Raw genomic sequence first — 224953 nt, 5'->3', positions numbered from 1 at the left:
GCCCACCGACGTATTCGACCGTCCGGTCCAACACCTGCTGCGCAACCCCGAGCGATTCCGCGGCCAGCATCAACTCGGCTCGGGTACGCATGGCCGCCAGCGCCCGGTCAGCCGCCTCGCCGGTGATCACCAACTCAGGTTCAACTCCCGAGCACTCGGCCCGCCCGAACGTCCGAGACAAATCCAGCCCCGCATGTCGAGCGACCGCGATACCCGCTGCCGCCGTGTCGATCACCGCCACCGCGAAGCCACCGGCCGGGTCGGTGAATTCATCACCGTGGTGGCCCTTCGGCCCGTGTCCGATTCGGCCTGCTGGCGTTCCCGACGCGGTTCGCGGCGCGCACATGGCGTCAGCTTGCGCGGCGAGTGCTGCCGAATCACCGCCCGGCTCATGCTCTCGCGTAGTCGATCCGAATCGGGGCATGCCTCGGGCAGGGCTCAGTGGTGGCCGACCCGATGCCGCCGTCGTTATCTTCGGCTGCGATGGGGCACCGGGCTCGTCCCGGCCACAGCGGTTGTGCGGCATCGAAGCTCCGCCGGGCCTCATCTCGTCGCTGGGGCGGCCCAGAGGGGGGTGCACCGCGCAGAGCAACAGTGTGCGCTCGCCGCAATCCCAGATGGGGTCGATACGGCCGCTCATCCGCGCGGTTTCCGCGAAACCGTGGAGTGTGGCCACCGGCATTTCCTCCCCGACGATCAGCCCCCCGGCCACGGCCGCACCGACCGCGCCGGAGCGTAATGCGGAGACGGCGGGCCACCCCTCGTCGCCCACCGCCTCGGCGAGCGCGCCTGCGATCGCCGCCGACAGCAGCGGACCCGAATACAGCGCCGCACCCGCTTCCTCCGCAAGGATCGCGAGATCTATTGCGGTGCCCAGGTATTCACCGCCATCGGTGCCGAACAGGAGTTCACCGACGCCGACGGACGCGGCGATCCGTCGCCAGCCGACCGGCTCGGCTTCGCCGGTCGTGGTGAAGCATTGCCGCAATAGCTCGCGCAGGGCGCGATGCTCGGCGGCGAATTCGAACAGCGGTGGCGCATCGATCATCGTGGGGCTCCCGAGCTGTTGGCGGGCATGGGGTGCGCGATCAGGTACCGCTCGCGGAGTCGCCGCTTGTCGACTTTGCCCATGGCGGTGCGGATGTCGGTGTCGACGAACTCGATCAGGCTCGGGCACTTGTAGTGCGCGAGCCGGTCCCGGCACCACGCCACGAGTTCGTCAGCGGTCGGGCGGGATTCGGCCGGGAGCGAGGTGGGCCGGGCGGGCACCACCAACGCGCACAGCCGCTCACCCAGGTCGGTGTCGGGAATGCCGATCACCGCTACGTCGGCGACGCCGGGATGGGTGCGCAGGACCGCCTCCGACTCCGCCGGGTAGATGTTGACGCCGCCGCTGACCACCATGTCCGAGGCACGGTCGGTCAGGTAGAGGTAGCCGTCCGCGTCGAGATGGCCGATTTCGCCGATCACGAAGACGTCCTCGGCGATGTAGCTGCGCCGCGTTTTGTCCGGGTCGTTGTGATACTCGGGATGTGCGCCGATGGTGGAGCGCACGCACACCAGTCCGGCTTCACCGGCGGGCAGCACCGCACCGGATTCGTCGCGAATGGTCAGTTCGTAGCCGGGCAGCACCTGCCCGACCGAACCGGGGTGCGCCAGCCATTCCTCGGCGGAGATGAAGGTGACGGTGCCGACTTCGGTGGAGCCGTAGGCTTCTCGCACGACCGGGCCGAACCAGTCGATCATGGCGCGTTTGATGTGGATCGGACAGGGTGCGCCGGTGTGCACGATGGAGGTCACGCTCGAAATGTCGTAGCGGGCGCGGGTCGCCTCGGGCAGCGCCAGTAGGCGCGCGAAGTGGGTGGGCACCATCATGGTGCTCTCTACGCGATGCTGCTCGATCAGCCGCAGCAGTTCCTCGGCGTCGAACTTGCGCAGGATGACCAAAGGCGTTCCTGCGCAGAGCCCGCGCACGCCGCCGATCGGTCCCGTGTGGTGCATGGGGCCGACGATGAGGTGTTTGCCGGCCGGCCGCACCGGCGACTGCTCGATGCGGCGCACGTGCTCGGCCATCGAATCGCCGCCGGGGAACATCTGTTCCGGCAGTTGCACGCCTTTGGGCAGGCCGGTGGTGCCCGAGGTGTAGTACAGCGGCGGAGCCGGAGCGATCAGTTCGGAGATCTCACTGTCGGGCCGGTTCTCGAGAACCGCTTCCAGCGGTTCGATGCCCCGGCTCGCATCCCCCGCGACACCGGTTGTCCCCCAGGCGATCACACGGACCTTCGCCGAGGCCGCGCGGGCGATCGGCGCCGTCCGAGCGCTGCACAGGACAGTGTGCACGTCACCATCGGTGAGCAGATGCCGCACTTCATCGGGGGTCAGCTGGAAATTCACCGGCACCACGGATTTGCCCGCGAAGGTGACGGCCAGGTGCGCGAGTGCGGTGAAGGTGCTGTTCTCCGCCATCACCGCGACCCGCTGCCCGTCGCCGATGCCGGCGGTGAGCAACCAGCCCGCCAGCCGGTTCACCATCGAATTCAATTGCGGCCAAGTCCATTCGGTGTCGCCGTCGGTGACGGCGACACCGGCCGGGTCTCGGAGCGCGGCCGCTGCCAGACCATATGCCAACGCCGGTCTCCCTCAGCCCGCCACGCGCACGCGTGAGCGCGCCAGCGTGGCCCGCACCGCCGCCACGATGGCATCCGGATTCGGCAGGAAGGCGTCTTCCAAGGGCTTGGCGTACGGGACCGGCGTATTCGCGCCCGTCACCCGCGCCACCGGCGCACCCAGCTCGTCGAAGAGCTGTTCGCTGATCAGAGCAGCCAGCTCCGCGCCGAAACCAGTGCGGCGCACCGCTTCGTGCACCACCACCGCGTGCCGGGTGCGCGCCACCGATTCCAGCACCGCCCGCTCGTCGAGGGGCACCAGCGAACGCAGATCGATGACCTCGGCCTCGATCCCGTCCGCGGCCAGCACCTGCGCGGCGGCCAGGGCGTCGTGCACCTGCCGCCCGTAGGAGATCAGCGTGATGTCGCGCCCCGGTCGCGGCGTCGCCGCCACTCCGAGCGGCACCACGTGATGCCCGACCGGAACCGGTTGCGGCGGCGCGAAATACAGCAGGCTCTGTTCGATCACCACCACCGGATCCGGATCGAAGATGGCCGCGGTGAGCAGCCCCTTGGCGTCGGCGGGATTGCTCGGCACCACCACCTTGAGCCCGGGCACATGGGTGAGCCAGGCTTCCAGCATCTCCGAATGCTGGGCACCGAACTGCATTCCGGCCCCGGCCGCGCAGCGCACGGTGAGCGGAACGCTGGTCTGCCCGCCGGACATGTAGCGCAATTTGGCGGCATGGTTGGACAGCTGGTCCATGCACACGGCCAGGAAATCCATCAGCATGATCTCCGCGACCGGCCGCATACCCGCCACCGCCGCGCCGATGGCCGCGCCCATGATCGCCTGTTCGCTGATCGGCGTGGCCCGCACCCGATGCGCACCGTATTTGGTGGACAATCCCGCGCTCACCTTGAACACCCCGCCGCCCGGATCGGCGATGTCCTCCCCCAGCAGGAATACCGCCGGATCACGCTCCAGCGCATCGTCCAACGCGCTGCCCAGCGCCTGGAAGCCCAGCATCGGCTGGGTTTCGGCGGCCGTCGCGGGGACGGCCTGCTCGGTCACGTCGCTCATACCAGCGCCTCCTCGTACACATCGGTGAGCGCCTCGCCCGGATCGGCCACGGGGCTGTCCACGGCGAACCGGTAGGCGTCCTCGACCGCGCTCTTGATCTCGGCCTCGATCCCGGCCAGCTGCTCTTCGGTGGCGATCGCGGTCCGGCCCAGCCATTCCCGCATCCGCACCACCGGGTCGGCGGCCCGGGCCGCGGCGAGCTCACCGGGCCGCATGTACTCGTTCTGATCCGACATCTGATGCCCGTAGAACCGGAACGTCATGGCTTCCAGGAGCGTCGGCCCTTCCCCCGCCCGCGCCCGCTCGATGGCCTGCTTCGCGGCCCGGTGCATGGCGACCGGATCATTGCCGTCCACCCGCACGCCCGGAAAGCCGTACGAGGCAGCACGATCGGCGATACGCGCCACGCTGGTACCGTCGGCGTAGGCGGTGTGCTCGGCGTAGAGGTTGTTGTGGCAGCAGAACACCACCGGCAGCCGCCACAAGCCGGCCAGATTGCAGGCTTCGTGGAACGCGCCGATATTGCTGGCCCCGTCCCCGAAATTCACCACGGTCACCTGATCGGTACCGCGCAACTGGGCGGCCAGGGCCAGGCCCGCCCCGATGGGCAGCCCGCTGCCGACGATGCCGGTGGTGACCATCAGCCCGGATTCGGGATGGGTGATGTGCATCGGCCCGCCCTTGCCTTTGCACAATCCGGTGGCCTTGCCGAAGAACTCGGCCCACAGCTCGCGCAGCGGAACCCCTTTGGCCAGCTGATCGTGCAGCCCGCGATAGGTGGTGACCACGTAGTCGTCGGGCCGTAGCAGCGCCCCGACCGAGGCGGACACGATTTCCTGCCCGCGCGGCGAGTAGTACTGGGCGCTCACCTGACCGGCGAGCACCAGTGCGCGAAACTTCTCGTCGCACTTCTTGATTCGGGTGGCGAGGGTGAACACCTCGAGGAGGGTTTCCGGGCCGATATCGGCGGGCGCGGTGGTCTGATCCACAGCAGTCCTCACTATTAGTCAGTCGATCAATTAATACGGCTCAGGAGCCCAGCTGCGCGTCGAGGTCACGATGGAACTGCCGGATCCGCACTTCCTGGTAATCAGCCAGGGTCACACCGGGTTTGGTCAGCGCCTTCAACCCACGCTGCACCTTGGGCAGGTTCGACAGATCCTGGTTGAACACCGGCGCGAGACCGTTCAATTCCGGTGCGGCACTGAAGTCCTCGTCCGGGCCCAGCCAGTGGATCGGCCCGGCCTTGGGCTTGGGCACCCCGGCCGGCAGCGGGTAGAGCATCATGATGTCGAAGACGCACCGGTCCGGGTCGTTGCCGTAGGGCCGGAACCGATAGGTCAGCGGCGCTCCCACGCCCGCCCACGGCACGAAGTTGGGGAACACGAAATATTCGATGGCGTCCAGGATTTCGGAATCGCTGGTGCCGGAGAGATCGGCCCCGGTGACCTGCGCCAGCCGATCGCGCAGCGCGCCGGCGACGGTGGCCCGCACCGAACCGCCCTCGGGCACCTGGAAACTGCCGATGCCCTCGGGATAGAAATCGCGGAACATCGCCTCGAGCACGTCCTGCGGATCGAGTTGTTCGCCCAGGTTCGGGCTGCTGGTGGCCTGCGGGGTGATCATCCGGTTGAAGCCGGGCAGCCCGTCGTCGCGGGTGTAGATGTCGTATTGGGTATTGCTGTCGCCCAGGTAATCCAGCAGCTGCGGGTGGGTGGCGATGACGTGATAGGACTCGATGAACGCTTCCAGGGCCACCTTCCAGTTGCAGTCCACGACCTTCGCCACGTGCACCGCCTTGAAGCGGTCCTCGAGCTTGTAGTGCGCGAGATGTTTGTCCACGCCGCCGAGATAGGTGGCCAGCGGCACCGCCTCGCGATCCGGGTTGACGAACACATAGCCCGCCCACACTCCGGTCAGCGCTTCGGGCAGCGCGAAATCGGCGTCTCGGACGTGCGGGAAATCCCAGCGCCCCGGCACATCGGTCAGGTCGCCGTTCAGGCTCCAGGTGAAACCGTGGAACGGGCAACGCAATTGCGCGGCATGACCGGTGTCGTCACAGAGCCGGGTCCCGCGATGCAGGCAGGCATTGTGGTACGCCTTGATCGCGCCGCTCTCGGTGCGCACCACGATCAGGGAGATATCGGCGATGTCGTAGACGATGTAATCCCCCGCCGCCGGAATGTCCTCCTCACGGCACGCCATCTGCCAGGTCTTCTTCCACACCTTCTCGACTTCGCGGCGATGGAACTCCTGGCTCAGGTAGCGGTCCTTGTCGATGTCCTCGGAACCGAGGTATTCGTAGGACTCTTCGAGCAGCGGCGGCGGCACCTCGCGGGTATCGGTGGCCAGCAGGCTCTGCACGCTCGGACCGGACGAGCGGGCTTGCCCCGGCGCGACCTCGCCGGGCGTCTGGATGTCGGTCATGGATCTCTCCGTCTTTCGTGAATTTCGTTGCCGGCGGCCCGGTTACGAGGCGGCCATCAGCTGTTCGACATAGCGCTGGGCGGCATTGGCGATGAACGCCGAACCGTTGACGGTCCAGCCGCCGTCGACGTAGAGCACCTGACCGGTGACGTAGGCCGAGGCGGGCGAGGCGAAGAACGCGACCACCGAGGCGATGTCATCGGGTTCACCGAGCCGGCCCAGCGGCATGGCCGCGCCGATGGCCTGCCGCACCCCCGGATCCCCGAATTCGCCACTGGTGCCCTCGGTGAGCACCAGCCCGGGCCCGACCGCGTTCACCCGAATGCCCAATCCCGCGTACTCCGAGGCCATCTGCTTGGTCAACGCCACCACCGCGGCCTTCGACGCCGGATACGCGCCCCGCCCCTCGCCGCCGGTCTCGGCCAGCACCGAGGTGAGGTTCACGATCGCGCCGCCGCCCGGACCGAACTTCGGCACCAGCGCCCGCGCCATCAGCCAGCTGCCGATCACATTGGTGCGCAACACCTGATCGACCTCCGACAGCGTGCTGTCGGCGAGCGTGCGGGAACGCCAGATGCCCGCATTGTTCACCAGGATGTCAAGGGAGCTAACGGTTTCCGCGAGCGCCGCTACCGAACCCTCGTCGGAGACATCGCAACGCACAGCGCGCCCGCCGATCGCTTCAGCGGTCTTCGCGGCGGCCTCCCCGTCCAGGTCGACCGCGATGACCTCGGCCCCCTCCCCTGCCAGCCGGTGCGCGATCGCCCGGCCGATGCCATTACCGGCGCCTGTCACCAGAGCTTGCACGCGAATCCTCCGATCTCGGGCCATTCACACCCGCTTGCCCTATGACCCGTATCACTATTATATTGTCCAGCTAATTAGTCAAGAACGAGCCGCTCGGCTCCACGGTCCCGAAATCTTCTGGACATCAACATCTTTGGAGGCCACTGTGACCTCGACCCCGACGCACTCCGTCGCCGCCTTCGATCCCTTGGATCCGCAAACCCTGCAATGCCCCTACCCCTGGCATCGGCGGCTGCGGGCCGAAGCGCCGGTGCATTTCGTGGCGAGCCGGGGTATGTGGTTCGTGACTTCGCGCGCACTGGTCGCCAAGGCGCTCGCCGATCACTGCACCTTCTCCTCGGCATTCGGCTTGCCACAGCTGCCGATTCCGGATTCCATCAAAGCCGAGGTCGAGGCGATCCAGGCCGAGGGCTGGCCGCCGGTACCCACCCTGCTCACCGCCGATCCGCCGGAGCACCACTACTACCGGCGCATGCTGGCCAAGGCGTTCACGCCCCGCTTCATCGCGCAGCTGGAACCCGAGATCCGCGCCATTGCACGGGAATTGGCTGAATCGTTGCCGGCGGGCAGTCCGGTGGAGGTGGTGCGCGGGTTCGCCGCACCCCTGCCGCTGCGGGTGATCGCCAAGGTGCTCAATGTGCCCGACGACCGGATCGACGATTTCAAACGCTGGTCGGATCAGTTCACCGCCACCGTCGGCGGTCAGCTCGACGACGCGGGCCTGCTGGAGCAAGCCCGGAACATGGTGGAGTTTCAGAAGTACTTCGCCGCCCAGCTCGACGATCGCCGCGCACACCCGCGCGATGATCTGCTCAGCGGGCTGGTCACCGCGCACAGCATCGACGCCGATGACGAACCACTCGGCACCGGAGCGATTCTCAATATCATCGTGCAGTTGCTCATCGCCGGCAACGAGACCTCCACCAAATTGCTCTCCGGCGTGCTGCACGAGCTGGCGAACGAACCGAAGCTGTGGAAGCGGCTGCGCGAACAGCCCGCCGAACGCGCCGCCGACATCATCGAGGAGGGCCTGCGCTTCCTCAGCCCCGTGCAGTCGATGTTCCGGATCACCAAAGCCGAGGCGAGGCTCGGCGACTACACCATCCCGGCCGGGCAATTGGTGGTGCTGGTGTTCGGCTCGGCCAACCGGGACGACGAATTGTTCTCCCGCCCCGATGAATTCGATCCCGACCGCAGCAATGCCAAAGCGCACCTGGCCTTCGGTGCGGGCATCCACGCCTGCCTGGGCGCACCCCTGGCCCGACTGGAGAGCCGAATCGCCCTCGAGGAGCTGGCCGCCCGCTTCGGCTCGGTCCGCCTGGCCGAGGAGAACGATTTCGCCTACGAGCCCAGCTTCATGCTGCGCGGATTCCAGCGCCTGTCGATAATTTTCGACGAGGGCGAGCCACGGTGACCGCGCCAGGCCCCACCCCCTCCCCCATGCCGAGCCCGGCCGCCGCCGAGGTCATCGCATGGTCACGCGGCTACGCCGATCGCCATCCCGTGGCCGCACTGCGCACGGTCGGCGGACAGGTGGTGCTCGGGGTGCGCGCCTTCCAATACCTGGGCGTCGATATCGTGCGCCGGCGCTTCCCGTTCGGTGAATTCGTCGAGCAGGCCACCTTCATGGCACGCACCGCGGTGGTGCCCACCCTGTTCGTCACGGTGCCGATCAGCGTCACCCTCTCGATCCAATTCGGTTTGCTCGCCGGGCAATTGGGCGCGACCTCGATGGCGGGCGCGGCCAACGGGCTGGCCACCATCCGGCAGGGCGCACCCCTAGTCGCGGCGATCCTGATGGCGGCGGCGGTCGGTTCGGCCATCAGCGCCGACCTCGGCTCGCGCACCATCCGCGAGGAGACCGCGGCCATGGAGGTGATGGGGGTGTCGGTCATCCGCCGGCTGGTGGTGCCGCGCCTGGTGGCGAGCATCGTGGTGGCGGTGGCATTGACCGGATTCACCTGCTTCATCGGCTTTCTCGCCGGTTACGCCTTCACCGTCGTCCTACAGGGCGGCACCCCCGGCAGCTACACCGCCACCTTCTCCTCCTTCGCCACCGTGAACGATCTGATCCTCACCTTGATCAAAGCGGTGGTGTTCGGGGTGATCGTGGCCATCGTGGCCTGCTACAAGGGCCTGGACACCCGCGACGGCGCGGCGGGCGTGGCCAATTCGGTGAATGCCGCTGTCGTGCAGTCGATTCTGCTGCTCATGGTCGTCAATGTGCTGTTCACGCAGATGTATCTGATCCTGTTCCCCAAAGCGAGCTTCTGAGATGGCCGCCACCTACTCACCCTTGGGACTGCGCCCGGTCGCCGTGACCGTGCGGCCGCTGGCCTACCAGCTGTCGCGGGTGGGGCATATGGTGGCGTTCTTCTTCCGCGCGCTCGCGGGAATTCCGCTGGTGCTCACGCGCTATCGGCGTGAGTTCCTGCAAATGCTCTCCGATGTCACCTGGGGCAACGGTTCGGTCGTGGTCGGCGGCGGCACCGCGGGCGTGGTGCTGATCGTCGGCGCGGCCGGCGGGGCGGTGGTCGGGCTGGAGGGCTACAACGCGCTCAGCCTGCTCGGGCTCGGACCCGCCACCGGGCTGATCACCGCGCTGGCGGCGGTGCGTGAGCTCGCGCCGTTGATGGCGGCCCTGGCCTTCGGCATCCAGGCCGGCTGCCGGTTCACCGCGCAGCTGGGGGCCATGCGGATCGCCGAGGAGATCGACGCGCTCGAGTCGGTCGCCATCCGGCCCATCCCCTATCTGGTGACCACCCGCGTGCTCGCCTCCGCACTGGCGGTGGTCCCGCTGTTCGTGGTCTGCCTGGCCCTGAATTTCCTGGTCTGCCAAGCGGTTGTCGGATTCTCCAGCGGTCAGCCCTCGGGCAGCTACCTGCACTACTTCACGCTCATGCTGAGCGGGCGCGACATGGTGTTCGCGGTGATCAAGGTGGCCATCTTCGTCGCCATCATGGCCACCATCCAGTGCTATTACGGCTTCTACGCCACCGGCGGTCCGCGCGGGGTCGGTATCGCGGCCGGGCGGGCCATGCGCGCCAGCATCACCATCATGACCATTTTGAACATGCTTTTGACCATGGCGTTCTGGGGGATCGACGCCGGCGGAAGGCTCGGGGGTTGAGTACGTGGCCAATGATTTCGAACTCGACGGCCGGGGCCCGTCCACGCCCGCGTTGCTGCTGACGGGGACCGCGTTCGTGGTGGTGTGCGCGCTGTTCACCTGGCTGCTGGTCGCCGAATCCAATGGCAGCTTGGACGAACGCGTGCAGGTCACCGCGGCGTTGACCTCGGTCGGCGACGGGCTGCCCGTCAAATCGGATGTGAAGTTCCGGGGCATGCTCGTCGGGATGGTGCGCGCGGTGACACCGGCCCGCGACGGCGCACCGAATATCGTCGACATCGATCTGAAACCCGGACACGCGCAATCGATTCCGAACACCGTGACCGCGCGCATCGTGCCCAGCAATGCCTTCGCGGTCTCCTCGGTGCAGCTGGTCGACAACGGCGAGGCCGCACCGCTGCGCGACGGCGCGCGCATCACCGAGGATCACACGCTGCCCACCCAGCTGTTCCAGACCACCCTGGCGAAGGTGCGGGAACTGGTGGCCGCGGTGGCGCGCCCGGGATCCGCGCAGACGCTGGGCCTGATCCGCACCCTCTCCGAAGCCACGGCCGGACAGGGCGCGACACTGACGAATGCCGTCGACGGACTGAATCGGGTCACTGCGGAACTCAACGCGCTCAGCGCCGACGACAACGGCCCGGCCACCCTGCGCACCTGGGAATCGGCCATCACCGCACTGCGCGGCACCGCCCCCGAGCTGGTCGATGCGCTGCACGCCACCGTCGCTCCGATGCGGACCGTCACCGAGAAGCGAACGCAGCTGGTCGATTTGCTGACCGGAGCGCAAGGCACCCTCGGCACCATGGGCACCGCGATCGACAACCACATCGATCAGCTGGTCGGCATCACCACCGACCTCACGCCGGTCATCGGCGTGCTGGCCGACAATCACGCCAAATACCCGGCGGTCATGGTGCGGCTCAACAGCACCGTCGACAAGTTCTTCCAGGAACTCTGGACGCGCACCGGAAACAAGCTCGCCTTCACCTTCCGCCTGGTCGTCTCGCTCACCCCGCTGCGGCTCTACGCCCGCGCCGACTGCCCCGTCTACGGCGAATTGCGCGGCCCCAGTTGCGACACCGCGCCCGAAACCACCCCGATACCCGAGACCGTCGGCATCCCGGACATGCGCAATTACGTGCCGCCACCGGGCACCGTCGCGCTGCCCACGGCGCAGAACCCGGCTGATCAGATACTGCTCGGCCCGCTGCAATTGCCGTCGCTGCCACCGGTTTTCGCGCCATTGACCAGCGGTCAGGAGGGGCCGCGATGATCACCGCATACCGACGGCAAGTGGTGTGGCTCAGCGTCTTCCTCGCCGTATGCCTCGCCCTGACCTGGATGATCCTGGTGACGCTGCGCCGGGATGTGGCCGGGCCGACCGACAGCTACACGGCCGTGTTCACCGATGTGTCCGGGCTCAAAGCCGGTTCGGATGTGCGAATGGCGGGCGTCCGGGTCGGCCGGGTGGACGCGGTGGATCTCGATGGCGCGCAGGCGCGCGTCGAGTTCCGCGTCCAGCGTGACCAGCCCGTCTACGGCAACACCAAAGCGGCCGTGGTGTACCAGAATCTGGTCGGGCAACGGTATCTCGGGCTCTCGCTGGGCCAGTTCGGCCATCCCGAACGCCTGCCCGGCGGCGCGGTGATTCCGGTGGAACGCACCGAGCCGTCCTTCGATGTCACCGCACTGCTCAACGGCTTCGAACCGCTGTTCACGCTGCTGGATGCGAGCAATCGCGGCAATATGTCGAACGCGCTGATCAAGGCATTACAGGGCGATACCGCCGCGATCACCACCCTGATCACCGAAACCTCGCGGCTGGCACAGACTCTCGCCGGGCCCGACGAGCTGCTGGCACGAGTGATCACCAGCTTGGACGAGGTGATGCGAACCCTCGCGGCCCAGGGCGGCGCGCTCGAATCCACTCTCACCCAGGTCCGCACGGTGGTGACGGGGCTCAACGAGCGGCGCGATCAACTGGTCTCCTCGGTCGGGGCGATATCCACTGTGGTGGGCCGGCTCTCGGCCATCTTCACCGCCGTCGCCCCGGACCTGAGCGCCCTGCTCGGACGGCAACCCGGATTCTTGGCGACCATCGTGGCCGATCCGGACGGGATGGCCACGCTCGGCGCGAATATTCCGGCGGTGTTCAAAGGTTTGGCTCGCGTCACCGGCGACAGCACCGCCATGAGCGCGCAGGCCTGCGACTTCAATTTCACGATCGCCGACTTCCTCACGCCGATCGTCCCGGCGATCGTGAACGCGGCGACACCCGGCGGCCACCGGCAATATTCCGCGATGTGTAGGTGAATCGGCATGCTGAAGCGCGTGTTCCGCCGCGGGCGGGCATTGGAATCGATGAACAAGGCGTGGCTGGGCGGAATTTCGCTGGCGGTGATCGCCGTGCTCGTCGCGGCCACCACGGCGGTCACCCAGCTGCATCTGGGCCAGCTCACCTTCACGGCCGAGTTCGCGCAGGCCGCCGGGATTCGCGGCGGCGAGCAGGTCACCGTCGCCGGGGTACCGGTCGGCACCGTCGAGCGCACCCGGCTGGCCGGGGACCGGGTCGTCATGACCATGAAGATCCGCAAGGGCGTGGCCGTCGGCGCGGCCTCCACCGCCGCGATCAAGCTGACCTCGGTGCTGGGCTCCCGCGAGGTGGTGATCAAACCGGCGGGCGCGGGCACGCTGCCCGGCCACCGGATCACCCTGGACCACACCACCGTTCCCTACGATCTACAGAAACTCCTCCAGGACTCGACGACCACCTTCGAACAGGTCGACGCCGAACAATTCGCGCGCTCCATGCAGGCCCTGGCCGGGCAATTGAAGGGCACGCCCGAGGTCCTGCCGGAGGCACTGACCAATATCCAGAACCTGTCCCGGGTGATCTCCGAACGCCGCGACCAGATCGGCGGGCTGCTGCGCAACACCGCGCGGATCGCCACCATTCTCGGCAATCAGCAATCCAGTGTCGGCGCGCTGATCGGGCAGGGCAACAGCCTGCTACGCGAAATCCTCACGCGCCGCGACGCCGTGGTCCGGTTGCTCGACGCCGCCAGCCGGCTGGTGACCACCGCCGACGGCGTGCTCACCACCAATCGTGGCGAACTCGATCAGATGCTGGCGAATATCCGCCGGCTGACCGCCATGCTCGGCGACCACGACGCACTGCTGCGCAGCACCTTCGAGGTGATGCCGGTCGCGCTGCGCAATATCGCCAATGCCACGGGGTCGGGCCCGTTCCTGGACTTCCTGCTGCCCGGCGGATTGATGATCGACTCCTGGATGTGCGCCATCAGTAAGCAAGCCGCCCAACAGAATTGGCCCGAGCACTTCCAGTATTTCAAGGACTGCCAGTGAAGAATCCCCTCTCGCGAAGCCCGGGCGGCCCGCGCCGCCGAACCCGGGGGCGGATGGCGCGCATCGCGGCCGTCCTGCTCGTACTGGCCGCGGCGGGGGCCGGATACCGGTTGCTGCCGACCGGCGTGGATGACGCACTGCACCTCACCGCGCAATTCGACAATGCGATCGGGCTCTACGAAGGCAATACCGTCGCCGTGCTGGGTATGCCGGTGGGCACCGTCGAACGGATCACCGTACGCGGCGGGTATGTCGAGGTGCGGATGAAAGTCGATGCGGGAGTGCGAGTTCCGGCCGACGCCCAGGCCGTCACCGTCGGCACCTCGATCCTCACCGACCGCCACGTCGAGCTCACGCCCGCCTACACTGCCGGTCCCACCCTCGCCGACGGCGCGGTCCTCGGATTGGATCGCACCCGCACCCCCATCGAAATCGATCGCGTCATCGGCATGGTCGACAAACTCGGCACCGCCATGCGCGGGGACGGGCACGGCGGCGGTCCGATGGCGGATGTGCTCACCGCGACGGCGGACGTCGCGAAAACCGATGGCGAACAACTCAAAACGGCGCTGTCCGCCTTGGCGGAAGCCCTGCGAACCGGAGACGACAACGGTGCGGCGACCCGCCAGAACCTCACCACCATCGTGACCGACCTCAGCCGGATGACCGAGGCGGCGGCCCGCAATCAGGAGACCATCACCGAATTCGGGACCGGCGTCGGGCAACTCTCCGATCTGCTCGCCGCCGAGGGTTTGGGCCAAGGCGACACCGGTCGGCGGCTCAATGCCGTACTGGAGCAACTCAATACGCTACTGGCCACCCAGGGCGACAACCTGAAGGCCACCGTCGCCAGCAGCACCTCGTTCACTCAGGCGCTGGTCGACTATCGGCGGGAACTGTCGGAGGTTTTCGACCTCGCGCCGCTGGCGGTGGACAACGTCTACGAGGCGATCGATCAGAAGAACGGATACCTGCGCGTCGGAGCGCATTTCGACAATGTGTTCTTCGACAGCTCCATGACCAAGGAGGTCTGCAATATCCTCGGCCTGCGCCAATTGGGCTGCAACACCGGGCAATTGCGCGATATGGGACCCGACTTCGGCATCACCTCGGTGCTGGAGGCCATGACGAGGATGAACCGGTGAGCCGCCGGCGCCGCGCGCCGGTCATCCTGTCGGCCGCGCTGGTACTGGCCGGCTGCTCGGTCACCCTCGAGGATCTGCCGCTGCCCGCGCCCGGGGTGAGCGGGCCCAGCTATCACGTGACCGCGGTGTTCTCCAACGCACTGAACCTGCCCGACCGCGCCAAGGTACGGGTCGTCGGCGCGGATGTCGGCGAAGTGGAATCCATGGCCGTGCGCGATTACACGGCCGTGGTCTCGCTGCGTGTGCTCGACACCGTCCGCCTGCCGGTGGGCACCACGGCCGAATTGCGTTCGGCCACACCGCTGGGCGATGTGTTCGTCTCGCTGCGCCCGCCGCAGGGCGACACCGGATCGGGTCCGGCGCTGCGCGACGGCGACACCATCGCGCTCGCCGACACGCTGGCCGCGGCCACCGTCGAGGACGTCCTCACCTCCACCTCACTGCTGGTCAACGGCGGGGTCATCCGCAATCTCACGCAGGTGCTCAATGGCGTGGGCACCGCCATGGGCGATGACGGGCACCGGCTCACCGACCTCATCCGGCAATCCCGGGACCTGCTCACCACCTTGTCGAACCGCACCGGCGACCTGCACGGGGTCCTGGCCCAAACCGCCGCTCTCGCCGCGGATTTGAGCGCTCGCCGGGAAGCGCTGGACGACATACTCACCAGCACCGCTCCGGCGCTGGCGGTGATCGCGGACAACACCTCCCGGATCGCCGGATTGGCCGACCAACTCGCGGCCATCACCCGGCAGCTCGAGAAGTTCCCGTCCATCGCGGGCACCGACGATCGCAGCCTGATCCAGGATCTGAACAAGCTGTCGGCCTCGTTCAACGAGCCCGCCACCGATCCGCGCGTCACCATGGCGAACCTGATCCGGATCCTGCCGCCCACCCTGAAGTTCTTCAGCTCCAATGCCGCACACGCGGATGTGGAGTTGCGGCAGGTCGTGGTCGGGCCCATCGACGATCCGGCGCATCTGGCCGACCCGGCCTTCCACTGGCCCGAATCGGCCGACTGGGCCAACTTCGTGGGCTCGCTGGCTTTCGTGCTCAACCAATTGGGCACCCGCGTGATGGGGCCGGGCCGATGAACCTGATCGAGCTCCCGGCCCGCGCACTGGTGCGCACCGTCCGATTCGGAGTGGCGCGCAAACTCCTGCTCTCTACGCTGGCGCAGGTCACCCTGGTGGTCGTCGGCGTCGCGTACCTGGTGTTCGGCTCGCTGCGCACCGATCCCTTCGCCGAGCACATGCTGCTGCACGTGCGACTGGCCGAATCCGGTGGGCTGCTGGCCAATCAGGACGTCACGCTGCGCGGCGTACCCATCGGCCGGGTGCAGGCGGTGCGGCTGCGCGAGCACGGCGTCGAGGCCACCGTCCGCATCGACGCCACGGCCCGAATTCCGCGTGACACCCTGGTCCGGGTGTCGGCGCTCTCCCCCGCCGGCGAGCAGTACCTGGATTTCCAGCCCACCGGCAGCGACGGTCCGCTGCTCGGCGACGGCGGCGTCATCGACCAGAACCAGACCACCACGCCGATTCCGCTGTGGCGAGTACTCGGCAATGTGGACGGGCTACTGGCGCAGGCGAATCCGGAGCAGTTGCGCGGCATCGTGGACGAACTGGGCGTCAGCGATCGGGGCCCGCAGAAGCTGCGCGAGCTGCTGTCCAGCATGCAACTGCTGTTCTCCACTCTCGACGGCGTGCTGCCGCAGACCACCGCACTGCTGCGCGAAAGCCGCCCGGTCTTCCAACTGCTCGGCGACAAAGCCGCCGGATTGCGGACTACCGCAGACAATCTCACCGCGACCCTGGCCGGGGTGGGTGCCAAGGATGGCGGTCTGCGCACACTCCTCGACACCACGCCGCAGCTGCTGCGAGGGATGGACGAGATCATCGCCGAGAACTCGCCGACCATGGTGCAGCTGCTCGGGAACCTGACCACCGTCGCGCAGCTGTCCTACGTCCGGGTGCCCGCGCTGCGGCAACTGTTCCGCGACGATCGCGGCTCGCTGCTGGAAGCGGTGCAGTCGATCATGCACGACGGCGGGGTCTGGGCGGTGGCGAGCCTCTATTTCCGGCACTTCTGCGACTATCCGCACCCGCGCGACGTGCCGTTCGACCCCAGCTATCCGGAGCCGTTCGTCAACACCTACTGCCTCAGCGACGATCCCGCCCTGCTGGTGCGCGGCGCCCGCAATGCCCCGCGCCCGCCCGGCGACGACACCGCCGGACCGCCCGCGGGCTTCGACCCCATGCAGCGCACCAACCCGACACCGGAAGGCCCGCACACCATTCCGCTGCCCTACGGCGGTCCGGCCATGCCGCCGGAATCCGAGCCGACCAGGCAGGGCAACTAGCGGTGGCAGCACCCGACCCGAGGAGGAAACCATGCCAGATCAACAGGCGAAGGAACTGAACGAAACCGACGCCGCGGTCGACGACGAGGTCGACTCCGACGAGAGCGGCACCGGCACATCCGAAGATCCGAACTCCGAGACCGCCCCACCGGCGGAGTCCGATGTCGCGGCGAGCAACTCCGAATCCGCCGCGCCGGAACCCGAGCCCACTCCGTCCGTGCGAGCCCGGCTCGCCACGAGTGGGCGAACCGCACTGCGCGCGACCCGGCGCGCGCTGCCCGCCCTGGCGCTGATCCTGCTGGTCGTCCTGGCCGCCACCACCGGTGTGCTCGGCTGGAAATACCAGCGGCAGCGTGACATCGACGCCGCCGGGGCGGCGGCACTGCGGGCCGCCACCGACTACGCGGTCACGCTCACCTCGGTGGACACCGGCAATCTCGACGCCAACTTCACCGCCGTGCTCGCGGGCTCCACCGGTGAATTCCGTGACGTCTACACCAAATCCAGCTCCCAGCTGCGCCAGCTGCTCATCGACCACAAGGCCACCGGGCACGGCGTCGTGCTCCAGGCGGCGGTGAAATCGGCCTCCGAGCACGAGGTCGTGGTGCTGCTCTTCGTCGATCAGACCGTCTCCAACACCGAGATGCCGGATCCGCGCATCGATCACAGCCGCATCGTGATGACCATGCAGAACGTCGACGGCCAGTGGAAGGCCGCCAAGGTCGACATCCCGTGACATTCCGCCACGGGGGGAAGAAGTGAAAATGATTACCCGACAAGACGATACGAGCCACGAAACCGGCCCCGTCGCCGCGCTGCGCGACGATCTCATCATGCGCTCCATGCTCCGGCGCGTGGGCGATATCCCCGAGGGCGTGCTGCTGCCGGTGCTGCGCATGGTCACCGACGATCGCGCCGCGGTCGACGCCGGCTGGACCGCGCTGACCGCGCACCGGGTGCGGGGCCTGGCCCTGGAGTCGCCGCGACGCTCCTGGCAGCGACGCTACGGCCAGTTCGTCAGCGAACTGGAGTGGACCGCCGGGGAATTGGTCAAGCACCTGCCCAGCGAGGACGTCACCGAACTGGTCGCCACCGCGGTCTCGGGCCGCCTGCGCCGCTGGCTGCGTTTCGTACTGCCCGCCTTCGGATCGGTCGGGCTGGTGCCGCGCTCGATCTACCCGCAGGTCATGGATACCGGGGTCGCCGTCGCCGCCTTCCTGGTCGGGCCGATTCATCGCACCGGGGTGGAGGCCGACGGCACCCTGGTCTACGAGATCCCCGAATGCGCCATGCACACCGCCACGGGTACTGGTGTAGCGCAGCAGAATTCGTGCCTGATGGGCTGCAAGGCCGCCTGCGAGAGCGTCTTCGACGCCTCCTCCCCCATGCCGCTCGAGTTCGAGCCGCACCTGCCCGGACTGTCCTGCACCCTGCGCGTCCATCCGGCCGCCGCCGTCTGAATCGATCCCATCACCTGTCAGGAGGGGCTGTGTCCAGCCCGGTCAAAGAAGACACCTATCGCGACTACATCCCGCTGTACGACGAATACGACTACGAGATCGACGAATTCGAGGGCGCCATCCCGGCCGACCTGCGCGGTGCGCTGTACCGCAACGGGCCCGGCAAACTCGACGCGGGCGGCCAGCAACTGGGCCACCTGTTCGACGGCGACGGCATGATCTCCAAATTCGCCATCACCGACGGAAAAGTGCACTTCCGCAATCGATTCGTGCGCACCAAGCACTATCACAAGTCACTCACCGCGACGAAGGGCGCACCCTACCGCGCCCTCGGCACCCTGCGCCCCGGCGGCGTCCTCACCAACGCCATGCAATTCCCGGCGAATGTCGCCAACACGGGAGTGGTCATGCACGCCGGGAAACTGCTGGCGCTCTGGGAAGGCGGGCCGCCCACCGAGATCGATCCCGACGATCTCGGCACGCTCGGCGTCCACCGTTTCGACGGCGCGCTGAAATGGCTCGGCGCGTTCTCCGCGCACCCGAAGTGGGATCACGCCACCGGCGACATGTACAACTTCGGCCTGGCCATGGTCCCCAATCCCGGACTGGTCTGCTATCGGGTCGATCGCCACGGCAAACTCACCAAGGTGGGCCGGGTGCCGCTGCCCCGGCCCATGTTCAATCACGACTTCGGCCTCACCCCGAAACACCTGGTCTTCGCGGTCGCGCCGCTGGTCTTCCCGATCGGCAAGATTGCGGCCGCGGGCCTGGGCCTGCGCAACTACATCGAGGCCATCGAGTACGAGGCCGCGCGCGGCACCATGATCGCGCTGCTACCCCGTTACGGCGGCAAACCCCGCATCCTGCACACCGATCCGCTCATGCACCTGCACCTGAGCAACTCCTACGAGGACGGCACCGACACCGTCGTCGAACTGGTCAACTATCACGCCAGCTGGGAACAGCTCAACGGCCAGCTCAGCGGCGCGCAGAACGGCCTGTCCGACGCCGCACTCGGCTACGGCGGTTCGCTGCTGCGGCTGCGAATCACCAAGTCCGACCGGGTGATCCACGAGGACCTCTCCGACCTGCGCGGCGACTTCCCCACCTTCAACCTCGGCTACACCAGCCGGCAGAACCGCTACACCTACCTGGCGGTCGGCGTGGACGGGCACTCCTATCCGAACGCGATCGCCAAGGTGGACAACATCTCCGGCCGGCAAGAACTGCACCGGCTGCCGCCCTACCATTTCGCCCACGAAGCCATCTTCACCCCGCGCCCCGGGGCGACCGCCGAGGACGACGGCTACCTGCTGGTCGCCACCCAGGACCGCCCCAACGCACTGGCACACCTGCGTGTCCTGGACGCGGCACACCTCGAGGCCGACCCGCTGTACGTGGGCAGCCTGCGTCACCACCTGCCCCTGACCTTCCACGGCAACTTCACCCCGCGGGGATGAACCTGACGGGCGGCGCACTGATTCGGGCGCGCCGGCGCGATACTGACTGCATGCTCTCCGCAGATGACATCGACCCGTCCGCGCCCCTCGCCGCCGAGGGCGTGGTCGGAGCCGGTGACCCCCAGACCGTCGGCTGGTTCCGCTTCTGGTTCGCCGACGAACGCTGGGAATGGTCGGACGAGGTGGCCGAGATGTTCGGCTACCGTCCCGGCACGGTCACGCCCACGACCGAACTGCTGCTCTCGCACCAGCATCCCGAGGACCGGGAAAGGGTGGAGGCCGCGATCGTCACCTCCGTCCGCGATCACGCACCGTTCTCGAGCCGCCACCGCATCATCGACACCGCCGGCCGGGAGCACCCCGTCATCGTCGTCTCCGATTCGGTGACCGACGAGAACGACAAGGTGATCGGCACCCTCGGCTACTACGTGGACATCACCGACGCCATGGCCACCCATCGCGACGAACTGCTCGAAGAGCTGCTGCCCACCGTCATCGAACAGCGGGCCACCATCGAACAGGCCAAGGGCGTCCTGATGCTCGGCTACGGCCTCACCGCCGAACAAGCCTTCCGGGTGCTCGTCTGGCGTTCTCAGACAACGAATCTCAAACTGCGCGACCTAGCCGCGCAACTCATCGCCGACCTCGGCACCCTCCCCGCCGCGGACATCGGCCTGCGCACCCGACTCGACCACGTCCTGCTCACCGGCCACAACCGCATCACGACGGAATAGGTCGGCCGCCGGTACGAGGGCGCGTTTGCCGTTGGCGGCCGGTTGGGCGGCGGCGGTGAACGCCTCCCCCGCAGCCTCTTCGGTCTCGGGGAGCCGGTTACGAGCGGGGCGCCCGCGGGCGCGGAGTGTGACCCAGCTCCGCGATGAGGGCGTCGTTGCTCGCCCGAAGTGCGGCGTTGGCATCCTCGAGATCCAGAATCCGCGCGATCCCGGCCAGGTTGATCCCCTGCCCGGCCAAGGCGACGATGCGGGCCAGCCGGGCGAGATCGTCACCGCTGTAGCGGCGGGTGCCGCCGCTACTGCGGACCGGGGTGACAAGCCCCTGCTGCTCGTACAGGCGCAGCGTGTGCACGCCGACGCCGGCGAGTTCGGCGGCGACCGAGATCGCATACACCGCGTGTGCGGCACCCGGCAGATGGCCGTGCTCGCGTCCTGGCATCCGACCGCTCTCCCGTATCTCGTTCATGGTCATCCGGACTGAGATTACCTCCGCCGCCTACTTGCACTCGCGGGAGTCGAGTGCTAAAAATTATCTCTGTCAGATGACTTAGAAAATCTGAGTTTCCTTCTATCGAGAATGGAGTGAGCAGGAGGTGGCGACCATGCTGATGCGTACCGATCCCTTCCGTGACCTGGATCGCCTGACGCAGCAGGTCTTCGGTACACCCGCGCGCCCGGCAGCCATGCCGATGGACGCCTGGCGTGAGGGCGACGAGTTCTTCGTGGAGTTCGATCTGCCCGGCATCGACCCGGACTCCCTCGACCTCGATGTCGAACGCAACGTGGTGACCGTGAAAGCCGCACGCCCGCAACTGGATCAGAGCCGGTCGATGATCGCCGCCGAACGCACCCGCGGCGTCTTCTCCCGCCAGCTGTTCCTGGGCGAGAACCTCGACACCGATCGAATCCAGGCCGAATACCGCAACGGCGTGCTGCGCCTGACCGTGCCGGTCGCGGAGAAGGCCAAGCCCCGCAAGATCGAGATCACTCGCGACCACGACCGCCAGGCCATCAACGCCTGACCGGTCCGGTTCGCACGACGAAAACAGTCACATCCGAATCTCTTACCCGACGGGTGGGCCCGTTCAGCAGGACCAGGCTTGCGGGCTCACCCGGCCCTTCGCACCGGACACGACCGCGATGACGACGATGACTACTACCGCCACGCCCACCGGCACCGAACGACACCGCACCGCCACGCACGAGGAACCCGACAACACGGTGGTGCGCTGGCCCGACCCCAGCCCACTACGGCCGTGGTGGGAGTCGATCATGGCCTCCGCCATGCCCGCCGACCCCGCCGTCCCCCGATCACCCGACCCGCGCCACCCGCACGCCCGCAATCCGTTCCTGCGCTCCTGCGCACCCACCCGCGCCGTCGCCTACCGCTGAACCGTTCCGTGCGGCGAAGAACACCCGCGCCGTGATTCGTGCGATGCTCAGCGAAACAGCTAGCCCCGCAGCCGAATCGGTAGTTTGCGGAGGCCGCGGGCGTCGACGGCCCGCATCAGTGTGGTCACCAGCCGCGAGCGGAAGCGGGAGGCCGGGTACCACAGGGGTTCCCGCGGCAATTCCGGGCCGCGCGGAATCGTAATGGCTTGCCCGCGGCAGTATTTGCGGATGCCGGCGGCTCCGCCCCAGCGCGCCCCGATCCCGGACTCCTTCCAACCGCCCATGGGCAGCGCGAAATTGACCAGGTTGGCGAAGGCGTCGTTGATGTTGACCGCACCCACTTCCAGCCGGCGTGCCACCCGCTCGCCGCGGGCGCGATCGCCGGTCCATACCGTGGCCGACAATCCGTAGGCCGAGTCGTTGGCGAGGCGCACGGCTTCGTCTTCGTCGGCGACCCGCATCACCGGAAGGGTGGGGCCGAAGGTCTCCTCGGTCATGCAGGACATGGAGTGGTCGACGTCCACCAGCACGGTGGGCGGGAAGAAGGTGCCGACGCCGGTTGCCTTGCCGCCGTTGAGTATTCGCGCACCGGCGGCGACGGCTTCGCCGATGTGGCGCTGCACGATATCGCGTTGCGCGAAGGTGGCCATCGCCCCGATGTCGTAGCGGAAGCCGCGATCGTCGTGGCCTTGGCGCAGGCGTTCGACCTGAGCGGTCAGGGTGGAAACGAAGCGATCGTAAACGGGCGCTTCGACATACACGCGCTCTACCGAGATACACGCCTGACCGGAATTGAACAGGCCGCCGTAGACGATGCCCGCCGCGGCGCGGTCCACGTCCGCGTCGGCGAGCACGATAGCCGGATCCTTACCGCCCAGTTCCAGACTGTAGGGCATGAGACGTTCCCCGCAGGCCACCGCGATCGCCCGGCCGGTCCGGGTGGATCCGGTGAACTGTACGTAGTCGACCTCGCCGACTACGGCGCGCCCGGTCTCGCCGCCGCCGGTCAGCACCGTGAACACCGGCGGCGCACCGATTTCCGTCCAGCCGCGCGCCAACTCCAGCGCGCTGAGCGGGGTGATCTCGGAGGGCTTCACCACCACCGCGGCGCCGGCCAAGAGCGCGGCGAACGCGTCGAAGCACGGGTTCATCAGCGGCAGATTCCACGGCGTGATGATGCCGACCACCGGATACGGCCGGAAGGTGGTGACCAGTCGCTTCGTCTGCCCGATCGGGCTGTGCGGGGCGGGGTGCTCATCGGCGAGGAAGGCCGCGGCGTGACGCGCCCAGTATCGGGCCAGGTCGATCGAGCACGGTACTTCGATCTCGGCATCGAACCGGGTCTTGCCGGTCTCGGATTGCACCACGTCGGTCAGGCGCGCCGCGTGATCGACCAGCCAATCCTGGAGACGCATAACCCATTCCGCGCGCTCGCGCACCGCGAGGGCGGCCCAGGCGGGTTGGTGGCGGCGCAGCTCCGTCACCGCCGCGGCCACTTCGCTCACCGTGTGATCACGGACCCGCCCCACCACCCGCCCGTCGGCGGGATTGCGCACCTCGATCTCCGCACCCGGCGTGCTCATGCCATGGCCTGGCGGTAGAGCGGACTGTCCACGCTGTAGTAGTTGCAGTGGAATCCACTGGGAATCCGGAACGGGATCAGTACTCGCGCCAGCGGTCCGGCGGCGAGGTCGCCCGCGTCGAACACCACCAGTTCGGTCTCGGCGGCCCCATCGCGATGCACGAGAGTCAAGGCGTAACCGTCGAGTTCGCCGGTGCTGCCCACGCGCGGTGCGAAGATCAGCTCACCGGCGGCCGCGCCCGGGCCGAAATGGTAGAGGTCCTCGGCACCGGTGCGGGTGTCCACCCGCAGCACCGAATCCATGCCGTCGGCCCGCCCGTCGCTGGAGTGCAGGTTGCTGTTGGCGAACGCGTGATCGCTGCGCCGGGTCATGAGCCGGTCGTCCGGGCGCGGGAATTGGATATCGCGGTCGTTGAGGATCTCCTCGCGCACCACATCCGTCCCCGCCGCCGGGTCGATGGTCCAGCGTCGCAGGCTCTGCCGGGTCTCGGCGTGAGAACGCCGGTGGCCGTGAATATCCGGGAAGAGCGCCGTGCCGTCCGCGGCCGCGACGTCGGCGATGATCCGCCCGTCCTGTTCCCACACGTTCGCCTCGTGCATCATCTGCCGGGGCGCGGCCTCGAACCAGCGCACCTGCGCGGCGGTGCCGGTGCGCGGCATCAGCCCGAGCTCGGTCGGGCGATCCGGATCCCAGGCCACCATCGGCCCGCCGCTCATGGCGCGGCGGATGCTCACATCCAGCGGCGTCACCGGGAACACCACGTAGTTCTCGGTGACGAAGAAGGTGTGCATCATGCTCTGGTGCGGCACCGGAATGACCTCCGTCTTGGTCGGCCGCCCCTCGAAATCGATGATGTCGTAACGAATCTCGGGCGACCTGCCCTTGTTCCGCGCGATGACGCCGATATTGATCAGCTCGCCGGTCCGGTGGTCGACCTTCGGGTGCGCGGAGAAGGTGGTGGTGACCACCCCGCCGTAATGCTCCTCGCCGAGCGTGTCGAGGGTGCGCGGGTCCAATTCGACCGGCGGCGCACCCTCCATCAGCGCCAGCAGCTTGCCGCCGTGAATGATCACGTTGGTGTTGGCCGTGTTGTACCGCGTCCCCGCCGCCCGCGGATCGGTCGTGACCGGGTTGCCGTGCACCCCGAAAAGCCTTCTGCCCTCTTTCAATTCGAGCATCAGCTTGTCGGTGCGCACCCAGCGGTTCCGCATCGAGACCCGCCCGTCGCCGAGGAAGAAGGCGTAGACCATGCCGTCCCCGTCGAACCAGTGATAGTCCTCTTCGGTGGGCGGGTACAGCGGTTCGGCACCGTTGCGATAGAACACCCCCGCAAGATCGGCCGGCAGCTCGCCCTCGACGAACAGGTCGGGCGCGTCCACCTCCATCCGATTGGGCTGGTGGTGCCCGGTGAGGAAGCGGCTTTCCCGATAGCGAGCTGTCGCCACGGTCTCTCCTAAACGCTTGCGGCGGTGTCGATCCCAACCAGCACCAGGTATTAGTTGGTCCGATAATTAATTGGTAACACGCGCCGCTTTCCAGTGTCAATGACCGGAAGACCGAGCCGGACCATTCAGGCCGCGTCCAGCAGCAGCCGCTCGAACAGGTCGTCGAGAATATCCATCTGGATCGGATCGCTGGCCGCCGCGGCATGCGCGAAACCGTCGACCACGGCCAGCACCAGGCGCGCCACCTGCACCGGATTCAGTTCCGCCGGAATCAATCCCGCGTCCTGCCCGCGTACGACCGCGTCCGCGATCCCCTCCACCATGCCCTTGCTCACCGCACTGAAGGCTTCAGACAACTCGGTGTGCCGGCGCGCGTCGATCGGCGCGGTCGCCACGAACCCGGCCAGACTCGGGAACTCGTGGTTGATCTGCATCGACACCCCCAGCACCGCCTTGAGCAGTCCGCGCACCGACAGCGCGCCCGCGATCGCGACGGCCGCGCGTTCCTGGATCCGGCCGTACACCTCCGCGCAGGCGGCTTCGAAAAGCTGGCTCTTGGTGCCGAAGTGGTAGTACACCGCCCCCGCGGTGATACCGGCCATGCTCGCGATGGTGCTGTTGGTCGCCGGACCGTAGCCGTGCTGCGCGAAACACACGATCGCCGCGTCGACCACGCGCTGGCGGGTCTCGACGCTGTCGATCCCGGCCGGGCGACCCGGGCCGGTACGACCTCTTCTGCTCTGACTCACCTGCTCATTATCACGTACCTCAGCAAGCCGGCAGCGCCGTGCGTGACGAGTGCGGCCAGCAGTATCGATTCACCGAGATTGCCGAGCGGCGGGCATGCGATCGCCGCACCGGACGCGAGAACCAAGGCGAGCACGCCCGCCGTGAGCCATGGCCCGTCACCGGCACGCCACCGCGAGAGGCCGACGACCAGCAGGGCCGCGGTGACGAGCAGCGCGGGAATCGGTGGACCGGAAGGTGATTCGGCGGAGTAGCGCAGCGTATCGGCGAAATGCTTCGGCACCAGCCGCAAACCGGATAGGTCGGCCAGGCCCCACACCACGAGCGCGCCCGCCGCGACGGCTGCCCAGCAGCGGCGGACCGGGCGTCCGGGGAGCGCATCAGCGGCCCACAACAACAGCAGGGGCGTGCACACCGCATGGCCGAGGAAGCGCCCGATACTCGCCGCGTGCAGTGCCGCACCCTCACCTACCAAGGTGCCCGACCCGAAAACCGCCGCATCGTAGGCGAGTCCGAGACCGACTACCACGAGCACTGCGGTGCGCATCGAATCGGACCCGGGCGAGCGCAGGAGGTACACCAGGCAGCCGAGGTCGAAGGCGGCCGCTACCAGCAGTACTACCGACCACATACCGTCCGAATCCCGTTCCCGCCTATCGATACCGAGCAACTCGTCGATTCGATCATGCCGGAGCGCGGTGCAGGTAGCGGCCGCGCGGATCGCCCTGGACGCGCCCGTCCGCGCAGACCTGCTGACCGCGCAGGAACACATCGGTGACGCGAGCGCTCATCTCGAACCCCTCGAAAGGGGTGTACTCCTGGGCGGATTCGGAGTCGGCGGCGCGGACGGTCCAGCGAGCGTGCGGGTCGACCAGCGCGATATCGGCGTCGAAGCCGGGCGCGAGATCGCCCTTGCCCGGCAAACCGTAGCGCTGCGCGGGATTCCAGGCGGTGAGTTCCGCGATGCGCCCCAGCGGCAGACCACGTTTCAGCCCCTCCCCCACCAGACCGGGCAGCAGGTACTCCGCGCCGCCGAAACCGGATTTCGCGGCGAACACGTCGTCGCGATCGGCGCCGAACTTCTGTTCGTCGCGGCAGCAGGCGTGATCGCTGACCACCCAGTCGATCTCACCGGCGAGCAGATGCCGCCACAGCGCTTCGACGTCGGCTCGTTCGCGCAGCGGCGGATTCACCTTGCCGCCCAGGCCGTGCGCGGTGTCCACGTCGGCGAGCAAGTGGCCGATGGTGACCTCGCGGCGGAAGTCCACGCGCGGGAACGCACCCGCCATGGTGAGGGCGGCTTCGACGGCTTTGGCCGAGGACAGGTGCAGCAGGTTGATATTGGCCAGCCCGGTCTCGTGCGCCAGGTAGGCGGCCATGGTGATGGCCAGGCCCTCGGAGTGCGGTGGGCGGGAGGCGCTGTAGGCCCGCAGGCCGGTGAGGTCGCCTTCGCGTTCGACGAGCGCGGTGTAGGCGGCCATGATCTCGGCGGTCTCGCAGTGCAGCGACAGCGAGATGCGATCACCCAGCTGCTGCCGGGCCCGCTGCACGGCGCGCATGACGAATTCGAAATGCGCCAGGTCGTAGCGCTCTTCGGGGCCGATCATCAGGAAGTCGGCTTGGTCCGCGGAGCGGCCGTGCAGGCCGTGGCCGCCGTAGAACATGAAGATCTTGAACGAGGTGATGCCGAAATCCTGGACCAGCGACGGGATTTCGGCGATGTGCTCGGCGGTCATGGGAGCCAGGTGCAAGGCGTGGTCGACGAAGGCGCGCCCGGCCATCCGATCCAGCGCCTCGGGTACGAAGTCGCGGTAGGCCCCGCCCTTGTTCAGGTAGTACCTGCCGGTGCGCAGATAGCTCAGGGACGTGGTCACGCCGCCCTGGGCGCAGGCGCGGCTCTCGGTTTCGGTGTCGGAGGCCAGTTCCCGGTAGATGCCCCAGTGCTGATGGGCATCGATCACGCCGGGGAAGGCGAGCCGGCCGTCGGCATCGACCACCCGGTTCGCCCCGGTCGCGGGCAAGCGCGGTCCGACCTCGGTGATGACGCCGTCCGCGACCGCGATATCGACCGGTTCCGGATCATCGCCCGCGGTTGCGCCGGGCCGCACCACCCGTGCGTTCCGGATCAGCAGATCGGTTGCCGCCATCATCCACTCCAGTTTCTCTGTGCGAAACAGCTTTACCAATGCGGCGATCTTCGCAGTAGTATGCGCTGACAGTCAATGCGGCTCAGCAATATTCATGTTTCCTTCAGCGAAACACTGCGGGCGGCAAGGGAGGAGCGCACCATGGACGGACCGCTGTCGGGAATCCGGGTGCTGGATGCGGCGACCCTGTTCGCCGGGCCGTTGGCGGCGACACTGCTGGCCGATTTCGGCGCGGAGGTGATCAAGATCGAGCATCCGCGCGGGGATCCGGCCCGCACCCACGGCGCGCAACGCGACGGGGTGGGCCTGTGGTGGAAGATGCTCGGGCGCGGCAAGAAGTCGGTCACGCTGTATCTCGGCGCGCCGGAGGGCCAGGAGATATTTCGGCGGATGGCCGCCGAGGCCGATGTGGTGATCGAGAACTTCCGCCCCGGCACCCTGGAACGCTGGGGTCTGGGGTATTCCGCGCTGCGCGAGCACAATCCGGGTCTGGTGCTCGCGCGGGTCACCGGCTTCGGGCAGATCGGGCCCTACGCGCACCGGCCCGGATTCGGCACCCTCGCCGAGGCCATGAGCGGCTTCGCGGCCGTCACCGGCGAACCGGACGGACCGCCGACCCTGCCGCCGTTCGGACTGGCCGATGGAATCACCGCGCTCACCACGGCTTTCGCGATCATGACCGCGCTGCGCGCCCGCGACACGGACGGCAAGGGCCAGCAGATCGACCTGGCCATCATCGAACCGATCCTCACCCTGCTCGGGCCGCAGCTCATCGCCTACGACCAGCTCGGCGAAGTACAGCAGCGCATGGGCAATCGATCCAGCAACAACGCGCCGCGCAATACCTACCGCACCGCCGACAACCGCTGGGTGGCGGTCTCGACCAGCACCCAATCGATCGCCGAACGAGTGCTCCGGCTGGTCGGGCGCGCCGATCTCACCGCACAGCCCTGGTTCGCCTCCGGAGCCGAACGAGCCCGGCACGCCGACGAACTCGACGCGGCGGTCGGCGGGTGGATCGCGGCACGGGACGCCGACGAGGTGGTGCGCGAATTCGAGCGGGCCGAAGCGGCGGTCGCGCCCATCTACACCGCCGCCGACGTCCTGGCCGACCCGCAGTTCCGCGCGCTGGGCACCATCGCCCACCTCCACGACGACGAATTGGGACCGATACGCATGCAGAACATCCTGTTCCGGCTCTCCGAGACCCCGGGCCGCATCCGCTGGACCGGGCCGCCGCTGGGCGCGCACACCGCCGAAGTGCTGAAGCGATACGGCGTCGACGACGCGGCACTGACCCGGCTGCGGACGGCCGGAGTGGTTCGATGACGCGAGATCCCTTGGTAGACCTGGTATGCGGCGGCGTCCGGCTGATCGAACTCGGGCGGCCCTACGTCACCGGCATGCCCTGCTCCCCGAACCATCCGGGCTTTCGCATGACCCTGTCCCGCCGCCACGGCGACCTGGTGCGCCCGGACGGCGGATCGGCGGCCAGCGAGATCATCGTGACCGGCGGGCACGTGGGCACCCATATCGACGCGCTCAGCCACGTCAGCCACGAGGGCAAACTGCACGGCGGCATCGATGCGGCCGAGGCGCAGCGCGGCGGCGCGTTCACGGCGCACGGAGCCGAACATCTACCCGGATTCCTGTGCCGCGGCGTGCTTCTCGATATCGCCGGGCTGCACGAGACCCGAACGCTCAGCGGCGGATACGAGATCACCGTCGAGGACCTCGAACGGGCAGCGCAGCGGGCCGGGATCCGCATCGAACGCGGCGACGTGGTCCTGATCCGAACCGGCTGGGCGCGACTCTACGAGCACGCCCCCGCCTACTTGGGCTCCGACTCCGGCGTACCCGGCATCGGCGTCGACGGCGCGCGCTGGCTGGCCGCGCACGGCATCGCCGCCACCGGGGCCGACACCACCGCCTACGAATGCCTGGCCCCGGGCGCCGGTCACAGTGTGCTGCCGGTACATCGAGTGCTGCTGGTCGACTCCGGCATCTACATCATGGAGCACCTGGATTTGGAAACCCTTGCCACGGAAGAACTTCGCGAGTTCGCTTTCCTGCTCGCACCGCTGCGCATAGTCGGCGGTACCGGATCGCCGGTACGCCCGTTCGCGGCGGTGACGCGGTGAGTGACCACACCCTCGTGCAGCAGCTCGCGGACTTCGCGGAGGGGCATCGGCGGCGTGGGGTGGGCGGCCCGCTGCGCGCCGACGCCGCACGACGTCTGCTCGATGTGCTCGGGAACAGCCTGGCGGCGCGGCGGACGCCCGCGGCGGCGGCCGTGCGAGCGTTGGTGGGCGAGTGGGGCGGGCGGCCCGTGGCCACCGCGCTCGGGTTGCCCGGCCGATATCCGGCGGCGAGTGCGGCGTTGTTGGGCGGAACCCTGGCGCATGCGCTGGATTTCGACGACACGCACCTGCCTTCGGTGTTGCATCCGTCCGCGACGGTGGTGCCTACCGCGTTGGCGGTGGCCGAGGCGGTGGGCGCGAGTGGTGCGGCGTTGCTGGATGCCATCGCGGTGGGGGTGGAGATCGCGGTGCGGGTCGGAATGGCCGGGTACGACGCGGAATTGGGCAATTCGGTGTTCTTCGAGCGCGGGTTGCACGCCACCGCCATCTGCGGGGCGGTGGGCGGCGCGGCGGCGGCCGGCATGCTCTCCGGGCTGGACGCGCCGCGCATCGCGCACGCGCTCGGGATCGCGGCGAGTATGGGTTCGGGTCTGCTGGAGGCGAATCGGACCGGGGGCACGGTGAAGCGCGTGCACTGCGGGTGGGCGGCGCATGCGGCGGTCACGGCCGCGGAGCTGGCGCGCCACGGGCTGACGGGGCCGCCGACCGTACTGGAGGGCAGATTCGGTCTGCTGCAAGCATTCTGCGGGGATCGGGCCGTACCGGAGCGCATCGTGCACGGGCTCGGGGAGCAGTGGGAGCTGCCCGGGGTGTTCTTCAAACCGTATCCGTGCAATCACTTCACCCATGCGGGGATCGACGCGGCATTGCGCCTGCGTGCGCAGGGTGTCACGCCCGAGGATGTGGTGCGGTTGACGCTCGGTGCGCCGGCCCCGGTCCTGCGCACCATCGGCGAGCCACCCGATGCGAAGCGCAGCCCCGAATCCGGTTACCACGCTGCGTTTTCCGGGCCGTACACGGTGGCGGCGGCGCTGGTGGGCGGTGGGGGTCTCGGGGTATTCCACGAGGATTTCACCGATGCCGCCGCGCGCGATCCCCGGCGGCTGGCTCTGGCCGCCAAGGTCGAATGCGTGCCCGATGCGCGATGCGACGCGATCTTCCCCTATCAATTTCCCGCCGTACTCACCGCCGAGCTGCACGACGGCCGCACGCTGACCGAACGTGTGGAGGTCAATCGCGGCGGGCCGGGCAACCCGCTGACGGCCACGGAGCTGGCAACGAAGTTCCGGCTGAACGCGGCGTCGGCTCTTCCGGCCGAACAAGCCGAACTACTCGGCGAAATCGTCTACAGCACAGCCGAACTGGAGACCGTGCAAACCCTGATCGAACAACTGCCCGCCTCGGACTGAATCAGGCATTCCTGCCCGTAGACCGGCCCTGAAGGGGGCCGGTCCATTGGCGTGCCCGAATTCTCTCACCCCCAGAGCTATTGTCGCGCAATCTCGTTTCAGACTCTTGACGACGAGACCGCGAGGACCCCTAATGGACCGCTAGAAACGAAACACCGTTTCGAGATGAGAAACATTAGGAGCCACATTGCGAATCAGACATCTGCTCGCCGCAGTGATCGCATGTACCGCCGCCCTCATGACGGCCCCGTCCACACCGCACGCGGCCGCCGACACCGCCGTCACGAAGATCGAGAACAAAGTCGACATCCGGTGCAGCTTCACCACTTTGCACCAGAGCAGCGCCTGGTACTTCCCCGGCGAGAATCCCAAGGCGATGGTGTGGCTACAGCACGGCTTCGCCAGCTCCAACGACTCGGTCGACGACACCGCCCGCAAATTCGCCGCGCAGGGCTTCCTGGTGTTCGCGCCCACCCTGCCCACCGCCAACCTGCTCGGCTGCACCCTCGAAAACCTCGGCAACAACACCGATTTCCTGCACAATGTGGCCGATCTGTTCGGCAAATCAGCGGATTTGAACGACAAGCTCGGCCGCAGCTTCACCGAAGCGCGCTCCAAGGCCGGCCGGGCGAGCCTGCCGCTGCCGACCTCCTGGGTGTTCGCCGGGCATTCGGCGGGCGGTGAAGCGGTTCCGTATGTGACGCAGGAACTTCGCGAGGACTACCCCGCGGCCTTCGCGAACCTGCGCGGCATGGTCCTCTACGACCCGGTGAAGAGCTTCATCGGCAACAACCTCAGCAGCGCGCTGAACCATCTCGCCAACACCACCCTGCCCATCCTCGCGGTCACCGCGCCGCCCTACAGCTGCAATCGCGACGGCGCGGGCACCAAGGTGCTGCAAGATCAGCTCGACCGGCCGTTCCTGGGCGTGCGGCTGACCTCGGGCGCGCACATCGACGTGGAGGGCGCGAGCGCACCCGGTCCGGACAAGACGGCGTGCGGCACGCCGCAGGCCAAGAACATCGAAGCGCTGCAACGCCTTTCGATCGGATGGGCGGGCGACTTCGTCTCCGGCGGCAAGACCGCCGACTACTACCCCGGTGGTAGCTATTACGAAGGGCTGAAGTCGGCGGGCACGATCGAGACGCTGTCCTGAGGTTCGAGTCGGACGGCCGGGCCGGGGAATGCCCCGGCCCGGCCCAGCAGCGCGGGAACCCGTTGACCGAGCACCGATCCCAGCCATTCACCGGTCGCACCGACCTCTTCCATCCGCACGCCCGTGACATAACCCATGCGGTCGAGCGAATAGAGCAGGTCCTCGGTGGCGATGTTCCCGGTAGCGGCGGGCGCGAACGGGCAGCCGCCGATCCCGCCGGTGCTCGCGTCGAGTACCCGGGCACCGGCCTCGAGCGCGGCGAAAGCATTGGCGTAACCGGTGTTCCGGGTGTTGTGGAAGTGGCAGCGCACCACCGTGTCCGGGGCCAGGGCGGCGGTTCCGGAAACCAGCGCGCGCACCCGGTCGGGAGTGCCGACCCCGATGGTGTCGGCCAGCGCGATCTCCTCCGGACCGGCCTCGGCGACCTGCCGAACCAGTTCCAGCACAGTCGATTCGGCGACCTCCCCTTCGAACGGGCAGCCGAAAGCGGCGGCGATGGTGACGGTGCGCAACAGCCCGGACTCGGCGGCCCGCTCGGCCAGGCCACGCCAGCGCCGCACCCCCTCGGCGGTCGAACACCCCTGATTACGGCCGCTGAACGTATCCGTAGCCACCACAACCACATTGATCTCGTGTACGCCCGCCGCCAGCGCCCGGTCCAGTCCGCGATCGTTGAAAACCAGCCCCGCGTAGGAGACGCCGCCGGGTCGTGGCACCCCGGCCATGACCGCCTCGGCATCGGCCATCTGCGGCACCGCACGCGGATTGACGAAGCTCACCGCCTCGATGCGCCGCAGCCCGGCCGCGATCGAGCGTTCGATCAACTCGATCTTGTCCTGCGTCGCAACCATTTCCGATTCGTTCTGCAAGCCGTCGCGCGGGGCGACCTCGAGCACCGTGACCTCCACGGAGCCTCCCTGTCTCTCTTACCTTGCCGCAGTGTTTCTCTCAGGGATACAGTGTATCCACTTTTGACTTTACTCGAACGGAGCAGCCCCATGACAGCCGAGGACACGCCACAGACCGGACCACTCGCCGATCTCCGCGTGATCGAGATGGGCCAGTTGCTGGCCGGACCGTTCTGCGGGCAGCTGCTCGGCGACTTCGGCGCGGAGGTGATCAAACTCGAATCCCCCGGCAACGGAGATCCCATGCGCCAGTGGGGACGTGAACAATCCAACGGCGCGTCACTGTGGTGGCCGGTAGTGGCGCGCAACAAGAAATCGGTGACCTGCAACCTGCGCGAGGCCGAAGGACAGCGTCTGGCCCGCGACCTGATCGCCCGATCCGACATCGTGATCGAGAATTTCCGCCCCGGCACCATGGAACGCTGGGGCCTCGACTACGAGCAACTGCGCGCATCCAACCCGGGCCTGATCATGGTCCGAGTCACCGGTTACGGCCAGACCGGCCCCTACGCCCCCCGCGCCGGCTACGGCTCCATCGGCGAGGCCATGGGCGGAATCCGCTACACCACAGGCGATCCCGACCACCGCCCCGCCCGCACCGGCATCTCCATCGGCGACTCCCTGGCCGCCGTCTTCGCCACCATCGGCACCCTGTCCGCCCTGCACCACCGCGACCGCACCGGCCACGGCCAGATAGTCGACTCCGCCATCTACGAAGCGGTCCTGGCCATGATGGAATCCCTGCTCCCCGAATACGCCCTCACCGGCTACCAGCGCGAACGCACCGGCTCGGTCCTCCCCAACGTCGCCCCCAGCAACGTCTACCCCACCGCCGGCGGCGAAATGATCCTCATCGCCGCCAATCAGGACTCCGTCTTCACCCGCCTGACCAACCTCATGGGCCGCCCCGAATTGGCAAGTGACGACAGGTATTCCAACCACACCGCCCGCGGCGCACGCATGGAAGAACTCGACGAGCTGATCTCCGCTTGGACCGCCACGCAGGATGCCGAAACCCTGCTCACCCGCCTGCACGAGGGCGGTGTACCCGCCGGCCGCATCTACACCGCCCGTGACATGTTCACCGACCCCCATTTCGCCGCCCGCGAAGCCATCATCCGCCTGACCCATCCCGAACTGGGCGAACTCCCCATGCAGAACGTCTTCCCCAAACTGAGCGCCACCCCCGGCCAAGTCCGCCACCCCGGCCCCGCCCTCGGCGAACACAACACCGACATCTACACCCACCTACTCGGCCTGGACACCGACCAACTGGCCAAACTCACCGAAACCGGCGTGATCTGAGGACCATTCGCATGACAGACCTACACGAAGACGCCCGCCGAGCCGGATACGGCACCCCCCTCGGCGTGGGCGCCCACCCGGCGGTGTTGGTCATCGACATCTGCGCGGCCTACCTCGACGACGCCTCCCCCCTGCGCGCACCGGTCGAAGACGCGGTACGCGCCGCGGCCGACGTGGTAGACCAAGCCCGCCGCGGCGGCCACCCGATCATCTTCACCCGAGTCAGCTACCGCCCAGGCTCCACCGAAGGCGGCCTCTTCCGCCGAAAGATCCCCAACCTCAACGTCTTCGAAGAAGGCAACCCCCTGGCCGAGTTCCTCCCCACCCCCGCTCCCCACCCCGGAGACTCGATCATCACCAAACACTACCCAAGCGCCTTCCACGGCACCCCCCTCGCCGCCAACCTCACCGCGGCAGGCATCGACACCGTCTTCATCGTCGGCCTCACCACCAGCGGCTGCGTCCGAGCCACCGCCACCGACGCCCTCCAACACGGCTTCCGCCCCCAGGTAGTAGCCGACGCCTGCGGCGACCGCGACCCCCGCCTACACGAAGCAAACCTCTTCGACCTCAACGCCAAATACGCCGACGTAATCGACCTGAAGCAAGCCACAGCCCTATTGCGTTGAAAGGCCGTTAAACCCAAATGCTGTCGTGCGTTACCGGGCCGGCTGCGGGCGGTCGATTCGGTAGACGTAGTGCAGCGGATCGTCGATGGGGTTGTCCGGATCCATCGGTCCTGCCGAAACCCGCTGGAACCCTGCGCGTTCCAGCGCCCGCCAGGATGCGGTGTTGCCTGCACTGACGGCGACCACGATCGCATCGGTTTCACGACGGTCGGTCCAGGTCTGGGCTACCAGGGCGCGGATCATCGCCGTCCCCTCGCCGCGGTTGGTGTCGCCGGGTTCACCGATCAGGTAGTCGATCGTCATCGCCTCTGGTGGTACCTCGGTGAGGGCCTGTAGTTCGGTCAGGTACTCCGGGTAGTCGGCAAGCCGACAACGCTGAATCAGCCCGAGCGGTATGCCGTTTCGGAAAGCCAGCAGATCCTCGGCCGGTTCCGCACCGTCTACGACGGCGCCGAAATCGCGTTCGAGGGCTTCGGGGGACGTTTCGTGATTCCACCAGCGCGCCACGTGCGAATTGGCCAACCACTTTGCGAGCAGGGGAAATTCGGCCCGCGTCAGGCGCTGAAATGTGAAGGTCATGAGTTCCCTCGACTCGCAATTGTACTGACGGTAAAAGATTACATTTACCGTCAAGCTATCGGGTTGCGAGGCGCCGCTGGTAGCGCGCTTGCCGGGCACGCTGGCTACAGGAGGAGTGACAGAAGCGCCGCCGGCCGTGCTGACGGACGAACAGCATCCGGCAATCCGCGCCCGCGCACCTGGCCAGCACCGAGCCGTCGGTCGCGAGCGCGATCGTCTCCGACGCCAAATCGGCCAGCAGCCTGGTCGTGCCGGTGCTCGACGAATCGGTCAGCAAGCGTGGTGTGCTGTCCGTGGGCCACTCCATACGGATCGAGGAATGCGCTTGAGCCGCACAGTCATTGACCGCCTCGATGGATTCCGCACCCGGATGCGTACCCTCGGCGAGCGCCGCCAGCACCGCGCGGACGTGATCACGCAGCTCCCGCAACCGGCCCAGATCACGAGCCGGAACAACCCGCGCCCGGCTCACCACATCCAGCTCGGCGAACCATCCCGCCATCAACTCCGGCGTGGCCAGGAAGTCCACGACCTCGCCGCCGTCTTCGTACCGGGTGTTGGCGAACTCGACCGCCAACGGTTCGGTGCCCAGCAGTGGGTACTCCATCTCCCTGACGATACCTGCCCAGATTTACCGTCAGCACGAAAGAGACCGTCGTGAAATTCCTCAGGATTCGAACATGCTCATACAGATGAGCGGGTCGCGGCCGCTGGGATCGCGGCGATGGCGCCGACGAGTTCGACTCGGCTCGTGATTCCGAGCCGAGGATAGATGCGGTAGAGGTGCGAGCCCACGGTGCGATGGGACAGGAACAGCCTCTCCGCGATCTGGCGGTTGGTGAGCCCCTCGGCCGCCAGGGTGGCGATCTGTAATTCCTGGGCGGTGAGTTGGTCGCGGGCGCTGGGGGTACGACGGGCGCTGGCTTCGCCGGCGGCGCGCAGTTCACTGCGTGCGGCTTCCGCCCATGGGCCGGCGCCCAGGGCATCGAAGGTGTCGCGGGCCTGACGCAGCGGTTCGCGAGCCTCGGAGGTGCGGCGTTGCCGGCGCAACCGGCGGCCTTGATGAAGTTGCAGTCGGGCGCGGTACAGCGGCCACGCACCCGACTGGCCTTGCAGCGCAGCGGTGTAAGCCGCGTCGGCGTCGATGTCGTCGGCGAGTACCGCGCGGCTGTATTCGTCGACGACGAGCAGCATCGATCCGGGTACTCGCTTCGCCAGTGTCGGCAGGTCGGCGAGCAAGTCCCTTGCGACACCGATGTTCTCGGACGCCGCGGCGGCATCGGCGAGTTCGGGGGCGACCCACCAGCACTGCATGGGATGACTCACCGGGTCGGCCGGATCGAAGACCCGAGCCAATGCCGTGAAGGCGTCATCCGCCCGCCCGGCCGACAACAGGAGCAGGCCGCGGGTCTGTTGCGCGGCGATCTGGATACACCGCATCCCGGTGGCCAGCGGGCTGGCGCCGACCGCGCGCAAATGCTCGTCGGCCAGTTCGGTTTCGCCGCGCAGCGCGGCGATCATCGCCAGGTTGACGCGCCCGGTCACGGCATAGAACTCCTGACCGCTTTCCTCGGCGAACGTGCGTGCCTCCTCGGATTCGGCACGAGCCTTGTCCCAGTCGCCGAGCCAGATGCGGGTCCAGTTTCCGGCGCCCAGAATCCCGGAGAGCAGGCCGAGTCGTCCCTGGCTGCGGCTGATCGCGGCGGCGTCGTCGATGTATGCGGTGCCGCGCCGGAAGTCGCCGAGGAACAGCGCGGCGTAGCCGAGCAATCTCATGGCCGCCGGGTTGGTGCGATCCGGATCGTGTTGTGCGAGCTGCGCCAGGGTTTCGCGACCGCGCTCCCACGGCAGACTGAGCGCGCCGACCGCGAGGACGCGGGGGTCATGCGCGGGCAGTCCTAGGGAATCCAGTTGAGCGGCAATGGATTTGCGTGAAGTCTCGTCGGCGTCCTGGGACGAGCATCGTGCGGCGGCGCACCACAGTAGCTCCGCCGCCAGATCGGTATTTCCTGCCGCGTGTGCGTCGGCGGCGAGGTCGACGAGGTCCCGGATTCGCGGGTCGGAGTCGCCGTAACGCTGATAGGCGACGATTTCCTCGACGACCGCCAATCGGGCCCGTTCGATCGGGCCCAAAACGCTGAGGTCTGCCCGATCCAACAGGTCCGCGGCCTCGCGGCGCGCACCGGTTTCGGCGGCGAGTTCCGCAGCCTGCAACAGCAGTCCGGTCGTGTGATCCGGGCGCTCGGACAACTCCGCCGCACGATCCAGCGCGGCGACCGCGGCCATCAGGGCGCCACGCGATCGCGATCGCTGCGCATAGGCTTCGAGCCGCGCGGCGAGGGCGTCATCGGTACCGAGGGTGGCCGCCGCACGATGCCAGAGTTGCCGGTCTGGGAAGTCCGAGAGAACCTCGGCCAGAATCGAATGCGCGCCGAGGCGCTGGGTGAGCGGCGCCCGGACATAGGTCGCCGAACGCATCAGCGGATGCCTGAACCGCAGCAGCGGTTCGGCCATCTCCACCAGCCCCGCGTCGATGATCTCTTGCAGGTGTGCGGCATCGACCGGTGTACCTGCGAGAACAGTGGCCGCACGCAGCAGCCTGCCGACGTCGCAGCTGACATCGGAGGCCAGGACGACGAGCAGCACCCGCGCCGGTTCACTGAGCGCGGCCGACCGGGTGGCGAAGGCGGCTTCGAGGCGAGCGGTCAACGGGAAGTCCTCGATCACCCGCTCCGTGGTCTGACGCATCGCCCGCGGCAACTCGGTGAGCGCCAACGGATTTCCGGCGGCCTGACCGAGCAGCCGTTGCCGCACCGTACTCGACAGCGTCGGCGCTTGCGCGTCGAGCAGCGCGGCGGCGGCTCCTTCATCGAGCGGTTCGACTACGACCTCCGGCAGCCCCGCCAACTGCGTGGCAGCGGATTCGCTTCGGGCGGCACCGAGTACGAGCACCGCGTCACTGCCGATCCGGCGCGCGAGGAAACTGAGTACGTCGGCGCTACAGCTGTCGAGCCATTGCAGGTCGTCGAGGATCAGGACCGTGGGACGAACCGCAGCGGCCTCGCCGACCAGTTGCAATGCGGCCAACGCCACCGCGTACAGGTCGGGCGATCCGTCTTCCTGTCCGAAGGCCGCGCGCAGCGGGCGCTGCTGAGCGACCGGAAGCTTGGCCATCTCCGCATGCAGGGGGCGCAGGAGCTGGTGCAGCGCCGCGAAAGGCAGACCCGCTTCGTTCTCGACACCGACGGCGGCGAGGACAGTCAGACGCCGGCTGGTTGCTACCTCCCGAATCGAGCTCAGCAGAGCCGACTTTCCGATGCCCGCGGGTCCGCGCAGGATGATCGCCGAGCCGCTACCCGCGACCGCCCGCTCCAGCAGGTCTGCCAGCATGGCCGAATACCGTTCCCGGCCGAACAACTCCGCCTGGGAAATCTCGCCGATCATCGCCGGATTCTGACAGAAGCCCGATGGTTTCACAAAGCGCCGGTGCAGGCAGACGCCGTTCTTCGGGGACCGACCGAGTCATCGAACAGCGTCACGATTCAGTCATCCATGCAGTCATCCGACTGATTCGCAGGGGGCGGGTCCGCTCGTAATTTCGTCGGCATGACAAACACTTTCACCACCTCCGACGGCGCCGAGATCTTCTTCAAGGACTGGGGAACCGGAACGCCGGTCGTCTTCAGCCACGGCTGGCCGCTGAGCGCCGACGCCTGGGATGACCAGGCCCGACTGGTCGCCGAGCACGGCTACCGGGCCATCGCCCACGACCGCCGCGGCCACGGCCGATCGAGCCAGACCTGGGACGGCAACACCATGGACCGTTACGCCGACGATCTGGCCGAGCTGATCGAGCACTTGGACTTGCACGACGCGGTGTTGGTCGGCCACTCCACCGGTGGCGGCGAAGTCGCGCGCTATCTGGGACGTCACGGTAGCGGCCGGATTGCCAAGGCGGTATTGCTCGGGGCCGTGCCGCCCGTGATGGTCAAATCCGAGACCAACCCCGGCGGCACCCCCATCGAGGTCTTCGACGGCATCCGCGCCGGGGTCGCCACCGATCGTTCGCAGTTCTACTGGGAGCTGAGCGAGACCTTCTACGGATTCGATCGCCCCGGCACGGTCGGCTCCGAGGGTGCGCGCCGGGCGTTCTGGCGGCTCGGCATGCAGGTGGGGGTGCGCGCCGCTTACGAATGCGTCGCCCAGTTCTCCGAGACCGATTTCACCGAAGACCTGAAAGCGATCGACGTGCCGGTGCTGGTCGCCCACGGCGACGACGACCAGATCGTCCCGCTGCACGCTTCGGCGATGCAGTCGGCCGCACTGATCAAGAACGCGACGCTGCGGGTGTATCCCGGTGCGCCGCACGGCCTTTACGGCGAATTCCGCAGCGCATTCGAAGCCGACCTGCTCGCCTTCCTCGCGCACTGACCCGCTCCGACCCCTACTCCCCGAAGGAAACCATCATGCGTGTCACCACTCTCATGAAGCTCACCGCTGTCGCGCTGGGCTTCACCGCCACGGTCGCCAGCGCTGGTTGCGCGAGCGCCCAGCCCGCACCCGCCAAGCCGACCATCGTCCTCGTCCACGGCGCCTTCGCCGAGTCCAGCAGCTGGAACGGCGTGATCGACAAACTCAACCAGCAGGGGCTGGCCAGCATCGCCGCGGGCAATCCGCTACGCAGCGTCTCCGGCGACGCCGACGCCGTACGCAGTGTGGTGGCCTCCATCAACGGTCCGGTTGTCCTGGTCGGACACTCCTATGGCGGCCAGGTCATCTCCCAGGTTCACGACCCCAAGGTCAAAGGGCTGGTCTACGTCGCGGCCTTCGCCCCCGAAGAAGGCGAAACCATCGGTGAGCTCTCGGGCAAATTCCCCGGCAGCACGCTCGGCGACACCTTGAACAAAGTGGCGCTCCCGGACGGCAGCACCGACCTCTACATTCAGCCCGCCAAGTTCCATCAGCAATTCGCCGCCGACGTACCCGCATCCCAGGCCGTGATCGACGCCACGACCCAGCGCCCCCTCAACGACCGCGCCCTCAACGGCAAATCCGGAACGCCGAACTGGAAGACACTGCCGTCCTGGTTCATCTTCCCCGATGCCGACAACAACATTCCGGTCGCCGCACACCGTTTCATGGCCGAACGGGCGGGCTCTCGCGGCACCGTGGAGATCAAGGGCGCCTCGCACGCACTCGCCGTCTCGCAGGCCAGCGCCGTAGCGAAGATCATCGTCGAGGCCACGACCGCCGTCAGCTGAACGCTGACCGTCCGCGGCTATCTCGCCTCGACGCGCACGGCGGAGTCGGTGCGTGGGCCGATGTCGTAGACGTAGGAGCGGGCTGTCTCGTCGCCCAGTTGGGCGAGGAACCACATGGCGGTCCAGCGGGCCGCGGTGGTGATGGTTTGGTCGCGGGGGGCGGTGCCGGGGTGGGAGTCGGGGGCGGCACCGGGTGGGTTGTCCTGGTCGGCCAGGCCGAAGTGGTTGGCGCCCAGCAGGTTTACGAACTCGGCGGCGGGGGCGCCGGTCAGGCTCGCGAAGCTCTCGTGAGCCTCGGCGGGTTCGCTGATGGTGTCGTCGGTCCCGTTGATGTAGAGGACCGGAATGCCCTGTACCGCAACCGCATCGACGAAATTGCCGATGGTGGTGTTGGTGCCGTGGCCGACTATCGCCTTCAACTGCGGAGGGTGGTGGTAGGAGAGTCCGAAGCAGAAGGGTGGCTGGCAGCGGTCGGCGGCGGCGTACAGGGCGGTGGCGCCGCCGTAGGAGTGGCCGGCAACGACCAGGGTTTCGGGGTCTGCGAGGGTCCGGAGCGGGGAGGATGGGTCGGCGGTCTGTTCACGGGCCCAGGTGAGAACTTCGGTGACCGATTCCTCGTTGGGCAGGCTGTAGCCGGGCATGGCATAGCGTTCGGGGATGACCACGATGAAGCCGTAATCGGCTACGGCGGAGGCGAATCGGGCGTAGTACTCGCTGCGCATATTGGCTCCGGGGAGCATGAGCGCTATCGGGAGGCGGTGGTCGGCGTGCGCCGGATACCAGACGGTGGCCGCGTCGGAGCCGACGCGGGTTTGCCGCTGGAGGACGGCGTCGTCGCCGGATGCCGGTGCGGCGGTGAGGAATAGCAGGGACAGGGCGGCGGCCAGCACGATGCGCATGGGACCCCGTTTCGGTTGTGGAAACAGCGTTTCGGTGTGAGACTTTGCGGGAGCGTACTCCGAAACAGCGTTTCGCAGAAGAGAACAGGGAGATGGAATGGGAGCGCACCCCTACGGCTGGTGGATCCTGCTGCACCTGGTGTTGTTCGTGTTCTGGCTGGGTGGGGACCTGGGGGTGTTCTATTCCAGCCGGTTCGTGATCGATCCGGATCTCACCCCGGCGGCGCGGGCGACCGCGCTGGGCATTATGAGCGGGTTGGATCTCGGGCCGAAGGTCTGCCTGGTGTTGTTCCTGCCCAGTGGCGTGACACTGATGGCGACCGCGCCGCACGGTGCGTCACTGTTCGGGATAGCGCTGTTTCCCTGGTGGTCGGTGGCAGCCGTCTGGGTATTCGCCGCGATCTGGTTGGCGCTCACCGTGATTCAGCACCGCACTCACGGGCGTATCACCCTGGTGCAACGCACCGACCTCGGTATCCGGTTCGCCGTCATCGCGGCCATGGCGGGCGCGGGCGGGTACGCATTGTTCGCGGCCGAACCGTTCGGGGTCACCACCAATCCGAAGTGGCTGGGGGCGAAAATCCTGCTGTATACCGCGGCCATCGCGGCCGGGCTCGGCATCCGAATGACGTTGCGCCCCTTCGGTGCCGCCTTCGGCGCATTGCAGACGAGCGGATCGTCCGATCAGATCGAGCGGACGTTGCGCCGCAGCGTGGACGGCTGCCTGCCGTACGTCTGGATCATCTGGGGCAGCGTACTGGCCGCGGCAGCGTTGGGGGTGTTCAAGCCCGGCGCGCGGCTGTAACGGATTTACCCCGAATACCCCAGCTGGGCCGAGAGCGCGCCGGCGGCCTTCTGCAACAGCGGGATGAGCTCCGGGATCCGGGGCTCGAACCGCGAGAGCGGCCCGCACACGCTGATCGCGCCCACCACCCCACCGTCATGGTCGAGCACCGGCGCCGCCACCGAGGCCGCGCCGATCTGCCGCTCCCCCAACGAGATCGCGTACCCCTGCTTGCGGATGGTGGCGAGTTCCCCGCGCAACTTGCGCGGGGTGGTGATGGTGGCGTCGGTGAACGGGGTCAGCTCGTGGCGGTCGAGGTACTCGTCGATCTCCTCCTTGCGCAGGTGCGCGAGGATGACCTTCGAGGAGCTGCCGGCGTGCAGCGGATACGGCACCCCGAGCGCCACCTCCATGCGCAATTCCTGTTCCGGCACAACCTGATCCACGTACATGCGGGTGTCACCGCGGCGGATCGACAGGGTCGCGGTCTCGCCGGTCATATTGGCCATGCGGCGCAGTTCGGGCGCGGCCATCACCCGCAGATCGGTCCGCGCCAGGTACGCGCGCCCCAGTGCGATCGCGGCATGGCCGAGCGCGTAGCGCCGGGTGGTCGGTTCGAGTGCGATCAGCTCGCGATTGCGCAGCGCGGTCAGAATGCGGTGCACCGCGGCCTTGGTCAGGCCGAGCTCATTGGCGATCTCGGTGACACCGAGATCCGCCCGCCCGCTCCGGCCGAACAGCAACAACACATCCATGGCTCGCTCCACGGCGGCGATGGATCGACTCTGATTCTCGGCCTCGATGTCCGACACGGCTCCAGCTTAGAGCACTCGATTTCCCGATGGGAAACGACGTCCCGAATCCACTGCCAGCACTGGATTTCCCGGTCGCCCACTTGCACCACCCCACCCCTGGCGTTACCTTGTGCGTAACAGCGTTTCCACTATCGAAACGGAGGGGAACGTGGAGCCGACAGCTCTCCGGTCGGTGCTGGCCCAGTGGGCGTCCGGGGTCGTCATAGTCACGACTGTCCGCGACAACGGAACCCGGCACGGCATGACGGCCAGCTCGTTCACCAGTGTGGCCCTGGAACCGCCGCTCGTCTCGATATGCCTGGCATCCGAGAGCACCACCTGCCGATCCATCCGCGACAGCGGCGTCTTCGCGGTCAATGTGCTCGGTCACGACCACGAGCACATCAGCCGCCGGTTCGCCGGGACGCCGGTGCGCGGCGACCGATTCGCTCTGGGCCGCTGGGCATCCGCGACCACCGGCGCGGCCGTCCTCGCCGATGCGGTGGCCTGGATGGATTGCGTGGTCGCCGCCTGCCATCCGGCCGGCGACCACACCATCGTGCTCGGCCTGGTCCAGGAGGCCGCCGCCCCGCGACCCGCACCCCCGCTCATCTATCACGATCGCACCTACTACGAGGGGATGACCCGATGATCGGCGAACGACTCGTCGAAGACATGACCGACGCCGAACGCGCTCGCGCGGGGCGGGTCGAGTCGGTCCTGCCCGCCCTGCGCGCCGCCGCCGCGGAGGCCGACCGCACCGCCACCTTCCCGGCCTCGCATATCGCACTGCTGCGCGAAGCCGGGCTGCTGGGCCTGGTGGTGCCGGAGAAGTTCGGCGGCCTCGGCGGCACGCTGCGCGATCTGGCCGCGGCCACCTTCGCCATGGGCACGGCATGCCCATCGACCGCACTGGCCTTCTTCTTCCACAACACCAGCGCCTCGCGCGGGCTGCTCCCCCTGGAAGCCATCGACGCCGGATTGTTCGCCGACGACGAGATCCCGCTGGTGCGCGCCTTCGCCGAGAAGGTGCTCACCCGGATGGCCGAGGGGGTGTGGCTGGCCAACTTCGCCTCCGAAGCGGTGAAGACCGCCAAGGCCAACATCACCATCGCCACCACCGCGCGCAAGGTGGACGGCGGCTGGATTCTCAACGGAGAGAAGTCCTTCGGCTGTGCGACCGGCGTCGCCGACTATTACCTGACCTCGGCCAAACTGGAGGGCTACGACACCGCCGAGGGGCTGGCGACGTTCTTCGTGCCGCGCGACGCGACCGGCGTGAGCGTGCGCGCGCCGTGGGACGGGCTGGGTATGCGCGCCACCGCCAACAACGGCATCCGGCTCGATGAGGTGTTCATCCCCGACGACGAGGCGCTGGCGGTGCCGGGGGCGTTCACCAAGATGCTCACCATGAGCAGAGGCAGTTTCGTCGGCAACCAACTGGCCATCGCGGCCGTCTATACCGGGTGCGCGCAGCAGGTCTACGACGAGACCCTGGCTGCCACCACTCGAAAGACCTTCGCCGACACCGGCGCACCCATCGCCTCCTCCCCCGTGCATCAGCTGCTCATCGGTGAGATGACGCGGCAATTGCACACCGCCTATCTGTGGCTGCGCTATCAGCTCGCTATCGAGACGGTGGAGCCGCCCATCAAACCCAAACAGGAAGTCTTCGCGCAGTGGCGGCTCGGCAAGGGTGCGGTCACCGAGGCGTGCTTCCAGGTGGCGCTGGGCGCGTTCAAAGCCGGTGGCACCTCGGCGGCCTCGATGGACGGCACGGCCGGGCGCGCGCTGCGGGATCTCGCCATGGGGTTGGTGATGACCTTCCCCGCCGAACGCGGCATGCTCGAGGTGGCACGGCTCGTCACCGACGCCAAGGCGAACGAATTGTTCACCACCGCACCGGAATCCGCTGCGGAGGCGGTCCGGTGAGCGCGGAACTGCCCGGGATACTCGATTTCGTCGACGGGCAATGGGGCCGCCCCACTGTCGATCTCGGTTTGGACCTGGAGAATCCGGCGACCGGCGCGGCGGTGGCACGCGGCATGGCCACCGCTCCCGAACGAGTGGAACGCGCACTCGAGGTCGCCGATCGTGCCGGGGGCGCGATCACCGCCGAACTGCTCGACGCCATCGCGGACGATCTCGACAAGCAACTGGGCGTCATCACCGAATTGGATTCGCGGGCAACGGGTGTCCCGATCCGGCAGACCGCCCCGCTCGGCGTGATCGTCTCCGGATCCTTCCGGCTCGCCGCCGACCAGCTGCGCAACGGCGTGCTGCGCGCCGATCGCGACGGGGTGCAGGTGCACCGGCTGCCACTCGGGCCCGCGCTGTGCCTGACACCGTGGAACGCACCCGCGCCGATGGCCGCGCACAAGGTCGCCAATGCGCTCGCGGCGGGCTGCCCGGTCATCCTCAAGGTCAGCGAATTCGCCCCCTACAGTTCGATTCCGCTCGCCCGGGTGATCGCCGAGCATGTCCCCGACGGCATGTTCCAGCTCGTGCACGGCGGCGCGGAAACCGGGGCGCAGCTGGTGGGCGACCCGCGCATCAGGGCGGTGTCGTTCACCGGCGGGCTGGCCGGCGGGCGGTCCGTGGCCACCGCATCGGCTCCGCTGCTGCGGCCCTGTCAGCTGGAACTGGGCGGCAACAATCCACTCGTGGTCTTACCGGACGCGGACCTCGAGACGGCCGCCCGGATGGCCGCGGAGCTGCTCACCACCCTCAACGGGCAGTGGTGCCGGGCACTGGGGCGACTCGTCCTGCCGGCGGATCATGCCGAAGACCTGCTGGAAGCCATCGGTAAACGGCTGGCGGACTTGCGAATCGGCGACCCGCTCGACCCTGGAACCGACTTCGGGCCCCTGGTGCACTCCCGGCATGTGGCCGCCATGCGAACGGCGGTATCGGGGCGCGGGTCGCGGTCGTTCGGGACGATTCCCGAACAGGGGAACTATTTCGCCCCCACCCTGCTCGACGATGATCTGACCGATGAGGTCTTCGGCCCGGTCGCGGGCGTCGTCACCTACACCTCCATCGACGAGGCCGTCCGGCTGGCGAACTCCGGCCCGTTCGGGCTCGAGGGTTATGTCTGCGGGGCCGACGAAGAGCTGGCTTTGTCGGTGGCGCAACGGATTCGAGCCGGAGAAGTGAAGGTCAACGGGTCCTCGATCATGAGCCTGCACCTGATGACTCCGCGCCCGGCCTGGGGTCTGTCCGGCCTCGGTGAGGAAGGCACCGCGGAGACCCTCCGGTTCTTCACCGGCACCCGCGTTCTCGGCGTCGAGGGCCGCTTTGCCCTGCACACCTCGTGAGCGTCGTCGTGGTCGGGGCCGGACCGGTCGGATTGACCGCCGCCCTGACCCTGCACCGGCGCGGTCACGACGTGACGGTATTGGAGGCCGGTAAGACGCTGGCCACCGAATCCCGCGCCTCCACCTTTCATCCGCCCACCCTCGAGATGCTCGAGGACCTGGGTGTGCTGAATCCGTTGCTGGACAAGGGAATCGTCGCCTCGACCTTCCAGTATCGGGAACGCGGCGGCGGCGAGATCGCCACCCTCGATCTGGGCGTGCTGGCCGGTGACACCCGGTATCCGTTCCGAGTGCAGTGCGAGCAGAGCAAACTCACCCCGATCCTGCTCGATGCCCTCGACGCCGACGTGCGTTTCGATCAGCCGGTGCAGGGCCTCTATCGCGGTGACGACAGCGTCATCCTGCACACCTCACGCGGGCCGCTGCGTGCGGAATGGGTGATCGGCGCGGACGGCGCGCATTCGGCGGTCCGCACCGGCCTCGACGCTCGCTTCGAGGGCACCACCTACCCCGAACGCTTCCTGGTCGCCTCGGTCGACGAGGATCTCGCGGCGGCGCTACCGGGGATCGCACCCATCAACTACGTGTTCGACCCCGATGAGTGGCTGGTATTGCTGCGCACCCCACAACACTGGCGGGTGCTGCTGCCCACTCCCGGGGATACGCCGGACGAGCTCGAATTGTCCCGGCTACCAGAACGTTTGACCGCGGTAGCCGATCTCGGCCGACCGTGGCGTTTGCTGCACGCCTCCCTCTATCGGGTGCATCAGCGCGTCACCGACCATTTCCGGATCGGCCGCGTGCTGCTCATGGGCGATGCCGCGCACGTGAACAATCCACTCGGCGGGATGGGCATGAACAGCGGCATCCACGATGCCGTCGAACTCGCGAACACCCTCGCCGATGTTCTCGACGGCGCACCCGAGACCGCCCTCGATCTGGCGGCCACACGTCGCCGCACCGTGGCGATCGAGTATGTGCAGCGCACCAGCCACGACAATTGGCAGCGCCTGCGCGGACACGACGACGGCTTCCGGCAGCAGGTGCGGGAATTGCCCGCCGACCCGGTCGCCGCCCGCGCCTACCTGCGGCGCGCCTGCCTGCTCGATTCGCTGGAGGCGCGGTCGTGAGTGAGCGGATCAGGCGCGAGAACCCCGCTCGCCCTGCCGAAATCGTCGGCTCGGTCCCGATGACCGCCCCGGGCGCGGTGGACGTGGTGGTGCGGCGCGCGCATCGAGATTTTCGGGCGTGGTCGCAGGCACCGGTGGAGCAGCGGCTCGCGGCGCTCGACTCGGCGGCGGGGGCTTTGGAGGCGAAGGCCGCCAGGCTCGCGGTCCTGCTAGCCCGGGAGAGCGGCAAACCGGTCACCGATTGCCAAGGCGAAATCCGTTTCGCGGCAACGTATCTACGCTGGGTGCGCGATAATGCGCCGAGGGTGTTGACCGGTGCGGTCATCGACGACGAGCAGGGCCGCCTGTCCCGCATCCCCGCCCCGTATGGCGTGATCGCCGCCATCACCCCGTGGAACGCGCCCATCATCCTGGCCATGCTCAAGCTCGGACCGGCCCTCGCGGCGGGAAACACGGTGGTGCTCAAGCCTTCTCCGCTGGCCCCGCTCGCGGTGACCGAGGCTGCCGCTCTGCTGCCCGGCGTCCACGTGATCCACGGCGGCCCCGATACCGTCGGCGCGCTCATCACCCACCCGCTGATCGCCAAGGTCGCCTTCACCGGCGGTGAGCAGGCCGGACGCAGCATCGCCGCGGCGGCCGGAAGCGCCCTCACCCCGGTCACCCTCGAGCTCGGCGGTAACGACCCGGCCATCTTCCTGCCCGACTTCGCGCTCACCCCAAGCGATTACGAGCGTCTCGTACTCGCCTCCTTCGCCACCGCCGGCCAGGTGTGCATGGCCGCCAAACGCCTGTACGTCCCCAAGACACGGCTCGACGAGTTCGTCGAGTCCTATCTGGCCGCGGCGCGACGCATCCTGCGGGTCGGCGATCCGCTCGACGAGCAGGTCACCATGGGCCCGCTGGTGAACCGCGCCGCCACCGACCGCATGACGGACCTGATCGCCGACAGCTGGAACCGGGGCGGCTGGCTGATCCCGCTCGCGGATGCCCCAACCGGAACCGACGGCTACTTCATCGCCCCGGCGCTGGCCCTGGACCTCCCCGACGACGCGAACCTGGTGCGCCGCGAGCAATTCGGTCCCCTCGTCCCCCTGCTCACCTACAACACCGAGGACGAAGTCATCGCCCGGGCCAATGATTCCGAGCTCGGCTTGGCCGCCTCGGTCTGGTCCGCCGACGAAGCCCACGCCTACGCTGTCGCGGCCCAGGTCGAGGCGGGGTTCACCTTCATCAATACCCACAACCGCACCGGAATGTCCCTGCGCGCCCCCTTCGGCGGCACCAAACGCAGCGGTTTCGGCCGTGAGTACGCCGACGAGGGCCTGCGCGAATACCTCCAGACCACGGTCATCCACGCCCCCGCGGCTTTCCGTCCCGGCGGCACCGGCATGCCCGCCCGCGCCTACCCCGGCCAGCTCGGCGAGCAGCCAGGTTGAGCAGGAACACCCGGGCGCCGGCCGGAATCCGGGAGCCGGTCATGGCGACTCAGCGGGCAACCGGCGGTCATCCGGTTCTCGTTCGGCGTCACGACGCTTTCCGAATGCCACCGGCTGTCCCCAGGGGGTCCGCCTGCTCCGGGCCGCGCACAGCGTATTTCCGCTCAACCGCGCCGAGTTTTCCTCCCGACCCCGCCGAACGCTGTGGGCCTGCGCGAACCACGCGCCGACGCCGGGCACAATCATTGCCATGCCTCACCGCTCGCTATCCGTCCCGGCGCAGGCCGGCTATCCGGTCGGCACGGTCGCCGAACGGCTGGGCATACCCACCCCGACGCTGCGGAGCTGGAACCGGCGCTACGGCATCGGACCCGAACAGGGCCGCCCGGGCCAGCATCGCCTGTACAGCGAAGCGGATCTGGCGCTGCTCACCCGCATGCTCGAACTCATTCGCGCCGGATCCTCACCGGCCGCGGCCGCCGCGGCGGTGCGCGGACCCACACTCGAGCGCCTGGACACAGCGGCGCTGCTCGACGCCGCCTTCGCTCTCGACACCCCCGCGGTCTGCGAGCTGCTCGCCGAACATGTGCGCGTCCACGGCGTCGTCGACACCTGGGACCGCCTGTGCCGCCCGGCTTTCGCCGACATCGTGACGCGGCAGCTCGGCGGCGAAGGATGCGTCGACGTGGAGCACCTGCTCTCCTGGTGCATCACCACCACCATGCACCGGGCCGCGCCGCCACTCCCCACCCGCGTCACCGCACCCCTGGTCCTGGCCTGCACCAGCGGCGAAACCCATTCCCTGCCAATGGAAGTACTACGCGCCGCCCTAGCCGAACACGGCACCGGCGCACACATGCTCGGCCCCGACGTACCGACGAGCGCCCTCCGCGAAACCCTCTCCCGCACGTCCGGACGCGCCAGCGTCGTCCTGTGGTCACAACAGGAATCCACGGCACTGACCTCGGCGGTACGCGCATGCCTCGACGTCGACGCCCGCGTCTATCTCGGCGGCCCCGGCTGGGAAACACTGCTGCTTCCCACCCCGGTAGTCCGCCTGACCGGCCTCGCCGAGGCAGTCGAACAACTCACCTCCATCCCCGACTGATAGAGCCTCGCACGAACCACGCACTCGCCCATAGAGTCAATCGAGTGGCGCGGAAGGTCAAGGGCTGGTGAGGGTATCGAGCGCCGCTTCCAGTGATGTGAGATGCCGGTGTTGGCGCGCTCGCTTGTCCTGGTTCCAGCCCGGGCCCGCCAGCAGGACTCGGTCGGCGTGCGACTCCGCCACTCGCACCGATGCGGGTCCGGCGGTGAACGCCGAATGCGACCACAGCACCACGGTGACGGGTGGGCCGTTCGAGACCAGGGCGTCGGCGAGGGCGGTCGGCGGCACCGATGCGCCCAGCAGCAGTGCGGCGTGGCCGCGTTCGGCGAGGCCGGCGCGTAGGACTTCCAGGGGTAGTACGTGCTGTTCGCCGTCGGTGCAGGCGAGGACCACTCCGCCGGGCAGACCTGGCGCGTCCGGCAGCAGGGGCACGATGCGATGCAGGCTTGCCGTGATCGCCCAGGTGAGCAGGTGCTCGACTTCGATGTAGCCCAGCCCGGCTTGTTGCCGTGCCACGATTGTGTCGAAAGCGGGGCGGCACAGCAGATTCCAGGTGGCGTTCACGCCGTGGTGTGCCAGGTGTGCGCCCAGCAGGCTCAGCAGCCGGGTGACATCCATTGCCGCGCTCGCGGCCACGACCGCTGCGGCGTCGCCGAGCGCCGGCACCGGCCCCGACATTGCGCGCGCGGCCCGGGCGGCGCTGGCCGGGACGGCTCCGGCCCGGACCAATTCGACCATCCGGGTCACGACCGCGAGATCGTCCTCGGTGTAGTGGCGGTGCCGCCCGGGCCGATGCTGTAGCGGGCCGATGCCGTAGCGCCGGTTCCAGCTGCGCAGCGTCGCGACCGGCAGGCCCAGCCGTCGCGCCACCTCGGCCACCGTGTATTCGGTGAGCCCGCGCGGCTCCGCATCGCCGGGCGGGGCGGGCATCACACCCCCGATCCCGGCGTGGTGGTGCTCGGCCGCCGGGTGTCCGCATATGCCTCGTAGCCGGCCGCGGCCGCGCACAACAGGCCCCAACCACCGGTCACGGCAAGCGTTTTCGTGCGTTCGGGCCGACCGGCGAGCGCCCGGCCGAAGACGAGGGTGTCGGCCAGGTCGGAGGCCAGCCGGACAGCCACCACGCCGCGGCGAGCCTGCGGGCCGGAGGCGACCGCCATCGCCAGCCCCGAGGCGAGGTCGCGCAGTGCGACCAGGCGCGTCAGGGTGCGCAGCGCGGGCTCGTCACCGGCTCCGAGCCCGCTGGGGCGCAACAGGATCTCGGGGCGCACGGCTACGGCCGCACCGTAGGCGGCCGTAGCCGCCCCCAGCACCCGGCGCGGGAGCGCGGCAGTCATCACGCCACCGCCGTATCGCCGGAATCGGCGGCGATGATCGCCGAGGGCAGGGTCTCCTGGACGCGGTCGGTGCACACGGTGGCCACTCCCTCACGTTGCGTGAGTACGAGCTGCACCACATCCAGGTAGCCGGATCGGAAACCCGCCTCCGAATAGGCCAGATACAGCAACCACATACGCCGGAAGACCTCATCGAAGCCGAGGGTGCCGACCTGGTCTGCCGCCTCGACGAAGCGTTCCCGCCACAGCCGCAGCGTTTCGGCGTAGTGCGGCCCCAATGCCCGCCGGTCCGCTATACCCAAGCCGGTGTGCTCGGAAAGCAGTTGCGTCAAAAGGACTTCCGAAGGCAGGAAGCCACCGGGGAAGATGTACTTCTGGATCCAGGTGTGCGTCCGGCGGCTGACCCGCATCCGGTCGTGCGGCATCGTGATGGCCTGCAAGGCGATCCGGCCGCCCGGCGCTACCAGTCCGTCCAATACGGACAGGTATTCGGGCAGGTAGTCGTAGCCGACCGCCTCGATCATCTCCACCGACACGACCGCGTCGTAACGCCCGCGCACCGCCCGGTAATCGAGCAGTTCGATCTCGACCCGATCGGCGAACCCGGCCGCTGCCACGCGCCGGCGGGCCAGCCGCTGCTGCTGCGCCGAGAGCGTCACCGAGCGCACCCGCGCCCCACGCCGCGCCGCACGGATGGCCAATTCGCCCCAGCCGGTACCGATTTCGAGTACCGAGCTCCCCGGCCCCACATCCGCGTCGTCGAGCAGCCGATCGATTTTGCGGGCCTGCGCCGCGGCGAGGTCATTCCAATCCGGGGCCGGCTCGAGGCTGTCGAACAGCGCCGAGGAGTAGGTCATGGACGGGTCCAGGAAGAGCCCGAAGAACTCGTTGGACAGGTCGTAATGGCGGGCGGCGTTGTCGCGGGCCCCGGCGCGGTCCGCGCGTGTCTCGCGGGGTTGCCGCGCCAGCAACAGCGCTCGAAGTGGTTGCAGTGGAGCGGGTATCAGCCTGTCGATCCGGGCGGCCAGCACCGTTAGCACGGCGGGCAGATCCGGCGCGGACCAGTCGCCGGTCATGTACGACTCGCCGAACCCGATGAGACCGCGGGCGGCGATGCGGGTGGCGAAAGCCCGCGTATCGTGCACGATCATGCGGGGCGCCGTGGCATCGCCGCCGCCGAGGACCCGTCCGTCAGGCAGCTCCACCCGCATCGGCAGACCTCGAACCGCGTTGCGGAACAGAGCCATGACAACCGGGCGGCCGACCGTGGCGCGGGCCCCGCGCGGGAGCGGCCACAGGTCCGCCCACTTATCCTCGAGGTCGACGGCTACGGTGTCCGGCGAACGAACTGGGGTGATCACGAGAGTGCCTCCTGACTTGCACGTGATGGGCGTGGGATGACCGGCAGTCCGCGCGCCCACAGCCGCAGACCCTGGATCCGGATCCGGGCGCTGACCCGCCAGGTTTCCAAGGGATGCGCGACCAGCGCTCGAACGAGCGCGCCGGTTCCGGCGGGCTGCACCGTTCCGTCCACGGTGGCGGTGAACATGGTGCGGCCGTCCGTGTCCGCGAGCGCGATGGCCAACCGCAGCCGATCCGACGGAACCGGCAGACTGACCCGGTAGGTACCTGCCACCGGGTTGAACGGTGAGACGTAGAACTCTTTGGCGATCGCGCCGGACTCACCGTGCACCAGGTAGCGGTGCCGTTCACCGTAGGTGTTGTGCACTTCGGCTATCACGCAACGCAATTCGCCGGTGTGCTGGTGACACCAGAACACCGTGAGCGGATCGAAGACGTGGCCGAGCACGCGGCCGTTGGCGAGCATCAGCACCCGGCCCCCGGCGAGATCGATTCCGGCCGCGGCGAGGTGATCCTCGACATTGCGGCGAATGGAATCCGGATCGGCACCGAGCCGGTCGCGCGCACGGAATTCCGCGAAGGGACGCAAATACCAAGGCAGGACCGGCATTTCGTCGAGGTCGACGAGCCAGCTGTAACCGCGGTAGGCGAAGTGATGCCGGAGCGGATGAATGCGGGTGTGCCGGATCTCGGTGCGCACCAGCCGTGCGCGCGTCATGACCGGACCGTCGACAGGTCGGCTTCCCGCGCACCGGCACCGGCCCAGCTGCCACCGACCCGCTCCGCCGCCCGCAGCCCCGACAGCGCGCCGTCCTCGTGGAAACCCCAGCCGTGGTAGGCGCCCGCGAAGGCCACCAGCCCGTCGCCGATGCTGGGTAGCCGCCGCCTGGCCGCCATCGAATCCGGGGTGTACTGCGGATGTTCGTAGGTCATGCGCGCCAGCACGGAATCGGCCGCGACCGCTTCCTCGTCGCCCAGCGTGACCAGAAACCGGCGATCGGAGGCCGCGGTGAGGCGTTGCAGCCGGGTCAGGTCGTAGCTGACCAGTACTCGGTCGGGCGCGGCGGCGCAATCGGGTAGCCGGTAGTTCCACGATGCCCGTGCGGCGGTGGCTCGGGGCAGCACCGAATCGTCGGTGTGCAGCACGGTCCGGTTCGTCGAATACGGCAGCGCACCGAGTATCTCGCTCTCGGCCAGGGTCGGCGAATCCAGCAGGCGCAGTGCCTGTTCCGGATGCGTGGCGATGACCGCCGCATCGAAGAAGTCGACTCGATCGGCATCGTCGCGTACGGCGACCGTGCGGGCGGCCCGGTGCACGGCCCGCACCGGCACGCCCGCTCGCACTTCGTGCAATCCCGACGCGACCGCGGCCACGTACGTGCCCGATCCGCCGGTCACGGTCCGCCAGGTCGGTGAACCGAAAACCGTGAGCATGCCGTGGTGGTCGAGAAAGGTGAACAGATACCGCGCGGGATAGTCCAGCGCCAGGTTCGGCGGGCAGGACCAGACCGCCGCGACCAGCGGGACCATGAAATGCGTTGTGAAATAAGGGGTGAACGCTCCGGCCGCGAGGAAGTCGCCGAGAGTACGGGTGTCGTCGCCGTCTCGGTCCAGTTCGGCGCGGGCCAGCCGATGAAATCTGGTTATTTCACCGAGCATGCGCAGATACTGTCCCCGGCGCAGCGTCGCGGCGACGGGGAACAGTCCGCGGGCTCCCTTGGCTCCGGCGTATTCGAGCCCGCAACCGTCGCACCGGACCGACATCGACATATCGGAATCCTGTGTGGCGACGCCCAATTCGCCGAACAGCCGGAGCAGGGTGGGGTAGGTCCGGTCGTTGTGCACGATGAATCCGGAATCGACGCCGAGCTCTTGCCCCGAACCGTCGGCGCGGGCGGGCAGCCGGTGGGTGTGCGCGTGGCCGCCCAATCGCGAATCCGCCTCGTAGAGCACCACTTCGCAGTCCCGCGCGAGCACCCAGGCGGCGGTGAGCCCGGAGACTCCGCTGCCGATCACGGCGACCCGGCGGGTTCCGCCGGTCAGCGCGCGCACAGCGGAACGATCCGATCGGACCCGCCGGTGACCGGTGAGGTCACCACCAGGCACGGGTCGATGCCCGCCGCCTCAACCGCCGCGCGCACTGCGGCCCAGCGGGTTTCGTCCGGCGCAGGGGTTCGCGAAAGCACGAAGGCCGCGGTCCGCTCCGGATTCACCACCAATGCCCACTGGTATTCCGGGTCCAAGGCGGTGACCACGTAATTCGGGGTGCGGTCGGGTTCGCGACCGAACGCCACCGCCAGCTGCGCGTCGGTCTCCGCGTCGACGATGCGGGCGGTGCCGTAGCGCTCGTCCCGGGTGCCCAGCCAGGTGGTGCAGGAGTTGCGGACGACGAGACCGTCCGGGGCGGCGCTGTATTCGGCGCGGGTGTCGCGGGCGCAGGCCAGGCTGAACGGTTGCGGGATCGCGGCCAATTGGATCCAGGTACCCAGGTAGCGCTGGACATCCAGCGCCGGTACGGGGGCGGGAGGCGCGGCGGCGGCCGGGTGCGCGAATACGATGCCGCCGGCCAGCGTGAGGGTGAGGGCGGCGAACCGGAGCCGGCGCCGGAGTGCGGTAGTAGTCATGGTCTTCTCCGCGGATCGTGGTCGAGGAGCGGGCGTCGCCCGATCTCGGAAGCCCGACGATAACACACTAACGATGCATAATCGATGCATAATGTGAGAAGTGTGCTCGCACCCGGGCGCGATGAGAGGTGGCGATCCGAATGAACTACTCACCCGGTCTTCTCGATGCCTTGCTCGACCGGTCGGTGGTGCTGGGCTACGGCAAGCCCGGGTTCGCACTGCGGCGGCCGGGCTGGCAACCACTGGAGGCGGGGTCATTGCAGGGACGGACAGCGCTGGTCACGGGATCGAATGGCGGCATCGGGAAGGCCATCGCCACCGAACTCGCCCGGCTGGGAGCGACCGTCGAGTTGGTGGTCCGCGACCTCGAACGCGGCCGAGCTGCCGCCGCCGAGATCGCCGCACGAACCCGCAATACGCCACGCGTCACCCGCTGCGATATCTCCGACCTCGACGACGTACGGAGATGCGCGCGCGAATTGAATACGCGAACCGAGCCGGTGGACGCATTGGTGCACAACGCGGGTGTATTGCCGAACTCACGGGCCGAGAGCACACAAGGGCACGAGGTCTGCCTGGCCACCCATGTACTCGGCCCGATACTGCTGACCGAACTGCTCGAACCGGCGCTGGCGGACGCGGAATCGGCGAGCGTTGTCCTGGTCTCCTCCGGCGGCATGTACACCCAGGCGCTGCACCCGGACGACATCGAGTACCGCACGGGTTCCTATCGCGGCGCGACCGCATATGCGCGAAGCAAGCGAATTCAGGTGGCGCTGACCCCGAAATTGGCCGAACGGTATGCGCCCCAGGGCATTTCCGTGCACAGCATGCACCCGGGATGGGTCGATACACCGGGCATCGCCGGGGCACTGCCGTCCTTCCGGCGCATCACGCGGCCGCTGTTGCGTACCGCCGCCCAAGGGGCGGATACCGCGGCCTGGCTGGCCGCGACGGACGTGCCGTCCGGCCGGTTCTGGCACGATCGGCGCGTCCGCCCCGAGCACTATCTCCCGCACACTCGGAACTCGGCGGCCGACACCGACCGGGTGTGGCGGTATTGCGCCCTCGCGGCCGGTATCGAACCCGGCTGACGCCCAGCCCGGGTCGAACGGAACGACCGAATTAGCGATGCACTATCGATGCATTCCGGTAGTCCACCACAGCGCGGGCGGCGAGGCGTGGCACCAGCCAATCCGCTACCTCGAGGTGCGCCGAATGCTGTTGATACGCGGCGAGTTCCGTGGATGAGGTATGGGTCGTGGTGAGGCACAGATCGTAGGAGACCGCCGTCGCCAGTTCGTCCAGCGCGACGGTCAACGAGCGGATATGCGGCACCTTGCCGGGGAGAGCGCTCAGTAGATCGGCGGCTCGCGCCGCATCGGCACGCACGTAAAACTTCATCAGCACCACATGCGTGAGCGCGGAATCGCTCATCTCGCACCGCGACGCCGGAAGACAATCAGCAGTACGGCGGCGAGCACCAGCACCGCGACCACGCCGCCACCGATGTACCAGCCGGTGTCGCTGTCGTCGTCGGCGTCCACCGAACTCGATGCGGCCGCCGGTGCCGTCGTCGGTGCGCTCCCGAAGCTGAGCGGAATCGAGGCGAGGATCTGGGACGGGTTGGTCAAGCTGGTGACGCTCAGCGTGCACGCGCCGGGGGCGGCGGTGCAGTCGGTGTCGCCGACCTTGCCCACCAGGACGACGGCCGCGTTACCGGTGGCCGCCTGCCAGGTGCCCTGCTCGTCCGCCTTGCCCATGAGTGCGCCGGTCAGATTGCAGTCGGTGGGCGCGACGATCTGCGGCTTGCATTGGCCGACAGCCACACTGGCCATATTCGCGGGCAGACCGTCGAGCTTGATCGTGACGGACTGGCCCACCGACAGACCGGAGGTCGGGGTCGCCTCCAGGTGGGGAGCGGCGGTGGCGGCCGGAGCGCCGACGAGCAGGCCCGTCGCGGTGGCGGCGAGTAGAGCCAGCCGCTTGGTGCGTTGCTTCATTTGTTCTCCTTCAAGGGATTTCACAGTCGGCGACGCGTGAGAGCGACTGCCGAGACGATGGCCAGCAGGACGGCGGTAGCCGCCCAGAGCGGAGTCGACGGGCCCGATACGTTGTCGGAGCGGCGCGCGGCCACGGGCGCGGCCGGTGCCGGAGCGGGCAATTGCGCGCCGGCGAAGGCGACCGGGATTTCCGAGGAATTGGCCGCGATGATCGTGTCCGGTTCACTGCCCGGCAGCGGAGCGGCGGCGATCACGCATTGTTGCCGCGCGCAGTCGATGTCGTGGAAGCGCTGATGAGCGGTGAGCGTCACGGTCGGGAAGGTGCCGTCGCCGGAGATATTGACGAAGGTCGCGCCGCCCTCCAGATCACAGTGCTTGATGCCGCTGGTGAATCCTAGTTTGCACAGACCCACCGCCACGGCAGCGAGACCCGGGCGAAAACCGCTACCGTTCACGGTGATTCGCTGTCCCTCGGTCAATCCGGCGGAGGCCGACACTGTGATCACGGCGCGGGTATCGGCATCCGCGGCGGCGCCGGCCGCCGGGCCGAACAAGCCGGTAGCGAGCAGGCCCGTCGCGATCACGCGGGCGGAGACGGTGTGGATCACGGATTCTTTCCTTCCAGAACCGATACGGCGCGTTCGCGTTCCGGTGTCCGAAACAGCTGTGCGCACCAGACGGCCGCGGCGAGGACGAGTAAGGCGAGCAGCGTCATACCCGTTCCAGTGCCTGCGATCCGGCCGGTCACCACCACCAGTCCCAGCCCGGCCAGCCCCGCGCCCGCGACCGTAAGAGCAGTCGGCAACGCACCCGCGCGTGCGGTTCCCGGTGGTTCCGCACGGGAAGCCGGGACCGATGCCTCCGCACGGGAAGCCGGGTCCGATGCCTCCGCGCCGGAAGTCTGGGCCGATTCACGCACCTGCCCAACGGCTTTCGCGACACCTACGGTCCGAACGTCGTCGAGTGCACGCAGGGCGCGGGCCGCGGCGGCGAGGGTGACGGCGAGACCGACGGTGACGGTCTCGTGGCCGGGAGCCGTCGCGACCAGTAACGCTCCCCCGGCGAGCAGCACCGAGAGCGCGGGGAGTGCCGGGAGAGCGGGTGCGGGCAGCGCGGCGATCACGATCGCGGGCAACACCGCTACCAGCAGCACTTCGGCTTGTTCGGTGTCGAGTGCGCTCCATCGGAACAGCAGCAGATGCAGCGCGGGCAGCACGGTACCCCCGAGCCCCAGGCCGATACCGGCGTATCCGATGAGCAGCCGCCAGGGCGAGCCGGTGGCCGGTTCAGCACGATCCGCAGGGTCCGGAACCGATTGCGGCACCGTACTTTCAACGAGGGTGGTGGTGTCGGCCGCCGGGTGCATCATTCCGATCGACCCGAGCAGAATCGCGGCGATACCCGCCGCGCACAGGCCGACGCCGGGCGCAGTGTGGCACAGCACCACGAGCCCCGCCGTCGCCGCGATTCCGGCCCACATCGCGATATGCCAGCCGACGAGAAGGCGGCCGCCGTAGGCGAGTGCGAGGGTGCGTCCCGCGACGAGCACCGGCCCCGCCGCCGAACTCGCGATGAGCACGGCGGCCACGAACACTCCGATGTGCGTACTGAGACCCGCGACCACCCAAGCCGCGCCCGCGACTACAGCGCAGCCGCTGATCCACCGTGCCCCGCGGTTCGACCGCCCGCCCCGCGCGACAATGGCCCAGCCACCCATCCACCGCGACGTGCGGTTCGACCGCCCGCCCCGCGCGAGAATGGCCCAGCCGCCGATCCACCGTGACGTGTGGTTCGAGCGCGCGCTCCACGCGGCGGTGGCGCAGCCGCACAGCAGCGCGGTTATGGCGATGTAGCCGATCACTTCGCCCGGTACGCCCACTTCACCACCGAAAGGCTTGGCCAGCAGCACTACCCCGCCGCCCGCCATCGGCCCGGCCGCCACACCCGCCGGAGCGAGTACCGCCATACCGGCTCGTGCGCTCGGCACTTCAGTGGCCTCGCGTGCGACGGGGAAGCGGAACCGGCGTCAGGTCGCGCCGGAATCGGAAGGACGATTCGGAGGTCGTCATGCCCATCCTCCTGAGAGCGTTTCTCTCATGGAAACGCGGTTTCGGAATTGCCATATTGAACCCGCGCCGGTTGCGGGTGTCAAGGCGAACGCCGGGGAACCGGTACGGCGGCAATCGATCTCGGTTACCGGGTATTTCGCTGACGTGAAATCCGGAGGCAGCCCTGGACAGATCACTCCGGCGGGTACAGAATCGGCCTTGTTGGAAACAGTGTTTCGATCTCCGAAACACTTTGGAGTGGAACAGGGGGCGGCGCATGACACGAGTCGCGGCCGCACAACTCGCCGCGGGCACCGATGTCGCGGCCAACCTCGACGCGTGCCTGCGCGCGCTCGACGAGGCCGCCGCTGCCCGAGCCGAACTCGTGGTGCTACCGGAGTTCTGTAACCACCTATCGTGGTATACCGATCGGGCTCATGCGCATCGAATGGCCTGCCGGATCGGAGATTCGTTCCTGACGGCGATCGCCGAACGCGCCGCGCGGCATGCCATGTACGTGAAGATCGGCGTCACGCTGGCCCGCGACGACGGGCGCACCACCGGCACCAGCCTGCTGTACGGGCCCGGCGGCGAGCTGCTCGGCGAATCGGACAAGCAGATCCTGATGGGTGCGGAGAACGACCATCTCGATCCCGGACTCGACGATTCACCGGTCATCGACACCCCGCTGGGCCGGATCGGCATGTACGCCTGCATGGAGGGGGTGATCAACGAGGTCACCCGCTCGCTGTCGGTGCGGGGCGCGCAGCTGCTGCTCAACAGCCTCAATTCGTTCGCGACCGATGAAGCGAGCCTGCACATTCCGGTGCGCGCCGCGGAGAACAAGGTGTGGGTGGTGGCGGCGAACAAGGTCGGTCCGCTGTTGCCCGCCGAACAGTTGCCCGCCATCGCCGCCCGGCTGGGCGTGCCGGCGGATCGGCTGTACGGCGCGGGCGAAAGCCAGATCGTGGCGCCCGACGGCACCACCGTGGCGATCGCTCCGGCCGACGGTGCCGCGGTGGTGTTCGCCGATATCGATATCGAAGCCGCACAGGACAAGCGGCGTCCGGACGGCACCGATATCCTCGCGACCCGCCGGCCCGCGGTGTACGCGCCCCTGCGCACGACCGCCGCCCGGCTGCGTCCCGCCGGGGCGGACCATGTGATGGCGGCGGTCAGCCTGCCCAGCAGCCGCATCATCGCGCGGATGGCCCGGGACACCGATCTGATCGTCCTGCCCGAACTGGCCGCCCTGACCGTGCCGGAAATCGTTCGCGCACTGCGCGATACGCAGTGTCACGTGGTGACCTCCCGGCGCGAGGGCGGCGCGCATCACGGCGTGCTCATCAACGCGGACGGTATCGTCGGCCGCCAGCCGCAGCTGCATCCCACCGCCCGGCACCCATGGCTGTCCGAACCCGGCGACGAGCTCGAGGTATTCGATTTGGCGTGGGGTCGGCTCGCCCTCGTGGTCGGCGACGACGCGCTCTTCCCGGAAACGTTCCGGCTGGCCGCGATTCAGGACGCCGACGTGGTCGCCGTTCCACACACGCCCACCGAGGAGTGGGAACTGCGCCTCGGACTGCCCGAGCGTGCGGCGGAGAACCGGCTCAATGTGGTAGCCGCCGGATTCACCCCCGGTCACTCGCTGACCGGCGGAATCCACGGGCTCAGCGCCGATTTCACGCTGTGGACCGCCTGGCTGGGACCGTTCACCGGCGTGATCAGCCATCCCGAGGTCACCCCGGTGGCCCCGGGAGCGACCAGCGTCCGCGCCGCCATCCGCCCCGCCCAGGCCGTCAACCGTCAGGTGTCGCGCGGCACCGATCTGCTGGCGAACCGCCCGCGCGGACCGCTCGCGGCCATGACCGTGACGAAAGAGACCGTGTGACAACCCCCTACCCAGCGAGGCGATCATGAGTGAAACCCTGCAACACGTCGAGCAGATGGTCGACGAGAATCCGCGCGTCGATGTCACCGAGACCTTCGAGGAATGGCGAGAACTGCTGAGCGGGTTGCGATCCCGGATCGCGGAGCGCTTCGAGCTCACCCGCGATCCCAGCACCGCCGATCTGGACTCCTACGGCGATCCGGCCACCGGCCCGGCCGGTAGCCTGGCCGCGTACTCCGGGCCGGAGATCGACTGGCTGGTGCACTCCTGGATCGGTGATCCGCGTACCGGTTTCGTGAATCTGCACCTGACCGCATGGCTCGGACCGCAGGTGCGCGCGCCGCATCTTGGTTCGGCATTGCTGCTCTGGCCCGAAGGCTGGTTCTACGTCGATGCCATCCCGCGCGGCGACCTCGTCGGTGACGGCGCGTACTACGACAGCTATTACGCGCCGAACGATCCGGCCTGGCTGGCGTTCAAGGAAGAACATCGGGACTTCACCTGGTTCACCAGCCGCACCGGCTTCATCCGGGCCAGCCTCTCCCCCACCGCCTACTGCTATTCGTTCCCGCCGACTCGCCCCAACCTCGACACCGTCGCCGAATTGCTCACCGCGCGTGTGGATCAATGGCTGGGCTGGGTCGCCGAGGCCGAGCCGGTGCCCGGTCCCGAGCGCGCCGCACTCGCCGCACGTGATCTCGCGGTGCGCCGCAATATCGCCGAGCGTGATCCGGCGAACGTGATGGGCGAACGGCTCTTCGGTCCCGAACTCACCCAGCGGCTGGTTCGCGCCCTGTGGGGCGGCGATCGCGAACTACCACGTCCTCAGCTGTGACTCGTTTCCCGGAAGGCAGGGCCGCATGCGCCTGATCCGATCCCTGTGGTGGTCCGTCCGCACCGACGGCGAACCGCCCTTCGACACCGCACATCTCAAGGTGTACTACCCCGCCGTGGCCGGCGGCGGCGATGCCGAACGGCTGACCGGCGTCTTCGCGCCCGACCCGGTGGCCGCGCCCTACCCGGTGGTCGTATTCCTGTCCGGAGTGAACGTAGGCCAGGATGCCTATCGCCGCTTCGCGACCGCGGTCGCCGAGCACGGCTTCGTCGTGGTCACGATGGACCGCGTCGCCGAATTGTTCGGCGGCCAAAAGGGATTGACGCCCGGCGTGGACCTCGATGCCGCTCGCCCGGACGCCTACGGCACCCGTCCCACCTGCCCCACCATCGGCGCGGTGCTCGATGCGCTGGCCGAATTGAACGAGCTGCCGCCACTGCGAGGCGCCCTTGATCTGGACCGCGTCGCCCTCGGCGGACACTCCGCCGGCGGGACCGTGGCATTGCAGTCGGCGCGCTTCTTCCCTTCCGTCTCAGCGGTTTTCGCATGGGGCGCGCACACCATGGTGGCGACCATGCTGGGCTGGGAGCCGGGCACCGTGCTGCCCGCCCAGGTGAGCTGCCCGGTGCTACTGGGGGTCGGCACCAATGACGGTGTCATTCAGGGCAGCGCCGACCGCTACGGCGAAGACGGCACGAACCGGCCCGACCCGGTGCGCCGCACCTTCACCGAGGCGTTGCCCGAGGGCGAGCATCTGCTGGCGGTAGTGCGGGGAGCCAATCATTTCGGCATCGCCGACGCCGACCCGACCGCGGCGCGGGCCTTCCTCGACGGACCCGGCGACACCGATGCGCTGCCGCCTTTCGCCCGTCTCACCTCGGCCTTCCTGCGCACCCACCTGTGCGGCGATGCCGCGGCCAAAGCGCAGCTGGCCCAGCCCGATACCGGGCCGGACGAGTCCGATGCCGTCATCCGGCTGATCCGGCGATAGGAGTAACCGAACGATGTTGAAGAACTTCTGGTACGCGGTCGAATTCGCGGACCGGGTGACGCGGGAGCCGCGCCGGGTGACCTGCCTGGGCCAGGACTTCGTGCTGTACCGCACCGAAGCCGGTGCGGCCGTGTGCCTTTCGGACCTGTGCGTGCATCGCGGCGGCGCGCTCTCGATGGGCAAGGTCACCGGTGACTGCATCACCTGCCCGTACCACGGCTGGCAGTACGACTCCGAGGGCAAATGCGTGAAGATCCCGGCCAATGCCGAGGAGCGCAAGATCCCGCGCAAGGCCCGGGTGGATGCCTACCCGACGCTGGAACGGCACGGCATGATCTGGGCCTTCCTGGGTGATCTGCCCGAAGCCGAACGGCCGCCGATCCCCGAGATCCCGCAGTGGGACGACCCCGCTTTCCGGGCCGTACAGGTCGATATGGTGATCGACGCCAACTACGAGCGCACCTTCGAGAACGTGGTCGATGCCTCACACACCCCGTTCGTGCACGGCACCGCCTTCGGCAATCCGGACAAGCCGGAGATCCCCGATTTCCGGGTGCGGCAGACGGATTGGTCGGCCGAGGCCGATATCCAGCTCAGCCCGCCGCCGCCCAAGGGATTGTGGGGGCTGCTCGCGCGGCGGCGACCGCATGCCGAGTATGTCACCGTCACCAATGCCTGGTATCTGCCCAATATCGTGAAGCTGCACGTGCGGCTGCCGATCGGCGACCTGATCCTCTACGACTTCAATATTCCGCTGTCGCAGGACAAGACGCTGGTCAAGATTCTGGGCTTCCGCAACTTCTTCACCGGCGCCTGGGCGGACGGCAACGCGCGCAAGCGAATCGAGAAGATCCTGTTGCAGGACCGGCCGGTGGTGGAGTCTCAGCGCCCCGAGCTGCTGCCCTTCGACCTCTCCGACGAGTTGCATGTGCGCAGTGACGGACTCCAGGTCGCCTATCGGCGGCGGCGGCTCGAACTCGTGAAACAGGGCTGGTGGGTCGGGGGCGACGACATCGTCACCGGTGACGCTCCGCGGCGCACCGCCACCGTCATCGCCTCGCCCGCCCGTCGCGACAATCCCGAACTGGCCAGTGCCTGGGTGCACAAGGCCCGCACCGGAGGCAATGACCTATGAGCACAATCGAATCGACCGGCGCGAGCAGCCTACCCGCCGCGCTCAGCACGCGCACTCTCACCGCCTTGAGCTCCGCGCTCGACCTGGACACCGTGGAGGATGTGGCGCTGACCAGTCCGATGTCTCCGGAGCCGGTGGGGCGGCTGCGGGTGCTGCGCGGCGGTCCGATCGACAAGGCGGTGACCGTGAATCTGGTGTTGCCGCCCATCGGGCTGGACAGCCATATGATCTTCGCCTTCACCGGAAGTGATTCCGCCGTACCGCATTTCACGCTGGACTCGGTGTACGGCGGCGACTACTACGCCATGCATCTGGACCTGATTCCGCGCGCCGATCTGGCCGTGCACCTCGAGTACCTCGATGCCGCCTATCTGCCGCTGACCGCGCTGCTCGAGGACGCCTGGCGGATCGAGGGCGTCTCCCCTGCCGGCATCGGGCCGCGGCAGCGGGCGCTGATGTCGCCGTGGATGCTGGTGTGCCGGGCCGGGGCCGACGCCTTCACCGCCCTGACCGCGACCGTGGACGCCTACCTCGAGCACTGGCTCACGCTGGTGGAGAAGGGGGTTCCGGCGATCGAGGGGGATCTCGCGGCGCGGGATCGCGCCAACCGCGCGAACCTGTTCAGCCCGGCGGTCGATCCGGTGTGGGCGCAGGTGACCCGGTTGCTCGGGGCCGAACAGTCCGAGCGGGTGCGCGGGGAGCTGGTCGCGTGAGCGCCCCGAGCGAGTTCCAGCAGCGGATCGCCGGCGAATGGGTCGGGCGTCCTTCGCTCTTCGACGCACAGGGCACCTGGCGCGGTTTCGAGGACATCCGCCGATCCTCGGTCTTCGCCGACGGCACCACCACCTATTACATGGACGGCGGACTGACCGGCGGCGGTGACCTGGCGGGCCGCTTCGCGCTGGGTGCGCCGTTCGCCTTCGGCGTGCGCGACTCGGACGCGGACCGGATCTACACCGGGCCGGACTTCTTCGGATCCGGGCAGCCCTACGGAGGATTCGTCGACGCCAACTATTACGGGCCCGGCTGGCAGGTGTCACTGAATACCTGGAATCAGACCCTCGGCGACACCCAGGTGTATTCGTCGGTGCTGTACCAGGGGCCGGCCATGGTCGGGGTGTTCAACGGTGTCTACACCCGCGATCCGGAGCTCGTAGACGAGCGTATTGCCAGCGAAACACGCTGTGGAGCGGTTGTTTTCACCGTTCCGACCAAAGACAAGAGTCGCTACGCCGGAGACCTGGAGCTGTGGTCGGCCGGTCAGCAGCCGCTGGGTAGCCTGCGCATGGAGCTGGAGATCGATCCGGTCGGGCTGCTTGTCGCCGAACATCAGCTGGTCATGTCGGGGCCGATGGAATCACGCTCGCGGATCACGGTGCGCCGCGACGGTGTGCGTTCCTTCCATGAGGGGCCTGACGTCTGGGGCAATGGAAACTCTTACGGACGGGCTAATTTCGTACGCTTGCACACCGCCGACGGCCGCCGCCTGATCGGCCGGGAATTCATGATGGACGCCGAACCCGGCATGGGTGCGGGGACCCGCCTCGCCGTCGTCTACCAGATGTTCGACCACAACACCTTGACCGCGGTCATGCACGGCGTACTGGAGCGGGCATGAGCACCGTCGTGCTGACCGGCGGGACCCGCGGCATCGGGCTCGGGATGGCGCGGGCACTGCTCGCGAACGGACATCGGGTCGCCCTGTGCGGCACCGACGCGGAGCGGGTGGCGAAGGTGCGGGCCGAACTCACCGGCGAGGTGCTGGTGATGACCGCCGACGTCACCGATCGCGCACAGCTGCAACAGCTCTGGGACGACACCGCCGGCAGGTTCGGGACCGTCGACGTCTGGATCAACAATGCGGGCATCTCCCACGACCGGAAACCCCTGTGGGAGTTGCCGGTCGCCACGGCGCGGCAGGTGCTCGACACCAATCTGCTCGGGGTGCTCAATGGTTCGGCGGTCGCCATCGCCGCCATGAAGGCAGCCGGGGGTGGGCACGTCTGGAATATGGAGGGCCTGGGCAGCGACGGCCGCACCGTCCCCGGACTGAGCACCTACGGGGCCAGCAAGAGGGCCGTCACCTACCTGACCCGGGCTCTCGCAAAAGAGGTGCCGGCGGGAGTCTCGGTCGGTCTGCTCAGCCCCGGCATGGTGACCACCGATCTGCTCACCCACGGTTACTACGACCCGGCCGAATTGGCGAAGGCGCGCAGGGTGTTCGACATTCTCGCCGACCGCGTCGACACGGTCGCGCCGTGGCTGGCCGAGTGCGCCGTCACCCGCACCCGCAATGGCGCGCATGTGCGCTGGCTGACCGCCCCCAAGGTGATCGGCCGGTTCGCCGCCGCACCATTCCGCAAACGACACCCATTCACCGAATGAGCACCTACGACTATCCGGTCTCGCTGGCGGTCGAGGACTTCGCCCCGGTGCTGTTCACCACCGCCGGAGTGTTGTTGCTCTCTCGGATCCTCACCCCTGCGCGCGCCGTGCCCGCCGCAGCGCTGATCGGCGCGGGCGGATCCGCCAAGGCCACCGCCAAACTGATCGCCGCCACCGGTGGTCCCGACCTGCCGTGGTTGCGCGACCTGCTTTTTCCGCTGCTGTCGCTCGGCTTCGGGCTGCTGTGCCTGGCATTGGGCCGGCAACGCACCGGCGAGACACCGCGCTGGATGCTGCTGCTCGTCCCCGGACTGATCATGCTCTGCGGCCTGGGCGCGATCCTGGCCGCCGACCCGATCCCCCTGCTGGTGAGCACCACGGTCTTCGCCACCATCGCCGGAGTACACCTGATCGCCCTGGCCCGCGCCCGCGGCGACACCGCAACCGCCGCCCTGTTCGGCACCCAGCTGCTGGTGTTCTTCATTCTCGGCCCGCTCGCTTCGAGACCCGACCAGACGGTCGCGCTGCAATGGGTCGAGCAACTGTGCAACACCGCCGCCCAAGCCGCCTTCCTGCTCGCCGCCTGGCGACTCCCGCGCGCGCCCGCGCCAGCGCCCGCCGACCCCGACAAGGAGATGATCCGATGACCGACGCCCTCGGCTGGCGCCGCAAATTCGGCGTGATCGCCCCCTCCACCAACACCATCGTCGAACCCGACTTCTACCGCATGACCGTCCCCGGCGTGACAGCCCACTTCAGCCGCATCCACATTCGCGACCAGAACATGAGCGACGACGCCGGCATGGACCGCCTGCTGACCCAGATCCGCGCCGAGATAGTCGCCGCCTGCGAACGCGTCCTCACCTGCGAACCCGACTACATGGTCATGGGCATGTCCGCCGAAACCTTCTGGGGCGGAATCGAAGGCAACCGCCAATTCGTCCAGCAAATCCACGACGTCACCGGCCTACAGGTCGCCACCGGCGCCGAAGCCTGCCGCCGAGCCCTGACCCTCTACAACGCCAAACGTATCGGCGTAATAACCCCCTACCAGCCCATCGGCGACGAGAATGTGATCCGGTTCTTCGGCGAACTCGGCTTCGACGTCAAGTCCATCAAGGGATTACGCTGTCCCACCGCGGTTTCCATCGCCCACGTCACCGAGGACGAACTCCGCGCCGGACTACGCGAAGTCGACGGCGACGACATCGACGCCCTCATCCAATGCGGCACCAACCTCTCGATGGTTCGCCTCGCCGACGAAGCCGAACGCTGGCTCGGCAAACCCGTAATCGCCATCAACGCGGCCACCTGGTGGATGGCCTTACGCGACAACGGAATCGACGACCGAATCCAGGGCGCCGGCGCACTGTTGCGCGACTATTAGTCAGGCTGGATCCAGTCCAGGCTCTGCCCGTGGGCGCCGGCGTAAGCCAGCGGAATCCCGTCGAGCGCGACGACGAACCGGCCGGGCGTCTCGTGTGCGGGCAGCGGCAGTCGGTCCGCGATCGAGTCGATGACACCGCAGCCTTCGTTGGATATCCAGTGGCAGGGCAGGGCGCGGACTGTTCGTTCGAAACGTTCACGCTCTCGGACGCTCAGGTATGCGAGCACGGCACTGTGGAAAACCACCACCGTCGCATCAGCGGGTGCAGCTGAAACCAGTTCTGCCACAGTCTCGTTCAGATCGCCGGTCACGATCCGCGCGGGCTCGGTCTTCGCGATCGTCACCGCTGCGCGAAGTCGTTGCAGTCGTTCGGGTTGTCCGGGCCAGACCAGGTGCTCCAGCCATCGCATCTGGTCGGCGTCGGTGACATCGAGGGGGTTCAGGTCCACGCCCGCACGCCACACCACCTCGGGTAGACGATCCGGAATCGGCGGCTTGCCCGAAGTGGCGCACCGCAACCGGACGTCGGAGACACCACCGGCGGGATCGAGTGGGGTGCGCTCGTCGTAGTGGTAGCCGAATCGATCCGGATACAGGCACAATCCAGCCGACGCACCGACCTCGATCAAGGCCAGCGGGCCGGGAAGCTGCGCGAGCACCGGCAGCAGTACCGCGGCACGGCCTACCTCGTTGGTTTGCGTCCGGCGCGCCATGATCACGTGCGACAGCGCATCCCAGTGCCGTGTCACCCATATCCGGAAGTCGGGGAACGACACCTCACCCACCCCGAGGAAGCGTGCGGCCGTGAACACCAGGTTCGGTTGCCGTTTCTCCGGTGGCAAGCCATCGATCAGCGACAACAGCCCCGGATCCGCGGCAATCCCCAACGCCCACAATTCATAACACTCTGAATTGCCTCGAGCCTCGAACTCCGCGAACCGCCGATACCACCCGCTCGTCATCTCCCCATCCACACCAACCTTCCTACCGGCCACGCGCGCCGTCGGCCACCCAGCCGATCATCGGAATTTGATTCGCGGATCACGGCGGGTCGGTGTGGGCTTTTCCGTCGCCGAGGAGGCGTTGGGCGTGGCGGATGACCGCTAGATCCACCATGCGGCCTTCCGGGTCGAGGACTACTCCCCCGTTTGCCGCTTCGAAAAGGTTTACGACATTCTGTGCCCGTTCCAGGTCTGCTGCGGTGGGGGTGAATACCTTGTTGACGATCGGGACCTGGGCGGGGTGGATGCAGGAGCGGCCTCGGAAGCCCAGGCGGGACAGCGCCAGTGTCGATGCTCGCAGGGCGTCCAGGTCACGGTAGTCGGTGCGGGCGGGGCCCAGTGGGGGTACGATGCCCGCGGCGGCGGACGCGAGCACGATTTGGCTTCGGAGGAACAGGAGTTCTCGTTCGTCGGCCGCGGGGGTGATGGCTAGTTCGGCGCGCAGGTCCGCCTCGCCCACCTGGAGGCGGAGGACTCGCGGTGCGGCGGCTATCTCGCGGGCGGCGAATACCGCTGACGCGCTTTCCAAGAGCGGGCAGAGCCGGATCTCGGCGGCCGGTGGGCCGGCTTTGTCGAGTAATGCGCTCGCCGCGGTGATCTGTTGTGCCGATTCGGTTTTGGCGAGGCAGATGGCGGCCGTGGCCGGTAGGGCGACCGCACGCAGGTCCTCGTATCCCAGCTCGCCGGCGTTCACTCGGACCCATAGGCGGCGGCCGGCGGGTGCGGCTTCGCGCAGCCACGTCGCGACCGTGGCGCGGGCGGTTTCCTTCTCGGGCGGTGGGACCGAATCCTCGAGGTCGAGCAGGATCACATCGGCCGGGCCTTCGACGGCCTTGTCGAACAGTTCCGGTTTGTTGCCCGGTACGTACAGGGCCGAGCGGGCGATCCGTTCCCCCATCAATGCTCCCGCAGCAGCGAGCCCGCATGATCCACGCGATCATCGAAACCGTGCTCGCGCAACGCATTCCACAGGGTCGCCGCGTTGATCGCGATCACCGGTTTGCCGAGTTCACCTTCCAGCCGGTCGGCCGGCGCCACGAACGAGAGGTTCGTGCCGACCTGCACGATGGCCTCCACACCGGGGCCGTCGATCTCGGCCACCACCTCACGCAGGCGGGCGTCATCGACCTTGGCGATGTCCATCGCGGTCGGGCAACGCAGACCGGTGATGGCCGCGACATCGAATCCGGCCTCGGTGAAGAAGCGGCCGACCTCCTTGTCCGCGATCGGCTGATAGGGCGAGAAGACCGCGATCCGGCGGCAACCCAGTTCACGCAAGGCCGCGCGGCAGGAACTGGCACCCGTGGTCACCGGCAGCCCCGTGCGCTCCCGCAGGCGTCGTTCGAACGCGGCGTTGCCTTCGACTCCGCCCCAGAAGGTTTCGGCGGACATGCCCATGACCATGCGATCCGGTTCGGCGGTGAGCACGTCGCGTACCGCGGTGTCGATGGAGGCGCGGATCTGACCGAGCAGAGCCTGGAAGTCCGCATCGTCGCCCATCACCGGGTTCGGGATGTACATCGAGCCGGCCCGGAAGGCGATGCCGGGCAGGCCGGTCCGCCAATAGTCGTGTTCGACAACGGTATTGGTACTGGGCACGATCACGCCGAAGACGGCGCGGGGTCCGACGGCATTGGTCATTCGTTGATCCTCGGTGGCACAGGGTAATTCGATGCGATACAGGTCAGGAACCGACGCGGGCAAGGAAGTCGTCGACGGCGCGCTGGGCGCGCTCGCGGTCGGCGGGCCGGTCCAGCAGCAGGGCATCGACCAGCAGTGGTGAAACGATCGCCATGACAGCCTCTTCCACGCGATCCGCGCCGGTCACTCCGATGGCTCGCACCGCACGGTGGAACGGGGCCAGCAGGTCCATCACATAGCGATGCCGTAGCTCCACGCAGCCGGGATCGCCGGCCGATGCGGTGACCAAGGCTTGCAGGAAGGCCGCGACCGGCTTGTCCCGCAACCGATCACAGAGCAGATCCACCTCGGCGTGCAGGTCCGCGACCGGATCGCCGGAGGGGCGCGCGGGCGGGTGCGGCGCGACGTCGATCAGGGCCGACAGGAACGCGCGCGGTGTCGGCCAATGCCGGTAGATGGTGGTGCGCGCGACGCCCGTAATGAGGTGCAGCCGTTGCGGAGTCAGCGCGGTGGCGCCTTCGGTGAGCAGCACCTCCAGGGCCGCGGTCAGGACCACTGCTTCGGTCTCGGTCGACGGGCCGGCGGGGCGTCCAGGGCGGGTCACGAAGTAAACAATACAACTTGTTTCGGTTATTAGTAAGCGGTACATTTTGCAGCGGAAATACTTGCTCCTCGTAGGAGAACCTCATGCGTCCACACGTAGAACTCATCGACGAAAAAGACCTGATCTGGCATCTCGCCGAGTTCCAGAACGCCACCGGCACAGCCGAACAGCGCAATCTCAGCTACGACGAAGAAGACGGCTCCGCATCGCTCAAGGTGCGTTTCACCAGCGACTGGACCCGGCCCGCCGGTGTGCATCGCGCCGAGACGGAGTGGTTCGTGCTGGAGGGCCGGGTGACCGTCGGCGACACCGAACTCGGGCCCGAGGGCTTCTGGATGGCGCCCGCCGGGGTCTGGACGCCGGCGATCAGCGTGGCCGCGGGCACGGAGATCCTGCTCTTCCGGGAACGCGGCGACTGGGGCTTCGATCTCGCCGACGCGGATCGCGAATTCGTCCGTCCCGACCAGAAACTGGTGATCCTGGATTCGGCGGCGATGCCGTGGATCGATGTCAAGGACGGCAGCCCGATGCGCTTCGATCTGGGCGGCACACCCGTGCCGGGGCTCTACATCAAACTGCTGCACCGCGATGAGAAGACCGGTTTCTACACCCGGCTGATCAAGGCCAAGCCCGGCTGGCGGGAGGAACCGCTCGCCCATCACCCCTGTAGCGAGGAGGCGTACTGCCTGGACGGCGGCTTCGACTACAACTACGGAAAGATGTGGCCCGGAACGTATTTCTGGCGCCCCAAGGGCATCCGGCACGGCGACTTCACCGCCGACGCCGAGCGCGGTTGCAGCTGGATCGTCCGCTCCGATGCCGACCTCGTCGACTGGTACACCGACAATGCCAAGATCGTGATGACCGGTGACGCCACCAATTGGGGTCCGGACTTCCCGCAGAGCATGTCGCCGCGATTCATCGAGCCGGTACGCTCGCGGTCGATCGGGCCTTGGACCGACCCCACCTACCAATAGCCGAACATGCACCGGCGTCCGGAGTTTCGCCGACGCCGGCACCGGCGCGGGACCTGATCGGGCGTTCGGCTTGACAGGTCCTCGCCGATGCCCCCTAATGATCTCCCAACAAAAGAAACGTCGTTCCATCAAGGGAAACAGACGTATTCGTAGCGGGAGTCCCCATGTTCTACCGAAGCCCGGTCCGCGCCCTCGCGGCGGCCCTGCTCTCCGCCACCCTGCTCACCAGCGCGACCGCCGCGGCCACCACCGAACTCAGCGGGTCCGTCAGTATCCCCTGCGCCGGGACCACGCTCACGCAGGATGCCAATTGGTATGTGCCGGAGGGCGATCCGATCGGGCTGGTATGGATTCAGCACGGATTCGCGCGCACCAACGCCAATGTCGCGGCCCTGGCCACGGCCTTCGCCGACGCCGGATACCTCGTCTTCACCCCGAGCCTGCCGTTTCTGAACCTCTCCGGCTGCACCCTCCAGAACCTCGGCGACAACACCGCGTTCCTGCGCGAGGTAGCCACGTTGTTCGACACGCCCTCCGGCGGTCCGCTGGCGGCCGGCCTCGCCGACGCGGCGCGACTGGCACAACGGCCGATTCCCCGGCTGCCGCACGATCTCGTCTTCATCGGGCACTCCGCGGGCGCGGAAGCCGTCCTCTATGTCGCAGAGCAACTCCGCACCCTGCATCCCGACACCTGGCCCGCGCTCAAGGGCGTGATCCTGCTCGATCCGGTCCGCTCCTTCCTCGGCGACAATATGGATCGCGCACTGTCGGGCCTGGACACCACCTCGCTACCGGTGCTGACAGTGTCGGCCCCCGCCTCGATGTGCAACAGTTTCGGACTCGGCACCCTGACCGTGCGCAACCGCCTGCATCGCGCTTTCGTCGGCGTCGAGCTACTCACGGGTGTGCACACCGACGCCGAGGGCACCAGCTCCGATACGGTGGGCGAACTGCTGTGTGGCGTTCCGGCACAGACGAATTCGACGACGCTGAGCGCACTGGCGCTCGCGTGGGCCCGCGATTTCGTCACGGGTGCGATCACCGCGGACGACTACCCCGACGCGACCGGCGGCAATCTCGTGGCCGCCCCGGCCGCTCGCATCCTCACCGGCTCCTGAATCCCACCCGGGGCTTACCGTCCCAGACCGTACGGCCGGAATAGAATCCGTTATGGGCATCGAACGGTCGGCCGTTGTTCCCGCACCTCTCGCCGAGGTCTTCGACTGGTATGCGCGCCCCGGCGCGTTCACCCGGCTCACCCCGCCGTGGCAGCCGATATCGCTGATCGAGGAGACCGATTCGCTGGCCGGCGGACGCGCCGTGCTCGGCTTGCCCGGCGGATTGCGCTGGGTCGCCCGCCACGACCCCGCCCGCTACGAACCACCGCATCGTTTCGTCGACGAAATCGCCCGCGACGGCCTCGCCTCCATCCCGGCGGCGCTGGCGGTGCGCTGGCGGCACACCCACGAGTTCCAAGCCGTCGACGCCGAACACACCCGCGTCATCGATCGGGTCGAAACCCCGATTCCCGCGGCGATGCTCGCCGCCACCTTCGACTACCGCTACCGCCAGCTCACCGATGACCTGGCCGCACACCGGCGCGCCGCCCAGCACGGCCTAGCCCCGTCGGTCATCGCGGTCACCGGCGCCACCGGCCTGGTCGGCTCCGCCCTGACCGCATTCCTCAGCACCGGCGGTCACACCGTCGTGCGCCTGGTCCGCCACACCCCACGCAATAGTGGTGAACGCCAATGGAATCCGGCCGCTCCGGACCACGACCTGCTCACCGGCGTAGATGCCGTCATCCACCTGGCCGGCGCATCGATCGCGGGCCGGTTCACCGACAAGCACCGCCGCGAGATCGCCGACAGCCGCATCACCCCCACCCGGAAACTGGCCGAACTCGCCGCCCAAACCGGCATCTCCACCTTCGTCAGCGCCTCCGCGATCGGCTTCTACGGCTACGACCGCGGCGACACCGTCCTCACCGAAGCCGGCGAACGCGGCGACGGCTTCCTCGCCGAAGTGGTAACCGACTGGGAAGAAGCCACCCGCCCCGCCGCCGAGAGCGGAGTCCGAGTAGTGAAGATCCGCACCGGCATAGTCCAATCCCCCCGAGGCGGCACCCTGCGCCTGATGCGCCCCCTGTTCGCCCTCGGCCTCGGCGGCCGCATCGGCGACGGCCACCAATGGCTCTCCTGGATAGCCATCGACGACCTCATCGACATCTATCACCGCGCACTCTGGGACGAAACCCTTTCCGGCCCGGTCAATGCCGTCGCACCGAACGCGGTACGCAACAGCGAATACACCGCCACGCTGGCGACCACACTGCATCGCCCCGCCCTGCTCCCGGTACCGAGCTTCGCCCCGGCTCTACTCCTGGGTTCCCAAGGCGCACGTGAACTCGCCAACGCCAGCCAGCATGTCGCCCCCACCCGGCTCCTCGCCGCCGAACATCGTTTCCGCACAACGGATCTCGACGCCGCCCTACGCCACCTGCTCGGTGGTTCGCCCGGCGACTGAAGTTCGAGCACCGCCGGATGTTCAGGCCAGCAGTCGGCGGGTGCCGCCTTCCAGCTGCTCCGCCACCTCCGCGTAGGGCAGGTATCCCATGCCCGCCTGCAACATCGCGCCGTAGTACAGCAATTCGAGGTAGGACAGATTCTCGGCGTTCTCCGGCCCGACCGCCTCGAGCAGGCGGGAGCGGAGTTCACTGCCGATCCGCAGCCGCAGATGCGCGACATCCGGATCGCCGCCGAGCAGGGCCTGGCCGATCGCGGCGGCCAGCGCCGGTTCGTCCGCCACCAGCACGGCGGCCTGCCGCAATACGGCGATGGCACGGGTCGCGGCATCCCCGTCGGGCAGTTCCACCGGCGGCATACCGGCCAACCGACGCCAGTACACCTCGGCGATGACGTGTTCTTTGGAGGAGAAGTAGGTGTACGCGGTCGCCGTACCGATCCCGGCCTCGGCGGCGATCAAACGTATCGTCGTACCCGCGAAACCCTCACGGCCCAATACCGTGACCGCCGCCTTGGTCAACCGGTCGACCGTCTCGGCTTGCTTGCCGGTCAAGCGGCGGCGGGTGGCTTCCATATTGTTCGTAGCAGGTATGGACATATGTCCGAATGTACTGCCGACAGCTGTCCGGAACAATTCCCGGTGCGATGCCGCGGCGGCGTGTCATCGGATCACCCGACCGAGTTCATCACCCGATGGTCGGGGTCGCGACCACCGGCGCATTCCCTGGCCCAGCGGTAGTCGGGCTTGCCGCTGGGTGACCGGGTCACGGTTTCACTCACCCACACCAAACGCGGGACCTTGTACCCGGCCAGATGCGCCCGGACGTGCGTGGTGAGCGATTCGAAATCGAGCTCGGCACCGTCCGACAGCGATACGACCGCCGCGACCTGCTGGCCCCAGCGCTCGTGCGGCACACCGATCACCACGGCGTCGAATACCGCGGAGTGCGCTTTCAGGACGCTCTCGACCTCCTCGACGAACACCTTCTCGCCACCGGTATTGATGACCATATTGCCGCGGCCGATCAGGGTGATCGAGCCGTCGCTCTCGACCCGCGCGCGGTCGTCGGTCACCACCATCCGGGCACCGTCGACGGTTTTGAACAACCGCCGCGACTTCTCCTCATCCTTGTAGTAGCCCAGGGGCACCGAGCCCCGCTTGGCCAGCCAGCCGACTTCACCGGCGGCGACCGGCCGGCCGGATTCGTCGACCACGACGGCTCCCCTGCCGGTCTGCACGCGCGGCCCGCGGCCGGGGTCGTCGTCCTTGGTCGCGAATCCGATGCCGCCGAAACCGGTTTCGGAGGATCCGATGGAGTCGGAGACGATCGCGGACGGAAAGTGTTCGAGCAGTTGGTTCTTCATTGTCTGCGACAGCAGTGCCGCACCGGAGGCGATCACCAGCAGCGACGACGCGTCGGGGCGGGTATCGAGATAGGCGTCGAGCAGCGGGCGGGCCATGGCGTCACCAGTGATCACCATGACCGCGGGCCGGACCCGTTCGATCGTCGCCCAGATGGCGGCCGGGTCGAACCGGGATTCGTAGACGAGGGTATTGCCGCTCCACAACGCGTTGAACGTGGGCATCATGGCGGCGGCGTGAATCAGCGGCGGCAGGATCAGCCAGCGGCTCGGTTCGGTCTGCGCGCCCACACGCGACTGCTGGTACTCGTCGGGGACGGGTTCTCCGGTGTAGAAGTCGATGCCGCCGCCGAGGACGCGCCACATGTCCTCCTGCCGCCAGAGGACGCCCTTGGGCTGACCCGTGGTGCCGCCGGTGTACATGATGAACAGGTCGTCGGCGCTGCGCTCCCCCACCGGTCTGGTGACGGTGTCCGACAGGATCGTTTCGTACTGTGCCGCAGTGGTTTCGGGGTGATCGCCGCCGAGGTCGTCCGCGACCACAATGCTATTGCGAACCCGCGGCGACCGGGTCAGCGCCTGCTCGACCGCGCCGGTATAGCTGCGATGGAACACCAGGGTGTGGACATCGGCGTTGTCGTAGAGGTAGGCGAGTTCCTCGGCACCGTAGCGGTAGTTGATATTGATCGGGACCGCCCGCACTTTGAAGCAGGCGATCAGCGTCTCCATCGTCTCGATGCTGTTGTGCATCTGGAAGCCGACGTGGACGCCGGGGCCGACACCGATCGAGAGCAGGTGGTGGGCAAGGCGATTGGCTCGGATATCGAGTTCGCGGTAGGTGATTTGCCGATCGCGGTGGATCAGCGCGATGCGTTCGGGCACGGCGTCGACCGCGTGCTCGAACAGGTCAGCGAAATTACACGCCATGGGCAGTTCATCTTTCGGGAAGGCGGTCAGACCACGGTCAGCGGAAGCGGAATGCCCCGGTCGGTGAATTGGAAGTCGGATCCGGTGCTGAATCGGGTGATCGCCACCTCACCCATTTCGGCGAAAGGCTGATCCGCCAGCAGGAAGCCCACCGCGAGTTCGTCATCGGTGTCGGCGACCACGTGGGCGACGTAGCGTGGATTCACCCCGCGTGCCATGGCCTCGAGCGGCGTCAGGTGCGTGGCGTCGATCAGCGACGGCCACACGCCATCGGTCATCGCACCGCTCTGCTTGGGGAGGCGCACCCGCACCCCGATCGGCGCGTGGTCCACTCGAACCCCGGTGTAACCCAGCGGATTCCATGCCGGATGCAGCCGCAGCACTCGAGCCAGTGCGGCATCGTCGGTGCCGAGTCCCAGCGCCAGGCGCAGCCGTTCGGCGGTCAGTCCCGCGATCCCGGCGAACTGTTTGCGGCCGATGTCCGCGGCGGTGGCGGCATCGGTACGGGCCCGCACCGCGATGAGGAAGCCGAGGCTGAGCAGATGGTGCTGGAGACACACCTCGTCGGCCATGCGGATCAGCGCCGACCGCGAGAAGTCACCGAAGCGCAGATCGCTGAGCAGCGGACCGGAATAGTCGGCATAACCGGGGTCGGTCGCGTCGACCGGATCCAGCACCAGTTGTGCGGCACGGGATTCCGCGACCGTGTCGAAGTTGTCCGGCACCGGCGGCGGGATATGCGAGTCGTCGATGACGACCGTCCACGCGCAGACCGGATGCCGGTCAGCGGGCACCCGCGGCGGCCGGTGGATGGGCCGCACCTGGGCGCGCGGATTGGTGGCCAGCGCGGTCGCATCGAAGGTGGGGTCTTCGATGTCGTGGCACATCGACCGCACGAACTCCTCACCCATCGGCTCCACATCCGCCAGCGCCCCACAGTGATCGAGCCAGAACTCGCCGTGGTCGTGGTCGGTCACCCGGTAGCGGAAATCCATGAACTGCGGCGGTGCGCCGATATCGAGTTGCAGCCCTTTGAAGATCGTCTCGACGCTGTCGCCGGTGAATCCGAGCGCCCGCTGCATGCGCCGGGTGTACACCGGGCTGGCCACCTGCCACTCCTCGATGGCGATGGCGGCCATGCCCCCGCGGCCGAAAGCGGCGATGCTGTGCGCCATTCCGGAGCGATCGATCAGATGCCCGCTCAACAACAGTTCGGGCACCAGGATCGCCAACTGCGCACGCGTCGATTCGGCGTAGGCACTTGCCGATTCGGTCACCACAGCACCACCGGCGCCGTGCCGATCGGATACCAGCCGGGCAGTTTCTCCCCCGAGGTGGCGCGCTGGATGCGCTTGTTCATGCCGGGCGACAACGCATCGGCGGTGATCATTTCGAGGAACAGCGCGCTGACGTTCCCGAAGTCGAAGAAGTCACGCTGCCACGACCATTGGAAATCGCCACCGTAGCGGAACCAGCTGCCGCCGATGCCGTGCGGGATGTAGTGGCTGCCGTCGGCCCGGGTCGCGTCGGCGACCTGCTTCCACAATCCGATCACATTGCCGCTGCGGTCGTCCACGACCACGTCCTGGTACGGGTACGTCCATCCTTCGAGGCCGTCCATCTCGACACCGAGGGCGATATCCCGGATCTCGTCGCGCCCGACCGCCATGAATTCCTGGGTGGGCCCGTAGTTCCAGCCGTAAGTGGCGTCCTCGGTGTAGAACTCGGCCAGCGGTTTCCAGTCACCGGCGGCTTCGCAGTCCTTGTTCGCCTGGAGCCAGCGTCGCACCATCTCGTCGAGTTCGGCCCGGTCGAAATCAGCCATGTTCGTGATCCTTTCGTCGGCGCGACCGTGGTCAGCGCGCATCGCCGTCGGTGATCGACAGCGCTTGGGTCGGGCAGTAGCGGACGGCGTCGGTGACCGCGGCGCGCGCCTCGGGGCCGGGGTTCGGGTCGAGAATCTCGACCTGGCCGCGGTTCGCGACGGCGAACACCCCGGGGGCTTCGGCGGCGCAGACGGCGTGGCCCTGGCACAGGTCCAGGTCGGCGATGATCTTCACGAGTCGCTCCGTGCCGCGACCCGCACGCGTGCTTCGGGCTGCACTTCGGTCAGCTGGATGTGCGCACCCCGCGGCGCGGAGACGACGGCGACGATGGCCGCCGCCAGATTCGCGGCCCGCAACATCTCGGGGTGACGCGCGAATCCCCATGCGGCCCAATCCTCGAGGACCGGGCCGATGATCTCGGGGGTGGTGTCCATGCCCATGCCGGTCAGGGTCGGTCCGGGACGGACCACCGAGGCGCGGACCCCGGTGCCCTCCAATTCCATCGCCAATTGGCGCGCCATGGCCTCCAACCCGGCTTTGGCCGCAGGGTAGGCCCCCGAACGCGGCCGGGGCGCGGTGGCGGTCTCGGAGCTGATGATGACGAAGTCACCGCGTTCGCGCTCGAGCATGCCGGGCAGGATGCGGTGCGCCAGGCGTTGCACGCCGACCAGGTGAACGTCGACCTGATCCCGGAATTGTTCGGCGGACAATTCGTGGATGAGGCCGAAAACCATATTGCCGGCGCCGGATACGAGGATCTCGGTGGGGCCGAAGGTGGCTTCGGCGGCCGTTACGAACTCGTCGACGGAAGCGGAATCGGTGACGTCGAGGCGGTGGGCGAGCGCTTCTCCCCCATTGTCGCGGATCTTCGCCGCCAGCATCTCGCACTGTTCGAGGCGCCGGGCGCCGAGCACCACGGGATGGCCGAGTTCGGCCAGGGCTTCGGCGGTGGCCGCGCCGATGCCCGACGATGCGCCGGAGACCAGCGCCGGTCGGCGGTCGGGATGGGGGGCGAAGCGGGCCATCAGGCTACCTCCGTGGTGATGGGCAACGCGGCGAAGCCGCGCACATTGGTCGAGTGCACTCGCACGATGCCGCTCTCCTCGAGCCGGTAATCGCGTACCCGAGCGGCGAATTCACGCAGCGCGATGGTGGCTTCGAGCCGCGCCAGGTGCGCGCCGAGGCAGAAGTGCACGCCCGCACCGAAACTGGCGAGGGCCCCCTTCTCGGCGCGATCGATGCGGAAGACGTCGGCATCGGGGAAGACATCGGAGTCGCGATTGGCCGATCCCATGAGCAGCAACACTTTCGCGCCCGCCGGGATGGTGCGGCCGTGCATCGAGATATCGGTGGTGGCACTGCGGGCCACGATCTGGCTGGAGGTGTCGAAGCGCAGCGTCTCCTCCACCCAGTCCGGCACCAGTTCCGGGTCCGCGACCACCTTGGCGTATTCGCCGGGCGTGCGCCCCGCCCAGTACAGGGCGTTGCCGAGCAGTTTCGTGGTGGTCTCGTTGCCGGCGACCACCATCAGGAACATGAAGCCGATGATTTCCTCGTCGGTGAGCCGATCGCCATCGATCTCGGCCTCCAGCAGCGCGGAGGTCAGGTCCTGCGTGGGTGCGACGCGACGCGCGGCGACCATCTCCGCGTAATAGGTGATCAGCCGCAGCGACGCGTCGATCGCACCCGGCGGCACGTCGAGCACCCCGTCCTCGCGGTGCACGACCAGGTCGGCCAGCCGGCGGATCTCGGCGCGATCGGGAACCGGCACGCCCATCAGTTCCGAGATCACGTCCATGGGCAGTTTCCCCGCGAAATCCTCGATCCAGTCGAAGGATTCGCGAGCCAGCGCCGGTTCGAGATGCTCACGGGTCAATTCCAGGATGCGCGTTTCCATCTCGGTGACCCGGCGCGGGGTGAAGCCCTTGAACACCAGCCGCCGCATGCGCAGGTGGCGCGGATCGTCCATGGCCAGGAACGACATGGTGCGATGCGCGTGCGGCCCCCAGGCCGCGGGGTCGAGCGAGACGCCGTTGGCGCTGGAAAGGCGCACGTGGTCACGGAATCCGGCGATCACGTCGGCGTGCCGGGACAGTGCCCAGAAGTCCAGTTCCGCGTTGTAGTACAGCGGAGCCACGGTGCGCAGCCGCTCGTAGGTCGGATACGGATCATCGTGAAATTCGTAGTCGTAGGGATCGAACGTGAAGGGCTCCAGGGAGGCCGAAGTCATCACGCGCACCTCGGATTCGATAGGCTGGACATGTGTCTGGACAGTATCACCGACAGCAGTCCAGAACAATGCCCGGCTATTTGGCCGGGAGTGCGTTCTGCAAGCCACCGACGTCGGTGATCTTCCAGTCGGCATTGCGGTCGAGGGTGAGCGAGTAGGTCACCGTGGTTTGCGCGCCGTCCGGGGTCTGCGCACTGGTCGACACCACGTTCAGATAGGCGTTCACCTTGTAGATGCCACCGGATTCGGACAGGACCGAGGCCGACAGCGGTGTGGCTTTGGAACTCCATTGCAGCGGCAGCAGGATCTGCTCGAGCTGTGCGCCCGTGGCGTCGAATTTGGCCGCGAGCTGCGGCGTGGTGCCATCCTTCAGCCGGGTGAGCCAGCCCTTGGTGTCCTTGTAGTCGATGGTGGACGCGCCGACCGCGTAGTTCGACGCGACCTGTTCCGCGTGCCGGGTGTCGGCGGCACGGGCATCGAACTCGGCGAGATCGGATTCGGCCGAGCGATACAGGAATCCGAGGACGCCCGTCGAGACGAGCAGCGCCGCGGTGCCGACCGTGGACAGCCGGATCGACACGCTGCGCGGATGATCCGCACGGGCGGCGGGGGCGGGGGCAGCGTCGGTGGTGACATTGTCGGTGGGAATTGCCATGTCCTGTCTCTCTTCCGGACGGATTGCCGTTGCACGTGGCCGGCCTACTTGACGGTGATTCGGAAGCGGAGGGTGCCGTCGGCGTCGACCCCTTGGAGCGCTTGGCTGATCAGTGCGCTGATGTCGAGGGCGGGCGTCCGGTTCATCGCATCGGTCACCATCGGCGCCAGGACGGGGCTCAGCTGGGCGGCCGTGGGGCCGATCCGCTCGAGGAAGGTCGTCAGCTCGCGAAGGAAGGGGACCAGTCCGTCACCGGTGAAATAGGAAGACACCGGGCGGCTTTCGGCCAGCACCGCACCGTTCTCGACGATCTTGTTGAGTGTGGTGCCGAAGGCGCCGAACTCCGGCCCGGCCGCGGCCAGCGCCGGCCCCATCCAGTCGATGTCACCGCCCAGGGCCTGCATATCGCTGAAGAGCTGCCGGATCGTCTGGGTGCGGCTGAGCAAGGTGGCGGCCAGCAGCGAAGTCGACCGTTGCAGGGTCTGCATCGCCGGATCGGTATCGGCCAAGGCGCGGTCGAAGGTGCCGACCAGGTTCGCGATGACCTCGGGTTTCAGCTGTTCCAGCAGGGTCACCAGTTTGCCCGACAGCTCGGTGATGGTCATCGGCATCCGAGTGCGCTCCGCCGGTACGACCTGCCCGTCGGCCAGATACGGACCGGCGGCGGTGGGCGGAGTGAACTGCACGTACGGCTCCCCGAGCGCGGACAGCTGTTCGATGCGGACGGTGCTGGAAAGCGGTATCCGATAGCGACTTTCGATGCGGAGGCGCACCAGTACGCCACCGGCCTGCTTGGTCACCGATTCCGTCCGGCCGACCTGCACCCCGGCGAGCAGGATCGGCGCGTGCGCGCCGAGCCCACCGGAGTTGTCCAGGTGCATCTCGGCGGTGATGTAGGTGCGCCGCGGATCGAAATGCAGCACCCCGAACGCCATGTAGACGACACCGCAGACCAGCACCGCGAGGATGGCCGAAAGCGACACTGCCGCACGTGGATTCAACGGATCACTCCGATCATGCGCAGGGTGTCGACAATGCGGTCCGTCTGTTCCGCGGGCGAGAGCCGGGCCGGTTGCCGCGCGCCGGTCGACACGCCCGTGACGTCGAGCTTCGGACCGCGCTCGACGAACGGAATGATCTTGTTCTGAACGAGATCCACGACCTGCTTCAGATTCGACGGTGACCCGATATCGAGGGGACGGCTGCCGAACAGCATGGGAACGACGGCCCGCGCGGTGCCGTCGAGCGACTGCACCAGCGGCGCGAGCCAGCGCACGCTCGGCGCGACCGGTCCCAGCGCGGTGAGCACGAAGATGATGCCGATCTCGGCATTGATCGTATCGATGGTGTGCTGCGCACCGTAGGGGCTCAACAGTTCGTCGAGCATCGGAACGTTCCGCAGCACACCCTGATCCACGGTCGCCCCGATGCCGTCGAGCAGGGCGTCGACCGAGTTCAGGTGATCGCCCAGATCGGAGATGTCCGCGCCCAGGGTCCCCGCGATCCGGGCGGTCTCGCGCGGATCGTCCGGCAGGATCGCATTCAGTTTCGCGACGATGCTCTGGAAGTCCGTCACCGCGCCACTGCCGACGAAGGTGGCGAGTCCGGCGAAGATATCCTCGATCGGCACCGATTCCTCGGTCCGGGACAACGGGATTCGCGCCCCGGACGCCAGTGCCCGCGCCGATCCGTCCGGTGGCACCCGCAGCGCGATATGCACGTCCCCCAGGGGCGTTTCCTGCCGCAGTGCCGCGGTCGTCCCCTCCGGCAGTCGCACCGACGAGCGAATCACGACCTCGGCCACCACGTATCCCTGCCGGGCCGGCGTCGTGGAAGTGGCCGGCACCGGGTCGACCAGCGACAGCCCGGTCAGCTCACCCACGCGCACGCCGTCGGCGAACACCTTGGCCCCCGGCGGCAGATTGAGCACGTTCGCGAACTCGATGGTCAGGTGATAGGTCGGTCCGTCGACACCGGCTCCCGGCACCGTCAGCTCGGCCGGCTGGAAGTCGCATCCCGTCGCGCCCACGGTGACCGCGAGGACGAGGGCGGTGTGCGCGCCGAGGCGGCGCAGACGAGTGGACAGTCGTTGCATGGCGGCCGCACCGTCCCGAGTCATCGCGCACTCGCCGCCGCGAGCAGGTAGGGCAGCGCGGGCACGGTGACCGCTCCGCTCCCAGAGGTCTGGCACCGCTGTCCCGTGAGGGACTCCACGGCCGCGCAAATCAACTGGCTATCCGATGGCGCCAGAACGAGTTTCGGTGCGGCGTAGCCGACCGACACCAGCCCGCTGACCGGGTCGATGGAGTCGGCGAATCCGGTGGCGATAACGGGCGCCATGCCGAGGATCTCACCGAGCGAGCCGACGCCAGCGCTCAGCAGCTTCGACAGGTTCGGCACCGAGTTCAGCGTCCGCAGGGTCGGCGCACCGAGCATGATGATCACGTCATTGATCTGGGGTAGCAGTTTGCCCAGCGCATCGACCAGGTCGATGATCGGCGGGAAGGCGATGACATTGATGTCGTTGAAGGTCTGCGGCAGACCGGTGACCGTATCCCGTACCTGGGGCCAGCCGTTGCGGGCGCGGTGGGCCAGTTCGGCCACCGCGTCCAGCAGCCGGCCGAGATGGCCGATCGCCGCGTCGGGAGCGGCCAGCGCCCGGCCGAGCTGGTTGATGATGGCGTTGAGCTGGTCACCGGATCCGCTGGTGGCGCGGTCGAGGGCATCCAGTCCGGCTCCCAACGCATTTCGCTGTGCGGGATCGCCCGCGGCATTGAGCTGATCGGTGAGTTGAGCCAGCGCATCGAAGGTCTCCGACATGCTTTTCGGGGTCACGGTCTTGGTGATGCACTGCCCGGGATCCAAGCCGGGGCCGGTCGGCTCGTCGCCGATCAGCGCCAGTTTCCGGTCCGCGACCAAGGTGTCGCTGAGGGTGACCGCGCCGACGTCGAGGGGAAGTCTGCGATCGGCGCGCACCGTGAACCGCACCCGCGATTTCGTGCCGGCGAGCTGGATGTCGGTCACCTCGCCGACCGGCACGCCCATCACGGTCACCGCGCTGCCGGCGAAAAGCCCGATGGTGTCCGGCATTTCGGCACAAAAGCTCCGAGTCGGCAGCGCGGGCTCGGCGATTCGCCAACCGATCACCCCCGCCAGCACGAGGACCACGACCACCGCCGCCGACATCACGGCGCGCGATCCCAGGATTCTCCCGAGCATCAACACCCTCCTTCGGGTACCGGCACGCAGATCGAAGGCACGGAGACGGTGGCGGCCGATTGATCGACGGTGATCCCGCCGCCGGCGGGCAACAGCGGCAGCAGCTCGGTTTCCAGCGCCCGCACCGCGTCGAGCAATTCGCCGAGGCGGGAATCGAGCTGGGAGAGTTGCGGAATCGCGTCGGCGAGCGGCTGGGCCCGCTCCTTCAATCCGTTGTCCCAGGCGGTGCCCAGGGGCGCGAGATCCTGGAGCACCACCGCCAGATCGTTGAGCGCCGCGGCGACCTGGGTCTTGTTGTTGCGGATCAGGTTCGACAGGGTGCCGAGCCTGGTCACCAGCGTGGCGAGCACGTCGGCATTACGGCGCAGCGCGGTGAGGTACTCGTCGGCGAAGGAGAGCGAGCGCGAGATGTCCGCATTCTGTTTCTCCAGCAGGGCCACCAGATCCGAGGCCGCCCGCACTGTCGCCCGGATCGCCTCCGGGCTCTTGTCGATCGAGGCCGCCAGTACGGCGAGGTTCTGGCGCAGCGTATTTCCGTCGATCTCGCGCACCGGTTGCGCGGCATCCTGGAACGCCTGGGTGAGGTTGTAGGGCAGCATCACCCGTTCCTTCGGGATCACGCCCGAGCCGAGCGCGGCGGCGCCGGCCGGTCGCAGCGCGACGTAGTAGCCGCCGACCACGGTGAGCATGCGGATGTCGAGCACGGTCTGGTCGCCGACGAAAACAGCTGCCTCGGTGGTGAATTCCATGCGCACGCGATCGGCGAGCAGGGTCAGCGAGGTGACCTTGCCGACCGGGATCCCGGCGACCCGGACGTCGTCACCGGCCCGGATCGCTCCGGCCTGCGTCATCTCCGCTCGATAGGTTCGTGCCGGCGTCGTGCCGGTCACGTAGACCACGCCGATCGCGACCACCAGCACGATCACCACGCCCAGTCCGCCGATCCCTCAGACGAGATCGGTGTTGCGGGGTCCGGATCCGGTGCGGCGCAGCCGGGATTTCAGGAATTGCACAGGACGATCCTTTGTCCGGCGATCAGGATTCGAATGGGTTCAGGCGCGGTCGCGGCGCCGTGCGAACAACCGGCTCGCGCACCGGCTCCGCTCTGCGGAACCGCGGCGGCGACCGCCTGGATGAGACCGGGCAGCCGGCCGAACACCGCGACCGCCTCGGCCGGCTGCGGAAAAGCCTGCTTCAGCAGTGCGTCCAGATCGCTGTCCTGCTTGCCGGTCAGCCCGAGCACGGTCAGCAGGCTGCGCAGTGGCCGCAGTAGCGGCGGAATATCGTTGGAGAAGTCGATCAGCCCGGGCAGCTTGTCGGTGATGACCACGAACAGATCGGTCAGGCTGACCAGCAGCTTCATCGCCTCCCCCGAGTCGCCGCCGAGGTGCTCGGCGATCCGCGACAGGTTGCTCACCAGGGTCGAGAGCACCGTCTGCCGATCGGAGGCATAGCGGCTCAACTTCTCGATCGCGCCCAGCGCCGGGCCGAGACCGGTGCCGTCACCCTCGACGACCGCGAGCAGGCCGGTGGTGAACTGATTCAGATCCGCCGGCGACAAGGCCCGCAGCACCGGCTGCAAACCGTTGAACAGCGTCGTGATGTCGAAGGCCGAAATCGTCTGCTCCACACCGAAATTCATGCCGGGGGCGCGCCGCGCTCCGGGCTGGTCGGGCTGGCGGACTTCCAGGTACCGGAAACCGGTGAGGTTCTGGTAGCGCACCGCGACTTTGGTATCGGTGAACAGCGGGCGGGAGGTGAGAACCGTGAACCGTACGCGGGCCAGCGTGCCGTCGAGATCGACCGCGCCGACCTTCCCGACCTGGACGCCGTACATGCGCACGTCGTCACCGGGACGCAAGCCGTTCGCATCGGTGAACATCGCTGTGTAGGTGTCGGTTCCACCGGCGACCGGGCGCTCTATCACCCGGAACACGCCGATCAGGACCACCGACATGGCCAGCACCGCCAGGCAGACCCGCAGCAGCAGTGCGCGTGTCGTCATCGGTCTCCTCCCGCGGTCGGCAGCCCGCCGAGCCCGGCCGCGAGCGGTGCCGACAGCCCGGGCACCGGGTCGAGTTCGACCTGGGTGCGCAGCACCGGTCCGTCGGGACCGGCACGGAACGCGGCATCGAGTCGCCTGAGCAGTTCACGCAATTCGCCGGCCGAACGGACCGGATCGCTCACCGATCCGGTCACCCGGTCGAGCACCACGGTGACGATCGGCAGCAGTCCGGAGAAGTACGGTTCCGCGGTTCCGAACAATTGCGTCACCACCGGCAGCAGTTCGTTCTGCACCCCCGGCCACAATTGCGCGAACTTCGCGATGTGCTCCTCATCGCGCAGGTAGCCGTTGTTGTAGCTGGCGTAGAGCAGGGTCAGACTGCCGGTGAGCATCGGTGCGACGCCCGCCAGCGCCGCACCCGATCGCTCGAACAGGACCGACGGCGGAAGCTCCCGGGTGTCGGCGTAGGACCGTGCGGTGGTCCCGATCGCCTGTAGCAGCGGCGTGAAGGCGTCCAGGTCGCGGGCGAACTTGCTCAGCAGTTGTGCCAGTTGCGGGGTCAGTACCCCCCGGGTGAGCTCGCCGGTCGAATTCAGCAGTGCCGCCAGCGTCGCGTCACGTAACCGGTCGGCGCCGGCTCCGGTGAGGTCGACGACGGAGCCGTCGGACAATGCCGCACCGCCTGTGCCGGTGTGCAATTCGATCGCGCTCACCCCGAAAAGATTGGCGGGTGCGAAGTCGACGGCCAGGCTGTCGGACAGCCCGAACAATTGGCTGCGGAGCAGGCTCAGTTCGAGCTTGCGACGGCCCTGCCCGGCGAAGTCGATACCGCGCACCGCACCGACCCGGACACCGTCGAGCCGCACATCGGTTCCCGCGCCCACGCCTTCGCCGACCTGACCGACGAGCAGGACGACGGTGATCCGGTCGGCGGGAGCGGAATCCGGCAGTATCCGCGCACCGAGGGTGAACAGGGTGACCACGGCGAGTGCGCACGCGCCGAGTATCCGGGCTCGACGCGGTCCGACTTCCGTGCCGGACAGTGCGTATTCGGGCATTCCCTCACCCCGTGAACGCGATGGGAGATCGGAATCCCCACAGCAGAATTGTCGCGACCATATCGAGCGCGATGATCGATACCAGACTCGCCCGAATGGCACGCCCGGATCCGATACCGACGCCCTCCGGGCCGCCCGTCGCGAAAAAGCCTTGATAACAATGGATCAGCACGACCGCGACCGCGAACAAGACGACTTTTATCGTCGCGGCTACCACATCCCAGGGGACGACGAACTGATCGAAGTAGTGCTTATAGGTGCCCGACGGCGTGCCGTGGACCACGGTCACGATTACCTCGCACGAGTAATAGCTGAGAATCAATGCGACGACGAATGCCGGTGCGACCGCGATGATTCCGGCGATCACGCGGGTGGTCACCACGAACGGGACGGAACGGATTCCGAGCGACTCGAGGGCATCGATTTCCTCGGAAATGCGCATGGAGCCGATCTCGGCCGTCATCCGGCAGCCGGCCTGCGCCGCGAAGCCGACACCGGCCGCGATCGGCGCTAGTTCGCGGGTGACGCCGAACGCGGAGATGAGGCCGCTGAGCTGACCCAGCGACAGCAGGTTCAAGGCGCTGTACGCCTCGATGCCGATCGAGGCGCCCATCGCCGCGCCCATCAGCAACATCAGCGGCACCACTCCCCCGCCGACGATCACCGATCCGCGACCCCAGGTCATATCGGTGATGACGGCGATGGTCTGGCGGCGGTAGTGCACGAGCGTGTACCCGACCGAAGACAGCACCTGCCAGCAGAATCCGATCACGAAGCCGATCGACTCGATCGGCCGGACGGGCGTGAGCAGAGCGGGGAATCGGCGCGCCCAGCGCAGTCCGGGCGGGCGGTACGGCGCGGCCATCACGCCATCCTCACCGGCAGGAACATCGTAACCACCTGCGTTATCACGGTATTGAGGACGACGACCGCCGCGACCGACATCACGACGGCGGCGTTCACGCCGTCCGCGACCCCGCGCGGTCCGCCCTTGGCTTCCAGCCCGCGCTGACAGGCGATCACCACGACCAGGAAGCCGAAGAGGGTCGCTTTGACCACCGACACCCACACGTCGATCGGGGTGGTGAACGAGCCGAAGGAATGCCAGTAGCTGCCGGGCGTGACGTCCAGCGCGGTCACCGCCACCGCGAATCCGGAGGCGATGCCCACGAACGTGATCAGGATATTGAGCAGCGGCGCCACCAGCATCATGGCCGCTATCCGCGGCACCACCAGCCGCTGTACCGGATCGACACCCATGACCCGCATGGCATCGACCTCTTCGCGCACGGTGCGCGCACCCAGGTCGGCGGCGATCGCGGCGGCTCCCGCACCGCCGAGCAGCATGGCCGTGGCCATCGGGGCGCCCTGTTTGATCACCCCCAGTCCACCGGCCGCGCCGATCATGGAATCGGCGCCGAGTTGCGACACGATATTGCCGACCTGCGCGGAAACGATGACCCCGAACGGAATCGCCATCAATACGCTCGGCAGCGCGGTGACGCGAATGAGAAACCAGGACTGAGAAAGGGTTTCCCTGACTTGGAAGCGCAGCCGAAAGGCGTCTGCCGCACCGATTCGAATCGCTTGCGTTCCGATACGGAGCGCACGACCCAGTGTGGCCAGGCTCGACAACACGGTATCGGCGAAATTTCGACGCAGCACGGCCCCGGCGGTATTCCGCTCCGGCACCGGAAGGGCCAGTTCTCTCGTGGACATCGAAATCCTTACCGCACAGTGCATTTCGCTCTCGCGACCGCGCGCCCACCGCCTCCGCGCGCCATGCGGGTGACGCTACCATATGACCTAGACCACATTCCAGACATCATTCCGGAAATGTGAACAGATTTGAGTCCGAACATGTGTTCGTTGGAAAACGACTGCCGCTCAGTGCGATTCGAACAGCTTTGCCAGCTCGGAGATCGACCACGGGTCGGACCGCTGATGATCTCGGTATCCGAGCACCGCAGGCGTCGGACGGGGAAAGCGGCCCAGGAAGCCGCCCGCTGCGATGAAGACCTCGCCGGTGACGGCGCTCGCGGCATCGCCGGCCAGGTACAGATACAAGGCAGCGGCGTACTCCGGTGGTGGCGCGTCCAGCGAAGCGGCCACGGTCATCTCGTCGAGCAGTCCGCGCTCACCCAGTGAGCGAATGTGCGCCTCGAAATCCGGCCCCGTCGACAACCGGGTCCTCGCGCCCGGGCAGATCGTATTGACGCGCACGCCATACGCTTTCAACTCCGCGGCCATGGCCAGACTCAGGCTCGTCACCGCGCCCTTGCCCGCCGGATAGCCGGTTCCCCCGTAGTCGCCGAGATAGGCGAAGGAACCGGTGTTGATGATCGAACCGCGCTGCGCCGCGGCCATCAACGGCGCCGCCGCGCGGCAGGTATTGAAGGTCGTGGTCAGATGCGAGTCCAGCTGCGCGCGCCAATCCGCAACGCTCACATCGAGAATCGAGGACCGCGCCGGTTCCGCGATGCCCGCGCAATTGACCAGCACATCCACCGCGCCATAGGTGTCGACGCACGCGGAGACGAGGTGCGCGGCCGTCGTCTCATCCGCCGCGGACCCGGCGATCCCGACCGCATCGCCGCCGGCCCGCACGATCTCCGCCACCACCGCATCGACCGACGCTCCGGTGCGCGAGTTGACCACGACCCCGGCACCGTGGCGGCCGAGCAGCTCCGCGACCGCCCGCCCGACCCCGCTGCCGCCCCCGACGACCACCGCGGCGCGGCCGGACAATATCGAATCGGTCATCCGGCGTCCTGTTCGATGCGCGCGGCGACGCCCAGCCCACGGCCGAGTCGGGCGAGCGCCGCTGCCGCCAGAGGCAGCGGAATATCGAGCCGGGTTCCGAGTTCCAAGGCGAGGCCGAGGTCCTTCTCGCCCAGATCGCGGACATGGCTCAGGATGGGGTGCCAGAAGTCGTCGGGATCGATCGCGGCCGTGGTGTCCCGCAACATGATCGCTCCCGGCCCGCCGGTGATGGCATCGGTATGCCGCACCACCTTGCCGAGCGTGCCGATATCGAGTCCGGCCGCTTCGGCCAGCCGCTGCGCCTCGGTGGCCGCGGTGAAGGCGACGAAGTGAAGTAGGTTGCGCGCCAGCTTCATTCGCGTTCCGGCACCGACCGGGCCGGCGTGCACGAGCAGATTCGAGAAGCAACCGAAGGGGCCGCGAATGCGGCGCACCGCGAGCTCGCTGCCGCCGACCATGACCGCCAGCGCGCCCTTCGCGGCACCGGGCGCGCCGCCACTGACCGGCGCATCGACGAATTCGACATCGCGTTCGGCGCACAGCGCCGCCAGTTGTTCGGCGGTCCGATCGCTGATCGTCGAGTGCACAGCGATCACCGTTCCCGGAGTCGCCGTGCGCAGTGCCCCGTGCGGTCCGGCCACCACGTCGCGCACCTGCGCGTCGTCGATGACCGTGACGCAGAGGACCCGAGCCCGTTCAGCCAGCTCGGCCGGCGTCGAAACCGATTGCGCGCCCGCGTCGATGAAGGGCAGCATCGCATCGGGGCGCAGATCGCAGACGGTGAGCCCGCCGGGCCATTCCAGCAGCCGGCGCGCCATCGGCGCGCCCATATTGCCCAAACCGATGAACCCGACCGGGTCGGGTGTGGCGTGCTCGCCCATCACCGGATGATCTGTCCGCCGTCGACATTGAGGATCTGCCCGGTCACCCAGGCCGCCTCGTCGGAGAGCAGGTACAGGCAGGCGCCGACCAGATCCTCGGGGGTGCCCATGCGCTTGATCGGGATACGCGAAACCATGTCCTTGACAATGCTGCCGGGCGTGACCGTCAGGGTGGCCTCGGTGTCGATCGGGCCGGGCGCGATCGCGTTGACCCGGATCTTCGATCCGCCCAATTCGGTGGCCAGCTGCTGGGTCAGGCCGTTGATGCCGACCTTGGCCAGACCGTAGAAGCCGGAGTAAACCCATGCGGCGGTGGAGGATTGGTTGACGATCGACCCGCCGCCGGCCGCGACCATCGGCTGCCACACCGCACGGGTGACATTGAGCGCGCCGTCGAGGTTCACCCCCATGAACTTCTTGTAGTAATCCCACGGCACGGTCAGCAGCAGGTCGAGCTTCATATCGCCGTAGATGGCGGCATTGTTGACCAGGTGGTTGATCGCACCGAATTCGGCCACGGTGAACTCGGCCAGCGCCGCGGCGGAATCCGGATCCGCGACGTCGACGCGCCGGAAGGCAGCGGTACCACCGTCGGCCACGATCTCCTTGGCGACTTCCTCGCCGCGATCGGTATTCAGGTCGGCGACAACGACTTTCGCGCCTTCGGCCGCCAGCGCCTTGGCGTAGACGGCGCCGATGCCCTGCGCGGCGCCGGTGACGATCGCCGCCCGTCCGGTGAAACGTGCCATTTCTCGAGCTCCTTGTATTCGGGGTGATGTCGGTTCGTCAGGCGGGAGTCGCGACGAGTTTGGTTTCCAGGTATTCCTCGAACCCGGCCACGCCCATCTCGCGGCCGAGCCCGGATTGCTTGTAGCCGCCGAACGGGGCGTCGGCGTGGTACCAGAGACCGCCGTTGACGCTCAAAGTGCCGGTCCGCACGCCGTTCACCACCCGGTCTACGCGCTCGGGGTCGGCGCCCCACACCGAACCCGAAAGCCCGTAGGGCGATTCGTTGGCCAGCCGCACCGCGTCGGCGTCCCCGTCGTGCGGGATCACGACCAGGACCGGACCGAAGATCTCCTCCCGCGCGACGGTATCGGTATTGGCGACATCGGCGATGACGGTGGGTTCGACGAAGTAGCCGCGCGGCTGCTCCTCGGGCCGCCCGCCGCCGGTGACGATCCGGCCGCCCTCCGATCGCGCGATGGTGAGGTAGCCCTCTACGCGGTCGCGTTGCGCGGCGGAAATGAGTGGGCCGCAAATGGTTCCGGGTTTCGTCGGATCACCGGGCCGCAGGCCCGCCATCGCCTTGCCGGCCGCGGCGACGGCATCGGCATAGGCCGCGCGCGGCACCAGCAGCCGGGTGGTGAGCGCGCAGCCCTGTCCGGCGTGCACGGCGACCGAGAACGCGGTGTAGCTCGCGGCGGCGCCGATATCGGCATCGTCGAGCACGACCGCCGCGGACTTGCCGCCGAGTTCGAGGAAGGTGCGCTTGAGATTCGCCGCCCCGCCGACCATCACCGAGCGGCCGGTGCGGGTGGATCCGGTGAAGGTGATCATGTCGACCCGCGGATCCTCGACCAGCCGGGCGCCCACCGAATGATCGTTCGAGGTAACGATATTCACCACCCCGGCGGGAATGTCGGTGCCCTCGACAATGAGCGGCCCGAGCACCGCCGCGCACCACGGGGTGTCGGGGGCGGGCTTGAGGACCACGGTGTTTCCCGCCGCCAGCGCCGGGCCCAGCTTCGCCAGATTGATCTGGTGCGGGAAATTCCACGGCGTGATGGCGCCGACGACGCCCACCGCCTCGCGCCGGATCTCCCGGCGGCTGGGGATGCCCATCTGCGTCCGCTCGCCGAGATCGGTTCGCCAGCTGTAGCTTTCGGCCAGATCGGCGGCGAAATCCAGATCCGCGATCGGTCCTTCCAGGTGCGGGCCACTGGTCAGCATGACCGGCGCACCCGCTTCGGCAACGGTGATCTCGCGCAGCTCCGCCAGGTTCGCCCGCAGGACGTCACGCAACTGCCGCAGGCAGTGCGCGCGGAAGGCGTGATCGCGTGACCACTCGGTTTCGTCGAAGGCGGCCCGCGCCGCCGCGACCGCCGCGTCCAGATCGTCGGCCGCGGCGTTCGCGGCATACCCGAGCACTTCCTCGGTCGCCGGATTCACCGTCGGGAAGACTCCCGCCGCACCGGGGACCAGCTTGCCGCCGATCAACAGGAGGGTGCCCGCGGCGGGGACGAGACCGTTCATCAAAGACTCCCGATAAGTGTCTGGACAACTGTTCGGAATATAGTTCGGACTCTTACCCAAGCGCAACAGGCAACCGGAGCCGCACGGCCCACAGCGCAAGGGCGGCAACGAAACCCGGCGATCGGCCCGGCTAGTAGGCGATGAAAAGAATCTCTTCCCGGGAGTAGTCGTGATCCGGATGCCGTTCGGCGAGATGCCGCTGCGTCTTCACCACCAGGTCGTCCTCGTCGGTGCCGCTGATGAACTCGCCACAGGGACAGTTCAGGCGCTTCTTCATTCGGGGTTTCCTTTCACCAGGAGAACGGGTCCTTGTACCCGACCACCCATCGTAGTACTGTCCGGACACATGTCCATCATGTGTCCGGACAGCTTTTCCGGGAAGGATTTCCAATGACATTGGTCAAGCCGCAGCGCGTATCCGGTGGCGGAGCCGAACATGGGCACCTCGAGGAGTTCCGCACCGATCCCATCGCCCTGATGCGCCGAGTCCGCGCCGAATGCGGCGATGTCGGATCGTTCGAGCTCGCGGGCCGCGATGTGATCATGCTGTCGGGGGCCGAAGCCAACGAGTTCTTCTTCCGTTCCGCCGACGAGGACCTGGACCAGGCCGCGGCCTACCCGTTCATGAAACCGATCTTCGGCGAGGGCGTGGTTTTCGACGCCAGCCCCGAACGCCGCCGGGAAATGCTGCACAATCAGGCGCTGCGCGCCGAGCACATGCGCGGGCACGCCGAAACCATTGCGCGCGAAGTCGATCAGATGCTGGCCCGCTGGGACGACGCGGGCGAGATCGATCTGCTCGAGTTCTTCGCCGAACTGACCATCTACACCTCGTCGGCCTGCCTGATCGGCGTCAAGTTCCGCAATCAGCTCGACGAGCGCTTCGCGCACCTGTACCACGAACTCGAACGGGGCACCGACGCCTACTGCTACGTCGACCCCTACGCGCCCATCGAGAGCTTCCGCATTCGCGACGAATCGCGGGCGAAACTGGTCGAGCTGGTGCAGGAGATCATGGACGACCGCATCGCGAATCCGCCGCAGGGCAAAGAGGATCGCGACATGCTCGACGTGCTCGTCTCGGTTCCGGGCGAGGACGGCGCGCCCCGATTCAGCGCCAGCGAGATCACCGGCATCTTCATCTCGATGATGTTCGCCGGGCACCACACCACCTCCGGCACCGCGGCCTGGACCATTATCGAACTACTGCGTCATCCGGACCTGCTCGACCGCGTCGTCGCCGAACTCGACGAGCTCTTCGCCGACGGCGCCACGGTGAGTCACCATGCGCTGCGCCAGATTCCGCGGCTCGAGGCGGCCCTCAAGGAAACCTTGCGGCTGCATCCGCCGCTCATCATCCTGATGCGGATCGCGCAGGGCGAGTTCGAAGTGTGCGGAAACCGGATCGCCCCCGGGGACATGGTGGCCGCGACACCGGCCATCTCCAACCGGATTCCGGAGGACTTCCCCGAACCGGACTCCTACGATCCGGACCGCTACCTCGATCCGCGCCAGGAGGACCTGGTCCACAAGTGGAACTGGATCCCTTTCGGCGCCGGTCGCCACCGCTGCGTCGGCGCGCCCTTCGCGCTCATGCAGCTCAAGGCGATCTTCTCGATTCTGCTGCGGGACTGGGAATTCGAGATGGCGCAACCCTCGGACAGCTACCGCAACGATCACTCCAAGATGGTCGTCCAGCTCGAACAGCCCTGCCGGGTCCGCTACCGCCGCCGCGTGCGGTGAACCCCGCCCCATCCAGGTCCACGACGATGTCGGCCTATCAGGAGGAACCCGTGCCCGCGCCCGTGCTACCCACCGGATTCGACCTCACCGATCCCGCACTCTGGGAAACCCGCAATCCCGTCCAGGAATTCGCGCAACTGCGCCGCACCGCACCGGTCTGGTGGAACGCGCAAACCGACAACAACTCCGGCGGCTTCCGGGACGGCGGCTATTGGGCGGTCACCAAACACGAGGACATCAAGGAGATCTCGCGCAACCCCGAGCTGTTCTCGTCCCAGCGCAAGGGCTCGATCATCCGGCTGCCCGGACAGGTCACCATCGATCAGATCGAATTGACCAGCGCGCTGCTGGTCAATATGGACCCGCCCAAGCACACCAAGATCAGGCGCATCATCTCCAAGGGGTTCAGTCCGCGCGCGGTGGAAGGATTGCGGGCGGCGCTGACCGCACGCGCGCAGCGAATCGTGCACGCGGCCAAGCAGGCCGGCGGCGGCGACTTCGTCGAGCAGGTGGCGTGCGAACTGCCGTTGCAGGCCATCGCCGAACTGCTCGGCGTGCCACAGGAGGATCGGCGCAAGCTCTTCGACTGGTCGAATCAGATGATCAACTACGACGATCCCGAATACGGCGATACCGTCACCACCACCGCCTCGGACAACGCGTCCGTGGAGATCCTCGGCTACGCCTGGAACATGGCCGAACAGCGCCGCGCCGACCCCGGCGACGATATCGTCACGCAACTGGTCAACGCCGACCTCGACGGGGAAGCGCTGGGCTCGGACGAATTCGGTTTCTTCGTCATCCTGCTCGCGGTCGCGGGCAACGAAACCACGCGTAATGCCATCACCCACGGTATGAAGGCGTTCATCGACAACCCCGGCCAGTGGGAGCTGTTCAAACAGCAGCGCCCCCGCACGGCAGCCGATGAGATCATCCGATGGGCCACCCCGGTGACGGTGTTCCAGCGCACCGCCACCGCCGACACCGAACTCGGCGGGCAACCGATTCGTGCGGGCGAGCGCCTCGGATTGTTCTACGGCTCGGCCAATTTCGATGAGGACGCGTTCGAGGATCCCTTCGCCTTCGACATCCTGCGCGACCCCAATCCGCACCTGGCGTTCGGTGGCACCGGGGCACACTTCTGCGTCGGAGCGAACCTCGCGCGCCTGGAAATCGACCTGATGTTCAATGCCATCGCCGACGCCATGCCCGATATCACCCAGCTCGCCGAGCCCGAACGCCTGCGCAACGGCTGGATCAACGGCATCAAGCACTGGCAGGTCCGCTACTCGTAACCTCTGGTAGTCCCGATCCCGACCGGCATGCGGACGGGATCGGGACTATCACAACGGTTTCGAGCTCAGCGCGCCGCGGTCGCGAATCTGCGGTTCGTCAAGGTGCGCAGGTTGCGCAGGAACCACCGGAACGTCGCGTTCATCAACGGCCGGAAGAGCCGGAGCGACACTCCGGTCGGCCGGTCGCCATCCATGGCCAGCGTCCAGGTCAGCCGGCATCCGGTCGCCGTGGGAACGATCCGGTAGTCCTCGGCGAAGGCGGTGATGCCGCGGGTGGAGCACTCGTTGAACCGAAAAGCCATGTGCGTGTTCGGTTCCCACGCCAGGAACTCCTCGTTGCCGACGATGCCCGCACGCATCCGGACCGTGCGGGTGGTGCCGATGCCGTGCGGTTCCGGACTGGTCCAGGTCACACCGGTGATGACGGAGGCCCACCGCGGCCAGGACGCGGCGTCGGCGAGCACCTCGAACACCTGCTCCGGCGACACCGCGAGTTCGACGGTATTGGCGAAGCGGTGTGGCGCGGTGTCCACGAACGCGGAATCGACAGGGCGGCATGGGTACATCGCGGACATCGGGTCCCTTTCCGGTGCGGAGAGTCGGTATCGAGGCCATCTGGCCGGCGATGATCACGACTCGAATCAATTGTCCCGGACAAGAGACTACAGTACTATCCAGACACATGTCCGAACCCGCGTCCAACGGTATCGAAGCGACACGGCGGCGCTTGACCGAAAAGCAGGCCGACACCGTCGACCGGCTGACCGCCGCCGCTGTCGAGGTGCTCTCGCGCGCAGGCTATTCCGGCACCACGATCCGAATGGTCGCGGCCACGGCGGGCGTCGGCACCGCGACCGCCTACACGTACTTCTCGTCCAAGGAACATCTGATCTCCGAGGTGTTCTGGCGGCGGCTGGCGGCCACCCCGGAACCGGTGACTCGCGAGACCGACAGCACGACGCGGGTGATAGCGGTACTGCGGCAGGTGTCGCTGCTCGTGGCCGACGAGCCCGCCCTGGCCGGTGCGGTGAGCAGCGCGCTGCTGGGCGACGATCCCGACGTACGGCACCTGCGCGTCCGCATCGGCTCGGAGATTCGCCGCCGGCTCACCGACGCATTGGGCTCGAACGACCCCAGCACGCTCGACATGCTCGAGCTGCTCTACTCCGGCGCGATGCTCCAGGGCGGGATGGGACACCTGTCGTATTCCGAAGTGGCAGACCTGCTTTCGGCATGCGCACGACGAGTACTCGCACACGGCGGTGCTCGGGCAGCAAACACGGCAGACAAGGCGGAAGAATGAGCGAAGCCGACTACATCGTCGTAGGGGCCGGCAGTGCCGGCGCGGTGGTCGCGAGCCGGCTGGCGGAACACAACGCACGGGTGATCCTGCTGGAAGCAGGGCGCACCGACGACACTCGACTGGTCACTACCCCCGGGCTCATCACCATGGTCCACACGATTCCGCGACTCAAGCAACGAGTCTGCTGGAAGCAGTATTCGATTCCGCAACCGCATGCCGCCGGTCGCACGATCCCGATGACCCGGGGAAAGGTGCTGGGCGGTTCCAGCTCCGTCAACGGCATGCTGTTCGTCCGCGGGAACCGAGCCAACTTCGATTCCTGGGCGGCCGCGGGCAATACAGGCTGGAGCTACCGGGAGGTGCTGCCCGCGTACAAGCGCCTGGAGAACTGGCAGGACGGCGCGAGCGACTTGCGCGGTGCGGGCGGACCCATCGAGGTCACCCGGCAGCAGGATCTGACCCCCATCTCCCGGCAATTCATGGTGGCGGCCTCGGAGACCCTCGGCGCACCGATCATCGAGGACTACAACGGGGCCTCGCAGGAAGGGATCTCGGTCTTCCAGCAGAGTGTCCGTAACGGCCTGCGCTACAGCTCCGCTCGCGGCTACCTCACCGACCGACGCAGCGACGGCCTCACGGTGCTCACCGGCGCGCACGCCACCCGCGTGATCGTCGAGCACGGCCGCGCCACCGGCGTCGAGATCGCGGACGAGCGCGGCATGCGGCGGGTACTGCACGCGGGGAAGGAGGTCATCGTCTCCGCCGGTGTGATCGGTTCACCGCAGCTGCTCATGCTCTCGGGCATCGGGCCGGCCGCGCATCTGCGCGCCCTCGGAATCGACGTCGAAGCCGACCTGCCGGTGGGGCAGAATCTGCACGACCACCTGTTCGTACCCATGACCTTCGTCTCCAAAAAGGCTGTGCACCGGGGCATTCCGACGTATTTCGCCCGCACCCTGCTGCGTGAGCTCCGGCGGCCGGGCAGCTCGTGGATGGGGCGCACCGTGTTCGAATCGGTCGGTTTCGTCAAAACCGACTACGCCACCGGCGATTTCCCGGATCTGCAACTGCACGCCCTACCCTGGAGCTACCCGACGCCCAACCAGGACGAGGACAAGATCTACCTCGTCGAACGTCAGCCCGCGCTGACCGTGCTGCCCAGCCTGATCTACCCGCACAGCCGCGGGCAGGTGCGGCTGGCCTCCACGAATCCGTTCGCCGCACCGCTCATCGACCCCGGCTATCTCACCGATCCGCGGGACACGGACTTCCTCGTCGCCGGACTGAAAACGGTTCGGGAGATCATGGCGCACAACAGCATCGCCGCCGACGTGATCAAGGAGTACGCGCCCGGCCCGGAATTCGCCGACGAGAACGCGCTGCGGCGCGAGCTGCCCCACCGGGTGCACTCGGTCTACCATCCGGTCGGCACCTGCCGCATGGGCGTCGACGAGCGGGCCGTCGTCGATCCGCGACTGCGAGTGCGCGGTATCGAGGGACTGCGGGTCGCCGACGCCTCCATCATGCCCAGCATCACCGGCGGCAACACCAACGCGCCGGCGATGATGATCGGCGAGAAGTGCGCGGAATTCCTCGGCGCGGTGGCCTGATGCGCATCGCACTGCTGTCCTACCGCAGCAAGACACACTGTGGCGGACAAGGCATTTACGTCCGCTACCTCAGTCAGGGACTGGCCGAACTCGGCCACCGGGTGGAGGTGTTCTCCGGGCAGCCCTATCCGGAGCACCTCGATCCCCGGGTACGGCTGACCGAGGTGCCCAGCCTGGACCTGTACCGCGACGACGACCCCTTCCGCACGCCACACCCGCGCGAGCTGCGCGACCGGATCGATCTGCTCGAGCTCGGCACCATGTGGACGGCGGGCTTTCCCGAACCACGCACCTTCAGCCTGCGCGTGGCCCGGCTGTTACGCTCCCGCGCAGACGATTTCGATGTCGTTCACGACAATCAGTGCCTCGGGCCGGGGTTGCTCGAGATCGCGCGCACGCTGCCGCTGGTCGCGACCATCCACCACCCGATCACGCGGGATCGCGCGGTGGACCTGGCCGCCGCGCCGTGGCGGCGCAAACCCTTCGTACGGCGCTGGTACGGATTCCTCGGTATGCAACAGCGGGTCGCGCGGCGGATACCGGACTTGATCACCGTCTCCGCGTCGTCGGCCGCCGATATCGCGACCGACTTCGGGGTGGCGCCACAGCAGTTGCACACCGTGCCGCTGGGCGTGGACACCGAGCTTTTCCGGCCGCGGGAGCAGCCGCGAGTCCGGGGGCGAATCGTCGCCGTGGCCAGCGCCGACAAACCACTCAAGGGCATCGCGCATCTACTGAAAGCTGTTGCGCGACTGCGTACCGAGCACGAAGTGGAGCTGCGACTGGTGGCCAGACTGGAACCGAACGGACCCACCGAGAAGCTGATCGCCGAACTCGGCCTGGCCGATATCGTCACCGCCGTCAGCGGATTGGCCGACGAGGACCTCGCGCGGCTGCTGGCCTCCGCGGACATCGCCTGCATTCCGTCCATGTACGAAGGGTTCTCGCTGCCGGCGGTGGAGGCCATGGCCAGCGGCACACCCCTGGTGGCCAGCCGGGCCGGGGCGTTGCCCGAGGTCCTCGGCGACTGTGCCGAGCTCGTCGAGCCCGGCGACGTGCACGCGCTCACCCGTGTCCTCGACGCATTGCTGCGGGACCCGGATCGACTGCGGCACTTGGGTATCGCCGGACGACGCCGGGCATTGGACACCTTCAGCTGGCCGGCGGTCGCCGCACGCACCGTCAGCGTGTACGAGCGGGCGATCGACCGGCGCAACGCCGCCGCTCACGGCACCCGCCGATCCGAGACCATTACCCCGACCCCCGTGCAGGAGAGCTCATGCTGACCGTCGACTTCGACCGCCTCGGCGTCCGCGCCGGAACCCGCGTGATCGACGTGGGCTGCGGCGCGGGACGGCACTCGTTCGAGGCATACCGGCGCGGGGCCGACATCGTGGCCTTCGATCAGAACGCCGCCGACCTGGCCGACGTGGATGCCATGTTCGAGGCGATGACACAGGCCGGGGAAGCGCCCGGCTACGCCAAAGCCGAGACCGTACGCGGCGATGCGCTCGACCTGCCCTACGGGGACGGCGAATTCGATGTGGTCATCGCCTCGGAGATCCTCGAACACATCCCGTCCGACGCGCAAGCCATCGCGGAGCTGATCAGGGTACTCAGGCCCGGTGGCATGCTGGCCGTCACGGTGCCACGCTGGTTGCCCGAGCGCATCTGCTGGGCGCTGTCGGACGAATATCACGCCAATGAAGGCGGCCATGTCCGCATCTACCGGGCCGACGAACTGCGCGACCGCATCACCGCGCGCGGCCTGCGCTTCCTGCGGCGCGACCACGCACATGCACTGCACGCCCCCTACTGGTGGCTCAAGTGCGCGGTGGGCGTACGCCGCGACGACCACTTCGCGGTGGCCGCCTATCACCGGATGCTGGTGTGGGACATGATGTCCGCGCCCAGGCTCACCCGTACCGCCGAGCGCCTTTTGGATCCGCTCATCGGCAAGTCCGTGGCGTTGTACTTCACCAAGCCGGCGGTGCGCGATGCCGCCCGCTGAACTGCCCGCCGTGCCCGGCGTGCTCACCGCCGACGACATCCGGCGCACCGGTGAATCCATCGCCGCCGCGCAGGAACCCGACGGCGCACTGCCCTGGTTCGACGGCGGGCACACCGATCCGTGGGACCACGTCGAATCCGCCATGGCCTTGACGGTGACCGGGCGGTGGCGCGAAGCACGCGACGCCTACATCTGGTCGGCGAAGAACCAGCGCCCGGACGGCTCCTGGCCCGTGCGGATTCGCCGGGGCGCGGTGGAGAATCCCGATGCCGACACCAACTTCTGCGCCTACCTGGCGACCGGGGTGCTGCACTACCTACTGAGCACCGGCGATACCGGATTCGCCCGCGAGATGTGGCCCGCCGTCAGCGCGGGCATCGACTTCGTGCTCGGGCTGCAACTGGGCGAGCACGGTGAAATCCATTGGTCGGCCGGTGATTCCGGCAGTTCCGGCGAAGCCTTGCTCACCGGGTGCTCCAGCATCTATCACAGCCTCGGCTGCGCCTTGGCGCTGGCCGAACGTCTCGGTCAGCGCGCCGAGCACTGGGCAATGGGTCGCCGTAGGCTCGGTCGCGCCCTGCGGGAGCATCCGGAAGCGTTCCTGGACAAGAGCCGCTACTCCATGGACTGGTACTACCCGATCCTCGGCGGCGCGGTGCGCGGTGCGGCCGCCCGCGCGCGGATCGACCGGCACTGGGACGAGTTCGTCGTGCCGGGCATGGGCATCCGGTGCGTATCCGACGCGCCGTGGGCGACCGGGGCCGAGACATGCGAGCTGGTGCTGGCGCTCGACGCGATCGGCGAGACCGAGCGTGCGGTCAGGTTGTTCCGCGATATGCAGCATCTGCGGGAGGCCGACGGATCCTATTGGACCGGACTGGTTTTCGCCGACTGCAAACGCTGGCCAGAGGAGCGCACCACCTGGACCGCCGCGGCGGTCGTGCTGGCAGCCGACGCCCTCTCCCGGGCGACCCCGGCGAACGGGATCTTCCGGGATCCGCTCGGCGATCGATGAGCCGCACCGCCGGCTACGAAGCGACGGTGCGCTCCAGAATCCGTAACGAGCCGGTGACCGACAGCTCCCGGAACCATCCGGAGTCGAGCGCCCGCCGATAGACGTGGTAGGGGGCCTGCCCGCCCTCGGCCGGATCGGGAAACACATCGTGGATGGCGAGTACGCCGCCCTCGGAAACCCATGGGGCCCAACCGTCGTAGTCGCGCTGGGCGGCGGCCTCGGTGTGCCCGCCATCGATGAACAGCATGCGCACCGGGGTCCGCCAGAGGCGGGCGACCGCCGCCGAGGAGCCGATGATCGCGATCACGGTATCGGTCAGATCCGCTCGAATCAGATTGCGGCGGAATGAGGTCACCGTATCGAACACCCCCGTTTCCGGATCGACGAGAGAAGTGTCGTGATACTCCCAGCCCGGCTGATGCTCCTCCGACCCGGAGTGGTGATCCACGGTCACCACGGTGGCTCCGCACTCACGAGCGGCCGCACCCAGGTAGATGGCCGATTTGCCGCAGTAAGTGCCGATTTCGACGATGATCCCGTCGGCGGCGTGCGCGCGGGCCGCCTCGTAGAGCGCGCGGCCTTCCACCGGCGGCATGAACCCGGTTACCTGCTCGGCGATTTGGAACAAAGTCCGGGTCGCGGGTGAGAGGTCCGCTGTCGCCGCGGAACTGCCGACAAGTTCGAAATCACTGTTCGCACGGCTCATGCGCTGCACGCTAACATATTGACTGGACTGCTATCCGGAACAGTGTCCGGAAATATGCCCAGGCCCCGGATCAGGGTCGCAGGTAGGCGACGATGCCGCCGATGAGGGCTTCGAGCGCATCATCGAGGTCGCCGTAGGTGCCCAAGGTGCGTTCGGAGGTGATGCCGCGCATGGCGGCCGGGATCAGCGCCGCCACCTTTCTGACCTTGACCGGGTCGAGTTCCAGGTCGGCGAAGATGCGCTGACATGCCTTGTCCCAGTCCGGTTTCCAGGAGGCCAGTTCCGCGGCGGTGAGCGGGTAGTCGCGTTCGAGTTCGGCGTGGCCGCGGGGCAGGGCCGCGCGCAGGGTTTCGATCGCCAGGGATTCCGGTCGGCGCAGACCGCCGGCCATGGCGTGGATCAGCGCGCTCACTCGTTCGGGCAGCGTTCCCGCACCGGCGATTCCGGCCGGCAGATCACCACGTTTGTCGGCGGTGTGGCGCAGCACCGCGGCCCACAGGCCGTCGATATCCCCGAACTGATACTTGATCACACCCCAGGTGGCGCCGATATCGCGGGCGATTCGATTGCCGGACACCGCAGCCGGGTCGCCGGTGGCCAGCGAGATGATCGCGGCGTCGAGCATGCTCTCACGCGACTGGATGCCGCGCCGGTTCGCTCGCCGGCCGTTTACTGCTGCTTCGGTCACGAGGCCCGATTCTAGCCGTCGCTACCTGCGGGTTCTATTTTCACAGAACCCTCTTGTATTTGATCGCGGAGGGTTCTACGGTTAGGGCGCCGCGGACGATGGGGTGATCGAAACAGTCGATTGCCGTTGCCGCACAGTCGGATCGGCGCGTCGAGGCGTGGAGGATCGAGATGGCGAAACCGCCGCTGTCGATGGAGCCCACCGGATGGTTCCAAGTCGCATGGTGCGCCGAGATCACCGCCGGCGCGGTGCACCGGATGAAGTACTTCGGGCGCGAGATGGTGGCCTGGCGTTCGGCTTCGGGCGCGATCGCGGTATTCGACGCCTACTGCGAGCATCTCGGCGCGCACCTCGGCTACGGCGGGCACGTTTCGGGCGAGCACCTGGTGTGCCCGTTCCACGGCTGGGAGTGGAATCGGCAGGGCCGCAATGTCTGTATCCCCTACGAGAGCCACCCCAATCGCGGGCGACGCATGCGCAGCTATCCCGTCGTCGAGCGCAACGAAGCGGTGTGGATCTGGTACGACATCGAAGGCCGCGCACCGTATTTCGAGGTGCCCGACATCTTCGAGGCGTTCGGCGACGATCGCACCGCCGCCGACTACTTCCCGCCGGTGCCCGCCGCCACGTTGTATCGCCCCGCCTTGGAACTGCATCCGCAGTACGTCCTCGAAAACGGCGTCGACTTCGCGCATTTCAAGTTCGTGCACAAAACCCCGTTCGTGCCCGAGTTCACCCGCCACGACTTCTCCGGGCCGGTGTCGTACGTCGATTTCACCGTCGCCTTCGACGCCGAGATCGCCGCGGATCAGGTGCACAGCGGCGTCGAGTCGATCAATGCCGGATTGGGCTGCTCGATCACCAAGAGCTGGGGCATGATCGACAACCGCACCATGCCCGCGGTCACCCCGGTCGACGAGCACACCTGCGATGTGCGCTTCACGGTATGGATCGGCCGCCGCCCCGGCGACGACTCCCCCGAGATCAACCGGTACGGGACCACCATGGCTGGATTCGTCATCGAGCAATTCGAGGCCGACATCCAGATCTGGGCGCATCAGCGTTACTCCGACCCACCCGCGTTGTCGCGCAAGGAATTCGACGGGTTCACCGCGCTGCGTGCCTGGGCCCGCCAGTTCTATCCCGCCGCCGCACTCCCCGAAAGGCCCGCGCCATGAGCACTCCCGCCAAGATCCGGGTATTCCAGGTCGCCACCGGCAATCTCGGTACCGAGATGATCGGCCGCATCCGCAACCATCCGGAGCTGGAATTGGTCGGATTGCACTGCTACACACCGGAAAAGATCGGGCGGGACGCGGGCGAGATCGTCGGCCTGGGACCGATCGGGGTGATCGCGACCGGCTCGATCGAGGAGATCATCGCCGCGCGCCCCGACGTGCTCACCTTCCACGGGGTCTTCCCCGACGAGGACCTGTACGAGCAGGTGCTCGAAGCCGGGATCGACGTGGTGACGACCGCGGATTGGATCACCGGATACCACCGCGACACCAACCATCCCCATCCGTCCGGGCGCAAGGTCAGCGACGTCATCCGAAGCGCCTGTGAGCGTGGGCAATCCACCTTCTACGGCACCGGCATGAACCCGGGCCTGTGCCAGATCCTCGGCATCGTCCACACCGCCGACGTGGCCGACATCGAAAACGTCACCGTCACCGAATCGGTGGACGTCTCCTGCCACCATTCCGCCGAAACCTGGAAAGCGGTCGGCTACGGGCGTCCGATCGACGACCCCACCATCCCCGATTCCCTGCACAAGTACACCGCGGTCTTCGCCGACTCGGTCTACCTGATGGCCGACGCCTTCGGCCTCGAACTCGACGAAGTGAAGTTCAGCTACGAACTCGGCGCCTGTACCGAGGACGTCGACCTGGGCTGGTATTTCCTGCCGAAGGGCTCGCTGGGCGCGAACTACATCAAATACCAGGGCCTCGTCGACGGAGTACCGCGCGTGGAGTCCCATCTGGAATGGCAGATGACCCCGCACACCGACCCGGCCTGGAATATCAAGGGCTGCTACATCACCCAGGTCACCGGCGACCCGAGCATCTACAGCAAGCACATGATCTTCCCCCGCAAAGGCTTCGACCTGTCCGACCCCGCCAATTTCGCCTCCATCGGCATGAGCGTCACCGGCCTGCCCGCCCTCAACGCGATCGCCTCCGTCGTCGCCGCCCGACCGGGCATCATCACCAGCGCCGACCTACCCCTTCGCGCCTTCGCGGGACGATTCAAGATCTGACCCGACTATCGCACCTCACCTGCCGGGCGAGCGGCGGCGGGTACGGCCGCTGGTTTGTCACCGAGCCAGTCGAGCAGAGCGTTGTAGACCGTCTCGTGGTTGAGCAAACTGAAATGGTTCGCACCGGGCAGATGCAGGCCGTTGGCATCGTCGAATCCGATGCGGCGGACGCGGTTTCGCCCGGAACCACTGCTGGGCAGCACCAGGCCGTCGCCGATGATGCGGCCGAGCGGGTGTCGTGGACTGCGGGCGATGGACGCCGTGACGAAGTAGTGGTCGGCACCCGGCAGCAAGGGCACTTCCTGAACGGCTCTGCGCCGCAAGGCATCCACGTCGAGTTCGCTCCAATCCTCGTCCACCAGCGAGCCCTGGCGCAGATCACGGATTCCGGCACTGCGGCGGCGCAGCAGACGAGCGAACGGGCGGGTTTCGGGCAGTTGGTTCAGCGCCGCGGAGGCATAGTGGACAAACTGTTCGAGGGGCGCGCCCAGATGCGGGGAACCAAGGCAGACGATCTGGCGAACTCGGCGCACCCAGTCCTGGCCCTCGGCATCGGCTTCATGGCACGCGCCGCGGGCGATCAGCCCGCCCATCGAGTGGCAGACCAAAGCGATCTCTTCCACCTCGACCGGCCAGTGCGCGTGCAGCTCCCGCAGCAGCATGTCGAGTTGCCGGGCGTTCTCGGCAATGCGCAGACCACTGTTGTACCGCACCATGAGCGTGCTGCGGTCGAGATCGGAATCGAGCCGCTCCGCGTAACTGGGCCGCCCACCCAACCGCCACGCATGCTCGGTCTCCACCAGCCCGTGCAGAAACACCACGATGCGCGGGCGCGGATTCGCCACCACCGCGCCGAGCTCACGCGCCCCGACAGGTTCCCCGTCGATACGAAAAGTCATAGGCGAGGCCAGGATCGGACGCTTCTCCTCGAGGCTGTCACCGATCAATCCTTGCAAGGCAGCGATCAACCCCGACCCATACACCGTGCGCGAGGGCATCGGAAGCCCCGGCAGCTCCGCCGCCAGTTCGGCCACCGACCCGGCCGCGACCGCGCCACCACTGACCACCCGATACACCCCCGAGGTGATGGCATCGTGCACCACCTTGACCGGCCGCACCGCCGGCCCGATTCCCCACGACACCGCCGTGAACACATGATCGCTGACCGCCCGGTGCGTGGCCCCGATCCCATTGATCGCGCCGCCGAGTTCATCGCCCGCGAGGCGCGCGAGTGCCCGTATCTCCGCTCGCCGCTGCCGCATCGACTCCACCATCGTTTCAGTGTACAAATGTGCACTGAACCATGCGAGTGCAACCTCGGCGTCCCGTCCGTTACCCAGTACACCTCACACCTCTGGTAGCAGTTCGAGCGGTTGGGGTTGCCGTCCAGAACAGTTCGCCCGCTTGCCAGGCTCCGTCGATGTCCAGATCGCCACGGGTCACTTCGATGACTGCGGCGAGGGCCGTTGCGGGACGGTGAGCTAGGACCCGCGCCGGGTGCGGTGGTTGACGGTGTTGTCGGCGGGTATAGCCGTTTCGTGCTGCTGCCGTACCGGGCAGCAGCAGCGGAATGGACGGAGAATTCGATGCTCGGATTGGGAATCCTCGGCTGGATCATCATCGGCGGTCTCGCCGGCTGGATCGGTAGCAAGATCATGAAAACCGATGCTCAGCAAGGGATCCTGCTCAACATCGTCGTCGGTATCGTCGGCGGGTTGCTGGGTGGGTTTCTGCTGAAGCTCCTCGGTGTCGACGTCGAGGGCGGGGGCCTGTGGTTCAGCTTCTTCACCTGCTTGGGGGGCGCGGTACTGCTGCTGTTCCTCGTCGGGCTCGTCACCGGGCGCCGCGGCGCGCTGCGCTGAGGGCTGTGAACTTCCGCCCGAGGGCAGTGCGCCGCACTGCCCTCGAGGCATTTTCGGCGCAGGAACTATCGATGCCACTGTCGCGGATACCAGCGCGTCAGCCCCCCCGTACATGCCGATGAGCGAGCATTCTCGCTGAGGCGGCATTGGAATTGATCTTGTGGCGCAACACATCTCACGATCGGTACGGAAATTCCGTTCACCGCACGGCCCGCCTCTGCAGCTACCGTGAACGTGCAGAGCTTCCCCTTACCACCGGGAGGAACCGCTAACGGCCAGCACCCTACCCAAGATCAGCGATCTCAAGCCAAAGTCAGCTAAGGTGACGGAATGGTCATGCGGGTGGCGGTTCCCGTGCTGCCGTGCCGAGATGTGCAGGCAGCGCGGTCGTACTTCACGGACGTGCTCGGATTCGACACCATATTCACCTGGGAGACCCCACCTAGCTACGCGGCCGTGATCCGCGACACCGCCGAGTTTCACCTATACGCCGAAAGCATTGTCGGCCCGGCCAGGGTGGTGGTTGTCGTCGACGACGTCGATTCCTGCCACGACGAGCTGCGCGCCCGTGGCGCCGACATCGTCGAGCCACTGGCTGACCGGCCCTACAGGATGCGCGACTTCAACGTACGGACACCCGATGGGCACTTGTTGATCTTTAGCCAGCCGCTTACCGAGTACGGGTGACCATCAGCGGACCAGCCGGAAGAATGACCGGACCTCGTCGACGAACAACGCCCGGCTTGTCACTGAAGCCGTAACCGGGAAGCGATGGGCAGACCCCTAGAACCGGCCGGCTTAGTGCGCAGATTTTCGCCGTTCACACGACGAAACCGCAGCTCAACAGCCAGCACCCTTGCGACAGTTCGCAGTGGCCATCCATCGGTTCGTACTACCGGATGAGGCCGAGCACCGGCCGTAGGCGCGTGTCCGCTATTGCCGCGTTGAGCGCGGATTGTCTGCGATGCAGCCTATGTGGTGATCGGGAAGGCGGCCTGGAAGGCCAATCGCTGATCAGCGCCGGCCGCGATCCTGTCGAGTTCTTCGTCCAGCGTCATGAAGACCTGCCAGGGTTCTTGCCCGCTGACCACGGCCAAGCGATGCACGATGAGCTGTTCGAGCTCAGGAACCCGTTTGGCCTTCCAAATCTTGTCGGCAAGACTGACCAGAAGATCGTCCATGCCGATGTCGAGATCGGTCCACGCGGCATGGGTACGTGCGAACCGGGCACGGCTGTCGGGCACTCCATGGTCGAGAAGAAGTTGGTACCCGTCGGCTTCGTGCGCTGAGCCGGGGCCAGACAACTCGGCAAGATGCAGGACTTTCCCGATGTCGTGGATGGCCGCACCGAACAGCACCGCATCGGCGTCGAATTGTACTGTGCCGTAGGCGGAATTCAGCCAATCGAGCAACTGGCTGGCCACGTCGTGGACCGCACGCAGGTGCGCGGCCAGCCGCGGCGGAGCATCCAGCGCTCGAACGATCGCCGCAGCACTATCGGGCAGCGGCCGCAACGGAAGTTCGAGTTGGTCGGTCAAGGCCCGCTCGAGCATGCCTGATGTCATTCGGCCACGGTAATCGCCACAAGATCAGATTCGTCGGACCTACACGAACGCACTCATTTGCCGCATGGCGCGCTGACCGGTACCGGCCAGCGGCGAGGTTAGGGCGTGATCTCGTCACCAGCGGAAGACCACACTCGCCATCTGCTCGAGGGCATGTAGATGGCGACGCCTTGCTCACCGTGTTCCACATGAACGTCGTCCGTGAGGCCATCGGCGCTCTCGTACTCCACGATCATGTAGTCGCCCGCGACAAGTTCTCGCTCGTCGCCTTGGATCTCGAATGTGACGGTCATCGGCTTGTCGCCAGCTTGGATGCGCACCCTCATGACGCGAACCTATGGCACCGGAGGACGAACACACGCTATTGCCGCGTCCCGCGCGATCCGGGGTGGCCGACGAGGCGCTCCGCGACCGTGTGTAGACGGAGACTGAGATCTGTTGCGGCAAGGGGAAGTCCCGGCCACTGGGATAGTTGCTCATGACGGGCACTTGCTCGAATGTTCCTGTCCCCCAATACCTCTCGACCTATTGACATTTAGAGACCGATTGGTTGCAATCTGCTGTGTGACCGAGACACAGCAGGTGCGGCGCACCCAGGCCGAGCGCACGGCATCCACGAAGGCGGCGCTTGTGGGGGCGACGATCGAGACCATCGCCGAGATCGGCTATCACCGGGCTTCGCTCGGCGAGATCTGCACTCGGGCAGGGGTATCCAAGGGTGGGCTGTTCCGGCATTTCGACTCGCGACTCGCGCTGATCGTCGAAGTCGCCGAAGAGGTCGGGCGACGACATCTCGCGGGGTTTCTCGCGCTCGGTGACGCGCCCGTCGGGGAGATGCTCGCGTTGACGCGGAGGCAGTCGCGGTCGCAGATCAACGCGGTCTGGTTCGAATTGCTCGTCGCTGCTCGCACGGATGCCGAGTTGCGTGAGCAGCTCACCCCGGTGGCGTCACGGCTGTACGCCGCCGTCGACGAGCTCGCGGTGCTGCCTTCGTCGGGCGCGGGAGTCGATCCCGCGGTGCTGCGGTTGATGGGTACGTCGCTGGTGCACCTGTTCGACGGCGAGGCCGTTCTCCGAGAAGTGCTGCCGCGACCGGAACTCGAGGACGCCCGATTGCAGGCGGCGATCGAGCTGAGCAATGCCCTTGTCGCGCTTCGCCGTAACTACCCGTCCGTCGCCATCGAGCGATCCGGCAAGGAGAAATGACCCGTGGCTAGAGAATTCCCGGCCAAAAAATCCGCGGACTACATCGTGGTCGGCGGCGGCAGCGCCGGCGCGGCCGTGGCACGAAGGATCGCCGATGCCGGTGCCGAGGTCCTGCTGCTCGAAGCCGGTGGGCGCAACGACTCGCGGCTCGTCCGGGTTCCGGGCATGGTCGGGGCGATGCACGGGGTCGGCGCATTGCAGCGCAGTGTCACCTGGCAACCGCGCACCAGCCCGCAGCCACATGCCGCGGGACGCCGGGTATCGCAGATGCACGGGCGCGGACTGGGTGGCGGCAGCGCTGTCAACGGGATGATCTGGTCCCGCGGTCACCACCGGAACTACGACGACTGGGCGGCGGCCGGTTGCGTCGGCTGGAGTCACGCGGAGGTGCTCCCGATCTTCAAGCAGATGGAGGCGTTCGAGGACGGCGCGAACGACTATCGCGGCGGCTCCGGACCGATCGGTGTCACCCGTGCGCGCGATCTCGCCGAGGTGACCGAGGCGTTCCTCGACGCGCTCGCCACCACCGCGGGAGTCGCCCGCAATGCCGACTACAACGCCGCCGAACAGGAGGGCGTCTCGGTCGCTCAATGGAACGCGGCCGGTGGGCGTCGCCAGAGCTCGGCGGAGGCGTACCTGCGCGATGCGCCGCCGAACCTGCACGTGCGGACAGGTGCGCAGGCCACGCGGATCCTGATCGACAAAGGCGCCGCCGTCGGCGTCGAAGTCGCCACCAAGCGAGGCACGGAACGTCTTGTCGCACACCAGGAAGTCGTCGTCAGTGCCGGTTCGTTCCGCACCGCTCAACTGCTCATGCTCTCCGGAATCGGACCGGCCGCGCATCTTGCCGAACACGGGATTCCGGTACTCGGCGACCTGCCGGTCGGTGAGGGCTTGCAGGACCACGCCGTCGTACCCGTGGTCTACAACGTGACCGAGGGGCCCGTTCTCGGTCCGGCGAAGTTCGTGGCCGCGATGGCCAGGGAGCGCATTCGGGCGAACTCGACCTTCTTGGCCGGCTCCTACATGGAAGGCATAGCGCACATCAGATCGGAGTACGCCGGCACCGTTCCCGATCTCCAGTTGTTCGCGACTCCGCTCGGTCGCCGCGGCGCCGACGCCACGATTCCAGGAGTTCACCCCGACATCGACGGCGCCTGTTTCACGGTCTATCTGGTGCTGCTCTATCCGGAGAGCTCGGGAACCGTTCGGCTGGCCTCGCGCGATCCGCGGTTAGAGCCCGTGATCGACCCTCGCTACCTGAGCGCGTCCGCGGATCTCGACGCGCTGATGGCGGGGGTGGAGATCGTCCGCGAGGCAATGGCAAACCCGGGGGCTGCTTCCTACGTCCGCGCCGAAGTCGCACCCGGCCGCAGCGGCACCACACCGGCGGCTGTTCGGGAGGACGCACGCCGCCGGATTTCGAGCGTCTATCACCCGACCGGCACTTGTCGTATGGGCGTGGATGAACGAGCCGTGGTGGACCCCGATTTGAAGGTGCGCGGCATCGAGCGGCTGCGAGTCGCCGACGCGTCGGTGATGCCTTCCATTCCCGGCGGCAACACCAACGCGCCGTCGATCATGATCGGCGAGCGCGCCGCCCAACTGATACTGGAGAACGCATGATCCCCCTGCACGAGGTTGCCGTGATCGGCGCCGGCATTTCCGGTCTCGGCACCGCGATCAAGCTGCGCGAGGCGGGGATCACCGATTTCGTGGTACTGGAAAAGGCCGACAGCGTCGGTGGCGTCTGGCGAGACAACACCTATCCGGGGTGCGCGGTCGATATCCCCTCGATCGCCTACTCGTATTCCTTTGCGCCACACGATCGCTGGAGCCGGAAATTCGCGCCGCAGCCGGAGATCCTGTCCTATCTGCGTGAGACCGCCGATCGCTTCGGGGTCGGCGAGCATCTCCGGCTCGGAGTCGAGGTGTTCGAGGCGAGCTGGGACGGGTCGCGGCGGTGCTGGGTACTGGACACGAGCGGCGGGGAGATCCGTGCCCGTTCGCTCGTCGCCGCAGCCGGCCCCTGGCACGAGCCGAGCCTGCCCGATATCGACGGCCTCGACTCCTTCCCGGGACCGGTGTTCCACACTTCGCGCTGGGATCACGATGTCGATCTGACCGGACAGCGGGTGGCGATCGTCGGAACCGGCGCTTCGGCGATCCAAGTGGTGCCGAGCATTGCCGAGCAGGTGGCCGAACTCCATGTCCTGCAACGGACTCCGCAGTGGGTGGTGCCCAAGCTGGAGCCCGCGCGGTCCCGCATCGCGCGCCGCCTGGGTGTGCATCGGCTGCGGTGGGTGCACGAATTCAATCGTCGGCGTGAGGAACTGATTCTCGAACTCACCAATATCGCGTTCAACCATCGCTGGGGGCAGGCCGCATTCAAGTGGCTCGGACGCCGGAATATCCATGCGGCCATCGACGACCCCGGGTTGCGCGCCGCCCTCACGCCCGAGTGGTCGGTCGGCTGTAAACGGCTGCTGATGTCGAGTGATTACTACCCGGCGCTCGCCCGCCCGAACGTCTCGGTCGTCTCGACCGGGCTGACCGCCGTTCGCGGAAACACCCTGATCGGCGAGGACGACTCCAAGATCGAAGTCGATGTCGTGATCCTGGCGACCGGATTCAAGATTCTCGATATGCCGATCGCGGGCAAGGTCAGGGGCGTCGACGGGCGCAGTCTGGCCGAGCACTGGGACGGCAGCCCGCAGGCCTACCTCGGGACCACGGTGCCGGGCTTTCCTAACCTCTACATCCTTTTCGGGCCGAACGTGTCGGCCGTCGCATCGGGGTTCCTGATCGTCGAGTCCCAGTTGCAGCAGGTGGTTCAGGCATTGGCGCATCTGCGGCGCAGCGGCGCGGTATCGCTGGAAGTGCGGGCAAAGGTGATGCGGCAGTTCAACAACGAGGTCCAGGCCGCGCTCCGGAACACGGTCTACAACTCGGGCGGATGCCGCAGCTACTACTTCGACAAGAACGGCCGCAACGGCTTCTCCTGGCCCTGGTCGGCACGTCGCCTGCGCCGCATGACCGCCCGCTTCAATCCGGAGGACTACGTAGTGACGCAGGCGTGAGAGCGGTGTTCTGTCACGGGGTCGGACGAGTTCCCGCAGGTGCTTCCTGGGCAGAGTTCGACGTCGCCGTCAAAGCCGGCGCCCTGAGATGCCGCTGGTCGTGCTGACCGGGGCGGCCCGCGAAGCGGTTGCAACGCGACCGGTTTGCTCGAACCGTCGATCCATCCCTGGACATTAACCGCTCGCTCGCGCCAATCGGGGTGAAACCTGCTGCGCTGACACGATTCAGGACATGTCCGGCACGATCGGTCACAGGTTTTCCCGGAAATTGCCACACCAGGATGGCAGAGCATGCAGAATGCGGGGCGAATGATCATGTGGCCCCGAGCATCCCGGCTTTCGATGCTCAGGGCGTAAGGAGGCACTTGATGTTTGACCACTCCCCCGCGCTCGCTCTGGCCGAGCAGATACTGGCCCGCTACGGCAGCCTGGATGCGTTCAGTGCACACTTGCACGCCGCGGCCGAACCCGTCACCGAGGAACTTCCGGTCTGGCAGCCTTCGCTCGGCGAGGGCCGGCACCGGTCGCGGGCAGCCTGATCTGAGGCGACGCCGACAGGCCAGGCCACCGTGACGAGCCGCACCGGGGAGGGGAGCGGCGGCGACTGCACCCTTCCCCCTCATGGCCATTCCCCGAAGATTATCTCCTGATGCCTCTTGCACTCACCTGTCTGGAGTGCTATATATTATCTGTGTCTTTTGACACAGATATTCTCACAGCTGTTCGATCAAGAACCGGGCCCCGGTGCCGAGCGGGTCGCGCGCTGGCGCTGGCGTCCGTTGTCCTCGGTGGGAAGTGAGGTGATGCCTGTCAGAGATTCACCACGGATTCCCGGTGTGGGGCGGCGTCGTGTCGACGCCGAGACCGTGCTCCTCGCGCGCCGAAGCGCCGCGCACGTTGTGTCGATGCGGCCCGGCGCCCGGGCCACCGGAGGTGGCATTACATACGGCCGTGCGGCACCGTGCCCCACATACGGAATACCGCAATCAGCACACTGTTTCGTTCGAACCTCTTCCGTCCACGGGTGGGCCCGTTCAGCAGCAGGCTTGCGGGCTCACCCGCACCCTCAAGCTCCGGTCCGGGCTCGGACCATCCGCAGTGTCAGAGAGGAGACCGCGATGCGCACCGTCGTTCCCGCAAGCAGCGAACTCGACCACACTCTCGTCGACGAACGCGACCGGGTGCGCGGTCTGGACACTGCCGCGCGGCACCCGCTGGCCGAACGTATCCGCGCCGCCTTCGACGCCGCTGAACTCGCCGACCGGATCGACCACACGGCCACCGCACCGCCCGAGGACCGGTAGGTCCCGCGCCGCGGTGGTGACCGCGTAAGCAAGGTCGGCACCGGATTTCGCCCGCACGACGCGGTGATCGCCTGGTCGACAGAGTGTTTCGGCAGTTCTGACCGGGGCTCGGCCGCGCTCCGAAAACCGCATGCTCCTGTGTCCGCATGCATCATAGAATCCGATCTTGTGCTTTCCCGCCCCTCTTTCATCAGCGATGAGGCGATCGCGCAGGCGGCCGCTACCCACTGGCTGCCAGAAATTGTTGATATCAGCTATCTGCCATGGGGTTTCGGCGCGCACCACTGGCGGGTGACCGGCGGGGGCACCACATTGTTCGTGACGTTGGACCAGTTGGAGCCCAGGCACACTGCGAAGTCCCTGGAGGCTGCTTACGCCGGCGCAGCCGCATTGGCCACCGCTGGGTTGGACGTGGTGTGTGCGCCGTTGCCTGCCCGGTCCGGGCGGTTCACCGTGGACGTCGGGGCCGGTGCGCTCAGCGTGACGCCGTGGCTGGCGGGCCGCAGCCCGAGCGAGGCGGAGGCCCGCGAGCCCCGGCATGTCCGTGAGGTCGTGCTCGCGCTGGCCGCGCTGCATCGCGCTGCTCCACCTGACGATCTGCGGTCGTGGACCCCGCAAGTCGGTGCCGAGTTCGCCGATGAAGTGCGAGCTCGCACGGCCGAGCCTTGGACGAGCGGCCCGCTGGCAGAGCAGGCACGGTTAGCTATTGCCGCGCATGACGACGCAATCGAACGCTGGACCGCCCGCTACTTGGAATTGACGGAAGTCGCTTTCTCCCAACGGGACTCGTGGGTGCCGACGCACGGGGAACCGCACAATGACAACCAGGTCATAACCTCCGAAGGCGTGAAGTTGGTCGATTGGGAGTCACTGGCTCTCGCACCGCCCGAACGGGACTACGCGGATCTGATCACCGTGGCAAACGACCTGCTGCACCCGGACCCCGCGATGACGGAGCTGTTCGCGCTCGACTAGCGGCTATCCGAAATCGTCGAGTACATGCGCTGGTTCGCAGCTCCGCACACCGGCACCGCGGACGATCACACGGCCTTGGCAGGACTGTACGAGGAATTAGCAGGGAGCTGACCGAAGCCGAAGCATGCCGGCGGATGTCTGGGAGACATCGTGCGCAGACCGGGGCCTCGTTTCGAAACCGATCGCACCGGCCACTATCCGCGCGGCTTCGGACGTCTGGTACGCCCACCTCGGAGAGCTCGGCATCGAGCGCACTTCGGTACTGCGCGCATCGACCGGATACGCGTTGGGGAATTACAGGGCGCACTCAGACGGCGACGACCCGTCGCCGTTTACGCGGTTTCGGCGCGGATACGGACTTCGTCGGCGAGATCCGCCCAACGGTTGCGGGTTTCGATCAAAGTCGCATCCGGTTCAGCGCGAGCCTTGCGGCGCTGGTGCGCCGCCCACCTCGACAGGGCGTCGGTCATCACGAAGCGCAAGTCCGGGTCGGTCAGGTCGAGAACCAATTCGCTGTTCTCGCTATCGTCCGGCTCGATCGCTGTCGTCGACCTCGAACGACGTTGCGGCACAGGCATAGGGGTCACCGTCTGCGACGGAAACGCGGTGCGGTCGACCCGCATCCACTCCTTCACCGCATGCAGAGGCTGCTCTCCGAGCCGGAAAGCCTCAGCGGCTTTGAGCGCGCACCGCAGGCAGCGTGCCCGGCCGGGCACCGGTTCCCGGCTGGCCGGCCTTCCCGTGCAACGGGATCGCCAATCCCCCGTATTGTCGACGTCCACGATCAGGTGAACCATCTCCCGATCGTCGACCGCGCCTCCCTCGACGATCCAGCTGCTCATCCAGAAAGCCTAGCCACCAATTCCAGCCATTCGGCTCTTCGACGACAGCCGTGTCTTCGCCTGCCGCGTACGCGGTCAACGCCCCTAGGCGTGGGACTCGGGCAGGCCTGCGTCGTGGCTGCCCTGGATCCAAACCGCGAACCAGGCCTTGGCGGCCGCCATTCCCGGCGCGCGGCGAGTAGTTCTGCCCGGTGCCGATCACGAAGTGCTGCACCACCCGAACTGCTCGTGCCGTTGCTGCTCGCCTTCTTCGCCTGAGCAGCAGACCATCTGGCGTCGGTGACTCCGTCGGCCGGCTGGCCCCGAGTATGCCCCGCCCGCCAGGACACGTGGTCGCGAGAGCAGAGGGGTAGATGTCTACTCGTCGGGCTTGGCCCAGCGGCCGCGGGCTTGCCGGATGTGGGCGCGCAGGAATTGTTCGACCCGGTCCTGGTCGCGGGACTCGAGGAGGTCGACGATGGTGAGATGCTCGCGGGCGACGTCGACGAGTTCGCCCTTCTCGGCCAGGGAGGCCAGGCCGAACAGGCGGGTGTGGTCGCGCAGGTCGGAGACGAGCGCGTTGAGGCGTGGGTTGTCGGCGTAGCCGAGCAGGGTCAGGTGGAAGATCTGGTCGGCGGCGGTGTATTCCACCAGGTCGCCGCTCTGGGCGCCCGCGACGATCTGCTCGGCGAGAGAGCGCAGATGGGGGAAGTCCGCGTCGGGGATCAGGGGCGTGACTTCGCGGACGACCGGAGGCTCGAGCAGTAGCCGGATGCGGGTGATGTCGTCGAGATCCTTTTCGGCGACCTCGATGACTCGGAACCCCTTGTTGGGGACGATCGCGATGAGGTTCTCGCGTGCGAGATCCTGCATGGCCTCGCGGACGGGGGTGGCCGACACTCCGAAGCGGGCGCCGAGCGTCGGCGCGGAATACACCACGCCGGGCTCCATTTCACCGGCGATGATGGCCGCGCGTAGTGCCCGTGACACCTTGTCGCGCAGGCTGACCTTCTCCACCTGGGTGAACTGCTCGATACTCACGTGGTCGGCTCCCCTGCCCGCGATCGATGAACTCCATGACTTTCCGACATTCTATGCCATGTCACGTGGCATACCTGGCCGCCCGGGAGCGGAGCCTCACGGCGTGGCCTCGGCATCGACGGCCCGCAGCGACTTGCCTGCGGTTTCCTTGGCCAGGCCGACCGCGATCACCGAGATCGTCGCCGCCACAACCAGATACAGCGAGATGGGCACCGAGCTGTGGAAATGGTCGAACAGGCTGACCGCGATCAGCGGGGCCAGCGAGCCGGCCAGAATCGGTGCGACCTGGTAGCAGAACGACAGTGCCGTATAACGCACCCGAGTCGGAAACATCTCGGTCATGAGCGCGGAATACGGTGCGTAGGTGCAGGATTCGATCGCCAGGCCGAGGGTGATGGCGACGATGATGAGCGCGTAGTTCCCGGTATCCATCATCGGGAAGGCCACGAAACCCCATCCGGCGGTGAGCACGGCCCCGGTGAGATAGACCGGCCGCCGTCCGATCAGGTCCGACAGCAGACCCGCCGCGGGAATCATGAAGAAGTGCAGCAGGTGCGCGACCAGCATGAGCGCCAGGATCGGCGCGGTGTCCACGTGCACGGCCAGCTTGAGGTAGGTGATCGAGAAGGTCACCACCAGGTAGTAGAGGATGTTCTCGGCGAAGCGCGCGCCGATCCCGATCAGCACCTGCCGCCAGTGATAGCGCAGCACTTCGACAATGCCGAGCGCATGCCGCCGGTCGGTCTCGGATCGCTGTTGCGCCTCGCGGAAGATCGGCGCGTCATCCACGCTCGAGCGCACCCAGTAGCCGATCAGCACAACGACAGCCGAGAGCCAGAAGCCGATGCGCCAGCCCCACGAGAGGAACTGCGCCTCCGACAGATTCGCCGAAAGCACCAGCATCACGACGGTCGCCAGCACATTGCCCAGCGGGACGCCGGCCTGCGGCCAACTGGCCCAGAACCCGCGCCGGTGATCGGGACTGTGCTCGCTGACCAGCAGCACCGCCCCGCCCCATTCGCCGCCGAACGCGAAGCCTTGGATCAGGCGCAGCGTGACCAGCAGCGCGGGCGCCCAATAGCCGATCACCGCGAACGTCGGCAGGCAGCCCATTAGGAAGGTGGTGATCCCGACCGCCACCAGGCTCAGTTGCAGCAGCGCTTTGCGTCCGACGCGATCGCCGAAGTGCCCGAACAGGATTCCGCCGAAGGGCCGGGCCAGGAAGCCGACCGCGTAGAGCGCGAAGGCGGCGATGATGCCGTCGATGGCATTGCCGCTGGAGCGGAAGAAGACCTGCCCGAAGACGAGCGCGGAGGCCGTGCCGTAGAGGAAGAACTCGTACCATTCGGCGACCGCGCCCGCCATGGCCGCGGCCACGATCCGGCGTAGTCCGGCCGCCGGGGCACTCGCCCGGGAATCGGTTTGCTGTGTCGTCGCGGGTTCGTCGATCGCGGTCATGCTCCACCTTCATCTGTGTCGTGTGACATTGCACCATAGGATGGTGACCCCGATCACGCAAGCGGTTGACCGGGCATGACTCCATCCCTTACCGTCAGTGCAATGTCACACGTCACATGGTGACAGGCGGCTGGGGCGCTCTCCCCTGACTCTCGACCTGATGGAGGCTCACATGTCCGAAACCACCGCGTCCCCGGCGAACAAGCCCTGGCACGGGGTGATCGTCGCGACCACCCTGCCGTTCACCGAGGATCTCTCGGTCGACCACGAGGCCTACGCCGAGCACGTGCGCTGGCTGGCGGACAACGGCTGCCACGGCGTGAGCCCGAACGGCTCGCTCGGCGAATACCAAACCCTCGACGACGCCGAACGCGCCCGCGTGGTGACCACCGCCATCGAGGCCGCGCCGGAGGGCTTCACGGTCATGCCCGGCATCGCGGCCTACGGTGCGCTGCAAGCCCGCAGATGGGCGGAACAGGCCGCCGAGGCCGGTGCGCAGTGCGTGATGCTGTTGCCGCCCAACATCTATCGCGGCAATCGCGAGGTCGTGCTGGATCACTATCGGACGGTGGCCGCGGTCGGCCTGCCCATCGTGGCCTACAACAATCCGATCGACACCCGCATCGACCTGACCCCGGACCTGCTGGCCGAGCTGCACAGCGAAGGGCTGATCGTCGGGGTCAAGGAGTTCACCGGCGACGTCCGGCGCTTCTACGAGATCAAAGAACTCGCACCGGAACTCGATGTGCTGATCGGCTCCGACGACGTGGTGCTCGAACTCGGCATCGCTGGCGCGGTCGGATGGGTCGCGGGCTACCCCAATGCCATTCCGCAGGTGACCGTGGAGCTGTACAACGCGGCGGTGAACCGGGACCTGGACAAGGCGCTACCGCTGTACCGGGAACTACATCCGCTGCTGCGCTGGGATTCCAAGACCGAATTCGTACACGCCATCAAATTGTCGATGGATCTGGCCGGGCGGCCCGGCGGCGCCTGCCGGCCGCCGCGGATTCCGCTCGCACCCGAACTGGTCGCCAAGATCACCGCCGATACCGAAGCGGTGCTGGCCAAGGGTTACCGGTAGCCGAAAGCCACACCGGCAAGGGCGAATACGGAAGATGAGGGACCACTCGATGATCGAAACGACAGCCGAGCCGATCGCCGACACCACGGCCGAAGCGGTCGATGCCATGGTCGCGGCGGCGGCCACCGCCGCACCAGCCTGGGCGGAATTCGGGGCGGCCGGGCGCGCCCGGGTGCTCGAGGGCATCGCCGATCGGCTCGACGGCCGGGCCACGGAGCTGCTCGCCCTGGCCCGGCACGAAACCCGGCTGCCCGAGGCGCGGCTCACCGGTGAACTGCGGCGCACCACCTTTCAACTGCGCCTGTTCGCCGAGACGGTGCGTGACGGCAGGTATCTGGATGTACGGATCGACACCGCCGACGACCACTGGCCGATGGGTGCGCCCCGCCCGGACCTGCGCCGGATGAACATTCCGCTCGGCCCGGTCGTCAATTTCGCGGCGAGCAACTTCCCCTTCGCCTTCTCCGTTCCCGGCGGCGACACCGCCGCCGCATTGGCCGCCGGTTGCCCCGTCATCGTCAAGGCCAGCCCGGGGCATCCGGCGCTGTCGCGGGCGGCCGGCGCGATCATCACCGAGGTCCTCGACGAAAACCGGGCTCCGCGTGGCACTTTCGGCCTCGTCTTCGGAGTCGATGCGGGCGTGCGGGTGCTGACCCATCCGGCCGTCACCGCGGCGGCGTTCACCGGCTCCACCAGAGGCGGGCGAGCGCTGTTCGATATCGCCAACGCGCGACCGAAGCCCATTCCCTTCTACGGTGAATTGGGTTCGGTCAACCCGGTTTTCGTCACCGCCGCGGCAGCGCAGTCACGTCCCGACGAGATCGCCGCCGGATTGTTGACCACGTTGTCGGCCAGCGCGGGACAACTGTGCACCAAACCGGGTTTGATCGCCCTCCCCGACCCATCTCCGCTGCTCGAGGAACTGGCCAGGACCACCCCGGAACCGACGGGGCAGTTGCTCAACGACGCGATCGAAGCCGGATTCATCGGCGCCGTCGAGCAACTCCGGGCGCACCCGGCGGTACGGATCCTCAGCGGCGGCGCTTCCGGGCGCACCCTGCTGCTGACCACCCGCGCCCAGGACGTGCTCGCCGACCCGGAAGCCTTGACCCAGGAGATGTTCGGCCCGGCGGCACTGGTGGTGACCTATCGCGATGCCGACGAACTTTTCGCGCTCGCCCGCGCGGTGAGCGGGCAGCTGACGGTCTCGGTCTTCGGCGACGACACCGACGACATCGCCCGCACGCTGCTCACCCGGGGCGTGGACGTGGCAGGCCGGGTGCTGTGGAACAGCTGGCCCACCGGGCTGTCGGTGACCTACGCCCAGCAGCACGGCGGCCCCTACCCGGCGACCACCGCACCCACCGCGACCTCGGTCGGGACCGCCTCGATCGCCCGCTTCCTGCGGCCCGTGGTGTACCAGTCGGTGCCCGCGGCGCTGCTGCCGCCCGAACTGCGCGACGACAACCCCCTTTCCATCCCGCGATCGGTGAACGGGGCACGCGCGCAATGAGATTCGACGAGTCCGGCACATCGTCCGTGAGGGGGACCGATGTGCTGATCATCGGCGCCGGCATGATCGGCTGCGCGCTCGCGGACCGGCTCACCCTGGCGGGTCTGTCGGTACGGGTCTGCGAGGCGGGCGCGGTTGCCTCGGGCACCACCGCGCACGGCGAGGGCAATGTGCTGGTCTCGGACAAAGGGCCGGGTCCGGAGCTGGAACTGGCGCGGCTGTCCCGGCGATTGTGGCCCGAGACGCTCGCGCGCATCGGTGAACGGCTGCCGCGCGTGGTCGCGGCGGTCGAATGGGAACCCAAGGGCGGCATCGTCGTCGCCACCACCGCATCCGGCGCGACCGCCCTGGCTGCTTTCGCCGACGGTCAGCGCACGGCCGGGGTGGACTGCACCGCCTTGGACGCCACGCAGCTCGCGGCGGCCGAACCGGCACTCACCAGAGAAACGACCGCCGCCGTCCACTATCCCGAAGACGCACAGGTCCAGCCGGTCGGTGCGGCCACCGCGCTGCTCGCGGCCGCCACCGCGGCCGGCGCGATCATCGAAACCCGTTGCGCGGTCACCGATTCGATCGTCAGCGGCGGCCGGATACTGGGGGTGCGCACCACCCGCGGCGACCGCTTCGCCGATGTCGTGATCAATGCCGCGGGCCCGTGGTCGGGCCCGGTGTCGGTGCTGCTGGACGCACCCATCGCGGTCAAACCGCGCCGCGGCGACGTCCTGATCACCGCTCCCCTGCCGCCGACCGTCTTCCACAAGGTCTACGACGCGGATTATGTCGGCGCGGTCGGCAGTTCGGATGCCGCCCTGCAATCCTCGGCCGTGGTCGAATCCACGCGCGGCGGGCCGCTGTTGCTCGGATCCTCCCGCCGCCAAATCGGATTCGACGACCGCATCCGGCCCGACAGCCTCGCCGCCATCGCACGCAAGGCACTGCGACTGTTCCCGATCCTCGCCGATGTCGCGATCATGCGCGCCTACGGCGGCTTCCGCCCCTATGTCGAGGACCATCTGCCGGTCATCGGACCGGATCCACGCCTGCCCGGACTGTGGCATGCGACCGGACACGAAGGCGCTGGGATCGGACTGTCGGTCGGCACGGCACAGCTGGTCGCGGCCGCCCTCACCGGCGCCCGCGCGCCGATGAGCGCGGCGGCTTTCACCGTCGACCGTCCGGCGGTCATCACCTCGAGCACGGAGTACGTATCCCTATGAGCCCACACCTGATTCCCGCGGACCGCGACCGGATCGGCCGCGCGGACCGGCCGCTGACCGTCATCGCCGACGGCGTATCCGTGCCGGGCGTGCACGGCCAAACCCTCGCCACGGTGCTGCTCGCCGCGGGCCGCGACCACTGGCGGACCGCCCGCGACGGCGGCCGGCGCGGCGTGTTCTGCGGTATCGGAATGTGTTTCGACTGCGTCGCGACAGTAAACGGGGTACCGGATGTGCGGCTGTGCCGTCGTCCCGCCCGCGACGGCGACACCGTCACCAGCCAGAGCCGCGCCGCACGGAGCGAGCGATGAACCGGCACGTGGTGGTGATCGGCGGTGGACCGGCGGGCACGGCCGCGGCCGCAGCCGCACTGCGACACGGCGCGACGGTGACGCTGATCGATGCCAACGAGGCGCTCGGTGGTCAATACAACCGCCGGATACCGGCCGATTACGGCGTGCGGCGGCCCTTGGCCATCGGGCACGGATACGCGGCGGCCGAGCGCCGGGCGCGACTGCTGCACGAGCATCCGCGCTGCGAATATCTTTCCCGCGCGGCGGTGTTTCACCTCGAGCGGCATCCCGAAGGTGGTTGTCCCACCGTGCGATTGCTGATCGGGGTGGAAGGTGAGCGGCGCATCCATCGCGAGGTTCGCGGCGATGCGCTGATCATCGCGACCGGAGCCTATGACCGGGTGTGCCCGTTCCCCGGCTGGGATCTGCCCGGCGTCTACACCGCCGGGGCCGCACAGACTTTGGTGAAAACGCAGCGCCTGCTGATAGGGCGATCTGTGCTGGTATCGGGGACGGGGCCGTTCCTGTTGCCGGTCGCCCACTCGCTGGCGCTGGGCGGCGCACAGGTGCGGGCGGTGCTCGAGGCCAACCCGGCCCGGCGGATCCTGCGGCACTGGGCTGCCCGGCCGTGGGAGTTGCGGCACAGCGCGGGCAAAGCCGCGGAGTTGCTCGAGTACGCGAGTTCCGGTCTGCGCCATCGGATTCCGCTGCGTCCCTCGACGGCGGTGGTCGCGGTCGCCGGTGACGGGCGGGTGGAGGAAGCGACCGTGGCCCGGCTCGACGAACACTGGTCACCGATCCCGGGCTCGCACACCACCGTGGCCGTGGACGCGGTCGCCGTATCGCACGGGTTCACGCCACAGCTCGAGCTCGCCATCGCCGCCGGTGCGCGGCTGACCGACAGCGGATTCGTCAGTGTCGATCAAAGACAACGCACCACTGTCGAATCCGTTTGGGCCGCAGGCGAACTCACCGGGATCGGCGGAGCACAGGTCGCCGCCGTCGAAGGCACGGTCGCCGGAATCGCGGCGGCGGGCGGCGACCCGAGCCACGAACGCGGCCTGACCGCCCGGCATCACACCGCCGGGCAGTTCGTCGCCCGGCTCGCCGCCGCACACCCGATCGGCGCCGGTGCGACGGACTGGTCCCGGCCCGACACCGTGATCTGCCGGTGCGAGAACACCACCCGGGCCGAATTGACCACGACCTGGACGGGCGTGGCGGGCACCAGCTATCGCGCCGCCAAGCTCGCCACCCGCGCCGGACTCGGCCCCTGCCAGGGCCGTATGTGCGGGGCGGCCGTCGCCGACCTGCGCGCGGCGCACTCGGGCGCGACCGACGATGCCACACACCCGCGGGCGGCCCATGATGCGGTGCCCTCGGAAACGGCCGACGAGGCGCCCGGCGGACGATGCGACACCGCCGGTTGCGCTCCCATCGGACTGGCCGCCGCGACCCCCGCCGCGCGCCCGCTGGCCGCCGTCGTCCGACTGCGCGAACTCGCCGAACTCGACACCGAAGGACCGTCCTGATGCACAGCAGCAGAATCATCTCCGCCATCGACACCCACACCGAGGGCATGCCGACTCGCGTGGTGACCGGCGGAGTCGGCACCATCCCCGGCGCCACCATGGCCGATCGACGCGACTACTTCCGCGAGAACCTCGACGGCCTGCGGAAATTCCTGGTCAACGAACCGCGCGGGCACGCCGCCATGAGCGGGGCGATCCTGCAACCCGCCACCACCGCCGACGGGCATTACGGTGTGCTGTTCATCGAGGTGAGCGGATTGCTGCCGATGTGCGGGCACGGGACTATCGGCGTGGCGACCGCACTGGTGGAAGCGGGCATGGTGCCGGTCACCGAACCGGTCACCGAAATCCGGTTGGACACCCCCGCCGGTCGAGTGGTGGCCAGCGTGAATGTCACTGCGGGGCACGCTGATTCCGTCGCGCTACGGAATGTGCCCGCCTACTGCGACAGTCTCGACAATGACGTCGAGGTACCCGGGATCGGAACAGTCCGCTACGACATGGCCTACGGCGGAAACTTCTACGCCATCGTCGATCTCGGCAAACTCGGACTGCCCTTCGACCGCGCACGCCAAGGCGAGATCCTGGACGCCGGACTGCGAATCATGGCGTCCATCAATGAATCCCGGCGTCCCGTACATCTCGCGGACGAGCGGATCAGCGGGTGCAAGCATGTGCTGTTCCTGGATCCGGCCTCCGAACCCACCCACACCCGCAATGCCATGGCCATCCACCCGGGCTGGTTCGACCGCTCCCCCTGCGGCACCGGCACCTCCGCGCTGCTGGCCCGTCAGCACGCACGCGGCTTGCTATCCGATGACCAAGTGCTGCGCAACGATTCGTTCATCGGCACCACCTTCCATGCCCGCGCGGTCGACACCGTCACGGTCGCCGGACACCCCGCCGTCATACCGGAGATCACCGGCCGCGCCTGGCTGACCGGCACCGCGAGCTACCTGCTCGACCCGGCCGATCCGTTCCCCGAGGGCTTCGTCTTCTGACCTCGCTCCCCCACTATCCACCACCCCTAGTTGAAATATCACCACCTGAAAGGCGCGACAATGTCTGTCGTCACCCGCCGCCCACGCCCACCCATGACCCTGCGCGGAGTCCTGCGGCGAATGCCCGTAACCGATTCCGACACCGGCGATTTCACCAAGAGCATGGGCCTATGGCAATTGGTCGCGCTGAGCCTGGGCGGCCTGGTCGGGGCCGGCGTGTTCTCGCTCGCCGGTGTGGTGGCCAACGAGGTGGCCGGACCCGCCGTGCTGATCTCGTTCGCCATCGCCGTCATCGCCTCCGGCGCGGCGGGACTGTGTTACGCCGAGTTCGCGGGCATGGTGCCCAAAGCCGGTTCCGCCTACACGTATTCGTATGTGGCACTGGGCGAAATCATCGGCTTCATGATCGGCTGGGATCTGCTGCTCGAGTACACCGCCATCGTGTCGGTGGTGGCGATCGCGGTCTCCGGCTACCTCAACTACATCACCCACTACATCGGATTCGACCTGCCGACCTGGGCGCTGGGCGCGCCCGGCACCGGTGACGGTCGCAAGATCGACCTGTTCGCCGTCCTGTTATGCCTGCTGCTGGCGTTCCTGCTCTCGCGCGGCACCCGCGAATCCGCCCGTGTGCAAACCGGTCTCGTCGCGGTGAAGATGGTGATCGTCGCCATCGTCGTGATCGCCGGCGCCTTCCACATCAAGGCGGGCAATTACACGCCGTTCTTCCCGTTCGGCGTCGGCGGCGCGGTCTCGGGTGCGGCACTGGCCTTCTTCGCCGTCTACGGCTACGACGCCATGAGCGCCGCCGCCGAGGAATCCAAGGACGGTAAGAAACTGCTGCCCAAGGCCATCCTGATCAGCCTCGGCATCGCCTCGATCGTCTACCTGCTGGTCTGCCTGGTCATCGTCGGCATGGTGAACTTCACCGAAATCGATGTGGCCGCACCGTTCTCCAGCGCCTTCGACACCGTCGGCATGGGCATCCTCGGCCTGGTCATCGCGGTCGGCGCGGTCGTCGGCGTCACCACCTCCGCCTTCGCCAACATGCTCGCCGTCACCCGCGTCGGCTTCGCCATGAGCCGAGACGGCCTGCTCCCCACCTACTTCGGCAAATGCAGCGAACGCCGCAAGGTCCCCACCCGCGTCATCTGGCCCGTCGGCATCGTCTCCGCCCTCATCGCCGGCTTCCTCCCCATCCGCGAAGCCGCCGAACTCACCAACGTCGGCATCCTCATGGCCTTCATCGTGGTAGCCCTCGGCGTCATGCGCCTGCGCCGCACCCGCCCTGACGCCGACCGCGCCTTCCGCACCCCCTGGGTCCCGGTCGTCCCACTGATCGGCATCGCCTTCTCCATCTGGCTGATCAGCCACCTCGACGCGATCACCTGGCTGCGCTTCATCATCTGGCTGCTGATCGGCCTCGCCCTCTACGCCGCCTACGGCTACCGCAACTCCACCCTCAACCAGCCCGAGACCGCAAGCGACTAGCGCCTGGTCAGCCCGAAACCCGTTACCCCACCGAGCCACCCGCAGTATCCACGATAGGAGTCACCCCTACCTGTAGACCCGTGGCTGTTCCTGCAAGGATCAGCCACGGGATCTCTGCGCGTCCCCCTGGACCGTATCGCGAAAACCGACGTCACCGCACAGTTTGACGGGTGGCGCGTTCGAGCGGTCACGACTTCCGCTATGGACGGCACCGGGCGGCCGGACCGATGAGTTTCGGTCCCGACGACCGTCGAAGATCGTAAAGTTACGCGTGGACTGGAGCATGACATGACCGACGCCCTCACCCTCGAGCGCACGTACCCCACGACGGCCGAGCAGATCTGGGCCCTCTGGACGACCGCCGAGGGGATCCCCGCCTGGTGGGCCCCGGACGGTTTCGAGGTGCGTGTCGAGGAAATCGACGTGCGAATCGGGGGCGGACTGGTCTACACGATGACCGCCACCGGGCCCGAGCAGGTCGAATTCATGAACTCCGCGGGTCTGCCGCTGTCGACACAATCACGAAAGACCTTCACCGAGGTCGAACCGGTCCGGCGACTGTCGTACACCTCGCACATCGACTTCGTTCCCGGCCATGCAGCCTACGACCACCTGACCACCGTCGACATCGCCCCGATTACCGGCGGCGTTCGGGTCACCATGACCATCGAGCCGATGCATGACGAGGAATGGACCCAGCGGATCATCGCCGGACGCGCGAACGAGCTGGACAACCTCGGCAAAGTGGTTGCCGCTGAATAGTTTCCGCATGCTCTGCGAGCCCGGCCGATCGAGATCGGGCTCGCACAGGGATCAGCCGAGCGGCGCAGCCCGCCGCAATCGCTCAGCCTGTGCTGATGGAGCTGGTAAACCGAGAAGTCGGCGAGCCGGACCAGCTCCCGCTCCGGCATAGTTGTCGCCGGTGAGCACGGCCGATACCAGAAACGCTCCGAATGGTGCGTCGAGAGCCGCCCGGCCTCTGGTATCGCGTGACGGCATGAACGCCTTTTGGGGCAAATTCGATCAGGATCTGTGACTGAAGTAGCGTGCCGTCACATGAGCGATGATCTGATCGGCAAGAGTGCGTTGGTTACCGGGGCGAGCCGGGGTATCGGGTTCGCGGTGGCGGGGGAACTGCTGCGGCGCGGGGCTAATGTGGTTATTTCGGCTCGGAAGCCGGAGCCGCTGGAGGCCGCGGCGGAGGAGTTGCGGGGGCTGGGGTATGCGGGGAAGGTTGTCGCGGTCGCCGGGAACGCGGGGGATGCCGCGTCGCGGGCGGAGCAGGTTGCGGCTGTGGTGGCGCAGTTCGGGTCGATCGATGTGCTGATCAACAATACGGGGATCAATCCGGTGTACGGGTCGCTGATGGAGGCGGATCTGGATGCTGTGCGGAAGATCTTCGATGTGAATGTCGTTGCGGCGCTGGGGTATGTGCAGGAGGCGTACAAGGCGTGGATGGGTGAGCATGGTGGGGCCGTTGTCAATGTGGCCAGCGTGGCGGGGTTGCGGTCGACCGGTGTGATCGCGGCTTATGGGGCTTCGAAGGCGGCGTTGATTCGGTTGACCGAGGAGCTGGCTTGGCAGTTGGGGCCGAAGATTCGGGTGAATGCGGTGGCGCCGGGGGTGGTGAAGACCAAGTTCGCGGATGCGTTGTATTCGGCTGACGAGGAGGCTGCGGCGGGTGTTTATCCGATGAAGCGGCTGGGGTCGCCGGAGGATGTGGCGGCGCTGATCGGGTTCCTGGCTTCGGCGGAGTCCTCGTGGATCACGGGTACGACCGTGCGGGTGGATGGCGGGCTGCTCGCTACCGGCGGCATCTGAGTTCGGAAAGGGCGGGCCCGGCACCGGGGTTCGGTGCCGGGCCCGCTGTGTGTCCGGAACGCCGTGCCGAGCTGCACCGATCCGCGGGGGTCAGGGATTAGAGTCCGATCATGGTGACAGCTGGCGGGACCGCGGGGATGACGTCGGCCCGGGTCGGGAAGGCGGCGCGGAAGCGGGTGGCGCGCTCGGCCTTGGGGGCGTGGCGGCCGGCGGGCGATCGCGAGGATCCCGTTGCCGTGCTCGAGCGGCAGGCGCGGACGCGGGTACCGGAGCTGGTGCCGATCAGATACGCGCGGATGGCGGCGGGGCATTTCCCGTTCTATCGCGGCGCTCCGGCGATCATGGCGGCTGATCTCGCGGCCGGGCCGGATACGGGGTTGCGGGTGCAGTTGTGCGGCGATGCCCATCTGTCGAATTTCGGCCTGTTCGCCTCGCCCGAGCGCGCGCTCGTGTTCGACCTCAACGACTTCGACGAGACGCTGCCGGGACCGTTCGAATGGGATGTGAAGCGGCTGGCGGCCAGTGTGGCGGTGGCGGCGCGCGCCAACGGTTGCGATGACACGGCCGCCGGTGCAGCCGCGGCCGCCGCGGCGAGCGCTTATCGCGAGGCCATGATTCGGCTGGCCGAGCTCGGCGAGACCGATGTCTGGTACGAGATGGTGGATGCCGAACGAGTGCAGTCGCTGCTCACCGCGCAGAACCGCAAGCTGGCCACGAAGGTGATCAACAAGGCGCGGTCGCGCACCAGTTTGCAGGCGCTGGACAAGCTCACCGAAACCGGGCCCGACGGCCGATTGCGTATCAAGCCCGATCCGCCTCTGGTGCAACCGATTCCGATCGACGTTCGATCCGGGTTGGATGCGGTGCTGGCCGACTATCGCGCCACGCTGCCCGAGGAACGGCGAGTGCTGCTGGACCGGTACGAGCTGCAAGACACCGCCGTGAAGGTGGTTGGGGTGGGCAGTGTCGGTACGCGCTGTTTCATCGCGCTGCTGACCGGCCGCACCACCGGCGATCCCCTGTTCCTCCAGGTCAAACAGGCCGAGGATTCGGTGCTCGCACCGCATCTGGGCGGCAGCCCGCAGCAGCACCAGGGGCATCGGGTGGTGCACGGGCAGCGGCTCACCCAGGCGGCGGGCGATATCTTCCTGGGCTGGGCGACCGGGCCGAACGGCTTGTTCTACTACTGGCGGCAACTGCGAGACATGAAGGGCTCGTTGACCATCGAGGACATGTCGGCCGAGCAGCTGCGCCAATACGCCGCCCTGTGCGGTCACACCCTCGCCCGCGGGCACGCCCGTTCGGGCGATCGGGTGGCCATCGCCGCCTACCTGGGCAGCGGTGACGGATTCGACCGCGCCCTGGCCGAATTCGCGCTCGCATACGCGGATCAGACTGTCGCAGACCATGATCGGCTGCTGGCCGCGATCGACGAGGGCCGCGTGACCGCCGGCGAATCGGATTCGCCGGCGTAACGGTCAGCGGAAGCCGAGCGCCGCGATGGTATCGCTGCTGCGGTAGCGCAGATACTTGTCGGCCGTCGCGGCGTCGATGGCGGCCGTCGCGGTGACCAGGGTGATCACCAGGAACTCCTTGGAGCTGCCGTCCCGCCACTTCCCGTACTCCCAATCGGCGATGTACGTGCCGGGCGGGACCTGGAAGTCCTTGTCGTCGAAATTGTCTTCGGCCGCAGTGGCTTTCGCGGAATCTCCCATGGTGAGGATGAGCTGGCTCATCATCAGCGCGCCGTTCTCGGCCTTCCAGCTCAGCGAGGAACCGTACTGGCAGCCGAGCTCGATCAGCTTCGGTCCGTCCGCGACGGGCTGGCAGCTGGTGAAGTCCTGCCCCGTGACCCAATCCGCCTGCAACGCCACATCACCGAACCGGAAGTTCCAGTTCTGCCCGTATTCGGTGTAGGTGAACTTCTTGCCCGCAGTCTGCGGCTTGCTGGTGGTGGTAGCGCTCGGGCTGGGCCGCGAACTGGTGGGTGCGCTGGTGGCGGGCACCAGGCTGCTCGATTCCCCGCCCGCCTGATCCGAATCGTCGCCGCGGGTGACGAATACGATCGCGCCGACCGCCACCGCCAGCACCGCCACCAGCCCGAGCACGATGCCCACGATCAGCCCGGTGTTGGACTTCTTCGGCGGCGGATACCCCGGTTGCTGCGGATATCCGGGCTGTTGCGGGTATCCCGGCGGCGGAAAGCCCGGCTGCTGCCCGTAACCCTGCTGCTGATATCCGGGATCCCCGCCCCAATTCCCTTGCGGCTGGCCGGTATTGGGCTGCTGCCAATTCGGGTCGACGGGCTGCCCGGTCCAGGTGGGCTGATTGGACTGATCAGCCGGCGGCCCCGGCTGTCCCCACCATTGCGGATCGGGTTGCTGCTGGCCGTAACCGCCCTGCGGATCGCCGCCGTAACCGGGACCGGACGGCGGTCCTGGTGGATACGTCATGTGCACAACCTTTCGCGCCGTGCCGGGCCGCTCCCGAACCGACAGTCGTTACCGAAGCGTATGACGGTCACGCTTCATGATCCAATCACCCGGTGACCTCCGATCTCCTCATCTGCGGCGCGGGACCCGCCGGTCGGGCTCTTGCTCATCGTGCGCTCTCCCACGGTTTATCGGTGGCTGTGATCGAACCGCAACCGCAACGGCGCTGGACCGCAACGTATGCGGCGTGGGCGGATGAGCTGCCCGAATGGCTCGCGCCCGAGGTGATCGCCGCGACCGTCGACCGCCCGGCCGCCTGGGGTACCCGGCGCGCCGTGCTGGATCGCCCCTACGTCGTATTCGATACCGACCGGCTGCGGGATTCGCTGGACCTGTCCGGCGCGCACATCGTCACCGACCGGGTGGCACAGATCGTGCCGCCGACCCGGTGGGGCACGCGGGGCCTGGATCTGCCGTCAGTGCGGCTCGCCTCGGGAAAGGTGATGGCGGCCGGGCGTGTCGTGGATGCCCGGGGCGTGCGGCGCTCCCCCGCCCGCGCCGAACAGACCGCTTTCGGGGTGATCGTGGAGCGGGAGCGCTGGCCCGAGGACACGTTCTTCATGGACTGGCGCACCGATAATGGCGCGGAACCCGATGAGCCGCCGTCATTCCTGTACGCGGTCCCCTTGGACGAGGATCGCATGCTCCTGGAGGAGACCTGCCTCGCGGGCCGCCCCGCCCTGGACCCGCGCGTCCTGCACGATCGCCTGAAGCATCGATTGCGTTCGCGCGGAATCGAACTCACCGGCGCGGAGGAGATCGAACGGGTGCGTTTCCCGGTCGAGGGCGGCCACCCCGGCCACCTGACCTTCGGCACCGCGGGCGCACTCATGCACCCCGCCACCGGATACAGCGTGGCCACCGCGCTCGACACGGCCGATGCCATGGTGCGCGGTGACTCGCTGTGGCCCGCCCCCGCGCGAGCCGTGCACGCCCTGCGCTCGGCCGGGTTGCGGGCGCTGCTGGCCCTGCCCCCGCAGGACCTCCCGGCCTTCTTCGACGCCTTCTTCGCGCTCCCGGTGGCGTCGCAGCGCGCTTATCTCTCCGGGCGCGACGATCTCCCCGGTACCGCAGCCGCCATGATGGCGCTCTTCGCTGCCCTGCCCTGGCGGACGCGGCGCGTCATGGCGGCTGCGGTGGGGAGGCCACGAAAGCGCGCGTAGCCGCGCTAACGGCTACGCGCGGGCTGTCTTCCGGGCCTCAGTTCGCCGACCAGCGGGCGGCCAGATCGCGCTCACCCGCAGCGGTGAGCGATCCCAGCACCCGCAGCCGCGCGATGCCGCCGTCCGGGTAGATGTCCACCCGGACATGCGTCACCGGCCGCGTGGCGTCGGCGAGTCGGAAGCGGTGCGGCGTATCGGGCTGCACCGGGATGGCCGGGAGGAGTTCGAACCAGGCGGGGTCGCCGGGCGCCGGGAGCGGTTCGTCGCCGCTGTGATCGATGCCGAGTACCCGCACCTGGCCTGGGGAGTTGAAAACCAGGTTGGTGGTGTCGATTTCGATGAGCTGCGGTACGCCCTGGGCGGCGAGCTCCACGACGGCCCAGTCGTTGCCGTCGTCGCGGCGGCGGGCGGTCTCCCAGCCTTCGGCCTGATTGCGGGCCAGGCCGGGGGCGAGCATATTGTCCGGCACCGAGTAGAACTCGTTGGAGCAGGCCGTGACTCGCGCACCGTTCTCCAGTGCGGCCAGGTCGATGGTCAAACCGGTGAGCAGCGCAGGGTCGGGCACTACCTCACCGTGTACGCGCAGGCGCGCGATGCCGCCGTCCGGGAACATATTCAGCCGCACATGGGTGAAGACGCCGTCGGCAGCGACCGGGAACTCGTGGCGCGCGTCGCCACCCAGCGCACTGCGCGGCACGATCTCGACCCACTCCGCCGAATCCAGTTCGGCGGCAGCGGGATAACCCTCGACCCGGGTCGCCTCGACCGAGGCGAAGGGCGGGTAGTTGCCCTTGAACCAGGCGGTGTCGATCACGACCCCGCGCACGATGCCGGGCAGCCCCAAACGGATCAGCGCCCAGTCGTTTCCGGGCGTACGCCGGCGCCGGGTTTCCCAGCCGTCGTACTCCTGTCCCTTGGGCCCGAAGGTGTCCGGTGAGAAGCGCGGCTGCCACGGCTGAATCAGGTTCTCGCGCTCTTCGAACGATTCGTCGCTGGCGGCGATCACGCTGCCGCGGTAGCTGCGCAGCGCCAGATCCGGAAGGTTGGTGAAATCCGACATAGCCTCTCTCACTTCGGGTTACGGGATAGCTCGGCGAAATGGCGGGTGCCCGCCAGCTGGGCGCCGAGTTGTTCGAGCAGCGGCGCGGCCTGGGCCATGCACACTTCGGGATCGGGTTCGATATCGGTCAGCGCGTACGCGTCCTCGATCCCGGAGCGGCGCAGCGTCTCTCGCGACAGCTCGCGCCGGCCGCATACCGCGACCACCGGAACTTCGGCCCGCGCCGCCGCCCGCGCCACCCCGATGGGGGCCTTGCCGTGCAGTGACTGCTCGTCCAGGGAGCCTTCGCCGGTGACGACCAGGCGCGCTCCGGCGAGCAGGCGATCGAAATCCAATTCTTCCAACAGGATTCGAATACCGGGTTCGATACGTGCGCCCAGGAACGCCAGCGCCGCGAAGCCGACACCACCCGCCGCGCCCGCTCCGGCCTGCGCCGCGATATCACCGGCGAGCGGATCCGCACGCAGATCCCGCCGGGCGATTTCAGCGAAACGAGCGAGCCCGGTCTCCAATTCGCGCACGGTCCCGGCCCCAGCGCCCTTCTGCGGGCCGTACACCGCGGCCGCACCGCGCGGGCCGAGCAGTGGATTGTCCACATCCGAGGCGACGATGACCGGCACCCGCAGCATGGCGGAGGTGTCGATCCGCGAGAGATAACGCAGTCCGGTCCCGCCCGGCGGAATGGGCTGGCCGGACGCGTCGAGCAGTCGCGCCCCGAGCCCGCTGAGCAGGCCCGCCCCGCCGTCGGTGCAGGCACTCCCGCCGAGCCCCAGCACGATTCGTTTCGCCCCGCCCGCGACGGCGGTGCGGATGAGCTCCCCGGTGCCCGCGCTGGTGGCGGTGAGCGCGGACACCGAGGTGGGCCGGCCGGGGAGCCGCCGCAGCCCGGAGGCTTCGGCGAGTTCGATGACCGCGGTCTCGTCCCGCATCGCGAACGAGGCGACCACCTTCTCCCCCAGCGGCCCGGTCACCGTGGTTTGCAGCCGGGTGTAGCCCGCCGCCACCATGGCGTCCACGGTGCCGTCGCCGCCGTCGGCGACGGGCACGGCCACCACCGGCAGCTCCGGCCGCACCTGCCGGAGTCCGGCCGCCAGGTGCGCGGCGACCTGCGGGGCCGTCAGCGACCCCTTGAACTTGTCGGGGGCGATCAGCACATGGCCTTCCTGCCACCCTTTGCGTCCGCCGCCGCGCACCTGGATCACCGTGCGCTCCCCGCCGTTTCGTACGCGGGCTGGGCCGCGATGGCGGTGGGCGCGTCGTCGAAGGAGTCCGCGAGGTCCTCGAATTCGTTCACATTGTCGATCTCGAGGCCCATCGAGACGTTGGTGACGCGTTCCAGGATGACCTCCACCAGCACCGGCACCTGATGTTCGGCGGCCAGCTGCTTGGCGCGATCGAACGCGGAGCCCAGATCATTGGGGTCCAGCACGCGAATCGCCTTGCAGCCCAGTCCTTCCGCCACCTTGAGGTGGTCGACGCCGTAGCCGCCGAGTTCGGGGCTGTTGATGTTGTCGAAGGACAGCTGCACGTAGTAGTCCATGTCGAACGCGCGCTGCGCCTGACGGATCAGCCCCAGGTACGAGTTGTTCACGACCACGTGGATGTACGGGATGTTGAACTGCGCGCCGACCGCCAACTCCTCGATGAGGAACTGGAAGTCGTAGTCGCCCGAGAGCGCGACCACGGTGCCGCCGGGATCGGCGGTGGCGACACCGAGGGCGGCGGGCAGGGTCCAGCCCAGCGGCCCGGCCTGTCCGGCATTGATCCAATGCCGCGGCTTGTACACGTGCAGCAGCTGCGCGGCCTGGATCTGCGACAGCCCGATGGTGGTGACGTAGCGGGTGTCGGGCCCGAAGGCGCGGTTCATCTCCTGATACACCCGCTGCGGTTTGATCGGCACCGCGTCGAAGTCGGTCTTGCGCAACATGGTTCGCTTGCGCGCCCGGCATTTGGCGGCCCATTCGCCGCGATCGGGCAGCCCGCCGTCCTGGGCGCGATCGTGGGCGACCTCGAGGAAGGCGGCGAGGGCGGCCCCGGCATCGGAGACGATGCCGTAGTCGGGCGCGAAGACCCGGCCGATCTGCGTGGGTTCGACGTCGACGTGCACGAAAGTGCGTCCCTTGGTGTAGGTTTCGACGCCGCCGGTGTGCCGGTTGGCCCACCGGTTGCCGATGCCCAGCACGAAGTCGGCTTCGAGCATGGTGGCATTGCCGTAGCGGTGCGAGGTCTGCAAGCCGACCATGCCCGCGTGCAGCGGATGATCGTCGGCGATGGTGCCCCAGCCCATCAGCGTCGGCACCACCGGAACACCGGTCAGCTCCGCGAATTCCAGCAGCAGGTCGGCCGCTTCGGCGTTCACGATGCCGCCGCCGGCCACGATCAGCGGCCGTTGCGCGGCGGCCAGCATCGACAGCACCTTCTCGGCCTGCGCCCGGCTGGCGGCGGGGCGGTGCACCTCGAGCGGCTCGTAGGTGTCGATATCGAATTCGATCTCGGTCAGCTGCACATCGATCGGCAGGTCGACGAGCACCGGGCCGGGCCGCCCGGATCGCATGAGCTGGAACGCCTTCTGGAAGGTGCCCGGCACCTGCGCGGGCTCCATCACGGTGACCGCCCACTTGCTGACCGGAGCGGCGATCGAGGCGATATCTACGGCCTGGAAGTCCTCCTTGTGCAGCTTGGCGACCGGCGCCTGACCGGTGATGCACAGGATCGGAATGGAATCCGCGCTCGCCGAATACAACCCGGTGATCATGTCGGTGCCGGCCGGACCGGAGGTGCCGATGCAGATCCCGATGTTCCCGGCCACGGCGCGGGTGTACCCCTCGGCCATATGCGAGGCGGCCTCCACGTGCCGCGCCAGCACATGCTTGATGCCGCCGTGCGCCCGCATGGCGCTGTAGAACGGGTTGATGGCCGCGCCGGGCAGGCCGAAAGCCTGTGTCGCGCCTTCCTTTTCGAGAATGAGTACCGCGGCGTCCACGGTGCGCATGCGTGCCATGTCAGATCCTCTCCCTCACCAGCACGAGGGTCTTGTCGGTCGATCGGGCGGCGGGCTGGTTCCGGGCTTGCACGGTCACCCGCTCCACCACCCAGCCGGTGGGCACGCCGACGGCGCACACACCGTGCCCGCCGGCCATGCGTGGCCCGTGCGGGCTCACCCGCGGCCCTTACCGGCCAGTGCCTCGGCGACCAGCAGCAACGCGGAATGGTCCAGGGAGCCGTGGCCCATGGCCTTGGCGGCGGCGATCAGCTGGGCGGTGAGCGCGCCCATCGGGATCGAGACGTCGGCCTGGCGGGCGGCGGCCAGGATGATGCCCATGTCCTTGTGGTGCAGGTCGATCCGGAAGCCGGGCTGGAAACTGCGCTCCAGCATGGTCTTTCGCTTCAGCTCCAGGATCTTGCTGCCCGCGAGGCCGCCGGCCAGCACGTCGAGGCCCTGCTCGGCGTCCGCGCCCAGGTTCTCCATCAGCAGGATGGCCTCGGCGATGAGGGCGTAGGTGCCGCCCACCACGAGCTGGTTGGCGGCCTTCACGACCTGGCCCGCGCCGTTCGGCCCAACCAGCGCGAAGGTCTTGCCCACGGTCTCGAAAACCGGTGTGGCGGCGTCGAAGTCGGCCTGCGCGCCGCCCACCATGATGGACAGCGTGGCATTGATCGCACCGGGTTCGCCGCCGCTGACGGGTGCGTCGAGGACCCGCAGCCGCTTCTTCTCGCCTTCGCGCGCGGTCCATTCCGAGGTGCGCGGGGTGATGGTGGAGAAGTCGATGTAGAGGGTGCCGGGCGCGGCGTGCTCGAGGATGTCGGCGAAGACCGCCTCCACGTGCTCGTCCTGCGGCAGCATGGTGATCACGATGTCGCGGTCGCGCACCGCCTCGGCCACGCTGCCCGCCGCCGCTCCCCCGGCCGCCTTCAGCTTCTCCAGCCCGGCGGGGTTGAGATCGAAACCGGTGACCTCGTGCCCGGCCCCGGCCAGATGCCCGGCCATCGGGCCACCCATGATGCCGAGGCCGACGAAACCAATGCTGCTCACTTGATCCACTCCCAATCCAGTTCAGGGTCTTTGTATTCCAGGCCGATGTAGCCCTCGTAGCCCGCGGCGTCGAGCGCGGCGTACAGCTCCGCGAAGTCCAGGACGCCGGTGCCGGGCCGGCCGCGACCGGGTGAGTCGGCGATCTGCACGTGCCCGATATAGCGGGCGTAGGCATCGATGACGCCGGTCAGGTTCTCGCCCATCCGGGCCAGGTGGTAGAGGTCGCACAGGAACCGCACATTGGGCTCCCCGACCTCTTCGACGATGCGCACGGCGTGAGCGGCGGAGACGATCGGATAGTCCTGCGACTCATAGGCATTCAGCGCTTCGAGCAGCACGGTCGCACCGATCCGGTCGGCGGCGCGGGCGGCCAGGCGCAGGTTCTCCAGCGCGAGCGCGTCCTGCTTGTCCGGGTCCTCACCGGCGATCCGGTTGCCGTACAGCGCGTTCAGCGCCTTGCAGCCGGTGCGTTCGGCGATCCCGACGGCGTAATCGATATTGTCGCGGAATCGCTGTTCCTGTCCCGGCACCGAGACCAGGCCGCGGCCCGCCGGAATGAGGTCGATGAAATTCAATCCGACCAGCTGTACACCGGCATCGGAGATCGCGTTCACGAACTCGTCGATATCCCGATCCGCGGGCGTCGGATCATCACCGAACGGCCACCAGAATTCCACGGCGTCGAATCCGGCCGCCTTGGCCGCGGCAGGACGTTCGAGCAGTGGCAGATCGGTGAACAGGATCGAAAGATTGACGTCGAATTTCCGGGAAGCTCCCCCGGCCGGGAATGTCATTGCTTTCCTTCGCGATAGGTCGTCCAGCTGCCGAATTCGGTGATGTCGATCAGCTGCGGATAGGAGACGGGCGGACGGCGCAGCACCATGGAGAGCACGGACCGCTGGTCATCGAGTTCGATGACGCCGAGCTCCAATTCCGGCGGTTCGGCGGGCAGCAGGCTGGTGCGCAGCACCTCCATGGGCACGTCGAACAGTTCGCCGGTAATCGGCGCGCCGCCGTCGGATACCGGGTGCAGGCCCGGGAATCGGTCACCGACCGAATAGAACCGGTATTGCGCCGCGGTGGTCACTTCGCCGGCGAACGGCGCGCCCGCCAGCAGGTGGTTGAGCGGTCCGCCGCGCATGGCGCCGCCGTTCAGGAAAATAAGGGGCATCGAAAGTTCCTTCCTCCCCGTTGGGTCGAATTATGTTGGTGGCGGCGCCGTTGCCGATAGCGACGATCAACACCAATCGGTGGAATCGATTCGCTGCCTATTTCGTAGATTCATCCAGCGCGGTCAGTCGCGGATGTCGTCGTCGAGTCGTTCACCGAGGTGATCGCCGGCGTCCTCGGCGGCGGCGAAGACCGACGCGCCGTGCCTGTTGCCGAGGGTGACTTCGTTGAACAGCAGGTTGAGCACGATGGCGACCAGGGCGGTGGCGCTGATGCCGGAATGCATGATGGTGCCCAGCCATTCGGGGAACGCGTCCCAGAACGTCGGCGCCGCAATGGGAATGATGCCGACGGCCAGGGCGACGCCCACGATGACCATGTTCAGGTTGTCGTGGAAGTTGACGCGGGCCAGGGTGCGGATGCCGCTGGCGGCCACCGATCCGAACAGCACGACCGCCGCGCCGCCTAGTACCGGGTATGGGATAGCCGCTACCACCGCGCCGATTACCGGTACCAGTCCTAGCAATACCAGCACCACGCCACCGGCGGCGACCACGAACCGGCTCTTGATGCCGGTCAGGGCCACCAGGCCGACGTTCTGCGCGAACGCGCTGCACGGGAACGTGCCGAAGAGCGGCGCGACGGTGGTCGATGCCATGTCCGCGCGCAGGCCCGCCGCCACCCGTTTCGAGTCGACGCCGGTGCCGACGATCTCGCCGATGGCCAGGATGTCGGCGGTCGTCTCGGTCATGATCACCAGGATCACGATGGTCATGGCGACGATGGCGCCGGCCTGGAAGGTCGGTCCGCCCACCGGCAGGATCGGCGGCAGTGCCACGATTTTCGCGTCGCCGACCGCGGAGAAATCGGTGCGGCCCGCGAGTGCGGCGGTGACGGTGCCGATCACGAGGCCGATCAGGATCGACAGTCGTGAGATCGCGCCCTGGAAGACGCGGCTGATCACCAGGATCACCACCAGCGTCAGAGCGGCGAAGCCGATATTGCCCATCGATCCGTAGGCGGGGTCCTTGGCGTTGTTGCCCATGGCCCAGCGCAAGGCGACCGGCAGCAGCGACAATCCGATCACCGTGATGATGGTGCCGGTGACCACCGCCGGGAAAAGCCGCACCAGGTGCGCGAAGACCGACGACAGTGCCAGGCCGATCAGGCCGGCGACGATGATCGCCCCGTACACCGACTGCAATCCATCGGAGTTCGAGATCGACACCATGGTGGAGACGCTCGCGAACGAAACTCCTTGCACGATAGGCAATCTGCTGCCAACCGGGCCGATGCCGAGAGTCTGTAACAGGGTCGCCAGGCCCGAGACGAACAGGCCCGCCGTCACCAGCATCGCCATCTCGCCCGGCGAGAGCCCGGCCGCGCCGCCCACGATCAGCGGCGGCGCGATCACCCCGCCGTACATGGTGAGAATGTGCTGGGTGCCGTAGGCCACCAGTTGCGGCAGCGGATAGCGTTCGTCCTCGGGACCCGAATGTCGTTGGTGGGTGAAGATTTTCATCACGCCACCGCCCCGCTCAGCAGAATCCCGGTACGGCATGCCACGCCGAACCCGGGTCGCTGGCGTCGTCGCGTTCCACGGCGGCCTCGATCAAGCCGTAGGGGCGATCGGCGGCGATGAACACCTCGCCGCGGTTCTCCACATGGAAAGGGCTCAGGTCGACCAGGAAGTGGTGTTTGTTCGGGGCCGAGAACTTGATCTCGGCGACCTCCGGATGTTGTTCCAGCACAGCGCGTCCCATGCTGTAGAGGGTCTGCTGGAGGGCGAGTGAATGGACGGCCGCGAACTGGCGCAGCAGCAGCGCCTTGATCGCGGCGTACGACTTGTCCCACGCCACATCCAGATGGTCGTAGCGCCAGCGGGCCACGAGGGAGGTCGCCATGATGCGGTCCTTGGTGGGCTGCAAGGTCGTGTACTTGTCCTCGAAGAACCCGTGGAATTCCGAACCGGTCGACTTGAACAGCACCAGGTCCTTGAGCCCGGAGATGACGTGCGCCTTGCGGTTCGGGCCCGCGCCGTCCATGTTCACCACGACGGTGCGGGTGCCTGCTTCCGAGCGCACGAACGAATGATCGTGGCCCGCGCCGTCGACCGGGATGCGGTCCCAGCCGTACTCCTCGATCTCGATGCGCGCCCCGTCCGCGCCCGGCGACCGCGCGATGAAATGGTCGGCGAGGGTGAGCGCGAAGTCCTCGATCGCGTCCACGCCCTTCTCCTTCGCGAAGGCGAAGGCGGTGTTCTTCTGTGTATCGGTGGTGAGAATGTCGCTCTGATCGCCCGTGATGTGAGCGTCGGCGAAGCGCCCGCGCAGCGAGCTGGAGACGTTCAGGTCTCGGATGCGGTGCCGGTCGGTGTCGCGGTAGACGCGCACGATGCGGTTCTCGGCCTTGCCGTATTGATTGGGTCCCAGCTGGATGGCCATGGCGATCAACTTCCTCGATAGGCGGAACAGGCGAAGGGGCTGAGCAGCAACGGGACATGCAGGCGACCGTCGCCGGTGGGGGTGAAAGTGATGTCCACGGCGGCCAGGAAATAGGTCTGGCCGGTGGACCTCGCATATGACGCGACGTCGAAAACCAGTCGGTGCGTGGTGATTTCGAGGTGATCGGGGCCGAGGTGCTCGATGCGGCCGTCGACGTCGGTGATGCCGTTGCCGAGCTCGACGGGTTCGCCGTCCCGGAGGCGCTCGAGGCGCACCGCCACACCGGCGGCCGGGCGGCCCAGCGCGGTGTCGAGCACGTGGGTGGTCAGCGCGCTCACGCGTGGATCACCTTGCCCAGGCGCAGCAGGGCGATCTTGCGGAGTTCGGTGGCGACGACGGCCGCCTCGGTCTCCTCGTCGTTGCCCAGGCGGAGCAGGACCGCGCCGAGGATCTCGGCACTGGTGAGGCCGGTGGCGCAGATCAGGAAGACGCGGCCGAATCGCTTCTCGTACAGGCGATTCGCGGAGTGCAGGGCGGCCGCGGTCTCGACGTCGGCGGCGACGCCGGGCTGTTCCTGACGCGACCAGGCCGCACCGTTGTCGTCACCGTCGCGGCGTTCGCCGATGCGCGGGTGTGCGGCGATGGCCCGATCGACCTCGGCGGGAGTGAACCCCTCGGCGAGCTTGTCGGCGGTGGCCAGCAGGTCGGCGAAGCCGGAATAGGGCCGGGCCTCCAGCAGCGCGTCCACCCATTCGGGTGCCTCGCAGCACTCCAGCAGGGCGGGCCGCAGGCGATCACCCGCCATCCCATTGAACTCGTCGAGAGTGACCATGAGCTGCACCTTTTCGCATCGCGGAAGTTCATTTCCGAATAACGAAATAGTGGCACAGGTCACGAAGGCACGTCAACAGTTTGTTGAAGTTCTGTTGACAAGTAGCGCACGAATGGGCGCTGACGTGCACGGAAACAACGAATCCCACTGCTGTGCAGTGGGATTCGGAGGGGTGCGAGATCGGGTCAGGAACGCGTGCGGTTGAGGTAGTTGTAGACCGTGAAGCGGGTGACACCCAGCGCCTCGGCCACCGTTTCGGCGGACTTGCGGTAGCTGAACGCCCCGCGCTCCTCGAGCAATCGCACCGCCCGCTGTTTCTCCGCCCGCGGCAGATCGGCCAGCGGCGTACCGAACTCGGCCGCGACGTCGTTCAACAGCCGGCGAATCCCGCCCTCGGTTTCGGAGTCGCCGCTCCCGAACCGCACGGCCGCCAGCGGCTCACCCTCCCACACCAGCGGCACATCGTCGGGCAAACATTCGGCGGCCGGTATCAACCGTCCCCCCACCCGCTCCAGCAGCGGCGCGACCATCAGCAACGCCGGGTGGCTCGGATCCACCGTCGCACTGTCACTCGTCATCGCGCTCGACCTGCAAGGTCACCCGAGACGCGCCGTGCGCGAAAGCCAGCGCCAGCACCTCCCCCATCGCCGGAATCAGAGCCTCACCCGGCCCCGCCACCGCAGTGCCGAGCGGCCCGAATTCGCAAGCCAGCCCGGCCTTCTCGAGCGCCCGCAACGTCTCGACGGCATGCGCCGGCGGATCCCCCTCACCGTGGAAGGGTTCGGTCGTGAATTCCGCGCGTAGCCGCATGGCCCTCAGGCTACAACCCGCCCCCGCCGCGACACCCCGGTAAACTTCCGCCATCCGGAAACTTCGAGAAAGCAGGCCAGTGACCGAGGCAGCCCCCGCCAACGGCCGTTCAGGCAGCGTCCAATCCATCGAACGCGCCTTCACCCTCCTCGAAATCCTCGCCGACCACGGCGGCATGCTCGGCCTCTCCCAACTCTCCGACCTCTCCGGCCTCCCCCTCCCCACCATCCACCGCCTGGTCCGCACCCTCGTCGACCTGGGCTACCTCCACCAGGAACCATCCCGCCAATACGCCCTCGGCGCACGCCTGATCCGATTGGGCGAAAGCTCAGCCCACATGCTCAGCCTGACCGCCCGCCCCCACCTCACCCTCCTCGTCGACGAACTCGGCGAGTCGGCGAACATGGCCATGCTCGACGGGGATCGAATCGTCTACGTAGCCCAAGTCCCCTCCCGCCACTCGATGCGCATGTTCACCGAAGTAGGCCGCCGCGCCCTCCCCCACGGCACCGCGGTGGGCAAAGCCATCCTGTCCGGGATGCCCGCCGACAAGGTCCGAGACCTGTTGCACCGCACCGGAATGCCCCGCTATACCGACCACACCATCACCGACCCGGCCGAATTCGCCCGCCAACTCGAAACCGCCGCCGCCACCGGCTACGCCACCGACGAAGGCGAACAAGAACTAGGCGTCCGCTGCATCGCCGTGGCAGTCCCCGAAGCTCCCGCACGCCTGGCCATTTCGATCTCCGGCCCGGCAGGGCGCATGACCGAAGACCTCCTGGATCGAGCCGTTCCACTCCTGACCCAAGTCAGCCGATCCCTCTCCGAAGACCTGCGCTGACAACCGGCTGGATCCTGCGCCTCCAACTTCATCCGTGCACTGGCGGCGGAACCGGAATCGGCAAGGCCGTCGCCCGCCGCTTGGCCACCGATGGAGATTCGGTAATCATCGTCGGCCGCCGGCTCCCCGTATTGCAGGCCGCCGCCGCGGAACTCAATGCCGAACTCGGGTTCGACCGCGTCACGGCCATATCGGCCGACATCGAAAAGCCCGACCAGGTCGAGGCACTCGTCGCGCGGATAACGACCGCACAACCTGTCGACGTGCTGATCAACAACGCCGGCGGTAACCCGGCGGCAGCCCCCAATGACCTGACCGGCATCGCAGCCGCCTACACCGACGCGTTCCGCCTCAACGTGATCACCGCGGTCCTGTTGACCGAAGCGCTCGTCCCCCACCTGACGAAGCCCGGCGGCCGAATCGTCTCGGTGAGCTCGATCGCCGCACTGCGCGGCTCCGGCCCCTACGGCGCCGCCAAGGCCGCCCTCCACGGCTGGTCCATGGGTCTCGCACAACAGCTTGCCCCACAAGGCATCACGGTTAATCTGGTAGCGCCGGGCTTCGTGCCCGCCACCGAATTCTGGACCGACCGCCTGACCCCCGCCCTAGAAGCCGAACGCATCTCCCAAGTCCCCCTCGGCCGCGCCGGCACCCCGGACGAGATCGCCGCAGGCATCGCCCACCTGGCCTCCCCCGACGCCGGCTGGACAACAGGTCAGGTCCTCCAAATCAACGGCGGAACCCTCCTCGGTCGCGGCTGACCGGAAGGACATGCTGGTTCGGAGTGCTCACGCGTTCTCGCAGAATTCAGCCCAGCCACGGAAGCTGTCGTTGCTCACTGTGATGGTCGAGCCGTAGTCGCACGGTCGGGTGGACGGGCAGCTCGGCGAGCTCGTCGAGGGTGAGAAAGCGGACCTCGGTGGATTCATCCGATACCTGAATTTCCCCACCGATCACCCGCCCGTAGTACACGACCGCGAACTCTTGCCGCACCTCCCCGTCCGAGTACTCGATGACATGCTCCGGATCGGTGTAGATGCCCAGCAGCCCCGTGATCCGAATATCCAGCCCCGTCTCCTCACGAGTCTCACGAACCACGCAGTCCTCCAGGGACTCACCGACTTCCATGATTCCGCCCGGCAATGACCAGTTACCGGAATCTCCACGCCGTTGCATGAGCACCCGGCCCGCATCATCCACCACCAGAGCTGAACCTCCGGGCTTCAACGAGTTCGGTTCGGGTGCGTCCGGGTCTTTGTAGTAATCACGCCGTGAGCCCATGGTTTCCCTCTGCTGTACAGGATCTCGACCACAAGCAGGATGACGGAACATAGGGCTGGCTGTCCGGCAAAACCATTCACGCTCGGTGGAGCGGGCTTAGTCCCCCGATCAGATGGTTGGAGCGGGGCCTGGCGGTGTATGTGCTGGGCCCGGATCGATCGTATCGGGGCGTGGAGGAGCTGGGGTGCGCTCAGAGCTGTTCGCCGCGTTCGCGGCGGCGGTCGGCATCCTGCTGGCGGGCTGCTTCTTGGCGGCGGGCTTCGGCGCGTTGTTGTTCGGCGCGCTCGCGCAGGCCGCGGAGGAATGCTTCGTCGGCGGCGGGGTCTTGGGGGACGTAGCGGCCGGGGCGGTCATATTCGGAGAAGCGGGTGGTCGGGCGGTGGCCGCTGGACTCGTGGAGGGGGCGGCCGAGGATGAGCCACAGGAGGGCGCCGATGGTCGGTACCAGGAGGACGATGAGGAGCCAGGCGCCCTTGGGGAGGTGGCGGACGCCGGTCTCGGGGCAGGTGATGATGTCGATCAGGCAGAAGATCCACAATGCCAGCGTGATCAGTCCGACGGCCGCGTACGGCATTGCCAATTCTCCTCGTGCTCGGGCGGCACAGCCGGCCGCCGAAATCCCCACCTCGGCCGGAAACGGCCCTGGTCAGGGACTTTACCGAAACTTCGGGAGGAGGGGAAACCGGCGGGTGGGTTTCGGCGGGTGAGGCCCGTCTCAGCTGCCCGAGGGGTGCGCCGCGGGATAGCGGGAGGGTGAACAGGGGTTCGAGGAGCCGGCGGTGGTGACCAGGTCGCAGAGGCCGCCGGTGAGCATGTGGATGGGGGTGACGCCGAGTAGGACGATCAGGCCGATGAGGTCGCCTTGCTGGGCGAGTACGACCGCGGAGTTGGCTGCCGCTGTCGCGGAATCGGCTGCGGAAGAACCGGTTCCGGCGATGGGGGCGGGCTCGGCTGCGGCTTGGGGTGCGAGGGCGAGACCTGTTGCGGCGGTGAGGGTGACGAGCAGGAGTGGGAGTGTATTGCGCATTTCTGGTCCTTGGCGGGTCAGCGCGGACGCTGGGTCATGTCGCGGTTCATGGTGGGGATCTCGATGCTGATGGGCATGCGCAGTTCGGACAGGTAGATGAGGGCGGCTTTGCGGAGGAATTCGTCGAAGAGCCAGTACGGGTCGCCGATCGGGGGTGCGATGGTGAGCAGGCCCTCGCGGACGGCGATGAAAGGGCCCCAACTGAATTGGAGCAGCGGGTCCCAGAGCGGCTCGCGCGGGATCGCCAGGTCGTCGGCGAGTTTGTCGCCGAGCAGGAAGCGGGTGAAGGAACCCAGGATCGGTTTGCTCAGGATGGCCAGGTCGATATTGCCGCCCAGGCCGAGCAGCCGGTCGGCGAGTTTCGCGCCTTCGGGGGTGGCGGCGATGATGGGGGCGAGGACCTGTGCCGCTTGGGAATTGGCTTCCGGCCACGAGTTGGGGATGTATTCGTCGCGGACGCCGAGCATATGTGCGGCCACCTGCCACGAGTGCAGGAAGCCCGCCGATTCGTCGGCCGGGATCGGCACGTTCCACGCGGTCAGATGCTTCATGACGGTGGTGGGCAGGCTGTGCCAGGTGACCATGATGTCGTTCTGGCTGATCGGAATGTCCTCGCCGGAGGAGTTCACCCAGTGCGGGGATTGCGGGAGCAGGTGCCGGACCGCGGCGTGCACCAGCCGCGTCTTGACACAGGTGACGATCATTTCCCCTTCGGGGGCATAGGCATTCGCATTGCCGATGTCGTAACCGAGCTTCGCCGTCTTGGAGATCCGATCCTTGAGATCCTGACCCCCTTTGGAGTAGTACACTGCCCGCGCTTCCTTGGGAATGACGGTGCTCATCATCCCGCTCGCGAACCCGTACAGCACACCGAGATACAGCCCGCGCTTCTTATTGAACCGGATCGCCGCATCCAGCTGCGCCGGTTCCGTCCACTGCGGCAGCCGGCGCGCGTACTCCATGAAATCCCGTAGCTCCGACGGCAATTCAGCGGGCAGCGCCTGACCGTTGCGAGTCCAGGTCCGCAGCAGCTCGTTGACCCGCGGAGCTTCACCCCGATCGATCAAACCGGCAACCAGCTCGTCCGCCTCGGGATCCCACACCCGCAGCGGATCAACCCCCGCCCCGGTTCCGGCAACAGATCCTTCCGGCGACCAGCTCCACGGTTCCGCCCGCGCGGGCGCCGCGATCGCCAGCGCGCCCACCGCCCCCAGAATCCCACCGGCCCGCAACGCTTTACGCCTGTTGAATACGTCCACGACACCACTCCTCGCTGAGTTCGAGTCCAGAATGGTGAGTAACTTAACAGTCCAACGGTCGATCTGTTCACGATTTCCGAAACCAGATCAGCACCCAAACAGTCAGCTATCGTGCATGAATCACAAGTAACTTATGCGAGACAGGTCAGGAGGTCTTCATACCGGGGACAGGCCACAGGTTCGCTGCCGTACCGCCGGCCAGGTGCTCCCGATAGGTGTCGATCTTTTCCCCGATGACGTCGAGGCACTCGGTCAGTTCGGCGATCTTGGATATCACCTGCCGCTGATGGTCGAGCAGGAGATCCAGGCGTTCGGCCTCGGTTCCGGGCCCACGCCGCGCCAGCTCCGCGAACCGGCGAATGACGGCCAGCGGCATGCCGGAAGCACGAAACTTGGTGCAGTAGAGCAACCATTGCAGGTCGGCTTCGCTATAGGTGCGGCGGCCTGCGCTGTCGCGCCCGACCGGTCCGGCGAGCAGACCTTCGCGCTCATAGAGCCGCAGGGTGTGGACGCTGAGGCCGGTGCGGGCAGCTACCTGTCCGATGGTCAGTGCGGAGTCGGTCATGGGCGCGATCCTAGGAGGTTGACCTAGACCTCGGTCTAGCTCCTAACTTCGCGGCATGACCATGACACAGCGGAAGATCGACTCGGGATTCGACAGATTCAGCACCGCGACCGAAGTGCTCGCGGGGATCGATCTGTCCGGCAAGCTCGCCCTCGTCACCGGCGGCTACTCAGGGCTGGGATTGGAGGCCACCCGGGCGCTCGCATCGGCCGGCGCCCGGGTGATCGTTCCCGCGCGGCGCGTCGACGTGGGCCGGACGGCGGTGGCGGATATCGATGGAGTGGAGGTGGCGGCGCTCGACCTCGCGGACCTCGGCAGCGTGCACCGGTTCTCGGATCGGTTCCTCGAATCCGGCTGCGGGATAGACATTCTCATAGCCGGGGCGGGGGTCATGGCGTGTCCGGAAACCAGGGTCGGCCCCGGTTGGGAGGCTCACTTCGCGGTGAATCACCTCGGCCATTACGCGCTGGTCAACCGATTGTGGCCGGCCCTCGAGGAGGGCGCGCGGGTCGTGGCCGTGTCCTCGGCCGGGCACCAGCTGTCCGATATCCGTTGGGATGACTTGCATTTCGACACGGGTTATGACCGATGGCTGGCATACGCGCAGTCCAAGACCGCGAATGCGTTGTTCGCCGTCGAGCTGGACCGGCGTGGGCGGGATCGGGGAATCATCGCCTTCGCCGTGCATCCTGGCGCGATCATGACTCCGCTGCAACGCCATATGGACCGGGCGGAGATACTCGAGCGCGGCTGGGTGGACGAGCACGGGCAGGTCGCCGATCCGAGTTTCAAATCCGCCGAACAGGGCGCGGCGACGCAGGTGTGGGCGGCCACTTCACCTCGATTGGCCGGTATGGGTGGCCACTACTGTGAGGATTGCGATATCGCGGAATCGACCGACAGCTCCGAGATGATCGCGGGCGTGCGCGATTACGCCACGGATCCCGTCGCCGCCGCGCGATTGTGGGAGTTGTCCGCGCGACTGACCGGACTCGGCCGCTGAACCCCGAAGGCCCTCTCGACCCCCTCATATGGCCGAGAGGACCGGTGCGGGTCCCCGAAAACTGTTATGTGGTGGACATTTCCAGCGCGTCGGGGACCTGGAGATCGGGAACGGGCACGGTGTCGCGATGAATCGGAGTGGTGCTGACCGACAGCGGCACTCCGGATCCGCCGCGGCGCACGGCCACGATCTCGGCGGCGATGGAGACGGCTGTCTCCTCGGGTGTACGACCGCCGAGATCGAGGCCGATGGGTGAACGCAGCCGCGCCAGTTCGGCTTCGGTCAACCCGGTTTCGCGCAGCCGGCCGAGGCGATCCTCGTGGGTGCGGCGCGAACCCATGGCACCCACGAACGCCACCGGCAGGCGAAGCGCCACTTCGAGTAGGGGCACATCGAATTTGGCGTCGTGGGTGAGTACACAGAGCACGGTGCGGGCGTCGACCCGGGTGCGTGCGAGGTAGCGGTCGGGCCACTCCACCACGACCTCGTCCGCTTCGGGGAAGCGGGCGGGGGTGGCGAAGATGGGGCGGGCATCGCAGACGGTGACGTGGTAGCCGAGGAATTTGCCGATACGGGCTACCGCGGCGGCGAAATCGATGGCACCGAACACGATCATGCGGGGTGGTGGGACCGAGGATTCGACGAAGACGGTGATCTCGGCGTCGTCGCAGCCGATGGTCCGCAGACCGGTGGTCCCGGCGTCGAGCATGGCGCGCGCTTCGGCGATGACGGTGGCGTCGAAGGCTTCACCCTCGGTCCACCAATCCCCTAGCGCCATGGCCTTTCCGGTGTGAACATCGCGGACCAGCGCCGCGGACCCTTCGGCCCGCAGCATGGCCCCGATGGCCGCCCGGTTCACCGCGGTCACCGGCTGCACCAGCACTTCGATGGTCCCGCCACAGGTCAGCCCGACCGCGAAGGCGTCGGAATCGCTGTAGCCGAAGGTTTCGCGCAGGGTCTCCCCCGTGCGCAGCGCCTCGCGGCACAGCTCGTAGACGGCCCCCTCGACGCATCCGCCGGAGATGCTGCCCACCACCGTGCCGTCGGTGTCGACGGCCAGCGCCGCGCCGACCGGCCGGGGCGCGCTGCCGCCGATCGAGATGATCGAGGCTACGGCGTAATACTTCTGTGCCGCATGCCATTCCAGGAGTTGTGCCGCGATGTCGCGCATGATTTAACCTCCGAGCACCAGTTCGATGGCCGAGATACCGAAGTAGGCGGCGAAGACCACGCTCACCACGCCTACCAGCCAATGGATTTCACGGAATTTGCCCCGCGCCGCCTTGATCACCACGTAGGCGATGAGGCCCGCGCCCACGCCATTGGTGATGGAGTAGGTGAAGGGCATGAGGGCGATGGTGATGAAGGCCGGCACCGCGACCTCCAGATCCGACCAGTCGATCTTGCGGGCCTGGGTCATCATCAGCGCGCCGACCAGCACCAGCGCCGGAGCCGCCGCCTGAATGGGCACGACGGCCGCCAACGGGGTGAAGAAGATTGCCGCACAGAACAATCCGCCGGTCACGATCGAGGTAAGTCCGGTGCGAGCGCCCTCACCGACACCCGTAGCGGATTCCACGTACACGGTCGAGCCGGCACCGCCGCTGGCCCCGCCGATGATCTGCGCGATGCCGTCGACGGTCAGGATCTTGCCCATGCCGGGCACGGTGCCCTTCTCATCGGTCAGCCCGGCCTCGTCACAGACGCCGAAAACCGTTCCCATGGCGTCGAAGAACCCGGTCAGCACCAGGGTGAACAGCACCACGCTGGCGATCAGCCCGCCGGCGCGAGCGAACCCGCCGAACAGGTCGATGTTCAGCATGAGCCCGAAGTCGGGTGCCGCGAAGAACTTCGAGGGGGCCTCGGGAACGACTGTCCCCCAAGCCTTCGGATCGATGGTCGCCCAGGCGTTGATGGCGATCGCGAGCACCGTCGAGATCAGGATGCTGATCAGGATCGCGCCCGGGATCCTGCGAATGAACAGCGCCAGCATGATCAGCAACCCGACCGCGAATACCACTACGGGCCAACCCTGGAGGTGCCCGTCCACGCCGAGCGTGACCGGCGGGCCGCCCGCCGCGCCGTGCCCGACCACGCCCGAGGAGACCAGGCCGATCATGGCGATGAACATGCCGATCCCGACGCCGATGGCGTTCTTCAAGGACAACGGAATCGCATTGATGATCATGGTTCGCAGCCCGGTGGCCGCCATGATCACGATGATGATGCCCATCAGCACCACCAAGCCCATGGTCTGCGCCCAGGTCATGTGCGGCGCAGCCTGATACGCGACGACCGGCACCACGCCGAGCCCGGCGGCCAATGCGAGGGGAACATTGCCCACCAAGCCCATCAGGACCGTGGACAATCCGGCCGAGAAAGCGGTGGCCGTGGTGAGCTGAGCGATGCTGAGTTTGCTGCCGTCCACATCCGTCACGCCGCCCAATATCAGCGGGACCAGGAGTATGACATACGCCATAGCGACGAATGTGGTTATGCCGCCGCGAACTTCACGCGATACAGTGGTTCGGCGGTCGCTGAGATGGAAGAAGCGATCGAGCGCCGAACGGCTGGGGGCCGTGGTATCAGTGGCGGTCTTCGGGGACTGAACTTGGGTCATGGCTGCCCTCCTGTGGGCGTAGCCGACCTACGCTCGGGAGTTGCACCTCCCGAGCGCGGACTCGGTGTTCTGTTGTGGGGTCCCTACCGCGATCCGCTCGTGACGAATCGCGGTCTGCCCCTGTTGATCAACTGTTCCGGATGATGTCTTCCGGTCGTACCGGCACCCGGGTGATGTTCCCGGTGCCGCCCCGCTTGCGGCAGGCGTCGCGAATGGCCGCGGCGATGGCCGGCGTGGAGGAGAGCGTCGGCGGTTCGCCCGCGCCGCGCAGGCCGTAGGGCGCGCGCGGATCGGGCAGTTCGAGGATCTCCAGCTGCTGCGGGGGCGTGTCGAGAATGGTGGGGATCAGATAGTCCGTGAAGGACGGGTTCCGCACCTTGCCGTTGGTGACCTGAATTTCCTCCATAACTGCCAGACCGAGGCCCTGGATGGAGCCGCCGTGGATCTGACCTTCGAGCGCGAGCCGGTTCATGATCTTGCCGACGTCCTGGACCGCGTCCAGCGCAACGACTTTCACCAATCCCAGTTCGGTGTCTACGTCGACCACGGCCCGGTGCACGCAGACCGCGAGCTGGGTGTGGCTGTCGCCCTGACCGGTGATCGGGTCCATTCGAGTGGTCGGTTGATGGTGGTATTCGCGGGTGATCTCGATGACCTCGTCGCCGAGCACATCGGCGATGGCGGCGAGCACTTCACCGTTGTCCTTGACGATCTTGCCGCCGACGAGTTGCAGGAAGCCGTGGGTGCCCAGCTTGTTTCGGGCCAGCACCATCAGTTCGTCGCGCACGGCCTGGCAGGCGGTCATCACCGCGCCGCCGGTCATGTACGACTGCCGGGACGCCGAGGACGAACCGGAGCTGCCCACCGCATTGTCGGCCGGATGGATGACGACCCGTTCGATGCCGAGCTCGGTACGCGCGATCTGCGCCTCGATGGTGATCAGGCCCTGGCCGACTTCGGCGGCCGCGGTGTGCACGAGTGCGACCGGTTCGCCGCCGATGACTTCCAGGCGCACCCGCGCGGTGGAGTAGTCGTCGAAACCTTCGGAGAAACAGATGTTCTTGATGCCGACGCCGTAGCCGATGCCGCGGTACACGCCCTCGCCGTGGGTGGTCTGCGACGCGCCGCCGGGCAGATTGCGGATATCCGAAGTATCAACGGCCGCAGGAAGTTCCATCTCCTTCAGGGTGCCGAGCATCTCCGCGAGCGGTGTCGGCGCGTGCAGCACCTGACCGGTGGCGAGCCGGGAGCCCTCGGAGACCGCGTTGATCTGGCGCACCAGCACCGGATCCAGATCGAGGGTCTCGGCGACCTTGTCCATCATGGATTCGTGCGCGAAACACGCTTGCACCGCACCGAATCCGCGCATGGCGCCGCAGGGCGGGTTGTTGGTGTAGACGCCGTAGGTGTCGATCTCCAGGTGCGGGATCTCGTACGGGCCGACGGCGAGCGAGGCCGCGTTGCCGACCACGTTCTGGGTGGCCGAGGTGTACGCGCCACCATCCAGAACGATGAGAACCTTTGCGTAGGTGATCTTTCCGGTGGCGGTGACGCCGTACTCGTAGCGCATCTTCGCCGGATGGCGGTGCACGTGCCCGAAGAACGACTCTTCCCGGTTATAGCTCATTTTGACCGGCTTGCCGGTGTGCATGGCCAGCATGCCGGCGTGGATCTGCATCGAAATGTCCTCGCGGCCGCCGAAAGCGCCGCCGATGCCGGCCATGGTCATCCGGACCTGGTCTTCGCGCAGGCCCAGGCAGGGCAGGATCTGCGAGAGGTCCCAGTGCAGCCATTGGGTGGCGACATAGAACTCGAGCGTGCCGTCGGAGGCCGGGATCACCAGACCGGATTCCGGGCCCAGGAAGGCCTGGTCCTGGATGCCGACCTCGTACTCCTCGCTCACCACGACGCTGGCCAGGGCCTGGCCGACGCTGATGTCGCCGAGCCGCACCGGCTGGTAGCGGGTGATGCCGCCGCGCTCCTGCACCTTGAGCTCGTCCGGGTTGGCGATGACCGCCATCGGATCGACGATCGGCTCCAGGAGTTCCCATTCGATCTCGATGAGCTGGGTTGCGCGCCGGGCGATTTCGGGGTGATCGGCCGCGACCAGGGCGATCGGCTCGCCGTGATGACGGACCTCACCGAAGGCCAGCACCGGCTGATCCCAGGTGTGGTCGAGACCGTACACCTTGCGACCCGGCACGTCCTCGTGGGTGAGGACGGCGTGCACACCGGTCAGGGCGAGCGCCTTGGAGGTATCGATGCTGAGGATCTTGGCGCGCACGTGCGGGCTGCGGAGCGTCGCACCCCACAGCATTCCGTCGATCCACAGATCCGAGGTGTAGGCGAACTCGCCCTTGACCTTCAGATTGCCGTCCGGTCGCAGCGGGCTCTCGCCCACGCCGCCCTTACCGGGGACGGCGACCTCGTGCGGGAAGTTGGTGGTACGAAAGGTGGTCATCGTCCCTCCTGACCCATGATGCGTTTGCGCGCCGCGACGCCGTTGCGGCCGACCTGGTCGTGGGCGACGGTCTTGATCTCGTCGTTCGCCACGACCGTGTTGCCGCCGACGAGCAGCCTGGCGAGGGGCGGCTGCGGCCCGAAGACCAGCGAGCAGACCGGATCCTCGATGGCGGCGCGGAAGCCGTCCACCCTCCAGACGGCGATATCGGCGAGCTTGCCGACCTCGAGCGAGCCGATCTCGTCCTGACGGCCCAGGTTTCGCGCACCGCCGAGGGTGCCGATCTCCAGGGCCTGGCGCGCGGTGAGCGCCTTGGGGCCGTGCACGGCGCGCTGGAACAGCATGGCCTGCCGCATCTCCCCGGCCATCGAGGTGAGCTCGGAGGAGGCCGCGCCGTCCACGCCGAGGCCGACGGGCGCGCCGGCTGCCAGCAGATCCATCACCCGGGCGATGCCGGCGCCGAGCCTCGCGTTGGAGCTCGGGCAGTGCGCCGACCCGGTGCCGGTGTCGGCGAAACGGCGAATGTCCTTGTCGTGCAGGTGAACCGCGTGCGCGAACCACACGTCGTCACCCAGCCAGCCGATCTTCTCCATGTACTCGACCGGGGTGCAGCCCATCTGCTCGAGGCAGTGCGCTTCCTCGTCGAGGGTCTCGGCGAGGTGGGTGTGCAGGCGGACCCCGTGGCGGCGAGCCAGTTCGGCCGATTCGACCATGAGCCGCTCGCTCACCGAGAACGGCGAGCAGGGGGCCACGGCCACGCGCAGCATGGAATCGAAGGACGGGTCGTGGTATTTGCGGATGATCTCCTCGGTATTGATGAGGATCTCTTCGCGGTTCTCGACGACCTCGTCCGGCGGCAGACCACCCTGGGACTGACCTCGATCCATGGACCCGCGGCACGGATGGAACCGCACGCCGATCTCACGAGCCGCCCGCACCTCGGCCTCGAACAGATCGCCACGCCCCTTGGGGAACACGTAGTGGTGATCGGTGGAGGTGGTGGTGCCGGTCAGCGCCAGCCAGCCCAAACCGGCCGAGGCAGCGCCGTACACGACCTCGGCGTCCATGCTCGCCCACAGGCGGTACAGCCCGGTCAGCCATTCGAACAGGGTGGCGTCCTGGTACAGGCCCTGGGTGGCCCATTGGTAGAGGTGGTGGTGGGTGTTGACCAGACCTGGGGTCACCAGGCATCCGGTCCCGGAGAGGCGTTCGGCTCCCACCACCGTCGGCGCGGGTCCCGCGCCGAGGGCTTCGATGCGACCGTCGTCGCCGACGATCAGGTAGCCGTCCGGGATCTCGTCCCCGACTACCGGTGCGATGTAAGCGTTCTCGATTACGAGCTTGGTCATTGTCCTGCCGCCTTCCGCGCAGCCGCGAGCCGTACGGCATCCAATACTTTCTCGTAGCCGGTGCAGCGGCAGAGGTTTCCGGCGAGCGCCTCGCGGATCTCGGCATCGGAGGGGTCGGGTACACGTTCGATCAGGTCGTGCGCCTGCACGATCAGGCCCGGGGTGCAGAAACCGCACTGCACCGCACCGGCCTCGACGAAGGCCTGCTGCATGGGGTCCAGGCGTTCTCCGTTCGCCAGGCCCTCCACGGTGCGGACCGATCGCCCCTGCACCTGACCGGCCGCGACCAGGCAGGAGCACACCGGGGTGCCATCCAGATAGACTGTGCAGGAACCACATTCGCCCTGCTCGCAGGCGTTCTTGGAGCCGGGCAGTCCCGCGCGTTCACGCAGCAGGTACAGCAGGCTCTCTCCTTCCCACACGTCGTCGGCGATCTCGGGGGAACCGTTGACGGTGAATTCGACCCGCATCAGGCTGCCCTCCTCTCAGCGATGTAGTCGTTCCAAGCCCAGCCGAGGGTGCGGCGCGCCATCACCGACAGGGCGTGTTTGCGGTAGTCCGCGGTGCCGCGCACATCGTCGATGGGTTTCGCGGCGGCGGCGGCCAGCGCGCCGAATTCGCGCTGGAGGTCCTCGCTCAACGGGGTGGCGTTGTCCCAGGGCAGGTTCGCGGCCAGGAAATCCTGGGCTTCGACCGGCCGGATGGGGGTGGGTCCGGCCGAACCGATCCCCGCACCGACGGTTTTCGTGTCGGCGTGCAGTGCGATGCCGAACGAGCAGACCGCGATGACCATGGCGTTGCGGGTGCCGACCTTGGAGAAGTACTGCGGTCCGGTGGCCGGCTTCAGCCAGATGGCGCGGATCAGCTCGTCGGGTTCCAGGGAGCTCTTCTTGACCCACACGTAGAAGTCGTCGATATCGATCATTCGGGTGCCGCGCGCCGCCGATTCGACCTCGACCACCGCATTGGTGGCCAGTAGCGCGGGGTGCGCGTCGCCGGCGGGCGAACAACCACCGAGATTGCCGCCCACGGTGCCGCGGTTACGGATCTGCGGGGAACCGACCGTGCGCGAAGCCTGCGCCAGGCCGGGCAGCCGATCCGAATACCGGTTGATGATCTTCACGTACGGCACGCCGGAGCCGAGCCGGATGCGGCCGTCCGCCTGTTCCTCGACCTGGAACAGTTCCCGGCACGGGTTCAGGTCCAGCAGCGCGCCCGGCCGGTGCCGGTCGAAGTTCAGCTCCACCATCACATCGGTGCCGCCTTGAATCGGAACCGCTTCCGGCCGTTCGGCTTTCAATGCGAGCGCATCGGCCCAGCTCGCAGGATGCAGGAAATCCATTGCCATATCTCCCGTAGTCAGTCCCACGCCGGTCCGGCGGACGGGACATCGCGCACCACCGTGCCTTCGATGAGCCCGTAGGGACGGTCGGCCGCCCAGAACACCTCGTTGTCGTTGATCAGCCCGAACGGGGTCAAATCGACTTCGAAGTGGTGCTTGTTCGGCAGCTGCAACTTCACTTCCACGATGCCGGGCACGGTCTCGAGGACCCGCTCCCCCATCGCGTACAGGGTCTGCTGCAACGACAGGCTGTGCGTATCGGCGAAAGCCTGGAGCAGGCAGCGCTTCACGACCTCGTAGGTCTTGTCCCATTCGGCGTTCTCGCCCGAGTGCCGCCACTGCGCGTTGACCTCGGTGGCCAGCACGCGGTCGCGGGTCTCGCGCAGGGTGGTGTACTTGTCCTTGATGTAGCCGGTGAATTCCGACCCGGTGGAGTTGAGGACGGTCATGTCCTTCAGACCGCTGACCACCCAAGCCTTCTTGCCGTCGTAATGCACCAGCGCCGTACGGGTTTCGCGGCCCGAGCGCACGAAGGAGTGCGGATGACTGTTGAGCCCCACCACATTGCGCTCCCACTCGTACTCCTCGAGTTCGATGCGCGCGTGATCGATGGTCGGCTGCGAATCCACGAAGTGCTCGGCCAGCGTCAGCCCGAACTCCTCCGGCGAGGCGATGCCGTGCTGCTTGGCGAAGGCGAAGACCGTGTTCTTCTGGGTGTCGGTCGGCAGCACCGCGGCATTGTCGCCGGTCAGGTGCACGTCCTCCATATCGCCGGACAGCGCCACGCCCACGTTCAGATCCCGGATCTGATGCTTCCCACCGTTCTTGGTGACCCGCACGACGCGCGTCTCCGCCTTGCCGTAACGGTTGGGACCTAGCTTGATCGACATGGTTCAGCTACCTCGATAGGTGGAGAAGGAATAGGGACTCAGCAGCAGCGGGACGTGATAGTGCTCCGCCGGATCGGTAACCCGGAATTCGATGGTCACCGTGGGGTAGAAAGGGCTGATCTCGCCGGTGTCGAAGATCAGCCGATGCACTCCGGCCTCCGGGGCGGGCAGATCCTTGATCCGGCCGTCGGCGTCGGTGCGGGCCTCGACGAGCACTTCGCCGCCAGCCGACTCCAGACGCACCGCCAAGCCTTCGGCGGGCCGCCCGGTCGCCGCGTTCAGCACGTGCGTGGACAAACTCATAAGAGCCCCAGCAGTTTTCGAATGCGCAGCACGGTGATCTCGGCGAGTTCGCTTCGCACTTCGGCTCTTTCGTCCTCGACCGAATTGTGCAGGCGGCGGTGCAGGGCTTCGAGGATCTCGGCGGCACTGCGACCGGTCGCCCGGATCAGGAAGACGTGGCCGAAATGTTGCTCGTAGGCCAGATTCCGGGCCGCGATCTCGGCCAGCAGCGCCGGATCCGCGGCGGCCGCCCCGGACTGCTCCTGCTGCGACCACTTCGCCTCACGCTCCGACAGCCCGGCCGAATCCGCTTCCGCCCGAACCGCTTCCGCCCGTTCCCCGATGCGCGGATGCGCCGACAGCGCTTCCTCCACATCCATCCAGGTCAGTTCCCCGACGCCGGACTTCGCGGCCTCGACCAAACTCGACTCGTCGGCATAGGGCCTGTTCGCGACCATCTTGCGCGCCCAAACCCGCGATGCGCAGCAGGTGAGCAGCTGCGTCTCGGCTTCCTCCAACGGCAGCGACCCGAGCCATTCCAGGCGACCCGACATCCGACCTCCATCCATTGCTTGCTGCCGCTAAGTACACCCGTCGGCGGCACCCGGCGGCAGGGACGAGACCTCCGAACCTGTGGCCTGCTTCACACCCCCCTGTTCGTACTAACCTCCAAGCTCGGTAACCATGCCGTCATTCGCTGTTAGCCTCAGCAATCATGCGGTTGCATTCCCTGCTCGCCATGACCGATCTGGGCCTGACGCTCGTAACCGGGGAGGACGAGCTCGACCGATTCGTCAGATGGGTCGTCACCACCGACATGCTCGACCCCAGCCGGTACCTGTCCGGCGGGGAACTCGTGCTCACCGGCATGCAATGGCGACGCGAGCCCGGCAATAGCGAAACGTTCGTGGCGGCATTGGCGAAAGCCAAGGTCGCGGGGCTGGCCGCGGGTGACGCACTCTACGGCGAGGTCCCCGCCGATATCGTCGACGCCTGTCGGAAACACCGAATCCCGCTCTTCCGGGTGCCCGAGCACATCGCCTTCGCCACGGTCACCGAGACGGTCAACCGGAACCTCTCCACCGGTCGCGCCGCGGACCTGACCGCGATCCTGGACCGGCATCGCCAGCTGGTGTCGGGCGGCGGCCTGGATTCGGTGCTCGATCTGATTCACCGCACCCTGGGCACGCCCTGCTGGGTGGTCTCCTCCACCGGACGCGTCGTAGCGGGTGCTACGAAAACCCTCCCCGACCAGGTGCGGGCCGCCCTGCTGAGCGCTCGGCGGCTGCCGCATGTGCTTTCCCACGAGAACACCCGATACTCGCTGTTCGCGGTCGATCCGGACCGCACCTCACGAATAGCCGACTGGTTCGTGGTGTTCGAAAGCGATCACAAGGATTGGTCCGAGGAACGCCGGGCCCTCACCAGCGAACTCGCAGCGGTCGTGTCATTGGAGCGAGCGCGCCAAGATGACCGGCAGAGCGCCGAGGGGCGACTGGCACAGGAACTGATCGAACTCATCGTCTCCGATGCCAAGCCCGCCGAGATCATCTCGCGCTTGGAGCTGACCGGTCTGGGCCTCTCGGACCGCTATCTCGCGGTCGCCGCGACCGCCGATTCCGGCCAGGTCCGACCGGGTGAGCTGCGGGCGGTACTGCGCGAAATCCTTTACGGCGCAAGCCCTGCCGCCGGCGTCGTGGACGGCGAAGCCATCGTGCTGGTGGCGCTGGGCGAAACCACCGATCTCGACGACAGCATCCATCGCGCGATCGAAGCGCTGCTGCCCGGACTCCAGGGCAGCCGCCTCGCGGTCGGCATCAGCGGCGAGGCCGACGGCGAAGGCCTGCGCGGTGCGGTCGAGGAGGCCCGCTACGCCCGCCGCATGGCCGCCGAACGCCCCCACCCCACCAGCGTCGTGCGTCACGACGAACTCGCCACCCACATGCTGCTGCTGGCCAGCGTCCCCGACGAGGTCCGCCGCATGTTCCGAGTGCGGCTGCTGGATCCACTCGCCGTGTACGACAAGGACAATCGCAGCGACCTGGTCCACACCCTGGAGACCTTCCTCGAGGTCTCCGGCTCCTGGACCAAATGCGCAGACCTCCTGCACCTGCACGTGAACACCCTGCGCTACCGCATCCAACGCATCGAAGAACTCACCAACCGCGACCTCTCACGACTGGAAGACCGCGTCGACTTCTTCCTCGCCCTGGCCCTCCGCTGACGAAGGATTTACTCGGCGATGGGATCGGCGATCGTGGGGGATGCCGCCTTGCGTGCCGTGTATTTCTTGTACAGATAGAAGTACATCTTGATGTACTGACCGACCAGAACTGCGTTGATGATCGTGCCCTCGCGAATGAAGTGCGGGGCGCCGAGCAGGGTCAGGCCGATGGTCGCCGACAGTGCGAGCAGGGTGCAGTCGAAGACGGTCTTGATGTTTCCCCATTTCCAGCCGGTTTTCCGCTGGATCGTGTTGACGAACAGATCGATGGGCATGAGGACCAGGTTGGCGCGGATCATCAGGAACAGGCCGAGGGCCAGCATTGCGTCGGCGAACAGGAGCAGGACGACTTTCGCCGGGTAGGGGCCGATTTCGAGCCAGCGGGTCGCCGCGAGGTTGAAGTCGAGCAGCAGTGCCAGCACCAGGGCCGGGACGATCGAGAGCAGGTTGCCGACTTTGAAGGCGCTGGGCCAGACCAGGTAGGTCAGGACGAGCATGATGAGTTCGAGGACGAGGTTGAAATTGCCCTGGCTGAGCGTGGGAATCACCAGGGTCATCGTGCGGGTGAGGCTGCTCTGCGGTGAGATGCCGATTCCCGCTCTGATCGCCAGGCTCAAGCCCAGCGTCAGGATGTAGATTCCGGCGACGTAAATGATCCAGCGGCGCACCTTGTTTCCGGTGTCGGCGACTCCCGCGTCATGGTCGTGCAGCATAGCGGTCGCATTCCCTTGCTTTTGTTTGCGCGACGAATTGCGCTGTGATGTGCGAGATCTCGGCGCTACTTCATGAACCCGAATCGGTCCAGCGAGATGAAAAGCGTCAGAAGTTTGTTGACGACCGGTTCGCCCTCGTTGTGGTTTCCGAGCTTCGCCAGGGCGTCGTCGATCTCGCGGGTGGCAGCGACGAGTTCGGCGAGGTCCATATCGGCCATCACGCCGTAGAAGTCCAGCGGCAGAGCGGCTTTCACCTCTCCGCCCGCGGTCACGATGCAGCCGCCCACCATAGCGTCGAGCCGTTCGAGGTTCTCGCGCATCTCGCCGCTGTCGCTGCCGACGACCACGAAGTAGGCCGAAGGCGCGGGCCAGAATGTGGAGACCGCTCCGTCTTCGATGGCGACGCCCTTGAACAACCCGTTCACAACGTGCCGCTCGCCGTCGGCGTAACGCTGCACGACGGAGATCCGGTTCAGCCGCGCCCCTTCGTATTCCGGCACGACCAGACCGTCGCGGAACGGAACCCAGATCTCCTGTGCGAACTTGAGATGCCCGCGCCCGTACACGTCGAAGAGCAGAACTTTCGCCTGTGCGCCATCGGGAGAGAGCTCGATCGGGGTGAGGTCCAGCTGTGGTGCCCGCAGACCATCGAGTCCGGGCCGCGGCGCCTTGGCCAGCATCGAGTAGTCGATCTCGACCGCGCCGATCAGCTCGCGGTCCTTGGCGACCAGCCGGCCGCCCTTGAACACATACCGGGGATTGATTTTGGAGAGGCTGTCGGTCAGCACGATATCGGCGAACCGGCCCGGGCTCAGCGACCCGAGATCACGGTCCTTGTGGAAGGACCGCGCGGTGTAGAGCGTGCCCATTTTGATCGCCTGGATGGGCGGCATGCCCATCTCGACGGCCAGCGAGACGACCCAGTCGATATGGCCCAGCCGCAGCACCCTGTCCACCGAGATATTGTCGGCGCAGAGCTGAAAGTTCTCGGCCGGCCAACGGCGTTTCACGATGGCGCGCAACATGGTTCGAATGACCTCGGGGCTACCGACCCCGAACTTGATTTGCGTGTTCAGGCCGTAACGGACGCTCTTCTCGATGTCGTCCTCGTTCCAGACGTCGTGGTTGTTGTCGACGCCGATCGCGGGCATGTAGTTCAGCAGCGTGTCCGAGAGCGCCGTGACTCCCCAGTGGCAGTTCACGACTCCCGCGTTCGCTCGTCCCAGTGCGGACTTGCGGAAGTCGTCGGCGTTGCCGGTCATATAGGACAGATGCGCGAGTTCACCCAGACCGATCACCGGATCCATGCCCAGCATCGCCTCGGTGACCTCGATCGAGGTCTTCTTGCCCGGCGCGAAGGCATAGAGCCGGTACGGGAGTTTGTCGTGATCGGTGAACAGCGCTCGCGCGGCCTCGACGGCCTCCGCGCCGGCCGCGCTGGCGAAATCGAGGGTCTCGCCGAAGACGGTGGTCGTTCCGCTGGGCACGATCGCCGCGCCGAAAGCCGCCGGGTGCGCGAGCTGGGATTCGAAATGCAGGTGCGCGTCGATCAGGCCCGGGATCGCGTAAAGGCCCGCACCGTCGAAGACTTCGCGGAAACGCACGATCGATTCATCCGGATTCAGCGCGATGATGCGCTCGCCGTGGATCAACAGCGATCCGGGATACACGGATTCGGTGTGCACGTCCAGGATCTGGAGATTGCGCAGCAGCAGGTCGGCCTCCTGCTCGCCCTGGAGAATCCCGAAGATCGTCCGCACGTGCTCGTCCTGGGCGGAAACCGCTGCGGCGGTGGTGAATTGGTCGGTCGTTTCGAATACGGGCATGGCGGATCCTCATCTCGGCGCTCACGTAATTGCAGGTAGGGAGGCTGTTTTCGGTAACTCCCCGACCTGACACTGATAGAACTCGATGCGGACCGTTGCTGACAAGCATTCGTTTTCGCGCAACCTGTACTCTTTTTTCGTACGGTATGTCAGGGAGGTAAACCGGTGCTCCATTCGCGATTACTTCAGTACATCGACGAGGTGGCGCGGCTGGGCTCCATCCGCGCGGCCGGCGCCGAGCTGCATGTGGCGCCGTCCGCCATCAACCGCCAAATCCTGCTGCTGGAAGCCGAACTCGGCCAGCCGCTGTTCGAGCGGTTACCGCGCGGCATGCGCCCCACCCCGGCCGGAGAAGCGCTGCTGGCGCACATCCGGCGAACGCTCCAGCAGTACCGCGAGACGGTCGCCGACATCCGCGACCTGCACGCACTCGGCAACGGCGAGGTCGTGATCGCCACGATGACCGGTCTCGCCAGTGGCGTCGTGGCCAATGCCGCCGCGGCCTTCCACTTCCGGCATCCGCAGGTCCGGATTTCGATCCGCACCATGACGACCCTCGACATCCTGCGGGCGGTCGAGAACAGCGAGGCGGACCTGGGCCTCGGGTTCAACGTCCCCTCCTCGACCCAGCTCGAGGTGTGCTGGCAGATGAACACCAAACTGGGAGTCGTTGTCTCCCAACATCACCCACTCGCCCAGATGGACACGATCCCGCTCGCGCAGTGCACGCCGTACCCCCTGATCTTCGCCGACCGGTCCATGGTGATCCACGGCATCGTCGCCGAGGCCTTCGTCAAGGCCGGCATCGACGTCCAGCCCGCGTTCCACACCAACTCCATCGAGACCATGAAACGCCTCGCCGCCTCCGGCGATGCCATCGCCTTCCTGAGCGAGTTCGACATCGCCGAGGAACTGCGTGACGGCCGACTGGCCTTCCGCCCGGTCCGAGACGCGTTCAGCAACAACATGGTTTCGCTGGTGCGCCGGGAGAAGCACGCCCACGGCCTGGCCGGCTTGCTGCTGGCCGACGAGATCGTGAGCGGACTTCGGCATGCCGAGCCCGGCGGGATATCGAGGGCGAGTACGGAGTGAGCGTGGCCATTCGACGCATCGAGGAACTCACCTACCGCGATCTATCCTGCCTGGAAGATCGCGTGGACTTCCTCCTCGACCTGGCCCTGCGCTGGCCGGGATCGGTCGCGCGCGTTCACCGGCTCGCGTCGCGGGTCAGCGGTCGTGGTTCGTGGTGGCGGTCAGGCCGGTGAGGCGGGTCAGGGCGGTGAAACCGTCATCGGTGCCGGGCCAGTGCCGGCGGACCGGTTCGATTCCGGCGCGGTGGACCACACCGCGGAGGACGGCGGTGACGATGATGGCGTCGTCGGCATAGCCGAGGACGGGAATGAAGTCCGGGATCAGGTCCAGTGGGAACGCCAGGTAGGCCAGCAACAGCCACAGCCGGACCCGGACTCCGCGCGGCAGGTCGCGGTCGGCGGCCAGGCGGCGGATCAGCCGCAGCGTGTCCGGCAGAATACGGATCGCTTCCCGTAGCAGCCCACCACGTGGTCGGACGACCACCAGCGTTACGACGAGTGCCAGCCATGTCACCAGCAGGGCCGCCGCGAGACCGACTGCGATATCGATCAGCCATCCGCTCATCGCTCGTTCTCCCTCGAGTGTCGAATTCTTCTGCAAGTACAACGCCCCGATCGATTTCAATTTGCGCCACCCCCTGCACCCGCGGCGAGTTCGCCGAACCCGCAGTGGTCACGCTGACCACCCACCAGCGCGAATCCGGGCGGGGCTGCCGGGATATCGGTGGCCTTCGGGCCCTCGACGGCGGACTTTGGGCTCCTGTGCGGGACCGGGGCGCTGGGGGATCTTTGAGTCGGCGCCGGTGTGGTCGCTGTTTCGAAATGTTCGCGCCCACAGGAGGACCGCATGAGCGATACCGCGACACGGAGCGTCACGGGACAAGGCCGGGGCTCGGTCGTCTGGCCCGACCCCAGCCCATTGGATTCCTGGTGGCAGAGCGTCATGTACGCCGAAGTCGGTTCCGCTCAGCGGAAGCAGCGGTCGAGACAATCATGAGACCGGTAGATGAGTTGGGGCACACGGTGAGTCGGAGGCTGTACGCGATCAAGCGCGGGATGTATCCGGGTGGGAGGCCGGGGGCGGTGGCTCGGGGGTTGAATTGGCTTTCGCGGTGGCAGTTCTCGGCGGGGGTGTTGTCTCCGCACTATGCGGTGACCCTGGAGGTCGTGGGGCGATCCAGTGGCCGTCCGATCATGCTGCCGCTCGTGGTGGCCGAGTACGAGGGCGAGCGGTTCCTGGTGTCGATGCTCGGGCCGGAAGCCAATTGGGTTCGCAATGTTCGGGCCGCTGGAGGGCGGGCTGTGCTGCACCGGCGGGGCAGGGAAGAGGTGCGGCTGGTCGAGGTCGGTGCCGGCGATCGCGCTGCGATATTGCGGCGATACCTTGCTGTCGCGCCGGGAGCGCGGCCGCACTTTCCGATCGACCGTCATGCGGACCTCGGGGAATTCGAGAAGATCGCGGAACGGTATCCGGTGTTCAGGGTCGATGCCGTGGCCGGGAACGAGTAGGTGTGTTTTCGATGAGCGAGCGAGGAGTTCCGCAACTGCATCATCCCGTTGTCGTCTCCCACCAGGCCAGGCGCGCGAACAACCTCCAGTTGCGCATTGCGGACACGATCACCAGGTTCGCCGGCTCGATGGTGTTCGTTTATCTGCACGCGGGTGCGTTTCTGGTTTGGATGCTGTTGCTCGAGGGCAGTCCGTGGCCGACGCTGACGTTGGTCGTGTCGCTCGAAGCGATCTTCCTGTCGACCTTCGTCATGATCGGGCAGAACCGGCAGGCGGAATTTCAGCACGCCAAGGCGGATCATGACTTTCTCGAGCAGGAATTGGAGCTCAAGACCAATACCGAACTCACTCGTGCCATCCATGCGATGACCACCGAGCTCCACCGCCGACTGGTGGAGGACCCGGACGGCGGATCGGCCACGCGGGCCGATCCGCCGGGCTCAGGCTCCGACGTATTCGGCTAGGTGCTCGCCGGTGAGGGTGGAGCGCTCGGCGACCAGATCGGCGGGGGTGCCTTCGAACACGATCTGGCCGCCGTCGTGGCCGGCGCCGGGGCCGAGGTCGATGATCCAGTCGGAGTGGGCCATTACGGCTTGGTGGTGTTCGACGACGATCACCGACTTGCCGGAATCGACGAGACGGTCCAGGAGGCCGAGCAGGTTTTCCACGTCGGCCAGGTGCAGGCCGGTGGTGGGCTCGTCGAGGATGTAGATGCCACCCTTCTCCGACATGTGGGTGGCCAGCTTGAGGCGCTGGCGTTCGCCGCCGGAGAGAGTGGTCAAGGGCTGGCCGATGGTGATGTAGCCGAGGCCGACATCCACCAGACGGTCCAGGATCTTGTGGGCGGCAGGGATTTTCGCGTCGCCGGAACCGAAGAACCGTTCGGCTTCGGCGGCGGGCATGGCCAGCACCTCGCTGATGTCCTTACCGCCGAGGTGGTAGTCGAGGACGGAGGCGTCGAAGCGTTTACCCTCGCAGACATCGCAGACGGTGGCTACACCGGCCATGACCGCCAGGTCGGTGTAGATGACGCCCGCGCCCTTGCAGTTCGGGCAGGCGCCTTCCGAATTCGGGCTGAAGAGAGCGGGTTTCACGCCGTTGGCCTTGGCGAAGGCTTTGCGGATGTGGTCCAGGAGGCCGGTATAGGTGGCGGGGTTGCTGCGCCGGGAACCCTTGATCGCGCCCTGGTCGATCGAGACCACTTCTTCGGAGGCGGGGATGGAACCGTGCACCAGGGAGCTCTTGCCGGAGCCCGCGACGCCGGTGATGGCGACCAGGACGCCGAGCGGAATGTCCACGTCCACCTTGCGCAGGTTGTTGGCCGTCGCACCACGAATTCCGAGCTTGCCGTTGGGCTTTCGCACCTTGTCCTTGACCTTGGTGCGGTCGTCGAAGTGGCGGCCGGTGATGGTGTCGCTCTTGCGCAGGCCCTCGACATCGCCTTCGAAGCAGATGGTGCCGCCGCCGGAACCCGCACCGGGACCGAGATCCACGATGTGGTCGGCGATGGCGATGACCTCGGGCTTGTGCTCGACCACCAGCACCGTGTTGCCCTTGTCGCGCAGGCGCAGCAGCAGGTCGTTCATACGCTGGATGTCGTGGGGGTGCAGGCCCGCGGTGGGTTCGTCGAAGACGTAGGTGACGTCGGTGAGCGAGGACCCCAGGTGGCGGATCATCTTGGTGCGCTGGGCTTCACCACCGGAGAGGGTGCCCGAGGAGCGGGCCAGGCTGAGGTAGCCGAGGCCGATCTCGACGAAGGAGTCGAGGGTCTGCTGGAGGTTCTCGAGCAGGGGCGCGACCGACGGTTCCTTCAGGGCGCGAACCCATTCGGCCAGATCGCTGATTTGCATGGCGCAGGCGTCGGCGATGCTGATCTTCTTGATCTTGGAGGACCGAGCCAGTTCGCTCAGCCGGGTGCCGTCGCATTCGGGGCAGGTGGTGAAGGTGATCGCCCGCTCCACGAACGCGCGGATGTGCGGTTGCATGGACTCGACGTCCTTGGACAGCATGGACTTCTGGATCTTGGGGATCAGGCCCTCGTAGGTGAGGTTGATGCCATCGACCTTGATCTTGGTGGGTTCCTTGTAGAGCAGGTCGTTGAGTTCGCGCTTGGTGAACTTCTTGATCGGCTTGTCGGGGTCGAAAAAGCCCGCGCCGCTGAAGATCCGGCCGAACCAGCCGTCCACGCTGTAGCCGGGGATGGTCAGCGCGCCGCCGTTCAGGGACTTGTTCTCGTCGTAGAGCGCGGTCAGGTCGAAGTCGTTGACCGAACCCCGGCCCTCACAGCGCGGGCACATACCGCCGGTGATGCTGAAGCTGCGGCGCTCACGCACCTGCTGGCCGTGCTTCTCCACCGTCACCGCGCCCGCGCCGCTGATCGAGGCGACATTGAACGAGAACGCTTGCGGGGAACCGATATACGGCTTGCCCAGGCGGCTGAACAGGATGCGCAGCATGGCGTTCGCGTCGGTCGCGGTGCCGACGGTGGAGCGCGGATCCGAACCCATCCGCTGCTGATCGACCAGGATCGCGGTGGTCAGGCCGTCGAGCACATCCACGTCGGGGCGCGCCATCGACGGCATGAAGCCCTGCACGAAACTGCTGTAGGTCTCGTTGATCAGCCGCTGCGATTCGGCGGCGATGGTGCCGAACACCAGCGAGCTCTTGCCCGAACCCGAAACGCCGGTGAACACCGTCAACCGGCGCTTCGGGATCTCGACGCTGATGTCCTTGAGGTTGTTGACGCGCGCGCCGTGCACGCGGATCAGATCGTGGCTGTCAGCCTCGTGCGGATCGGACTGCGTCTTCTTCCTCACGGCCATGCTGGTTGTCTCCTGGATCAGTTGACTTGCTGAATACGGACCATATTGCCCGCGGGGTCACGGAAGGCGCAGTCACGCACACCGTAGGGCTGATCGATCGGCTCCTGCACCACCTCGGCCCCGCTGGCCTGCACCTTCTCGAAGGTGGCGTCCACATCCGGGGTGCCCAGCAAGATGCTCGCGAAGGTGCCCTTGGCCATCATCTCGGTGATGATGCGGCGCTCGTCGTCGGTGATGCCCGGGTCGACGGCCGGCGGATGCAGCACGATGGCGGTATCGGGCTGCCCGGCCGGGCCGACGGTCAACCAGCGCATGCCGTTGTAGCCGACATCCTTGCGGAGCTCGAAGCCCAGGGCATCGCGATAGAAGGCCAGGGCGGCTTCCGGGTCGTCCTGCGGAAGGAAACTCGATTGAATGTTGATGTCCATGGCATTCACGCTATTGGTCCGCTCGGGGACTGTGCTTCTCGATTCCTGATCGGTCTGGTCACCAGCTTCTCCACCAGCGACGGCATGCCCTCGGGGGCGTTCTCCATCTCCTTCTTGTAGGCGCTGGGCGACATGCCGACGAGCTCGGTGAATCGGGTGCTGAAGGTGCCCAGCGAGGAGCAGCCGACCTCGAAACAGGCTTCGGTGACGCTCACATCGCCGCGGCGCAGCAGGGCCATCGCGCGTTCGATACGGCGGGTCATGAGATACGAGTACGGGGATTCGCCGTAGGCGGCCTTGAACTGCCGGCTCAGATGCCCCGCCGACATGTGCGCGTCGCGGGCGAGGGCCTCCACGTCCAGGGGTTGCGCGTATTCACGGTCCATCCGATCGCGCACCCGGCGCAATCGGGCGAGATCACGCAGATGCTGCTCCGGAGAGGGTCTGCTGGTCACGAGTGAAATCGTGCCATGCCGTACCGACATCGCGTCCACACCGGGGTGCGCGGGTCGTGGGTCGGGCGAGGGATTCCGTTATCGCCCGGCAGCGGCCCGCACCGCCGACTATTCTGATCGGGACACCGTGTCCAGGTAGGGGTAACCATGTGCAGTGCGGTCACCACCACGCTCGATCAGCTGCGACGGGACTTCCGTGTCTACGCGGAAATCGCGGAGGCGCAGTATCGGCCCGAGGTCGTCGATCCGGTGCTCGAAGCGCTGGCCGATGCTTGGACGACATCGATGGTCGGTATCCGCACCACTACGCATCCGGTCGCGGAGCGGGAAGTCAACGCGCGCGTGCAATACGCGGGCGCACCGGGCGAACTCGTCGACCGGTTGCGAACCGCCGGACTGCTGCGCTTCAGCGGCCATCCCATGGAAACACTGCTCACCGAGGCCGTCGCCACCATTCCCTGCGGAGCCGGGGTGGATCTGTCGGTGAGCAAGGGATTGCAGAAGATCTGGCTCATCTTCCCGCAGGTACTCGGCGTGGACCAGGTGCTCTCTCTGCCCGGACTACCGGATGCGGTGCACGCCCACGCGGCACACCTGAAACGGTACGGCGGCGAAATCGGCATCATGGCAGTCGATTTCACCAATCGCACCATGAACCTCTACTCCCAGGTGCTGCCGCCGGGCCACCTCACGCCCGCCGACATCACCGAGATACTCACCGACCTGGACTTCCACCCGGCCACCCCGGCCGAACTCGCGGCGCTCCCGAGCCCATTCAACCTCTACCGCACCTTCCCCTGGGACTCCCCCGGCATGCGCCGCATCTGTTTCCCGATGCGGCACGAAGCCGAGACCTTCCCCGCCGAGCTCGATCCGGTGCTGGCCCGCTTCGTCAGTTCCGCACCCTTCGCCGATCCGGACGCGCCCCGGCGGTTCACGTTCTATTCGACCTACGGACCGGACAGCCACTACTTCAAGATCCAGGCCGAATACTCGAACACCGCCCGGGCGGCCTTCCCGGGCGGTGTCGCCCCGGCGGTGCGCTGAGCGGTGTCCGTAGCGGTCAGCCGTGTTCGGGGCGGTCGGGGCGGTAGAACCAGTCCTCGAGAGAGAAGTCCTCGCGAATCTTCTTCTGCTCCACCAGGAATTGCTTGGTACCGGTCAGCAGGGTGACGCCCTGGGCGGAGAACAACTCCTCGGGCAGGTAATCGCGCTGGGCGGTCGCGCGGACCGCCGATTCCGGCGCTTTCGACTGCCCGACTTCGTAATTCACGTAGTCGTCCCAATGGTCCTTGGCGTATTTGTTGGCTTCGGTGAGCGCCGACTGCCAGGTCTTGCCGAAGTCGGCGTGGCTGGCCAGGAACGCCTGGCTGCTCACCGAGGAGCTGGTGCCCGCCAGCTCCGGGTGATTGTCCTTGATCGAATCGATCTGGCGGAAGCCCTTGGCGAGGAAGGAGCGGAAGGAGGCGGACGGGTTGACATCGGGCAGTGCGACCGCGTCCACGTCGCCATTGGCGAGCGGGGCTTCGGCGTCGGTGGCCAGCAGGTGGATCAGCTGGGCCTGGATGCCCTCCGCCTTCAGCGCGCCTTGCAGGTAGCGGTCGATATAGGACCCGGACTGCACCCCGATCTTCTTGCCGGACAGGTCTTTCAGGGCACGAATGTCAGAGTTCTTGACGACCACCCCGGCGTTGTAACCGACCGAGGCGATCCCCAGCAGCCGGGTCTGCAAGCCGCTGCCGCGCGCCACCAGGGCGGGGGTGTCGCCATAGGTGGCCACGTCCAGGCGACCGCCGACCAGCGCCTGATTGAGGTCCGGTCCGTTCGGGAAGCTGTACACCTCGATGGTGTCGACGCCGAGCGGTTTCAACGCCGGCAGCAGCACGCCGCGCTGATGCGCGAAACCCAGTGGGCCGGTCAGGACATTGCCGGTGCCGATGACACCGATGCGGAGGGTTTTGATCTCGGTGCGGGTGGCCGAATCGTCACCGCCGGAGCCGCAGCCGGTGAGCAACACCAGCAGTGCGGCCAGGGCGGCGGGGACGAGCAGTTTCACAGAGCGCATGGAAAGCTTTCGGGGAGTTCAGAGTTCGGACAGGCGCGGTGGCGGCGCGCCGTGCGGGAGTCGCGGGCCGACGGCGACCAGGCTGCCCGGGCTGCGGCCCTTGCCCCAGCCGATCTCCTTGCGGTAGCGGCCGATATGGTCCTCGGGGATAAGCCCGGGATCCGGCAGCGGGGTCGCGTCGGGGGCCACGTAGAGGGCGTCGGTGGGGCAGTACGCCTCGCACATGAAGCAGGTCTGGCAATCGGATTGGCGGGCGATGAGCGGGATTCCGGAGTCGGTGCGGTCGAAGACGTTGGTGGGGCAGACATCGACGCATTTGTCGCAGCCGATGCAATCGGCCGCCAGGACGAGTTCGATCATCGGGCCACCGCCACGGTGGTGTTGGCGGCTTCGGAAGTCCCGGTCCACACCGTGCCGAGTCCGCCGGACAGGATGTGGTGGTGCTGGGCGGGATCCAGACCGGGATGGTCGGCGCGCTTGCTCATGCCACGAGTTTCGGTGCGGGCCAAGGTGGATCGGTACATGAGCCGGCCGACCGCGGTGATGGCGGCGGCCTGGCGGGCACGCACCCGCCCCTCCCCCGTCCCGCCGTCCAGGCCCTGCACGGTGCGGTCCCAGAGTTCGTCGAGCGCGGCCAGGGCGGGTTCGATGCGCTCGCCGTGGCGCAGGTAGTTCTTCTCGAACGGGATCAGTTCGGCCTGCGCGGCCGCCACCGCTTCCTCGGCGGTGACGGATTCCGTTGCCTCCGGCCGCAATCCGGCCTGACCGGTCCCGCGCAGCGCGGCATGGTCGGCGGGCCGCTCGCGCAGCGCGAACTCGGCCGCACCGCGCCCGGCCCAACTGCCCGAGGACATGGCCCACGCCGAATTGTGGCTGCCGCCGCCGGTGAAGCCGCCGCAGATGCGTTCCCGGGTGGCGGCGTCACCGGCCGCGTACAGGCCGGGAACCGTGGTAGCGCAATCGTCGTCGACGATATCGATGCCGCCGGTCCCGCGCACCGTGCCCTCGGCGAGCAGATCCACCTCGAACCGATCGGTGAACGGGTCGATGCCGCGCCGGTCGAACTGGAGGAAGAAGTTCGGCTGCCCCAGCCGCATCTGCTCCTGCACGGTCGCGTCCGCCCGATCCAGCTGCGCGAACACCTTCTCCGACAACAGGGTTCGCGCGATCACCGAACGGCCCTTGGTCGAACCCGCGCCTTCGAGCACCCGGCCGTCCTCGTGGAAGAAGGTGGCGTAACCGTAGTAGGCGGTCTTGGTGATGGTCGAGCCCTTGGGCACGATGGCATAGGCATTGGAGAACTCCATGCCCGAGAACCGCGCACCCACCTCTGCGGCCATGAGCGCACCGTCACCGGTGTCGACATTGGTGCCGAGCGCCCGCGACAGGAAGGCGCAGCCGCCGGAGGCCAGTACCACCGCGCCCGCCGCGACCCGGTAGTCGCGATCGGCCTGGCGCTGATATCCGGCCGCGCCGCGCACCACGCCGTCGGCATCGACGAGCAGTTCCAGTGCCGGGGAGTGATCCAGGATCTGCACGCCGAGGCGCTTCACCCAAGCCCGCATGCGCCGCATGTACTCCGGCCCCTGCACGCCGGTCCGCAACTGCTCGCCGGTCACCGGATCGACCGGGAACGGGTAGCGGCCTTCGACGGCGAGCCGGTTCATGTTCGAGTACGTCTGATCCAGTACCCGATCCATCCAATAGTGGTCGGCCAGGTGCCCGCCGAGCGCCTCCCGGCTGGCCTTGGCATTGGCGCGGGCCGTCGCTTCGGGCGCGACGTACCAGACGCCGGTGCCGGAAGGCGCTGTCGCGCCGCTGGTTCCGCAGTAGCCCTTGTCCACCAGCACCACGTCCGCGCCGGTTTCGCGGGCGTGCACGGCGGCCCAGCAGGCGGCGGGTCCGCCGCCGATCACCAGGACGTCGGTGCTGATCTGCCACGGTTCACTCATTGCTCGGCTCCTGTCGGTGCTTCGGGATCGACGCCGAGCGCGAGCAGCAGCCGGCGACGCAGTTCGGAGAAGGCGGGGTCGACGACCGAGCGCGGGCGCGCCACGGTGACGTCGAAGGATTCGGCGATGCGGCCGTCGCGCAGGACGAGGGCGCGATCGGCCAGCAACAGCGCCTCCTCCACATCGTGGGTGACCAGCAGGACCGCCTGCCGGTGCTGCGACCACAACCGGGCCACCAGGGCTTGGGCCTTGAGCCGGGTCAGGGCATCCAGGGCCCCGAACGGCTCGTCGAGCAGCAGCAGTTCGGGATTGCGGACCAGAGCGCGCGCCAGCGCCACGCGTTGCGCCTCGCCGCCGGAGAGGGTGGCGGGCCAGACGTCGGCCTTGGCGGCGAGCCCGACCTCGGCCAGGGCCTCGAGGGCGCGGGGTTTGCGGGCGCCGTCCACGCCCAGAATCACATTGCGCCACACCGTCATCCACGGGATCAGCCGATGCTCCTGGAAGACGATCGCCTTGGATTGCGGGGCATCGAACACGCCGGTGAAGCCCCGGTCCAGGCCGCCGAGCCCGCGTAGCAGGGTGCTCTTGCCCGATCCGCTGGCACCCAGCAGGGCGACGAACTCACCCGGCGCGATATCGAGATCGACGCCGTTCAGGACGGTGCGGCCGGCGAAGACCCGGGTCGCGTTCCGAATGCGGACGGCGGCACTGACAGCGGTGGTCATCTACTCTCCTTCGAATCCGGTGCGCCAGGCCAGGAATCGGCGTTCCAGCGCCCGCACGAACAGATCGGTCAGCAGGCCCAGCACGGCGTAGATCACCAGCACCAGGAAGATCTGGTCGGTGCGCAGGAATTCCTTGGCGTCGTTCATCAGGAAGCCGAGCCCGACCGGCGTGGTCTGCATCTCGGCGACCACCAGCGTCAGCCAGCCCAGCCCGAGCGCCTGGCGCAGGCCGACCAAAATCTGCGGCAGCGCGCCCGGCAGGATGATCCGCGCCGTCAGCTGCCATCGATCCAGGCCCAGCGATTCGGCGGCCTCGACCAGGCGGCGGTCCACCCCGCGAATACCGGCCAGGACGTTCAGATAGATCGGGAAGATCGGCGCGACGATGATCAACGCGATCTTGAACGGATCCCCGATCCCGAACCAGATGATGAACACCGGCACCAGCGCGAGCGTCGGCAGCATGCGCAGCGCCTGCAACGGCCCGTTCACCAGGTCTTCCGCCAGACGGAACAGTCCCGCGGCCGCGCCCAGCAGCAACCCGATCGCGATGCCGATGGCCAGCCCGATGCCGACCCGTCGCGACGAGGCCGCCAGATGCCGCCACAGCTCGCCGGAGGCCAGCAGTTCCCGCCCGGCCTCGAGCACCTCGGTCGGCGCGGGCGTGGTCGGTCCCAGCCAGGACCGCGCGCCCAGCTGCCACAACACCAGGACCAGCACCAATCCGGACGATTTACGGGCCACCCCGGCCAGCCGGCGCACGGCCGGTTTCAGCGACACGCCGCGTGTCGCGGTTGCTTCCGGCACGACCGGAAGCACGGACACCGGCGGGTCCAATTGCAGCGTCATCGCAGGGGTCCTTCCGGGAGATCGGTGCCCGGAACGGTAAGGCGCGCAACCTCTTCGACAGAACGATTCAGCTCAGCCCGATCCTGAACCGGCCGGATTTTCCACAGTGTGGAAAGGCGCTTGCAATTCCTTTTCGAACGGCGATTCGGTCGACCGACCCGTATGGTCGTCCGTAGAGTGGGACGGTATGAGGTCCATCTGGAAGGGCTCCATCGCATTCGGGCTGGTCAACGTCCCCGTGAAGGTGTACACCGCCACGGAGGACCATGACATCAAGTTCCACCAGGTGCATGCCGCCGACGGTGGACGGATCAGGTACGAGCGGTTGTGCACCATCGATGGACAGCCGGTGCAGTACGCCGATATCGACAAGGCGTACGAATCCCCGGAGGGCGATCGGGTGATTCTCACCGACGAGGATTTCGCCAAACTTCCCGCCGCCGAGAAACACGAGATTCCGGTGCTGCAATTCGTGCCGTCGGAACAGATCGATCCGATTCTTTACGACAAGAGCTATTACCTGGAACCGGATTCGAATACGCCGAAAGCCTATGTGCTGCTGGCCAAAACGCTCGAAGAGGTGGATCGGGTGGCGCTGGTGCACTTCACGCTGCGGCAGAAGACGCGGCTGGGGGCGCTGCGGGTGCGGGACGGGGTGCTGGTGTTGCAGACGCTGCTGTGGCCGGACGAGGTGCGGGCGGTGGCCTTCGACAAGCTCGACGGGGTGGGAGCGCCCAAGGCGCAGGAATTGAAGATGGCCGAGACGCTGGTGGATACGCTCTCCGACGATTTCGATCCGAGCCTGTACGTGGACGAGTATCAGATCGAATTGAAGAAGATGCTCGACGAGGCCATCGCGAGCGGGAGCAGCAAGGTCACCCGGGCCCCGGAGGCCGCCGCACCCGAGATGGATGCCGAGGTGGTGGACCTGGTGGCCGCGTTGCAGCGCAGCCTCGAAGCCTCCGGGCGCAAGGGCAAGAGCGCGGAGCCGGCGAAGAAGACGGCCAAGGCGACCAAGGCCGCCGCCAAGACCCCGGCGAAGAAGACCGCCAAGAAGGCCGCGGCCAAATCGGCAACGCGCAAGGGCGCCTGAGCTGCGGGATTCACAGCTGATCAGCGTTCACCTGGCAAACTGATCGGCATGGAATCCGACACAGCCATCGAACCGGACATCGCTGTCGTCCCGATGGGTCTCGGCCATCTGCGTCAGGTCATCGACCTCGGTTACCAGGTGTTCGACACCTCCGCCAAGCCCTACACCTCCTGGTCGCTGACCTCGGTGGCCGAGCACCTCGACAGTGCCGGCAAGTCCTGCTGGGTGGCGGTGGATTCGGACCGGGTCGTCGGATTCGTGCTCGCCTCCATGGAATTCGAGCTGCGCGACGACTGGGCATATCTGGAGTGGATCGCGGTCGATCCGGATATGCAGGGGCGCGGCATCGCCGGACGGCTGATGGCGGTCTGCTGCGACACGCTCTTCCGGCACGGGGCGCGCCGAATCGTCACCGATGTGGAGCTGCACAACACCGCCTCGGCCGGGATGATGCGCAAGAACGGCTTCACCGAAGGCACCACGGTCACGCTGTTCGTGCGGCCGAACCCGAACGAATCGGCCGAGGAGGGCGCCGACCAGATCGCGCTCGGGCCCGGCACCAAACGCGATCTCATCCGGCGCGGGCGGATCACCGGCGACGGCCGGCACGGGCGCGCCAAGCCCTGACGGCCCGGTGCGCCGCCGTTCAGCTGTCCGCGGCGGCGCGCTGCCGCCCCTCCCGGAAGAAATCGAGCAGGCTCTCCACCGTGCCCGCCTCGGCGCGGGTGCGCACGGCGCCGAAGGACGCGTTCCAGAACTCCCCCTGGCGTGTCTTCCACGGGCCGACATAGGCGTACGGCTGCGGGATCTGCGAATCACCCGGCGACACACCGTAATTCACTTCGTCCACGGCCACCGATAGGTCGAAGTGCTCCGGCCACAGCACGGGCTGTTCCAGCGCGAACCGGCGCAGCGCGGTATCACCCACCGCGAACCAGTCGTGCACGATGGCCGCCGCATCGGCATCGACGGTGAACGGCTCGTCCGGGTCCATGTGGGTGCCGTCCCGATACAACCCCTCGGGCGGCGCCTCGGCATCGAATCCGGCGTGCATGGCCAGCTCCCGGTAGGTGCCGTGCAGCGCGATGCGGCCCTGCGGCCATACCAGCTCCGCCCCGGTGATCGACACCGGCCATTTCACGCCCGCGAAACCGCCCAGCACGACCCGCATGCGAATACTGCCGAACCGTTTGTACTGCGGCCCCGCGATGAGCAGCTCCGCCGCCGCGTGCAATCCGAACCGAGTGCCTTCATAGGTGAGCTCGTCCACCCATGCATCATCTCCGGCCACCGGATGTGTTGCTGGGAAATCGGGCGCGGCAAACATTGCGGATGCAAAAAGAATGCGCCGCACCGGAAACCGGTGCGGCGCCTCGAGCTCGCCGGAACTACCCGCTCAGTGCGCGTTGTCCGTGCAGATCGACACCACGACCTTGGTGTTGCGACCGGAAGCCGAACCCACGTCGGGGAAGGACTTCTTGCCCAGCACATCGGTGGCGGCCTTCTCGGCCTCCACCTTGGTCGCGGCCCAGGCATAGCCGAAAGCCCCGTTCGAGTCCGTGGTGACGGCGGCGCAGGCATTGGTGAACCGCACGACGACCTCGCAGTCACCGCCACCGCACTGCGCCAGCGCGTCGGCGTCGGCGTCGCCGCTCTTGGTGTAGTTCACCGCGTACGCGACGTTCCTGGTGCTCCGTGACAGAGCGAGCGACCCGTTCAGGTCACCGGAGGCAGCTGTGAACACCGGGCCGTCGGCCTCCGCGGCCTTGGCGGGCGCGGCTGCCACGGTGCCGATCGCGGCCATCGATGTAACGGCGAGGCCCAGGCCGGCCTTGCGCAACAACGACATTCGTTACTCCCCGTGCTGGATGATGATGACGCGTCGAATCATGATCGACCTCACACTGAATGTCCAGCTGGAAATATTCAGACTCGGCGCATGACAGAGACTACCTTGCCCAGCACCACCGCTTCGTCACCGTCGATGACCTCGTACGCCGGATTGCGCGGTTCGAGGTAGACGTGGCCGTTGCGGCGCCGGTACACCTTCACCGTGGCCTCGCCGTCCAGCATGGCGGCCACGATCTCACCCGAATGCGCCTCGTTCTGCTTGCGCACCACCACGATGTCGCCGTCGCAGATGGCGGCGTCGATCATGGAGTCACCGCGCACGCGCAGCCCGAAAACGGTGCCGCGGCCGACCAGTTCGCGCGGCAGCGACAGCACGTCGTCGGTGTGCTCCTCGGCGAGGATCGGCACGCCCGCCGCGATATCGCCCACCACGGGCACCGAGACCGAATCCTCGTGCTGCGGAGCGGCAATCGGCTTGAGGAACAGCCGCACATCCATCGGCCGGGTGACCGATTCGCTGCGGCGCAGGAAACCCCGGTCCTCCAGCGCCTTCAAATGCTTGGAAACCGACGAACCGGACCGCAACCCCACCGCGTCGCCGATCTCACGCGTACTGGGCGAATACCCGTGCCGCTGCACCCAATCGCGAATGGCGCAGAGAATCTGCTGCTGTCGCGGCGGCAGGGCGGAGGTGTCGAGATGTTCGAACCCGTCGAAGTCGTCGTATCCGGTCACCCGCGCATCTTACGGTGCGGGAACGGCTATTCCGCGGTGCGACCGGCCGTGGCTCGCAGCAGCGCCGCCTCGGCCTCGGCGGCAAGGGATTCCACCAGCTCGCGGGCCGGGACGACGGCGTCGATATTGTCGATTGCCTCGCCCGCCCAGACCGGTTCGGCCGGGTAATCACCCCGGCGAACCGCGTCCCGATAGTCGCTTTTGGCCGAATTGTCCTGTGCGAGTTCGGTCTCCCGGTCACGCCAGCGATCCAGTGCCGGATGGCGCAGCGTGCGCGCCGTCCAGCGCCGGGGCCACGGCGCGTCCCGGATGATGTCCAGCACGCTGCTGCGTTCGGTGTCCGCACCCGTCGCGGCGGCCACGGCGGCATGCACCGCGGCGTTCACCGTGGCTTCGGGCGTGGCCTGGAAGCGGGTGCCGAGCATGGCCCCGGCCGCGCCCAGCGCGAGCACGGCGGCCAGCCCACGGCCATCGGAGATCCCACCGGCCGCCAGCACCGGCACGGTCCCCGCCCGATCCAGCACCGCCGGTACGAAGGTGAGCGTCGAGCGCCCTTGCCGCGCACCGTGCCCGCCGCTCTCGGCCCCCTGGACGACCAGGACGTCCGCCCCGACCGCGAGAGCATCCTCGACTTCGGCCATATCGGTGACCTGAAGCAGCAACTTGGCATCGGTGGCGCGGATGGCGGGCAGGAACGGCCGCGGGTCCCCGAACCCCAGCATGATCGCGTCGGGCTCGAACTCCAGAGCCCGCTCGACCGCGGAGACATCGGCACCCCAACTGAGAAACCCGACACCCCAGGGCTTCTCGGTGCGCGCGCTGACGATGGCCAATTCGTCGGAGACCCAGTCCGCGTCCGCGCGGCTCGCTCCGACCAGTCCCAGTCCGCCGCCGTTCGACACCGCCGCCGCCAGCTCCCCGCCCGCCGCGCCACCCATGGGCGCGGAGACGATCGGATGCCGGACCCCGAGCAGTTCGGTGAACACGGTGCGCAATGCCATACGTTCCAACCTATCCGGTCATGCCGCACCGGACGGTCGACCTGCCCATTCCGCGCGCCACCTCACCCACAGCGGCCGCTACCCGCCGAAGCCACACCCGCCCGGCACCACGTGTCCGAGGCGCGCCCGCGGCGCCCTTCCACGACGAAAGCGGACCGCCTCCCGGGAGGCGGTCCGCTTTCGGAGTCGTTCGGCGCTAGACGGTGAAGCCGAGGGCGCGCAGCTGCTCGCGGCCGTCTTCGGTGATCTTGTCCGGGCCCCACGGCGGCATCCAGACCCAGTTGATCTGGAGGTCTTCGACCAGGCCGCTGCGAACCAGGGCGTTGCGGGACTGGTCCTCGATGACGTCGGTGAGGGGACAGGCCGGGGAGGTGAGGGTCATGTCGAGCTTGGCGATGTTGTTCTCGACGGTGAGGCCGTAGACCAGGCCGAGGTCGACCACGTTGATGCCGAGTTCGGGGTCGACCACGTCGCGCATGGCCTCTTCGAGGTCGGCGAGGAAGGAGATCTCCTCGGGGGTCAGTTCGGCTTCCGGTGCGGCCGAGTCGGTCTGCGGCGCAGCGGTTTCGGCCGGCTCGGCGGCCGGGGTCTGCTGTTCGGTGTCGCTCATCTCTTACTCCCCGTTGCCCATGGTCTTCTTGGCCTCTTCGGCGGCGGTGATCCGCACGACGGCGTCCTTGAACGCCATCCAGCCCAGCAGGGCGCATTTCACGCGCGCCGGGTACTTCGACACACCGGCGAAGGCGATGCCGTCGCCGATCAGGTCCTCGTCACCCTCGAGGGTGCCGCGGCTGGTGATCATCTCGTCGAACGCCTCGACTACCTTCATGGCCTGCTGTAGCGGCAGGCCGATGACCTGGTCGGTGAGGACCGAGGTGGAGGCCTGGCTGATCGAGCAGCCCTGGCCGTCGTAGGAGACGTCGGTGACGTCGCCGTTGTCGTCGAGCTGTACGCGCAGCGTCACCTCGTCACCGCAGGTGGGGTTGACGTGGTGCACTTCCGCACCGAACGGCTCGCGGAGGCCGCGGTGGTGCGGGTGCTTGTAGTGGTCCAGGATGACTTCCTGGTACATCTGCTCCATGCGCATGGTCTATGCAACTCCGAAGAAGCTCTGGGCCTTCCGCACCGCGGCGATCAGCGCGTCGACCTCGTCGAGGGTGTTGTAGACGGCGAACGAGGCGCGGGCGGTGGCCGGGATGCCGAGGCGGCGCATCAGCGGCCAGGCGCAGTGGTGGCCCACCCGGATGGCGACGCCCTCGTCGTCGAGGATCTGGCCGACGTCGTGGGCGTGGATGCCGTCCACCACGAAGGACACGGCCGCACCGCGATTCACGTTCTCGACGGGTCCGACGATCCGCACGCCGTCGATCTTGCTCAGACCCTCGAGCGCGGCGGACACCAGCGAATGCTCGTGCGCCGCAACGGCATCCATGCCGATCGCTTCGAGATACCGGACGGCAGCGCCCAATCCGACGACCTGCGAGGTCATCGGCACGCCGGCCTCGAATCGCTGCGGCGGGGCCGCGAAGGTGCTGGCCTCCATGGTGACGGTCTCGATCATCGACCCGCCGGTGATGAACGGCGGCGTCTCTTCCAGCAGCGCATAGCGGCCGTACAGCACGCCGACACCGGACGGGCCGAGCATCTTGTGCCCGGAGAAGGCGGCGAAGTCGACGCCGAGCTCCCGGAAATCCACCGGCATGTGCGGCACCGACTGGCAGGCGTCGAGCACGGTGAGCGCGCCGACTTCCTTTGCGCGCCGGACCAATTCGGCGACATCGGTGATCGCACCGGTGACATTGGACTGATGGGTGAACGCGACCACCTTGGTGGCGGGCGAGAGCACCAGCGAGTCCAGGTCGATACGACCGTCTTCGGTGATGCCGTACCACTTCAAGGTCGCACCGGTACGCCGCGCGAGCTCCTGCCACGGAACGAGATTCGCGTGATGCTCGAGCTCGGTGATGACGATCTCGTCGCCGGGACCGACGTGGTACGGGAACCGGTTGTCCCCGAACGAGTAGGTCACCAGGTTCAGCGATTCGGTCGCGTTCTTGGTGAAGACGATCTCGTTCGCGTGCACGCCCACGAAACGGGCGATATCGGCGCGCGCGTCCTCATAGGCGTCGGTGGCCTCTTCGGCCAGCTGGTGAGCACCACGGTGCACCGCCGCATTGCGCTGGACGAGGAAGTCGCGTTCAGCCTCCAGCACCTCCATGGGCCGCTGGGCGGTGGCGCCGGAATCCAAGTAGACCAAGGGTTTTCCGTCGCGCACCGTGCGGCTGAGGATCGGGAAGTCGGCGCGGATGCGAGCGACGTCCAGAGCGGGCACCGTGGTGGTCATGTCTAGCCTCCGACAGCAGCAGAAGTGAAGCGCACGTATCCGTTCGAGTCGAGTTCTTCGGCGAGTTCAGCGCCGCCCTCGGCCACGATCCGGCCGTTCACGAAGACGTGAACGAAGTCCGGCTGGATGTAACGCAGGATGCGGGTGTAGTGGGTGATCAGCAGGATGCCGCCGGTCTCCCGCTCCTTGTAACGATTCACACCCTCGGAAACAATCCGCAGCGCGTCCACGTCGAGGCCGGAGTCGGTCTCGTCGAGGATGGCGATCTTCGGCTTGAGCAGGCTCAGCTGCAAGATCTCCTGGCGCTTCTTCTCGCCACCGGAGAAGCCCTCGTTCACCGAGCGGTCGACGAAGGCCGGATCGATCTCCAGCTCCGACATCGACTCCTTGACTTCCTTGACCCAGGTGCGCAGCTTGGGGGCCTCGCCGCGGATGGCGGTGGCGGCGGTGCGCAGGAAGTTCGAGACCGAGACGCCGGGGACCTCGACCGGGTACTGCATGGCCAGGAACAGGCCGGCGCGGGCGCGCTCGTCGACCGACATCTCGAGCACGTCTTCACCGTCGAGGGTGATGGTGCCCTGGGTGACGGTGTACTTGGGGTGACCGGCGATGGCGTAGGACAGCGTCGACTTGCCGGAACCGTTGGGGCCCATGATCGCGTGCGTCTCACCCGACTTGATGGTCAGGTTCACGCCCTTGAGGATCTTGATGGGCTCGCCGGACTCGTCCGGGTTGGCGACCTCGACGTGCAGGTCCTTGATTTCCAGGGTGGTCATCGAATTCGAATTCCTTTGCGGGGAGGGGAAGTTTGGGTGTCAGACGCCGACGGCGGCGAGTTCGGCCTCGATGGCCGCCTCGAGCCGCTCCCGGACCTCTGGGACGGTGATCTTCTGGAGGATCTCGAAGAAGAAGCCACGCACCACCAGGCGGCGGGCGACGTCTTCCGGGATGCCGCGCGAACGCAGGTAGAACAGCTGCTCGTCGTCGAAACGACCGGTGGCCGAGGCGTGTCCGGCGCCGACGATCTCGCCGGTCTCGATCTCCAGGTTCGGCACCGAGTCGGCGCGCGCGCCGTCGGTGAGCACCAGGTTGCGGTTCACCTCGTAGGTGTCGGTGCCCTCGGCCGCCGCGCGGATCAGCACGTCGCCCACCCAGACGGTGTGCGCGTCGGGCTTGCTGGAGGTCGGATCGCCTTGCAGCGCACCCTTGTACTGCACGTTGGACTTGCAGTTGGGCTGCGAGTGATCGACCAGCAGGCGCTGTTCGAAGAACTGGCCGTCGTCGGCGAAGTACACGCCGAGCAGTTCGGCGTCGCCGCCGGGGCCCGCGTACCGGATATTGCCGATGAGCCGCACCAGGTCGCCGCCGAGGGTGACATTGGTGTGGCGCAGGGTGGCGTCGCGGCCCAGCTTGGCGTGGTGTGCGGTGACGTGCACGGCGTCATCGGCCCAGTCCTGCACGGCGATAACGTTCAGCGCCGCGCTGTCGCCCAGAATGAACTCGACGTTCTCGGCGTAGGTGCCGCTGCCGCGCTGGTCGATGACCACGGTGGCGCGAGCGAAATTGCCGAGACGGACCTGGAGGTGGCCGTAGGCGACCTTGCCCTCGCCCGGACCGGTGATGGTCACCGTAACCGGCTCGGCCACTTCGGTTTCCGCGCCGACGGTGACGACGGTGGCCTGCTCGAAGCCCGAGTAGGCCTGCGCCGCAACGCGATCGGTGGGGGTGCCGCCCTGGCCGAGGCGCGCGTCGGAGCGGTCCACGGTCTCGACCGTGACGCCGGCGGGCGCGGTCGCCTCGACGGCGGCCTGGCCGTCCCGCGCGGCGGTGCCGTCGTGCAGGCCGTTCAGCCGCCGCATCGGGGTGAAGCGCCAGGCTTCATCCCGACCCGACGGGATTTCGAAGGCGTTGACGTCGAACGAGGCGAAAACCTCGCCCTTGTTCAACGCCGGGGTGCGAGCCTCGGCGGCCTCGGCAACGTTCTCCACGGCCATCAGCCGACGGCTCCTTCCATCTGAAGTTCGATCAGGCGGTTCAGCTCCAGGGCGTACTCCATCGGGAGCTCCTTGGCGATCGGCTCCACGAAGCCGCGCACCACCATCGCCATGGCCTCGTCCTCGGTCAGACCGCGGGACATCAGGTAGAACAGCTGGTCCTCGGACACCTTCGACACGGTGGCTTCGTGACCCATGGTCACGTCGTCCTCGCGAATGTCCACGTACGGGTAGGTGTCGGAGCGAGAGATGTTGTCCACCAGCAGCGCATCGCACTTCACGGTCGACTTCGAGCCGTACGCACCCTTGTTCACCTGCACCAGGCCGCGGTACGAGGCGCGACCGCCGCCGCGCGCCACCGACTTGGAGATGATGTTCGAGGAGGTGTGCGGCGCCAGGTGCAGCATCTTCGCACCGGTGTCCTGGTGCTGGCCCGCACCGGCGAACGCGATCGAGAGCACCTCGCCCTTGGCGTGCTCACCGGTCATCCACACGGCCGGGTACTTCATGGTGACCTTGGAGCCGATATTGCCGTCGACCCATTCCATGGTCGCGCCCGCCTCGGCCTTGGCCCGCTTGGTGACCAGGTTGTAGACGTTGTTCGACCAGTTCTGAATGGTGGTGTACCGGCAGCGGCCACCCTTCTTCACGATGATCTCCACGACCGCGGAGTGCAGCGAGTCGGAGCTGTAGATCGGGGCGGTACAACCCTCGACGTAATGCACGTAGGCATCCTCGTCGACGATGATCAGCGTCCGCTCGAACTGGCCCATGTTCTCGGTATTGATCCGGAAGTAGGCCTGGAGCGGAATGTCCACGTGCACGCCCTTCGGCACGTAGATGAACGAACCACCCGACCAGGTGGCCGAATTCAGCGCCGAGAACTTGTTGTCACCGGACGGGATGACCGTGCCGAAGTACTGCTGGAACAGCTCCGGGTGCTCCTTGAGCGCGGTGTCGGTGTCCAGGAAGATGACGCCCTGCTTCTCGAGATCCTCACGGATCGAGTGGTAGACGACCTCGGACTCGTACTGCGCCGCGACACCGGACACCAGACGCTGCTTCTCGGCTTCCGGGATGCCGAGCTTGTCGTAGGTGTTCTTGATGTCTTCGGGCAGGTCTTCCCAGGTGGCAGCCTGCTTCTCCGAGGAGCGCACGAAGTACTTGATGTTGTCGAAGTCGATGCCCTCGAGGTCGGAACCCCAGTTCGGCATGGGCTTCTTGTCGAAGATGCGCAGTGCCTTCAGCCGGAAGTCGAGCATCCACTCGGGCTCGCTCTTCTTGGCCGAGATGTCGCGGACGACCTCCTCGGACAGACCGCGCTTGGCACTGGCACCGGCGACATCCTTGTCAGCCCAGCCGTACCCGTAATTACCCAGGGAAGCGATGGTCTCTTCCTGGGTGAGGGCCGGAGCCTGGGCGGTATTCGATTCGCGGCTCGCCGCGGCGGTCGTCGTCATTCGGCACTCCTTCCGGAGTCGTGTGTAGAAGTCGTTGCGGGCTGGGCAACGGGGTTTTCTGCGGTATTCGGTTCGGCGGTACTCGGTTCCGATGCCACGGTGGGCATGGGCAAAAGCAACGGCACATGCGTGGTGCACGCGCAATCACCATTGGCGATGGTCGCGAGCCGCTGCACGTGCGTCCCGAGAATCTCCCGGAACGCCTCCAGCTCGGCCGCGCACAACTCCGGAAATTCCTCGGCCACATGCGACACCGGGCAGTGATGCTGGCAGATCTGTACGCCCGCACCGACTTTCCGGGTGGAGGCGGCGAACCCGGCATCGGTGAACGCTTCCGCGAGCTCCTCCGCCTTCTCCTCGGCCGCTTCCGGGGTGTGCCGGGCCAGCCGGTCCACTCCGGCCACGATCGCGCCGACCCGCTTGCGAGCGAATTCGACGATGGCCTTGTCGCCGCCGATCTCGCGGAGCTGTCGCATGGCGGCACCGGCGAGGTCATCGTAGGCGTGGCTCAATTTGCCGCGTCCGGTAGCCGTCAGCTGGAACTGCTTGGCCGGTCGGCCGCGGCCCTTCTGCTGCCACGGCGCCGAGCGGGCGGCACGCGCCTCCCCCGACTCCAGCAGCGCGTCCAGATGTCGCCGCACTCCCGCCGGGCTCAGGCCGAGCCGCTCGCCGATGGCGGTCGCGGTGATCGGTCCCTCCTCCAGCAGCAGCCTGACGACGGCCTCGCGGGTATGTCCCTCCGCCGCCGGCGCGGGCACGACAACAGCCCGGGCGCCCTTTCGGCGCCCGGTGCCTGCTTCCGCATTCCGCAAACCCACGGTTTTCACAACACAAGTGTGACGGAATTCCATTCCGCGTTCCAGTAAGGGTTCCCTGACCTATTTCTCGCGACCAGGGGCGATGGGCGCGGGTGTGACCTGACACACTCCCCATCCGGAATTTCGGCCGCTCACCAGGAGGTTGCGCGGTTGGTGAGCAGAATTTTGGTGACCGGGGCGACCGGGAACGTCGGACGGCGGGTGACCGAGCGTCTCGCCGCGCGCGGGAGCGTGGTGCGCGCGCTGGTGCGTGATCCGGAAACGGCGCGGCTGCCGGACAGGGTGGAGGTGGTGGCCGGCGATCTGGCCGCGCCCGAGTCCTTGGGCGCGGCGCTGAGCGAGGTCGGCACCGTCTTCCTGATCTGGCCGTTGCACTCCGCCGCCGGGGCGGAACAGCTGCTGAAGGTGCTGGCCGGGGCGGTGCGCCGGGTGGTTTATCTGTCGTCCTCGACGGTGAATGACGCGGGGCCGCAATCGGATCCGATTCCGGAGCGGCATGCCGAACTGGAGCGGGTGATCGAGGCGTCCGGGGTGGCGTGGACGGTGTTGCGCGCGGACACCATCGCTTCCAATGCGCTGGCGTGGGCGGGGCAGATCCGGGAGACCGGGGTGGTGCGCGCGACCGAAGTCGCTCCGACGGCGGTTGTTCATGAGGACGATATCGCGGCGGTGGCGGCCGAAGTGCTGGCCGATCCGACGCTGAGCGGCCGGAAATATATCTTGACCGGCCCGCGCGTGGTCGGGCGCGACGATCAGGTGCAGGCCATCGCGGCGGCGATCGGGCGGCCGTTGCGCTTCGAGGCGCTGCCGCTCGATGTCGCTCGCACGCAGATGACGGCCGCCGGTCTGCCGCGGGAGCTCATCGACACGCTGCTGGCGATGGCGGAATTCCGGCCGCGCTCGGAGCTGGTCACGACCACCGTCGAGGAGATCACCGGAACTCCGGCCCGCGACATCAGGGAATGGGCGATCGAGCACGCCGCCCATTTCCGTTAGCCCGGATGTTGCGGCCGGGGCCGGTCAGTCGTGGAACGGGTCGGCGTCCTGGCCCGGCATCCAGGTTCGGCCCGGTTCGGTCCAGCCATTGGCCTTGATCATCTTCTTGGCCGCGCGCTGATTGCGTCCGATGAGGCGGTCCAGGTAGAGGTGGCCGAGCAGGTGATCGGTCTCGTGCTGGAGGCAGCGGGCCAGATAGCCGGTCCCCTCCACCTCGACCGGTTCGCCGTGGATATCGACACCGGTCACCTTCGCCCAATCGGCGCGGCCGGTGGGGAACCACTCCCCCGGCACCGAAAGACAGCCCTCGTCATTGCTGTCCGGGTCGGGCATGGTTTCGGGGATCTCGGAGGTTTCGAGCACCGGATTGACGACGTAGCCGCGCCGTCGTTCTCCGTCGTGGAGCAGGTCGTACACGAATACCGCTCGCGGATCACCGATTTGGTTCGCGGCCAGGCCGGCTCCCCGGGCGGCGGTATTGGTTTCGAACAGGTCATCGACGAAAGCAGCCAGCTCTGCGTCGAATTCGGTGACCGGGACCGCCGGAGTGGACAGTCGGGGGTCACCTGCGATCAAAATCGGTCGGACAGCCATTCGGAAGAGAATAGGGAGTCGCGGCGCTCCCGGATCACATGCCCTTGCACTCGACCAGTGGCGGCGGGTAGTCCGGTGCGAGAAAGCCCGCGCGCCAAGGCTTGTGGATCGATGCGCCGGGCAGCTCGGCCAGCTCGGGCAGCCAGCGGCGCACGTACTCCCCGTCCGGGTCGTAGCGTTCGGCTTGCCGGATCGGGTTGAGCACCCGATTCGGGCGGGTGTCGGTTCCGGTGCCCGCCGCCCACTGCCAGTTCAGCTGATTGTTGGCGATATCGCCGTCGACCAGCCAGTGCAGGAAATGCGCTGCGCCGAGCCGCCAATCGATGCGCAGGTTCTTGGTGAGGAAGCTCGCCGCGATCAGCCGGGCGCGGCCGGGCATCCACCCTTCGGCCAGCAGTTGCCGCATGCCCGCATCGATCACCGGATAGCCGGTGCGCCCGGCCCGCCAGGCCTCGAAGGCCTGCGGATCCTCCCGCCAGTCCGCCGCGCGCGGACGGTAATCGCGCCAAGCGGTTTCGGGCTGCGCGGCCAGCAGCTGGTGATGGAAGTCCCGCCACGCCAGCTGCCGCGCGAAGGCCAGACCGCCGGGCGTCGACAGATCCGTCCGGCGCACCACCTCCACCGGGGACAAACACCCGAAATGCAGAAACGGCGAGAGCCGCGAAGTGCCCGCCACCGCCAGCAGGTCGTTGTCGGACTCGTACCGTTCGACCGGCCCGGAGAGCCACTCGCTCAACAGCTTCCGGCCGCTGCGCTCGCCACCGACCACCAGCGACGGCGAACCCGGTTCCGGGCACAGGTCTTCGAACGCGGGCACCTCTTCGCTCTCGATCTCGGGCACCGCGATCCCGGACGGCTTGCGCACCGCCGCCCGCAACGGCATCTCCACCCATCGGTTGAAATACGGTGTGAAGACCGCGAAATGGTCTCGTCCGGTCGCGGGGCGCAGTTCGACCGGGTCGACCACCGTCACCGAAGCGGGATGCACCTCCAGCCGGCAGCGTGACCGCGCCAGCCGATCACGCAGCCGTTGTTCCCGCTCCAGGCTGTAGTGGCTGACATCCGCCGCGATATGCACGCTCTCCGCGCCGCATTCGCCGACCACCCGCGCGACTTCCTCGACCACCGCGCCGCGCCGCAGGATCAGCCGGCCGCCCGCGGCCCGCAATTCGGCATCCAGCTCGGCCAGCGCGGCGAGCAGGAACCGGATTCGGTTGGGCGCGAGCGGCTGCCGAGTCAGGATCGCCTCGTCGAGCACGAACAGCGGCACCACCCGATCGCCGTCCCGTACCGCCCCGGCCAGCATCGGATTATCCCGAACCCGCAGGTCCCTGGTGAACAACGCGACCGCTACGCCCATCCGGCCATTGTGCCCGCCGTTCCCGAGGAAGCGATCTTCGGTGACGGTGTGTCCGATGCCGGTTGCTCGGCGAGCCTCGAATTACGGGTGCGGGGCGAGGAAGTCCTGAAGCTCCGTTATCACCTGCGCGGGGTTCTCCTCGGGCAGGAAATGACCGCCCGGCAAGGGTTTTCCGCGGACGTCTCCGGCCCATTCCCGCCAGGTGCGCAGCGGATCGAACCCGGTGCCGGTCGCGCCGTGCTCGTCCCACAGCACCAGTACCGGGCATTCGATCCGGCGATTCCCCTTGTCCTTGCGGTCCCGGTCGTAGTCGAGGGTGGCGGCGGCGCGGTACTCCTCGCAGATGGCGTGGATGGTGTGGGGTGAGGCGAAGGCGGCGATGTACTCGGCTCGGATCTCCGGCGGAATCGCCGCGGGATCGGCTGACCAACTGTCCAGCATGTGGTTGACGAGCGCGGACGGGGCGGCGGCGATCAGGGTTTCGGGGAGCGGATACGGGGCGGCCAGGAAGGACCAGACCCAGAAGCCGAGCAGGAATTCACGGCCGGATCGGTCGAAGGTGTCGCTGGTCGGGACGATGTCCAGGACGGCGAGCGCGGTGACCTGCGCGGGGTGATCGAGGGCCATCCGATAGGCGCAGCGGGCTCCGCGATCGTGACCGGCGACGGCGAACTCCGTAAATCCGAGGTGGGCCATCACTTCCACTTGGTCGCGGGCCAGCGTGCTCATGGCATAGGGCTCATGATCCGGGGCACTCGCAGGTGTACCGCTGCCGCCGAAACCGCGCAGGTCGGTGGCGACGACCGTATGCGTGGCCGCCAAGGCCGGCGCCACCCGATGCCACATCACATGGGTCTCCGGAATGCCGTGCAACAGCAATACCGGTGGGCCCGAGCCGCCGCGGCGGCCGTGAATCACCGTGCCGCCGACCGGAATATCGAATTCGGTGAAGTCCTCGAACATGACGCTCCTCGCGGATTCGACTGTTTACCGGGGCGAGTACCCGTGCACCGGGCCGAGAATCAGCCCGCCGCGATCGGTTTCAAAGCGAAGGGGTCCGCGCTAGGACGAATTCACCTCGGCGGCAGCGACTTCCGCGAAACTCAGCCGGATGAGCCGGGCCATGGCGGCGGCGACGGTCTGTAGTGGTTCGTCCGATCGCCGTACCCGGGCCAGAATGGTCGCGCCCTCGTACGCGGCGACCACCGTGGTAGCCAGCTCCCCCGCTTGCCGCTCCGGTAGCCCCATCTCGGCCAGGAGGTTCGTGAATCCTTCGGACATGGCTTCGAAGGCCGATACGCATGCGGCGCGCACATTGTCGACATCGCTGCCGCCGTCGAGTGCGGGCGTTCCCACGGGGCAGCCCTCGCTCCAGTTCGAACCCGCGAGCTTGGCGGCCATGAAATCGAAGAGTGTTGCGGTGGTGCCGAACACGTCGCCCGGCGCCTGACTGATCATGCGCCCCACCAGAACTCCGGTCCCGGCCACCGCCGACACCGCGATCTCCTCCTTGCCGCCGGGAAAGTGGTGGTAGATCGACCCGTACGGCAAACCCGCTGCCTCACTGAGCTTCTTCAACCCGAAGCCGTGATAACCGTGCCGAGCCAGCAGCCCGGCGGCGGCCACCTCTATTCGACGCTTTGACTCCGAAACCATCCATCCAGCGTATGGGCGAGGTCCGACACCGGCACCCGGAATCGGCTGTGACCTGGGCCGACGCTGGTTTCAAATCGATTGCCCGGGATGTCGATTCGCATTGCGGGCCGAGCTCGCCGGGGCCTCGGCGCGGTGATTCCCGGAGGCGGCCAAGTGATTCGGCGCCGGCGCGCGCCGGTGTGCTACCGCAGCGTACGCGGCGCGGCCGGGCGACGGCCGGCCGGGGCGGAGGCGAGCGGTCCACGCGACACGCCGCTCGGGTCGCGCGAAGGTGACCCGATAGCCCGGCCGATCCACGACGACCGCACCCATCCCTACTAGGCTTCCGACCGTGGCGGTAGTGGACGGCGCGCGGCGCACAGTGATCGAAATCGGACGCCGGGCCCTCGGCCTGGACGTGCGGCCGTCCGACCACACCGTCGCGGCCCTGCACAGTGTGGACGGTGAGGTCCCGGGGCTGGACCGGCGGGAAACGCTGCAACTGATGCGGATCCGGCTGCTGGGTGCGACCGGTGCGGTGATCATGGCGGTGGCGGCGCTGGGGGTGGGTGCGCAGCCGGTGCATCAGAATCCGACCTCGGGGTTGCGGGTGCTGGGGTTCTTCGCGCGGGCGCACACCTCGACGCTGGCCATGTGCATGATCGGCACGGTGCTGGTGGTGATGGCGTGGCTGCTGCTGGGGCGGTTCGCGGTGGGCGGGTGGGGCGGGAATCCGATTCACCGGCTGAGCCGGTCGCAGCTGGACCGGACGCTGCTGCTGTGGATCATTCCGCTGAGCATCGCGCCGCCCATGTTCTCCAACGACGTGTACTCGTATCTGGCGCAGAGCGAGATCGCGGCGCGGGGGCTGGATCCGTATGTGGTGGGTCCGGCGGACGGGCTCGGGCTCAACAATGTGCTGACCAACAATGTGCCCAATATCTGGCGGGAGACGCCGGCGCCGTACGGGCCGCTGTTCCTGTGGATGGGCAAGGGCATCGCCATCATCACCGGCGACAACATCATCGCCGGGGTGTGGCTGCACCGATTGCTGGCCCTCGCCGGCGTGGCCTTGATCGTGTGGGCGCTGCCGCGATTGTCCCGGCGCTGCGGCGTTGCGCCGGTGAGCGCGCTGTGGCTGGGCGCGGCCAATCCGCTCGTGCTGTTCCACCTGGTCGGCGGCGTGCACAATGACGCGCTCATGCTCGGGCTCATGCTGGCGGGACTGGAGTTCTGCCTGCGCGCCATCGAGGACACGCATCCGTTCGATCGAAAAGCCTGGGCGCTGTTGCTGTTCGGGGCCGTGGTGATCACGATGTCGTCATCCATCAAGATCACGTCCTTGATCACGCTCGGCTTCGTCACCATGGCACTGGCCCGGCGCTGGGGCGGCGGCTTCAAACAGGTCCTGATCGCCGGTTCGGTGCTGGGCGCGGTAGCGCTGGCGACCACCCTGACCATCAGCTTCTCCAGCGGGCTCGGCTTCGGCTGGATCCACACCCTCGGCACCGCCAATGCCGTGCGCAGCTGGATGTCGCTACCCACCGCGGTCGGCATCGTCACCGGATTCGGCGGTGTACTCCTGGGTTTGGGCGATCACACCACCGCTCTGCTCTCCATCACCCGGCCCATCGCGGGCACCATCGCGGGATTCGTGACCATCCGCATGCTGGTGGCCACCTGGACCGGACGCCTGCATCCCGTTGGCGCACTGGGCGTGTCGCTCGGCGCGATCGTGCTGCTGTTCCCGGTCGTGCAGCCCTGGTATCTGCTGTGGGCCATCGTCCCCTTGGCGGCCTGGGCCAACCGCCCCGCGTTCCGCGTTCCCGCCGTGGCCTTCTCGGCGGTGGTGAGCGTCATCCTGATGCCGCGCGGCGCCGACTTCTACGTTTTCCAGATCGTCGAATCCGCGGTCGCCGTGGTGATCGTGGCACTGCTGCTGATCTTCCTGACCCGCAATGTGCTCCCGTGGCGCAATCAGCCGGGGGTGTCGGCTCCGTCACAGCGGCCCACGCCTTACGGTGTCTCTTCGTGACCGCAGCCTCCGGACCCGCCGTTGTCGTCGACGGCGTCGTGAAACGCTACGGCGAGACCACCGCGGTCGACGGCATCAGCTTCGAACTCGAACGCGCACAGGTGCTGGCACTGCTCGGACCCAACGGCGCCGGCAAGACCACCACCACCGAGATGTGCGAGGGGTTCGTCAGCCCCGACGCCGGGACCGTGCGGGTGCTGGGCCTGGACCCGATCGCCGATTCGGACCGACTCCGCCCGCGCATCGGCGTCATGCTGCAAGGCGGCGGCGCGTACCCAGGATCCAAGGCCGGGGAGATGCTGGACCTGGTGGCCTCGTACTCCGCCGATCCGCTCGATCCGGCGTGGCTGCTCGACATCCTCGGCCTCAAGGACGCGCGCAAGACCCCGTACCGCCGGCTCTCGGGCGGTCAGCAGCAACGTCTGGCGCTCGCCTGCGCGCTCGTCGGCCGCCCCGAGATCGTGTTCCTGGACGAACCGACCGCCGGATTGGATGCGCAGGCACGGCATCTGGTGTGGGAGCTGATCGATGCGCTGCGCCGCGACGGCGTCAGCGTGCTGCTCACCACGCATCTGATGGACGAGGCCGAACAACTCGCCGACCAGCTGGTCATCATCGATCACGGCCAGGTCGTCGCGCAGGGCACGCCCAGCGAAGTGACCTCGCACGGCGCGGAGGGGCGGCTGGCGTTCACCGCTCCCCCGAAACTCGACCTGACGCTGCTGGAAGCCGCACTGCCGGAAGGGTTCACGCCCAAGGAGACCGCGCCCGGCTCCTACCTGCTGCAAGGCGATATCACCCCGCAGGTGCTGGCCACCATGACCGCGTGGTGCGCGCGAATCGACGTGCTGCCCACCGATATTCGCATCGACCAGCGCCGCCTGGAAGACGTCTTCCTCGAACTCACCGGCAAGGAGCTGCGGGGATGACCGCCACCGCCAATCGATTCGCGCCCGGGACCTTCACCCCCGCGCCGCGGCCGACCACGCGCGCCCGCATGCTGGCGGCGCAGACGCGCATGGAGCTGATCCTGTTGCTGCGCAACGGGGAACAGCTGCTGCTCACCATGTTCATCCCGATCACGCTGCTGGTCGGCTTGACGCTGCTGCCGTTGAGCGGACTCGGCGAGCACCGGGTGGATCGGGTGGTGCCCGCGGTGATGATGGTGGCGATCATGTCCACCGCCTTCACCGGGCAGGCCATCGCCGTGGGCTTCGACCGGCGCTACGGGGCGCTGAAACGCCTTGGCGCGACCCCGCTTCCGCGCTGGGGCATCGTGGCGGGCAAATGCGCCGCCGTGCTGATCGTGGTGGTATTGCAGTCGATCCTGCTGGGCGCGATCGGCGTCGCACTGGGCTGGCGGCCCGCGCTCACCGGTCTGCTGCTCGGCGCGGTCGTCATCGCCCTCGGCACCGCCACCTTCGGCGCGCTGGGTCTGCTGCTCGGCGGCACCCTCAAGGCCGAGATCGTCCTCGCACTGGCCAACATTCTCTGGTTCATCATGCTCGGCACCGCCAGCCTGGTTCTCATGTCCGACGACATCCCCTCGGCCGTGAGCTTGATCGCCCGCATCATCCCGTCCGGTGCGCTGTCGGAGTGCCTGGAACAGGCCATGCGTAACAGCGTCGACTGGTACGGCATCGCGGTGCTCGCGGCGTGGGGTGGCATCAGCGGCTGGCTCGCCACCCGCTTCTTCCGCTTCGACTGACGCGCGGCCTCGCTCGACGACACGATGTAGTAGGGCGGCCGACGGGGCGAAATGCCATCCCGCTACCATCGTCTGCGTGCTAACTCGCGCCTTCCAGCGATTCGCAGACCTGTTCCCGATGCCCTCGCTCCGGGTACAGCGACTCCTCGCTCTTCTGGTCGTGCTGACCCAGGCCGGAATCTCGGTGACCGGAGCCATCGTTCGCGTCACCGCGTCCGGTCTCGGCTGCCCGACCTGGCCGCAGTGCTTCCCCGGCAGCTTCACGCCGACGGCGGTGGCGGAGGTGCCCGCGATCCATCAGGCGGTCGAGTTCAGCAATCGCATGCTGACGTTCCTGGTCACCCTCGCGGCCGCCGCGGTGGTGATCGCGGTGACGCGGGCGCGGCGCCGGCGCGAGGTCCGGATCTACGCGTGGCTGATGCCCGGCGGCACCGTGCTTCAGGCGATCATCGGCGGCATGACCGTGCTGTCGGGTCTGCTGTGGTGGACGGTCGCCATCCACCTGCTCGCCTCGATGCTGATGGTCTGGCTGGCCGCGGTGCTCTGGAGCAAGACCGGCGATCCGGACGACGGGGTCGAAACCACGCAGGCGCCGAAACCGTTGCGCATCCTGACCGTGCTCACCGGTGTCGCCATGTCCGCGACGCTGATCGCGGGCACCCTGGTCACCGGCGCGGGTCCGCACGCCGGTGACAAGAGCCTCGAAAAGCCGGTGCAGCGCTTGGAAGTCGAGATCGTCCCGCTCGTGCACCTGCACGCCGAACTGCTCGTCGCCTACCTATCGCTGCTGGTCGGCTTGGCGTTCGGGCTTGCCGCCGTGGGCATGTCGAAGACCATTCGCACCCGCCTGATCGTGGTGATCGCGCTGGTGTGCGGTCAGGCGATGGTCGGCATCATCCAGTACTTCACCGATGTGCCCGCGGCCTTGGTCGCCATCCATGTGGGTGGTGCGGCGGCGTGTGTCGCGGCGACCGCGGCGCTGTGGGCAGCCATGCGCACCCGCGAACCGGTGCCCGCCGACGTGCTGTCGAAGCCGGTCGGCCAGGCCGCCTGAGTCAGTTCCGGTCGGCGACGACGTAGTGCCCGAGGCGGAGAAAGTCCGCCCGGCGCACGGTCATTCCGAGCAGTTCGGCCACCGACAGCAGGTCCTGATCGTCGGTGATCACGAAGCCGTGGTCGCCCAGCAGATCCCGCCACTGCTCGGGCCGCCACGTCGACCGCTGCGGTTCGTGCTCCAGCGGATCGGTGCGCCGGGCCAGTTTCAGTAACGCCTGCAAGGCTTTCCGCCCGAACGAGGCCGCCCGCGACGGCGTCGAATAGGTGATGACGAACCGGCTGCCCGGGGCACATCGACGCGCCACCAATTCCACGGTCGCCGCCACCTGCTCGGGCGTCAGATAGGGCACCACGCCCTCCCACACCCAGGTGGTCGGCCGGTTCGAGTCGTGGCCGGAGGCTTCCAGCAGATCGCTCAATGAATCGCGCGCGAAGTCGACCGCGACGAATCGCACCGAGGCCGCCGCCGGCTTCAGCTCCCCGAGCCGCCGCCGCTTGTCCTGCTGCGAGGCGGGCTGATCCACCTCGAACACCTCGCTGCCCGCCAATTCGGTCATGCGCCAGGCGCGTGCGTCCAAGCCCGCGCCCAGAATCACCAATTGCGGATTGGCGGCTGCCCGAATCGCGTCATCGATGGCGACCGTGCGCGCCGCCATCACATCCGCCGTGGAGCTGAGCAACTCCCATTCCATGCTCTCCCCGAACCCGCGCGGGCGAGCGCCCGCCCGCACCTGCTCGACCGGTACCCGCTCGGCCGCGTCGAGCAGCTGGAGCGCCACCGGATCCGCGAACCGCCCCACCGCCCGCCGCCCGTCCGCCACGGCCCGCCCCTGACACACCAAAACCGCTGTCCGACTCGCCTTGTATTCGGCCATGCCCGCCATTATCGTGCCGCCCCGCCGGACTCGCCCGGTTCCTCCGGACGCTCGCTGATCAGCACGTTCACCCATCGGGTAGCCGGATCGATATCCAGCAGCAGCGCTCTGGCGAGCAGCGTCAGCGGAATGGCCAGCAGCGCGCCCAGCGCGCCGAGCACCCACGACCAGAACACCAGGGCCAGGAAGGTGACGGTGATGCCCAGGCCCACCGCGTCGCCGACGAACTTGGGCTGGATCACCGACTGGATCACGAAGTTGATCACGCTGTAGAGCACGATCACCCAGATCATCAGCCGCGGACCGCCTTCCAGCAAGGCCAGCAGCGCCGGTGGGGCCAGACCGATCAGGAAGCCGATATTCGGAATGTAATTGGTGATGAACGAGAGCAGCGCCCACAACAGTGGCAGCGGCACGCCCAGCAACCACAGCAGGCCGCCGTCGATCACCGCGACGATCAACCCGAAAACGGTGGATACGAGCAGATATCGGCGGGTGCCGGTGGCGAACGCGCCCAGGGCGTAAGCGATATCGGGTCGCAGCCGCGACACCACCTGCACGCGGCGGCCCATGGTCATGCCGTCGAAGACCATGAACATCAGCAGGGCGACCACGAAGAAGAGGTTGGACAGCACACCCGTCAATCCGCTGAGCAGCGAGCTGAGCAGATCAACCAGCTTGCCCATATTCAAATTGCCGAGCATATTGTGGATTTGCTCGCCGTCGACGCCGAACGAACGCAAGGCCGATCGCAGGCCGTCCAGCAGATCGTCCAATTGCGGCGCGTAGCCGGGCAATTCGGTGGCCAGCTGGGCGACCGAGACGACCAGCGCGCCGACCAGGCCGATCAACAGCAGGTAGACGCCGACCAGCGCGAGCGCCATACCGAGCCAGGCGGGCCAGCCGCGCCGTTGCGCCCAGCTCTGGATGGGCTGCACCGCGACGGTGAGCATGAGGGCCAGGAAGACCGGGCCGATAATGCCCGCGAACCCTTTGATCCCGGCGATCGCCACCACCGCGGCGGCCGTGGCCAGCAGCACGATCAATCCGCGTGGAATCGACCACGATTCGCGGGTGGTTCCGGATGCCGGAGCACCGTTGGCGGTCATTGACGACTCCTCGGGATGACGGCCCGGCGGGCGCGGGATCGGATTTCAGCGCATTGTCGGCAATTCTTCCCCCGAGGCTGTTACTTCGAGTGACGACACGCATGAGCCTTCGCTATGCCCGGCCGGTAGGTGTCCAGTAATTTCGAAGCGAATCGGCGTCGCGCGAAGGGGTTCCCATGCCGCTCTCAGCGGGTTCCAGGTGAGGCCCGCGCGCCCATCGAAACTGTCGATGGCTCTCGCTCGCGAAGCGGTCGCCGTCCGCACCGCACACGCGCACGGGCTGCTGCGGGGCACACCCGGCGGCCGCACCCTGTTGCGCATCGTCGGCGATATGGTGCGGATTCAGCTGGTGGATCGCTCGCTGGCGCTGGCCTCGCTCATCTTCACCTCGATGCTGCCGGTGATCATGGCTGCCTCCACCTTCAGCGGCTGGCACACCGCGCTGGATGCCATCAACACCAAGTTCGGGGTCGAGAGCGTCACGCTGGAACCGGATTCCACTGCCGCGCAAACGGATTCGGCGCTCACCGCGTTCGGTGTGGTGGGCTTGCTGATGGTGCTGATCAGCGGGACCGCCTTCGCTCGCGGGTTGGTCCGCATGTACACCGCGATCTGGGTGGAGGTGCCCGCGCTCGGTGCGCGCGACGCCTGGCGGTGGATGGCGTCCCTGCTGGTCATCGCGGTGGCGGTGGCGCTGGTCGGGCAGACGCGGTACCTCGAGCGGCTCGCTTACGCCGGTGGCCCGCTGACCCTGGCGGCCGAATTCGTGCTCTGGTCGGCGACCTGGGCGTGGGTGCCGCAGCTGCTCACCAAGGGCGCGCTGAGCCCGCGCGTGCTGACCACGACGGGCATGCTTACCGGTGCGGCCCTGACGGCGATTCAAACCGCCGGCCGAATAGTGCTGCCGCGCACCACGGTATCGGCCCAGCAGCACTTCGGACCGCTCGGCATCGCCTTCACCTTGGTCAGCTGGTTGTTCGTGGTGTCGATCGCCATCGTGGCCGGGGCGACGATCGTTAAAGCGCTCGCCCTGGACGAAACTCGGGTCGGAGCGTTTCTACGTGGCCCGAGTGCGACCGGCACGCAAATCGATTCACGACCCTCGTGAAATCGACAGCGGTATTCGCCCGCTCCGGTGTTCGCGCTCCAGCATTCTGACCGAAAGCCGGAGAACGGCCTCGCGCAGGTCGAGCCCGAGCACCTCGGCGTGCATGGCAGCCAGTTCCAGGGCCAGGTCGCCGGCGGCGATGGCCGGGTCGCTGAGGGTTTCGTCGAGGGTCATCGCGCTGATCGCCTGTTCGCGCGTGAGGGCGTGGCCGAGCAGCCAGGTGAGCATCCAGATATCGTCGGCTGGAATACGGACAGCGAATTCCGGAGTGCGGTCGCTGATTATCAGATCGTCGGTCATTTGGAGTGTCATAGTCTTCCCCCTCCGCAATTGGTGACTCAATTCGACGGTACGAGCCGGTTCGGCGGCTAGCAATCGAATTGCGCGTGGCCCCGGCCATTTGCTTGCGCATTTCGATCACCCGCTCGCATCGGCCAGGATCATGGGATGTCTGGTGGCATAACGTGATACGAACTACGCTCGAATGGCACACCCTGGGCACGGGCGGGAGGGGTGGGATGACGCGAGCTGATCGACTGGACGAACCGGTCGGCGAGCTGGTCCGCAGACTGCGCAAGGAACGCGGATTCACCCAGGCGGTGCTGGCCGCGAAGGCCGGGTGTTCGCGCAGCCTCATTCAGCAGATCGAGAACGGTTCCCGGCTCCCGCAACTGTCGCTGCGCGAAAAGCTCAGCCTGGCATTGGGTACCGCTTTGCCGGCCAATGGTCATCCCGGCGCGGTCCGGTCGATCGATCACCGGCGCGACCAGCTCCGAATGCGATTCAATGTGCTGCTCGGCGAGGATGCGGCCGCGGTCGAGCGAGCGCTCCGCCTGGTGGAGCGGCTCATCGACGCCGCGCGCACCGACGACGCGCAACCCTTGCGCGAGATCGCGCTGCGTCAGCTGGACCGAGCCGAAGACGTTCTCGCCCAAGTACCTTCACGCACCGCGACGGTATGGGAATGGAGCACCGTCCGCGATATGGGCACCGTGGTCGAACACGCCACCCGCTCGGTCCGCATGATCCACACCGCATCCCTCAACTCCATCAGCGGCGACGCCGGCGACGACTACCACGACGCCCTGCTGCGCATCGCCGCCCGCACCGGCCCGGACCGCGTGGATCTGCGCAGAGTGTATGTGGTGGACCGCATCTCGGACATCTGGCCTTATGAGGACAAACTCTGGCGATTGACCCGGGCGGGCGTGGAGAACGTCGTCGTGAAACGCGACCACGCCGCCACCGCGACCGGCCTGCTCCTGGTCGACCGCCGCTTCGTGGTCGTCGGCGAATACGACTCCGAACCCGAAACCCGTGTCGCCAGCCGCATTTCGGGCCTCCCCCACGACGTCGTCTTCGCCGAACGCCGCTTCCAACAGCTCTACCGCCTCAAAGGCACCCGCTCGGCCTTCGTCGTCAACCCCTTGCTCGCCGATCCCCCACTCGACCGATACGAAGACCTCGACGACGCCGACTGCCGCACCCATTTCCGCACCGCCCTGCAAGACGCCTGGAATCGCCTAGCGTGAGCGGCGAACGATCCCCACGGGACCTGATGGCGGCTATTCGAAGGTTTGTGCCTGTGCCACCAGGTCGAAGAAGGACCAGATGCCGCCCTTGATGTAGGACTCGGGGGCTTCGGAGCCGCCGAGGAAGGGGTAGGGGGTGGCGATGTAGACCTCGCCCTCGTTCAGGGGGCCGAGCAGGCGGCGGATGGCGGCCACGTGCGGGGGCTGGAGGACGTAGGTGATGACGTTGGGGTCGAACAACACTCGGTCCACGAAGGCGTTGAGGTCGGGGAAGGGGCCGTAGGGCTTGACGCCTGGGGAGTAGGGGTCCAGGAGGGCGTATTCGCCGGTGCGGGTGCTCATGAGGAAGGCGTGGCCCAGGTCGGTGTAGCCGACGACGGTGTCGTATTGCGGGTAGTGCTCGGCCCAGGCGGGCATGACGCGGTCGATGCGGAGCGGGGCGATCAGATGGAAGGGGACGCTGGTCACCGGGTCCATCCAACCAGACCGGGTGGTCGACGCCGGGGTCGGCTTCAGCCGTGGAAGGTGAAGAGGGCCGCGGCGGCCACGGCTTCCACCAGGAAGTAGAACCAGACCGGGTAGAAGGCGGTGCGCCGGTCCAGTAGGGCCGAGACCAGGCGGCCCACGGCCATGCCGGCCAGGGCGGCGGCCACGGTGAGCGTGATGCCGGTGCGCAGGTCGCCGCCCTGCACCGCGGCCACCACGAGAATGGCGGCCATCGCGACACCGAAGCCGCCGTAGACGGCGCGGACCTCGGAGCGGGCGGCGGCGGTATCCACGCGAATCCCGAAGGGGCGCAGGATCTCGGTGGGCCTGATCAGGGCCGCGCAGCCCATCACGAGGAAGAATGCGGCGATGACGGCGGCGATGACGGTCACCATGGGTAGCCTCCTATTCGATCAGGTAGAGGAGATCAGCATGGCGGTTGGTGGGCTGGGTGCGCTGTCACGAACCTGCTGTCCGACGGTGTGGTTGTGGGCGGGGCAGGCGCTGTATGCGGGGGCCGCCCTGGATCTCGCACCGCATTCCGGATCGGTGTGGTGCTTGGCGGTGGGCGTGGACGGGCCGTTCACGGTGCGGGTCGGGGACGGTGCGCCGCTGGTGGCGCGCAGCGCGTTGATCCCGCCGCGCACGACTCATCAGCTGGTCGCGGATGGCCGGATGATCTTCTGTTATCTGGATCCGGCTTCGGACCGCGCCGCGGCGGGCCGGAACCGGATGCAATGGCGCGACACGATCGGCTCCGGGCACGGCGAGGAAGCGGAGTTGATCAGGCTCGGCGCGCGACTGCTCGCCACCGAACCGGGCGAGGGCGGAGACGACCTCGCCTGTGATTGGCTGGAGCGGGCCGCGCCGGGTTCGGCCGGGGCCGTCGATCCGCGGATAGCCGAAGCCGCGCAATGGATTCGGGCCGATCCGGCGGGGTCCGTCGGGGCCGGGGAATTGGCCGCCCGGCTGTATCTGTCGGAGTCGCGATTCCTGCACCTGTTCCGCCGAGAATTGGGTACCAGCCTGCGGCGCTACCGCGTCTGGATCCGACTCCTGCACGCCGCCGCGCTGCTGGACACCGGATGCGATCTGACCACGGCCGCAATCGAATCCGGTTTCGCCACCCCCTCGCATCTGGCACACCGGTTCCGGACGACGTTCGGCCTGTCGGCCGGCAAACTACTCGGAACCGGTGTGCGACTGCGTGTTTCGCGCGATCAGTAGCTCTGCCAGGCGGGCTTGTTCGCCACTGCGAACCGGTAGTAGTCCGCGGCCTTCAGATTCGCCGCCGCTTCCGGGTCGACGACCACGGTGACGTGCGGGTGCATTTGCAGCATCGATGCCGGGCAGAACGCCGAGACCGGGCCTTCGACGGCGGCGGCCACCGCTTCGGCCTTGCCGGCGCCGGTCGCGATCATGACGAGATGGTCTGCGTCGCTGATGGTTCCGAGGCCCTGGGTGAGCACGTGGGTGGGCACCTGGCTCAGGTCGTCCTCGAAGAACCGGGCGTTGTCTTCCCGGGTCTTCGGGGTGAGGGTTTTGACGCGGGTGCGTGAGCGCAGCGACGATCCCGGCTCGTTGAAACCGAGATGCCCGTTGGCTCCGATGCCGAGGATCTGCACCGAGATCGGGCCGTCCTCGGCGATCATGGTCTCGTATCGTGCGGCGGCGGCCGGGATGTCGTCCGCCTGGCCGTCCGGGCAATGCACGTTCCAGTCCTGGAAGTCGACGTGCGAGGTGAACTCGTCACGAATGAACTGGCGGTAGGACTGCGGATGACCGGGCGGCAGGCCGATGTACTCGTCCAGCAGGAACGCCTTCACATTGTGGAAGCTCAGGCCGTCTTCGCGGTGCCGGCGGATGAGTTCCCGGTACGCGCCCAGGGGCGAGGAGCCGGTGGCCAGGCCGATGGCGCGGGCGCCGCGGCGCACATGGTCGGCCATGATGCGGCCGGCCAGCACGCCGGCTTCGGCGGCATTGTCGGTGATCACGAGTTCCATGGGGATCCGTCCTTGTACACGGTCAATGGGTTCAGTCGATGGTCGGTGACGAGCACGTCGGCGCGCATGCCGGGGTGCAGGGCGCCGATACTGTCGGCCATGCCGAGCAGGCGGGCCGGGGTGGCGCAGGCGGCGGTGGCGGCGGAGGTGAGATCGACTCCGGCGTGGAACACGGTGCGGCGCAGCACATCCGCGGCCGTGGCGGTGCCGCCCGCGATGGCGCCTTCGCCGTCGGGTTCGTACACCCGCGAGACACCGTCTTGCACGACGACATCCAGGCTGCCCAGGTGATAGCGCCCGTCGGGGCATCCGGCCGCGGCCATGGCATCGGTGATCAACGCCAGATTGTCCGCGCCGATGGTGTCGAACACCATGCGCACGGTCCCATCCGACAGATGCACCCCGTCCCCGATCACTTCGGCCACCACATCCCCGCGTCCGGCCGCGGCCATGGCTGCGGTCAGGAAGTTGGCGTCCCGATGCGCCAGCTCGGGCATGGCATTGAACAGATGGGTGATCGACACCCGCCACCCGCGGCGCATGGCATGCACCGACCGCTCGTAGCCGGCGACCGTATGCCCCAGGGACAACACCACATTCGCGTCTGCCAGCACATCGGCGAGCGCGTCGAAGCGTTCGGTCTCCGGCGCGACCGTGACCGCCACGATCCGTCCGCCCGCATGGTCGAGCAGCCGCTCCAGCATCTCCGGGTCGCCCGGCACGATCCGGTCGGGGTCGTGCGCGCCCCGCCGGTGTTCGCTGATGAACGGCCCTTCGAGGTGAATGCCCGCCAGCAGCCCGGCATCGACGGACTTGCCCAATACGTCGATGCGCTCCCGCAATTCGGACTCGGTGGCCGAGACGAGCGACGCCACCAGCGTGGTGGTCCCGCGGCCGCGATGGAATCTCGCGGCCGCCTCCACCCCGGCGGCATCGGTTTCGGGGAACCCGTATCCGCCGCCACCGTGGCAGTGCACGTCGATCAGCCCCGGCAGGATGATCGGCGGTTCGTCCGGCAGTTCAGGCAGTTCACCGCCGAATCCCGTTGCGGGCCCGGCATAGTCGATTCGCGGTCCGTCGAACGCCACCACACCGTCGGCGAGTTCGCCCGCCTCGGTGAGGGTGACGACCCGGCCGCGCAGTGTGATCGTCAACTATCTCGCCCCAGCGCTTTCCGGGCCGCCGTCATGGCATCCTCGGCGGTCCTGGCCGTCAGCACCGCCTCGGCGGCGGCCCGGCACTGATCCAGGCTCACCCCGGCCAGCTGGGCTCGCACCCCGGCCAGTGACCTCGGCGCCATCGACAATGTCTCGACTCCGAGCCCGACCAGCACACAGGCGAATTCGGGATTCGACGCCGATTCGCCGCACACCCCGACCTTCACGCCGTGTGTGCGCGCGCCCGTCACCACCGCGGCGATGGTCGCCGCCAGCGCGGGCTGCCACGGATTGTGCAGCGCCGCCAGCGAAGACGACATCCGGTCCGCGCCGAACAGATACTGCGACAGGTCGTTGGTGCCGATGGAGAAGAAGTCCACCTCCGCGCCCAGTCGCCCGGCACGGATTGCGGCGGCCGGGATTTCGACCATGATCCCGCAGGCGCCGAGCCCGGCCGCGCGCGCCTTGGCGACGAAGTAATTCGCCTCCTCGGCCGTGCCGACCATCGGAGCCATCACCTGCACGACGGCCCCGGTACTCGCGCGCGCCAGCTCGATCGCGGTGAGCTGGTCGAGCAGCGTCCCCTCATCGACACTGCTCAACCGCAGCCCGCGCACACCCAGCGCGGGGTTCTCCTCCGCGGGGAGGTTCAGGAACGGCAGCGGTTTATCGGATCCGGCGTCCAGGGTGCGCACCGTGACCGGGCGATCGCCCAGGATCCGGAAGATCTCGCTGTACTGCGCCGTCTGTTCTGCCACGGTGGGCGCGGATTTCCGGTCCAGGAACAGGAATTCGGTGCGGAACAGGCCCACGCCCTCCGCGCCGAGTTCGACGGCCAGCTGGGCGTCGGCGGCGCTGCCGACATTGGCCAGCAGCGGTACCGCGTGCCCATCGGCGGTGCGGCCGGGCCCGGTCGGGGCGTCGGTCCGGCGGGCGCGTTCGGCTGCCACCGCCGCCTTGCGCGCGGCATCGGGGGCGATGTCGACCGTGCCCGCGGTACCGTCCAGGACCACCTCGGCGCCTTCGGCGATCTCGGCCGCACCCGGGCAGGCCACCACGGCCGGAATGCCCAGGGCCTTGGCCAGAATCGCGGTATGCGAGGTCGGCCCGCCCGCGATGGTCAGCAGCCCGACCACCTTCTCCGGATCCAGCGTGGCGGTGTCGGCGGGCGCGAGATCCTGGGCCGCGAGCACGAAAGGCGTGTCGCTGTACGGGATTCCGGGCGGGGCGACACCGAGCAGCTCCGCCACTACCCGCTGCCCGACATCGCGCAGATCGGTGGCGCGTTCGGCCATCAATCCGCCCAGGGCCGAAAGCTGTTCGGCGAAGTGCGAAACCGCTTCGGTGACCGCGTGCGCGGTGGGTGCGCCGCCGCGGATACCCGCCCGCACCTGATCCAGCAGCGCCGGATCGGCGGCCAGCGCCGAGGTCATGAACAGGATGTCGGCGGCCGGACCGGTGGCGTCGAGCGCCAGCGCGGAGTATCGCCCCGCGACCGTCTCGAAAGCCTTTTCGGCCCGGGCGATCTCGGCGTCGGCATCCGCCCCGGGCGGGTCGTCCGGGCTGGTGACCGGCGCTGCCGCCAGCCATTTCACCGGCCCGACGGCCAGCCCCGGAGCGGCGGCGACGCCCCGTACCTCAGCCGTCAAGATCGGTCTCCAGCAGCTCGACCAGCTTGTCCAGCGCCGCATCGGCCCCGTCCTCGGCCGAGAGGGTGACGGTATCGCCCTGCTTGACGCCCAGAGTCATCACCTGCAACAGGCTACCGGCGGTCACACCCGGCTTGCCGTCGACCGAAATGGTCACGGGCACGGGCGATTCGGCGGCGGCCTTGGCGAAGAGGGCGGCGGGGCGGGCGTGCAGTCCGGTCTTGGAAGCCACGACGGCGGTACGGGTGATCATTGGGCGACATTCTCCTTGTCCAGCTCGTCGGCTTCCGGTTCACGACCGGGCGTCGGCAGATTCCAGCGCTTGATGATGAAACTGAAGGTGAAGTAATACAGGGCGGCGTAGCCGAGACCGATCGGGATCAACCAGAGCGGATGCTGGGCCTTACCGAAGTTCAGCAGGTAGTCGATGGCGCCCGCCGAGAAGGTGAATCCGTCGTGGATGCCGAGCGCATTGGTCAGCGCCAGCGCCGAACCGGTGAAGAGGGCGTGGATGAGCAGCAGCGGCCAGGCCACGAAGATGAACGAGAACTCGAGCGGCTCGGTGATGCCGGTGACGAAGGCGGTCAGACCGGTGGAGAGCATGATGCCGCCGACGATCTTCTTCTGCTCGGGGCGCGCATGCCGCCAGATGGCGAGCGCGGCGGCCGGCAAACCGAACATCATGATCGGGAAGAAGCCGGTCATGAAGGTGCCGGCGGTGGGGTCACCGGCCAGGAAGCGCGCGATATCGCCGTGCTTGCCGTCGTAGTCACCGATGATGAACCAGACCACGGAATTCAGAATATGGTGCAGCCCGAGCGGGATCAGCATCCGGTTGGCGAATCCGAAGATGCCGCCGCCCGCGACCGCGTTGTCGGCGACCGTATTGCCCAGCCAGGTCAGGCCGGAGTTGAACGGCGGGTAGATGAACGACATCGCCACACCGATGACCACGGCCGCGCAGGCGGTCAGGATCGGTACCAGGCGGCGGCCGGAGAAGAAGCCCAGGTAGTCCGGCAACTGCGTGCGGTGATAGCGCTGCCACAGAATGGCGCTCGTCAGGCCCATCACGATGCCGCCCAGGACACCGAAATTCACCAGCAGCTGAGCGCCTTTGGTGTCGGTCTTGCCCTCCAGCACGATCGGCGACATGGCCTTGGTGACGCCGTTGAACGCGAGGTAGCCGACGACCGCGGCCAGTGCGGTGGAGCCGTCGGCCTTCTTGGCCCAGCCGATGGCGATGCCGACCGCGAACAGCAGCGGCAGATTGTCCAGCAGCGCGCCGCCCGCGCCCGCGAGGACGTCGGCGACGGTCTTCATGGCCGTCCAGCGGCCCAGCATGTCGTCCTGTCCGAGCCGCAGCAACAGGCCGGCAGCCGGTAGCGTGGCAATCGGCAGCATGAGGCTGCGGCCGAGTTTCTGGAGTCCGGACAGATCGATCTTCTTACGTACGCTCTGGGCGGCGTCGGCCATAGCGGGTCCCTCAGTCTGTGAATGGCGTCACGCACCGGTATGGTGACTGGTTATAACCAGATCTATACTGGTTATAACCAGCTTTGTCCACTCGACACGCATGGAGGAAAGATGTCGAAAGTTGATCAGATCGTCGCGGGCCTGGGTGGCACGGACAACATTGTCGAGGTCGAAGGGTGCATCACCCGGCTGCGGGTCGAGGTGAAGGATTCCGGCAAGATCGACGAGAAGGGTCTGAAGGCCGCGGGCGCGCACGGCGTCGTCAAGGCGGGCAACGCCGTTCAGGTCGTGGTCGGGCCGACCGCCGACGCCCTGGCCGACGACATCAACGATCTGCTCTGAGCCGGAGCATGAGCACCGAGATCCTCGCGCCCCTGGACGGGCGCGCCATGCCGCTGTCCGAGGTTCCCGACCCCGTCTTCGCCGCCGAAATGGTGGGCGCGGGGGTGGCCATCGAGCCGCTGGACACCGATGAGCAAACCACGGTGGTCGCGCCGATCAGCGGCAGCATCGTGAAGCTGCACCCGCACGCCGCGGTCATCGTCTCCGACGCCGGCACCGGGGTGCTGCTGCACGTGGGCATCGACACCGTCGGCAAGCCGGACCTGTTCGAGGTGAAGGCCGCCGAGGGCGAGCGGGTGAACGCGGGCGATCCGCTGATCGTCTTCTCCCCCAACGCCGTTCGCCGCCTGGGCCTGAGCGCCGCCGTCCCGGTCGTGGTGATGGATACCCAGCCGGGCTCGGCGCAGCACGCGCTGACCGGCCCGGTCGTCACCGGCGACGTGCTGTACTCGATCTGAGCGATCCCGAAAACGACCGAGCCGCTGCCTGATTCGGGCAGCGGCTCGGTTTCGTTCGGGGCTCAGTCCTGATCGGCCGAGACGGTCATGTACACCTGGTAGCGGTCGGCGCGATACCAGGATTGCGCATGCTCCACGGCCCGGTCACGCGAGTACGAGATGCGATCGAAAGCCAGTAGCGGAGAACCGGTTTCGGTGCCCAGCCAGCCCGCGTTGCGCTCGTCGGCGGCGACCGCGCGCACACTCTGCTCGGCGCGATCGATCGGGCAGCCGTATTCGTCGGCGAACAGCGCGTAAAGCGACTGCGTCAGTTCATGATCCAGCAGTCCGGGCAGCAGGTCCGCGCGGTACCAGCCATCGTCGATAGACATCGGCAGACCGTCGGCCAGCCGCAATCGCACCAGATGGACAGCCTTCTCGTTCGCGCCCAGCCCCAATGCGGTCTGCGTGGAAGGCGGCGGCACGGCGTGATCGGTGTGCAGCACCACGGTGCTCGGCACCCGCCCCAGCCGCCGCATATCGTCGGAGAACGAGGCCATGTGCAACCGCGAACGCGCCACCCGTTCGGCCACGAACGTGCCCTTACCCGGAATACGGGTAATCACGCCCTCGGATTCCAACTGCCCCAACACTTCTCGCACCGTCATCCGACTGACCCGATAGTCGTCGCACAACTGGCGCTCGCTGGGCAGCATCTCCCCGGGGCGCAGCGTCGCGCACAGGGCGGTCAGCGCGGAACGCAATTGCGCCTGCTTGGTCACACGCCCGGCCACGTCACCCCCGGCTGCGCGTCGCCCCCGCGATCGGCGGGAAGTCTCACTTCTCGTTGCGCGCCTTCGGGAATCGCTTCTGCCGGGCCACCCACCCGGCCATCTTCGCCCAATGCCCCTTGGCGGGAGTGACCGCGGAAACCAGCTCCCGGTTCCACTCATCGGCCTCGGTCAGCCCATCCACGGTCTCACACAGCAGCTTCGCGGTGGCCAGATCCCCGACCACCCGATCGCCGAGAACCCCATCCGCGCCGACCAGGGTGACGCGCACGCCGATCCGCCCGATGGGCTGCAATACCGCGGTAGCCGAACCGCCATGATCCGCGATGAATCCCTTCACCGAATCAACGATGGACGGCGACAACTTCTCGGGTGCCGGGGCGGCGGTAGCGCTCATGCCCAGGAGTTTACCCATGCGTTGCACACAGTCCATGAGCCGCCGGGTACGTCACATCGGCCCGGGTGTAGAAAAAGGACATGCGCGCCATTCAGGTTTCCGAGCACGGTGGTCCCGAAGTCCTGCGGTACGTGGAGGTTCCCGACTTGCAAGCAGGTCCGGGGCAGCTGCTGGTGCGGACCGAGGCGATCGGGATCAACTTCATCGATACCTATATCCGGACGGGGCGATATCCGCAGGCGGTGCCGTATGTTCCGGGCTCCGAGGGGACCGGCGTGATTCTGGCCGTGGGGCCGGACGTCACCGACTTCGCGGTGGGCGATCGGGTGGCGTGGGCGGCGGGGCCGGGGTCGTATGCCGAACAGGTGATCGTGCCTGCGGCCGTGGCTGTTCCGGTGCCGGAGGGGGTGCCGGCGGAGGTGGCCGCCTCGGCGCTGTTGCAGGGGATGACAGCGCACTATCTGATCGAGTCGATCTACAAGCCGGCACCGGGCGAGGCGGTGCTGGTGCACGCGGGGGCGGGCGGTGTCGGGCTGATCCTGACCCAGTTGCTCTCGGCGCGCGGCATCCGGGTGATCACCACGGTCTCCACCGATGACAAGGAGAAGCTCTCCCGCGAGGCGGGCGCGGCGGAAGTGCTGCGGTACGAGGACGATATCGCCGCTCGCGTCCGGGAACTCACCGGCGGCGTGGGGGTGGCGGCCGTCTACGACGGGGTCGGCGCGTCCACCTTCGAAGCCAGCCTGGCGTCCCTGCGGGTGCGCGGCACGCTGGCCCTGTTCGGCGGGGCCAGCGGCCCGGTGCCGCCGTTCGATCTCCAGCGGCTGAGCACGGCCGGGTCGCTGTTCGTGACCCGGCCGACCCTGGTGCACTACACCCGCGATCGGGCCGAATTGCTGTGGCGGGCAGGCGATATCCTCGGCGCGATCGCCGACGGCAGCTTGAAGATCCGCATCGGCGCGACCTATCCGCTGGCCGAGGCCGAGCAGGCGCATCGGGACCTGGAGGGCCGCAAGACAACCGGATCGGTCGTGCTGCTGCCCTGATCCCGGAGGCGGTCAGCGGCGGGTGCGCCCGCCGTCGACCGCGAAGGGCCGATTCAGGCGATATCGCGGCCGGTGAGGCCGCGGTAGATGAAGCGGGTGAGCCCGTCGATGGCCTGCTCGTCCGTCAGTTCGACCGCGCCGTCCTCGACGGTTTGCAGCAGGCCGGTGGCGGCCAGGAACATCATGGCCAGGCTGGCGTCGGCGGTGCTGGGCAGTTTCAGGCCCGCCGCGGCGAAGCCGTCGAGGTGGTCGGCGACATCCTGGCGCTGCTCGTGGGCGTATCCGCTCACTATGCGCGCGAATTCCTCGTTGACCAGGGCGGCCTGGTTCATGGCGCGCAGCACCGCCCAGTTCTTGCGGGCGAAGGTCCAGTAGCTCGCCACGTGATAGCGCACCGCGTCCGGATCGGTGAAGTCCGGGTTGTGCTCGGCCTGCTCGGAGGCCACATCGCCTTCCACCGCAAGGTCTTTCAGCAGGGACTGGAGCAGTTCTTCCTTGCTCGCGAAGTGGTTGTAGAACGAGCCCGCGGCCCGTCCGGCGGCGGCGGTGATGTCGGTGATCTTGGTGTTCAGATAGCCGCGTTCGGCGAACAACTTGCGCGCGGCGTCCTTGAGCGCCTGCTCGGTCTCCGCCGATTTCTCCTGCCGCTTGCCGGCCATCTCGCCACCTCCTCTTGACTCGGGACGCTATCACCCTCAATACTGAATTCACATTCACTGAATATTGATTCATTATCGGGAGTCAGGATGAACGTGCAGGTACTGATCGTGGGCGCGGGTCCCACCGGCCTCACCCTCGGCATCGATCTGGCCCGGCGTGGCGTCGCCGTGCGGATCGTGGACAAGGCCGGGAAGTTCTTCGACGGATCACGCGGGGACGGCATCCAGCCGCGCACGCTCGAGGTGTTCCACGACCTCGGGGTGCTGGACCGGGTGTTCGATGCCGGGTGCGGGCAGGCGACCATGCGGGTGCACATCGACGGCGAGTTCGTGATGGAGCGGCGGATGACCGAATGGCGGCAGCCGACACCGGACGTGCCGTTCCCGAATCCGTGGGTGCTCGGGCAGTCCGACACCGAGGGAATCCTGCGGGACCGCCTGGCCGAATTCGGGGTGAGCGTCGAATCCGGCACCGCCCTGGCCGAATTCAGCGCCGATGCCGACGGTGTGACGGCGGTGCTGGAGCACGGCGGCACTCGTGAGACCGTGCGCGCGCAGTACCTGGTCGGGGCCGACGGCGGGCGCAGCACCGTGCGCAAGGCCCTCGGCATCGCGTTCGAGGGCAGCACCGACGAGTCGATCCGCATGCTGCTGGGCGATGTGCGGGCCGACGCGCTCGATCACGAATTCGGGTACTGGTTCGCCGGAGCCGGCTCCCCCATGGACGGTTTCGCCATGTCACCGCTGCCGGGCGGGCGCAAGTTCCAGTTCGCCGCGCCCTTGACCGCCGACTCCGGGGCCGAACTCGCCGACCTTCAGCAGATCGTGAACCGGATGTCGAACCGCACCGATATCGTGCTCACCGAGCTCAGCTGGTCCACCGTGTGGCGGCCGAATATCCGCCTGGCCCAGCGGTTCCGGGACGGGCGGGTGTTCCTCGCGGGCGATGCCGCCCACGTGCATCCGCCCACCGGCGGCCAGGGACTGAACACCGGCATCCAGGATGCCTACAACCTGGGCTGGAAACTCGAAGCGGCACTACGTGATCCGAGCCCGGCCACCGAGGCGCTGCTCGACACCTACGAGACCGAACGCCGCGCCATCGCCGCCCAGGTGCTCGGCCTCAGCTCCGACCTGCTCGACAAGACCGTCAACGGCGACGCCGACGCCATGAATCGCGACCACGCCCTGCAACTCGATCTCACCTACCGAAACCTGATGCCGCCCACCGAGTCCGGAGATCCGTCCGCCGTCCAGGCCGGTGACCGGGCCCCCGACGCCCCGCTCACCGATGCCGCCGGAGAATCGGTATTCCTCTTCGATCTGCTCCGCGGACCGCACGCCACGCTTCTCGTTTTCGAGGACACCGAGCCCGTGAGCGATGGAAGTAATACGGACGCCGAACCCACCAGCAGGACCGGCGGCGTGCCCGCGACCGGGGACCCCGCCGCCCCGGGGCGAACACTGGCCGCGACCGGCGCGGATGCTGTCACCACCCGAACCGTCAACGTCCGGCGTGCGGGCGCTCCGGGCGGCCCCGGCAGCTTGATCGATACCGAAGGGCACGCTTTCCGGGACTACGCCGCCGCCCCGGGCACCCGGGTGCTGATCCGCCCGGACGGTTATATCGGCGCGCTCGTTCGCTGATCACCGGAGGGTTGCGCGACAGCCTGGAAACCATCCTGGCCGGTCGCTCAACGGACCTGGTTTCCAGCGACCGGGGCTCCCACGGCGCGACTTCGCTCCCGACCATGCAGAATGATCTTGCTGCCGCGCAAGACGATTCGCCGTAACCTGGGATAGCGACGCCGTAAGGTGTTTTGCGGCGACCGTTCCGGGCGGCCGGCAGGTAGAGGCATCTGGTCAGAGGGTGGTTCGGAATGTTGGTGAAGGTCCGCAACGATGATCCGTCGCGGCTGTCGGGCACCGAGCAGACCGTCATGAATTGGCTCAAATCGTGGAGCGGGCCGCACGCGGTACCCGGGATCGCGGTCCTGCAATGTCAGGGCGCCGACGTGGTGGTGTGGACGCCGCAGACCTGCGTGGTGGTCGGCGTGCGCGGGTTCGCGGAACGGGTGACGGGCACGCTGACCTGCGCCGAGGACGAAGCGTGGACCGTGGACGGCAAGCCCGCCCCGATCGATGGCGTGGACGGCAACCCCGCACCCGTCGATGCCGAGGACAACCCGCTCGAACGGGTGCGGCGCCAAACCGTCGAACTGGCACGCCAATTGCGTTCGGCGCCGGGCCGCGAACACGTGCCGGTCAGCGGTCTGGTGCTGCTGCTCCCCCAGCTCGGCAGCCGGGTCAAGCTCGAGAAGGGCGCGATGCCGCCCGGTATCGACGTGTTGATCGGCGACGGGCCCTCTTCGCTGCGCGCCTACTTCACCAAGATCGCCGAAGGCGCGGATCCGTCCTGGGATGCCGGACAGGTCGGCCAAGCCCTCGGAGCACTCGGATTCGCCGCCGCGGCAACCTATTCCGATCTGGTCTCCGAGGGCTTCCCGGTCCCCGAATCCGCCCGCTCCGCCCCACCGCCGATGTCGGCCGCGCCGACCGTGGTGGTCCCGTCGGTCCCGGTCCAGCCCCCCGCTCCCCCGGCTCCTGCCGCGGGTGCGGGAGATCCGAGGGCGAGCCGGTCCGATCCGCGGCAGGGCGCAGCCGGAACCGGTACCCGATCAGGCACTGGACAGCGAAGCTCGGAAGGCCCCGGCGACGACCCCTCGGGCAGCCAATCCGGCGGGCGTTCAGGCGGTTCCGGGAAGGGCCGGACCGCCGCCGCTGCGGTGGCGGGCGCGGGCGCGGCAGCCGCCGCAGCGGCGGCCTACCGTGCGGTCACGGGATCCTCCGACAATCCCAGTGACACCGACAATCCCAGTGGCTCCGGCACTTCCGGTGGCTCCGGCACTTCCGGTGGTCCGGGTTCTCCGGTCCCTCATGGCTCGTCCGGCGAGCACGGCGCTTCCGGCGGACACGGCTCCGGCGAGTACGCGACGTCCGGTCCAGCAGCTGCCGGCGGCCCCTCGGGCCGGCCCGGCGGTCAGGGCGGTCCCGGTTCGGCAGGCACACCGGGTCAGACCGGAGCCCCCGGTTCGTCAGGCCAACCCGGGGGCTCCCCCGGTCCGGCCGGTTCGCAGGCGGGCGGCTATCTCCCGCCCGCTGCGCAGGGCGGCCCCGGCCAGCCCCCGGCCGACTGGTCCGGCGGCGGGTCCGCACCGACCGGCCCCGGTCCCAGCGGATGGTCGGTGGCCCCACCCGGATCCGGGGCATCCCCGCGCGCCGGGCGCACCGCCGGTCTCGCGGGATTGGGCGGCCTGTTCGCCGGGCGCGCCGGTTCGAGCAGCACCCAAGGATCCGGCCCGGGCGGACAACCCGCGCGTGGCCTGTTCGGCCGCCGCAAACAACAACCCCAGGTCACCCGATCCGACCCGCGCGCAGCCTATTCCGGCCAAGCCCAACCCGCCGCCCCCGGCTTCCCGGTCTGGCACGACCAAGGCGACCAACGCGCCGCCGCGGCCGATATGCGCCGTTCGCGCCGCCGCCGCGATCTCCCCATCATCGGCGGCATCGTGCTGATCTTCCTGATCCTGCTTCTCGCCGTCATGTGCACCAGCCTCACCGGCGCCGACGACGACAACGAAAAGCATCATCCGGCAACCCGGCAGACCACGGTTCAGAAGGCCACCCCGTCCAAGACCCCCGACCCGACCATCCCGAAGACCACCATGGCCCCGGCCTGCTACCCGCTGGACCCGAGCTGCCCGCCGCCGAACCGTCCGCCGTTCGGATAGGCCGGCCCCGAATACGAAACCGCCGCCCCGTCTCGAGGACGGGGCGGCGGTTTTCCGGCGACTACGCCGGTGCGATCAGCTCCAGCCGAAGACGGTGTGGCCGATGGTGTTCCAGCCGAGGACCGCGTCGACCGCCAGCCCGCAGAAGACGACGGCAAGGTAGTTGTTGGACTGGAGGAACAAGCGGAGCGGCTTGACCGATTCGCCCTTGCGCACACCCGAGTACAGCTGATGGGCCATGAGCAGGAACCACGCGCCCGCCACCAGAGCGGTCGCGGCGTAGATGACGCCGGCGGCGGGAACCAGGGCGAGCGTGGCCAGCACCGTCAGCCAGGTATAGATGACGATCTGCTTGGTCACCACCTGCTCGGTGGCCACCACCGGGAGCATGGGGACGCCCGCGGCCTTGTAGTCCTCCTTGTAGCGCATGGCGAGCGCCCAGGTGTGCGGCGGCGTCCAGAAGAAGATGACCAGGAACAGCACGATGGCGGGCCAGCCGATATTGCCGGTGACCGCGGACCAGCCGACCAGGGCGGGCATGCAGCCGGCCGCGCCGCCCCAGATGACGTTCTGGGAGGTGCGGCGCTTGAGCCCGAGGGTGTAGACGAAGACGTAGAAGAGGATGGTCGCCACGACCAGCGCACCGGAGAGCAGGTTGGCCTGCCACCAGAGCCAGGCGAAGGAGAGCACGCCGAGCGTCACGCCGAAGACGAAGGCATTGCGGGTGGGGACGGCTTCGCGGGCGAGCGGGCGCTTGGAGGTCCGCTTCATCACCTTGTCGATATCGGCGTCGGCCACACAGTTCAGCGTGTTGGCCGAGGCCGCGCCCATCCAGCCACCGAAGAGGGTGACCAGGATGAGCCGGATGTCGACATTGCCGCGATCGGCCAGCAGCATGGTCGGAATGGTCGCGACCAGCAGCAGTTCGATGACACGGGGTTTGGTCAGCGCGATATAGGCCAGGACCCGCCGCGTCGCGACCGACAGCGGCCCGCTACCCGTGACGCGGTCGGCCAGCACCGTCCCGGAGGAGCCATGAGCGCCACCCGGCTGTTGCCCAACTCGCACTGTCTCTCCTCGCACGCCACGCAGGTCTGATCCGGTTTGGAACAGCGGCGCGCTCTGCCGGTTACTCAGTGAGAAACGCTGCGGCGCGGCCACTACTACAAAGCATGGTAGACCCCCGGTGAGGGTGCTCCGGACCAGGCCCGGGTTCGATTCGCCCACGCCATGATTCGCGATGGCGGCAGCCCGACGCCCGCGGTGACGCGCGCAACACCCGCCGGGAGTGTCGCGGCGCGGCCCCCGAACAGTCACGAACCGGTCGTGAACAGGACACGGCGGGACACGGAAATACGACACGACGGCCGGTGAACACGGGTTCCCGCATGGTCGGGAATCACACACCCTTAGGGTGGTGGGGTAGATCGGTGCGCGTGTCGCGCCGAGATCACCCGCAGCGAATCACCCCGCCGCCCACAACCGCATCGTTGCCGAAAAGGTCAGGAGAACCTCGGTCGTGTCAGTCACAGACGACATCCGCGCGCTCACTCAGCCGAACCACCCCACCGACTGGACCGAACTGGACACCAGAGCCGTCGACACGGCCCGGCTGCTCGCCGCCGACGCGGTGCAGAAGGTCGGCAACGGCCACCCGGGCACCGCGATGAGCCTTGCGCCCTTGGCGTACACCCTCTTTCAGCGCGTGATGCGTTTCGATCCGAGCGACCCGTCGTGGGTGGGCCGCGACCGGTTCGTCCTGTCGTGCGGGCACTCCAGCCTCACCCAGTACGTGCAGCTGTACCTGGCGGGTATCGGCCTCGAGCTCGACGATCTGAAGAGCCTGCGCACCTGGGGTTCGCTCACCCCGGGCCACCCCGAGTACCGGCACACCGACGGTGTCGAGATCACCACCGGCCCGCTCGGCCAGGGTTTGGCGTCGGCGGTCGGCATGGCGATGGGTGCGCGGCGCGAGCGCGGTCTGTTCGATCCCGAAGCGGCGCAGGGTGAGAGCGCGTTCGATCACTTCATCTACGTGATCGCCTCCGACGGCGATATGGAAGAGGGCGTCACCTCCGAGGCGTCCTCGCTGGCCGGCACCCAGCAGCTGGGCAACCTGATCCTGTTCTACGACGACAACCGGATCTCCATCGAGGACGACACCCGGATCGCGTTCACCGAGGATGTGGCCGCGCGCTACCGCGCCTACGACTGGCATGTGCAGGTCGTCGAGGGCGGCGAGAACGTCGCCGGCATCGAGGCCGCCATCGCCGAGGCGAAGGCCGTCACCGACAAGCCGTCGATCATCCTGCTGCGCACCATCATCGGCTACCCGGCCCCGAACAAGATGAACACCGGCGCCTCGCACGGTGCGGCGCTGGGCCCGGACGAGGTCGCGGCCACCAAGAAGATCCTGGGCTTCGATCCCGAGCAGACCTTCGAGGTCAGCGACGCGGTCATCGGCCACACCCGCAACCAGGCCGCCGAGCGCGCCAAGGCCGCCCGCGCCGCCTGGCAGGAGCAGTTCGACGCCTGGGCCGTCGCCAACCCTGAGCACAAGGCGCTCTTCGATCGCCTCCAGGAGCGCCGCCTGCCCGCGGGCTGGGCCGATGTGCTGCCCGTGCACGAGCCGGGCAAGGCGATGGCCACCCGTAAGGCGTCCGGTCAGGTGCTCGCGGCGCTCGCGCCGGTGCTGCCGGAGCTGTGGGGCGGCTCGGCCGACCTCGCGGAGTCGAACAACACCACCATGCCGAACCAGCCGTCCTTCGGCCCGGAGGAGATCTCCACCGGCCATTGGAAGGCGCAGCCCTACGGCCGCACCCTGCACTTCGGTGTGCGTGAGCACGCCATGGGCGCGATCATGAACGGCATCGCGCTGCACGGACCGACCCGTCCGTACGGCGGCACCTTCCTGGTGTTCTCCGATTACATGCGTCCGGCCGTGCGCCTGGGCTCGCTCATGCGCACCCCGGTCACCTACGTCTGGACCCACGACTCCATCGGCCTGGGCGAGGACGGCCCGACGCATCAGCCGATCGAGCACCTGGCCGCACTGCGCGCCATCCCGGGCCTGAACGTGGTCCGCCCCGGCGACGCCAACGAGACCACCTACGCCTGGCGCGTCATCCTGGAACGCGATAGCGCCGAACGGCATTCGCACTTCCTGGTCTCCGAGCCGCCGCATCAGGACGGCCCGTCCGCGCTGGCCCTGACCCGGCAGGACCTGCCGATCCAGGAGGGCACCAGCTACGAGGGCGTCGCCAAGGGCGGCTACATCCTGGCCGAATCCTCCACCGCCACACCGCAGGTGATCCTGATCGCCACCGGTTCCGAGCTCCAGCTCGCGGTCGAGGCGCGCGCTACGCTCGAGGCACAGGGCATCGGCACCCGCGTGGTGTCCATGCCGTGTGTGGAGTGGTTCGACGCGCAGGAGCAGTCCTACCGCGACCAGGTGCTGCCACCCTCGGTCAAGGCCCGGGTCACGGTCGAAGCCGGAATCGCCATGCCGTGGCAGCGTTTCACCGGGGACAACGGTGAGAACGTCTCCATCGAGCACTTCGGCGCTTCGGCGGACTTCAAGACGCTGTTCCGCGAGTTCGGCATCACCACCGACGCCGTCGTCGCCGCTGCCACCCGATCGCTTGCCAAGGTGAAGGGATAATTTCCATGACCCAGAACTCGAACACCGCGGCCCTGTCGGCCGCCGGGGTTTCGGTGTGGCTGGACGACCTCTCGCGCGGTCGCATCAAGTCCGGGAATCTGAAGGGCTTGATCGACACCCGCAATGTCGTCGGCGTCACCACCAACCCGACCATCTTCCAGGGGGCTCTCGCGCAGGGCCACGACTACGACGCGCAGGTGCGCGAGCTGGCCGCGCAGGGCGCGGACGTCGACACCGCCGTCAAGACCATCACCACCGATGACGTGCGCGACGCCTGCGATCTGTTCGCCGACGTGTTCGCCGCGTCCAAGGGCGTGGACGGCCGCGTCTCCATCGAGGTCGATCCGCGGCTGGCCTTCGACACCGACGGCACGGTGGCGCAGGCCATCGAGCTGTGGAAGATCGTGGACCGCCCGAACCTGCTGATCAAGATCCCCGCCACCGAGGCCGGGCTGCCGGCCATCACGCGGGTGATCGCGGAGGGCATCAGCGTGAACGTGACGCTGATCTTCTCGGTGGACCGCTACCGCTCGGTCATGGGCGCCTACCTCGATGGCCTGCGCAATGCCCAGGTCGCCGGGCACGATCTGGCCCAGATCCATTCCGTCGCTTCGTTCTTCGTCTCCCGCGTGGACACCGAGATCGACAAGCGGCTGGAGGCCATCGGCACGGACGAAGCGCTCGCCCTGCGCGGCAAGGCCGGAATCGCCAACGCGCAGTTGGCCTATGCGGCCTACCAGGACGTATTCGACGGCGGCGCACACACTTCGACGTACGCCAAGCTGCGCTCGTCGGGCGGGGCCAACCAGCAGCGCGCGCTGTGGGCCTCCACCGGTGTGAAGAACCCCGAGTACTCCGATGTCATGTACGTGACCGAACTGGTCGCGCCCAACACGGTGAACACGCTGCCGGAGAAGACCCTCGAGGCCGTCGCCGACCACGCCGAGATCGTGCCGAACGCGGCCGTCGGCAAGGCCGAGGCGGCGCAGGCGGTCTTCGATCAGCTGGTGGCGGTCGGCATCGACCTGGACGACGTGTTCGGGGTGCTCGAGACCGAGGGCGTCGACAAGTTCGTCAAGTCCTGGGACGAGCTGCTCGTGGCCAGCACCGAACAGCTCCAGGCGGCGGGGGGCAACTGACGGTGGCTTCCGGCGCGGCGACAACGGTCACGACGGGCAATCCGCTCCGCGACGGGCGGGACAGCCGGGTTCCCCATATCGCGGGACCGTGCAGCATGGTGATATTCGGGGTGACCGGTGACCTGTCGCGGCGCAAACTGCTGCCGGCCATCTATGACCTGGCGAACCGGGGGCTGCTGCCCCCAGGCTTCGCACTGGTCGGGTTCGCCCGCCGCGATATGTCCGACGAGGACTTCGCGGCACTCGTGCACGAATCGATCAGCGGTTCGGCCCGCACCCCCTTCCGGGACGAGGTGTGGCAGCAGCTGCGTGAGGGATTGCGTTTCGTGCAGGGCAGTTTCGAGGACGACGAGGCTTTCCACAAGCTCGCCACCACCCTCAAGGACCTGGATCGGGATCGCGGGACGGGCGGCAATCACGCCTTCTACCTGTCGATTCCGCCGGACGCCTTCCCGGTGGTGCTCGAACAGCTCTCCAAGAACGGGCTGGCACAGTCCGCCGATACCGGTCCGGGACAGCCGAAACCGTGGCGGCGCGTGGTGATCGAGAAGCCGTTCGGGCACGACCTGGACAGCGCTCGGGAGCTCAATGCCCTGGTGAACGGGGTGTTCCCGGAGCGGTCGGTGTTCCGCATCGACCACTATCTGGGTAAGGAGACGGTGCAGAACCTCTTGGCGCTGCGCTTCGCCAACCAGCTGTGGGATCCGATCTGGAACGCCAACTATGTCGATCATGTGCAGATCACCATGGCCGAGGACATCGGATTGGGTGGTCGCGCCGGGTATTACGACGGAATCGGCGCGGCCCGCGACGTCATCCAGAACCATCTGCTCCAGCTGCTGGCGCTGACGGCCATGGAAGAACCGGTGAGCTTCCAGCCCAAGCAGCTCCAGATCGAGAAGATCAAGGTGCTCTCGGCGACCAAACTGGTTGCGCCCCTGGACGAGACGACCGCGCGCGGTCAGTACACGACCGGCTGGCAGGGCAGTGAACCGGTGGTGGGGCTGTTGCAGGAGGAGGGCTTCGATCCCAACTCCAAGACCGAGACCTACGCCGCCATCACCCTCGCGGTGGAGACGCGGCGCTGGGCGGGTGTGCCGTTCTATCTGCGCACCGGAAAACGGCTGGGCCGCCGCGTCACCGAGATCGCGGTGGTGTTCAAGCGCGCCCCGCACCTGCCGTTCGACCAGACCATGACCGAGGAACTCGGGCAGAACGCGCTGGTCATCCGAGTGCAGCCGGACGAGGGCATCACCATGCGATTCGGGTCCAAGGTGCCCGGGTCGTCGATGGAGGTGCGCGATGTGAACATGGACTTCAGCTACGGCGAAGCGTTCACCGAGGACTCCCCCGAGGCGTACGAGCGGCTCATCCTGGATGTGCTGCTGGGTGTGCCGTCGCTCTTCCCGGTCAACGACGAAGTCGAATTGTCCTGGCAGATCCTCGATCCCGTGCTCGATCACTGGGCCGAGAACGGACGACCCGACCCGTACGAGGCGGGCACCTGGGGCCCGGAATCGGCCGATGAGATGCTCGCGCGCAGCGGGCGGGAATGGCGGCGGCCGTGATCATCGACATGCCCGATACCGACACCCGCGAGGTGTCCAAGCGGCTGGTGCAGCTGCGCGAGGCCAATGGCGTGGTGACCATGGGGCGGGTGCTCACCCTGGTGGTGTGCACCCTGGACAGCTCCGAGGCCGAAGACGCCATCGACGCGGCCAACGACGCCAGCCGGGAACATCCCTGCCGGGTCATAGTGCTCGCGCGTGGGGACCGCAAGTCGGCCACCCGGCTCGATGCCCAGATCCGGGTCGGCGGTGACGCCGGTGCGGCCGAGGTGATAGTGCTGCGGTTGCAAGGCGATCTGGTCGCGCACGAATCCAGCGTGGTGATTCCGTTCCTGCTGCCCGACACCCCGGTGGTGGCGTGGTGGCCGCGTGGAGCCCCGGACTTCCCGTCCAAGGATTCGGTGGGACGGCTGGCGACCCGGCGCATCACCGACGCCACCTTCGCGCCGGATCCGCAATCCACCATCAAGAAGCGGCGTGGCTCGTACGCGCCCGGCGATACCGATCTGGCGTGGAGCCGGATCACCTATTGGCGGGCGCTGCTGGCGGCGGCATTGGACGAAGCGCCGTTCGAACCCGTCGAGTCCGTGACGATCTCGGGTCTGCGCGACGAACCGGCCCTGGACATGCTGGCCGGCTGGCTGGCCGCCCGGCTGGACTGCCCGGTGGTGCGGCGCACCGGCGAGCTCAAGGTGGAGATGTCGCGGCCGACGGTGTCGATCTCGATCGCCCGGCCGCAGCACGGGCGCACCGCCACCCTGACCCGCACCGGCGAACCCGATCAGCGATTCGCCCTGGCGCGCAGGGAGACTCGCGACTGCCTGGCCGAGGAACTGCGCCACCTGGACGCCGACGACATCTATGCCGAGGCGCTCACCGGACTCGAAAGGGTGACCTATGAGTAACGCCGCCGTCGAAACCTTCGCCACCCAGGAGGAGCTCGTGCAGGCCGCGGCCGCGCGGTTCGTCGCGCAGGTGGTGGAGGCACAGCGGTTGCGCGGGTCGGCGTCGGTGGTGCTCACCGGCGGCGGGACCGGGATCGGGCTGCTGGAATGGGTGCGCAAGGCGCCGGGTGATATCGACTGGGGCAAGCTCGATATCTTCTGGGGTGACGAGCGTTTCGTGCCGAGCGGGGATCCGGAACGCAACGAACTCCAGGCGCGGGAAGCGCTGCTGGATCATGTGCCGGTCGATCCGGCGCGAGTGCATCCGACCGAGACCTCGAGCGGGGACTACCCGGATCCGCTGGAAGCGGCGGGCGAGTACCTGGCGACGGTGCACGCGCATCTCGCCGAGCACGGGGCCTTCGATGTGCATCTGCTGGGCATGGGCGGTGAAGGACATATCAATTCGCTCTTCCCGCACACCGATGCCACCCGCGAGGAGCACGAACTCGTTGTCGCGGAGACGCATTCACCCAAGCCGCCGGCCGTGCGGATCACCTTGACGCTGCCCGCGATTCGCAAGGCGCGGCACGTGATGTTGATCGTGTCCGGCGAGGCGAAGGCGGCCGCGGTGGCCGCGGCGCTCAATGGTGCTTCGCCGCTGGATATTCCGGCCGCCGGGGCCATCGGCAGCGAGACCACGACGTGGTTGCTGGACGAGGGTGCGGCGGCGGATCTGCCGCGCTGACCTCTCGAATCGACGCCTGAGCCCGGATTCCGTCCGGGCTCAGGTCGTTTCGAGGAACTCCCGGATCGATCGGGACGGCGCGGGCTGGGTGCGCCAAGCCAGGTACAGGTGCGAGGGCGGCGCGTCCGGGACCTCGCGGTAGACGACGCCCGGATGAGGTGCCCGGCTGCGCGCCAGCTCCGGCACCGCGCCGATGCCGCGATCGGCGGCAACCAATTCGATCCACTCGTCGAAGTTGGTGCAGGTGACGATCCGGCGGCCAGGATCCGGTGTGGGCCAGGATGTTTGATCGGTGGTGCCGGACACCGTATTGACCACCAGCGGATACTCGGCCAGGTCGCTCCAGGACAACTCCCGCGCCCGCACCAGTGGCGAGTTCGCCGATACCGCGAGTACCCGCTGCTCGGTGGCGATGCGCCGTGAGTTCAACCCGCGCGGGAGCCGAATCGGTTTGCGGTACAAGGCGATATCGATGGTCCGGGCGGCGAGCGCGGCGATCGGATCATCCACGCGCAGGATCTCCACCCGCCCGCCCAGCGCCTCGAACCGGGTGCGCGCCGCGGCGAACCAGGCATCGGGCAACAGCCATGAGAAGCCCACCCTCACCGTCGCCCGCAATTGAATCTCCGAGCACACGGCATCCAGATCGGCGACGATCCGCCGCGCCTGCGCCAGAAACTCCGACCCGGTGTCGGTGATCTCGAACCGGCGCGCACTGCGTTCGATCAACCGGCAATCCAGGATCCGTTCGAGCTGCTGAATCGTCCGGGTCAGCGACGGCTGGGTCAAATGCAGCCGCTGCGCGGTGCGCGTGTAGTTGCCCTCATCGCACAGCGCGATGAACGCGCGCAGGTGCCGCAACTCCACATCCATACGTCCAGCGTATGCATCCCGCACAGGAAGCATTTCACGCCCCCCTCGGCGCGTCGTAACGTCGAACGGCATGATCACCGCAGATGTCCGCCGGCAGAGCCTCGCCCCGGCCTACACGGCGGCCGCGGGCCTCGCCGCCGCCATGGGCATCGGCCGCTTCGCCTACACCCCATTGCTGCCGGTTCTCATCGACGCCGGCCGCCTGGACGCCCACACCGGCGCGGTCATCGCCGCTGCCAACTACGCGGGTTACCTGGCCGGCGCGGTGGCCCTGGCCCGGCGCCCGGAATGGAACAGCCGCAACCTCTTCCGCGCCGCCGCCCTGGTTCTGGTGCTCAGTGAAGCTCTCATGGCCTGCCCCGCTCCCTCCGCTGTCCTCGCG

At 67.6% G+C, this 224953-nt stretch carries 231 protein-coding genes (2 of these 231 cut by a window edge); 100 read left to right on the top strand and 131 right to left on the bottom strand.

Annotation, left to right across the window (positions count from 1 at the left end):
• The 6 genes in view from NI1_RS39125 to NI1_RS05800 are tightly spaced (at most 50 nt apart) and all read right to left on the bottom strand, a layout consistent with a single transcriptional unit that may run on beyond the window.
• Nucleotides 1-1048 carry the 5' portion of an acyl-CoA dehydrogenase family protein gene (locus NI1_RS39125; RefSeq protein WP_067814671.1) on the bottom strand. 362 nt of this gene lie to the left of the window's left edge, so 1048 of the gene's 1410 nt are visible here — the first part of the coding sequence; its start codon is at nt 1046-1048; its stop codon lies off the left edge, out of view.
• Nucleotides 1045-2628: an AMP-binding protein gene (locus NI1_RS05820; RefSeq protein ID WP_067814670.1), complete on the bottom strand. Its 1584-nt coding sequence runs from the start codon at nt 2626-2628 to the stop codon at nt 1045-1047. Before NI1_RS05820 ends, NI1_RS39125 begins: the two co-directional genes overlap by 4 nt.
• A gap of 12 nt (nt 2629-2640) precedes the next feature.
• Nucleotides 2641-3636: an alpha-ketoacid dehydrogenase subunit beta gene (locus NI1_RS05815; RefSeq protein WP_067815481.1), complete on the bottom strand. Its 996-nt coding sequence runs from the start codon at nt 3634-3636 to the stop codon at nt 2641-2643.
• Nucleotides 3637-3686: 50 nt separating this feature from the next.
• The gene (locus NI1_RS05810; RefSeq protein WP_174564449.1) at nt 3687-4679 is read right to left on the bottom strand and encodes a thiamine pyrophosphate-dependent dehydrogenase E1 component subunit alpha; all 993 of its coding nucleotides are present in this window, start codon (nt 4677-4679) and stop codon (nt 3687-3689) included.
• Nucleotides 4680-4719: 40 nt separating this feature from the next.
• Nucleotides 4720-6117 (bottom strand): aromatic ring-hydroxylating oxygenase subunit alpha, encoded by a 1398-nt coding sequence (locus NI1_RS05805; protein WP_067814667.1) that lies wholly within the window; start codon nt 6115-6117, stop codon nt 4720-4722.
• A gap of 42 nt (nt 6118-6159) precedes the next feature.
• Nucleotides 6160-6924: an SDR family NAD(P)-dependent oxidoreductase gene (locus tag NI1_RS05800; protein WP_245663079.1), complete on the bottom strand. Its 765-nt coding sequence runs from the start codon at nt 6922-6924 to the stop codon at nt 6160-6162.
• Nucleotides 6925-7069: 145 nt separating this feature from the next.
• On the opposite strand from NI1_RS05800, the gene NI1_RS05795 reads away from it, so the two are divergent.
• From NI1_RS05795 to NI1_RS05735, 13 genes are read left to right on the top strand one after another with little or no spacing between them, the layout of a single operon-like run.
• Nucleotides 7070-8338, top strand: a complete 1269-nt coding sequence (locus NI1_RS05795; protein ID WP_169815541.1) for a cytochrome P450 — start codon at nt 7070-7072, stop codon at nt 8336-8338.
• 26 nt (nt 8339-8364) lie between these two features.
• Entirely contained in the window at nt 8365-9198 is an 834-nt protein-coding gene (locus NI1_RS05790) for an MlaE family ABC transporter permease (protein ID WP_067814664.1), read from the top strand.
• Between the two features lies 1 nt (nt 9199).
• Entirely contained in the window at nt 9200-10054 is an 855-nt protein-coding gene (locus tag NI1_RS05785) for an ABC transporter permease (RefSeq protein WP_067814662.1), read from the top strand.
• A 4-nt stretch (nt 10055-10058) separates the two neighbouring features.
• On the top strand, nt 10059-11330 hold the full coding sequence (locus tag NI1_RS05780; RefSeq protein WP_067814660.1) for an MlaD family protein: 1272 nt from the start codon (nt 10059-10061) through the stop codon (nt 11328-11330).
• The gene (locus NI1_RS05775) at nt 11327-12370 is read left to right on the top strand and encodes an MCE family protein (protein WP_067814658.1); all 1044 of its coding nucleotides are present in this window, start codon (nt 11327-11329) and stop codon (nt 12368-12370) included. Before NI1_RS05780 ends, NI1_RS05775 begins: the two co-directional genes overlap by 4 nt.
• Nucleotides 12371-12376: 6 nt before the next feature.
• Nucleotides 12377-13423 (top strand): MCE family protein, encoded by a 1047-nt coding sequence (locus tag NI1_RS05770; RefSeq protein ID WP_067814656.1) that lies wholly within the window; start codon nt 12377-12379, stop codon nt 13421-13423.
• A gap of 53 nt (nt 13424-13476) precedes the next feature.
• Nucleotides 13477-14568, top strand: coding sequence for an MlaD family protein (locus tag NI1_RS05765; RefSeq protein ID WP_067815472.1), 1092 nt, complete (start codon nt 13477-13479; stop codon nt 14566-14568).
• The gene (locus NI1_RS05760; RefSeq protein ID WP_067814654.1) at nt 14565-15662 is read left to right on the top strand and encodes an MlaD family protein; all 1098 of its coding nucleotides are present in this window, start codon (nt 14565-14567) and stop codon (nt 15660-15662) included. The genes NI1_RS05765 and NI1_RS05760 overlap by 4 nt, the downstream gene beginning before the upstream one ends.
• A complete protein-coding gene (locus NI1_RS05755) occupies nt 15659-16930 on the top strand; it encodes an MlaD family protein (RefSeq protein WP_067814652.1) in 1272 nt (423 codons plus the stop codon). The genes NI1_RS05760 and NI1_RS05755 overlap by 4 nt, the downstream gene beginning before the upstream one ends.
• Before the next feature lie 31 nt (nt 16931-16961).
• The gene (locus NI1_RS05750) at nt 16962-17666 is read left to right on the top strand and encodes an Rv1363c family protein (protein ID WP_067814650.1); all 705 of its coding nucleotides are present in this window, start codon (nt 16962-16964) and stop codon (nt 17664-17666) included.
• A 28-nt stretch (nt 17667-17694) separates the two neighbouring features.
• A complete protein-coding gene (locus NI1_RS39120; RefSeq protein ID WP_067814648.1) occupies nt 17695-18390 on the top strand; it encodes a hypothetical protein in 696 nt (231 codons plus the stop codon).
• Nucleotides 18391-18419: 29 nt separating this feature from the next.
• The gene (locus NI1_RS05740) at nt 18420-19850 is read left to right on the top strand and encodes a carotenoid oxygenase family protein (protein WP_245663078.1); all 1431 of its coding nucleotides are present in this window, start codon (nt 18420-18422) and stop codon (nt 19848-19850) included.
• Nucleotides 19851-19900: 50 nt separating this feature from the next.
• Entirely contained in the window at nt 19901-20584 is a 684-nt protein-coding gene (locus tag NI1_RS05735; RefSeq protein ID WP_084522560.1) for a PAS and ANTAR domain-containing protein, read from the top strand.
• Between the two features lie 97 nt (nt 20585-20681).
• Here NI1_RS05735 and NI1_RS05730 read toward each other — a convergent pair whose 3' ends face one another.
• Nucleotides 20682-21023 (bottom strand): MerR family transcriptional regulator, encoded by a 342-nt coding sequence (locus NI1_RS05730; protein WP_067815465.1) that lies wholly within the window; start codon nt 21021-21023, stop codon nt 20682-20684.
• 163 nt (nt 21024-21186) lie between these two features.
• Between NI1_RS05730 and NI1_RS05725 the strand changes: the two genes are divergently transcribed.
• Nucleotides 21187-21606: an Hsp20/alpha crystallin family protein gene (locus NI1_RS05725; protein WP_067815461.1), complete on the top strand. Its 420-nt coding sequence runs from the start codon at nt 21187-21189 to the stop codon at nt 21604-21606.
• Between the two features lie 127 nt (nt 21607-21733).
• Nucleotides 21734-21976 (top strand): hypothetical protein, encoded by a 243-nt coding sequence (locus tag NI1_RS05720; protein WP_067814646.1) that lies wholly within the window; start codon nt 21734-21736, stop codon nt 21974-21976.
• A gap of 59 nt (nt 21977-22035) precedes the next feature.
• Here the strand turns inward: NI1_RS05720 and NI1_RS05715 are convergent, their stop codons facing one another.
• From NI1_RS05715 to NI1_RS05695, 5 genes are all read right to left on the bottom strand, one after another.
• The gene (locus NI1_RS05715; RefSeq protein ID WP_067814643.1) at nt 22036-23559 is read right to left on the bottom strand and encodes an aldehyde dehydrogenase family protein; all 1524 of its coding nucleotides are present in this window, start codon (nt 23557-23559) and stop codon (nt 22036-22038) included.
• Nucleotides 23556-25004: a carotenoid oxygenase family protein gene (locus NI1_RS05710; RefSeq protein WP_157534946.1), complete on the bottom strand. Its 1449-nt coding sequence runs from the start codon at nt 25002-25004 to the stop codon at nt 23556-23558. Before NI1_RS05710 ends, NI1_RS05715 begins: the two co-directional genes overlap by 4 nt.
• A gap of 125 nt (nt 25005-25129) precedes the next feature.
• A complete protein-coding gene (locus NI1_RS05705) occupies nt 25130-25753 on the bottom strand; it encodes a TetR/AcrR family transcriptional regulator (RefSeq protein WP_067814640.1) in 624 nt (207 codons plus the stop codon).
• Complete coding sequence (locus NI1_RS05700) at nt 25750-26382, bottom strand: hypothetical protein (protein WP_067814638.1); 633 nt, start codon at nt 26380-26382, stop codon at nt 25750-25752. The genes NI1_RS05705 and NI1_RS05700 overlap by 4 nt, the downstream gene beginning before the upstream one ends.
• Before the next feature lie 52 nt (nt 26383-26434).
• Nucleotides 26435-27898, bottom strand: a complete 1464-nt coding sequence (locus NI1_RS05695) for a dihydroorotase (protein WP_067815458.1) — start codon at nt 27896-27898, stop codon at nt 26435-26437.
• A gap of 141 nt (nt 27899-28039) precedes the next feature.
• On the opposite strand from NI1_RS05695, the gene NI1_RS05690 reads away from it, so the two are divergent.
• From NI1_RS05690 to NI1_RS05675, 4 genes are all read left to right on the top strand, one after another.
• Entirely contained in the window at nt 28040-29227 is a 1188-nt protein-coding gene (locus tag NI1_RS05690) for a CaiB/BaiF CoA transferase family protein (RefSeq protein WP_067815454.1), read from the top strand.
• A complete protein-coding gene (locus NI1_RS05685; RefSeq protein ID WP_067814635.1) occupies nt 29224-30039 on the top strand; it encodes a cyclase family protein in 816 nt (271 codons plus the stop codon). Before NI1_RS05690 ends, NI1_RS05685 begins: the two co-directional genes overlap by 4 nt.
• Nucleotides 30036-31448, top strand: coding sequence for an MmgE/PrpD family protein (locus NI1_RS05680; RefSeq protein WP_218026683.1), 1413 nt, complete (start codon nt 30036-30038; stop codon nt 31446-31448). Before NI1_RS05685 ends, NI1_RS05680 begins: the two co-directional genes overlap by 4 nt.
• Before the next feature lie 187 nt (nt 31449-31635).
• Complete coding sequence (locus NI1_RS05675; RefSeq protein ID WP_084522559.1) at nt 31636-32604, top strand: alpha/beta hydrolase; 969 nt, start codon at nt 31636-31638, stop codon at nt 32602-32604.
• Here the strand turns inward: NI1_RS05675 and NI1_RS05670 are convergent.
• Nucleotides 32559-33512 carry a hydroxymethylglutaryl-CoA lyase gene (locus tag NI1_RS05670; RefSeq protein ID WP_067814633.1) on the bottom strand — a complete coding sequence of 318 codons (954 nt, stop codon included), beginning with the start codon at nt 33510-33512 and terminating at the stop codon, nt 32559-32561. The two genes, NI1_RS05675 and NI1_RS05670, sit on opposite strands and share 46 nt — an antisense overlap.
• A 90-nt stretch (nt 33513-33602) precedes the next feature.
• Between NI1_RS05670 and NI1_RS05665 the strand changes: the two genes are divergently transcribed.
• Nucleotides 33603-34817 carry a CaiB/BaiF CoA transferase family protein gene (locus NI1_RS05665; protein WP_067814632.1) on the top strand — a complete coding sequence of 405 codons (1215 nt, stop codon included), beginning with the start codon at nt 33603-33605 and terminating at the stop codon, nt 34815-34817.
• 11 nt (nt 34818-34828) lie between these two features.
• A complete protein-coding gene (locus tag NI1_RS05660) occupies nt 34829-35446 on the top strand; it encodes an isochorismatase family protein (RefSeq protein ID WP_067814630.1) in 618 nt (205 codons plus the stop codon).
• Between the two features lie 30 nt (nt 35447-35476).
• Here the strand turns inward: NI1_RS05660 and NI1_RS05655 are convergent, their stop codons facing one another.
• The 3 genes from NI1_RS05655 to NI1_RS05645 form a co-directional block, all read right to left on the bottom strand.
• On the bottom strand, nt 35477-36124 hold the full coding sequence (locus NI1_RS05655) for a GNAT family N-acetyltransferase (RefSeq protein ID WP_369690122.1): 648 nt from the start codon (nt 36122-36124) through the stop codon (nt 35477-35479).
• Nucleotides 36081-36632, bottom strand: coding sequence for a CGNR zinc finger domain-containing protein (locus NI1_RS05650; RefSeq protein WP_067814626.1), 552 nt, complete (start codon nt 36630-36632; stop codon nt 36081-36083). Before NI1_RS05650 ends, NI1_RS05655 begins: the two co-directional genes overlap by 44 nt.
• Nucleotides 36633-36709: 77 nt before the next feature.
• Complete coding sequence (locus NI1_RS05645) at nt 36710-39469, bottom strand: helix-turn-helix transcriptional regulator (RefSeq protein ID WP_084522558.1); 2760 nt, start codon at nt 39467-39469, stop codon at nt 36710-36712.
• 162 nt (nt 39470-39631) lie between these two features.
• Here NI1_RS05645 and NI1_RS05640 point away from each other — a divergent pair, with 162 nt between their 5' ends.
• Together NI1_RS05640 and NI1_RS05635 are read left to right on the top strand one after the other, a co-directional pair.
• Complete coding sequence (locus NI1_RS05640; RefSeq protein WP_067814624.1) at nt 39632-40456, top strand: alpha/beta fold hydrolase; 825 nt, start codon at nt 39632-39634, stop codon at nt 40454-40456.
• Between the two features lie 35 nt (nt 40457-40491).
• A complete protein-coding gene (locus NI1_RS05635) occupies nt 40492-41286 on the top strand; it encodes an alpha/beta fold hydrolase (RefSeq protein WP_245663077.1) in 795 nt (264 codons plus the stop codon).
• A gap of 17 nt (nt 41287-41303) precedes the next feature.
• Here NI1_RS05635 and NI1_RS05630 read toward each other — a convergent pair whose 3' ends face one another.
• The gene (locus NI1_RS05630) at nt 41304-42185 is read right to left on the bottom strand and encodes an alpha/beta fold hydrolase (protein ID WP_067814622.1); all 882 of its coding nucleotides are present in this window, start codon (nt 42183-42185) and stop codon (nt 41304-41306) included.
• 97 nt (nt 42186-42282) lie between these two features.
• Between NI1_RS05630 and NI1_RS05625 the strand changes: the two genes are divergently transcribed.
• Nucleotides 42283-42990, top strand: coding sequence for a hypothetical protein (locus tag NI1_RS05625; protein WP_067814620.1), 708 nt, complete (start codon nt 42283-42285; stop codon nt 42988-42990).
• Between the two features lie 5 nt (nt 42991-42995).
• Here NI1_RS05625 and NI1_RS05620 read toward each other — a convergent pair whose 3' ends face one another.
• Nucleotides 42996-43781 carry an IclR family transcriptional regulator gene (locus NI1_RS05620; RefSeq protein ID WP_067814618.1) on the bottom strand — a complete coding sequence of 262 codons (786 nt, stop codon included), beginning with the start codon at nt 43779-43781 and terminating at the stop codon, nt 42996-42998.
• Nucleotides 43782-43932: 151 nt separating this feature from the next.
• Between NI1_RS05620 and NI1_RS05615 the strand changes: the two genes are divergently transcribed.
• The 6 genes from NI1_RS05615 to NI1_RS05590 all read left to right on the top strand — a co-directional run bounded on the left by NI1_RS05615 (nt 43933) and on the right by NI1_RS05590 (nt 50754).
• A complete protein-coding gene (locus NI1_RS05615; protein WP_067814615.1) occupies nt 43933-44415 on the top strand; it encodes a flavin reductase family protein in 483 nt (160 codons plus the stop codon).
• A complete protein-coding gene (locus NI1_RS05610; RefSeq protein WP_245663076.1) occupies nt 44412-45695 on the top strand; it encodes an acyl-CoA dehydrogenase family protein in 1284 nt (427 codons plus the stop codon). Before NI1_RS05615 ends, NI1_RS05610 begins: the two co-directional genes overlap by 4 nt.
• Entirely contained in the window at nt 45692-47080 is a 1389-nt protein-coding gene (locus NI1_RS05605) for an aldehyde dehydrogenase family protein (RefSeq protein ID WP_067814613.1), read from the top strand. Before NI1_RS05610 ends, NI1_RS05605 begins: the two co-directional genes overlap by 4 nt.
• Entirely contained in the window at nt 47077-48210 is a 1134-nt protein-coding gene (locus NI1_RS05600; RefSeq protein ID WP_067814612.1) for an FAD-dependent oxidoreductase, read from the top strand. The genes NI1_RS05605 and NI1_RS05600 overlap by 4 nt, the downstream gene beginning before the upstream one ends.
• Nucleotides 48207-49646: an aldehyde dehydrogenase family protein gene (locus NI1_RS05595; protein WP_084522556.1), complete on the top strand. Its 1440-nt coding sequence runs from the start codon at nt 48207-48209 to the stop codon at nt 49644-49646. The genes NI1_RS05600 and NI1_RS05595 overlap by 4 nt, the downstream gene beginning before the upstream one ends.
• Nucleotides 49647-49896: 250 nt before the next feature.
• Entirely contained in the window at nt 49897-50754 is an 858-nt protein-coding gene (locus tag NI1_RS05590) for a MerR family transcriptional regulator (RefSeq protein ID WP_067814608.1), read from the top strand.
• 57 nt (nt 50755-50811) lie between these two features.
• On the opposite strand, the gene NI1_RS05585 is transcribed toward NI1_RS05590, so the two are convergent.
• Genes NI1_RS05585 through NI1_RS05560 form a run of 6 tightly spaced genes read right to left on the bottom strand, consistent with a single transcriptional unit; the run spans nt 50812 to nt 56077 of the window.
• Entirely contained in the window at nt 50812-51684 is an 873-nt protein-coding gene (locus tag NI1_RS05585; protein ID WP_067815435.1) for a MerR family transcriptional regulator, read from the bottom strand.
• Nucleotides 51684-52091 carry a hypothetical protein gene (locus NI1_RS05580; protein ID WP_067814606.1) on the bottom strand — a complete coding sequence of 136 codons (408 nt, stop codon included), beginning with the start codon at nt 52089-52091 and terminating at the stop codon, nt 51684-51686. Before NI1_RS05580 ends, NI1_RS05585 begins: the two co-directional genes overlap by 1 nt.
• On the bottom strand, nt 52091-53452 hold the full coding sequence (locus NI1_RS05575) for an SAM-dependent methyltransferase (RefSeq protein WP_067814604.1): 1362 nt from the start codon (nt 53450-53452) through the stop codon (nt 52091-52093). The genes NI1_RS05580 and NI1_RS05575 overlap by 1 nt, the downstream gene beginning before the upstream one ends.
• Nucleotides 53449-54171 (bottom strand): DUF1365 domain-containing protein, encoded by a 723-nt coding sequence (locus NI1_RS05570; protein WP_067814602.1) that lies wholly within the window; start codon nt 54169-54171, stop codon nt 53449-53451. Before NI1_RS05570 ends, NI1_RS05575 begins: the two co-directional genes overlap by 4 nt.
• Complete coding sequence (locus NI1_RS05565; protein WP_067815433.1) at nt 54168-55496, bottom strand: NAD(P)/FAD-dependent oxidoreductase; 1329 nt, start codon at nt 55494-55496, stop codon at nt 54168-54170. The genes NI1_RS05570 and NI1_RS05565 overlap by 4 nt, the downstream gene beginning before the upstream one ends.
• On the bottom strand, nt 55493-56077 hold the full coding sequence (locus NI1_RS05560) for a lipocalin family protein (protein ID WP_067814599.1): 585 nt from the start codon (nt 56075-56077) through the stop codon (nt 55493-55495). Before NI1_RS05560 ends, NI1_RS05565 begins: the two co-directional genes overlap by 4 nt.
• Before the next feature lie 140 nt (nt 56078-56217).
• On the opposite strand from NI1_RS05560, the gene NI1_RS05555 reads away from it, so the two are divergent.
• Nucleotides 56218-57171, top strand: coding sequence for an SDR family NAD(P)-dependent oxidoreductase (locus NI1_RS05555; protein WP_067814597.1), 954 nt, complete (start codon nt 56218-56220; stop codon nt 57169-57171).
• 31 nt (nt 57172-57202) lie between these two features.
• Here the strand turns inward: NI1_RS05555 and NI1_RS05550 are convergent, their stop codons facing one another.
• The 4 genes from NI1_RS05550 to NI1_RS38420 are packed head-to-tail and all read right to left on the bottom strand — an operon-like array spanning nt 57203 to nt 60046.
• Nucleotides 57203-57514: a Dabb family protein gene (locus NI1_RS05550; RefSeq protein ID WP_067814596.1), complete on the bottom strand. Its 312-nt coding sequence runs from the start codon at nt 57512-57514 to the stop codon at nt 57203-57205.
• Nucleotides 57511-58080 (bottom strand): neocarzinostatin apoprotein domain-containing protein, encoded by a 570-nt coding sequence (locus NI1_RS05545; protein ID WP_067814594.1) that lies wholly within the window; start codon nt 58078-58080, stop codon nt 57511-57513. Before NI1_RS05545 ends, NI1_RS05550 begins: the two co-directional genes overlap by 4 nt.
• A gap of 20 nt (nt 58081-58100) precedes the next feature.
• A complete protein-coding gene (locus NI1_RS05540; RefSeq protein ID WP_067814592.1) occupies nt 58101-58688 on the bottom strand; it encodes a neocarzinostatin apoprotein domain-containing protein in 588 nt (195 codons plus the stop codon).
• A complete protein-coding gene (locus NI1_RS38420; protein ID WP_067814590.1) occupies nt 58685-60046 on the bottom strand; it encodes a hypothetical protein in 1362 nt (453 codons plus the stop codon). Before NI1_RS38420 ends, NI1_RS05540 begins: the two co-directional genes overlap by 4 nt.
• 359 nt (nt 60047-60405) lie before the next feature.
• On the opposite strand from NI1_RS38420, the gene NI1_RS05530 reads away from it, so the two are divergent.
• Genes NI1_RS05530 through NI1_RS05490 form a run of 9 tightly spaced genes read left to right on the top strand, consistent with a single transcriptional unit; the run spans nt 60406 to nt 68752 of the window.
• Complete coding sequence (locus NI1_RS05530) at nt 60406-62019, top strand: carbon-nitrogen hydrolase family protein (RefSeq protein WP_067814588.1); 1614 nt, start codon at nt 60406-60408, stop codon at nt 62017-62019.
• 25 nt (nt 62020-62044) lie between these two features.
• Nucleotides 62045-62854: an oxidoreductase gene (locus NI1_RS05525; protein WP_084522554.1), complete on the top strand. Its 810-nt coding sequence runs from the start codon at nt 62045-62047 to the stop codon at nt 62852-62854.
• 25 nt (nt 62855-62879) lie between these two features.
• Complete coding sequence (locus NI1_RS05520; RefSeq protein ID WP_067814586.1) at nt 62880-63845, top strand: alpha/beta hydrolase family protein; 966 nt, start codon at nt 62880-62882, stop codon at nt 63843-63845.
• A 13-nt stretch (nt 63846-63858) separates the two neighbouring features.
• Nucleotides 63859-64980, top strand: a complete 1122-nt coding sequence (locus NI1_RS05515) for an aromatic ring-hydroxylating dioxygenase subunit alpha (RefSeq protein WP_067814584.1) — start codon at nt 63859-63861, stop codon at nt 64978-64980.
• Nucleotides 64977-65693 carry a hypothetical protein gene (locus tag NI1_RS05510; RefSeq protein ID WP_067814582.1) on the top strand — a complete coding sequence of 239 codons (717 nt, stop codon included), beginning with the start codon at nt 64977-64979 and terminating at the stop codon, nt 65691-65693. Before NI1_RS05515 ends, NI1_RS05510 begins: the two co-directional genes overlap by 4 nt.
• Complete coding sequence (locus NI1_RS05505) at nt 65690-66598, top strand: hypothetical protein (protein ID WP_067814580.1); 909 nt, start codon at nt 65690-65692, stop codon at nt 66596-66598. The genes NI1_RS05510 and NI1_RS05505 overlap by 4 nt, the downstream gene beginning before the upstream one ends.
• Nucleotides 66595-67365 carry an SDR family oxidoreductase gene (locus NI1_RS05500; protein WP_067814578.1) on the top strand — a complete coding sequence of 257 codons (771 nt, stop codon included), beginning with the start codon at nt 66595-66597 and terminating at the stop codon, nt 67363-67365. The genes NI1_RS05505 and NI1_RS05500 overlap by 4 nt, the downstream gene beginning before the upstream one ends.
• Nucleotides 67362-68012 carry a hypothetical protein gene (locus tag NI1_RS05495; protein WP_067814576.1) on the top strand — a complete coding sequence of 217 codons (651 nt, stop codon included), beginning with the start codon at nt 67362-67364 and terminating at the stop codon, nt 68010-68012. Before NI1_RS05500 ends, NI1_RS05495 begins: the two co-directional genes overlap by 4 nt.
• The gene (locus tag NI1_RS05490) at nt 68009-68752 is read left to right on the top strand and encodes a maleate cis-trans isomerase family protein (RefSeq protein WP_067814574.1); all 744 of its coding nucleotides are present in this window, start codon (nt 68009-68011) and stop codon (nt 68750-68752) included. The genes NI1_RS05495 and NI1_RS05490 overlap by 4 nt, the downstream gene beginning before the upstream one ends.
• Here NI1_RS05490 and NI1_RS05485 read toward each other — a convergent pair.
• The 4 genes from NI1_RS05485 to NI1_RS05470 form a co-directional block, all read right to left on the bottom strand.
• Nucleotides 68749-69714 (bottom strand): DUF2332 domain-containing protein, encoded by a 966-nt coding sequence (locus tag NI1_RS05485; protein WP_067814572.1) that lies wholly within the window; start codon nt 69712-69714, stop codon nt 68749-68751. The two genes, NI1_RS05490 and NI1_RS05485, sit on opposite strands and share 4 nt — an antisense overlap.
• Before the next feature lie 79 nt (nt 69715-69793).
• Nucleotides 69794-70651 carry an HpcH/HpaI aldolase/citrate lyase family protein gene (locus NI1_RS05480; RefSeq protein WP_067814570.1) on the bottom strand — a complete coding sequence of 286 codons (858 nt, stop codon included), beginning with the start codon at nt 70649-70651 and terminating at the stop codon, nt 69794-69796.
• Entirely contained in the window at nt 70651-71394 is a 744-nt protein-coding gene (locus NI1_RS05475; protein WP_067814568.1) for a maleate cis-trans isomerase family protein, read from the bottom strand. The genes NI1_RS05480 and NI1_RS05475 overlap by 1 nt, the downstream gene beginning before the upstream one ends.
• Nucleotides 71395-71437: 43 nt before the next feature.
• Nucleotides 71438-71998, bottom strand: a complete 561-nt coding sequence (locus tag NI1_RS05470) for a TetR/AcrR family transcriptional regulator (RefSeq protein ID WP_067814566.1) — start codon at nt 71996-71998, stop codon at nt 71438-71440.
• 83 nt (nt 71999-72081) lie between these two features.
• Between NI1_RS05470 and NI1_RS05465 the strand changes: the two genes are divergently transcribed.
• The 3 genes from NI1_RS05465 (at nt 72082) to NI1_RS05455 (ending at nt 75501) form a co-directional block, all read left to right on the top strand.
• Nucleotides 72082-72975 (top strand): DUF4437 domain-containing protein, encoded by an 894-nt coding sequence (locus tag NI1_RS05465; protein ID WP_067814565.1) that lies wholly within the window; start codon nt 72082-72084, stop codon nt 72973-72975.
• Nucleotides 72976-73139: 164 nt separating this feature from the next.
• Nucleotides 73140-74093, top strand: coding sequence for an alpha/beta hydrolase (locus tag NI1_RS05460; RefSeq protein ID WP_067814563.1), 954 nt, complete (start codon nt 73140-73142; stop codon nt 74091-74093).
• A 52-nt stretch (nt 74094-74145) separates the two neighbouring features.
• Nucleotides 74146-75501 carry a TIGR01777 family oxidoreductase gene (locus NI1_RS05455; RefSeq protein WP_067814560.1) on the top strand — a complete coding sequence of 452 codons (1356 nt, stop codon included), beginning with the start codon at nt 74146-74148 and terminating at the stop codon, nt 75499-75501.
• A gap of 21 nt (nt 75502-75522) precedes the next feature.
• On the opposite strand, the gene NI1_RS05450 is transcribed toward NI1_RS05455, so the two are convergent.
• The 21 genes from NI1_RS05450 to NI1_RS05350 all read right to left on the bottom strand — a co-directional run bounded on the left by NI1_RS05450 (nt 75523) and on the right by NI1_RS05350 (nt 94959).
• A complete protein-coding gene (locus NI1_RS05450; protein WP_067814558.1) occupies nt 75523-76098 on the bottom strand; it encodes a TetR/AcrR family transcriptional regulator in 576 nt (191 codons plus the stop codon).
• Between the two features lie 71 nt (nt 76099-76169).
• Complete coding sequence (locus NI1_RS05445; RefSeq protein ID WP_067814556.1) at nt 76170-77789, bottom strand: acyl-CoA synthetase; 1620 nt, start codon at nt 77787-77789, stop codon at nt 76170-76172.
• A gap of 26 nt (nt 77790-77815) precedes the next feature.
• Nucleotides 77816-79069: a hypothetical protein gene (locus NI1_RS05440; protein ID WP_067814554.1), complete on the bottom strand. Its 1254-nt coding sequence runs from the start codon at nt 79067-79069 to the stop codon at nt 77816-77818.
• On the bottom strand, nt 79063-79614 hold the full coding sequence (locus tag NI1_RS05435) for a Cif family virulence factor (protein ID WP_067814552.1): 552 nt from the start codon (nt 79612-79614) through the stop codon (nt 79063-79065). The genes NI1_RS05440 and NI1_RS05435 overlap by 7 nt, the downstream gene beginning before the upstream one ends.
• 31 nt (nt 79615-79645) lie before the next feature.
• Nucleotides 79646-79849 (bottom strand): ferredoxin, encoded by a 204-nt coding sequence (locus NI1_RS05430; protein ID WP_067814550.1) that lies wholly within the window; start codon nt 79847-79849, stop codon nt 79646-79648.
• Nucleotides 79846-80640: an SDR family oxidoreductase gene (locus NI1_RS05425; RefSeq protein ID WP_067814548.1), complete on the bottom strand. Its 795-nt coding sequence runs from the start codon at nt 80638-80640 to the stop codon at nt 79846-79848. Before NI1_RS05425 ends, NI1_RS05430 begins: the two co-directional genes overlap by 4 nt.
• Entirely contained in the window at nt 80640-81845 is a 1206-nt protein-coding gene (locus NI1_RS05420; RefSeq protein ID WP_067814546.1) for a cytochrome P450, read from the bottom strand. Before NI1_RS05420 ends, NI1_RS05425 begins: the two co-directional genes overlap by 1 nt.
• 76 nt (nt 81846-81921) lie before the next feature.
• Nucleotides 81922-82500, bottom strand: a complete 579-nt coding sequence (locus tag NI1_RS05415) for a hypothetical protein (protein ID WP_245663075.1) — start codon at nt 82498-82500, stop codon at nt 81922-81924.
• A gap of 44 nt (nt 82501-82544) precedes the next feature.
• A complete protein-coding gene (locus NI1_RS05410; protein ID WP_245663074.1) occupies nt 82545-83483 on the bottom strand; it encodes an MlaD family protein in 939 nt (312 codons plus the stop codon).
• Between the two features lie 14 nt (nt 83484-83497).
• A complete protein-coding gene (locus NI1_RS05405) occupies nt 83498-84619 on the bottom strand; it encodes an MlaD family protein (RefSeq protein WP_245663073.1) in 1122 nt (373 codons plus the stop codon).
• Nucleotides 84616-85719: an MlaD family protein gene (locus tag NI1_RS05400; RefSeq protein ID WP_067814542.1), complete on the bottom strand. Its 1104-nt coding sequence runs from the start codon at nt 85717-85719 to the stop codon at nt 84616-84618. The genes NI1_RS05405 and NI1_RS05400 overlap by 4 nt, the downstream gene beginning before the upstream one ends.
• Nucleotides 85719-86648, bottom strand: a complete 930-nt coding sequence (locus tag NI1_RS05395) for an MlaD family protein (protein WP_067814540.1) — start codon at nt 86646-86648, stop codon at nt 85719-85721. Before NI1_RS05395 ends, NI1_RS05400 begins: the two co-directional genes overlap by 1 nt.
• A 71-nt stretch (nt 86649-86719) precedes the next feature.
• Nucleotides 86720-87724, bottom strand: coding sequence for an MlaD family protein (locus NI1_RS05390; RefSeq protein WP_067814538.1), 1005 nt, complete (start codon nt 87722-87724; stop codon nt 86720-86722).
• Nucleotides 87721-88782, bottom strand: coding sequence for an MlaD family protein (locus NI1_RS05385; protein WP_067814536.1), 1062 nt, complete (start codon nt 88780-88782; stop codon nt 87721-87723). Before NI1_RS05385 ends, NI1_RS05390 begins: the two co-directional genes overlap by 4 nt.
• A gap of 4 nt (nt 88783-88786) precedes the next feature.
• A complete protein-coding gene (locus NI1_RS05380) occupies nt 88787-89650 on the bottom strand; it encodes an ABC transporter permease (RefSeq protein WP_084522553.1) in 864 nt (287 codons plus the stop codon).
• Nucleotides 89647-90501, bottom strand: a complete 855-nt coding sequence (locus NI1_RS05375; protein ID WP_067814532.1) for an MlaE family ABC transporter permease — start codon at nt 90499-90501, stop codon at nt 89647-89649. Before NI1_RS05375 ends, NI1_RS05380 begins: the two co-directional genes overlap by 4 nt.
• A 168-nt stretch (nt 90502-90669) precedes the next feature.
• Nucleotides 90670-91545, bottom strand: coding sequence for an SDR family NAD(P)-dependent oxidoreductase (locus NI1_RS05370; protein ID WP_067814531.1), 876 nt, complete (start codon nt 91543-91545; stop codon nt 90670-90672).
• On the bottom strand, nt 91542-92426 hold the full coding sequence (locus tag NI1_RS05365; RefSeq protein WP_067814529.1) for an NAD(P)-dependent oxidoreductase: 885 nt from the start codon (nt 92424-92426) through the stop codon (nt 91542-91544). Before NI1_RS05365 ends, NI1_RS05370 begins: the two co-directional genes overlap by 4 nt.
• Nucleotides 92426-93175 (bottom strand): SDR family oxidoreductase, encoded by a 750-nt coding sequence (locus NI1_RS05360; RefSeq protein ID WP_067814527.1) that lies wholly within the window; start codon nt 93173-93175, stop codon nt 92426-92428. Before NI1_RS05360 ends, NI1_RS05365 begins: the two co-directional genes overlap by 1 nt.
• 37 nt (nt 93176-93212) lie before the next feature.
• On the bottom strand, nt 93213-94682 hold the full coding sequence (locus NI1_RS05355; RefSeq protein ID WP_067814525.1) for an aldehyde dehydrogenase: 1470 nt from the start codon (nt 94680-94682) through the stop codon (nt 93213-93215).
• A 130-nt stretch (nt 94683-94812) separates the two neighbouring features.
• The gene (locus NI1_RS05350; RefSeq protein ID WP_067814523.1) at nt 94813-94959 is read right to left on the bottom strand and encodes a DUF1059 domain-containing protein; all 147 of its coding nucleotides are present in this window, start codon (nt 94957-94959) and stop codon (nt 94813-94815) included.
• 113 nt (nt 94960-95072) lie between these two features.
• Here NI1_RS05350 and cyp51 point away from each other — a divergent pair, with 113 nt between their 5' ends.
• The gene (gene cyp51 / locus NI1_RS05345) at nt 95073-96425 is read left to right on the top strand and encodes a lanosterol 14-alpha demethylase (protein WP_067814521.1); all 1353 of its coding nucleotides are present in this window, start codon (nt 95073-95075) and stop codon (nt 96423-96425) included.
• Nucleotides 96426-96475: 50 nt separating this feature from the next.
• Entirely contained in the window at nt 96476-97720 is a 1245-nt protein-coding gene (locus tag NI1_RS05340; protein ID WP_157534945.1) for a cytochrome P450, read from the top strand.
• A 65-nt stretch (nt 97721-97785) separates the two neighbouring features.
• Here NI1_RS05340 and NI1_RS05335 read toward each other — a convergent pair whose 3' ends face one another.
• Nucleotides 97786-98286, bottom strand: coding sequence for an SRPBCC family protein (locus NI1_RS05335; protein ID WP_067815420.1), 501 nt, complete (start codon nt 98284-98286; stop codon nt 97786-97788).
• A 116-nt stretch (nt 98287-98402) separates the two neighbouring features.
• Here NI1_RS05335 and NI1_RS05330 point away from each other — a divergent pair, with 116 nt between their 5' ends.
• Genes NI1_RS05330 through NI1_RS05310 form a run of 5 tightly spaced genes read left to right on the top strand, consistent with a single transcriptional unit; the run spans nt 98403 to nt 103659 of the window.
• Entirely contained in the window at nt 98403-99023 is a 621-nt protein-coding gene (locus NI1_RS05330) for a TetR/AcrR family transcriptional regulator (RefSeq protein ID WP_067814518.1), read from the top strand.
• On the top strand, nt 99020-100633 hold the full coding sequence (locus NI1_RS05325; RefSeq protein WP_067814516.1) for a GMC family oxidoreductase: 1614 nt from the start codon (nt 99020-99022) through the stop codon (nt 100631-100633). The genes NI1_RS05330 and NI1_RS05325 overlap by 4 nt, the downstream gene beginning before the upstream one ends.
• Nucleotides 100633-101919, top strand: a complete 1287-nt coding sequence (locus NI1_RS05320; protein WP_084522711.1) for a glycosyltransferase family 4 protein — start codon at nt 100633-100635, stop codon at nt 101917-101919. Before NI1_RS05325 ends, NI1_RS05320 begins: the two co-directional genes overlap by 1 nt.
• Nucleotides 101913-102644 carry a class I SAM-dependent methyltransferase gene (locus NI1_RS05315; RefSeq protein ID WP_067814515.1) on the top strand — a complete coding sequence of 244 codons (732 nt, stop codon included), beginning with the start codon at nt 101913-101915 and terminating at the stop codon, nt 102642-102644. The genes NI1_RS05320 and NI1_RS05315 overlap by 7 nt, the downstream gene beginning before the upstream one ends.
• Nucleotides 102631-103659, top strand: a complete 1029-nt coding sequence (locus NI1_RS05310; protein WP_067814512.1) for a prenyltransferase/squalene oxidase repeat-containing protein — start codon at nt 102631-102633, stop codon at nt 103657-103659. The genes NI1_RS05315 and NI1_RS05310 overlap by 14 nt, the downstream gene beginning before the upstream one ends.
• Before the next feature lie 13 nt (nt 103660-103672).
• Here NI1_RS05310 and NI1_RS05305 read toward each other — a convergent pair whose 3' ends face one another.
• Together NI1_RS05305 and NI1_RS05300 are read right to left on the bottom strand one after the other, a co-directional pair.
• A complete protein-coding gene (locus NI1_RS05305) occupies nt 103673-104365 on the bottom strand; it encodes a class I SAM-dependent methyltransferase (protein WP_084522552.1) in 693 nt (230 codons plus the stop codon).
• A 70-nt stretch (nt 104366-104435) separates the two neighbouring features.
• Nucleotides 104436-105053, bottom strand: coding sequence for a TetR/AcrR family transcriptional regulator (locus NI1_RS05300; RefSeq protein ID WP_067814510.1), 618 nt, complete (start codon nt 105051-105053; stop codon nt 104436-104438).
• A 170-nt stretch (nt 105054-105223) separates the two neighbouring features.
• Between NI1_RS05300 and NI1_RS05295 the strand changes: the two genes are divergently transcribed.
• On the top strand, nt 105224-106231 hold the full coding sequence (locus tag NI1_RS05295) for a Rieske 2Fe-2S domain-containing protein (RefSeq protein WP_067814509.1): 1008 nt from the start codon (nt 105224-105226) through the stop codon (nt 106229-106231).
• Nucleotides 106228-107313 carry an NAD(P)H-dependent amine dehydrogenase family protein gene (locus NI1_RS05290; protein WP_067814507.1) on the top strand — a complete coding sequence of 362 codons (1086 nt, stop codon included), beginning with the start codon at nt 106228-106230 and terminating at the stop codon, nt 107311-107313. Before NI1_RS05295 ends, NI1_RS05290 begins: the two co-directional genes overlap by 4 nt.
• Before the next feature lie 5 nt (nt 107314-107318).
• Here NI1_RS05290 and NI1_RS05285 read toward each other — a convergent pair whose 3' ends face one another.
• A complete protein-coding gene (locus NI1_RS05285; RefSeq protein ID WP_067814505.1) occupies nt 107319-108587 on the bottom strand; it encodes a lipase family alpha/beta hydrolase in 1269 nt (422 codons plus the stop codon).
• A gap of 312 nt (nt 108588-108899) precedes the next feature.
• Between NI1_RS05285 and NI1_RS05280 the strand changes: the two genes are divergently transcribed.
• Together NI1_RS05280 and NI1_RS05275 are read left to right on the top strand one after the other, a co-directional pair.
• A complete protein-coding gene (locus NI1_RS05280) occupies nt 108900-109175 on the top strand; it encodes a GlsB/YeaQ/YmgE family stress response membrane protein (protein ID WP_067814503.1) in 276 nt (91 codons plus the stop codon).
• A gap of 330 nt (nt 109176-109505) precedes the next feature.
• Entirely contained in the window at nt 109506-109862 is a 357-nt protein-coding gene (locus NI1_RS05275) for a VOC family protein (protein WP_067814501.1), read from the top strand.
• Nucleotides 109863-110146: 284 nt separating this feature from the next.
• Here NI1_RS05275 and NI1_RS05270 read toward each other — a convergent pair whose 3' ends face one another.
• Together NI1_RS05270 and NI1_RS05265 are read right to left on the bottom strand one after the other, a co-directional pair.
• The gene (locus NI1_RS05270) at nt 110147-110740 is read right to left on the bottom strand and encodes an HD domain-containing protein (protein ID WP_067814499.1); all 594 of its coding nucleotides are present in this window, start codon (nt 110738-110740) and stop codon (nt 110147-110149) included.
• 98 nt (nt 110741-110838) lie between these two features.
• Nucleotides 110839-111033, bottom strand: coding sequence for a hypothetical protein (locus NI1_RS05265; protein WP_157534944.1), 195 nt, complete (start codon nt 111031-111033; stop codon nt 110839-110841).
• 271 nt (nt 111034-111304) lie between these two features.
• On the opposite strand from NI1_RS05265, the gene NI1_RS05260 reads away from it, so the two are divergent.
• The 6 genes from NI1_RS05260 to NI1_RS05240 all read left to right on the top strand — a co-directional run bounded on the left by NI1_RS05260 (nt 111305) and on the right by NI1_RS05240 (nt 117305).
• Nucleotides 111305-111946, top strand: a complete 642-nt coding sequence (locus NI1_RS05260) for a TetR/AcrR family transcriptional regulator (protein ID WP_245663072.1) — start codon at nt 111305-111307, stop codon at nt 111944-111946.
• Nucleotides 111947-111949: 3 nt separating this feature from the next.
• Nucleotides 111950-113572, top strand: a complete 1623-nt coding sequence (locus tag NI1_RS05255) for a GMC family oxidoreductase (RefSeq protein ID WP_067814494.1) — start codon at nt 111950-111952, stop codon at nt 113570-113572.
• Complete coding sequence (locus tag NI1_RS05250) at nt 113569-115026, top strand: flavin-containing monooxygenase (protein ID WP_067814492.1); 1458 nt, start codon at nt 113569-113571, stop codon at nt 115024-115026. The genes NI1_RS05255 and NI1_RS05250 overlap by 4 nt, the downstream gene beginning before the upstream one ends.
• A 368-nt stretch (nt 115027-115394) precedes the next feature.
• Nucleotides 115395-115565 carry a hypothetical protein gene (locus NI1_RS37755; protein ID WP_157534943.1) on the top strand — a complete coding sequence of 57 codons (171 nt, stop codon included), beginning with the start codon at nt 115395-115397 and terminating at the stop codon, nt 115563-115565.
• 579 nt (nt 115566-116144) lie between these two features.
• A complete protein-coding gene (locus NI1_RS05245; protein ID WP_067814490.1) occupies nt 116145-116330 on the top strand; it encodes a hypothetical protein in 186 nt (61 codons plus the stop codon).
• A gap of 168 nt (nt 116331-116498) precedes the next feature.
• A complete protein-coding gene (locus NI1_RS05240; protein WP_218026682.1) occupies nt 116499-117305 on the top strand; it encodes a phosphotransferase family protein in 807 nt (268 codons plus the stop codon).
• A gap of 332 nt (nt 117306-117637) precedes the next feature.
• Here NI1_RS05240 and NI1_RS05235 read toward each other — a convergent pair whose 3' ends face one another.
• The 3 genes from NI1_RS05235 to abaF all read right to left on the bottom strand — a co-directional run bounded on the left by NI1_RS05235 (nt 117638) and on the right by abaF (nt 120625).
• On the bottom strand, nt 117638-118147 hold the full coding sequence (locus NI1_RS05235; RefSeq protein WP_067814488.1) for a hypothetical protein: 510 nt from the start codon (nt 118145-118147) through the stop codon (nt 117638-117640).
• Nucleotides 118148-118504: 357 nt separating this feature from the next.
• A complete protein-coding gene (locus NI1_RS05230) occupies nt 118505-119167 on the bottom strand; it encodes a GntR family transcriptional regulator (RefSeq protein ID WP_084522551.1) in 663 nt (220 codons plus the stop codon).
• Nucleotides 119168-119263: 96 nt separating this feature from the next.
• Nucleotides 119264-120625, bottom strand: coding sequence for a fosfomycin efflux MFS transporter AbaF (abaF, locus tag NI1_RS05225; RefSeq protein ID WP_067814484.1), 1362 nt, complete (start codon nt 120623-120625; stop codon nt 119264-119266).
• A 172-nt stretch (nt 120626-120797) separates the two neighbouring features.
• Here abaF and NI1_RS05220 point away from each other — a divergent pair, with 172 nt between their 5' ends.
• From NI1_RS05220 to NI1_RS05175, 10 genes are all read left to right on the top strand, one after another.
• Nucleotides 120798-121709: a dihydrodipicolinate synthase family protein gene (locus NI1_RS05220; protein ID WP_067814482.1), complete on the top strand. Its 912-nt coding sequence runs from the start codon at nt 120798-120800 to the stop codon at nt 121707-121709.
• Between the two features lie 49 nt (nt 121710-121758).
• Nucleotides 121759-123222, top strand: coding sequence for an aldehyde dehydrogenase (NADP(+)) (locus NI1_RS05215; RefSeq protein ID WP_067814479.1), 1464 nt, complete (start codon nt 121759-121761; stop codon nt 123220-123222).
• A 41-nt stretch (nt 123223-123263) separates the two neighbouring features.
• On the top strand, nt 123264-124439 hold the full coding sequence (locus NI1_RS05210; RefSeq protein ID WP_245663071.1) for an NAD(P)/FAD-dependent oxidoreductase: 1176 nt from the start codon (nt 123264-123266) through the stop codon (nt 124437-124439).
• Complete coding sequence (locus tag NI1_RS05205) at nt 124436-124750, top strand: (2Fe-2S)-binding protein (RefSeq protein WP_067814475.1); 315 nt, start codon at nt 124436-124438, stop codon at nt 124748-124750. Before NI1_RS05210 ends, NI1_RS05205 begins: the two co-directional genes overlap by 4 nt.
• Nucleotides 124747-126264, top strand: a complete 1518-nt coding sequence (locus NI1_RS05200) for an FAD/NAD(P)-dependent oxidoreductase (protein WP_067814473.1) — start codon at nt 124747-124749, stop codon at nt 126262-126264. Before NI1_RS05205 ends, NI1_RS05200 begins: the two co-directional genes overlap by 4 nt.
• Nucleotides 126264-127265 carry a proline racemase family protein gene (locus tag NI1_RS05195; RefSeq protein ID WP_067814471.1) on the top strand — a complete coding sequence of 334 codons (1002 nt, stop codon included), beginning with the start codon at nt 126264-126266 and terminating at the stop codon, nt 127263-127265. The genes NI1_RS05200 and NI1_RS05195 overlap by 1 nt, the downstream gene beginning before the upstream one ends.
• A gap of 60 nt (nt 127266-127325) precedes the next feature.
• A complete protein-coding gene (locus tag NI1_RS05190) occupies nt 127326-128756 on the top strand; it encodes an amino acid permease (protein WP_084522550.1) in 1431 nt (476 codons plus the stop codon).
• A gap of 288 nt (nt 128757-129044) precedes the next feature.
• Entirely contained in the window at nt 129045-129518 is a 474-nt protein-coding gene (locus NI1_RS05185; RefSeq protein ID WP_067814467.1) for an SRPBCC family protein, read from the top strand.
• Between the two features lie 294 nt (nt 129519-129812).
• Nucleotides 129813-130577: an SDR family oxidoreductase gene (locus tag NI1_RS05180; RefSeq protein ID WP_067814465.1), complete on the top strand. Its 765-nt coding sequence runs from the start codon at nt 129813-129815 to the stop codon at nt 130575-130577.
• A gap of 110 nt (nt 130578-130687) precedes the next feature.
• A complete protein-coding gene (locus NI1_RS05175) occupies nt 130688-132052 on the top strand; it encodes a DUF2252 domain-containing protein (protein ID WP_218026681.1) in 1365 nt (454 codons plus the stop codon).
• 3 nt (nt 132053-132055) lie between these two features.
• On the opposite strand, the gene NI1_RS05170 is transcribed toward NI1_RS05175, so the two are convergent.
• Complete coding sequence (locus tag NI1_RS05170; protein ID WP_067814461.1) at nt 132056-133030, bottom strand: hypothetical protein; 975 nt, start codon at nt 133028-133030, stop codon at nt 132056-132058.
• A 92-nt stretch (nt 133031-133122) separates the two neighbouring features.
• Here NI1_RS05170 and NI1_RS05165 point away from each other — a divergent pair, with 92 nt between their 5' ends.
• Complete coding sequence (locus NI1_RS05165) at nt 133123-134232, top strand: lycopene cyclase family protein (protein ID WP_067814459.1); 1110 nt, start codon at nt 133123-133125, stop codon at nt 134230-134232.
• Between the two features lie 37 nt (nt 134233-134269).
• Here NI1_RS05165 and alc read toward each other — a convergent pair whose 3' ends face one another.
• From alc to NI1_RS05105, 13 genes are all read right to left on the bottom strand, one after another.
• Nucleotides 134270-135292, bottom strand: a complete 1023-nt coding sequence (gene alc / locus NI1_RS05160) for an allantoicase (protein ID WP_084522549.1) — start codon at nt 135290-135292, stop codon at nt 134270-134272.
• Nucleotides 135293-135300: 8 nt separating this feature from the next.
• The gene (locus tag NI1_RS05155) at nt 135301-136494 is read right to left on the bottom strand and encodes a glycerate kinase (protein ID WP_245663070.1); all 1194 of its coding nucleotides are present in this window, start codon (nt 136492-136494) and stop codon (nt 135301-135303) included.
• On the bottom strand, nt 136491-138293 hold the full coding sequence (gene gcl / locus NI1_RS05150; protein ID WP_067814455.1) for a glyoxylate carboligase: 1803 nt from the start codon (nt 138291-138293) through the stop codon (nt 136491-136493). Before gcl ends, NI1_RS05155 begins: the two co-directional genes overlap by 4 nt.
• A 1-nt stretch (nt 138294) precedes the next feature.
• Nucleotides 138295-138453, bottom strand: coding sequence for a hypothetical protein (locus NI1_RS37750; protein ID WP_157534942.1), 159 nt, complete (start codon nt 138451-138453; stop codon nt 138295-138297).
• Nucleotides 138450-139325: an NAD(P)-dependent oxidoreductase gene (locus tag NI1_RS05145; RefSeq protein ID WP_084522548.1), complete on the bottom strand. Its 876-nt coding sequence runs from the start codon at nt 139323-139325 to the stop codon at nt 138450-138452. The genes NI1_RS37750 and NI1_RS05145 overlap by 4 nt, the downstream gene beginning before the upstream one ends.
• Nucleotides 139322-140119 (bottom strand): hydroxypyruvate isomerase family protein, encoded by a 798-nt coding sequence (locus NI1_RS05140; protein ID WP_067814453.1) that lies wholly within the window; start codon nt 140117-140119, stop codon nt 139322-139324. Before NI1_RS05140 ends, NI1_RS05145 begins: the two co-directional genes overlap by 4 nt.
• The gene (locus NI1_RS05135) at nt 140116-140496 is read right to left on the bottom strand and encodes an allophanate hydrolase-related protein (RefSeq protein WP_067814450.1); all 381 of its coding nucleotides are present in this window, start codon (nt 140494-140496) and stop codon (nt 140116-140118) included. Before NI1_RS05135 ends, NI1_RS05140 begins: the two co-directional genes overlap by 4 nt.
• Before the next feature lie 123 nt (nt 140497-140619).
• A complete protein-coding gene (locus NI1_RS05130; protein WP_067814448.1) occupies nt 140620-142017 on the bottom strand; it encodes a nucleobase:cation symporter-2 family protein in 1398 nt (465 codons plus the stop codon).
• A gap of 16 nt (nt 142018-142033) precedes the next feature.
• Complete coding sequence (gene pucL / locus NI1_RS05125; protein ID WP_067814446.1) at nt 142034-142939, bottom strand: factor-independent urate hydroxylase; 906 nt, start codon at nt 142937-142939, stop codon at nt 142034-142036.
• 5 nt (nt 142940-142944) lie between these two features.
• Nucleotides 142945-143277, bottom strand: coding sequence for a hydroxyisourate hydrolase (gene uraH, locus NI1_RS05120; RefSeq protein ID WP_067814444.1), 333 nt, complete (start codon nt 143275-143277; stop codon nt 142945-142947).
• Nucleotides 143274-143771: a 2-oxo-4-hydroxy-4-carboxy-5-ureidoimidazoline decarboxylase gene (gene uraD / locus NI1_RS05115; protein ID WP_067815404.1), complete on the bottom strand. Its 498-nt coding sequence runs from the start codon at nt 143769-143771 to the stop codon at nt 143274-143276. Before uraD (NI1_RS05115) ends, uraH (NI1_RS05120) begins: the two co-directional genes overlap by 4 nt.
• 185 nt (nt 143772-143956) lie before the next feature.
• Entirely contained in the window at nt 143957-144349 is a 393-nt protein-coding gene (locus NI1_RS05110; RefSeq protein WP_174564448.1) for a helix-turn-helix domain-containing protein, read from the bottom strand.
• Nucleotides 144339-144581 carry a thiamine-binding protein gene (locus tag NI1_RS05105; protein WP_067814442.1) on the bottom strand — a complete coding sequence of 81 codons (243 nt, stop codon included), beginning with the start codon at nt 144579-144581 and terminating at the stop codon, nt 144339-144341. Before NI1_RS05105 ends, NI1_RS05110 begins: the two co-directional genes overlap by 11 nt.
• Nucleotides 144582-144660: 79 nt before the next feature.
• On the opposite strand from NI1_RS05105, the gene NI1_RS05100 reads away from it, so the two are divergent.
• Both NI1_RS05100 and NI1_RS05095 read left to right on the top strand, forming a co-directional pair.
• Complete coding sequence (locus tag NI1_RS05100; RefSeq protein ID WP_067814440.1) at nt 144661-145425, top strand: IclR family transcriptional regulator; 765 nt, start codon at nt 144661-144663, stop codon at nt 145423-145425.
• Nucleotides 145422-146186 (top strand): SDR family NAD(P)-dependent oxidoreductase, encoded by a 765-nt coding sequence (locus NI1_RS05095; RefSeq protein WP_369690124.1) that lies wholly within the window; start codon nt 145422-145424, stop codon nt 146184-146186. The genes NI1_RS05100 and NI1_RS05095 overlap by 4 nt, the downstream gene beginning before the upstream one ends.
• A 46-nt stretch (nt 146187-146232) precedes the next feature.
• On the opposite strand, the gene NI1_RS05090 is transcribed toward NI1_RS05095, so the two are convergent.
• The 5 genes from NI1_RS05090 to NI1_RS05070 all read right to left on the bottom strand — a co-directional run bounded on the left by NI1_RS05090 (nt 146233) and on the right by NI1_RS05070 (nt 149557).
• Nucleotides 146233-146628, bottom strand: a complete 396-nt coding sequence (locus NI1_RS05090; protein WP_245663069.1) for an NUDIX domain-containing protein — start codon at nt 146626-146628, stop codon at nt 146233-146235.
• A gap of 268 nt (nt 146629-146896) precedes the next feature.
• Nucleotides 146897-147280: a PLD nuclease N-terminal domain-containing protein gene (locus NI1_RS05085; protein ID WP_067815399.1), complete on the bottom strand. Its 384-nt coding sequence runs from the start codon at nt 147278-147280 to the stop codon at nt 146897-146899.
• 141 nt (nt 147281-147421) lie between these two features.
• On the bottom strand, nt 147422-147733 hold the full coding sequence (locus NI1_RS05080; protein WP_067814434.1) for a hypothetical protein: 312 nt from the start codon (nt 147731-147733) through the stop codon (nt 147422-147424).
• A gap of 17 nt (nt 147734-147750) precedes the next feature.
• Nucleotides 147751-148992: an oxygenase MpaB family protein gene (locus tag NI1_RS05075; RefSeq protein ID WP_067814427.1), complete on the bottom strand. Its 1242-nt coding sequence runs from the start codon at nt 148990-148992 to the stop codon at nt 147751-147753.
• Between the two features lie 145 nt (nt 148993-149137).
• Entirely contained in the window at nt 149138-149557 is a 420-nt protein-coding gene (locus NI1_RS05070) for a MerR family transcriptional regulator (RefSeq protein WP_067814425.1), read from the bottom strand.
• Nucleotides 149558-149612: 55 nt separating this feature from the next.
• On the opposite strand from NI1_RS05070, the gene NI1_RS05065 reads away from it, so the two are divergent.
• On the top strand, nt 149613-150560 hold the full coding sequence (locus tag NI1_RS05065; protein WP_067814423.1) for an SDR family NAD(P)-dependent oxidoreductase: 948 nt from the start codon (nt 149613-149615) through the stop codon (nt 150558-150560).
• Nucleotides 150561-150624: 64 nt separating this feature from the next.
• Here NI1_RS05065 and NI1_RS05060 read toward each other — a convergent pair whose 3' ends face one another.
• The 9 genes from NI1_RS05060 to uraD (NI1_RS05020) form a co-directional block, all read right to left on the bottom strand.
• Nucleotides 150625-151731, bottom strand: a complete 1107-nt coding sequence (locus tag NI1_RS05060; RefSeq protein WP_067814422.1) for an XdhC family protein — start codon at nt 151729-151731, stop codon at nt 150625-150627.
• Between the two features lie 3 nt (nt 151732-151734).
• The gene (locus NI1_RS05055; RefSeq protein ID WP_067814420.1) at nt 151735-153180 is read right to left on the bottom strand and encodes an NCS2 family permease; all 1446 of its coding nucleotides are present in this window, start codon (nt 153178-153180) and stop codon (nt 151735-151737) included.
• A 127-nt stretch (nt 153181-153307) separates the two neighbouring features.
• Entirely contained in the window at nt 153308-155641 is a 2334-nt protein-coding gene (locus tag NI1_RS05050; RefSeq protein WP_169815539.1) for a xanthine dehydrogenase family protein molybdopterin-binding subunit, read from the bottom strand.
• Complete coding sequence (locus NI1_RS05045; RefSeq protein ID WP_067814418.1) at nt 155638-156990, bottom strand: 8-oxoguanine deaminase; 1353 nt, start codon at nt 156988-156990, stop codon at nt 155638-155640. Before NI1_RS05045 ends, NI1_RS05050 begins: the two co-directional genes overlap by 4 nt.
• Nucleotides 156987-157460: a (2Fe-2S)-binding protein gene (locus NI1_RS05040; RefSeq protein WP_067814417.1), complete on the bottom strand. Its 474-nt coding sequence runs from the start codon at nt 157458-157460 to the stop codon at nt 156987-156989. The genes NI1_RS05045 and NI1_RS05040 overlap by 4 nt, the downstream gene beginning before the upstream one ends.
• Entirely contained in the window at nt 157460-158338 is an 879-nt protein-coding gene (locus tag NI1_RS05035; RefSeq protein WP_245663068.1) for an FAD binding domain-containing protein, read from the bottom strand. The genes NI1_RS05040 and NI1_RS05035 overlap by 1 nt, the downstream gene beginning before the upstream one ends.
• Nucleotides 158339-158349: 11 nt before the next feature.
• Nucleotides 158350-159222: a factor-independent urate hydroxylase gene (pucL, locus tag NI1_RS05030; protein WP_067814413.1), complete on the bottom strand. Its 873-nt coding sequence runs from the start codon at nt 159220-159222 to the stop codon at nt 158350-158352.
• Nucleotides 159223-159225: 3 nt separating this feature from the next.
• Complete coding sequence (uraH, locus tag NI1_RS05025; protein ID WP_067814411.1) at nt 159226-159525, bottom strand: hydroxyisourate hydrolase; 300 nt, start codon at nt 159523-159525, stop codon at nt 159226-159228.
• Complete coding sequence (gene uraD, locus NI1_RS05020; RefSeq protein ID WP_067814409.1) at nt 159522-160058, bottom strand: 2-oxo-4-hydroxy-4-carboxy-5-ureidoimidazoline decarboxylase; 537 nt, start codon at nt 160056-160058, stop codon at nt 159522-159524. The genes uraH (NI1_RS05025) and uraD (NI1_RS05020) overlap by 4 nt, the downstream gene beginning before the upstream one ends.
• Nucleotides 160059-160219: 161 nt before the next feature.
• Between uraD (NI1_RS05020) and NI1_RS05015 the strand changes: the two genes are divergently transcribed.
• The gene (locus NI1_RS05015; protein WP_067814407.1) at nt 160220-161728 is read left to right on the top strand and encodes a PucR family transcriptional regulator; all 1509 of its coding nucleotides are present in this window, start codon (nt 160220-160222) and stop codon (nt 161726-161728) included.
• A gap of 8 nt (nt 161729-161736) precedes the next feature.
• Here NI1_RS05015 and NI1_RS05010 read toward each other — a convergent pair whose 3' ends face one another.
• Complete coding sequence (locus NI1_RS05010) at nt 161737-162441, bottom strand: YczE/YyaS/YitT family protein (RefSeq protein ID WP_067814406.1); 705 nt, start codon at nt 162439-162441, stop codon at nt 161737-161739.
• A gap of 65 nt (nt 162442-162506) precedes the next feature.
• The gene (locus NI1_RS05005; protein ID WP_067814404.1) at nt 162507-164267 is read right to left on the bottom strand and encodes an adenine deaminase C-terminal domain-containing protein; all 1761 of its coding nucleotides are present in this window, start codon (nt 164265-164267) and stop codon (nt 162507-162509) included.
• 165 nt (nt 164268-164432) lie between these two features.
• On the opposite strand from NI1_RS05005, the gene NI1_RS05000 reads away from it, so the two are divergent.
• The gene (locus tag NI1_RS05000; RefSeq protein WP_067814402.1) at nt 164433-165359 is read left to right on the top strand and encodes a LysR family transcriptional regulator; all 927 of its coding nucleotides are present in this window, start codon (nt 164433-164435) and stop codon (nt 165357-165359) included.
• Between the two features lie 135 nt (nt 165360-165494).
• Here NI1_RS05000 and NI1_RS04995 read toward each other — a convergent pair whose 3' ends face one another.
• Entirely contained in the window at nt 165495-165923 is a 429-nt protein-coding gene (locus tag NI1_RS04995) for a YkvA family protein (protein WP_067814400.1), read from the bottom strand.
• Between the two features lie 458 nt (nt 165924-166381).
• Here NI1_RS04995 and NI1_RS04990 point away from each other — a divergent pair, with 458 nt between their 5' ends.
• Together NI1_RS04990 and NI1_RS04985 are read left to right on the top strand one after the other, a co-directional pair.
• Nucleotides 166382-166867, top strand: coding sequence for a nitroreductase/quinone reductase family protein (locus tag NI1_RS04990; protein ID WP_245663067.1), 486 nt, complete (start codon nt 166382-166384; stop codon nt 166865-166867).
• An 11-nt stretch (nt 166868-166878) separates the two neighbouring features.
• Entirely contained in the window at nt 166879-167331 is a 453-nt protein-coding gene (locus tag NI1_RS04985; protein ID WP_067814397.1) for a DUF1003 domain-containing protein, read from the top strand.
• Here the strand turns inward: NI1_RS04985 and NI1_RS04980 are convergent.
• Genes NI1_RS04980 through NI1_RS04970 form a run of 3 tightly spaced genes read right to left on the bottom strand, consistent with a single transcriptional unit; the run spans nt 167308 to nt 170602 of the window.
• Complete coding sequence (locus NI1_RS04980) at nt 167308-169689, bottom strand: ATP-binding cassette domain-containing protein (protein ID WP_067814394.1); 2382 nt, start codon at nt 169687-169689, stop codon at nt 167308-167310. The two genes, NI1_RS04985 and NI1_RS04980, sit on opposite strands and share 24 nt — an antisense overlap.
• A 17-nt stretch (nt 169690-169706) precedes the next feature.
• Nucleotides 169707-170117 carry a VOC family protein gene (locus NI1_RS04975; protein ID WP_218026679.1) on the bottom strand — a complete coding sequence of 137 codons (411 nt, stop codon included), beginning with the start codon at nt 170115-170117 and terminating at the stop codon, nt 169707-169709.
• Between the two features lie 5 nt (nt 170118-170122).
• Entirely contained in the window at nt 170123-170602 is a 480-nt protein-coding gene (locus NI1_RS04970) for a helix-turn-helix transcriptional regulator (RefSeq protein ID WP_084522709.1), read from the bottom strand.
• 117 nt (nt 170603-170719) lie between these two features.
• Here NI1_RS04970 and NI1_RS04965 point away from each other — a divergent pair, with 117 nt between their 5' ends.
• Nucleotides 170720-171619, top strand: a complete 900-nt coding sequence (locus NI1_RS04965) for an aromatic prenyltransferase (protein WP_067814388.1) — start codon at nt 170720-170722, stop codon at nt 171617-171619.
• Nucleotides 171620-171635: 16 nt separating this feature from the next.
• Here the strand turns inward: NI1_RS04965 and NI1_RS04960 are convergent, their stop codons facing one another.
• Genes NI1_RS04960 through NI1_RS04940 form a run of 5 tightly spaced genes read right to left on the bottom strand, consistent with a single transcriptional unit; the run spans nt 171636 to nt 176163 of the window.
• Nucleotides 171636-172637, bottom strand: coding sequence for an ABC transporter substrate-binding protein (locus NI1_RS04960; RefSeq protein ID WP_067814385.1), 1002 nt, complete (start codon nt 172635-172637; stop codon nt 171636-171638).
• Nucleotides 172638-172655: 18 nt separating this feature from the next.
• Nucleotides 172656-172997 carry a 4Fe-4S dicluster domain-containing protein gene (locus NI1_RS04955; protein ID WP_067814383.1) on the bottom strand — a complete coding sequence of 114 codons (342 nt, stop codon included), beginning with the start codon at nt 172995-172997 and terminating at the stop codon, nt 172656-172658.
• Nucleotides 172994-174589, bottom strand: coding sequence for an FAD-dependent oxidoreductase (locus NI1_RS04950; RefSeq protein WP_067814382.1), 1596 nt, complete (start codon nt 174587-174589; stop codon nt 172994-172996). The genes NI1_RS04955 and NI1_RS04950 overlap by 4 nt, the downstream gene beginning before the upstream one ends.
• Nucleotides 174586-175314, bottom strand: a complete 729-nt coding sequence (locus NI1_RS04945) for an ABC transporter ATP-binding protein (RefSeq protein ID WP_067814380.1) — start codon at nt 175312-175314, stop codon at nt 174586-174588. Before NI1_RS04945 ends, NI1_RS04950 begins: the two co-directional genes overlap by 4 nt.
• The gene (locus NI1_RS04940) at nt 175315-176163 is read right to left on the bottom strand and encodes an ABC transporter permease (protein ID WP_067814377.1); all 849 of its coding nucleotides are present in this window, start codon (nt 176161-176163) and stop codon (nt 175315-175317) included.
• Between the two features lie 187 nt (nt 176164-176350).
• On the opposite strand from NI1_RS04940, the gene ku reads away from it, so the two are divergent.
• Together ku and NI1_RS04930 are read left to right on the top strand one after the other, a co-directional pair.
• Nucleotides 176351-177256 (top strand): non-homologous end joining protein Ku, encoded by a 906-nt coding sequence (ku, locus tag NI1_RS04935; protein WP_067814375.1) that lies wholly within the window; start codon nt 176351-176353, stop codon nt 177254-177256.
• Nucleotides 177257-177304: 48 nt separating this feature from the next.
• Nucleotides 177305-177883: a GNAT family N-acetyltransferase gene (locus tag NI1_RS04930; protein ID WP_067814373.1), complete on the top strand. Its 579-nt coding sequence runs from the start codon at nt 177305-177307 to the stop codon at nt 177881-177883.
• Between the two features lie 19 nt (nt 177884-177902).
• On the opposite strand, the gene NI1_RS04925 is transcribed toward NI1_RS04930, so the two are convergent.
• The 11 genes from NI1_RS04925 to NI1_RS04875 form a co-directional block, all read right to left on the bottom strand.
• The gene (locus tag NI1_RS04925) at nt 177903-178526 is read right to left on the bottom strand and encodes a hypothetical protein (protein ID WP_067815389.1); all 624 of its coding nucleotides are present in this window, start codon (nt 178524-178526) and stop codon (nt 177903-177905) included.
• 126 nt (nt 178527-178652) lie between these two features.
• Nucleotides 178653-179105: a DUF4189 domain-containing protein gene (locus NI1_RS04920; protein ID WP_067814372.1), complete on the bottom strand. Its 453-nt coding sequence runs from the start codon at nt 179103-179105 to the stop codon at nt 178653-178655.
• Between the two features lie 77 nt (nt 179106-179182).
• Complete coding sequence (gene lexA / locus NI1_RS04915) at nt 179183-179842, bottom strand: transcriptional repressor LexA (protein WP_067814370.1); 660 nt, start codon at nt 179840-179842, stop codon at nt 179183-179185.
• Between the two features lie 26 nt (nt 179843-179868).
• The gene (locus tag NI1_RS04910; protein ID WP_067814368.1) at nt 179869-180843 is read right to left on the bottom strand and encodes a nitronate monooxygenase; all 975 of its coding nucleotides are present in this window, start codon (nt 180841-180843) and stop codon (nt 179869-179871) included.
• A gap of 196 nt (nt 180844-181039) precedes the next feature.
• A complete protein-coding gene (locus tag NI1_RS04905; RefSeq protein WP_067814366.1) occupies nt 181040-181453 on the bottom strand; it encodes a metal-sulfur cluster assembly factor in 414 nt (137 codons plus the stop codon).
• Between the two features lie 3 nt (nt 181454-181456).
• Nucleotides 181457-181930: a Fe-S cluster assembly sulfur transfer protein SufU gene (gene sufU, locus NI1_RS04900; RefSeq protein WP_067814364.1), complete on the bottom strand. Its 474-nt coding sequence runs from the start codon at nt 181928-181930 to the stop codon at nt 181457-181459.
• 3 nt (nt 181931-181933) lie between these two features.
• A complete protein-coding gene (locus NI1_RS04895; RefSeq protein WP_067814362.1) occupies nt 181934-183187 on the bottom strand; it encodes a cysteine desulfurase in 1254 nt (417 codons plus the stop codon).
• Between the two features lie 2 nt (nt 183188-183189).
• The gene (gene sufC, locus NI1_RS04890; RefSeq protein WP_067814360.1) at nt 183190-183963 is read right to left on the bottom strand and encodes a Fe-S cluster assembly ATPase SufC; all 774 of its coding nucleotides are present in this window, start codon (nt 183961-183963) and stop codon (nt 183190-183192) included.
• A gap of 39 nt (nt 183964-184002) precedes the next feature.
• Nucleotides 184003-185181 (bottom strand): Fe-S cluster assembly protein SufD, encoded by a 1179-nt coding sequence (sufD, locus tag NI1_RS04885; protein ID WP_067814358.1) that lies wholly within the window; start codon nt 185179-185181, stop codon nt 184003-184005.
• Nucleotides 185181-186641 (bottom strand): Fe-S cluster assembly protein SufB, encoded by a 1461-nt coding sequence (gene sufB, locus NI1_RS04880; protein WP_067814356.1) that lies wholly within the window; start codon nt 186639-186641, stop codon nt 185181-185183. The genes sufD and sufB overlap by 1 nt, the downstream gene beginning before the upstream one ends.
• Nucleotides 186638-187492, bottom strand: a complete 855-nt coding sequence (locus NI1_RS04875) for a helix-turn-helix transcriptional regulator (RefSeq protein WP_157534941.1) — start codon at nt 187490-187492, stop codon at nt 186638-186640. Before NI1_RS04875 ends, sufB begins: the two co-directional genes overlap by 4 nt.
• A gap of 120 nt (nt 187493-187612) precedes the next feature.
• On the opposite strand from NI1_RS04875, the gene NI1_RS04870 reads away from it, so the two are divergent.
• On the top strand, nt 187613-188455 hold the full coding sequence (locus tag NI1_RS04870; RefSeq protein WP_218026678.1) for an NAD(P)H-binding protein: 843 nt from the start codon (nt 187613-187615) through the stop codon (nt 188453-188455).
• 24 nt (nt 188456-188479) lie between these two features.
• Here the strand turns inward: NI1_RS04870 and NI1_RS04865 are convergent, their stop codons facing one another.
• The 4 genes from NI1_RS04865 to NI1_RS04850 all read right to left on the bottom strand — a co-directional run bounded on the left by NI1_RS04865 (nt 188480) and on the right by NI1_RS04850 (nt 192065).
• Nucleotides 188480-189049, bottom strand: a complete 570-nt coding sequence (locus tag NI1_RS04865) for a peptide deformylase (protein WP_067814354.1) — start codon at nt 189047-189049, stop codon at nt 188480-188482.
• A gap of 34 nt (nt 189050-189083) precedes the next feature.
• Entirely contained in the window at nt 189084-190409 is a 1326-nt protein-coding gene (locus tag NI1_RS04860) for a cryptochrome/photolyase family protein (RefSeq protein ID WP_067814352.1), read from the bottom strand.
• 81 nt (nt 190410-190490) lie between these two features.
• Nucleotides 190491-191372 carry an alpha/beta fold hydrolase gene (locus NI1_RS04855; RefSeq protein WP_067814350.1) on the bottom strand — a complete coding sequence of 294 codons (882 nt, stop codon included), beginning with the start codon at nt 191370-191372 and terminating at the stop codon, nt 190491-190493.
• Between the two features lie 99 nt (nt 191373-191471).
• The gene (locus NI1_RS04850; protein ID WP_067814348.1) at nt 191472-192065 is read right to left on the bottom strand and encodes a TetR/AcrR family transcriptional regulator; all 594 of its coding nucleotides are present in this window, start codon (nt 192063-192065) and stop codon (nt 191472-191474) included.
• 331 nt (nt 192066-192396) lie between these two features.
• On the opposite strand from NI1_RS04850, the gene mptB reads away from it, so the two are divergent.
• The 4 genes from mptB to NI1_RS04825 all read left to right on the top strand — a co-directional run bounded on the left by mptB (nt 192397) and on the right by NI1_RS04825 (nt 196841).
• A complete protein-coding gene (gene mptB / locus NI1_RS04840) occupies nt 192397-194079 on the top strand; it encodes a polyprenol phosphomannose-dependent alpha 1,6 mannosyltransferase MptB (protein ID WP_067814344.1) in 1683 nt (560 codons plus the stop codon).
• Nucleotides 194076-195008: an ABC transporter ATP-binding protein gene (locus NI1_RS04835; RefSeq protein WP_067814342.1), complete on the top strand. Its 933-nt coding sequence runs from the start codon at nt 194076-194078 to the stop codon at nt 195006-195008. Before mptB ends, NI1_RS04835 begins: the two co-directional genes overlap by 4 nt.
• Nucleotides 195005-195787: an ABC transporter permease gene (locus NI1_RS04830; RefSeq protein WP_067814339.1), complete on the top strand. Its 783-nt coding sequence runs from the start codon at nt 195005-195007 to the stop codon at nt 195785-195787. Before NI1_RS04835 ends, NI1_RS04830 begins: the two co-directional genes overlap by 4 nt.
• 76 nt (nt 195788-195863) lie before the next feature.
• The gene (locus NI1_RS04825; RefSeq protein ID WP_439957225.1) at nt 195864-196841 is read left to right on the top strand and encodes a COX15/CtaA family protein; all 978 of its coding nucleotides are present in this window, start codon (nt 195864-195866) and stop codon (nt 196839-196841) included.
• A 1-nt stretch (nt 196842) separates the two neighbouring features.
• Here the strand turns inward: NI1_RS04825 and NI1_RS04820 are convergent, their stop codons facing one another.
• Together NI1_RS04820 and NI1_RS04815 are read right to left on the bottom strand one after the other, a co-directional pair.
• The gene (locus NI1_RS04820; protein WP_067815381.1) at nt 196843-197718 is read right to left on the bottom strand and encodes a class I SAM-dependent methyltransferase; all 876 of its coding nucleotides are present in this window, start codon (nt 197716-197718) and stop codon (nt 196843-196845) included.
• Between the two features lie 8 nt (nt 197719-197726).
• A complete protein-coding gene (locus NI1_RS04815; RefSeq protein WP_067814336.1) occupies nt 197727-198827 on the bottom strand; it encodes an AI-2E family transporter in 1101 nt (366 codons plus the stop codon).
• A gap of 229 nt (nt 198828-199056) precedes the next feature.
• On the opposite strand from NI1_RS04815, the gene NI1_RS04810 reads away from it, so the two are divergent.
• Nucleotides 199057-199935, top strand: coding sequence for a hypothetical protein (locus NI1_RS04810; protein ID WP_067814334.1), 879 nt, complete (start codon nt 199057-199059; stop codon nt 199933-199935).
• Here the strand turns inward: NI1_RS04810 and NI1_RS04805 are convergent.
• Entirely contained in the window at nt 199921-200235 is a 315-nt protein-coding gene (locus NI1_RS04805; protein ID WP_067814332.1) for a hypothetical protein, read from the bottom strand. The genes NI1_RS04810 and NI1_RS04805 overlap by 15 nt on opposite strands.
• A 218-nt stretch (nt 200236-200453) precedes the next feature.
• On the opposite strand from NI1_RS04805, the gene NI1_RS04800 reads away from it, so the two are divergent.
• Nucleotides 200454-201467, top strand: coding sequence for a helix-turn-helix domain-containing protein (locus NI1_RS04800; protein ID WP_067814330.1), 1014 nt, complete (start codon nt 200454-200456; stop codon nt 201465-201467).
• A gap of 33 nt (nt 201468-201500) precedes the next feature.
• Here NI1_RS04800 and NI1_RS04795 read toward each other — a convergent pair whose 3' ends face one another.
• Together NI1_RS04795 and NI1_RS04790 are read right to left on the bottom strand one after the other, a co-directional pair.
• The gene (locus tag NI1_RS04795; RefSeq protein WP_169815538.1) at nt 201501-201935 is read right to left on the bottom strand and encodes a T6SS immunity protein Tdi1 domain-containing protein; all 435 of its coding nucleotides are present in this window, start codon (nt 201933-201935) and stop codon (nt 201501-201503) included.
• A 44-nt stretch (nt 201936-201979) separates the two neighbouring features.
• Entirely contained in the window at nt 201980-202348 is a 369-nt protein-coding gene (locus tag NI1_RS04790) for a DUF4345 domain-containing protein (RefSeq protein WP_067814329.1), read from the bottom strand.
• 37 nt (nt 202349-202385) lie between these two features.
• Here NI1_RS04790 and NI1_RS04785 point away from each other — a divergent pair, with 37 nt between their 5' ends.
• Nucleotides 202386-203180 carry an AraC family transcriptional regulator gene (locus tag NI1_RS04785; protein WP_067814327.1) on the top strand — a complete coding sequence of 265 codons (795 nt, stop codon included), beginning with the start codon at nt 202386-202388 and terminating at the stop codon, nt 203178-203180.
• Here NI1_RS04785 and nagB read toward each other — a convergent pair.
• From nagB to NI1_RS04760, 5 genes are read right to left on the bottom strand one after another with little or no spacing between them, the layout of a single operon-like run.
• Nucleotides 203174-203956, bottom strand: coding sequence for a glucosamine-6-phosphate deaminase (nagB, locus tag NI1_RS04780; RefSeq protein ID WP_067814325.1), 783 nt, complete (start codon nt 203954-203956; stop codon nt 203174-203176). The genes NI1_RS04785 and nagB overlap by 7 nt on opposite strands.
• The gene (locus NI1_RS04775) at nt 203944-205110 is read right to left on the bottom strand and encodes an N-acetylglucosamine-6-phosphate deacetylase (RefSeq protein ID WP_245663066.1); all 1167 of its coding nucleotides are present in this window, start codon (nt 205108-205110) and stop codon (nt 203944-203946) included. Before NI1_RS04775 ends, nagB begins: the two co-directional genes overlap by 13 nt.
• Entirely contained in the window at nt 205107-206762 is a 1656-nt protein-coding gene (gene ptsP / locus NI1_RS04770; protein WP_218026677.1) for a phosphoenolpyruvate--protein phosphotransferase, read from the bottom strand. Before ptsP ends, NI1_RS04775 begins: the two co-directional genes overlap by 4 nt.
• Nucleotides 206752-207015, bottom strand: a complete 264-nt coding sequence (locus tag NI1_RS04765; protein ID WP_067814321.1) for an HPr family phosphocarrier protein — start codon at nt 207013-207015, stop codon at nt 206752-206754. Before NI1_RS04765 ends, ptsP begins: the two co-directional genes overlap by 11 nt.
• Nucleotides 207012-208235, bottom strand: coding sequence for a PTS transporter subunit EIIC (locus NI1_RS04760; RefSeq protein WP_067814319.1), 1224 nt, complete (start codon nt 208233-208235; stop codon nt 207012-207014). Before NI1_RS04760 ends, NI1_RS04765 begins: the two co-directional genes overlap by 4 nt.
• Nucleotides 208236-208346: 111 nt before the next feature.
• On the opposite strand from NI1_RS04760, the gene NI1_RS04755 reads away from it, so the two are divergent.
• Complete coding sequence (locus NI1_RS04755; protein WP_067814317.1) at nt 208347-208577, top strand: PTS sugar transporter subunit IIB; 231 nt, start codon at nt 208347-208349, stop codon at nt 208575-208577.
• An 8-nt stretch (nt 208578-208585) separates the two neighbouring features.
• Nucleotides 208586-209035, top strand: coding sequence for a PTS sugar transporter subunit IIA (locus NI1_RS04750; RefSeq protein ID WP_067814316.1), 450 nt, complete (start codon nt 208586-208588; stop codon nt 209033-209035).
• A gap of 62 nt (nt 209036-209097) precedes the next feature.
• On the opposite strand, the gene NI1_RS04745 is transcribed toward NI1_RS04750, so the two are convergent.
• Both NI1_RS04745 and NI1_RS04740 read right to left on the bottom strand, forming a co-directional pair.
• Nucleotides 209098-209808, bottom strand: a complete 711-nt coding sequence (locus NI1_RS04745) for a GntR family transcriptional regulator (RefSeq protein WP_067814314.1) — start codon at nt 209806-209808, stop codon at nt 209098-209100.
• Nucleotides 209809-209851: 43 nt separating this feature from the next.
• Entirely contained in the window at nt 209852-210202 is a 351-nt protein-coding gene (locus NI1_RS04740) for a hypothetical protein (RefSeq protein ID WP_067815372.1), read from the bottom strand.
• Between the two features lie 80 nt (nt 210203-210282).
• Between NI1_RS04740 and NI1_RS04735 the strand changes: the two genes are divergently transcribed.
• A complete protein-coding gene (locus NI1_RS04735; RefSeq protein WP_067814312.1) occupies nt 210283-211248 on the top strand; it encodes a quinone oxidoreductase family protein in 966 nt (321 codons plus the stop codon).
• A 53-nt stretch (nt 211249-211301) separates the two neighbouring features.
• Here the strand turns inward: NI1_RS04735 and NI1_RS04730 are convergent, their stop codons facing one another.
• A complete protein-coding gene (locus tag NI1_RS04730; protein ID WP_067814310.1) occupies nt 211302-211907 on the bottom strand; it encodes a TetR/AcrR family transcriptional regulator in 606 nt (201 codons plus the stop codon).
• An 87-nt stretch (nt 211908-211994) separates the two neighbouring features.
• Here NI1_RS04730 and NI1_RS04725 point away from each other — a divergent pair, with 87 nt between their 5' ends.
• Together NI1_RS04725 and NI1_RS04720 are read left to right on the top strand one after the other, a co-directional pair.
• Entirely contained in the window at nt 211995-213554 is a 1560-nt protein-coding gene (locus NI1_RS04725; RefSeq protein WP_067814308.1) for an FAD-dependent monooxygenase, read from the top strand.
• Nucleotides 213555-213787: 233 nt separating this feature from the next.
• Complete coding sequence (locus NI1_RS04720; RefSeq protein ID WP_067814306.1) at nt 213788-215698, top strand: hypothetical protein; 1911 nt, start codon at nt 213788-213790, stop codon at nt 215696-215698.
• Between the two features lie 75 nt (nt 215699-215773).
• On the opposite strand, the gene NI1_RS04715 is transcribed toward NI1_RS04720, so the two are convergent.
• Nucleotides 215774-216766 (bottom strand): heme o synthase, encoded by a 993-nt coding sequence (locus tag NI1_RS04715; protein ID WP_084522544.1) that lies wholly within the window; start codon nt 216764-216766, stop codon nt 215774-215776.
• Between the two features lie 451 nt (nt 216767-217217).
• Here NI1_RS04715 and tkt point away from each other — a divergent pair, with 451 nt between their 5' ends.
• The 5 genes from tkt to pgl are packed head-to-tail and all read left to right on the top strand — an operon-like array spanning nt 217218 to nt 223698.
• Nucleotides 217218-219359, top strand: coding sequence for a transketolase (gene tkt, locus NI1_RS04710; RefSeq protein WP_067814302.1), 2142 nt, complete (start codon nt 217218-217220; stop codon nt 219357-219359).
• 5 nt (nt 219360-219364) lie between these two features.
• The gene (tal, locus tag NI1_RS04705; protein ID WP_067814300.1) at nt 219365-220498 is read left to right on the top strand and encodes a transaldolase; all 1134 of its coding nucleotides are present in this window, start codon (nt 219365-219367) and stop codon (nt 220496-220498) included.
• A 2-nt stretch (nt 220499-220500) separates the two neighbouring features.
• Nucleotides 220501-222066 (top strand): glucose-6-phosphate dehydrogenase, encoded by a 1566-nt coding sequence (zwf, locus tag NI1_RS04700; protein ID WP_067814298.1) that lies wholly within the window; start codon nt 220501-220503, stop codon nt 222064-222066.
• Complete coding sequence (opcA, locus tag NI1_RS04695; protein ID WP_174564447.1) at nt 222063-222971, top strand: glucose-6-phosphate dehydrogenase assembly protein OpcA; 909 nt, start codon at nt 222063-222065, stop codon at nt 222969-222971. Before zwf ends, opcA begins: the two co-directional genes overlap by 4 nt.
• Entirely contained in the window at nt 222964-223698 is a 735-nt protein-coding gene (gene pgl / locus NI1_RS04690; protein ID WP_067814294.1) for a 6-phosphogluconolactonase, read from the top strand. The genes opcA and pgl overlap by 8 nt, the downstream gene beginning before the upstream one ends.
• A gap of 39 nt (nt 223699-223737) precedes the next feature.
• Here pgl and NI1_RS04685 read toward each other — a convergent pair whose 3' ends face one another.
• The gene (locus NI1_RS04685; protein ID WP_067814290.1) at nt 223738-224571 is read right to left on the bottom strand and encodes a LysR family transcriptional regulator; all 834 of its coding nucleotides are present in this window, start codon (nt 224569-224571) and stop codon (nt 223738-223740) included.
• Nucleotides 224572-224641: 70 nt separating this feature from the next.
• Between NI1_RS04685 and NI1_RS04680 the strand changes: the two genes are divergently transcribed.
• Nucleotides 224642-224953, top strand: the start of a protein-coding gene (locus tag NI1_RS04680; RefSeq protein WP_067814288.1) for a YbfB/YjiJ family MFS transporter. Its footprint extends 1104 nt past the window's final position; the window shows 312 of its 1416 coding nt (coding positions 1-312); its start codon is at nt 224642-224644; its stop codon lies off the right edge, out of view.

The organism is Nocardia inohanensis NBRC 100128 (assembly GCF_001612945.1).
GTDB classification, from domain to species: domain Bacteria; phylum Actinomycetota; class Actinomycetes; order Mycobacteriales; family Mycobacteriaceae; genus Nocardia; species Nocardia inohanensis.
Note: the sequence above shows the minus strand (reverse complement) of the source record. Positions and strands in the feature narration are given on the sequence as shown.

Bases quoted from the DNA above. Each gene is read 5' to 3' on its own strand.
- NI1_RS05560 (WP_067814599.1), bottom strand. From the start codon at position 56,077: ATGACTACTACCGCACTCCGGCGCCGGCTCCGGTTCGCCGCCCTCACC.
- NI1_RS05490 (WP_067814574.1), top strand. From the start codon at position 68,009: ATGACCGACGCCCTCGGCTGGCGCCGCAAATTCGGCGTGATCGCCCCC.
- NI1_RS05665 (WP_067814632.1), top strand. From the start codon at position 33,603: ATGACAGCCGAGGACACGCCACAGACCGGACCACTCGCCGATCTCCGC.
- NI1_RS05265 (WP_157534944.1), bottom strand. From the start codon at position 111,033: ATGACCGTCACATTCGAGATCCAAGGCGACGAGCGAGAACTTGTCGCG.
- NI1_RS05475 (WP_067814568.1), bottom strand. From the start codon at position 71,394: ATGACCAATGCCGTCGGACCCCGCGCCGTCTTCGGCGTGATCGTGCCC.
- NI1_RS05790 (WP_067814664.1), top strand. From the start codon at position 8,365: ATGCCGAGCCCGGCCGCCGCCGAGGTCATCGCATGGTCACGCGGCTAC.
- NI1_RS05545 (WP_067814594.1), bottom strand. From the start codon at position 58,080: ATGAAGCAACGCACCAAGCGGCTGGCTCTACTCGCCGCCACCGCGACG.
- NI1_RS04980 (WP_067814394.1), bottom strand. From the start codon at position 169,689: ATGGCCGTGAGGAAGAAGACGCAGTCCGATCCGCACGAGGCTGACAGC.
- NI1_RS05215 (WP_067814479.1), top strand. From the start codon at position 121,759: ATGATCGAAACGACAGCCGAGCCGATCGCCGACACCACGGCCGAAGCG.
- NI1_RS05755 (WP_067814652.1), top strand. From the start codon at position 15,659: ATGAACCTGATCGAGCTCCCGGCCCGCGCACTGGTGCGCACCGTCCGA.
- NI1_RS05480 (WP_067814570.1), bottom strand. From the start codon at position 70,651: ATGGGGGAACGGATCGCCCGCTCGGCCCTGTACGTACCGGGCAACAAA.
- NI1_RS05625 (WP_067814620.1), top strand. From the start codon at position 42,283: ATGGGAGCGCACCCCTACGGCTGGTGGATCCTGCTGCACCTGGTGTTG.
- NI1_RS04920 (WP_067814372.1), bottom strand. From the start codon at position 179,105: ATGTCGTTGTTGCGCAAGGCCGGCCTGGGCCTCGCCGTTACATCGATG.
- pgl (WP_067814294.1), top strand. From the start codon at position 222,964: ATGAGTAACGCCGCCGTCGAAACCTTCGCCACCCAGGAGGAGCTCGTG.
- NI1_RS04970 (WP_084522709.1), bottom strand. From the start codon at position 170,602: ATGTCGGTACGGCATGGCACGATTTCACTCGTGACCAGCAGACCCTCT.
- NI1_RS05650 (WP_067814626.1), bottom strand. From the start codon at position 36,632: ATGGAGTACCCACTGCTGGGCACCGAACCGTTGGCGGTCGAGTTCGCC.
- NI1_RS04740 (WP_067815372.1), bottom strand. From the start codon at position 210,202: ATGAGCGCTACCGCCGCCCCGGCACCCGAGAAGTTGTCGCCGTCCATC.
- uraD (WP_067814409.1), bottom strand. From the start codon at position 160,058: ATGTCGGGTCGCCTGGAATGGCTCGGGTCGCTGCCGTTGGAGGAAGCC.
- NI1_RS05135 (WP_067814450.1), bottom strand. From the start codon at position 140,496: ATGCCCCTTATTTTCCTGAACGGCGGCGCCATGCGCGGCGGACCGCTC.
- NI1_RS05355 (WP_067814525.1), bottom strand. From the start codon at position 94,682: ATGAACGGTCTCGTCCCCGCCGCGGGCACCCTCCTGTTGATCGGCGGC.
- abaF (WP_067814484.1), bottom strand. From the start codon at position 120,625: ATGACCGCGATCGACGAACCCGCGACGACACAGCAAACCGATTCCCGG.
- sufU (WP_067814364.1), bottom strand. From the start codon at position 181,930: ATGCGCATGGAGCAGATGTACCAGGAAGTCATCCTGGACCACTACAAG.
- NI1_RS05290 (WP_067814507.1), top strand. From the start codon at position 106,228: ATGAGCACTCCCGCCAAGATCCGGGTATTCCAGGTCGCCACCGGCAAT.
- NI1_RS05110 (WP_174564448.1), bottom strand. From the start codon at position 144,349: ATGACGAGTGACAGTGCGACGGTGGATCCGAGCCACCCGGCGTTGCTG.
- NI1_RS04760 (WP_067814319.1), bottom strand. From the start codon at position 208,235: ATGGCCGACGCCGCCCAGAGCGTACGTAAGAAGATCGATCTGTCCGGA.
- NI1_RS05635 (WP_245663077.1), top strand. From the start codon at position 40,492: ATGCGTGTCACCACTCTCATGAAGCTCACCGCTGTCGCGCTGGGCTTC.
- NI1_RS05070 (WP_067814425.1), bottom strand. From the start codon at position 149,557: ATGACCGACTCCGCACTGACCATCGGACAGGTAGCTGCCCGCACCGGC.
- NI1_RS05320 (WP_084522711.1), top strand. From the start codon at position 100,633: ATGCGCATCGCACTGCTGTCCTACCGCAGCAAGACACACTGTGGCGGA.
- NI1_RS05525 (WP_084522554.1), top strand. From the start codon at position 62,045: ATGAGTGAAACCCTGCAACACGTCGAGCAGATGGTCGACGAGAATCCG.
- sufB (WP_067814356.1), bottom strand. From the start codon at position 186,641: ATGACGACGACCGCCGCGGCGAGCCGCGAATCGAATACCGCCCAGGCT.
- sufC (WP_067814360.1), bottom strand. From the start codon at position 183,963: ATGACCACCCTGGAAATCAAGGACCTGCACGTCGAGGTCGCCAACCCG.
- NI1_RS05065 (WP_067814423.1), top strand. From the start codon at position 149,613: ATGACCATGACACAGCGGAAGATCGACTCGGGATTCGACAGATTCAGC.
- NI1_RS05450 (WP_067814558.1), bottom strand. From the start codon at position 76,098: ATGTCCATACCTGCTACGAACAATATGGAAGCCACCCGCCGCCGCTTG.
- NI1_RS05350 (WP_067814523.1), bottom strand. From the start codon at position 94,959: ATGAAGAAGCGCCTGAACTGTCCCTGTGGCGAGTTCATCAGCGGCACC.
- NI1_RS05045 (WP_067814418.1), bottom strand. From the start codon at position 156,990: ATGACCAAGCTCGTAATCGAGAACGCTTACATCGCACCGGTAGTCGGG.
- NI1_RS05220 (WP_067814482.1), top strand. From the start codon at position 120,798: ATGTCCGAAACCACCGCGTCCCCGGCGAACAAGCCCTGGCACGGGGTG.
- NI1_RS05180 (WP_067814465.1), top strand. From the start codon at position 129,813: ATGAGCGATGATCTGATCGGCAAGAGTGCGTTGGTTACCGGGGCGAGC.
- NI1_RS04985 (WP_067814397.1), top strand. From the start codon at position 166,879: ATGAGCGAGCGAGGAGTTCCGCAACTGCATCATCCCGTTGTCGTCTCC.
- NI1_RS05170 (WP_067814461.1), bottom strand. From the start codon at position 133,030: ATGACGTATCCACCAGGACCGCCGTCCGGTCCCGGTTACGGCGGCGAT.
- NI1_RS04930 (WP_067814373.1), top strand. From the start codon at position 177,305: ATGGAATCCGACACAGCCATCGAACCGGACATCGCTGTCGTCCCGATG.
- NI1_RS05550 (WP_067814596.1), bottom strand. From the start codon at position 57,514: ATGAGCGATTCCGCGCTCACGCATGTGGTGCTGATGAAGTTTTACGTG.
- NI1_RS05460 (WP_067814563.1), top strand. From the start codon at position 73,140: ATGTTCTACCGAAGCCCGGTCCGCGCCCTCGCGGCGGCCCTGCTCTCC.
- NI1_RS05035 (WP_245663068.1), bottom strand. From the start codon at position 158,338: ATGGCAATGGATTTCCTGCATCCTGCGAGCTGGGCCGATGCGCTCGCA.
- NI1_RS05520 (WP_067814586.1), top strand. From the start codon at position 62,880: ATGCGCCTGATCCGATCCCTGTGGTGGTCCGTCCGCACCGACGGCGAA.
- NI1_RS05465 (WP_067814565.1), top strand. From the start codon at position 72,082: ATGCGTCCACACGTAGAACTCATCGACGAAAAAGACCTGATCTGGCAT.
- NI1_RS04895 (WP_067814362.1), bottom strand. From the start codon at position 183,187: ATGACCACCACGGTGCCCGCTCTGGACGTCGCTCGCATCCGCGCCGAC.
- NI1_RS04810 (WP_067814334.1), top strand. From the start codon at position 199,057: ATGGCTCTCGCTCGCGAAGCGGTCGCCGTCCGCACCGCACACGCGCAC.
- NI1_RS05785 (WP_067814662.1), top strand. From the start codon at position 9,200: ATGGCCGCCACCTACTCACCCTTGGGACTGCGCCCGGTCGCCGTGACC.
- NI1_RS05590 (WP_067814608.1), top strand. From the start codon at position 49,897: ATGCCTCACCGCTCGCTATCCGTCCCGGCGCAGGCCGGCTATCCGGTC.
- NI1_RS04945 (WP_067814380.1), bottom strand. From the start codon at position 175,314: ATGACCACCGCTGTCAGTGCCGCCGTCCGCATTCGGAACGCGACCCGG.
- NI1_RS05015 (WP_067814407.1), top strand. From the start codon at position 160,220: ATGCGGTTGCATTCCCTGCTCGCCATGACCGATCTGGGCCTGACGCTC.
- NI1_RS05250 (WP_067814492.1), top strand. From the start codon at position 113,569: ATGATCCCCCTGCACGAGGTTGCCGTGATCGGCGCCGGCATTTCCGGT.
- NI1_RS39120 (WP_067814648.1), top strand. From the start codon at position 17,695: ATGATTACCCGACAAGACGATACGAGCCACGAAACCGGCCCCGTCGCC.
- NI1_RS05415 (WP_245663075.1), bottom strand. From the start codon at position 82,500: ATGGCAATTCCCACCGACAATGTCACCACCGACGCTGCCCCCGCCCCC.
- NI1_RS04765 (WP_067814321.1), bottom strand. From the start codon at position 207,015: ATGATCACCCGTACCGCCGTCGTGGCTTCCAAGACCGGACTGCACGCC.
- NI1_RS05040 (WP_067814417.1), bottom strand. From the start codon at position 157,460: ATGCGGGTCGAATTCACCGTCAACGGTTCCCCCGAGATCGCCGACGAC.
- NI1_RS04800 (WP_067814330.1), top strand. From the start codon at position 200,454: ATGACGCGAGCTGATCGACTGGACGAACCGGTCGGCGAGCTGGTCCGC.
- uraD (WP_067815404.1), bottom strand. From the start codon at position 143,771: ATGGTCACTCTCGACGAGTTCAATGGGATGGCGGGTGATCGCCTGCGG.
- NI1_RS05105 (WP_067814442.1), bottom strand. From the start codon at position 144,581: ATGCGGCTACGCGCGGAATTCACGACCGAACCCTTCCACGGTGAGGGG.
- NI1_RS05495 (WP_067814576.1), top strand. From the start codon at position 67,362: ATGAGCACCTACGACTATCCGGTCTCGCTGGCGGTCGAGGACTTCGCC.
- NI1_RS05555 (WP_067814597.1), top strand. From the start codon at position 56,218: ATGAACTACTCACCCGGTCTTCTCGATGCCTTGCTCGACCGGTCGGTG.
- NI1_RS04820 (WP_067815381.1), bottom strand. From the start codon at position 197,718: ATGGCCGAATACAAGGCGAGTCGGACAGCGGTTTTGGTGTGTCAGGGG.
- NI1_RS04860 (WP_067814352.1), bottom strand. From the start codon at position 190,409: ATGGGCGTAGCGGTCGCGTTGTTCACCAGGGACCTGCGGGTTCGGGAT.
- NI1_RS05485 (WP_067814572.1), bottom strand. From the start codon at position 69,714: ATGACGAGCGGGTGGTATCGGCGGTTCGCGGAGTTCGAGGCTCGAGGC.
- NI1_RS05005 (WP_067814404.1), bottom strand. From the start codon at position 164,267: ATGCCCGTATTCGAAACGACCGACCAATTCACCACCGCCGCAGCGGTT.
- NI1_RS05660 (WP_067814630.1), top strand. From the start codon at position 34,829: ATGACAGACCTACACGAAGACGCCCGCCGAGCCGGATACGGCACCCCC.
- NI1_RS05500 (WP_067814578.1), top strand. From the start codon at position 66,595: ATGAGCACCGTCGTGCTGACCGGCGGGACCCGCGGCATCGGGCTCGGG.
- NI1_RS04975 (WP_218026679.1), bottom strand. From the start codon at position 170,117: ATGGACATCAACATTCAATCGAGTTTCCTTCCGCAGGACGACCCGGAA.
- NI1_RS05695 (WP_067815458.1), bottom strand. From the start codon at position 27,898: ATGGCGGCAACCGATCTGCTGATCCGGAACGCACGGGTGGTGCGGCCC.
- ku (WP_067814375.1), top strand. From the start codon at position 176,351: ATGAGGTCCATCTGGAAGGGCTCCATCGCATTCGGGCTGGTCAACGTC.
- NI1_RS04965 (WP_067814388.1), top strand. From the start codon at position 170,720: ATGTGCAGTGCGGTCACCACCACGCTCGATCAGCTGCGACGGGACTTC.
- NI1_RS04830 (WP_067814339.1), top strand. From the start codon at position 195,005: ATGACCGCCACCGCCAATCGATTCGCGCCCGGGACCTTCACCCCCGCG.
- NI1_RS04960 (WP_067814385.1), bottom strand. From the start codon at position 172,637: ATGCGCTCTGTGAAACTGCTCGTCCCCGCCGCCCTGGCCGCACTGCTG.
- alc (WP_084522549.1), bottom strand. From the start codon at position 135,292: ATGTCGGATTTCACCAACCTTCCGGATCTGGCGCTGCGCAGCTACCGC.
- NI1_RS05080 (WP_067814434.1), bottom strand. From the start codon at position 147,733: ATGCGCAATACACTCCCACTCCTGCTCGTCACCCTCACCGCCGCAACA.
- NI1_RS05805 (WP_067814667.1), bottom strand. From the start codon at position 6,117: ATGACCGACATCCAGACGCCCGGCGAGGTCGCGCCGGGGCAAGCCCGC.
- NI1_RS05295 (WP_067814509.1), top strand. From the start codon at position 105,224: ATGGCGAAACCGCCGCTGTCGATGGAGCCCACCGGATGGTTCCAAGTC.
- NI1_RS04735 (WP_067814312.1), top strand. From the start codon at position 210,283: ATGCGCGCCATTCAGGTTTCCGAGCACGGTGGTCCCGAAGTCCTGCGG.
- NI1_RS05765 (WP_067815472.1), top strand. From the start codon at position 13,477: ATGGCGCGCATCGCGGCCGTCCTGCTCGTACTGGCCGCGGCGGGGGCC.
- NI1_RS04855 (WP_067814350.1), bottom strand. From the start codon at position 191,372: ATGTTCGAGGACTTCACCGAATTCGATATTCCGGTCGGCGGCACGGTG.
- NI1_RS05580 (WP_067814606.1), bottom strand. From the start codon at position 52,091: ATGACTGCCGCGCTCCCGCGCCGGGTGCTGGGGGCGGCTACGGCCGCC.
- NI1_RS05280 (WP_067814503.1), top strand. From the start codon at position 108,900: ATGCTCGGATTGGGAATCCTCGGCTGGATCATCATCGGCGGTCTCGCC.
- NI1_RS04940 (WP_067814377.1), bottom strand. From the start codon at position 176,163: ATGACGCTGCAATTGGACCCGCCGGTGTCCGTGCTTCCGGTCGTGCCG.
- NI1_RS05530 (WP_067814588.1), top strand. From the start codon at position 60,406: ATGACACGAGTCGCGGCCGCACAACTCGCCGCGGGCACCGATGTCGCG.
- nagB (WP_067814325.1), bottom strand. From the start codon at position 203,956: ATGGAACTCGTGATCACCGACAATGCCGCCGAAGCCGGCGTGCTGGCC.
- NI1_RS05130 (WP_067814448.1), bottom strand. From the start codon at position 142,017: ATGAAAATCTTCACCCACCAACGACATTCGGGTCCCGAGGACGAACGC.
- NI1_RS05455 (WP_067814560.1), top strand. From the start codon at position 74,146: ATGGGCATCGAACGGTCGGCCGTTGTTCCCGCACCTCTCGCCGAGGTC.
- NI1_RS05715 (WP_067814643.1), bottom strand. From the start codon at position 23,559: ATGAGCACGCCGGGTGCGGAGATCGAGGTGCGCAATCCCGCCGACGGG.
- pucL (WP_067814446.1), bottom strand. From the start codon at position 142,939: ATGGCCATCCAGCTGGGACCCAATCAATACGGCAAGGCCGAGAACCGC.
- NI1_RS05640 (WP_067814624.1), top strand. From the start codon at position 39,632: ATGACAAACACTTTCACCACCTCCGACGGCGCCGAGATCTTCTTCAAG.
- NI1_RS05050 (WP_169815539.1), bottom strand. From the start codon at position 155,641: ATGACCACCTTTCGTACCACCAACTTCCCGCACGAGGTCGCCGTCCCC.
- NI1_RS05140 (WP_067814453.1), bottom strand. From the start codon at position 140,119: ATGACATTCCCGGCCGGGGGAGCTTCCCGGAAATTCGACGTCAATCTT.
- NI1_RS05585 (WP_067815435.1), bottom strand. From the start codon at position 51,684: ATGCCCGCCCCGCCCGGCGATGCGGAGCCGCGCGGGCTCACCGAATAC.
- NI1_RS05310 (WP_067814512.1), top strand. From the start codon at position 102,631: ATGCCGCCCGCTGAACTGCCCGCCGTGCCCGGCGTGCTCACCGCCGAC.
- NI1_RS04955 (WP_067814383.1), bottom strand. From the start codon at position 172,997: ATGATCGAACTCGTCCTGGCGGCCGATTGCATCGGCTGCGACAAATGC.
- NI1_RS05685 (WP_067814635.1), top strand. From the start codon at position 29,224: ATGACGCGAGATCCCTTGGTAGACCTGGTATGCGGCGGCGTCCGGCTG.
- NI1_RS05010 (WP_067814406.1), bottom strand. From the start codon at position 162,441: ATGCTGCACGACCATGACGCGGGAGTCGCCGACACCGGAAACAAGGTG.
- NI1_RS05570 (WP_067814602.1), bottom strand. From the start codon at position 54,171: ATGACGCGCGCACGGCTGGTGCGCACCGAGATCCGGCACACCCGCATT.
- NI1_RS04790 (WP_067814329.1), bottom strand. From the start codon at position 202,348: ATGGTGACCGTCATCGCCGCCGTCATCGCCGCATTCTTCCTCGTGATG.
- NI1_RS04815 (WP_067814336.1), bottom strand. From the start codon at position 198,827: ATGACCGCCAACGGTGCTCCGGCATCCGGAACCACCCGCGAATCGTGG.
- NI1_RS05365 (WP_067814529.1), bottom strand. From the start codon at position 92,426: ATGGGCGAGCACGCCACACCCGACCCGGTCGGGTTCATCGGTTTGGGC.
- NI1_RS04755 (WP_067814317.1), top strand. From the start codon at position 208,347: ATGTCGAAAGTTGATCAGATCGTCGCGGGCCTGGGTGGCACGGACAAC.
- NI1_RS05370 (WP_067814531.1), bottom strand. From the start codon at position 91,545: ATGACCGATTCGATATTGTCCGGCCGCGCCGCGGTGGTCGTCGGGGGC.
- NI1_RS05725 (WP_067815461.1), top strand. From the start codon at position 21,187: ATGCTGATGCGTACCGATCCCTTCCGTGACCTGGATCGCCTGACGCAG.
- pucL (WP_067814413.1), bottom strand. From the start codon at position 159,222: ATGTCGATCAAGCTAGGTCCCAACCGTTACGGCAAGGCGGAGACGCGC.
- NI1_RS04805 (WP_067814332.1), bottom strand. From the start codon at position 200,235: ATGACCGACGATCTGATAATCAGCGACCGCACTCCGGAATTCGCTGTC.
- NI1_RS05385 (WP_067814536.1), bottom strand. From the start codon at position 88,782: ATGCCCGAATACGCACTGTCCGGCACGGAAGTCGGACCGCGTCGAGCC.
- NI1_RS05510 (WP_067814582.1), top strand. From the start codon at position 64,977: ATGAGCACAATCGAATCGACCGGCGCGAGCAGCCTACCCGCCGCGCTC.
- NI1_RS05775 (WP_067814658.1), top strand. From the start codon at position 11,327: ATGATCACCGCATACCGACGGCAAGTGGTGTGGCTCAGCGTCTTCCTC.
- NI1_RS38420 (WP_067814590.1), bottom strand. From the start codon at position 60,046: ATGGCGGTACTCGCTCCGGCGGGTGTGGCGGCCGGGCCGATGGCGGGC.
- gcl (WP_067814455.1), bottom strand. From the start codon at position 138,293: ATGGCACGCATGCGCACCGTGGACGCCGCGGTACTCATTCTCGAAAAG.
- NI1_RS05400 (WP_067814542.1), bottom strand. From the start codon at position 85,719: ATGCTCGGGAGAATCCTGGGATCGCGCGCCGTGATGTCGGCGGCGGTG.
- NI1_RS05630 (WP_067814622.1), bottom strand. From the start codon at position 42,185: ATGCGCATCGTGCTGGCCGCCGCCCTGTCCCTGCTATTCCTCACCGCC.
- NI1_RS04905 (WP_067814366.1), bottom strand. From the start codon at position 181,453: ATGAGCGACACCGAACAGCAGACCCCGGCCGCCGAGCCGGCCGAAACC.
- NI1_RS04725 (WP_067814308.1), top strand. From the start codon at position 211,995: ATGAACGTGCAGGTACTGATCGTGGGCGCGGGTCCCACCGGCCTCACC.
- NI1_RS05285 (WP_067814505.1), bottom strand. From the start codon at position 108,587: ATGGTGGAGTCGATGCGGCAGCGGCGAGCGGAGATACGGGCACTCGCG.
- NI1_RS05435 (WP_067814552.1), bottom strand. From the start codon at position 79,614: ATGGCTGATTTCGACCGGGCCGAACTCGACGAGATGGTGCGACGCTGG.
- NI1_RS05815 (WP_067815481.1), bottom strand. From the start codon at position 3,636: ATGCTGGGCTTCCAGGCGCTGGGCAGCGCGTTGGACGATGCGCTGGAG.
- NI1_RS05055 (WP_067814420.1), bottom strand. From the start codon at position 153,180: ATGACCCAAGTTCAGTCCCCGAAGACCGCCACTGATACCACGGCCCCC.
- NI1_RS05270 (WP_067814499.1), bottom strand. From the start codon at position 110,740: ATGACATCAGGCATGCTCGAGCGGGCCTTGACCGACCAACTCGAACTT.
- NI1_RS04850 (WP_067814348.1), bottom strand. From the start codon at position 192,065: ATGGTTTCGGAGTCAAAGCGTCGAATAGAGGTGGCCGCCGCCGGGCTG.
- NI1_RS05330 (WP_067814518.1), top strand. From the start codon at position 98,403: ATGTCCGAACCCGCGTCCAACGGTATCGAAGCGACACGGCGGCGCTTG.
- NI1_RS05610 (WP_245663076.1), top strand. From the start codon at position 44,412: ATGATCGGCGAACGACTCGTCGAAGACATGACCGACGCCGAACGCGCT.
- cyp51 (WP_067814521.1), top strand. From the start codon at position 95,073: ATGACATTGGTCAAGCCGCAGCGCGTATCCGGTGGCGGAGCCGAACAT.
- NI1_RS05195 (WP_067814471.1), top strand. From the start codon at position 126,264: ATGCACAGCAGCAGAATCATCTCCGCCATCGACACCCACACCGAGGGC.
- NI1_RS05175 (WP_218026681.1), top strand. From the start codon at position 130,688: ATGGTGACAGCTGGCGGGACCGCGGGGATGACGTCGGCCCGGGTCGGG.
- NI1_RS04875 (WP_157534941.1), bottom strand. From the start codon at position 187,492: ATGGAATTCCGTCACACTTGTGTTGTGAAAACCGTGGGTTTGCGGAAT.
- NI1_RS05190 (WP_084522550.1), top strand. From the start codon at position 127,326: ATGTCTGTCGTCACCCGCCGCCCACGCCCACCCATGACCCTGCGCGGA.
- NI1_RS04750 (WP_067814316.1), top strand. From the start codon at position 208,586: ATGAGCACCGAGATCCTCGCGCCCCTGGACGGGCGCGCCATGCCGCTG.
- NI1_RS05085 (WP_067815399.1), bottom strand. From the start codon at position 147,280: ATGCCGTACGCGGCCGTCGGACTGATCACGCTGGCATTGTGGATCTTC.
- NI1_RS04730 (WP_067814310.1), bottom strand. From the start codon at position 211,907: ATGGCCGGCAAGCGGCAGGAGAAATCGGCGGAGACCGAGCAGGCGCTC.
- NI1_RS05645 (WP_084522558.1), bottom strand. From the start codon at position 39,469: ATGATCGGCGAGATTTCCCAGGCGGAGTTGTTCGGCCGGGAACGGTAT.
- NI1_RS05325 (WP_067814516.1), top strand. From the start codon at position 99,020: ATGAGCGAAGCCGACTACATCGTCGTAGGGGCCGGCAGTGCCGGCGCG.
- NI1_RS05305 (WP_084522552.1), bottom strand. From the start codon at position 104,365: ATGAGCCGTGCGAACAGTGATTTCGAACTTGTCGGCAGTTCCGCGGCG.
- NI1_RS37755 (WP_157534943.1), top strand. From the start codon at position 115,395: ATGTTTGACCACTCCCCCGCGCTCGCTCTGGCCGAGCAGATACTGGCC.
- NI1_RS05375 (WP_067814532.1), bottom strand. From the start codon at position 90,501: ATGTCCACGAGAGAACTGGCCCTTCCGGTGCCGGAGCGGAATACCGCC.
- NI1_RS05420 (WP_067814546.1), bottom strand. From the start codon at position 81,845: ATGACTTCGGCCTCCCTGGAGCCCTTCACGTTCGATCCCTACGACTAC.
- NI1_RS05425 (WP_067814548.1), bottom strand. From the start codon at position 80,640: ATGGCCCGCTTCGCCCCCCATCCCGACCGCCGACCGGCGCTGGTCTCC.
- NI1_RS05390 (WP_067814538.1), bottom strand. From the start codon at position 87,724: ATGACGACACGCGCACTGCTGCTGCGGGTCTGCCTGGCGGTGCTGGCC.
- NI1_RS04720 (WP_067814306.1), top strand. From the start codon at position 213,788: ATGTTGGTGAAGGTCCGCAACGATGATCCGTCGCGGCTGTCGGGCACC.
- NI1_RS05700 (WP_067814638.1), bottom strand. From the start codon at position 26,382: ATGTGGTCGGTAGTACTGCTGGTAGCGGCCGCCTTCGACCTCGGCTGC.
- NI1_RS05200 (WP_067814473.1), top strand. From the start codon at position 124,747: ATGAACCGGCACGTGGTGGTGATCGGCGGTGGACCGGCGGGCACGGCC.
- NI1_RS05515 (WP_067814584.1), top strand. From the start codon at position 63,859: ATGTTGAAGAACTTCTGGTACGCGGTCGAATTCGCGGACCGGGTGACG.
- NI1_RS05770 (WP_067814656.1), top strand. From the start codon at position 12,377: ATGCTGAAGCGCGTGTTCCGCCGCGGGCGGGCATTGGAATCGATGAAC.
- NI1_RS05235 (WP_067814488.1), bottom strand. From the start codon at position 118,147: ATGAGCAGCTGGATCGTCGAGGGAGGCGCGGTCGACGATCGGGAGATG.
- NI1_RS05360 (WP_067814527.1), bottom strand. From the start codon at position 93,175: ATGGCACGTTTCACCGGACGGGCGGCGATCGTCACCGGCGCCGCGCAG.
- NI1_RS04785 (WP_067814327.1), top strand. From the start codon at position 202,386: ATGGCGGTTGGTGGGCTGGGTGCGCTGTCACGAACCTGCTGTCCGACG.
- NI1_RS04950 (WP_067814382.1), bottom strand. From the start codon at position 174,589: ATGAGTGAACCGTGGCAGATCAGCACCGACGTCCTGGTGATCGGCGGC.
- NI1_RS05750 (WP_067814650.1), top strand. From the start codon at position 16,962: ATGCCAGATCAACAGGCGAAGGAACTGAACGAAACCGACGCCGCGGTC.
- tal (WP_067814300.1), top strand. From the start codon at position 219,365: ATGACCCAGAACTCGAACACCGCGGCCCTGTCGGCCGCCGGGGTTTCG.
- NI1_RS05690 (WP_067815454.1), top strand. From the start codon at position 28,040: ATGGACGGACCGCTGTCGGGAATCCGGGTGCTGGATGCGGCGACCCTG.
- NI1_RS04865 (WP_067814354.1), bottom strand. From the start codon at position 189,049: ATGGCTGTCCGACCGATTTTGATCGCAGGTGACCCCCGACTGTCCACT.
- NI1_RS05185 (WP_067814467.1), top strand. From the start codon at position 129,045: ATGACCGACGCCCTCACCCTCGAGCGCACGTACCCCACGACGGCCGAG.
- uraH (WP_067814411.1), bottom strand. From the start codon at position 159,525: ATGAGTTTGTCCACGCACGTGCTGAACGCGGCGACCGGGCGGCCCGCC.
- NI1_RS05275 (WP_067814501.1), top strand. From the start codon at position 109,506: ATGGTCATGCGGGTGGCGGTTCCCGTGCTGCCGTGCCGAGATGTGCAG.
- NI1_RS05720 (WP_067814646.1), top strand. From the start codon at position 21,734: ATGACTACTACCGCCACGCCCACCGGCACCGAACGACACCGCACCGCC.
- NI1_RS05315 (WP_067814515.1), top strand. From the start codon at position 101,913: ATGCTGACCGTCGACTTCGACCGCCTCGGCGTCCGCGCCGGAACCCGC.
- NI1_RS05735 (WP_084522560.1), top strand. From the start codon at position 19,901: ATGCTCTCCGCAGATGACATCGACCCGTCCGCGCCCCTCGCCGCCGAG.
- NI1_RS05205 (WP_067814475.1), top strand. From the start codon at position 124,436: ATGAGCCCACACCTGATTCCCGCGGACCGCGACCGGATCGGCCGCGCG.
- NI1_RS05405 (WP_245663073.1), bottom strand. From the start codon at position 84,619: ATGACTCGGGACGGTGCGGCCGCCATGCAACGACTGTCCACTCGTCTG.
- NI1_RS05335 (WP_067815420.1), bottom strand. From the start codon at position 98,286: ATGTACCCATGCCGCCCTGTCGATTCCGCGTTCGTGGACACCGCGCCA.
- sufD (WP_067814358.1), bottom strand. From the start codon at position 185,181: ATGGCCGTGGAGAACGTTGCCGAGGCCGCCGAGGCTCGCACCCCGGCG.
- NI1_RS04910 (WP_067814368.1), bottom strand. From the start codon at position 180,843: ATGGCATTGCGCACCGTGTTCACCGAACTGCTCGGGGTCCGGCATCCG.
- NI1_RS05445 (WP_067814556.1), bottom strand. From the start codon at position 77,789: ATGGCGTGTAATTTCGCTGACCTGTTCGAGCACGCGGTCGACGCCGTG.
- NI1_RS05060 (WP_067814422.1), bottom strand. From the start codon at position 151,731: ATGCGCGACATCGCGGCACAACTCCTGGAATGGCATGCGGCACAGAAG.
- NI1_RS05245 (WP_067814490.1), top strand. From the start codon at position 116,145: ATGCGCACCGTCGTTCCCGCAAGCAGCGAACTCGACCACACTCTCGTC.
- NI1_RS05730 (WP_067815465.1), bottom strand. From the start codon at position 21,023: ATGCCAGGACGCGAGCACGGCCATCTGCCGGGTGCCGCACACGCGGTG.
- NI1_RS04995 (WP_067814400.1), bottom strand. From the start codon at position 165,923: ATGAGCGGATGGCTGATCGATATCGCAGTCGGTCTCGCGGCGGCCCTG.
- NI1_RS04685 (WP_067814290.1), bottom strand. From the start codon at position 224,571: ATGGATGTGGAGTTGCGGCACCTGCGCGCGTTCATCGCGCTGTGCGAT.